Genomic DNA, 223657 nt, shown 5'->3' on the forward strand with positions numbered 1-223657 from the left:
ACGAGTGTTACCTCTCAACCATGCAGACGCGGCCGGAGAAATGGGGTGACGCGTGATGCCTGGCGACTCAGACACTCCCGGTGAGCACGTCGCAGTCACCGAGTGGAGCGACATCGACACCGTCACTCGAAGGCTCACTGAAGCACAGAAGCAGCTCATCAAAACACACCTGAATGAAGGGCTCCCGGAGGAGCACGCGATCGTGTGGCTCCCCGAGTTCATCGAGAAACCAGGAATACTCGCAGTAGACGGTGCGGAGCAGTTGTACGTCGTGAAGGTCGAGGATTACTCGTCGGATGCGTGGCGGGCGACGCAGCCGGAGACGGACGCGACGTATACCAGTGACGCCGAGTACCTGCCGAAGTCGTGGACGATCGTGTTCGAGCGCGGCGACGAGTTCGAACGGGTCGAGTCGGAGCAGACTGGGTTAGCGAGTTTCGCTTAACCCCGCCCTGATTTTCGCTGTGGTTGTGTGGTTGTGGTCGCAAACGACGTTAGAGAGCCTGTACCCCGAGAATACGCGGGCGATATCCTGAGAGCCCAGCCTGCAGACTCTCAATCGTGACGACGGTGAGTCGCGGCGGTACACTTACCCCGGCAGCGTGAGTCGTGGCGAGCAGGACCGCCAAGCACCGAGGGAGAGCAAGCAGGAACCACGGGACACGCACGAGCGCGCCGAGCTCAGAAGAGCAACGCGCTGCCGACGGACCCAGGTGAACAGCCCGGCAGGAACGGCGACGCGGTTTGTCGCCGCACGCCCGCCCGGAATTGCCAGGGTTCAGGTGGAAGCGCAGCCGTCGCCGGCGCGGTGCGGAGAGGCGACGGCGAGAACCGCGAAATCGTGCGGAACGCAGGCAATCCTGCAGCGCCCATGGTTCTGCGACGAACGGACGTGAGAAGCGAATGATGTAGCGCGAAGGATTTGAAGTAGTCGTCGGCGAGCCGACGGCGTGGTTCACAATCCTGCAGCGCCCATGGCTTTGTGACGACCGCCGGTTAGGGACCCGGAGACGGCGGAGTCCAATCGGGAGACTGAGACAAGCGACCGGTCGGAGTTCACCGACGAGGCGAAACCGTTTCACCGCTGTGAGAAGTATTTGGGGACGATGAGCGAGGTTCTACACCGGCTCAAACGACCGCTGCTCTACGTGATGGGGCCGGCGTACGTCGTCGCGGGCGTGTTGCACTTCGTCGTGCCGGAGCTGTACGTCCAGATAGTCCCGCCCGTGTTTCCGGCGGAACTGGCGCTCGTCTACCTGTCTGGCCTCGCAGAGGTCGCCGTCGGAGTCGGGCTACTGATCCCGCGAACGCGACGGTATGCGGCGTGGGCGACGGTCGCGTTGCTCGTCGCGATCTTTCCGGCGAACGTCTACATGGCGACACACGGCGTCGTCATCGAGGGGTTGCCGGGCGGTGGCGACCCCTCCGCTCTCGTTCGCTGGGGACGGCTGCCGCTTCAGGGCGTGCTGGTGCTCTGGGCGCTCTGGTACACCCGACCGCCGGCCGAACAGGTAGCCCGGTGACACTACTGGACGACAGCCCGCATCACTCCTCCAGCGGTCCCATAAACCCGAAGTACGCGACGACGCCGGCGAACATGAAGAGGTAGTACGCCCACCGTGGTCCGTCCGTCACTTCGAAGAACACCGAGACGCCGGTCACCCAGACGATTGCGAACGCGAGGTCGGTGAGCATGCCGAACCCGTGTTCCTCAACGTGGTCGGCGAGTGCATCGAGGCGGCTCATGGGGATGGCCAACGCGGGCGGGAGGTAAAAATATGGGTCCGACGACGCGCCTGCGAGACGTTCCGGGCGGGTCGAATATCGTTTACAACACCTGTTAACAATGACTGGTTTTTATTACGATCTATCGATCTGTTGGGGCTATGGCGTTCGATCCACGACGGCTGGTGCCGACCGTCATCCGGAAGCGGTACGCGGTGAAGTTCGGGATCGCCTTGCTCGTTCTCGGGATGTCAGTGGGTGCGATCGGGTTCGTCGCGACCGGACAGATCGAGTCGGAAGTGCGGGACAGCACGCTCGACGAACACGCGAACATCGCGGCGCAGGAGGCCGAGAAACTCCTGCAGTGGCACGAACGGAACAAACTCGCGACATCGATGGTCGCGCGGTCAGAACAGGTTCAGAGCGGCGACCCGGGCCGGATCGGCAACTACATCGCCACGGTTCAGGCGGACCTCCCGGACGCGGTGTACTCGGTTCATTACGTCGACACGGCCGACGGTGAGGTGATAAACAGCACGGAGGCCCGGTTCGAATCGGCAGCCCTGAGTGACGTCGGGGAACCCTGGGGGTCGGCGGTGGAGGACGCCGATTCCGACGTGCAGTCGACCGACGTGTTCGAACTCGAAAGCCGGGGCGACGCGGCGGTCGCCTACTACACGCAGGCACGCGGCTCGCAGTCCGACCGCGTGATCGTGATCACCATGCGCGTCAACGGCTACGCGTCGAACCTCCAGAACGTGGGGTCGGCGGGCGGGGCGGCGTCGCTCGTCGTCGACAGGAACGGGACGATAGCGTTCGACGCGAACCGTCAGCTCGCGCTTCGAAACTACGGCGACGCGGATCTGGTCGATGCGGCGTTTGCGGCCGGTCCAAACGACCCCGGCGCGCGCGAGATGCCCGCCGGGTCGGCGTCGGTGCTCTCCGACTGGGACCTGCTTTCGGCCGACGAGGAGTACGTCGTCGGCTACGCGCAGGTGCGAGGCACCGACTGGGTCGTACTCACGCACCGGAGCACCGACGAGGCGTACGGATTCGTGACGACCGTCTCGGAGTACGGCACGCTGGCGACACTGGGGGGCGTCCTCCTCATCGGTCTCGTCGGTGCGGTGCTGGGGCGGAACACGGCGACCGCCATCGACCGCCTGACGAGCAAAACCGAGCGCATGGAGGAGGGGAATCTGGACGTCGACTTCGAGACGAAACGTATCGACAACATCGGCCGACTGTACGACGGGTTCGCCGAGATGCAGTCGTCGCTGAAGGCCCAGATAGAGGCGTCCCAGCGCGCCCGCGAGGAGGCCGAGCAGGCCCGGGAGCGCACCCAGCGCCTGAACCGGCACCTCGAATCGAAGGCCGACGAGTACAGCGAGGTAATGCAGGCCGCCGCGGACGGCGACCTCACCCGCCGGATGGACCCGGAGAGCGACGACGAGGCGATGACCGAGATCGCCGAGGAGTTCAACGAGATGATCGCCCGGATCGAGGCGACGGTCGACGAGGTGACTGCCTTCGCCGGCGAGGTCGCGACCGCAAGCGAGGAGGTCACGGCCAGTTCCGAGGAGGTCCGCAACGCCTCGGAGCAGGTAACGGAGTCGATACAGGAGATCTCCGACGGGGCCGAGCGTCAGAACGACCGGCTCCAGTCGGTCTCCGGGGAGATGTCGGATCTGTCGACGACGGTCGAACAGATCGCCGCCTCGTCGAACGAGGTCGCCGACATCGCCGAGCGGACCGCGCTGCGCGGCCGCGAGGGCCGCGAGGCCGCGCGGGAAGCCATCGACGGCATGAACGAGATAGAGGCCGAGTCCGCCCGCGCAGTCGAGGAGATCGAGGCCCTCGAAGCCGAGATGGAGCAGATCGACGAACTCGTCGACCGGATCACGGCGATAGCCAAGGAGACGAACATGCTCGCGCTGAACGCCAACATCGAGGCCTCCCGTGGCACCGGCGGCGAGCAGGAGGACGCCGCGGAGGGCTTCTCGGTGGTCGCCGGCGAGGTCAAGGACCTGGCCGAGGAGACGAAAGACGCCGCCGAGGAGATCGAGGAGCGCCTGAACAGCATCCGCGAGCAGACCGAACGGACCGCCGCGGAGGTGCAAAACACCAGCGACCAAGTGTCCGAGCACGCCGATTCCGTGGAGAACGCGGTCGACGCACTGGAGGAGATCGCCGGGTACGCCCAGGAGACGAACACGGGCGTCCAGGAGATCAGCGCGGCGACCGAACAGCAGGCCGCCTCGACCCAGCAGGTCGTCGCCATGGTCGACGAGGCCACCACTATCTCCGAGGAGACGACGGCGGAGGCCGAGAACGTCGCGGCCGCAGCCGAGGAACAGACGACCGCGCTGACGGAGGTGTCTCAGAGCGCGAGCGACCTGGCCGGCCAGGCGTCCCGCCTCTCCGAGGCGCTCGACCGCTTCGACACCGACGCCGAGGACGCCGACGCGGCGCTTGGCCTTGCCGCCGACGAGCCGCCGACCGACCCGTCCGAGGGCGACGACGGCTCGACGGACCACGCCGAGTTCGACTTCGACGGGGCTGCGGACATCGCGGCAGGGCCGGACCAGGAGGACGACGCATCGAGCGAGACAGGCTCCGACTCCGCCGAAGAAACTCCTTCACCGGACGAGGGGTAAACGGCCCGCGCGACCCGGCAGTCGCGTTACTGCTCGTGGACCGGGAAGGCGACCTCGACCGTCGCCTTGTACTGCGTTATCTCGCCGTTCTCGACGTTGGCGGTCCAGTCCTCGACCTCGATACCGCTGATGTCTTCGACCGTCTGACTGGCCTGCCGGTACGCCTCCTCGGCGGCCGCCTGCCAGGAGTCGTCGGACGTTCCCATCACCTTGATGATCTTGACTGCGGTCATGCGACGGCGCGTACGACGGCCCGTGCCTTTGTTTCTATGTCCGTATTTGAGAATACTACGCCATGTGACCGGTCGCCCGTCGCCGCCGCTTCGTCGCCCGCCGAGCAGTGTCTGCCGGGAGTACACGTCCGAGACGGTACCGGGAACGTATCGGCTGACGGCGACTCTGATGCCCGAACGCTCCGGCAACACTCCGACCAGAAAGCTTAGGTTACCTGGTAGATGACGGGCTATCGTCTCGGAAACCGAGGCGTTACCAGTGAACCGACGAACGTTCCTGAAACGATCCGTCCACGCCGGCACCCTCGGGACGCTGGCGAAGCGGTTCGTGTCGGCCGACGGGACGCTCGACGTGCGGGTGTGGCTCTCCGAACGTGCTGCAACCCACGACGACGCGGGGGCCCGCGCCGCGGAGTACGTCGAACTGGCGTTCGGTGCGGTCCGCGACGACGTGTCGGTGACGCGGGGCGGTACCGTCTCGGTACAGCACGAGCACGGCCACGCCGTGGTGCAGTCCGGCGAGTGGCCCCGGATCCTCCTGGCGGGGCTGGCCGGTTCGGACGGCGTCGACCCCGTCGGCGACGTGAACCTGCTCGTCACGGACGGTCCGATGGACGCCGCGCCGACGGGGATGGGCGGGGCACACGTCGCCGCGGTCGGCGGCGCGCGCCATCTCGCTGCGATGCCGCCGGCCGAGCAGAGCACGTCGGTCGTTCCGTACTCGATGCCCGCGCTCGCCACGCAGGTGCTCCTCCACGAGTGCGGACACGCGCTCGGGCTGACCCACGACGACGGGCGCGTTGACCGCCGCGACGACGGCGTCGTCGCGACGCCGATGCTCAGCAGCTACGCCTGGACGGGGGGCTGTGACGACGATGATACCGACTGTCTCGCGGGCGCGCGACCGACCGACGACGCGGAGCGACGGCTCTCCGTTCTGTTCTCGGACCGCGCCGCCGCGGCCATCGCGGCGTACGACGGGGAGACGCGACTGCCAGCACCGGACTGGCTGTAATCCGCCGTTTCCCGTCTTTCAGGCGGATAAGCCGTCAATTCTAAAGCGTGACCGTGTGCGACTCCCTCCATGGCACTCGTCGACTCGCTCATCGTGTTCGCGGTCAGCCTGCTCATCGGGGCGCTCGGGATCTACGTCGGAGCCCGGACAGTCGCCGACGTGGACGACTACACCTACGCCATCGTGACGGCGCTGATCGGGGCGATCGTGTGGGGCGTCGTCGGTTTCTTCGTCGGCTGGATCCCGCTGCTCGGGCCGGTCCTGACGCTTCTGGCCTACCTCGGCGTCATCAACTGGCGGTACCCCGGGGGCTGGCTCGATTCGGCGCTCATCGCGCTGATCGCCTGGGTCGCCGTGCTGGTCGTGCTGTACGTCCTCGCGCTGCTGGACCTCACCACGTTCGGCGCGGTCGGCATCCCCGGGACCTGATCACTCCACCGACAGCCCCAGCTCCTCGTTGACCAGGTCGACGGCGTTGCGGACCGCACCGACAGAACTCAGGTAGCCAGCGCCGACGCTGGCCTTGAGCGCGACGGCCGCCCGGCCGGTCACGACGGACGGACCGACCTGCGCGACGGCCCCGTCGCCGACGCTCACCAGCCAGCCGGGCGAGTCGAACCGGAACTGCTCCAGCCGCGGCTCGAAGAGGCCGTCGTCGTCGGTGACGAGCGCGCCGATGTTCGCGGCGACGGTCCGGGCCTCGCGGATCGCCGACTGCGCGCTGGCCGGCACCGCCTCGCCGTCCGCGTCGACCACCCGCGCCGCGTCGCCGAGGACGAACGTCGACCCGCCGACCCGGAGCCGGCCGTCCACCTGCGGGCGCTCGCCGCGGAGCGCGTCCGGCCCGCGGATGCCGCCGGTCCAGGCGAACGTGTCGTACGGAATCCGCTCGCCGCCTTCTAGCTCCACCGCGTCGGCGTCCGCGCCCGCCACGCCCGTTCCGGCCCGAACGTCGACGCCGCGGTCGTCGAGCGCCTCCCGGACGGCGCGCTGGAACTCGGCGTCGAACCCGGGCGCGACCGCGTCCAGTTGCTCCAGCAGGACGACTTCGGCCTCGGCGTCCTCCTCCCGCGCCAGCGCGGCCAGTTCCCCCGCTAGCTGGACGCCGGAGAGGCCGGCCCCGCCGACGACCGCCCGCCCGTCCGCATCCAGCGCGCCGAGGAACTCCTCGCGGATCCGCTCAGCGTGGTCGATCCGCTTCAGCGGCGTCGCGTGCTCCTCGACGCCCGGCAGGTCGTAAAACGCTGTCTCCGCGCCGAGCGCGACCGCGCCGGCGTCGTACTCGACGGTGTCGCCGCCGTCGAGCGTCGCGACGTTCGCCTCGGGATCGACCTCCGTCACCCGCGCCCGCCGGATGCTAGCTCTGTCGACCACGTCCGTCAGCGGGACGGTGATGTCGTCGGCCAGCGACGGCCGCCGCACCACGCGGTGCAGTTCGTGCTGGACGAGGTGCTCGCCGGAGTCGTCGACGAGCAGGACGTCCGCCTCCTCGGGGAGCCGTTTCTCCAGTCGACGAACGAGCGACACGCCGGCGTAGCCGCCGCCGAACACTGCGACTTGCATCACGCCGGGGTTAGGACCGGACGGTAATGGGTTCGGGGGTCGGGTGATGGGGCTGGAGCAGGAAATGTCGAGCATACGCCGCCGAAGGCGGCGTTTCGCCGCCAGAGCTTTGCTCTGACGAGCCCTCACTCACTGCGTTCGTGAGGACACCGCGAGCGCCGACGGCGCTCGCGGCCTTTTTGATCGACATGTTTGCCGGGAGCGGTGCGCCTCCGGCGCACCCGACCGGGAAAAAGGTCGTCTTAGAACAACGCCTCGCTCTCGTCCAGCACTTCCGCTGGACCGCCGACCTCCCAGATGGTGGTCTGGACGCCGACCTCCTCCAGCACCTCCTTGACCTGCTCGGCGTACTCGTCGGTCGTGTTGACGTAGACGGACGCGCCGGTGTCCGTCGAGAAGTAGACGGGCACGTCCTCCTCTTCGCGCAGTTGGCGGACGGCGTTGAACACCTGCAGGGTGGCGGGCTGCCAGTACACCCAGCCGGCGGGCCCGGTCATCGTGGTGGCGGCGAGCGACAGCGAGTCGTGTTCGGCGAGTTCGAACGTGCGCTCGAAGTCGCCCTCGCGGAGCGCGTCGCGGGCCTCGACGATCTGGTCGTGGATGTGGGCCAGCCGGGACTCGAACATGTGGCTGTCGGCGGCCTCGCGGTGGGCCTGCTCGGTCTCCTTGTAGGACGGAACGAGGCCGATGACCGTCTTGACCTCGTCGTCGAGCGGCGTCTCGATGCGCTCGGACCGGCAGTCCTCGTCGTTGAGGCCGGCGGAGAGGTGGGAGAAGCCGCCGGTGACCGACCGGGCCGCCGACGAGGAGCCGCGGCGGGCAATGGTCGAGATCTCCGGGCGGGTCAGGTCCAGGTCGGCCGCCTCGGCCAGCGCCATCGCGGCCGCGGCAAAGCCCGAGGACGAGGAGCCCAGCCCGACGTTCGAGGGGAAGGAGTTCTCGCTCTCGATCCGGACGGGGTAGACCGTGTGGGCGGCGTCGGAGCGGTCGCGGACCTCCTCGACGACGCGCTCGACGCGTTCGTAGCCGTGTCCCTCCAGTTCCTCGCCGTCGACGACGAACGTGTCCTCGTCGTAGTCGATGTCGAACTCGACGGTCGTCTTCGTGTGGCTCGGGGCCGTACAGACGCTGATGCTGTCGTGGTACGGGAGCCGCAGGCGTTCGTCGCGCATCCCGTGGTACTTCACGATGCCCTGGATCGGGTGCGCTTTCGCGGTGGCTTTCATACGTCTCCCCGTGTAGCCGGCCCGCTTAAAATCCCCGGATGCGGACACTCGCCCCGGTGCGCCCGACGCCAGCACCGTCCCGCGGCGCGTCGCGGCCACGGGGGCTCGCCTTTCGGATCGCTTAGTAGCGCGGGACCGTGAGACGGTCGCATGGGAACGCCGCTCTCGCCGCGCGACGCGCAGGCCGAGACAGTCATCGACCGTCTGGAGGAGGAGTACCCCGACAGCACCATCTCGCTGACCTTCTCGAACCGGCTCGAACTGCTGATCGCGGTAGTGCTCTCGGCACAGTGCACCGACGAGCGGGTCAACGAGGCGACCGCCGACCTGTTCGAGGCGTTCGACGACGCCGAAGACTACGCCGCCGCCGACGAGGAGGAGATAAACGGCTACATCGACTCGATCACCTACCACAACAGCAAGGCGGGGTACATCAGGGAGTCGGCCGAGATCATCGTCGAGGAGCACGACGGCGAGGTGCCGGACACGATGAGCGAACTGACCGAACTCCCGGGCGTGGGCCGGAAGACGGCCAACGTCGTCCTCCAGCACGGCCACGACATCGTCGAGGGGATCGTCGTCGACACGCACGTCCAGCGGATCAGTCGCCGCCTCGGGATCACCGAGGCGGAACGGCCCGAGGCCATCGAGCAGGACCTGCTCGACGTGGTGCCCGAGCGAAGCTGGCAGCAGTTCACCCACCTGCTCATCGACCACGGCCGGGCGGTCTGTACGGCGCGGAACCCGGACTGTGCAGACTGCGTGCTCGCGGACCTCTGTCCCTCGGAGCAGGGTGACAGCGAGGTCGACCTGGCGAGCGGCGAGCCGTGGGGGTAACCGTCGCGGACGAACGGCCGTCGCCTCGCGGAACCCGACCAAAACCATAACCCGGAGGCCGGTCAACCCCCGTTCGGGGGTACGATCCATGACAGACGACGACCGACCAGCGGAGCGTGACGACGAGAACCCACACGAACGGGACGTGACGCTCGCACGCGAGAAGGACGAGGAAGACGACGACGAGGAAGCGAAGGCGGAAGCCGAGGAGAAACAGGCGGAGGCGCGTCGCCGCGCCGAAGAGGAGGCCAAGGAGCGCGACGTCGACGAGGGGTCGACGGCCCGCGAGGGCGACGCGGCCGAACAGGAGAACCCCGACAACCACCGCGACGAGGAGCCGTTCGAGAGCTGACCCCCGTGGGCGAGTGACGACCCGGGCCGTCAGATGAAGCCGTACTTGACGACGTAGCGCGCGACCCCGAGGAGGTAGGCGACGATCCAGAAGAAGACGTACCCGAACACGCCGATCCGGAGCCGCCGCCGCCAGTCGTCGGCGTTCTCGTGGAGGTCGGAGAGCGAGAGGTCCTGCTCGGGGTCGTCGTAGAGGTCGTGCTGTCGCTTCGCCTGGAGGATGCGGACGATGCCCGTCAGCGCGAACGTCAGCATCGCGTACGCCTGCAGGCCGAAGAAGGCGTGCGCGGCGGCGAACCCGCCGAGCTGGTCGAACAGCCGCGGCACCATCCAGACGACGACCGGGACCGTGTTCAGCGTCAGTCCGACGACGATGAACTTCAGGTGGTAGATCAGGAGGTCCCAGGTGACCGTCTCCGCGTCGATCATGACCCACGCGCCGTAGATGTAAAACGGGAAGCTCAGCGTGACCAGCGCGGCAGCGACGGTCGCGAGGGCGGGGTCCGACGCCATTGCTGGCCGTTGGGACGGCCCGGCGTTAAAGGACGTGATCCGTCCGCGGGTGGTCCGCGGCCGACCGAGCCACGGCGACGGCGGACCGTCGCGTAGCATCGTCGGGCAGCACGACCGGAGTCCGGACGAAAACCGATAAACCCCTGCGGGTCCGACTGTCGGATAATGGCCGACGCTCCATCGACGCCCGAGGAGGACGACGCTGCGCCGTCGACGGGCGGCGACGCCGACCCGCCGGACAGCGGTGACGGCGAGCGACCGGTCGAGGAACTCTCGGAGGCCGAACTCCGCGAGCGCGTCGAGGCGGAGTACGACTTCGACGACTTCGGACCGGAACAGATGGCCGAGATGACGCCCGAGGAGTGGGACGCCGCCTTCGACGACGACACGTGGATCACCGGCAGCGACCTGCTCGACCGGGTCGAGGCGGACCTCGCCACCCAGATCGCCGACCGGCAGGTGTTCGCCGTCCTCGAACGTGTCACTCAGGAGGGCGAGGAGCGACTGTTGGCGTACTCCGACGAGGGGTACGCGATGGTGTCCCCCGACGGCACCGTCGAGGGCTTTGGCACCGTCATGCGCGACGTGAAACCGACGGTCGCGCTCTGTTCGATGGAGAGCTACACCGTCCCCGAACCGCCAGAGGAGGGCGCGATGCTTCCCGACCCGGAGTCCGTCCCCGAGGGGAGCGGCGAACTGGGGAACCTGATGCTGCAGGTCATCGCGGCGATCCAGATCCTTGGCGGGGTCGTCCTGCTCGGCGGATGGGTGTTCGCTGACCTCTCGGGGATCGCGCTGGTCGCCGCGCTCGGCTTCTTCTTCGTCGGGGTCGTGCTGTTCACGACGGTGGCGAACGCACGCCTCTCCGACCGGTTCCGGGCCGAGGAGTACCGCGGTCGCCTGCGGTCGGTCGGTCTGGAGGCCGGCGAGCGGCCGGAGTTCCTGCCGATCGAGGACGGTGACGCCGACAGCCCCCCGACCGAAACGGACGGGGACGACGCCGGGTCCGCCGAGCCGGGCGAGACGCCCGACGGACGCTGACGACGGTGTCCGGAACGTCGTTCCCGGGACGAACGTGTACGGCCGTCGCGTCGTCTTCATCGGAGGCTTTAAGCGAACACAATCCTGATTCCAAACCGTATGAACAGGCGGGACTTTCTGAAGACAGCCAGCGGCGTAACAGGCACCGCCGCTGTCGCGAGTGCGGCGCCGCCGGCCGTCGCACAGGAAGGTGGTCAGGAGAACGAGACGACCACCGCCGGAAACGACACCTCCGGGAACGAATCCGCCGGGAACGAGACGGCCGGTGGCGGCGGAGCCGGTGGGGGTAGCGAGACGGTCCAGCTAACCGGCGACAACGTGTTCGACCCGGCAGAGCTGTACATCGCGCCGGGGACGACGGTGACGTTCGAGTGGACCGGCGGCAACCACAACATCATCGTCGACAGCCAGCCCTCCGACGCCAACTGGGAGGGCCATCAGCCGATCGAGGGGCCGGGCACCACTCACGAGCACACGTTCGAGGTGCTGGGCGACTACAACTACTACTGCTCGCCCCACCAGTCGCTCGGCATGGAGGGCGTCATCCACGTCACCGAGAGCGGCCAGAACCCGGCTGCCGCCGGCGGCGGCGGTGGCGGCGAGGTCGACCCCCACGAACTCGGCGTGCCGTTCCAGGCTCACTACGTCGGGATCGCGACCCTGCTCGCGGTGTTCGTGTCACTGGTCTTCTCGTTCTACGTGCTGAAGTACGGTGAATCACCCCACGCCAGTAGCCCCAACAGGAAATAACAATGTCATCGCAAGGAAGCACCTACGGCGACATTCATCGCTACGAACCGGCTCGCGAGAGCACCGCGGCGGCGATAGCCATCGTGTTGCTGACCGTCGTCGAGGTCGTGTTCGTGGGGCTGTTCACGTACGGGATGGTCAACGGCTGGGGGTACTTCGAGACCGGGAACATGTATCTCGGCTTCACTCTCACCGTCATCTTCGTCGACCTGGCGTTCATCCTCCTGCTGTACCGCAAGGAGTTCCTCCCCGACGTGATGATCGTCAAGAAGCGCCGTCGCAAGTGGGAGGACCTGTACGTCCGCGAGGAGGACGCCGACGGTCGCGAGCTCGCCGGGAACGCCTGGGAGCACGTGAAACGCGCAGTGTACCCCTACTACAAGAAATAATCATGCCAGAGGACGAAGACAAGTACCCGGTCGAATCGGATCGTCGACGCTTCGTGAAAGGCGTCGTCGGCAGCGCGGCGCTCGCCGGCGTCGGGACGACGGGCGCTGCGGCCATCGACTCCACGACGAGCGCGGCCGGCGCGGGCGGCGGCACGACGACGTACATGGCGATCGAGAACACCGACGGGCCCGCCCCGCGCGGCATGCCGCAGATCCCCGTGGAGATAGAGGACGGCCAGCTGAAGGGCGTCTGGCCGGAAGTGAAAGAGCGGGAGCTCCAGTCCGGGGATACCATAAACATCGCCGAGACGCAGAACTTCAAGGACACCGGCCTCACCTACAGCAACCGGTGGTTCCAGTACTGTGGCGTCCAGTCGTACCCGGGACTCGCACCCGACGCCGACCAGGACAACTTCCTCCGGTACTCCGGGCAGCCGCCCGCCTCGTACGACTGGATGACCGAAGCGACCTCCGGCGGGGAAATCGTCCAGGTCTCGGACTTCGACGACTACGAGAGCTACAGCGGCACCGGCATCGGCTCGGGCGGGCTCGGGAAGCCGGCGGTGGCGACCTGGCGCTCCCAGGACGTCGACACCGTCATCCCGGTCCAGATCATCCGCAGCCCGGTGATAGAGGAGATGGCACAGAACGACGAATGGCTGGCAGCGTCCACCGCACAGGGCTTTATGGCGTACCTGAACAAGTGTACGCACTTCTGCTGTGTGCCCGGCTGGAAAAGCCTCGAAAGCTCGGCGCAGTTCGGGGCGGAGGACGAGGTGTACTGCCAGTGCCACCAGTCGATATACGACCCGTTCTCCCTCGTCGAACGGACGTTCACGGCGCTCCCGCGCCCGGAGGATGACTGACCAATGAGCCTCGAAAAGAAGGACGAACACGACCACGGCGCGTGGCTCAAGGAGAAGGACCTCTCGCCGATCGAGCGGGGGTTCCTCGTGACGCTGATCTGGCTGGACCAGCGGTTCCGGATCGTCGACTACCTCGAACTGCTGGAGAACCTGTACTACAAGGCCAACCTCCAGATGCCCAAGAGCCACACCGAGCAGTACAACCTCGACAACAAGTTCTGGTACTGGTACCCGCTGTACTCGCTCGGCTTCTTCTCGACGATAGCGTACGTCGTCGCCGCAGTCAGCGGCGCGTTGCTCGGGTTCTACTACTCCCCGGCGACCGCCGGCGAGACGGCGGCGGCCTACGAGCAGGTCATCTTCATCATGACGGACCTGAACTTCGGATACATGCTCCGGAGCATCCACCGCTGGTCCGCACAGGTGATGACGGCCGCGGTGTTCCTGCACATGCTCCGCGTGTACTTCACCGGGGCGTACAAGGAACCCCGCGAGCTGAACTGGCTCATCGGCATCGTCCTGATCAGCCTGACGATGGTGTTCGGGTACACGGGCTACCTGCTCCCGTGGAACCAGCTGTCGTTCTGGGCCGGCCAGATCGGCGTCGAGATGAGCCTCTCGATACCGCTCATCGGACAGTGGGTCGCACAGCTACTGTTCGGCGGCTTCACGCTCGGGCAGGCCACGCTGCAACGGATGTACATCCTGCACGTGTTCTTCCTGCCCTTCGTCGTGACGACGCTGATCGCGATCCACATCGGCATCGTCTGGATGCAGGGCATCGCGGAACCCCACTAACACAATGACCGACGACAACGAATCCACCGAAACGCGAACGGACGGCAGCGGGCCGGGCATCGTCGCTCCCGACGACGAGGTGCCGACCTGGCAGGAGCGCAAGGAGCGCAAGCAGGGCCTGTCCCGCCTCACCTACGAGTACTTCGAGCGCGCGCGCCGCGAGGACCAGGACCTCCGGCAGGAGTCGAGCTACGTCGAGCGCGACGTGCTCGGCTTCCCGACCTGGCCCCACGAACTCATCCGGAACCTCTCGCTGACGTTCTTCTTCGTGGGGATGATCCTGTTCCTCTCGGCGACGCTCCCGCCCGAGATGATGGCGGTCGCGGACCCGAGCACGACGCCGCCGATCATCCTGCCGGACTGGTATCTGTACTGGTCGTTCGGCCTGCTGAAGCTCGGCCCGCTCAACCCCGAACTGGCGATCCTCGGGGGCGACAAGCTGATGGCCGACCGGACGTACGGCGTCGTCGCCAACCTCGTCGTGGTCGGTGCCATCGCCATCGTGCCGTTCCTCAACAAGGGGAGCGCCCGCCGGCCGGTCGAGCAGCCGTTCTGGGCCGGCATCGGCGTCATGGGCGTCACGTTCGCCATGACGATCAGCGCGCTGTCCATCAAGAACCTCCTCCCGATGGACTCGCACGTGTTGTTCGACATCACGTTCCTGCTCCCGCCGATCGCGGGGCTGATAACGTACGCGGTGCTGCGGTCGATGCGCGAGGGGTACATGTACGACCTGAACCGGCGGTACTACCGGCTGCGGCCGCCGAAGTAACGGTCCCCTTTCTCGATGTCCTCGCCAGAGACGGACGACGACGGTGTCGCGACCGACGAGCAGTCCTCGCGGGAGATCGAGGTCCCGATCCGGCTGTACAAGACGGTGACCGTGTTCTCGACGCTGTTTGCCATCACGGGCGTCATCCTCGGCTTCGTCCTGCTGGACACGGCGACGAACCGCGCGACGGCGGATCTGGACGAGGTCAACGTGGTGGTCGCTATCGCCGGCCTCGCGTCGATCCTCGGCGGGGCCGGGGTGTACGCGTTCGCGACGCGGTTCCAGGCTCCGGGAATGGGAAACGCTAAAAACGACGACGACCAAGATATCGACAATGGCTGACGAATTCGCGAAAGGACTCGGCATCCTCACCGGCGCGGGCCTGGCGTGGATGGTCCTCGCCGGCTGGTTCAACACGCCCTCGTTCGAGGAGCAACAGCTCTCCGGTCCGGACCCGTCGAACCCGGACATGTACACGGCGATCGCGCTGGAACTGAAGGACGCGCTGTTCTGGTTCGCCATCCTCGGTGCGCTGACGTTCTGGGTCGTCATCCCGATCGGCCGCGAACTGTACGCCGCGTACGCGGCGGAGTGACGGCGGCCGGTGCTTCTCGGGGGCGGGGAATTGGAAAAACACTAATGGCCCAATAACACAGGTTCACGTATGGATCCGTCATCGATGTTCGGCCCCATCGACGCTCTCAGCCGGTCGCAGGTGGAGTTCATCCTCCTCGGCCTGGTGATCGTCACCATGGTCACGCGCCTGCTCGCCCATCGCGCCCACGTCTCGCAGGCGCGTGACGGCGGCGCGGAGGCGATGAGCCGGTATCTGCCACACGAGATCGCCTCCGCCGTGCTCATCCTCGGCTCGTTTTACTACACCACCGTCGCGCGCCACGGCGGCATCGTGCTGTCGATGCTCGTCCTCGGGACCTTCCTCACCGACTTCTTCGAGTTCGAATCCCGGAAGGTCGAAGCCCGGAAGGACGGGGAACTGGAACGTCCGAAAGCCGCGGTGATCGGCTCGCTGTTCGTTCTCTCCTACGCCGCGTACCAGACGCTGTTCTACGTCATCGCGCCGGTCTGGAACAGCATCGTGTAGGCCGGGCGGCCTACCAAAACGCCGCGCTCTCCTCGACGACCGTGACCTCGATCCCCCCGTCCCGCGAGACGTGCGTCGCGCCGTCGGTCGGGACGGGACCCTCGTCGCGGCCGTCGACGAGCAGGGACACGTCGCCCTCGTCGCGCTCGACCGACAGCGTCAGCGACTCGTCGGACAGGATCCACCCCTCGGCGTCGGTGACGAAGGGTGCGATCGGCGTCACCGAGACGACGCCGCGCTCCGGCGTCACCACGGGCCCGCCGGCAGCCGCGGCGTACCCGTGACTGCCCGCCGGAGTCGCGACCACGACGCCGTCGGCCCGGAACCCGTCGACGCGTCGGTCACCGCTGCGAACGGCGTACTCGGAGATCCGTGCCGGCTCGCTGGTGACGAGCGTCACGTCGAAGACGGCGGGGACGGGGTCACGGTCGCCGACCCGCACCGAGAGCACGGGGCGTTCGACCGTCTCGCTCTCGCCGGCGACGACGGCGGCGACCGCCCGCCCGACGGCGTCGCGCGGGACCGACCGAACGCCGGGGCCGGCGTCGACCGGGAGGACGAGCGCGTCCGAGTTCGCCCGGACGAGGTCGACGACCGCGGCCCGACCGTCCGCGACGACGAGGTCGGCGTCCGCGACTCGGGCGTCGGTCCCGGCGGTCACCCGGCTGTCCGTCGCCCGCTCGACGGCCGCGGCGAGCGGATCGGGGGCCCCGCTGACGACCGCGACGGTCACGTCACCGACCATTGGGCACCCGCACCATAGGCGAAGCGTGGCGTCCCGCGGGCAAAAGGCTACAGGTTTCGGTCACCCGTCGAACGGCCAGTCGCCCGTAATCTGCATCCCCTCGGCGAGGTTCTGGGCCTCCAGCGCCGCGACGATCTCGTCCTCGGACTTGCGCTCGATGGTGACGGCGTCGTCGGCGAGTTCGACGGCCAGTTCGGTCAGCAGGACGGCCTGTTCGCGGAGGTCGCGGGGGTCTAGCTTGTCTATCGTATCGGCGAACGTGTGTCCCCAGCCGCGCCCCTCGCCGTCGGTCTTGCTCGACACGTGGTAGCCGGGGACGCCGCGGCGGACGAACGGCCAGTGGTCGCTGTGGGGACCCATCTCCGGGATCGTCTCGATCGGGTGGTCGAACCGCTCGGCGACGGTCTCTGCCGCCTCCTCCAGCGCCTCGAACTCGTGGGTGTACGCCGACAACGTCCGCCCGCGCACGACGCCGTCGAGGTTGATCACGGCCCGGACGGCGTCGGTGTCGGCGCGTTCGGCCTCGTACCCTGACCCGACGAGCCCGACCTCCTCCGCGCCGAAGGCGACGAAGTGGACCCGCGTATCCAGTTCGTCCTCGCGGGCGGCGAGGGCGCGGGCGACCTCGACGAGCATCGCGGTGCCCGCGCCGTTGTCCATCGCGCCCTCCGCGATGTCGTGGGCGTCGACGTGGCTCGTCACGAAGACGGCCTCGTCCGTGTCCGGACCGAGGTCCGCGTGGACGTTCCGGCTCGTCGCGTCGCCGGCCGCCGCGTCGACCGAGACGGTCACGTCGTCGCCCTCGAACCGTCGAGCGAGGCGCGCGCCGACCTCCTTCGAGACGCCCACTGCGGGGATCTCGCCGATCGGGTCGTCCTCGGTGCCGACGCTGCCGGTGGGAGGGAGACACCCCTCGACGTGGTTGCGGTAGACGAACGCGGCGGCCCCGTTCTCGACCGCGTGGTAGTACTTCTCCCGGCGGTGGACGTACCGGTCGTAGTAGTCCGGCGCGTCGCTTCGAACCAGCACGACAGCGCCCGACAGGTCCGCGTCCGCGAAATCCTCGGGGAGGCCGTACTCGAGGTCGACCAGTTCCCCGGTCACCTCGCCCGAGGGGCTTCGCGGCAGGGCGATACAGTCCTGCTCCGTCCCGGACGCGCGGACGGCGCTGTCGCCCCGTTCCCACCCCTGGATATCGAACTCGTCGAGCCGGGCGTCCCGCGCGCCGACGCGGTCGAGCGCGTCGCGGGTCGCCTCGGCCGCCCGCCGTTCGCCCTCGCTGCCGGCCATCCGGTTGCCCTCGTCGACGAGCCGTTCGAGGTGGTCCCATCCGACATCGCTGGTGACGGTGTCACCGATCCACTCGCTCATGCACCCCCATCCAGCGGGCCGCCGCCTAAGCGTTTCGTCTCGATCGACGGTTCGTTATTCGGCCGCCGGCTGAGCGCGTTAGAACTGACGTATCGATGGCTATCTTATAAACCACAGCGTGGAAATCGAGCCTTCTGGCAATTATTGCGAGAGTTTATTACCCCTCCTGCCGTGTAACCGATAGAACGTTGGTGATAGATATGCAGGCAGAAGCCGACATGGTGCGCGTGCTGGCCGACGACGACGCCCCCGAGGACACCGGCGTCGAACTGTCCGCCGACCTGGCCCGGGACCTCTACCGGACACAGGTGCTCGCGCGGCAGTTCGACCGGAAAGCCGTCAGCCTCCACCGGCAGGGCCGCATCGGGACGTACGCGCCGATGGAGGGACAGGAGGCCGCGCAGGTCGGCGCGGCGGCGGCGCTTGGCGACCGGGACTACTGCTTCCCGACGTACCGCGACCACGCGATGTATCTCCAGCGCGGCTACGACCTCGCCGAGGTCGTCCGGCACCTGCTCGGCGAGGGCAACTACGTCGACCGCTCCGACGACGACGACGTGCGCACGTTCCCGCCGACGATCCCGATCGCCACGCAGCTACCGCACGCGGTCGGCATCGGGATGGCGTCGACGTACCGCGGCGACGACGCCGTCGCGCTGGCGAGTTTCGGCGACGGGGCGACCAGCGAGGGCGACTTCCACGAGGCGCTGAACATCGCGGGCGTGTTCGAGGCCCCCGTCGTGTTCTTCTGTCAGAACAACGGCTACGCGATCAGCGTCCCCACGGAGCGCCAGACCGCGACGGCCACCATCGCTGAGAAGGCCGACGCCTACGGCATCGAGGGGGTCCGCGTCGACGGCAACGACGTGGTCGCCGTCCACGAGGTCGTGAGCGAGGCGATCGAACGCGCCCGGTCCGGCGGCGGGCCGACGCTCGTCGAGGCGGTCACGTACCGGCGCGGCCCCCACACCACGACGGACGACCCCACGAAGTACCGCGACGAGGACGACGTGCCGGCGCACGCGGAGCGCGACCCGATCGACCGCACCCGCGAGTATCTGGAGGCGACCCACGGCTGGAGCGACGCCGACGAGACGGCGCTCCGGGAGGCCGCCGATGCGGAGGTCGAGAACGCCGTCCAGGCGGCCGAAGACGCCGACGGGCTCTCGCCGGACGCGATGTTCGAGCACGTGTTCGCCGACCAGCCCGCCCGGTACGAGCGCCAGCGGCAGGCGGTCCCGGACGACCCGGCCGTCGACCGCTGACCGCAACCCCGGCACGGCGTCCCGGGAAACTGAAACTTTTTCCCCGTGCCCGCGAGAGGGGGAGAACATGCGGGAGACGCTCGCGGAGTGGCGGCCGGCCGTCGACAGCGCCATCGAGCGCGTCCTACCGCGCGAGATAGACGAGGCGTATCTCACGGAGTTTTTCGGGCCGGCGACGTACCGCTACGACCCCGAGAGCATCCAGCGCGCGCTCGCCGACCCGGTGTGGGACCTGCTCGACCGGGGCGGGAAACGCTGGCGGCCGGTCGTCTTCCTCACGCTCGTCGAGGCGTTCGGCGAGGACCCCGAGGCGTTCCTGCCGTACGCCACTATTCCCGAGATACTCCACACCGGCACCATCATCGTCGACGACGTGGAGGACGGCGCGGCGAAGCGCCGCGGCGGGCCGGCCCTCCACCACGTGTACGGCGAGGACGTGGCGCTGAACGCGGGCAACGCGATGTACTTCCTGCCGCTGAAGATCATCACGCACGACCCCGGCGACCTCCCGGCCGAGCGTCGGCTGGCGGCCTACGAGATGCTGATGTCGGAACTGAACCGCACGCATCTCGGGCAGGGGATGGACATCCACTGGCACAACCAGCGCGAGGCGAACGTGGGCGTCGACGAGTATCTGGAGATGTGCGCGTGCAAGACCGGCTGTCTCGGCCGGATCGTCGCCCGGCTGGCGGCGATCGTCACGGGGCAGTCCGACCGGGTCGAGCGCCGCGTCGCCCGGTACGCCGAGGAGATGTCGGTCGCCTTCCAGATCGGCGACGACATCCTCGACGTGGAGCACTCCTTGGACCGCGCGGGCGCGTTCGGCAAGGAGTTCGGCAACGACGTCAGGGAAGGGAAAAAGACCCTGCTGGTCATCCGCGCGGTCCAGGAGGCCGACCCGGACGAGGCCGAGCGCCTCCAGTCGATCCTCGCCGCCGACGAGAACTCCGACGAGGAGGTCGAAACCGCGCTCTCGATCCTTGAGCGGACCGGAAGCGTCGACTACGCCCGCGAACGCGCGGTGGACCTGGCGGCAAGCGCCCGGAGCCACCTCGACGGACTCGGCCTCGAACCGGGGCCTGCGGCCACCCTCGCCGATTTTACGGAGTTCGTGGTCGAACGCGACCGGTGAACCCGGCCGCCGGACCGATCTCCGGGGGAGTGCCCGTGTCGGCGACCGCCGGCACGGAACCACGACGGTCGGCGTGGTTCGATGGGGAAACCAAAGTATTCAGTACGGGGCATCCCCTAGCCCCGACCATGACGAACGACGACGCGAACGGTTCGGTGTCCCGTCGGGGCTTTCTCAAGGCCGGCGTCGGCGCGACCGCCGTGTCCGCAGGAGCCGCCGCCACGACCGGCACGGCGGGTGCACAGGAGGGTAACGAAACCTCGGGCAACGGGACGACGACCGCCGGCAACGAAACGACGACGACCGGCAACGGCACCACCGGCGGTGGTGGTGGCGGTGGCGGAGGCGGCGGCAGCGAGACGGTCCAGCTGACCGGCGACAACGTGTTCGACCCGGCGGAGCTGTACATCGCGCCGGGGACGACGGTGACGTTCGAGTGGACCGGCGGCAACCACAACATCGTCGTCGACAGCCAGCCCTCCGACGCCAACTGGGAGGGCCACCAGTCGATCGTGGGGCCGGGCAACACCCACGAGCACACGTTCGAGGTGCTGGGCGACTACAACTACTACTGCTCGCCCCACCAGTCGCTCGGCATGGAGGGCGTCATCCACGTCACCGAGGGCGGCGTGAACCCCAACGCCGGCGGGGGCGGACCGACGCTGCCCACCAGCGCGATGACGATGGGCGTCGCCACGCTGGCGGCGATGGGCTCGACGCTGGCGCTCGCCTTCTTCTTCATCAAGTACGGCGGCGACTACGAGATGCCGGAGTAGCCGGAACGGTAGCTTTTCACGCTCCGGTTGTCAACGGGTCGATCGAATGTACATCATCGCCGTGGGGGCGGGAAGTATCGGGAGCCCGCTCATCGACGTCGCCACGACCGACGAGAACGAGGTGGTGGTGATCGAGCGGAACGAGGAGAAGGCGGACCGCGCGGCCCGCGAGTACGACTGCCTCGTCCTCCACGATGACGCCACGGAGATGTCGACGCTTGAGGACGCCGGGATCGACCGGGCGGACGCGCTCATCAGCACCACCGACCAGGACGCCACGAACATCATGGTGTGTCTCCTGGCGAAGGAGCGCGACGTGCCGGCGATCGTCTCGGTGGTCCACAACCCGGAGCATATGAACCTGTTCCGCCGGATCGGCGTCAACACGATGGAGAACCCCCAGAGCCTCATCGCGGAGTACCTCTACCGGGCGGTCAAGCGCCCCTCGATCAAGGACTACATGCGCGTCGGCGACACCGCCGAGGTGTTCGAGATCACGGTCGACGAGGACGCGCCGATCGCGAACAAAACCCTGATCGAGGCGGACGAGGCCGGGCTGCTCCCCCACGGCGTCCTCGTCGTCGCGATCGAGCGCAACGGCGAAGCGGACCCGATCACCCCGCAGGGCGGCACGGAGGTCCACGCCGGCGACCTGCTGACGGTGTACTCGCAGGACGGCGCGACCCCGGACGTGACGGACGCGTTCGGCCACTACGAGGACCACGACTTCGCGTAGATGAGCCGCCATAGTTCGCGGGTTCCGGCGGCGCTGGCGACGATAGCCCGCGACGTCGGGTCGCTGCTGCTGATCGAGGCGCTGCTGATGACGGTGACCGTCGTCGTCGCGCTCACGTTTCGTGAGTTCCACGCGGCGTTTTCGTTCCTGCTCGCCGGCGGCCTCACCGCCGCGGTCGGCGGCGGGGCGCGGCTCCGGTTCAGCGACGCGCCGGACCCCCGGATGAAACACGGGATGGTGATCGCCGCGGCCGGCTGGTTCGCCGTGGCGCTGTTCGGGGCGCTGGGGTTTCTCCTGACCGCGTACCTGACCCCCGAACAGGTCGCCGCGGGCTACGTGCCGGCGGGCGCGGAGTACTCGCAGTCGAGCCTCCGGTACTTCGAATCCCCGCTGCACGCCCTGTTCGAGAGCATGAGCGGGTGGACCGGGAGCGGGCTGACGATGGCGGTCCACGAGCCGTCGCTGCCCTACGCCCTCCAGTGGTGGCGCTCGCTCATCCAGTGGGTCGGCGGCGTCGGCGTCATCGTGCTCACGGTGTCTATCCTCTCGCGTCCCGGTAGCGGGAGCTACGCCCTCTACCGGAGCGAAACCCGCGAGGAGAAGATCCACCCGAGCGTCGTCAGCACGGTTCGGACCGTCTGGAAGATATTCGTCGTCTACTCGGTCCTCTCGGTGCTCGCGCTGTTCGTGGCGATCTACTGGACGCAGGACCTCCCGCTGTTCGACGCGGCATGGCAGGCGCTCAACCACGCGATGACCGGGCTGGCGACCGGCGGGTTCAGCGTGACGGACAACTCGATCGCCACGTACGACTCACCGCTCATCGAGACGGTGCTGCTCCCGGTCATGACGCTCGGGGCCATCGCCTTCCCGATCCACTACGGCGTGCTGAACGGCCGCGACCCGCGCCTGCTCCTCTCGGACCTCCAGACCCGCTGGCTGTTCGTGCTGCTCGGTGCCGGCGTCGTCGTCCTCTCGGCCCAGAACGCACTCGTCGACCCGATTTCCGCGGCGGCGTTCGACGGGTCGTCCGACGCGGTCCGGGACTCGACGTTCCAGTGGATCAGCGCGCTCACCTGCACCGGGTTCCAGTCGGCACCCATCGGCGAGTGGAGTCCCGGCGGCAAGCTCGTCGTGAGCGTCGCGATGGTGATCGGCGGCGCGGCAGGGTCGACAGTCGGCGGTATCAAGATCGTTCGCGCGTACACCGTCGCGCGGGGCATCCGCTGGCAGTTCTCGCGCGTGTTCCTGCCCCAGTCCGCGGTCGTCAACGCCCGCCTCGGCGACCGGGTCCTTGACCGCGGCGAGATGGAACGGGAGTTCAGCGAGGCGGCCATCGTCACGCTCCTCTGGGTCATCCTGCTGGTCGCGAGCAGTCTCGCCCTGGTCAACGCCACCGGTGCCGACTACGCGAGCGCGCTGTTCGAGGTGGCGAGCGCCCAGGGCAACGTCGGCCTCTCGACCGGGATCACCGGTCCGGATATGCCCGCCGTCGCGGAGGGGATGTTCGTCCTCAACATGTGGGTCGGCCGCCTGGAGATCATCCCGGTGCTCGTGTTCGCCCGGTCGGTCCTCTACGGGCTGGAACCCTAGCTCCGCCAGTAGCCGGAGGTCAGCAGGACCAGCACCGGGATGATCTCCAGCCGCCCGATCCACATCAGCCCGACCATCAGGAGCTTCGACGTGGTCGGGAAATCGAGGTAGCTCCCCATGGGGCCGACCATCCCGAGCCCCGGACCGATGTTCCCCAGGGTCGCCGCCGACGCCGTCAGTGCCTCGATCACCGCGAGGTCAAGCCCCACCCGCGCGGCGTCGACGGCGATCAGGAGCGCGCCGATCAAAAACAGGGCGAAGTAGAGCAGCGTGAACGCGTAGATTCCTCGGAGTGCGCGCTCGTCCAGCGCCCGGCCGGCGAGGCGGACCGGCCGGACCGCCTCGGGGTGGACCGTCGTGAACAGCTCACGCCGGATCGACTTGAGGATCACGAGCCAGCGGACGATCTTTATCCCGCCGCCGGTCGACCCGGCGCTCCCGCCGACGAACATGGCGAACACGAGCACGTACTGTGCTGGCCCGCTCCAGACCTCGAAATCCATACTCGCGTAGCCGGTCGTCGTGACGATCGAGACGGCCTGAAACGTAGCGTGCCGGAGCGAGGACTCCAGGTTACCGGCGACCGGGAACGGGTTGTCGGGACCGACGAGGTTCGGGCCGGTAAACAGGATCACCGCCCCCAGCGCCGAGACGACCCCGATCGCTCCGGCGTACGTGCGGAACTCGCTGTCGCCGAGGAGGTTCGACGGCTCGCCCCGGAGGACGTGCCAGAACAGCGCGAAGTTCGTCCCGGCGGCGATCATAAACGGGATGATGACCCACTGGACGACCGCGGAGAACGCCTCGATGCTGCGTGCCTCCGGGGAGAACCCGCCGGTCGGCATCGTTGTCAGCGGATGGGCGACCGCGTTGTAGAACGTCATGTTCGGCGCGTGACCCCCCATGTGGAGTCCGTACAGGAGGACGAATTCCAACACGGTGAAGCCCAGATAGACGAGCCACAGCACCCGCGCCGTCTCGGCGATCCGCGGCGTGAGCTTCTCGATGCCCGGACCGGGGGCTTCGGCGTCCATCAGCTGTGCGCCCCCGACGGAGAGTTCGGGGAGGATCGCGACCGCGAGGACGACGATCCCCATCCCACCGAGCCACTGGGTCTGCTGTCGCCAGATCATCAGCGCCCGGGAGTGCGTGTCGAAGGAGATGTCGCCCATCACGGTCGCCCCGGTGGTCGTGAAGCCGCTCATGCTCTCGAACAGGGCGTTCGCCGGGGCGGCGACGGTCCCCTCCCCCGCGATCAGGTAGGGGACGGCCCCGACGATGGCGACCGCCAACCAGGTAAGGCCGACCATCAGAAAGCCCTCGCGCGCGCCGAGGTCCGGGTCGGGATCGAGCCGTTCCAGCGCGGTCCCGGCCGTCACCGCGAGGAGGATTGTCGCGCCGAACGTGAGCAGCCCCTCACCGTACCACGCCGCGGTCGCGAGCGGGAGCACCAGTGCGACGGCCAGATACTTGACGACGGTCCCCACGAGGCTGAGGCTCGCCCGCCAGTCGACCCGGACGTTCATAGCAGGGACGACACCTCGTCGAGCACCTCGGTGTCGACGAAGACGACGACGTGGTCGCCCGGATGGACGACCGTGTCGCCCCGGGGCGTGATGAACGCGCCGTCGCGCGTGATCGCGCCGACGACGACGCCCTCCGGGAACTCCGTCGCAGCCTCGTGGATCTCGGTGTCGGCGAGCACGCTGTCGCGATCGACCTCGATCTCGAGCACCTCGGCGCGGTCGGCCTCGATCATCGCGACGTTCTCGGTCTGTTCCTCGTAGGTGAACCGGGTGATCTCCTCGGCGGTCACCTCCCGCGGGTTGACCGCCACGTCGATGCCGACGGTCTCGAACAGGTCGACGTACTCGGCGGCGTTGACGACCGCGATGGTCCGCGCACAGCCGATCCGACGGGCCAGAAGCGAGACGAGCAGGTTCTTCTCGTCGCTGTCCAGCGTCGCTACGACGAGGTCGGCCTCGTCGACGTGCTCCCGGTCGAGGAACTCCCGGTCGGTCGCGTCGCTCTCCAGAACGATGGTTTCCGGGAGGTCCTCCGCGAGTTCGCGCGCCCGGTCGGGGTCGTGTTCGATGAGCCGGGGGGCGATCCCGCGCTCCTCGAACAGCCGTGCCGTCTGGTACCCGATCTCGCCGCCGCCGACGATGACCACCTCGTTGGCCTCCGAGAGCGTCGGGTCCGGAGTCAGCGCCGCGGCGAACCCGCGGACGCTCTCGGGACTCCCGATGACGACGACGCGGTCGCCGGCCTCGATCGTCGTGTCGCCGGTCGGGATCGTCACGTCGTCGTCCCGCAGGATGGCGGCGAAGGTGAGCGACTCGAAGCGGTCGGCCTCCCGAACGGACTGGTCGGCGATCGGGCTGTCCGCCGCGATGCCGAACTCCGCCATGCTGACGATTCCGTCGGCGAACGTGCCCACGTCCTGCGCACCCGGGAGTCCGGCGATCCGGACGATGCTCTCGGCGGTCAGGAGGTTGACGCTGACCATGAAGTCGACGCCGAAGACGCCCTCGGAGCGCTCCCAGGTGCGGAGGAGGGAGGTCTTCTTGACGCGTGCGATGGTGAACACGTCCCCGAGCGTCTTGGCCGTCGAGCAGGCGACGATGTTCGTCTCGTCGTTGTCCGTGCTGGCGATCACCATGTCGGCGTCGGCGACGCGAGCCTCCTGTAGGGTCTCCAGCGACGTGCCGTCGCCCTCGATGGCGAGCACGTCCAGTTCGTAGGTCAGCGACTCGACGCGGTCGGGGTCCCGGTCGACGACGACCACGTCGTGTGACGCCGAGAGGCTCGCGGCGATACTCGACCCGACTTCGCCAGCGCCGACGACGATCACTCGCACGGTACGGTCCTCCGGGGCATTTGCCGAATCGTGTCGTGGGGGCACCAAGTGGTTTTCTATCCGTCCGGTGCGGTGTGAATCCGCAGGTCGACCGACCGCCGCTGGCCTTCGAGGTCCGCGACGATCCGCTCGACGATCGCCTCGGCCTCCGTTCGGAGCTTCGGTTTCAGCTTCTCGACCACCCAGTCGAAGGAGACGAACCGCGGCAGTCCGAGCCCGCCCCGGGCGGAGTCGACGTCGACCTGAATCCGGAGGACGACGCGGCTCGCCGTCTCCGCGTCCGGCGGCGCTTCGTCGGCCGCCTCCTCGACCTCCCACGCCCCTGCCGCGTCGACATCTTTCACGAGTTTCCAGTCGATCCGTTCGGGCGGCTCCGCCGCGACGACCCGCGACCGTGCGGTGTAGGTCAGCTTCCACCAGGCGAACTCCAGGTCGTACTCCGTGCCGGGCGATCCGTCGCCGTGGCGGCGCACCTCCCGCAGATGCTCGGAGTAGTTCGCGTACCGGGGGAAGTCGACGAGAAAGTCGTACACCTCCTCGGGCGGGAGGTGGACCAGCGTGCTCAGTTCGACGGTTTCCACGCCCGACGTTACGACGCTCGGACCGTAAGCGTTTGTGTCGTCGATCGACTCCTCCCGGTGCGAGTCCGTATTCTACTTGGCAGCGGGGATCCCACCGCTACGTATGCACCGTGACGTGCTGATCGTCGGCGGCGGCGTGGCCGGGCTGTCGGCCGGCATCTTCACCGCCCGCGCCGGCCTCGACACGCTCGTCGTCTCGGAGGGCGAGTCGATCCTCGAACGCAACGCGCACCTGGAGAACTACCCCGGATTCCCGGCCGGGGTCGACGCCCGCCTGCTGCTGCGGATGACCCGCGAGCAGGCCGAACGCGCCGGCGTCGGGTTCGCGACCGGCCGCGTGACGGACCTCTCCCGCGCCGACGGCGACGGCTTCGTCGTCACGACGGCCGACGGGGACCGGTACACGGCGGACCACGTGGTCGCCGCGTCGTGGTCCGACGCGTCCTATCTCCGCGACATCGACGTGGGCGTCGTCGACCGCGGGAGCAAGGCGTTCGCGGACGTGGAATCTGGCGGCCGAACTGCTGTCGACGGCGTGTACGCCGCCGGCCGCCTCGCGGACGAGCCACATCAGGCGGTCGTCTGTGCCGGCCACGGCGCGAAGGTCGGCCTGGCCGTCGTCCACGACTCCGACGCGAACCACTACCACGACTGGACGACGCCCGAGGGCTACTTCACCGGCCGGGACCGCGACGTGCCGCCGAACTGCGAGGAGATCGACGACGCCGAGCGCCGGGAGCGCGAGCGCGAGAGCCGCGAACTGCTCCGGGAGTATCTCGCCGAACCGCTGGACGACGAGCCGACGATGCACCCGAGCGTCGCAGACGAGAAGTAACCGGGTCGAGCCCTGACGTTTTAACCCCCGGCGCGCCCAACCGGGAGGCGATGCTCTCGGGAGTCAACGTCGCGCTCGGGGTCACCGGCTCCATCGCGGCGGTCAAGACCGTCGAACTCGCCCACGAGCTGCGCCGCCGGGGGGCGAGCGTCCGCGCCGTCATGACCGACAGCGCGCGGGGGATCGTCCACCCGTGGGCCGTCGAGTTCGCCACCGGGAACGACGTGGTCACGGAGATCACCGGCGACGTGGAACACGTCGCGCTCTGCGGCCGGGAGGGGTGGGCCGACGTTCTCCTGATAGCGCCCGCGACGGCCAACACCGTCGGGAAGGTCGCCGCTGCGATCGACGACACGCCGGTCACCACCTGCGCGACGACGGCGCTCGGCGCTGACGTGCCGGTCGTCGTCGCGCCGGCGATGCACGAGCCGATGTACGACCACCCCGGCGTGCTCGAGGCAATCGACCGCGTCGAGTCGTGGGGCGTCGACTTCGTCGACCCCCGGATCGAGGAGGGGAAGGCGAAGATCGCGACCGAGGATTCCATCGCCCTCGCCGTCGCGCGGGCCGCGGGCGACGACGCCCTCGCCGGCGAGCACGTCGTCGTGACGAGCGGCGCGACCGCCGAGGCGATCGACCCGGTGCGCGTGCTGACGAACCGGTCGTCCGGCCGAACCGGTCGCGCCGTCGCCTGCGCCTGCCACGCCCGCGGCGCGGACGTGACGCTCGTCCACGCGGCGGTCGGCCCGCGGGCCGTCTCCGACGACGGCGTCGCGGGCGACCTCGCGTTCGCCGACGTGCGCGAGGTCGAGCGCACCGCCGACCTGCTGGACGCGACGCTCGACGCGGCGGCCGACGCGGACGCGCTCGTCGCCGCGGCCGCAGTCGCGGACTACACGGTCGAGGCGCGCGACGAGAAGATCCGGTCGGGCGGCACGCTCTCCCTCGACTTCGAACCCACGCCGAAGGTGATCGACGAGGTGCGCGCCGCGAATCCGGACCTCCCGATCGTCGGATTCAAAGCCGAGACGGGGGGCGACGATGACGCGATGGTCGCGGCCGCCCGCGAGACGCTCGACCGCGCCGGCCTCGCGTTCGTCGTCGCCAACGACGCGGGCGTGATGGGGGAAAGCGAGACGCGCGCGCTGGTCGTGCGCGCGGACGACGCGTCACCGTTTGAGGGCAGTAAGGCCGGCTTAGGCGAGCGCGTCGCCGAGGAACTGGTGACGGAGCTGGCGTAGCGGGAGCGGTGCGGTGGCGGGGTGGGAGGACGAGCGGTTCACCGGGCGCGACCGGCGGGGAGCGCCCGGCGTTTTTGGCCGAGCTTTTTGCCGGGAGGGTGCCCGCAGCGGGCCGCAGGCCCGCGAGGACACCCGACCGGGAAAAAGGTCGTCGCTAGACGTACCGGGAGTGTGGCACCGGCGAGTTCCCCTCGAACCCGGTGTCGCGGCCGAACACGCGGAGTCGGCCGGTCCCGACGAGGTCGCCGATCCAGCCGTAGGAGAGGTGTTCGTAGTGGCGGCGGTGGGCCGGGAGGGCGTCCTGTTCGAACTGCTCGGCCGTGGAGTTGGGGACCCAGCGGACGACCGCGCCCTCGGGCGTCAGTTCGAGCACTTCGAACCCCTCGAACTCGCGGCCGGCGGGGTCGTCCCAGTACCAGAAGTCGCCTTCGTCGATCCGGAACCCGCGGTCCGCGCGGGCGTCGGGGTGGGGGCGGTCGTAGCGGACGGAGACGGCTGTGGCGAGGCGGAAGTCGTCCGCGAACGTTGCGTCGTGTGGTTCGGCGATCGTTACGGCGACCATGTGTTCGCTAAGGAGCGGTTACTCCCCGACGGCTTTAGGCGATCTTGCGGCCTGGACGCCGAGTACTTACCAGTTGCTCACGGTCGGTCACCGGGCATCGTCCGCCGGTCACACCCGGTAAGAGCGGCTTACCGGGTCGTTCGACGGGGGATGGACGGCGGCGGCGTCGCGCCCGCGGCGCGCGGCAGATATAAAAATAGTTTTCCATCGGGTCGGTAAGGGTACAACGAGTAGCGACCATGCAACCGAGACAGACCAGTCGGGCGGTCGACGCGGGGGACGAATGACCGAGGAGCCGAGCGCTCGGATCCTGGTTCCGGTCGGCGAGTCGATCACGCTCCGGAACACCGTGGCGTACGCGGTTCGCGAGGCGGCCGACCGCGCGGCAGCCGGCGAGGCCGCAACGGTCCACTTCGTCTACCCGGTCACCGGGCGCGTGGTCGACCCGGCCGAGTTCGACGACCCCGAGTCGCTGCTGGACCGCGTCGAGGTGTGGGCGCGGGAGGACCTCGGGGACGACTCGCCGGACGTCGAGATAGAGACGGCGCTCCGGGCGAGCGACGTGTATCTCTTCAGCCCCGTCGATTACGCCCGGACGCTGCTGGAGTACGCGGACGAACGGAACCTCGACCGGATCATCGTCGACCCCGAGTACACGCCCGCGGGGAGCGCGCCGATGGTCCGTCCCCTGGAGTACGAGCTGTCGCGGTCCGAACTGACGATAGAGGAAGCGCCGGTCGACCGGCCGACGCGGCGCACGCGGCTCGTCCGCGGGGGCGGGCTGGCGAAGTTCGCCACCGTGTTCGGCGCGTCCTTTCTCTTCTACAACCTGCTCGGCGGGTTCACCGGGGCGTTCGACTACGTGACGGGGGCGTTCAGCGCTCTCGTCACCGCGGCGCTTCTCTCCGGGATCTCGCTGAAGACGGCCCCCGGACGGAGAGCGCCCGCCCGGATTCTGCGGTTCCTCGTCTACGTGCCCTACCTCCTCTGGGAGATCGCGAAGGCGAACATCGAGATGGCGTACGTCGTCCTCCACCCGAAGCTCCCGATAGACCCCGAGATGGTGGAGTTCGAGGCGGCGGTCTGGGGCGACCTGCCCGTGACGACGCTCGCGAACAGCATCACGCTGACGCCCGGGACGCTGACCGTCGACGTGAGCCGGCGCGAGTTCCACGTCCACGCGCTGACGAAATCGACGCGTGACGGCCTGCTCGACGGCGCGCTCGAACGGGCCGTCCGGTTCGTCTTCTACGGACGCGAGGCGGCGGCCATCGCCAGCCCGGCGGAACGACGCGAGGGGGAGACGGCCGACGAGACGGAGGTGAGCGACGAGTGACCGCCGCGTCCGGGCTGGTCGCGGACGTGCTGGTCGCCGCTGCCGGAGCCTTCGCCACCCTCACCGCCGTCGTCCTCTACCGGGTGGCGAAGGGACCGACGATGCAGGACCGGGTCATCGCCGTCAACGTCATCGGCTCCAACACCGTCGTCATCATCGCGCTGCTGGCGGCGGCGTTCGGGGAGCCGGGCTTCCTCGACGTGGCGCTGATCTACGCCCTGCTCAACTTCCTGATGAGCATCGCCATCTCCAAGTTCACCGTCGAGCGTGGGGGGATCATATGACGCCGACCGAGATCGCCGTCGTCGTCCTCGCGGCCGGCGGCGTGTTCTTCGGCCTGGTCGCGGCCGTCGGCCTGCTCCGACTGCCGGACCTGTACACCCGGACCCACGCCGCCTCGAAGAGCGACACGCTCGGCGCGGTGCTCGCGCTCGGCGCTGCCGCGCTGGCGTTCGACGCCGGCGTCCCCACCGTCAAGATCGCACTGCTGCTCCTCTTTATGTTCATCACGAACCCGACCGCCGCCCACGCGATCACCCGGGCGGCGTACGACCAGGAGATCGAACCGTGGACCGCCGACGAGGAGGGGGAGGGCTGATGGTGTCGGCGCTGGAGGTCGCGACGCTCGTGTTCGTCCTCGGGACGGCCCTGACGGCCGCGCTGCTCCGGGACGTGCTCGGCGCGATCATCGCCTTCGCCGCGTACAGCCTCGGCGTCTCGATCCTGTGGGTGTTCCTGCAGGCCCCCGACGTGGCGCTGACCGAGGCGGCGGTCGGGGCGGGCGTGATGACGATCCTGTTCCTGCTGACCATCGTCCGGACGGTACGGCCCCCGACGGACGACCTGCTCGAATCGGTCGGCTGGCGCGGCGTCGCGGCCGGCGGCGCGCTGTCGACCCTGCTGCTCGTGACCGTCCCGTCGCTGCCGGCCATCGGGAGCGACTCGCCGGTGACGACCGGCGAGGTGACGGCGTACTACCTCGAAAACGCATACGCCGACACGCACGTCGAAAACGCCGTGACGGCGGTGCTGGCGGCCTACCGCGGCTTCGACACGCTCGGCGAGGCTGTGGTCGTGTTCGCCGCCGGCGTCGCCGTGCTCGTCGTCCTGCGACAGGAGGAGTTCGTATGAGCTACGAGGACCAGATCCCCTACGTCGAGAGCACCATCATCATGACCACCGTCCGCGTCGTCGCGCCGTTCGTGCTGACGCTCGGGCTGTTCGTCATGTTCCACGGCGCGGGGTCGGCCGGGGGCGGCTTCCAGGGCGGGGTCGTCGTCGGCTCCGTCATCCTGATGCTCGCCTTTGCCTTCGGCATCGAGGCCGTCCGGGACTGGATCAACCCCGCTGCGGTCCTCGGCGTCATCGGACTCGGCGTCGGCACCTTCGTCGCCATCGGCCTCGGGTCGGTGGCGCTGGGCGGCGCGTTCCTGGAGTACGGGCGCTACGGCTCGCTCACCGTCGTGAAATACAGCATCGAACTCGTCGAACTCGGCATCGGCGCGATCGTCACCGGCGTCGTCGTCGGGCTGTTCTTCCTGATCGCCGGCGGGTACGCCGACGCGGAGGAGGAGGGATCGGCATGACGGAGGTTGGTATGATAGACCTGCTACTCACTCGCTACAACTACGTCGCCGTCGCCCTGTTGCTCGGCATCGGCGTGTACATGATGATCGAGAACGCGAACCTGGTGAAGAAGGTCATCGGGATGAACGTGTTCCAGACCGGCATCTTCCTGTTTTTCATCACCACGGCGTACGTCGACGGCGGCAATCCGCCGCTCGTCAAGGGCGGACAGGTCGGCGAGTACGCCAGCCCGCTTCCTCACGTCCTCATCCTGACGGCCATCGTCGTCGGCGTGAGCCTCACCGCGGTGGCGCTCGCGCTGATCGTCCGGATCTACGCGGAGTACGGCACGCTGAACGAAAACGTGCTCCGGGAGGTGCGCGCCGATGAGTGACGTGCCGGCGCTGCTGGTCGCGGTGCCAATCGTGGCCGGGGTCGTCGCGCTGGTCGTCGGACAGTGGCGTGACCGGGCCGCATGGGCCGTCGCGCTGGTCGCGTCCGCCGCGCAGGTCGTGCTGGCCGGTTCGCTCGCGACGACGGTGTTCCGCGACGGGACGGTGTCGTACGAGGTGGGGAACTTCGCCGCGCCGTACGGCATCGAACTCGTCGTCGACGGGCTGTCGGCGTCGGTGGCGGTGCTGGTCGCCGTCGTCGCGCTGGGCGTCCTCGTCTACTCGCGGGTTTCGGGGCCGCATACGCCCGCCTTCCACGCCGAGTACCTCCTGCTCGTCGCCGGCCTCTCCGGGATGAGCATCACCGGCGACGTGTTCAACCTGTACGTCTTCCTGGAGATCACCGGGCTGGCCGCCTACGCGCTGGTCGCCTCGGGCGACGGCGGCCGTGCGGCCGTCGGCGCGCTGAAGTACCTCATCGTCGGCACCGTCGGCGCGTCGCTGTACCTGCTCGGCGTCGGCTACGCGTTCGTCGCCACCGGCACGCTGAACATGGCCGACATGTCCGCGAAGCTCGCCGAGGTCGGGTACGCCGACCCGCTGGTCCTTGCCGCCTTCGGCCTCATCGTGACGGGGCTGGCGGTCAAGTCGGCTATCTTCCCGCTGCACACCTGGCAGCCGGAGGCGTACGCCGGCGCGCCCGACAGCGTCAGCGCGTTCATCTCCGCGCTGGTGTCGACGGTGTCGGCGTACGCCATCGCGCGGCTGGTCGTCTCGGTGTTCACCGTCGACTTCCTCCGCGCGAACCCGGTCGCACAGGACCTGGTCGTCGCGCTCGCCGGCGTCAGCGTCGTCGCCGGGAGCGCGCTCGCGGTGACCCAGAGCGAGATCAAGCGGATGCTCGCGTACTCCTCGGTGTCGCAGTTCGGCCTCGTCGTCGCCGCGTTCGCGCTGGCGACGGAGTCGGCGTTCGTCGGGGGTACCATTCACCTGCTCGGCCACGCCGTGATGAAGGGCGGCCTGTTCATGGCCGCCGGCGCGGTCGCCGCGGCGACGGGCGCGCGGACCGTCTCGGAGTACCGCGGGCTGGCCAGTCGCCGGCCGGTGCTGGCCGGCTCCTTCGCCGTCCTCGCGCTCGCGATGGTCGGCGTCCCGCCGGCGGTCGGCTTCGTCGGCAAGTGGTACATCGCGCTGGCGGCGGTCGAGGCCGAGGCGTGGTCCATCGCCGTCGTCATCCTCGTCAGCACGCTGCTGACGCTGGCGTACTTCGCCCGGGTGATAGAGCGGATGTACTTCGCAAGCGCCCCGGCGGCGACCGCGGCCGACGAGGCCACCGAGCCGACGCCCGACGCGGCGGTCGTCGACGGCGGCGACGGGCCGCTCTCCGGACGCGGGTCACCACGCTCCGACGGCGGTGCTGACGGGCCCTTCGCCCTCACGCCGGGCGTCGTCGCGCTGGTCGTCGTCGTCACGGTCACGTCGGTCGCGCTCGGCTTCGTCGCGACCGAGTACGCACAGTTGCTAGAACAGACCCTCCCCCCACTCCTCTCACCATGACTGACCCATCGCTCAGACCGCTCGCCGCGGTTCTCGCGGCCGCGCTCCCCATCGTCGCCATCGTCGCGTCGCACCGCCGGCCGAACGTCCGCGAGGGGTGGTCCGTCGCGGCCGCCCTCGCCACCTTCGGGATCGTCGCGAGCATGGTCCCCGGAGTGCTCGACGGGGCCGTCTACGTCACGAACCTCGGGACGTTCGTGTTCGGCGTGGACTTCGCGCTCCGGGCCGACGCGCTCGGCGTGCTGTTCGCCCTGCTGGCGAGCTTCCTGTGGGTCGTCACGACGTTCTACAGCGTCGGCTACATGCGGGGGCTGGACGAGCACTCGCAGACGCGCTACTTCGCCTCGTTCGCGGCCAGCGTGGCGGCGGCGGTCGGCGTCGCCTTCGGCGCGAACCTGCTCGTCCTGTTCGTGTTCTACGAACTGCTGACGGTCGCCACGTACCCGCTGGTCACCCACGACGAGGACGCCGAGGCCCGCGCCGCCGGCCGGAAGTACCTCACCTACACGTTCGGCGGCGGCGTCGCGGTGCTCGCCGGCACCATCCTCGTCTACTGGCTGACCGGCACGGTCGCGTTCTCGCCCGGCGGGATCGAGGGGCTCGCGACCGCAAACGAGCTGTACGCCCGCGCGGCGTTCGCGCTGCTGGCCGGCGGTTTCGGCGTCAAGGCGGCGCTGATGCCGGCCCACTCCTGGCTGCCCGACGCGATGGTCGCGCCGACGCCCGTCTCCGGCCTGCTCCACGCGGTCGCGGTCGTCAAGAGCGGCGTGTTCGGCGTCGCCCGCGTCGTCCTCGACGTGTTCGGCCCGGGGACGGTTGCGGACCTGGGCGTCGGCGTCGCGCTGGCCGCGGTCGCCGCGTTCACGCTGCTCGTGGCGAGCATCATCGCGCTCCGGCAGGACAACCTCAAACGGCGGCTCGCCTACTCGACGGTAAGCCAGCTGTCGTACATCGTGCTCGGCCTCGGCGTCGGCGCGTACGACGCCTCGGGGCTGGCGCTGACCGGCGGGCTGCTCCACATCCCCGCCCACGCGTTCATGAAGCTCACCCTGTTCTTCTGTGCCGGCGCGATCCACGTCGAGACCCACACCGACGACATCAGCGACATGGCCGGGATCGGCCGGCGGATGCCGCTGACGATGGCGGCGTTCGGCGTCGCCAGCCTCGGGATGGCCGGCATCCCGCTGCTCGCGGGCTTCGTCAGCAAGTGGTACCTGTTGCTCGGGAGCGTCGAGGCCGGGTACGCCGTCTTCGCGGTCGCCCTGCTCGTCTCGGGCGTGCTGAACATCGCGTACTTCTGGCCGGTCGTCTACCAGGCGTTCTTCCAGACGGCCGACGACTCCGACGCAAAGCCCGTCATCGAGAACCCCTTCGGCGGCGCGACGCCGGCGGCAACCGGCCACGGCGACGCCGCCCGGACCGACGGCGGGTCGGCCGACGACGGTCCGGTCCGCGAGGACGACGAGACGTACGCGGTCGACCGCAACCCGAGCGACCACGTCGACGACGCGAGCGCGGACGCCGGCGAGATGGACGACGCGCCCGGATCCGCCGACGCGACGGCGGACGACCACCACGGCTACGAGGCACACGACGACAAGGACCCCGACCACCACAACGAGCACCACGGCGGGCCGCCGGCCGGCGGCTGGGAGCGCCGGGGCTTCGGCGATGAGAGCACCTGGTTCATGCTCGGCCCCATCTCGACGGCGGCGCTGGGCGCGATACTGCTCGGGGTCGTCCCGCACGCGGCGGTGTTTCTGGAGATCGTCGACCTGATCGTGACGGGGGTGCTGGGCTGATGGTCGAGTTCGCGTTCACCGCAGTCCCGCCCGCCGTGCCCGTCCTCGCCGTCGCGCTGCTGCTCCCGCTGCTCTCGCGTCGGGTCGGCCACGCGCTCGGCGCGCTGACCGCGGCCGGCGTGATGGGCTGGACGTACCTCGTCCCGGCGGGGGCGTATCTCGGCCCGGAGCTGACGTTCCTCGGCTTCGACGCCGTGCTGTTCAACGTCGACCCGTTCTCGCGGCTGATGGGCGTCGTCTTCGGTCTCATCGGGGCCGCGGCGGTCGTCTACTCGTACTACAGCGACGCCGAGAACGTCCAGACCGCGTACGCGCTCACCTACGTCGGCTCCAGCCTCGGCGCGGTGTTCGCGGGCGACTGGCTCACGCTGATCTTCTTCTGGGAGCTGATGGCCGTCACCAGCACGCTGCTGGTGTGGCACCACGGCGGGAAGGCGGTGCGCGCCGGCTTCCGCTACGCCCTGCTGCACGGCATCGGCGGGAGCCTGCTGATGGCCGCCATCGTCTGGCACTACGCGGAGGTCGGGACGTTCCTCTTTGCCTCGGTGCCGGGCGGCCCGGCGGTGGCCGGTATCACGGCCGGCCTGCCCGCGGCGCTCGCGGCGCTGGGCATCGGCGTCAACGTCGGCTTCATCGGTCTGCACGCGTGGCTGCCGGACACGTACCCGCGGCCCCACGTCGCGGCGAGCGTGTTCCTCTGCGTGTACACCACCAAGACCGGCGTGTACGGGATGTACCGCGCCTTCCCCGAGGGCCACATCTGGATCGCGTACATGGGCGGCGCGATGGCCGTCTTCGGCGCGACATTCGCGCTGTTCCAGAACGACATGCGCCGCCTGCTCTCCTACCACATCCAGTCGCAGGTCGGCTACATGGTCGCCGGCGTCGGCATCGGCGGCGCGCTCGCCCAGTCCGGCGCGTTCGCCCACGTGTTCAACCACATCCTCTACAAGGGGCTGCTGTTCATGACGGCCGGCGTGGTCGTCTACCGCACCGGCCGGGAGAACCTGAAGAAGCTCGGCGGCCTCGCCCGGCAGATGCCGGTCACCGCCGGCGCGTTCACCGTCGCGGCGCTGTCGATCGCCGGCTTCCCGGGGTTCAACGGGTTCGTCAGCAAGGGGATCGTCATCTCCGCGAGCCACTACGACTTCGCGAAGGGTCCCCTCCCGATCGGCGACTTCTACACGCTGGAGTGGCTGCTCCTGCTCGGCGGCGTCGGCACGTTCATGTCGTTCATCAAGTTCGGCTACTACGCCTTCTTCCACGGCGAGTACGACGGCAGCGTGGCCGACGCCAACCGTGGGCAGAGCGTCGCCATGCTCGCCGTGGCCGCACTCTGCGTGTTCTACGGGCTCGTCCCGGGCGCGCTGTTCTCACTGCTTCCCTTCGACGTGACCGACGGCGCGGTCGTCGCCCACGTCTACAAGACCTACACCGTCGGCCACGTCGTCGAGGGGGTCGCGCTCGCCGTCGCCGGGCTGGTCGGGTTCTACGCGGCGAAGAAGCCGCTGTCGAAGCTCGGCCGCGTCCCCGACATCGACGCGCTGTACGGACCGCTGTCGTTCTACGGCACGCGCGGCCTCGTCCGCGGCGTCACGGAGACGTACGCCGCGGTCGACCGGGCCGCCGTCGCCGCGGCGAACGCCGCGATGGCCACCGCGCGGGACCCCCGGCGGCTCACCCGTCGTCTCCCCGGCGGCACCGCGGAACTCGGGTTCGGCGAGGACACCGAGCACGTCCCGATGGACACGACCGTCGGCACCAGCGTCCTCATCCTCACCGTCGTCGTCGCGCTGGCGCTGGTCGTCCTGTTCGCGTAGGCGACCGCGCCGCGTTCGGCGGCGTTTATACCCCTGCGGCCACCACGGACTACCATGTTCGACGACTCCGGGGAGGGTGACGAGGACCCGCTCGGGATGGAGGAAGGCCCGCCGCCCGAGGAGGAACTGGGTCCCGACGTCCCCGCCGTCGAGGGGCCGGACGACCCCTCGGTCGATATTCCATCGGTGGACGCCGACTCGGACGACGTGCCCGGCGACCTGAAAGCCATGTTCTGGACGCTCGTGTTGCTGGCCAACGGTGCCGTGTTGGCGGTCAGCCTCGGCCTCATGTTCATCGGGTTCCGCGGGAACTGGGACCTGGGCGGCCGGCTCGTCATCGCGGGCGGGCTGATCGTGGTCCTCGGCTGGCGGGTCCACCAGCGCTACGAGCGCCGCGACTGATACGATCGGTTGCCTGCCATGGCCGACCGTCACCGGCCTCCGGAAACGGGTTCAACCGGCCGTCCGACGACGCGCCGTCGATTTGTTTCATGCGTTTCACACGTCGGGATTATCTTATATAGGAGGAAGGACTGGTCGGCGGTATGGGAGGTCGCGTGGTCAGGTCGACACCGTGCCCTGACCAGCGGCGTCACGACAGTACATATGGCAAGCGCAACGACCAGTGACGGGACGGAGACGGGAAGCGGAGCGTCCGAAACCGGGGAGCCCCTCTCGAAGACGGAGATATTCGACGTGCTGCGGAACCAGCGGCGGCGGTTCGTCCTGCAGTACCTGAAGCGAAACGAGACGCCCGTCGAACTGGGCGATCTGGCGACACAGGTCGCCGCCTGGGAGTACGACACCACGACCGACGGGGTGACCTCCGCACAGCGCAAGCGGGTGTACACGACCCTCCAGCAGACCCACCTTCCGAAGATGGACCAGGTGGGGATCGTCGCGTACGACGCCGACGAGGGCACCATCGAGCGCACCGACGCCACCGCCGAACTCACGGTGTATCTGGAGATCGTTCCCGGCAACGAGTTCGCGTGGCGGGAGCTGTACCTCTCGCTGGGCGCGGTCAGCTGTGCGCTGGTCGCCGCGCTCTGGGGTGACGTGTACCCCCTGACGGCCGTCTCGGACCTGGCCTGGGCGACGGTCATCTCCGTCGTGGTGACCGTCGCGGCGGTCGCCCACCTCTACCACGAGCGGCACATGCGGCTCGGCGAGCAGGAGGCCCCGCCGGAACTCGACTACGATGCGGACGAGTAGCACCGCCGGCACACATCCAGTATCTTTTTCCGGGCGGTCGAGTACCCCCAATATGGATCAGTTACGGCGGTCGCTGCTGGACGCCCCGATCATCGAGAAGGACGGGTACCACTACTTCGTACACCCCATCAGCGACGGGGTTCCGATGCTCGAACCGGGACTGCTCCGCGAGATCGTCATCAAGCTCATCCGGAAGGCGGACCTGGAGGACGTCGACAAGATCGTCACGCCGGCCGCGATGGGCATTCACATCAGCACCGCCGTCTCGCTGATGACCGACATCCCGCTCGTGGTCATCCGGAAGCGCCAGTACGGCCTCGACGGCGAGGTCGCGCTGTTCCAGGAGACCGGGTACTCCGAGTCCGAGATGTACATCAACGACGTCGACGAGGGCGACCGCGTGCTCGTCCTCGACGACGTGCTCTCGACCGGCGGCACGCTCAAGGCGATCCTCGGGTCGCTGGAGGACATCGGCGCGGACGTCTGTGACACCGTCGCCGTCATCAAGAAGGCCGGCCCGAACGAACTCGACGACACGGCCTACGACGTGAAGACGCTGATCAACGTCGACGTGCAGGACGGCGACGTCGTCATCGTCGACGAGAACGGCGACGGGTAGGCGGCGGCAAGGCCGCGTCCGACGGTAGCTGTTTCCGGGCGTTCAGGTGTCGGCAAGCCCACAGCCGTGCGTGGCACTTACCTGCCTCACGGTGGTAGTACGGGCGATGACATCGGTACTGTTCGTCGTCAGTGAGCAGGGGTACTGGGGAGAGGAGTGCGCGACGCCGTTCCGCGAACTCGCCGACAGAAACGTCGACATCGACGTGGCGACGCCCAGCGGCAACAAGCCGGTCGTCGACGACCGCTCGGTCGACCCCGACGAGGTCGGCGAGGAGACGGTCGACGCGGTGATGGAGGTCCACCGTGACGACCGGATGATCAACCCGAAGCCGATAGCGACCGCGAACGCCGACCTGTACGACGCGGTCGTGTTCCCCGGCGGTCACGGCACCGAGTGGGACGTGAACCAGGACCGCCACGCCCGCGCGCTGCTCCGCGAGACCGTCGCCGGCGACGACGGCGTCGCGCTGGTCGTCTGCCACGCCGTCGGCATCCTCGCCTTCACGCGCGACGAGGACGGCGAGTTCCTCGTCGACGGCCGCGACGTGACCGGCTTCCCGAACGCGTGGGAGGAGGGGATCGTCGACGAGCACGACAACATGCCCGACGGCCGAAAGCTGCCATACTGGGTCGAGGACGAGGTGAAAGCCGCCGGCGCGAACTGGGACGCCGAACTCGACGCCGACGAGAGCGTCACGACCGACGGCGACCTGATCACCGCTCGCGGTCCCGGCTCGTCGGACGCCGCCGCGACCGCGCTGATCGAGCGCCTCGGCGTGACCGCGGACTGACAGCGACCGCCGCGACGAGCGGCCAATCACGCCGACAGGACCGACCTGACGAGTTTCGCCTCGGCCTTCCGGAGATGTTCAGCCGCGGTGCTGGGGGCGCAGTCCAGCGCGTCGGCGACGGCTTCCTGCCCCGCCGTCCGCGGGACCTCGTAGTAGCCGAGCGCCAGCCCGGCCGCGACGGCCTCGTGCTGGCGGTCGCTGAGCCGCGTCTCGGCCAGCATCGGGATCCCGCCGAGGCCGCCGACCGACTCGACGGTTAGTTCGACGGGTGACGGCACCGCCTCCAGCATCGCCTGGACCACGTCGCTCGGGCCGAACATCGACAGCGTGGCGCTGCCGTCGGCGCGGTACACCACCGGCGGCACGACGACGACTTCCGCGTACGTGAGCGGCGCGAACAGCTCGCGCGACGCCTCGGTCAGTTCGTCCCGGATATACGCGTAGAAGCCGCCGTCGCCGGCCGGCTCCAGTTCGTAGGCGACGACCGGATCGACGGCCCCGACGGCGTTGTCGAAAGCGTCCACGTCGCCCTCGACGTAGTGGAGGATCCCGAGCGTATCCCCGGTGAAGTTCCAGTTCATCGCCGTCGCGCGCTCGACGAACGGCGCGTTCGCGAGCAGGCCGTACATCGGGTGGACCTCGGCCTCGCGGCCGTCCGCCGTCATCGTCACCCGGACGTGTTGCATACCGGCGGCACCCCGCCGACTAACTTAAAACCCCCGAGCGATTCCGGCAGCAGCTGTTCGGCGGTGCGTCGCCTACGGCCCTGTATGGTTCGAACGTTGCTCACCGGCGCGACCGGAACGCTCGGCCGGGGGCTGCGCCCGCGACTGCGTGAACTGGGGCATACTGTCCGCGCGGCGAGCCGGTCGCCGCCGGACGACGCCGACGGCGACTGGGTGACACTCGACCTGGCCACGAGCGAGGGAATCGACGCGGCGGTCGCGGACGCCGACGTCGTCGTTCACGCGGCGACCGCGCCGCGGGGCGATTCCGAAGCAGTCGACGTCACGGGGACCGAACGCCTGCTCGACGCCGCCGCCGACGCGGGTGTGTCGAACTTCCTCTACGTCTCCATCGTCGGGATCGACGAGATACCGTACTCGTACTACGAACACAAGCTGGCGGCAGAGCGCGCTGTCGAATCGAGCGACGTGCCCGCGACCGTTCTCCGCGCGACGCAGTTCCACTCGTTCCTCGACGGCGTCCTCGGAGCCGTCTCGCGGCTCCCGGTCTGGCCGCTGCCGACCCGGATGCAGCTCCAGCCGGTCGCCGTCGACGAGGTGGCGGAGGCGGTCGCGGAGCACGCGACGCCCCACGCGGGCGGGCGCGTGCCACCCATCGGCGGTCCCGAGGTGCGAACGCTCGGCGAGCTAGCGCGGGCGTACCGCGATGCGAGAGGGCTCCGGCGACCGGTCGTCCGCCTGCCTCTCCCCGGTGCCGTCGCTTCCGGCTTCCGCGCCGGCGACGCGACGTGTCCGGACCGTGCGGTGGGAACGACCACGTGGGAGGCGTGGCTCGCGGACCGGTACGGTGACGCTCCCGAGAGCGTGGACGCGACCGGGGCGACGCCGTGACTGCGGTGACTGTCGGTTCTACGTAGCTCGGGGTTCGGGGAGAGCTGTCACTCGAACCCAGCGCGAGTCGCAGGAGGTAGATCTGAACAACGCGAAACGCTCGCTTCGCTCGCGTTTCTCTCGTTCAAACTACCACACGCTACGCTGCGACTTCACGAGACGCTCGGCGATAAAACGCCTCGCTAGGAGGTGAAGTCGCGAGAAGTAGCGGGAGGTAGATTTGAACCACGGGAACGTCGCTCGCTACGCTCGCTCGTTCCCAGGTGCAAATCTACTCCGTTCGATGTTTGCCGAACCCAGCAGTCACTCGGCGATGAAACGCCTCGTTCGGAAGTTGGTTCGGCAAAAGTATAGCGGGAGGTAGATTTGAACTACCGGTCTGCGGGTTATGAGCCCGCCGGAATCTCCTGGCTATCCCATCCCGCTACATCTCCGTAACGCGGTTCGCTAGTTAAGGGTTGTGATTCGGTAGCCGTATGGGAGTTTCTACCGCCCAGTGCCGACCTGCCAGGTAAAGAGGCTCTCGGCGATGTAGTTGACGACCATCCCCGCGAGGATGCCCACGAGGTTCGCCGCGAGGAACCACAGGTCGACGCCGAACAGCCCAAGGGTCACGTCGAAGTTTCGGTACACCTGCGAGAACACGGCCGTCGCGACCAGCACGCCGCCGGCGCGGACGAGGTTCGACGTGAGAAAGCGCCGGAGCAGCGGTCCCGCGCCGGGCGCGCCCTCCTCGGCGAACGTCCAGCGCTCGTTTATCAGGAACATCACGATTATCGCCGTCTCCGCGCCGGCCAGTTTGGCGGGCTCCGGGGCGACGCCGAACTGGAGGAGCGTCCCGAGGACGGCGTTGTCACACACCGCGCCGACCGCGCCGACCGAGGCGAACTGGCCGAACCGGACGCCGGAGAGGAGCGCCCGGATACGGGGGCGGATGGCGTCCAGCATGGTCAGTCGTTGTCGACGGGGAGGCGGTCGACGAGTGCGCTGGGGCCGTCGCGGTCCGGCGTCGACGCCGTGACGCCGGACCCGTCACGGAGGCGGCGGGCACGCCGGCGCGACCGGAGGAGCGCCCGGGCGAGTTCCACGGTGGTGCCAAGCGTCGAGACGGTCGAGTCGGGCATGTCCCGCCAGGTGACGGGCACCTCGACGATCCGCAGGTCGAGCGCGGCGGCGACGGCGACCAGCTCCACGTCCCAGGCGAACCCGGGTTCGTACAGGTGGGTGCGGACCGCGCGCCACGCGTCGCGGGTGAGCGCCTTCGCGCCGCACTGGAAGTCGTAGAGGTCGACGCCGAGGACCCGCCGGGCGACCCATGCGAAGGCGTCGCCGAGGCGGCGGCGCGCCATGGTCTGGTGGCTTCGCACGTCGGCATCGGGATGGCGGCGGGAGCCGGCGGCGAGGTCAGCGTCGCCGGCCCGGACAGGCGCGACCACGTCGGCCACCGAGTCGGCGGGCGTGCTCCCGTCGGCGTCGGCGAAGGCGAGCAGGTCGGTGTCGAGCTGTTCGAACCCGCAGGTGATCGCGCCGCCCTTGCCGCGGCGGCCGTCGACCGCGTTGACCGTCGCCGGCAGGTCGGCGAGCGCCGTCCGCGTCTCGGGGGTGGGGTCGTCGAGTTCGATCCGGATCGCGGCCGGGTCGAGGCGCTCGCGGAGGTCCCCGACGTACGTCCGCAGGGCGTTGCGGTCGGGGTGGTACGCCGGCACGACGATGCCGAGGGACGGGGCCATCTACCTACCGAAGGTGGCCCGGGCGAGTAAAATGGTTCGGAACCGTCCGGTCGGGCCGAAAGCATATCGGCCGGCCGGCCGACCTATCGGTATGACGCGCGTAGCGCTCATCGCCCACGACGACGAGAAACCGGAGATGATAGACCTGGTGACCGACTACCGGGAGACCCTCGAATCGTTCGACCTGCTCGCCACCGGAACGACTGGCGGGCGGATCGTCGAGGAGACCGATCTGGAGCTAGAGCGCAAGCAGTCGGGGCCGCTGGGCGGCGACATGACGATCGGCGCGGAGGTCGTCGAGGGACGGGTCGACGGCATCGTGTTCCTCAGGGATCCGCTAACCGCACAGCCCCACGAGCCGGATATCTCCGCGCTGTTGCGGATCTGCGACGTGCACGACACGCCGCTGGCGACGACCCGAACGGCCGCCGAGTACGTACTGGAGGGGCTGGCGAGGGAGTGACGCCGGACCGCGCGTCGGGGACAGTCCGAGCGCGGAGCGACGCGAGGAGAAAGCGTTTACACCAAGGAATTCCTTTCCGGGCGTAGATGGACATCGTCGCCGCCCTCTCGTGGATCCTCGCGTACGTCGCGCTCGGGGCGGTCGCCGCGACGCCGTTCGTCGGCGTCCGCCGCGACCTGTCCGGCGACGGCGCGCTCGCGCTGACGCTCGCGGCGACGATCGCGGCGGGCGGCGCGTACTGGGTCGGCCTGACGCGGTTCGACTGGCCGGCCGTCCTGGCGACGGTTGCCGTCGTCGTGGTCTGTGCTGCGGGCAGGGTCTGGAAGGCGATCCGGGGGTCGCCCGGATTCGGCTGGAAACGATACGTTCTCCGGGCGACCGTCGGTCTCGCCGTGGCGGTGGCGGCCGCCACGCGCCTCGGTACGTGGCCGGACGTTGTCGCTGCCCGGTACATCCTCGGACTACAGGCCGAGTACGTCGCCGTCTGGTGGACGGCGTTCGTCAGCCTCGGCGCGGTCACGCTGCCGATGGCCGGCCTCCTGTTCGACCGCTTCGACGACCACGGTGCCGGCGTCGCGCTCCCACTGGCCCTCGGGACGCTCGGCGTCGTCGGGTTCTGGGTCGGCCACCTCTCGTTCGGCCCGGTCGCACTCGCCGCGGGACTGGCGGTCATCGGCGTCGGAACGGCGGTCGCGCTCCGGCGCGGCGCACGCGTCGACCTGGGAGCCTACGCCGAGGTCGTCGTCGTATTCACGCTCGCGTTCGGCCTGCTCGTGGCGCTCCGGGGCGTGGACCCTTCGATCACGCCGGGGGGCGGCGAGAAGTTCCTCGACTTCGGCCTCCTCAAGTCCCTGCTCCGGGGCACGACGCTCCCGCCGGCGGATATGTGGTTCGCCGGCGAACCGGTGCAGTACTACTACGGGGGCCATATGCTCGCCGCGCTCCTGACGGAACTCACCGGCACGCCGGCGCGCTACGCGTACAACCTCGCGCTCGCCGGCGTGTACGGGACGCTCGCGGCGACCGCGTACGGGTTCGCCCGCGCGGTGGCGGCCGAGCGCGGGCGCTCCGGGCGGACGGCCGGCGCGTTCGCCGCGGTGTTCGTCGCCGTCGCCAGCAACCTCTCGACGCCGCTGCGCCTGCTCGTGTACTACCTGCCCGACTGGGCCGGGAGCCGGCTCGCCGACCTCGCCAGCCTGGCGGTCGACCAGCGCCCGAGCGTCGCCGCCGGTCCCGACGCCTTCTACTACTGGCCGGCGTCGCGGGTCATCGACCGGCGAGTGGTCGACGGTCAGCAGTGGCACTACATCACCGAGTTCCCCTTCTTCGCGTTCCGGAACGGCGACCTCCACGCCCACATGCTGAGCATGCCCTTTCTCCTGCTCGCCGCCGCCGTCCTGTTCCAGTACTGGCTCACCCCCGAGGACGAGCGCCGTCGCAGGCGGGCGATCGTCTTCCTCGTCGTGCCGGCGCTCGCCGGATTTATCGCCGTCGTCAACACGTGGACGTTCCCCACGGTGGCCGGGCTGACCTGGCTCGTCGCGACCTTTGCTCCCGCCTCCCCCGCCACGCTGTTCCCCTCGCGCGTCGAAACGGCGGTCCGGGAGTACGGCTCGCCGTCCCGGTTACACGCCGAGGCGGCGCGGACCGGAGCGGCGCTCGGCGTCGGTGTCGCCGTCGCCGCCCTCGGCGTCCTCTTCGCGCTCCCCTTCTTCGCCGGTACCGCGAGCGGCCGGGGGCTGGGCGTCTTCCCCGCGAACCGGAGCGACGCCGTCGGACTGCTCGTCGTCCACGGGGCGTTTCTCGCCATCTCGGTCGCGCACCTGCTCTCCCGGGACAGCGTGCCCGACGCCGCCCCGAAACTGCTCGCGCTCTCGGTCGTCGCCCTCGCTATCGTCTCCGTGCCCCTCGGGTTCGCCGCCGTGGCGCTGTTCGTGCCGGTACTGGCGCTCGCCTGGCTCCTGCTCCGGACGGGCGACGACGCCGGCTTCGAGACGGTGCTGCTCGTCGGCGTCCTCGGGCTCGTGACCGCCGTGGAGTTCGCCTACGTCGTCGAGCAGGCCGGTCCCGGGCGGATGAACACGGTGTTCAAGGTGTACACGCAGATGTGGGTGCTGTGGGGGGTCGCCGCCGGCGTGATGCTCGCCGACCGCGCGCCCCTCGGGGCGGTGCTCCGCGGCGCGTGGACGCGAACCGGCACCGTCTTCGCGGCCGTCGAACGGCGCTTCGGGGTCGGCCGCCGTGCGGACGGCGGCCGTCGCTCCGACCGCACCGTCAGGGTGGGTACCGGCGGCGCGGTCGCGTCGCTCGTCGCCGTGCTCCTGCTCGCGTCGCTGTCGCTGTACGGCGGGTTCGTGGCGACGAACCAGTTCGAGAACGGGACGGCGAACGCGACGCTCGACGGCACCGCGTACGTGGCGGACCGGCACCCGGTGGAGGCGGAGATGATCGCCTGGCTCGACGCCCGCGAGGGCCAGCCACACATCGTCTCCGCGCCGGGCACGAAGATCTACCGCTGGGTGAACGCGCCGTCGAGCCTCACCGGGCTCCCGACCGTTGCCGGCTGGAACCACGAGGTCGGCTACCGCGGGGTGGAACCGTACCAGCGCCGCGTGGCCGACGTACAGGCGATCTACACGGGGTCGACCGAGGAACGCGCCGACCTACTCCGGCAGTACGACGTACGCTACATCTACATGGGACCGACGGAACGGCAGCGCTACGGGGCCCGGAATCTGGACGCCGAGCCGGGGATATCGGTCGCGAAGGAGAGTCCGTTCATCGCTATCTACCGGGTCAACAGCTCCGAACTCGCCTAGACGGAGAGGTCGCCTTTCGCCTTGATCACGTCCAGCGCCTCGGCCTCGACGCGGTCGACGTCGAGCCAGTGGGGGATGTACTCCCGCTTCTGGAACGCCTCGCGCTCGTCCTCGGTGCCGATGATACACCAGAGCTGGACCTCTTCGGGGCCGTGCCAGTCCCCGTTCCGGTTGATCTGGAAGACGACCTGCTCCTCGCCGTCGTAGTCGATGATGGCGTCCTTCCGGATGTCGGGGTCGCCCGAGACGATGAGTCGCTTCATGCCAGCGGCTTCGGAAGAGACGCAATTAAGCGCTTCGAAGGCCCTCACTCCGCGCGCTTCGCCAGCGCCGCGCCGGCGACGTACAGCGGCGTGCCTGCGGCGGCAACGGCCGGCGTGATCGTCACGAGATACGCGAACATGAGCCCGTGGTTGAACCCGACCAGGTCGACCATTGACGCCACGAAGAGCCCGTAGACGGCCGTCGCGGCGACTACCCCGAACTCCTGGCGGTGCCTCTCGGCTGCGAGCCGGCCGATCGGAAACAACGACCCAACGGCTAGCAGGAGTAGCGGGAACGACAGTTCCCGCGGGTACAGCCCGAGGATCCACCCGTCGGTCAACACCGCTCCCACTGTCGTCCCAACGAGAAGGGCGAGCAGACTCGTCGCTGCGAACACAGCCGGCTGCGGTGTCCGTTCAGCGCGTCGCCACCGGACGACTGCGACCAGCGGAACGGCGTAGAGGCCCGCCAGGGCTATGCCGATCTGCGTCAGGCTCCCGAGAGCCGATGCACCGACGGGAAGCCCCCCGACGAGTACGAGCGAACCGCCGATCGCTGCAACCGGACTTATCCGCTCGTCGAGACCTGCATGCTGAACGATCCGGGTCAGCACGAGTACGGCGAGCCCGAAGCCGAACGCGGGGAGCAGCACGAACCTGCCGAGATTGCCGAGCACGGTCGGGAGCGCCAGGTCGGCGAGCGCTAGCCAGGTAGCGATCCACGCGTCAGCCCCGCCCCCGTCGGCGAGCGCGACGAGCGTCGATCCGGGTAGGTAGTCGCCGCTCCAGACCACCGCACGCCCGTCCACCGTCGCGTCTCCGGGACTGGCGGTCACGGTGGTCCCGTCGGGGCCGCGGAGGACGAACGGGTCGGCGTTCGCGTGGGCCGACGCGCCCCAGTCGGGGCGGTAGAGCGTGTCAACGACCAGAACGCCGTGACGGCGCTCTGCGAAGCCGGGCGTCTCGAACGTCACGACGACTGTCTGGCCCGACCGCTCCGCGGAGACGTTCTCTGGGTCGAGGTCCAGCCGCCAGTGGTCAAACGCCGTCTCGACCGCCCGGTCGAGGCGACTCCCGTTGAGGCGCTCGCTCGTGCCGCCTTCCACCCGGGTCCGCGCGGTCCAGCGGGCGCTCCCGTTCTCCGCCAGCGCGACCTCGACCTCGCTGTCGACCGTGGAAACCGTCACCCCCTCGTCCTCGCCGGCGTACTCGAACGTATGTCCGCAGACGGGACAGAGCGGCGTCGCCGGCGCACTGGCTCCTGCGGGCGTCGCCACTCCTGCGGCGAGCAGCCCGGAAAGCACGACTACGACGAGGAGCGCGGATCGGAAGCGCATCGAAGCAGAGCTCCCTCCGACCTCTTGAATACTTTGTCCAAGAAATTTGAGGTGGGAACTAATCCGGCTGTCATCGGGAGCAACACACTCCATCGGACCCCGGACCGGTACCCCGCCGCCCCGAACCAAACGGGTTTTAAACGCCGGTGCGTAACTGCCCGTAAGGTAGATATCCATGGAGATGCCTCGACGCTTCAACACGTACTGTCCGCACTGTAACGAACACAACGAACACGAGGTCGAGAAGGTCCGCGGCGGCCGCTCGACCGGGATGAAGTGGGACGACCGCAAGCAGAAGGAAGGCTCGAAGGGGATCGGGAACCGCGGTCGGTTCTCCAAGGTGCCCGGCGGCGACAAGCCCACCAAGAAGACGGACCTCAAGTACCGCTGCGGCGACTGCGGTCAGGCTCACCTCCGCGAGGGATGGCGCGCCGGCCGACTCGAACTCACCGACTAAACCAATGGCAGGAAGCTTCCACACCGTCCGCTGTCCGGACTGCGAGAACGAACAGACCGTCTTCGAGAAGGCCTCGACCGAAGTGTCGTGTGCCGTCTGCGGGCACACGCTCGCGCGACCCACCGGCGGGAAGGCCGACTACGAGGGCGAAGTGATCGAGACCGTCGAAGCACGATGAAGTTCAGCGGCTGGCCCGAGAACGGCGAACTCGTCGTCGGCAAGATCGACGAGATAGAGGACTTCGGCGTGTTCGTCGACCTGGAGGAGTACGAGGACAAGCGCGGCCTCATCCACATCAGCGAGGTCGCGAGCGGCTGGATCAAGAACGTCCGCGACCACGTCCGCGAGGGCCAGACCGTCGTCTGCAAAGTGCTCGACGTCGACCGCGACTCCCAGCAGATAGACCTCTCGCTGAAGGACGTCAACGACCACCAGCGCTCCGACAAGATCCAGGAGTGGAAAAACGAGCAGAAGGCCGACAACTGGATGGAGCTGGCCTTCGGCGAGGACATCGACGACGAGACGTACGGCACGGTCGCCAACGAGCTGCTCGCCGTGCACGGTAGCCTCTACGACGGCTTCGAGCAGGCCGCCATCCACGGCGAGGAGGCCCTGGCGGACACGGACCTCGACGACGACGAGGTCGCCGCCATCGTCGAGACGGCCCGCGAGAACGTGTCGGTCCCGTACGTCAACGTGACCGGCTACGTCGACCTGGAGTGCCCCGACGGCGACGGCGTCGACTCGATCAAGGAGGCGCTGCAGGCCGCCGAGGGGAACGGCGAGGTCCCCGAGGAGGTCGACCTCGAAGTGACCTACGTCGGCGCGCCGGAGTACCGGATCCGTGTGCGCGCGCCCAACTACAAGACCGCCGAATCCCAGCTGGAGGAAAGCGCCGCCCGCGCCGCGGACCGCATCGCGGAACTCGGCGGGACCGGCGAGTTCCACCGCGACCGTCGCACCGACGAGGAATGACCGTGTTCGCTCTCACTGGTCACCGGGTATCGCCGGGGGCGGTGCGGGCGACCACTGGTGGTCGGCGGGAGCGACCACGATGAAATCCGACATCCGGGTGTGTTCGGCCTGGGACGACGAACACGACCGCCCGGTGTACACGCTCTCCGACTCCTGTCCCGACTGCGGCGCGGACGCCGTCAACTCCGCGCCAGCCCCGTTCGATCCTGCTGACCCGTACGGCGAGTACCGACGCGCTCTTAAGCGGCGCGCCCGCGAGTAAGCCGTATGGACGAACTCGACATCGAGACCGTCGCCGAGGCCGACCTGTCGGACCCGGTGCTCGTCGAGGGCCTGCCCGGCGTCGGCCACGTCGGCAAGCTCGCGGCCGAGCATCTGGTCGAGGAGTTCGACAGCACGCTGGTTCGGCGGGTGTACTCCGAGCATTTCCCGCCGCAGGTCGACATCGACGACGAGGGCGTCGCGGCGCTGACCTGCGCCGAGTTCCACGCCATCGAAGCCGAGAGCGTCGCGTCCGAGAATGCGGACGACGGTGAGGACGGCGACGCCCGGGATCTGCTCGTGCTCACCGGCGACCACCAGGCGCAGGACAACGTCGGCCACTACCGGCTCGCGTCGGCGTTTCTCGACGTGGCCGAGTCGTTCGGCGTCGACGAGGTGTACTCGCTCGGCGGCGTGCCGACCGGCGAACTCATCGAGGAGTACGACGTGCTCGGCGCGGCCGCGAACGACGGCCTCGTCGAGGACCTGGAGGCGATCGGCGTCGAGTTCCGCGAGGACGAGCCGGCCGGCGGCATCGTCGGCGTCAGCGGCCTCCTGCTGGGTCTGGGCCGACGGCGCGAGTTCGACGCCGCCTGCCTGATGGGCGAGACGAGCGGCTACCTCGTCGACCCCAAGAGCGCGCGGGCGGTGCTGGAGACGCTGGAGGACCTGCTCGGCTTCGAGGTGGATTACGAGTCCCTGGAGGAGCGCGCCGACGAGATGGAGGACGTGATCAACAAGATCCAGGAGATGGAACAGCAGCAGTCGATGGACGTGCCGACGGACGAGGACCTGCGGTATATCGGCTGAAGCAGCCGAGATCGGCTCCTTTTCGCGGCGTCAGAACCCGATCGTCTGCCCGCCGAGTTCGAGGCTGAGCTGCGGGATCCGGTAGATGACCAGGTAGGCGGCGACGAGTTCCACGGCCGTCACGACGACCGTCGCCAGTTCGGAGTGCTTGCTGCTGACGGCGACGCCGATCGGCAGGCCGTACTCCTGTGAGTACGGGTAGAACAGCGCGATGCCGCGCTTGCTCCCCGCAACGTCGAGCACGTAGTGGGTGAGGATGCCGATCCAGACGAACTCCAGGTTGCCGAAGTAGTAGGGGAACGCGACGAACGCCCCGAGCACGAGGAAGTTGTGGAGCGTCTTGCGGTGCTTGCCGAACGCGGTGTCGACGTCCGGGAACAGCGCGCCGAGCACGACCGGCACGCCGACCTCGGCGATGGTGATGAACGTCTGCTCGTCGCCGGCCGGTTCGAGCAGGTAGCCGAGTCCGATGCTCAGGAGTATCGCGTTGAGGACGTGTCCTCGTTTGTTCATATCGGTACTCCGAGGCTCGGACCGGACCGGCACAAGGTTTTCCCTTGGCGGCGGGCCGCCCGGTCGGTCAGGCGTGTTCCCGGCCGCGGCCTACCCGTCGAGTTCCGCGAGCAGGTCGCCGAGCGCGCGGTCGACCGTCGCCTCGCGGACCGCAGCGCGGTCGCCGTCGAACTCGTGGCGCGTGGCGGTGGCGTACGACGACTCGGTCCCCCACTCGCCGGCGTAGGCGACGCCGATGTAGACGGTGCCCACTGGCGTCTCCTCGGTGCCGCCCGACGGGCCGGCGACGCCGGTCGTCGAGACGCCCCACGTCGCGTCCGTGCGGTCCCGGACGCCCCGGGCCAGCTCGCGGGCGACGGCCGCGCTCACCGCGCCTCGCTGGTCCAGCGACTCGCGGGTGACGCCGAGCAGGCGGCGCTTGAGGTCGTTGTCGTACGCGACGACCGTCCCGAGGTAGTAGTCGCTCGCGCCGGGGACGGCCGTAATCCGCCCGCCGACGAGACCGCCGGTGCAGGATTCGGCCGTCGCGACGGTCCCGCCGGCGTCGCGCAGTCGGTCGCCGAGTCGCGTGGCGATGTCGTCGCTCATGGTCGCCCCCACGGCCCGCGGGCAGTTAACTGTCCGGCGCGGGACACGCCGACCAAAACGTACACCTGCCCGGTGCCGGATCGTGGCGTATGGAGTACGAGACGTAGTTGATACCTCCGAGGTAGAAATTCGGCAGTTGTTCCAGTATACTACAGGAGTTGATAGGCTATACTCATCTCCCAATGAGGGAAAAGTATCTCCAAATCGCTCAAACCAATGTTCGTGATGCGGCAAACAAGCACGGAGCAAGTCCGAAGTAGCCGAACTACGAGCAGGTTTCCCGTCCTGCCAAGGGACGACCTTTCAGCCGAACCCCCAGTACCCCTACACGGATTCATTGACTAACCAACCATGGATACAACCAGCGTGGTGTTGGGGAGGTCGATGATGTTTCCATACGCTCGGATCGAGCAGGTGAAATTGCGAGGCTATCGGATTGTAGAAACGGTTCAGATTTCACCATGCCGATGGGGTTCTGAATAACGCTCCGGGACAACACTAACTTTAGGACGGGTTCAGTAGATAGCTACAGCCGACGACGCTACAAGTTATGAGAGATGAACTGCGGAAAGGATTAGCTGCCACGCGGCCGTTCCTATTATCTCATCATGCCCCCGAGGAACGGGATAGATGCCACGAACTGAATTTCTTTAGCCGGCAGATCTATCTTTGCGCACGTTGTTCCGGTATCTATCCGGGGATCCTGTTGGCGTTGATGTATCCATTTCAATTAGCGAGTGTCCCTGTGATTGCCCTGCTACCATTACCTGCACTCATTGACTGGGCAATCACTTCGTTTGGGAAAACGAACGGCAGTAACGTTATTCGAACTGTCACGGGGGTGTTACTGGGATTCGGATACGGAATGGCACTCAGACGACTATTGCTGGAATTGGAAACACGCATTCTGATCATTGGTGTTGTGTATGCGACTGTTGCTATACTCCTGATAGCCATTGAAAGATCATCCGAGCGTGAACCAACTATTTAAGGCTCGTAAGTCAACCGTCCTCTATTGAGATGAAACACTGTATCAATTGTGGGGGAGAAATCAATGACAATGCCGAAGTATGTACAAACTGTGGGGTGAATCAATCAACAGATCTCGAAGGTCGCCATAAGGACCGTGCTGAGGATGAAAAATATTGCGTTGAGTGCGGCGAGCTAATATATAAACAAGCAGAGATCTGTCCGGAGTGCGGCGTAAAGCAACCGTCTACATACGAATCGGATTCTGATAGCGAACAAGTTGCGGCAGGCATCCTAGCGATTCTCCTCGGGGGAATCGGTGTCCACAAGTTCTATCAAGGAAACACGAAAAACGGAATCATTTATTTGTGCTTCTTTTGGACGGGTATCCCTGCTCTTCTCGGGTTAGTAGAGGGGATTCTCATTCTAGTAGCTGAAGAGGACGAATACGAAGAGAAATACGCTGACGGCAGTATACTTGGGAAATGAAGCAGTCTACTCTCAGTAGTAGCAACTGATCAAACCGACGGCATCTGCCTCTGCGCCCCCACTCAATTCAGTTCGGATTTCAACAGATCGAAATGGTCCGTAGTGGCCCACCGTACACACTAATGCGCTTGGCTCCGCCCATTCAGCTTGGTTCAGTTCATATCTGAATTGATACTCGGACCCTTCGATATGGCTCTCCAGTTCCAACCCGACGACCTCGCTCGCGGGTACATCGTTAAGAATCTGTTTGGCGGACGACCTTGCTTGTTGTTCAGTAGGTCGCATATCGTGATGCAGCACCCCGTAAATCATAAAATTCTTGGTCGTATGTGTGGGTACATAAGTCGCCATCTGGGGATAAATGCCACGGTCAGGCGGATGGGAAAGCGGTTTGGCGCTTCTGGGCCTTGGTGGGGTATGAACTGGAGGTCGATTAAATCTCTATGAATCTTGATTACGAGACGCCGCTGTTCTTCAGGGTCATGGAGTACGCGGCCGACGCCGGCGAGAGCGACCGCGAGTGGCCGGCGGTCGGCGACGCCGCCGCTGGCGAGGTGATCGACATGGTGTCGGGCAACCCCGACTGGGGGCCACCGGAGGCGCTTCGGGAGGGTCTGCGGGAGTACGCCGACCTCGGAGCCGACGCCTTCCAGTATCCGCCCAGCGAGGGCCTGCTGGAACTGCGTGAGGAGATCGCCGCGCGGCGAAACGTCGACACCGAGCAGGTCGTCGTCACCAACGGCGCGGGCGAGGCGAACTACCTGGCGATGGCGGCCGCGCTCGAGGTGGCCGACGGCGACGAGGTGATCCTCACGGACCCCGTCTACCCGTACTACCCCGGCAAGACGAACATGCTCGGCGCGGACGCGACGTTCGTCCCGACCGAGGACGACGGCCGACTCGACCCCGCGGCCGTCCGCGAGCGGGCGAGCGAGGAGACCGCGCTGATCGTCGTCAACACGCCGAACAACCCCACCGGCGCGGTGTACGACGAGGCGACGGTGCGCGAACTCGTGGCGGTCGCCGAGGACCACGAGGCGACGCTGCTCTGCGACGAGGTGTACGACCACTTCGACTTCTCCGGCCGCTTCGAGAGCGCGCTGACGATCGACTCGGACCACCGGATCGTCACGAACGCGTTCTCGAAATCGATGGCGATCACCGGGCTCCGCGTCGGCTACGCCGTCTTCCCGCCGGGGATAGTCGACCGGGCCAAGAGCCGGCACATGCTCGTCAACGTCGCCGGCAGCCGCCCCGCGCAGTACGCCGTGCTCAAGGCGCTCCGGGAGACCCCGCCGGAGTACTACGCCCGGAACCGGGAGACGATGGCCGAGCGCGTCGACACCTTTACCGACGCGCTGGACGAGGCCGGTGCCGAGTACACCCGCCCCGACGGCGCGTTCTACGTCATGGCGCGGTTCGACGGCTTCCCCGGCACGCTGGACAACGTGTTCCAGCTGATCGACGAGGCCGGCGTCGCGGGGATGCCCGGCGAGGCGTTCGGCACGGCCCGCGAGGACTGGATCCGATTCGCGCTGGTGACGCCACAGGTCGAGGCCGCGGCGGCGCGACTGGCCGAGTACTTCTGACGGGGCGGATGTGCCCGGGTTCGGGCCAACGTTTATATCGGCGACCTCGGTCGTTGTACGCAATGCCCGAACCCATCGTGACTGGGCTGCTCGCCCTCGCGGTCGCCCTCTCGCTCGGGTCCCTCGGACTGGCGTTCCGGACGCGAAGCCGACTGAGCGGAGCCGCCGACGCCGACCGCGTCGACGAACTCGACGCTCGCCTCGCGGACGCGGAGCGCGACGACGACACCGCGGACGCCGTCGCCGAACTCCGAGCGACGGTCGACGACCTTCAGTCGACTGTGACCGACCTCTCGGAGCGCGTCGACCGGATCGACGACGCGCCCGCGCGACTCGACGCCGTCGAGGAGCGCGTGACGACGGTCGAGGACGCCGACGCGTCGGACCGACTCGACGAGGTCGCCGAAACGACGGCGGCGCTCGAACGCCGCGTGGACGCGCTCGACGACCGGCTCGCGGCGGCCGAGGACGGAGCGGACGACGACGCCGTCGCCGACCTCCGCGACCGCGTGGACACGCTCGGTGACCGGATAACAGCGGTCGACGACCGGATCGACACGGTGGACGAGCGCGTCCCCGAAGACGGCGCGGCGTCCGCGGCACGGGTCGACTCGCTGACCGACCGCGTCGACGCCGCCGAAGCGACCGCGACCGCGGCCAGCGACGACGCGGAAGCCGCCTCGGAGCGGGCCGAGACGGCGGCTGCCCGCGCCGATGCCACGACGGAGCGGCTGGACGACCTGCAAGCAACAGTCGACGACCTGCAGTCCGGCGTCGCCGACCTCCGTGCCGACGCCGACGACCTTCGTGATCGAATCGATGCCGAAACCACTGATCTGGACGCGCGCCTCTCGTCGGTCGAGGACGACGCCGGGAGCGCGGACGACGCCGTCGCCGACCTCCGCGATCGCGTGGACGCGCTCGACGACCGGGTGGACGAGGCCGCGGCGACCGCCCGCGCCGCTGCGGCGTCCGGCTCCGACGGCGGGGGCGATTCGGCCGACGCCGAGCGAGTCGACCGGATGGAGAAGACGATGCTGGAGCTCCGGACGGAGGTGTCGGCGCTGGACGAGCGGCTGGATGACCTGCAAGCCGCGGTCGACGGTGACGCCGGCGGGAGTGACGGGGGCAGTGACGACGGCGACGACGACCTCGACGCGCAGTTCCGCGAGCTGCTGGAGGAGTCCGACGACGACCCGCTGTCCGGGTCGGGCGGCCCGACGGTGACCCGCGAGTCGGACCTCGACGAGTAACCGACGGGTACACAAGCGTCCGCTGGCTACGCGGACGCATGGATTCTATCGACGTGGAGCCGGTCGACGAGGTCGACGAGGAGGCGTCGGTCGACCGGACGGCGCGGTCGCTCGACCCGAGCGCGGAGTACGTCCTCTACGGCGGGAAAGGCGGCGTCGGCAAGACGACGATGGCCGCCGCGACGGGGCTGGCCAGCGCCGAGGGCGGGACGACCACGCTCGTCGTCTCGACCGACCCGGCGCACTCGCTGTCGGACACGTTCGAGACGGACGTGCCGCCCCGCCCGACGCGCATCCGTGACGAGGTGCCGCTGTACGCCGCCGAGATCGACCCGGACGCCGCCATCGAGGACGGCTCCGCGGCCTTCGCCGAGGGCGAGGGACCGATGGGCGGGCTCGGGGAACTGCTCGGCGGCGAGGGCGGCCCGATGGAGTCGCTGCTGGGCGGCGCGATGCCCGGCGCGGACGAGGCCGCCGCGATGCAGACGCTCATGGAGTATCTGGACGACGACCGGTTCGACCGCGTCGTCGTCGACACCGCGCCGACCGGCCACACGCTCCGCCTGCTGGAACTGCCCGACGTGATGGACACGATGGTCGGCCGAATGCTCTCCCTCCGCGAGCGCCTCGGCGGGATGATGGACGGCCTCAAGGGGATGTTCGGCGGCGCGAGCGAGGCGGAGGTCGACGAGGGTATCGACGACCTGCGGCGACTGAGCGACCGGATCGAGCGCCTCCGGGCGACGCTCCGGGACCCCGACCGGACGGACTTCCGGGTCGTCATGGTGCCCGAGGAGATGAGCGTCGTCGAGTCCGAGCGCCTGTTAGACCAGCTCCGGGAGTTCGAGATCCCCGTCGGCACCGTCGTCGTCAACAAGGTGATGGAGGACCTCGCGGACGTGACCGACGACGTGGACGCCTCGCGGTTCGTCTCGCCGAACCTGGACACCTGCGAGTTCTGCCAGCGCCGCTGGGACGTGCAGCAGGACGCGCTGGCGGCTGCACAGGACGTGTTCCGCGGCCACGAGGTCCGGCGCGTGCCGCTCTTTGCCGACGAAGTCCGCGGCGAGGAAATGCTCCGGATCGTGGCGGCCTGCCTGGAGTAGGCCGGCCCGCTACAGTTGCAGTTCGGTCACCAGCAGCGGATACGCCCGGTACCGGATCGTCGCCCTGGCGAACGCTTCCAGTTGCCGCGCCCCCTCCGGAACGCCGTCCCGAGCGGTCAGCAGCTCGCCGCTGTCGGAGAGTGCGAGGAACAGCCGGTCACCTTCGGCGAGGGGCTCGGATAGCTGCCCCTCGCCGCGCCCCCGACGGTCGGACAGCGCGGTCCGGGCATCCGCCGATATCTCGGTCCCGTTGACCATCTCCAGTTCGACCGCCCGGCCGTCGGACGTCAGTCCGCGTTCGAACCGAACGCCCTCCTCGCGCGCCGTGTCGGCCCACTCCGGTTCCGGGACGGTCGTGTCCCCGACGCTCCCGACGGCCAGCACGGCGTCCTGCCGGACGGTGTCACTCCCCCGAGCGACGCTGATGTCGTAACCGACCTCCCGGACGTAGCCCGACTGGGTGACCGTGATCCGCGCCTCGACCTCGCTTACGCTCTCGCCGGGGGCGACCTGCAGCAGCGCGTTCTCGTCGGCGATGCCGGTCGCCTCGTACGTCACGGCGTATCCCGACGGGCCTTCGACGACCTCCAGTGCCTCGCCCCAGGCCGCCCCGTTCAGCAGGCCCCGGAAGCGGCGTAGCTCCGCGAGCTCGCGCGGCTGCGGCGACTCGTTGTCGATCCGGTACCGTTCCTCGAACCCGGCCGCCATCTGCACGTACGCGACCGATTCGTCGTCCGGGGACCAGAGCGACTCCGTCAGGTCCCCGCTCTCGATCGTTCCCGCGATGCCGTCCGAGCCGATCTTCTTCGTCATGGTCTCCGTCGCGGAGAAGCCGGGGAGCTCCCGGGTGATCTCACCCTCGACCGTCAGCGTCCCGGCTCCGGTCAGCGTCGACTCGTGGGTCCCGAACAGCGTCGTGCCGTCGACGCCGTCCCGGCTCGCGCCGGCGGGATACTCGAACTCGTCCAGCGTCGGCCCCGGATCCGCGGTCGTCTCCGTTGCAGTCGCGGTTTCCGTGTCCGTATCCGTGTCCGTGTCCGCGTCGGTCGCCGTCTCCGTACCGTCGGACCCACTGCCCCCGGTACACCCGGCGAGCGCGGCGCTCAGCGCAACACCCGAACTCAGTACGTGCCGACGCGAAACCGTCCGTTCGTTTACCATATCTGGGTAGTACCGATATAATTATCCTATAAAAAATCACCAGTTCGGAGCAAGCGGTGAGTGTGTATCACATCGAAATAAATGAAATAATTCTTAAATTTTAGGTCCGTCGCTCGCCTCCGACGGCGGCCGCTACTCCACGACAAGCGCGCGCAGATCGTTGAGGTTCGTCCCGGTCGCTCCAGTCTGGAGCAGCGCGTCGCGGTCGTCGAGGTAGGTGCAGGCGTCGTTGTCGGCGAGCGCGGCCCGGGCGTCGTCGGGGTCCTCGACCGTTCCTCCGTCGACCACCGCCCCCGCCGCGTCCGTCGCGCCGTCGATGCCGTCCGTGTCGACGGCGGCGACCGCGACCCCGTCCGCTGAACCGCCGACGAGTTCGAGCGCGGCGCTCAGCGCGAACTCCTGGTTGGGGCCGCCCTCGCCGTCGCCGCGGACGGTCACGGTCGTCTCGCCGCCGGAGAGGATCACCGCGGGCGGCGAGACGGGGTCGCCGGTCGAGCGCGCCTCCTCGGCGACCGCGACGTGCGTCTTCGCCGCTTCCCGCGCCTCGCCGCGGACCCGGGCGGAGAGCACCAGCGGCTCGTACCCTCGCTCGCGCGCGGCGTCGCGGGCCGCGTGGAGGGCGGTGCGGGCGTCCGCGACGACGTGAGTCGTCACGCGGTCGAAGGCGGGATCGTCCGGTCCCGGCGTCTCCGGAACGCCGCCGGCAGCGCCGCGTTCGAGGTGCTCGCGGACGCTCGCCGGCGCGTCGATACCGTAGCGGTCGAGCACGCCGAGCGCCCCGTCGAACGTCGACGCGTCCGGCGCGGTCGGGCCGCTGGCGACCACGCTCGGGTCGTCGCCGACCACGTCGCTGAACAGCAGCGAGACGACCGTCGCCGGGGCCGCGCGGCGGGCCAGTCGACCCCCTTTCAGCGCCGAGAGGTGTTTCCGGACGGCGTTGATCTCGCCGATGTCCGCACCGCTGGCCAGCAGCGCGTCGGTGACCGACTGGAGGTCACTCAGAGTCACCTCACCGGCCGGGGCCGGCAGGAGCGCGCTCCCGCCGCCCGTTATCGCGGCGAGCACGAGCGTCCGCTCGCCGGCGTCGTCCGCGGCAGCAAGTACGTCGCGTGCGCCGGCGACCCCGCGCTCGCTCGGGACCGGGTGGTCACCCTCGCGGACGGTCACGCGCTCGGTTGCTGCCGGGTCGTCCGTCACCACGACGCCGCCGTCGATCCGGTCGCCGAGGACCGCCTCCAGCGCCGCCGCGACGTGCCCGGCCGCGTTGCCGCCGCCGAGGACGAGCACCTCGTCGTAGTCGCCGAGGTCGTACGTCCGATCGTCGACCCGGAGCGCATCGCCGTCGACCGAGACGGCGTTCCGGACGACCGTTCGCGGGTGGCCCGCCTCGATCCCGGCCTCGACGCAGGCCAGCGCGGCGTCGCGGGCGGGCGTCGTCGCGAGCGCGTCGCGGCGCTCGATCACGACCGGACGCCCGCAACCTTCGACACCAGCCGGTAGGCGGCGTCGCGCCACTTCGCCGGGAGGATCCCGGCGTAGCCGAGCAGGTTTGCGAACGGGCCGACCGGGTAGCGTGCCTCCGGCTCGGTCGAACTCGCGGCGTTCAGGACTACCTCGGCGACGCGCCGGGGCGGGACGGAGGCCGGGCCGCCCCCGCCGATGGCGGCGGTGTCGTCCAGGATCTTGTACAGCGAGGCGTACGCGTCCGTCCGGTCCAGTTCCTCGACCTCGTCCTCCACGCGGTCGCCGAACTGCGTCTCGACCGGGCCCGGTTCGACGAGCGCAACGTCCACGTCGAACGACTCGACCTCCGCGCGGAGCGCGTCGCTCATCGCCTCCAGCGCGAACTTCGACCCGCAGTAGACGCCGCTCCCGGGGTAGGAGACGCGTCCGGCGAGGCTGGAGACGTTGACGATGGTGCCGTCGCCCCGCTCGCGCATGTGGGGGAGGACCGCCCGCGAGAGCCGATGGGGACCGTACACGTTCACGTCGAACTGCCGGTGTACGTCCTCGACCGGCACGTCCTCGACCGGCCCCATCTGGGCGTAGCCGGCGTTGTTCACGAGGCAGTCGATCCGGCCGGTGTCCGCGACGATCTGCTCGACAACCGCCTCGACCTGCTCGTCGTCGGTCACGTCCAGCGCGGCCGTCTCGCAGCCGGCCTCGGCCAGGTCCGCAACGTCGTCGGGGTCCCGCGAGGTGGCGTACACCTGCCACCCCTCGTCGAGGAACGCCTTCGCGGTCGCCCGCCCGATGCCGGAGGAACAGCCGGTGATGAGGACCGTCTTTGCACAGCCGCTCGACTCGTCTGCCGCGTCGTCGGCCTCCGCCGCGACGGCGTCGTCCGTGGCCGCGTCTGTCATGGTCGAGGTGTCGACCGCGGGACAGTAAAGCTAGCCGGTTCCGGCGCATTCGACGGGGGTCGTCGGTCGTCAGCGCACCTGCGATTTGACCTCGTCGGCGTAGGCGTCGGCGAGCCGCGTCGGTTCGGGGAGCTTGTACTCCCCGCCGAGTCCGAGGGTCAGATCGGCCGCCGTCTCGGCGTCGACGCGGTGGCCGGGGCTGACGTACAGCGGGTTGATCGAGGTCGACCCCGAATCGTACTGCCGGGACTGGACGGCGTAGCCGATCACCGTGCCGTCCGGGGCGTCCACGTCGCCGTCGGCCTCGACGGCGACGCGCGCGCCCTCCGGGAGCCCGTCGACCGAGGACCGCGGCCGGCCACAGAGCAGGCTCTTGGCGACGCCGACGCTGGGCAGGTCGAGACAGACGCCGATGTGCGTCGCCAGCCCGGCCTGCCGGAAGTGGATCCGGCCGCTCCCGTCGAACAGCGCGAGGTCGGGCGTCGCGTCCAGTTCCTCGAAGGCGGCGAGGATCGACCGACCCTCGCGGAACGACAGCAGGCCGGGGATGTAGGGTATCTCCAGCGGCGTGACGGCGTGGGTGCGCTCGATGACCTCGCCGTCCCGCATCGCGACGACGGCGCTCACCGCGCGCTCGTCGAGAAACGCCTGGTCGACGCCGACGACCGTCGGCGGCTCCGCGCCGGGTGTCGCCAGCGGCCCCTCGGTGACGGTCGCGGGATCGAAGGGGAGGCCGTTCTTGAACGCGGCGTCGGCGGCGATGTCGCGCTGGAGCGACTCCATCTCCGCGCGGGAGAGCGCGGCGTCGGGGACGTACTCCGGGCGGACCGGCTCCATCAGAACGGGCCGCGACCGCGGCCGGGACCGCCGGGGCCGCCCGGCCCACCGCCGCCGCCGAAGCGCATCCGGTTGGGCGTGCTGACGCCCTTGTTCTTGACGTGCTGGCCGTAGGTCAGCCCGACCGCGAGCCCGACGAGGTGGGCGGCGTTCGCCACGTTCGCGCCGGCCAGGCTCGGCCCGATGATGCCGAGCACGCTGATCACCGCGTAGAAGCCCGTGATGACCCAGATGGGCACGGGGACGAGGAAGTACAGCAGGACGCGCATGTCGGGGTTGAGCACCGTCAGCACGCCCATGATCGCCAGCCCCGCGCCGCTTGCCCCGACGACGCCGCCGCCGACCCCGACGCCCTGGAACAGCTGGAGCAGGATCTGGGCCAGTCCGGCGGCCATCCCGCTGCCCAGGAACAGCAGCGTGAAGTTCCGCGACCCGACGTAGCGCTCGACGTGCTGGCCGAAGAAGTAGACGACGATGCTGTTGACGGCGATGTGGCCGAAGCCGCCGTGGGCGAACACCGACGTGACCCACGTCCAGACGTACTCGGGGTGCTGGGGCGTCAGTACGAAGATGCTGCGGTAGAGCTCGAACTCCGGGGTCCCGGCGAAGTTGACTGCCGGACCGAGGACCGTCTGTGCGATCAGCTGGAGCGCGAACGTGATCCACATCAGCCCGAGGAAGACGAACGTCATGTTCCCCCGGAAGTAGCCCAGCGGGCCGCCGACGCCGGTGTTCAGACCGATGCGGTCAGTGAGACCGCCCGAACTCCCCTCGTCGCGGACGCTGTCGTCGAAGCCGCTGTCGAACACGCCGTCCGGGTCCCCCCAGTCCTCCAGCCCCGGACAGCCGTGATTCTCCGGCAGACGGTGCTCGGCGCAGTACGTGCCACCGCAGTGCCGGCAGTTGTACGGCATGTTCTCGTCCTTGCCACACTGGTCGCACGTCGCCATTGCCACGTCCTTCGGGTGGCCCCCCAATGGGGCTTTTGGTCGGCGAGGTGGCCGGGACGGCTCCGGTCCCCGGCAGTCACAGGACCGAACGGTCGCGTCGGGACGCTTTTGCCGGTCGCGGTCCGATAGTTTGCCGTGCAAGAGTACGAGCGAAAACAGCTCCTCGCGAAGATCGAGCGCGAGGGGGCGACCGTGGGCGCGGCGATCCCCGACCGCATCACGGTCCAGGGCGAGGAGATCGACCTGCAGGAGTTCGTCTTCGAGATCAAGCGACGGGACACGGTACCGCCGGGGGAGCGAGAGCGCGTCGAACAGGCGAAGAAGAACCTCCGCCGCGAGCGCCTCCAGCGCAAGCAGACCCTCGAAGCCGGCGAGGTGAGCTACGAGGAGGGCGAGGAACTCGTCCGGGCGATAATCGGCATCGAGCGCGCACTGAACGCCCTGGAGAGCCTCTCACCGACCGACATCGAGCGCGAGGAGGAGGTCCAGGAGATGACCGACCGCAAGCGCTGGATGAACTTCCTGCAGAAGGCGCTCGGCAAGAAGGACGCCTCCACCGGGGGACCGGGGCTATGAACGACGAGGTCGCCGACCGGTTCGAGGAGATGGCGGACCTGCTCGCGGCGAAAGGGGTCGACTACAAACCCCGCGCCTACCGCCGCGCCGCCGAGAACATCCGGGAGTTCCCGCGCCCGATCGACGAACGTGCGATACAGGGGCCGGACGCGGTCGAGGTGATCGACGGCGTCGGCGAGGCGCTCGCCGAGAAGGTCGTCGAGTACGTCGAGACCGGCGAGATAGCGGAACTGGAGGCGCTTCGCGACGAACTCCCGGTCGAGATGGACGCGCTGACGCGGGTCGAGGGGGTCGGCCCGAAGACGGTTGGGGACCTGTACGAGGCGCTCGGGATCCGGACCCTCGACGACCTCGAACGGGCCGCTCGCGAGGGGGAAATCCGCGAGGTCAAGGGGTTCGGGGAGAAGACGGAGGCGAACATCCTCGACAACGTCGACTTCGCCCGGCAGGCGACCGAGCGCCAGCGGATCGGGGAGGCCAGACCGCTCGCCGACGAGGTGCTCGACCTGCTCGACGGGGTCGGACCGGTCCAGAGGGCCGAGGTCGCAGGCTCGCTCCGCCGCTGGCGCGAGACGATCGGGGACGTGGACGTGCTGGCCGCGAGCGACGACGCCGGGGCGGTCGTCGACGCCTTCACCGACTGGGAGCGCGCCGACGAGACCATCGAAGCCGGAACGATCAAGGCCAGCGTCCGCGCCGACGGCGTCAGGGTCGACCTCCGCGTTGTCACCCCCGCCGAGTTCGGCAGCGCGCTCCAGTACTTCACGGGGAGCAAGGACCACAACGTCCGCCTGCGGAACTACGCGATCGACCGCGACATGAAGCTGAACGAGTACGGCGCGTTCGACGTGAGCGAGCTAGACGGGAAGGGGGACGACCAGCGCGCCGGCGAGCGCGTCGCCGGCGAAACCGAGACGGGGATGTACGGGGCGCTCGACCTCCCGTGGATCCCGCCGGAACTCCGCGAGGACACCGGGGAGATCGCGGCCGCGGAAGCGGGCGACCTCCCCGATCTCGTCGCGGTCGACGACGTCCGCGGCGACCTCCACACCCACACGATCTGGTCCGACGGGACCACCTCGATCGAGCCGATGGTCGAGGCCGCGGCCGAGCGCGGCTACGACTACCACTGCGTCACCGACCACGCGACCGGCCCGGGGATGGTCGGCGGCGTCGGGCTCACCGACGAGGAACTCCGGGACCAGATCGACGCGGTCCGCGAGGTGGCCGCGGAGGCTCCGATCGACGTGTTCGCCGGCGTCGAGGCGAACGTCGACGCTGAGGGCAGGATCAGCGTCGCGGACGACGTGCTGGCCGACCTCGACATCGTCGTCGCCTCGCCACACAGCGCGCTCGACCAGCCCGAGGACGCGGCGACCGAGCGGCTGGTCGCCGCCGTCGAGCATCCCGAGGTCGACGTGCTGGGCCACCCGAGCGGCCGGAAGATCAACCGCCGGAGCGGCCTCGACTTCGACGCGACGGTCGTCGCCGAGGCGGCGGCCGCCGCGGGCACCGCGCTCGAAGTGAACGCGAACCCGGCTCGTCTCGACCTGCGGGACGACGCCGTCAGGACCGCCGTCGAGGCCGGCGCTCCGGTCGCGGTGAACACGGACGCTCACAGCCCTGCCGAGTTCGACCTGATCCGCTACGGCGTCCACACCGCCCGGCGCGGCTGGGCGGAGGCCGCCGACGTGGTCAACACCCGCGACGCCGACGGCCTCCGTGACTTTCTGGGCTAATGCGGCTCCTCCTCGACGCGATGTGTGGCGGCGTCCGGTCCCACCTCCGGATGTGTGGCTACGACGCCGCGTACGCGCTCGACCGCGGGGTCGAGGACGATGACGCCCTCCTGCGGATCGCCAGCGACGAGGACCGGACGCTGGTCACTCGCGATAGGAGCCTCGCCGGTCGCGCCGACGACGCGATCTCGCTCGGTTCGACCGACACCGACGAACAGCTACGGGCACTCGCCGCCGGACTGGACCTCTCGCTCGACGACGACCCATCGCGCTGTGGCGCGTGCAACGGGGCGCTCGAACCGACCGAGGTCGGGACCCCCGACTACGCGCCGGACCCGTCCGAGGAGTCGGTCTGGCGGTGCCGGGACTGCGGGCAGTGCTTCTGGACGGGCAGTCACTGGGACCGCGTCGCGGAGACGCTGGCGGCGGTCGAGGAATCGAGCGGCTAGTTGTTCGGCTCCCACTGGTCGCAGGCTTCCATGTCGTCCATGCGCTCGCCGTGGTAGCCACAGTAGGGCTGCATCCCGCGACCCGTCCGGACGTACTCGAAGTGCTCGCAGTTGCCGCAGTACGTGTCCGTCAGTTCCGTCGGCGACGGCCCGTCGTCCATCACTTCGCCGTCGTCCTGTCGACCGTCCAGCGGCGACGTGATGTCGCTGGCCGCCGAGCCGCCGTCGCTCGCCGGGCCGGGCGTTCCGCCCGATCCTCCGGTCGCCGGCTCGGCGACGGACCCGGACGCTCCGCCGGACGCCGTGGTCTCCCCGCGGCTGGACCCGGCGGATCTGCCCGTCTGGGTCGACCCCTTGTCGGGACGGTTCGTCTGCGTCTCCACCTCGCCGTCCGGCGTCTCGCCGAAGGTGCCGATGCTGCCGAACCCCTCGCCCAGTTCGGAGCGGTCGACCTCGATAACCTTCGTCTCGCCCTGTTTCGTCACCTCCATCCGGACGGTGCCGCCGGGGTCGTTGCGCCGCTTGAACGTAGCGATCCCGGCGAACAGGCAGCCGATGAGCGTGATCACGCCGAGGAAGTACACCGCGGTCACGACGAACGTCAGGTCGCGCCCGTACCCGGCCCAGTGGTCGGGGTACGCGTACCAGAACAGCGCGACGCCGAGCGCCGTGACGCTCGCGCCGATGGCCGCCGCCGCCCGGATCCGCGTCTCGGCGGGGAGCACGGTGAACACCCCGAGGACGACCGTCGGGAACCCGACGCCGCCGAGCACCCCGGCGACGAGCCGGCTCCCGAACCGGTCGACGCCCGCGGCGGCGAGCACGCCCGTCGTGGCGACCACCATGCCGACGACGGCCAGCGCCGCACCGACGAGGAACAGCCCCGTCCCGAGATACAGGCGGCGAACGCTCTGTACCTCCCCGACGTGCCCCTCGTACACCTCTTCGAGACTCGTCATGTCACCCCTTTGCGGGGCCTCACACAAAACACTACGTCAGACATCGGGCGGTCGGCGGCGAGGACCGCGGCCGCCGGCGGCAGGTCGCTCGCAAGCGAAAGGACTAATCGCGGCGCTTCCGAACGCCCGGGTATGGCTGACGACGACGAGGAAACCGAGGAAGCGCCCGCCGTCGAACTCGGCGAGGGCGAGTCCGTCGAGGGCGCGCCGATTGCCCGCGTCGCCTCGCGGCTGACCTGGCCGAAGGAGCGCAGCGAGATCGAACGCCAGGAGGGCGACGCGGTCATCCGGACGCCGGACGGCCCGACGACGCTCGCCGACGTGCTCCCCGAGACGGACACGACGTACTTCGACCGCCGGCAGGAGTTCGTCGACGAGGTCGAGGCCGTCGTCGGGACCGGCCCCGTCGCAACCGCAGACGAGTGACGTGAACGTCGACGCCGTCCGCCGCTACGCGGTCGACCTCTCCTGGGTGCAGAAGTCGCTGCTTTTCGGGGCGCTCGTCACCGCGGTCTGGATGTACGGCGTCGAACCGGGCCTCGACAACCGCGTGGTGTTCGACACGCTCGTGTTCATCGTCGGGCCGCTCGCGCTCGGCCTCTCCCACGGTCGGCGGATCGGCTGGCGCGTCGACCGGACCGCCCTCCGCAACACCGTTTTGCTCGCCGCCTTCGTCCTCCCCTTCTACCTCGTCGGGTCGTCGCTCCCGACGATCCGGGCGTTCTATCCGATCTGGGAGACCAGTACAGCGCCCGGGGAGTTCGTCCCGCACGCGATAAAGCTGTTCACGCTTGCTGTAGCTGCGGAGACCTACTATCGCGGCCTACTCTGTGTCGGCGTCAGCGAGATCGGGTTCAAGAGCGTGTTCATCAGCCCGGTGGTCTACGCCCTGCATCACTTCCACAAGCCGCCGATCGAGTTCGTCCTCTCGGGCCCGACGGACGTGCTGTTCGGCGCGGTCGACTACAAGAGCAACTCCATCCTCCCCTCCGTGGTCGCCCACGGCGCGGGCCTCGTCCTGCTGGACTGGCTCGTCCTCCACCCGCCGCTGTTGCCGCCGGAGACGGTCGTCCGGTGGCTCCGCTGGATCCCGCTTCCGCTGTGACCCGCGTCCGTTGTTCGCCGGTGAGATTTAGAGGTCGGCGTTACAACGTTCGGCCATGAGCCTGCCCATCGACCCGGCCGAGATCGACCCCGAGGAGTACGGCGAGGAGCAGACGACGCTGGAGATGGACCACGAGGCGGCCGTCGAACACGTCCGCGAGACGTTCACCGACGCCGGTTTCGGCATTCCGGTGGAGTTCTCGCCCTCGGAACTGCTCAACGAGAAGGTCGACGCCGACCGCGACCCCTACTACGTCCTCGGCGCGTGCAACCCCGAGATGGCCGACCGCGCGCTGGACGAGACGCCACGGATCGGCGGCCTGTTCCCCTGCAACGTGATCGTCTGGGAGGAAGAGCCGGGCGTCCAGCAGGTGTACCACGTCAGCATCATGCGGATCGCCCGCCTGCTTGGGATGGCTCCCGACAACGAGGCGTGGGCCGACATCGTCGCCGACACCGGCGAACTCGTCGACGAGGCGTTCGGAAACCTCTAACTCGCGGTTATTTCTCTTCGCCATCGGGGCGGGATAGGTCCTCGTTCGCCGGGCCGTCCAGCACCTCTCCCTCGTAGGTGAACCGGGACCCGTGACACGGGCAGTCCCAGGACTTTTCGCCGTCGTTCCACTCCAGCAGGCAGCCCATGTGCGGACAGACGGCCGACACGCGGTGGTCCTCGCCGTCGGCGTCGCGGTACGTCCCGACCACCCGGCCGCCGTCGCGCGACACCGTCGCGTCCCCGGGCGACAGCGTGACGACCCCCGTCAGCGGTTTTGTCGCCCAGTCCCCGACGAACTCACGGGCCACCTTTGCGTTCTCGGAGATGACCTCCCGCGCCGACGCCGCGGGGTCGAACCGCATCGGGTCGAACACCTCGGCCCAGGGGCTCTCGCCCTCGACGATCAGGTCCGAGAGGAGCATCCCGGCGACCGTCCCGCCGGTCATCCCCCAGCCGCCGAAGCCGGTGGCGATGTAGAGGTGCTCCGTTCCGGGGCCGAGACGCCCGACGAACGGCACGCGGTCCGCGGTGCGGTAGTCCTGGGTCGACCAGCGGTACGCGATCCCGTCGATGTCGAACCGCTTGCGGGCCTCGCTGGCGAGTTCGCGGTAGCGGTCCGCAGTGCTGCCGCCCTGACCGGTCTTGTGGTTCTGCCCGCCGACGAACACGAACTCCCCGTCGTCGCCGGCATGGGTCCGGACCGAGAAGTACGGTTCCTCGTCGCGGTAGTACATCCCCTCCGGCGGGGTCCCGTTCAGGCGGGCCGCCAGCACGTACGACCGCTTCGGGTACTGGCGGGCGAAGTACCCTGCCCTGTCGAACGCGGGGAAGTGCGTGGCGACCACCACGTCGTCCGCGCGGACCGTACCGCGCTCCGTCTCGACGCGGCACGGATCGCCGTCCGACACGTCCGTGACGCGGGTGTGTTCAAACACGTCGCTCCCGTCGCCCGGCAGGTCCTCCACGAGTTCGAGCAGGTACTTCCGCGGGTGAAACTGCGCCTGGTCATCGAAGCGGACCGCGCACTCGACGTCGTACGGCAGCGGCGTCGCCTCGACGAACTCGGCCGGGAGGCCGGCGCGTCTCGCCGCCACCGCCTCCCTGCGAACGTCCCGGCGCTTCCCGTCGTCGGCAACGTACGTGTACGCCGGCCGCCGCTGGAAGTCACAGTCGATGGTCCTGTTCTCGACGCGAGTCGCGATCTCCTCGATCGCCGCCTCGTTCGCCTCGGCGTACAGTCGGGCCGTTTTGGTGTCGAATGCGGTGCGCAGGTGGTCGTAGATCAGCCCGTGCTGGGAGGTGACCTTCGCCGTCGTGTGGCCGGTGACGGCCTCGACGACGCGGTCGGCTTCGAGCAGCGCGACCGACTGCCCGGCCTCCTGTAGCTGCGTCGCCGTCGTGATGCCGGCGATGCCGCCACCGACGACGGCGACATCCGCCCGCAGGTCGCCATCGAGCGGGTCGAACTCGGTCGCCGGCGTCGTGTCGAGCCAGCGGGATCGCGGCGCTCCCGGGAGTGATTCGACCGTCGCGGCGTCCTCGTTCGTGTCCATGGAAGTCCCGGAGACGACTGGCGCGCCTCCCACGGTGGTCGACGCCGACGCGGAAAAGCGTCGACCTCAGAAGTCCGACAGCGTCGCCTGCAACCCCGCCACCATCTCCGATTTGCGGCGGAGCGCGCCGAGCGAGACGGGTAGTTGCTCGGCGACGGCGGACACTGCCGCGTGGAACGTCTCGGCCTCGCCGCGCTCGCCGTCGAACGCGTTGCGGATGCTCTCGCGGATCTGCCAGACGCCCACCGGTGCCCAGTAGTCGTCGGACACCTCGCGGAGCACGAGACATTTCGCCTGGCGGCCGATCGACTCCAGGTGTTCGAGGACGCCGAGCCGCGAGGCGTAGTACGCGCCGGCGGTCTCGTCCACGTAGCCGGTCCGACCCTCGAACCCCTCCGCGGCGCTGGCCATCCACACGTCGCCCTCGGGGTCGGGGTTCCAGATGCTGCCCGGCGCTTTCATCTCGACGAGTTCGAACTCCCACTGCCCCGGCGCGAGGACGACCCAGTAGCGGTTCCCCATGTACTCGTTCTCCCAGACCTGTGGCGTGTCGATGCTCGGCGCGTTGCGGATCCGTCCCCGGAGGTACTGGCCGACGGTGTCGTCGACGGCGGTGATGGACCAGCGCGTCGGGACGAGCCGCCGGTTCTCCCCGCGGCCGAGCGCGCCGGCCGAGAGGATCGTGTTGATCTCGTACACGTCGAACCCGCGGCGGTAGAGGTAGGTCATCGCGCCCTGTGCCTGCCAGTCGTCGTCCTCCAGCGTCTTTTCGACGGCGCGGGGGACGTGGGGGTTCTCGGTGAGATCGACCGACTCGGCGCTGGCGTTCGGCCCGGTCGGCGTGGCCACGCCCTCGCCTACGTCGAAGTCGATCTCCGGGCGGTCGTCCAGCCCGATCTCCACGTCGACCGGGCGGTCCGCGATGGCGACCTCGCGCTGGGTGCCGACGAAGCCGTCCCACACGTCGTTTACGTCGACGCTGGAGCGGCGGCGGGAGTTGAGCAGGTTGGTGCGCCGCTGGAACACGTCGTCGATGCCGTAGCGCTGGCTGTACCAGTCCGCGTCGGTGACGAACTCCTCGGCCTCGGTCTCGTGGCCGACCGGGGAGAGCAGGCCGGTCGAGACGCTCGGGTAGTTCGATCGACCGACGAAGATGGAGGGCGCGGTGCTCCCGAACAGCGCGTCGCCCTGCACCGTCTCCTCGAACCGGGACTCGAACCCCTCCAGATAGTCCGTGATCTCGTAGGACTTCTCCTCGGCGAGCCGACGCCTCCGGGCGTCCTCGTCGGGTTCGAGGTCCTCGATGAACTCGTCGAGCCGCATTCGTCGGCGGTAGGGGAGCCGCGGCTATGAACCTTGCGAGCAGGCGGCGCTGTCGGAGCACGGGGCGGACACGCCGCACAATCGCGAACCGCCCCGCGGTAGCGGTCAGGTCACAGCGGCCCTGGCCGCGCTATCACACCTAAAGGCTCGGACCGGCCAAGCGGGAACGCGAGCTGGAATTCGCGTCGGCAGTCGCTCGGGAACTGAAGAAACCGTGAGGGAAGGGGCGTTAGCTGTGGATGCCCATCGCTTCGATCTGCTCCTGATACCGGTTGCGGATGGTGACTTCGGTCACCTGCGCCACGTCGGCGACCTCGCGCTGGGTCTTCTTCTCGTTACACAGCAGCGACGCGGCGTAGATCGCGGCGGCGGCGTAGCCGGTCGGGGACTTGCCCGACAGCAGTCCCTCCTCGGCGGTCGTCTCGATGATCTCGTTTGCCTTGGTCTGGACTTCCTCGCTGAGTTCGAGTTCGGAACAGAACCGGGGAACGTACTTCTTGGGGTCGACGGGTTTCATCTCCAGGCCGAGTTCCTGGGAGATGTAACGATACGTGCGGCCGATCTCCTTTCGCTCGACGCGGGATACCTCGGAGATCTCCTCCAGGCTTCGGGGGATGCCCTCCTTTCGGCAGGCGGCGTAGAGGGCGCTGGTGGCGACGCCCTCGATGGAGCGTCCACGGATCAGGTCCTCCTTGAGCGCGCGCCGGTAGATGACGCTTGCGACCTCCCGGACCGAGCGCGGCACACCGAGGGCGCTCGCCATCCGGTCGATCTCGCTCAGGGCGAACTGCAGGTTCCGCTCGCCGGCGTCCTTCGTTCGAATGCGCTCCTGCCACTTTCGCAGCCGGTGCATCTGGCTGCGTTTCTTCGAGGAGATAGAGCGTCCGTAGGCGTCCTTGTCCTTCCAGTCGATGGTCGTCGTCAGTCCCTTGTCGTGCATCGTCTGGGTCGTCGGCGCGCCGACGCGGGACTTCTCCTGTCGCTCCTGGTGGTTGAACGCCCGCCACTCCGGACCCGGATCGATCTTCTCCTCCTCGACGACGAGGCCGCAGTCCTCGCAGACGAGTTCTCCCCTGTCGGAGCTCTTGACGAGGTTCTCGGACTCGCATTCGGGGCATTCCCGTACCCCCTCTTGCTCCTCGGACTCCTCCGTCTCAAGCTCGCGCTCCCGCTGGCGGGTGGACCGTGTCATCGCACTTTTATAGTAGTAAGACCAATCAACTTAAACCCTCGGTAAGAATCTTATGGTCGTCGCGAGGTCAGAAACGTGAGCGCGGCGGCGATCGCACGACGACAGGGTGTTCCCGGGGCGATCCGCCGGCCGGACCGCAACGGTTAAATTCGAGATCGCTTCACCTACGCTCAATGCCGGTCATCGAGTGTGACGTGGCGGCCGCGCGGGAAAAACTGCTCGACGCGGGTGCCGACGTCGAGGCGGGAAACACCGATCACGAGCGCTGGCGGGCCTCTCGCGGCGATGCGACGGCGGTCGCGTACGACGAGAAGGTCGTCGTGCAGGGGTCTGAGCCGAGCGACATCGAGGCGGTGCTGCGCGAGGGCGGCGGTCGCGCGCACCTGTACTCGGACGGTGCGAGCCGCGGGAACCCCGGACCGGCCGCGGTGGGGTGGGTCATCGTCACGAGCGACGGTATCGTCGCGGAGGGGAGCGAGCGGATCGGCGAGACGACGAACAACCGCGCGGAGTACGAGGGACTGATCCGCGCGCTGGAGGCGGCCCGGGACTACGGGTACGACGTAGTCGACGTGCGTATCGACGCCGAACTCGTCGTCAAGCAGGTCCGCGGCGAGTGGGACACGAACGACCCCGACCTCCGCGAGCGCCGGGTGACCGTCCGGGAACTGCTTGCCGGCTTCGACGACTGGTCGCTCCAGCACGTTCCGCGGGAGGTAAACGAGCGGGCCGACGAACTGGCCAACGAGGCGCTCGACGATGCCTGACCTCCCCGACGACGTGGCCGAGGCGGCCGAACGGCTGACGCGACTCGCACGCGAGGCGGTCGACGAGAGCGAAGCGGACGCGTACCGCCGCGACCGCGACCGACGACTCGCCGACCACGGGTTCCGCGCCCGGGTCCGCGAGGAGGACGCCCGCGACGTACTCGTGCTTCACCCCGACGAGTGGGTCGAGGACGGCACCATCCGCCCCGACAGGGTCGAGGACACCGACCGCGCCGAGGAGATACCGCTGGACGGCCCCGGTGACCCGGACGACTGGGAATCGGTCGAGGAACACAACGCCGACCTCGTCGCGCGCGTCCGCGAGGACCACGGCGACGTCCACGCCGAGAACGTCCGCGCGTTCGCGGACTTCATGAGCAACCACTACGCGCGGCCGCTCGACTCGGCGACGGGCGACGAGATACGGGAGTTCCTCCACGAGTACTACCCGCGAAACGCCTGGCCGAGTGACGAACAGCGGGCCGTCGTGGAGCGGTCGCTCCGCTACGCGTTCGACGCCGCGGAAAAACGGGTGCCCGGTTTCTAAAGCTGGTCGTCGACGAGGTCGCGGACCGTCTCCGCGCGCTCGTCGTCGGTGACGACCTTCGACAGCGTCCAGCCGAGCTGGTCGAGGACGGCCTCGTGGCCGTCGTCGGTCAGCTCGTACTGGTTGGTTCGCTTGTCGAGTTCGCTCTTCTCGACGAGCCCCATCTCGACGAGTTCGTCGAGGTTGGGGTACAGCCGCCCGTGGTTCACTTCGTCGCCGTAGTACGCCTCCAGCTCGCGTTTGATCGCGAGACCGTACCGTGACTCCTCTGCGAGTATCACGAGGATGTTCTGCTGGAACGCGGTCAGGTCGCGAACGATGCCCGGATCGCCGGAAACTGTTTGTGCCTCTGACATGGTTTGGTTAATGTCACACAGCTATTTAACACTTCTTGACTGGTAACGCGTTTAGATCCGCCGGAGCGGTTGCTGCGGCGGGGTCAGACGCGTTCTTCGTCGCTGGAAGTTCGGGGACGCGTGCCCGGATCGGTCCCACGAACGGTCCGTTCGGAGGGTTGTAGCGAGGTCGAAAGTACTTTTTGGTCGCCCAACGGATTCGCGGTCGCATGACGAACCTCTGGGAAGATCTGGAGACCGGACCGAACCCGCCGGAAGAGATCTACGCCGTCGTGGAGTGTCTCAAGGGCGAGCGCAACAAGTACGAGTACGACAAGGACGTGCCGGGCGTCGTCCTCGACCGCGTTCTCCACAGCAACGTCCACTACCCCTCCGACTACGGGTTCATCCCGCAGTCGTACTACGACGACGAGGACCCCTTCGACGTGCTCGTGCTCGTCGAGGACCAGACGTTCCCCGGCTGTGTCATCGAGGCCCGCCCCGTCGCCCTGATGAAGATGGACGACGACGGCGAGCAGGACGACAAGGTCATCGCCGTCCCCACCGAGGACCCCCGCTACGACCACATCGAGGACATAGAGGACATCCCCCAGCAGCAACTCGACGAGATAGACGAGTTCTTCGCGACGTACAAGAACCTGGAGGAAGGCAAGGAAGTCGAAACGCAGGGCTGGGAGGACAAGGCCGCCGCGAAGGAGGCCATCGAGCACGCGATGGACCTCTACGAAGAGAACTTCTAGACGCGCCGCAGTCCCGCCGTTTACTCCGTCGTATCCAGGCCGAGCAGTTCGTTCACCAGACAGCGACAGGCGAGGCCCGACGCCAGCAGCCCGACGCCGACCAGCGCCGTGGCCGCGCCGACCAGTGGCCGCTGTAACGCGAGCGCGACGACCGCGCCGACGAAGACGAACACCGATCCGAAGCCGATGCGAGCGACCCGATCCGTGCCGCCGACGTTCCGGTCGAGCATGGGACGCGGTTCGGACTCGGCCGACAAAATACGTTCGAGTTATTCGCCGGCGACTGCCGATGTATTATAATCATGGGTAATCTTTTGAGGGTGGGCGCGCAACGAACTGATGCAATGGCCACCACGAGCGACCCCGACCCGACGGTCGGACCGGGCGACGAGTGCCGGACGGACGAGACGGTCGGCATGAACCACACGACCGTCGTCCCCCGGAACTTCGACCGCGAGACGACGGACTGCCCCCGCTGTGGCCGCCCGCTCGCGGACCACCGGTAGCGCCTACGGTTCGGCGCGTGGCGTCGGTCCCTCGTCGCCTCCTTCGGGCGTCGCAACCGCGTGTATCTCGACTTTTGCGCCGCCAGCCTCGCTCTCAGTCATGTCGACCCCCCAGCCGTGGGCGTCGGCGATCCGCTCGACGATCGCGAGTCCGAACCCCGTCCCGTCCGTCGCGGTCGTGTGACCGCTCTCGAACACGCGGTCGCGTTCGTCCTCCGGGATCCCGGGCCCGTCGTCAGCCACGTAGAACCCCGCCTCCCCGGCCAGCGTCCCGACGGTCACCGTCACTGGACCGTCTGTTCCCCCGTGTTCCACGGCGTTCCGGAACAGGTTCTCCAGCAGCCGGGTGAGCCGGTCCCGGTCGGCGCTGACCGTCGCGTCGTCGACGACCCGGAGCGTGCCGTCCCCGCTGTCGACGTGCCCCCACGCGCGTTCGGCGACTCCCCGAAGGCCGACCGCCGTCAGTTCGGTGACCTCGTCGCCTTCGCGGGCGAGTGCCAGCACGTCCTCGACGATGGCTTCCATCCTGTCCAGCGCCTCGTCGACGCTGTCGAGATGCGACAGGTCGCCGGTTTCGCGGGCCAGGTCGACGTGGCCGTCGGCGACGTTCAGGGGGTTCCGGAGGTCGTGGCTCACGATGTCGGCGAACTCGTCGAGCTGGTCGTTTCGCCGCCGCAGTTCCGCCTCGCGTCGCTCGCGCTCGGTCACGTCCCGAACGAGAACCAGCCACCCGACGCGCCGGCCACGGCCGTCCTCGATGGCGCTCGCCTCGACGACGTAGTGCCGGCCGCCGAACTCGAACTCGTCGGTCCGGTCCTCGCCGCGTTCGACGGCGGTCCGGTACAGGTCGAGGAACTCCGGCATCCCGGTCAGCAACTCGCCCGCCTCCCGCCCGACGATGTCGGGGCCGGTGCCGGTCCGTTCGGCGAGCGTCCGGCCGGCCGGGTTCACGTCCACGACACGGTCGTCCAGGTCGACGACGTACACCGCGTCATCGATGGTGTCCAGAACGTGCTCCCGACCGATCGGCGTGAGGTCGATCAGTTCGTACCGCGTTATCGCGACGGTAAACAGGACGTTCGTGACCAGAAACCCGATCGGCGTGCTGTCGAAGCGAACGAGGTCGAGCAGGCTCGGCAGGTTGGCGAAGACGGGGGCCAGCACCGCGCCGGTCAACACCAGGATCTGGCTCCGGTAGAGGTCCTGTGACCGGAACACCATCTCGAACACGAACGCGGCGACGAACAGCGTGATGCCGTAGGAGTAGAACGCGTGGACCCAGAAGGCGGCTCCCCACTCCACGGCGACGCCGGTGGGCATCGACGGTGCGGGCGTGATCGACGCGAAGAACACGTCCCCGGGGTTCACGAACGCGAGCAGGGACACCAGCAGGGGATGGATCGAGAGCAGCGCGACGGTCCTGCGGGTGACGAGATGCTCCCGCCCGGTGTATTCGAGCGCGAACAGGGCTATCGTGGCGACGGTGAGCCCGACGCCGACGTAGAGCAGTCTGTTGAGAAACACGGACACGGCGTAGCTGTCCGACAGCGTCGCGAGGAGGAGCACCCCGGACCACAGTGCGCTGCCCACGATGCTCCCCAGAAGCGGCAACGCGCCGCGATTGTCACGGTGTCGCCACACGACGTAGCCCATAGCGACGGTCGTTATCGTCGCGACGGCGTACGCCGTCCCGACCGACGCCACCCCGACCACCATGGCCGATCATTTGTTCCCATCCCGATAAAAAACCCCGGTGGTACCGTGGGATGGCCGGAGGCGGCCCCGCACCCTCCCGCCGCCGTGTGACGGATGGCGTCCGCCGGCGGGCCTCGCCCCTGAAAAGAAGGTTCTTATGCCCGTGCATTGGTACAACTGGTATGGGCCTCTTCGACAGGATCCGGGGCGACGACGACCCCCGTGTCGCCTTCTTCGGTATCGACGGCGTGCCGTACAGCATGCTCTCCGACCACTTCGACGAGTTCGAGAACCTCGCCGCACTCGCCGACGAGGGGAGCGCCGGCCCCATCGACAGCATCGTGCCGCCGGAGTCCAGCGCCTGTTGGCCGAGCCTCACGACCGGACAGAACCCGGGAGAAACCGGCGTGTACGGCTTTCAGGACCGAGAGGTCGGCTCCTACGACACGTACGTCCCGATGGGTCGGGACGTGCAGGCCGACCGCGTCTGGGACCGCGTGCAGTCGGCGGGCCGCGACGCGACCGTGATGAACGTCCCGGTCACGTTCCCGCCCCAGCGTAACGTCCAGCGGATGGTCTCGGGCTTTCTCTCGCCCGGCATCGACAAGGCCGCTTACCCGGAGGACCTCGCGGAGTACCTCCAGGGTATCGACTACAAGATCGACGCCAACGCCAAGCTCGGGCACAAGGACGACAAATCCGACTTCATCGAGAACGCCCACGCGACGCTCGACGCGCGGTTCGAGGCGTTCAAACACTACATCCAGGAGGACGACTGGGACCTCTTTTTCGGCGTCTTCATGACGACCGACCGGGTGAACCACTTCCTGTACAAGCATTACGAGCGCGACGGCGAGTACAAGGAGGAGTTCCTCGAGTTCTACCGCAAGCTCGACGACTACCTCGGCCAGCTCCGCGAGATGCTCGCCGACGACGTGACGATGCTGGTCGCCAGCGACCACGGCTTCACGAGTCTCGACTACGAGGTCCACTTCAACGAGTGGCTCGAACAGGAGGGGTGGCTGGAGTACGCCGCCGACGACCACGAGGAACTCGGCGACATCGCCGACGACACGAAGGCGTACTCGCTCATCCCCGGTCGCTTCTACATCAACCTCGAAGGCCGCGAGCCGCGCGGGAGCGTCCCCGAGGCGGAGTACGAGGAAGTCCGGGCGGAGCTGAAGGAGAAGCTCGAATCGCTCGAGGGCCCGGACGGCAACCCCGTCGCCGACCGCGTCGTCGAGAAGGAGGAGGCGTTCCGCGGCGACCACGACGACATCGCGCCCGACCTCACCGTGATCCCCAACTACGGCTTCGACCTGAAGGCCGGCTTCAAGGGCCACGACGCGGTGTTCGACACCGGGCCGCGCAACGGGATGCACAGCTTCGACAACGCGACGCTGTTCGTCGACGACCCCGACGCCACCATCAGCGAGGTCGACCTGTTCGACCTCACGCCGACGATCCTGGACCTGATGGACGTCGACTACGACCGCGGCGAGTTCGACGGCGCGAGCATCGTTTGACGCCGCCTAGCGCGGCTCGGCCGCCTGCGCCCGGGCGAACTCCGCGTTGAGGTGGTCGATCGCCGCCCACCGGTCCCCGTCGGGCACGAACACGAACGGGATCGCGTTCTCGAAGGCCCTGTCCCCGTACAGTCCCGTCTCCGCGACCGACCGGGTCGAGTCACGGTGGGCGATCGGGATGTCCATCAGTTCGCCAGGCTCGTACTCGGGCACGTACGACCGCTCGATCCACACCTCGTGTTCCGGCCTGTCGAGCGTCGCGGCGAGGTCGGCTTCGAGCGCGTCGGCGTTGCGGAGCAGCCACTCGGAGAACGCCGCCATGTCGTCGGTGACGTCGACCGACTCGTCGTAGCCGACGCCGTGTTTCCAGCACGACTCCGGGAACCGCCGGGCGCGAAAGCGGTCGTGGAGGTCGGCGAGGACGGAGTCGGGATGCTCGCGGGCGGCCGCCCGGATCCGCTCCATCGCGTAGTAGTCGTCGACGTACCCCTCCAGCACCTTGTCGGCCGTGATGGGGCGCTCGTCCGCAAGCTCGACGAACTCGTCCAGCAGTTCCCGGAGCAGGACGTTCGCGTACACCGCCTTGTGGTGCTGGGTGACCCACATGTACAGCGCCACCCGGCCTTCGAGGTAGTTGCCGACGGTCGACAGCGCCTTGTCCCGAAGCGCCAGCCCGGCGTCCGGCACGGCGGTGTAGGCGTCTATCATGCGCTCGGTGTCGATGCTCAACACCTCCGCGCCGGTCATCCGGCTGTCGCGGATGATGTAGTCCAGTCGGTCCACGTCGATCGGCGAGTGGAGCACCTCGGCCGCGACGCCGAAGTGGCGGTCGCCCTCGCGCTCGTAGCTCAGACTGTAGCCGAGAATGTAGCTACAGACCTCGTACGGATCGACGCCGAGAGCACGGAGGGCGTCGGCGTACTTCGTCAGGACGACGACGCAACTGAGCAGTTCATGCGGGCTGGCGCGGCGAAACGGACCGTCGGGCTCCCCGACTTCGATGCCGGCGTCCTCGAACGCGCCGACCAGGCCGGCGTCGGCGAGCCGCTCGCGGAGTCCGGCGGCGTCGAGGTGGTGCTCGCCGAGATGCGACAGCGGCGGATGGCCGATGTCGTGCAGCAGCGCCGCGCACGTGAGCGTGTCCTCGACGGCGTCGAGGTGATCCTCGGACGCGCCGCGAGCGAACCGGCGCTGCGACCGGAGGCTCCGGAAGACGCGCTTTGCCAGCGCGAACACGCCCAGCGCGTGCTCGAACCGGGTGTGGTTCGCGCCCGGATACACCAGATACGTCGCCGACAGCTGGCGGACGTGGCGCTGCCGCTGGAACGACGGCGTGTCGACGATGCGTTCGACTATCGGTTCGGCGACCTCGACGTACCCGTGTACCGGGTCCTTGAACTGTTTGCTCGACATCGGACACCTCCGGCCGGCACGTCGGACGGGAGAGCGATCGCACGGTCCGCGACCGACCGGCTATTTCCCGTGTCTCAGCCGGCCCGGAGGCTTGAACCTTCCGCTCAGAACAGGTCGTCTATCTCGTCGTTCTTGAACTGCTCGGCGGGGTCGCCGTCGTCGGGCTGTTGCTTCTGTGCCTCGCGGGCGCGCTCCATGAACTCCTCGATGCGCTGGCCGCGCTCGACGCCGCCCAGCAGGACCAGCGCGGCGAGATGGTCGCTCTCGAGCGGGAAGTCGCCGCCGCGGACCTGCATACTGCCGGTCTCCTCCTCGACCCAGGCGCGGGCGCGTTCGACGCCCTTGCGTGGGATGCGGTCCGAGTCGCCGGCGATAACGAGCAGCGCGGACTCGGCCGTCACCGCGTCCGGGAGGCTCGTCCCCGTCAGCAGCGCCTTGCGCGTGACGCTCGTGACGGTGTTGACGTTCTCCGCGCTGTCCTCGTCCGCCTTCGCGTTCGCGTAGCCGAGCGCGGCGATGCCGCCCTCGCGGAGCGTGTTGATGACCTCGCTGGAGTCGACGACGCTCTCGGCGACCCCGTCGACGGCCTCGCCGGAGGCGAGCAGGAGGCCGACGCGCTGTGCGATCGCCTCGTTGATCGCGTCGAACGCCTGCTCGACGCTGTCGCCCGCGCTGTGCCAGGCGTCGTTGTCGACAAGCAGGGTCGCGTCGGCCTCGCGGACGAGCGTCTTCAGCGATCGCCCGGCGTTGGCCTGGTACATCGCCCCCTCGCCGCGCCCGGGGAGGACGCCGAGCGCGTAGATGGGGACGCTGTACACGCGACTCAGTTCCTTTGCGAGCACGGGCGCGCCGCCGCTGCCGGTGCCGCCGCCGAGGCCGGCAACGACGAAGATGGCGTCTGCCTCGGCGGTGATGCGGCCGTCGATGCTGTCCATCACCTCGGTCGCGTCGGCCTGCATCACCTCCGCGCCCAGTTCGTTGTCGCCGCCGACGCCGTGGCCTTTCACGCGGTCCTGTCCGACGAGCACGGTGTCAAGATCCAGCGACTGGAGGTCCGTCTTCGCGGAGTTGACCGCGACCGCGCCGCGAACCGCATCGAAGCCCATGCGTTCGTCGAACTCGACCAGCGCCTGGGTGACCTTCCCCCCGGCCTGGCCGATACCTATCAGGACGACTTTCATGCGCCTGCGTTTGTAGGGTCGATAGTTGAACGTTCCGCCGTGGACCCGGCTGGCGAACCGTCCGGATGCCGGGGTTTATCCGGGATCGGGCGGCCAGGCGGGCCCATGGACGACATCGAGAAGCGACTCGCCGCCGTCGAACGGGCGCTGACGGAGGCCGACGCCGACCTCCCCTCGCTCGCGGACGACGCCGAACTGACGCGCCGCATGGACGAACTCGAACGCGAACTCGACGCGATAGACGAACGGATCGAGGAGCTAGACGCCGCACTGCAGGCGGTTCGGGGGTACGTCGGCAGCGTCCGCTCGGTCAACGAGGACGTGGAGGCCCGCGCGAACGCGGCCGTGGCCGGCGTCGAATCGCTCGAGGACCGCGTCGACACCCTCGAGGCTGGACACGACGGGCAGACCACCGGCGGGTCCGGATGGACCGACGAACCGTCCGCCCCGTCTGCCGGGGCGACCGAGTCCGATAGGGCGCGCCCGGACGGGACCGTACCCGACTCGACAACTACCACGAACGACGCGACTGCGGCCGCAAGCGAGGCGACCGCATCCACCGACAGCGCGACCGACACAGACGACACGGGCGTCGTCGCCCGCCTCCGCGACGCGCTGTGATCGTCCGCGTCGTCATCGCGGTCCTGCTCGCCGGGGCGCTGGTCGCGGTTTCGCTCCCCCTGGTCGACGACGGCCGGGGGCGCGCGACCGACCGACAGGTCCGCGGCGAGATAACCCGGGTCGAGCGCGCCGCGGCGGACCTGCTCGCGACCGAGGAGACGGTGGCGGACCGCTCGCGTGCGCCGCGGCGGACCGTCACGGTGTCGCTCCCGGAGCGAAGCTGGCACCGTGCGGGGGTCGAGCAACTGACCGTCCGACCGCCCCCGGACGGCGCGTCGACGGGACGGATACGGTACGCGGTCGCCGGGCGGCCGGAAGCGGTCGCGACGCTCGACGTGCCGCTCCGGCCGGCGGACGATTCTCTCGAACTCCGGGGGAGCGGCGAGTACCGGCTCCGACTGCGGCTGGTCCGGGTCGACGGCGACCGGACCGTCGTCGTCGACCGTCCGGGGGTTTAGGTAGGAGGCCGCGGCGACCCCGGCGCATGCGAGGTATCTTCGACCGCTTCCGGGCGGACGACGAGCGCCCCTGCGGCTGTCGGCCGTCGTTCGAGGACGACCGGCTGGTCGTCGACGCCGACGGCTGTCCCGGCGACGGGCGGCTCGCGGACGAGCCCGACTGCCGCGAAACCGTCGTGACCGCGCTGACCGACCGGGACGCCGAAACAGTCCTCACGCGAAACCGGGGCGTCGAACGGACGTACGAGGACGAGGCCGCGGCGCTGCTGGTCGCTGCCGGGCGGTTCGCCGAGCGCGTCGCGTTCCGCGACGGGACGCTCGCCGAGCAGGTGCGGCCGGACCCCCTCCGAACTGCCCGCGACGCCGGCGCGCGGGCCAGCCCCGTGAGTGACATCGCGGCTGAAACCGGCCTGCTCGAACTGGCCGAATCCGTCGACGGGTACGAGGACGCGCTCCGCCCGGCGGTCGGCGTCGCGATCGCCGGCTCCCGCGTCCGGTCCCGACCGCCCTCGGACGCGCGGCTCGACGACGTGTCCGACCTCGACACCGGCTCGACCGCCCGGATCTACGCGCGGCCGGCCGACGCCCTCCGAACGTACCACCTCGTGCCCGTCGAGGAGGACCTCTCCCCCGACGCGACGGGGACGCTGGTCGACGCACACGAGGCGCTGGCGACCGGGGCAGTCGAGGGCGGCGACCGCGCGCCGGGGCGCGCGGTCAGGCGCGTCGCGGAAGAGGACGACCCCGTCCGGCGGCTCACTGACGTGCTCCGGAAGCACGCCCGTGGCTTCGGAGTCTTGGAGGACTGTTTCGCGGACCCGCGCGTCTCCGACGTGTACGCGACCGCACCGGTGACGGCGAACCCGCTCCGCGTCGTGGTCGACGGCGAGACGATGCGGACGAACGTCCGGCTCACCGAGGACGGCGTCGCGGCGCTTGCCTCCCGGTTCCGGCGAACGAGCGGTCGCGGGTTCTCCCGGGCCGAGCCGACGCTGGACGCGGCGGCGGAGACGGCGACGGGTGGCCGGATCCGCGTCGCCGGCGTCACCGACCCCGTCAGCGACGGCGTCGCCTTCGCGTTCCGTGCGGGGGGCGAGGACGCGTTCACGCTGCCGGCGCTGGTGGCAAACGGGACGCTCCCGGCGGACGCCGCCGGGTTGCTCTCGCTGGCCGTCGAGCGCGGCGCGTCGGTGCTCGTCGCCGGCGCTCGCGGGGCCGGGAAGACGACGACGCTCGGCGCGCTCCTCTGGGAGTACCCGGCCCAGACCCGGATCGTCGCCATCGAGGACACGCCCGAACTCCCGACGGCCGCGCTCTGCTCTGCCGGACGCGACGTGCAGCCAGTCCGGACGACGCTGGACGACGGACCGGGGATCACGCCGACCGAGGCGCTCCGGACTGCGCTGCGCCTGGGCGAGGGCGGTCTCGTCCTCGGGGAGGTCCGCGGCGAGGAGGCGCAGGTGCTGTACGAGGCGATGCGGGTCGGCGCGAACGGGAGCGCCGTGCTCGGGACGATCCACGGCGACGGCGGCGAGAGCGTCCGGGAGCGCGTCGTCTCGGACCTGAGCGTCCCCGAATCGGCCTTCGCGACGACGGACCTGGTGGTCACGCTCGACGCGTACGAGCGGGATGGCGACCGGGCGCGCCGCGTCAGTGCGATCGAGGAGGTCGTCGACCGGGACGGCGGCGCGGGGTTCGACGCGCTGTACGCGCTCGACGGCGATGACCCGGCCCGGACCGGCCGGATCGACCGCGGCGAGAGTCATCTGGTCGCGGAACTCGCCGACGCGGGCGAGACGTACGCCGACGTTCGCGACCGGCTCGCAACCCGAACCGAGTTGCTCGCTGGACTCGCCGCGGACGAACGGACGCGTCCGGAAGACGTGACGCGAGCGTACGCGGTGGAGAAATGCTGACGGGGCTGTGCCGCGCGCTCGCTCGCCTGTCGCCCGCCGACCCGTCCCCGAGCGAGGAACTCCGGCGCTCGCTCGGCTTTCTCGACGCGGACGTGTCGGCCGAAACCGTCGTCGACGCGGGCTACGGCGCGGCGTTGGTCGTCGCAGCGGTCGGCGTCGTCGCCGCGGCGTTCGTCCCGGAATCCCTGTTTCCGGCGGTCGCGGTCTGCACGCTCGCGTTCGCCCTCGGAACCGCCCACGCGGTCCACCGCGGGCCGGTCGTCGCGGCCGCGGCGCGACGGACGGCGGCGCTCGGCGATGCCCCGGGGATCGTCGGCCGGGCCGTGTTGCGGATGCGGATCACGCCCGCCGCGGAGACTGCGACGGCCTTCGCCGCGCGGACCGGCCGCGGGCCGCTGGCGCGGAGCCTCCGCGACCACGTCCGCGCCGCCGAGGGGACGCCGAGAACGGGACTGGCCGGCTTCGCCGACGAGTGGGACGAGTGGTTCCCCGCGCTGGCGCGGTCGACCCACCTGCTGCTGGCGGCCGCGGCCGCCCCGGCTGGCGAGCGGTCACGGACGCTGGACCGCGCGCTGACGGCTGTCCTCGACGGGACGCGCGACCGGATGGCCGCGTTCGCCAGCGACGTGCGTGCGCCGGCCACCGCGCTGTACGCGTTCGGCGTCCTCCTCCCGCTCTCGCTGGTCGCCGCGGTGCCCGCCGCGAGCGTCGCTGGGCTGCCGGTCACCCTCCCGCTGTTCGCGTTCGTGTACGACTGCCTGCTGCCGGTCGGGCTCCTCGGCGTCAGCGGCTGGCTGCTGCTCCGCCGGCCGGTCGCGTTCCCGCCGCCGGTCGTCTCGCGGTCGCATCCGGACGTTCCCACCCGTCGGTGGCCGCCGCTTGCCGCCGGCGGCGGGGCCGGCGTGCTCACGGCGGTTGCGAGCGTCGCGCTGCTACCCGGCTGGACTGCCCCCGTCGCTGGGGTCGGCGTTGGCGTCGGGGTCACACTCGTCGCGTGGTACCAGCCGATCGTCGCCGTGAGGGAGCACGTCCGGGCCGTCGAGGCCGGACTGGTCGACGCGCTCTACCTCGTCGGGCGACGCGTCGCGGAGGGCGCGGCCGCCGAGTCGGCGGTTGCCCGGGCGAGCGAGGAGGTCGGCGGCGAGATGGGCGACGTGCTCGCCGGCGCGACCCGCCGCCAGCGACAGTTAGGCGTCGGCGTTCGAGAGTCGTTCCTCGGTGAGTACGGCGCGCTGGCTGACGTGCCGAGCCCCCGCGTCCGGAGCGCCGCCGCGTTGCTCGCGCTGGCCGCGAGCGAAGGGAAGCCCGCAGGGAGCGCGGTCGTCGCCACCGCGGACCACGTCGAGGAGCTGCGGACGGTCGAGCGGGAGGCACGGCACGACCTCTCGCGTGTCACCGGGACGCTCGGCCACACTGCCGCCCTCTTCGGCCCGCTCGTCGCGGGCGTCACCGTGGCGCTCGCCGGGGGAATCGGCGGCACGGAGTTCGGCGAGCCGGCGCTCCCGCCGGCAGGCCTCGGGGTCGCCGTCGGCGCGTACGTGCTCCTGCTCGCCGCGATCCTCTCGGCGCTCGGGGCGGGACTCGAAGCCGGGCTCGACCGGCCGCTGGTCGGCTACCGCGTCGGACTGGCGCTCTGTGCCGCGACGCCGACGTTCCTCGGCGCGTTCGCCGTCGCCCGGCTGCTGGTCTGAAGGTTTAAGTCCGGAAACGCGGCGAACCCTGGCCATGTTCGACGCGCCAGTAGACGCGTGGTATCTCACCGTCGGCGTCGCGCTGGCCGGCATGGCGTTCGCCGGCGTCGCCGCCGACCTCCCGACGCGTGCGCCGCCCGACGCGACCGCCGCCGCGGAGACGGTCGACGCCGTCGCGGCGAGCGAGTTCGCGGCGACAGCCGAGCAGCCCGTCTCGGCCGACGCGGTCAGGCTCGGCCCCCACCGGATCGCCCTCCGGAACGCCGGCGGCACCGGCCGCGCGACGTTCACGTACGGTCCCGTGACGCCGGTCGCCGACGGAACGCTCCTGTGGGAGGTCGCGCAGGGGGCCGACCCCGAACACGTATTCGAGTCGCCGGCCGACTTCGCTGCGGCGGCGACCGACGCGCGGGACCGCGACCCCGACTGGCACAGTGCGGACGACCGGATCGTCGTCAGAACGGTCTCCTGGGGTGAGAAGCGTGTCACGCTGGTCGACGCGTAGGGGACAGACCGAACCCATCGCCGCGCTCGCGGCGGTGCTCGCGGTCGGTGCTGGTCTCGCGCTGTACGCCGGGCTGGTCGACACGACGCTGGCTGGCGGCAGCGCTCGGGACGCGACGCCGGCGCTCCGCCGGGTCTGGCGCGCCGTCGCGGAGACCGGCGTCGTCTCGCCCGCCGACCTCGCGGCCGGTCTCGACACGGCACCCGACGGGCACGAGGTCCGGATCACCCTCTCCGCGGCCGGGGAGACGTGGACTGCAGGTCCCGCCGCCCCGGCCGACGCGGCGTCGGCGTCCCGGACGGCGAGCGTCCGGGTCGACCCGGGGACGGTATGTGTCGGCCGCCTGCGCGTGGAGGTGTGGGCGTGACCGACCGCGCCGTCAGCACCGTGGTCGACGCCGCGCTGTGCCTGCTGCTCGTCACCGGCGCGGTCGCCACGCTCGCCTACGTGCCGTCCGACCCGGACCCGACCCGCGCGACCGCGGCCGACGAGACGGCCGACGCGCTCGGCGCGAGCACGGCAAGAGTCAACTACACGCTCGCCGTCGACGGGAACGAACTTGACCGGTCCGCGCAGGGCACGCTCGCCGAACTGCTCGCGGACGCCGCCGTCGCGAACGCCACCGTCAGAGGACGACCGATTTCGCCCGCCAGCGACCGGTACGTCGACCGCGCCACGGCCGTCGTTGCGGACGCCGTCGACCGGCCGAACGCGTCGGTCGCGGTGCGTGCGGTCTGGATACCGTACCCCGGATCGCCGGTCCGCGGCGAGGTGACGGCCGGCGACCCGCCGCCACGAGGAGCCGACGTGCACGTCGCCACGCTGACGGTCCCGAGCGGCGGCCCGACCGTGACGACGCCTGCTGGTGACCGGGCCGGCTACCGGGCCGTCGCCCGGCGGACCGCCCGCAGCGTCGTCCGAACGCTGTTTCCACCCGCGGAGACGGCGCTGACGCTCGCCGACCCCGCGACGCGACCGCTCGCGGTCACCCGGTACGACCGGTTCGCTGCGGCGGTGGGGACGGAGGCCGATCCCGGACCGAGTGGGTCGGACGTGGGGCGGGCGAACGGCCGGCTCGCGGACGCGCTGACCGAGTCCGCGGCCGACGAGTTCGCCGGGTCGTTCGAGTCGCCACACGCAGCCGCGGCCGCCGCGTCGCCGGGGGAAGTTCGGATCGTCGTGGAGGTGTGGGAGCGATGAGGCTGGCCGACGACCGCCGGGCACGCGTTCCCTTCGCCCTCGTCGGCGTTCTCCTGCTCGTGGGCAGCGCCACGCTGGGGGTGAGCCTGATCGACGACCGGAACGGGACGCCGGAGGTCGACGCGGCGGCCGCAGTCGACCGCGCCGACGCCGCGGTCCAGACGACCGTCCGGGGCGCGGTCGCCGACGCGAGCAGGCGAGCCGCGGCCGCACCCGTCATCGAACCGGCGAACACCACCTACGGCCGGGCGATCAACGACTCGTCGCCGTTCCGCGACGCGCTCCGGGTCCGGATCTATCTCGCGGTGCAGTCCCGGCTCGGTGCCGTCGACGAACGCGTCCGGACCGCCCGGGCGACCGCCTCGTTGCCGCCCGTGACGAACGCGTCCGACCTCCGGGCGGCCAAGCGTCGCGTCGCCGTCGAGCGCACCGGCGAGGGCCAACTCGCGGTCGCGGTGCGAAACGTCTCGTTCGTCGCGGAGCGCGACGACCGAACGGTGCTGCGGGACGAGCGCACGGTCAACGTCACCGTCCCGACGCCGGTGCTGCTGCTCCACGACCGCGTCCGGACGTACGAGGGGCGACTGAACCGCGGGGGGCTCGACGGCACCGGCTTCGGCCGGCGCGTCACGGCGCGGCTGTACGCGATGACCTGGGCGCGCGGCTACGCGCAGTACGGCGGCGCGCCGATCGCAAACGTCGTCGGGAACCGCCACGTCGAACTGGCGGCCAACGGCGCAGCGCTGGAGACCCAGCGCGCCGTCTTCGGCCGCGCTGACCCGGGCGGCCGCCTTGCGCTCGCCAAGGGGACGGCCCGCGTCGGGATCACCGACGTACTGGCCGGCAGGGGACTCGGCGGCGAGGCGTGGGTCAACTACGTCCTCGGGGAGGGGGATCCGCCCCGCGGCGCGATCGCCGGCCTCGGGAACGCGAGCGCCGGGGTGTCGCCCGGAAAGACGACCACCGTGGCGGTGAACCACACCGCCGACGCGGCGGCGTACGACCTGCTGACCGGAGCCGACGGGGCGAGCCTCGACGAGGTCATCGACGAGACGTACGAGACCGAGGTCCGGCTGATCTCCGACGTTCGGACCGTGCCCCCCGAGGTTCGCCCGCGCACGGAGCCGGACGGCGGCAACTGGACGCTGAACGACACCACGCGAGAGACGCACGTCTCGGTCGGCGACGGTCGCGCGCCGCTCCCGGCGGTTCCCGGCGGCTTCCACGAACTGCGATCGTACAGGCGCGTCGTCGAGGAGCGGACGGTCGCCCACCGCGAGTGGGTCAGGGGCAACGAGACCAGAACGACGGTCGACCGGTGGACGACCCGACACCGGGTCGGTCTCCGGATCGTCGGCACCCACGCCGCCGGCGAGCGCGTCCCGAACCACGCGGTCGACGGCGTTCACTCCGAGGGCGGCGCGCTCGACGGGCGGAACCTCCGGGGCATCGAACGCCGCGCGGCGAAGCGACTCGTCGTACACCGCGGCGGCGCGAACGACCTGGCGCGCGCAGCGGCGACCGGCGACGACCCGGACGCGACCGCGACGATCGAGGGGCAGCAACCGGACCGGGTGGAGCGCTGGGTCTACGCCGACGTGGCAGCACTCCGCGACCGCGTCCGAACGATCTCGGTCACGGTACAGCGGGCCGAACTCGCGACCGGGAGCAACCCGCCGGCCGAACTCGCGGCGAAGCTCCGGTCCCGGCGGGCGGACCTCGTCGACGCCCCGGCGCAGTACGACGGCGTCGCGGACCGTGCCCGCGTCGCCGCTCGCGCCGCCTACGTCGACCGGACGATCCGCCTGCTGGAGCGACAGGCCGCCGCGGTCGACGAGACGCAGGCGGCGCTGAACGACGCACTGGGCGACCTCGATGCGGTCGCTGGTGACCGGCTTCAGGAGCTGATCGAAGTCGGGCAGGCGGTCGACCAGCCGGGGCGACACGTCGTCGACACCGACGCCGGCCCGACGACCCTCCGTGTCGACGGTGCGCCCGCGTACCTCACTACGGCGTCGGTCGACCACGAGCGAGTCCCGGCGGTGGCCGAGGGAGAGACGTACCACCCGCTGGTCGCGCGAAACAGGAACATCGTCACCGTACCGTACGGCGATGCCGCCGAGCAGATCGTCGGCAAGTTCGCCGACGACACGACCCGCGTCGACCTGCAGACTGCGGCGAAGACGCTCCGGGCGGCCAACAGCGCGCTCGCCGCGGTCGACGACGAGGGGCTGGCCGACGGTCGCGACAATCTCCGGGGTGCCGTGCGGTCGGGGGTCCGCGAAGCGACCGACGAGACGGCGGCCGAACTGGCCGACGCGACGGAGCTGACCCCGGGAGAGAGTCGTGCCGTCGTCACGGCCGGTCTCGCGAGGTGGGACTCGCCCGCGGCCCGCGCGCTGGCGCTGGCGAACGGCTCGGCCGCCGCGCCGATCGCCGACGCCGCGATGCGGCGAGCCGACACGCCGGGCGCGGCGGCCTGGCGGGACAGAGTTCGGACGCGACTGCGCGTCGCGACGACCGAAGCGATGGCGGACAGTTCGATCCGCCTCCCGGAGGGTCCGGTCCGGACCGTCGCTGACGAACTCCGTGCGGTCGCGCGAACCCGGCTGGAAGGCAGGGTCGAGGACGGGCTCCGGAACGCCGGGGACCGCGTCTCGAAGCGGCTTGCTGGAACGCGGACCGCCGTCCCCGCCGGCGTGCCGGTGACGCCGGTACCGGGGTACTGGTACGCGACGGCAAACGCCTGGGAGATCGACATCGGCGGGCAGTACGCCCGCTTTACCGTCCGGGCCGGCCGTGAGTCGCCGGCGACGCCGGGCGGGTCCATCGCGTACTCGCGGGACGGCTCGCCCGTCTCGCTCGACGTTGACGACGACGGCGAACGCGAGCGGCTCGGCCGGTCGACACGCGTGTCGTTCGAGGCGTCGACGACGGTGCTCATCGTCGTCCCGCCGGGCAAGAGCGGGGTCGGCGACGTGGACGGGCAGCGGACGGAGGAGTCCCCAGGCTGGCCGGACGCCGGCCCCGGGGATCTGAAGCCACTTGTACGGTGATCCCGTACGGGAAGCCATGTTTCACGAACATCGGACGGACGTCGACGGGCTGTCGCCCGGCGACCTGCGGGCGGAGTACGACGCTGACCTCGCGGCCGCCGCCGAGCACGCGGGCGTAGAGACCGCCGCCGAGGCGGCTGACGTCGACCCGTCGACTGTCGAGGCGCTGATAGCCGGCGACTCGCCGGACCTCACGCTGGAGGCCGCCGCGGCCATTCAGACGCTCGACCCGGACGCGCCCAGCGCGGACACGCTCGTCGAGATGGCCTGCGAGCACCTCCTGCTCGGGATGACGACGGGCGTGATGGACGTCGACGCGGTCGCCCGGGAACTGGCGATCGATCTGGACCCCAAGGAGGTCCAGCAGAAGATAGAGCGGCGCGCGCCGATGACGTTCGACGAGTTCGTCCACGTCCAACACGCCATCGCCGGGCGGCAGCCGTGAGACCTACGTGTCGGCGGCCGAAGGTGGCGACATGAACGTCGCTATCCTCGGCTGTGGCTACGTCGGGCTGGAGCTGGGCCGACAGCTACGCGACGCCGGCCACGATGTCGTCGGCGTCCGGCGGTCGGACGACGGGATCGCCGCCGTCGACGACGCCGGCCTGACCGCGGTGCAGGCGGACGTGACCGACCGCGAATCGCTGGCGGCCGTCGCGGACGCGGACGCGCTGGTGTTCGCCGCAAGTTCGGGCGGGCGCGGTGCGGACGCCGCCCGGCGCGTGTACGTCGACGGGCTTCGGACGGTTATCGCCGCGTTCGGCGAGCGCGCCTCGCCGCCGGACCGGCTGGTGTACACGTCCAGCACGGGCGTGTACGGCGACCACGGCGGCGACTGGGTCGACGAGACGACGCCGCTGGAGCCGACGACCGAGAAGACGCGGGTACTCGCCGAGGCGGAGCGCGTCGCGCGGGAGGAGGCGGCCGGGTACGGCATCGACGGCACCGTCGCACGGTTCGCGGGGCTGTACGGGCCCGACAGGTACCGGCTCCGGCGGTACGTCGAGGGGCCGGTGACGGAAGGGTACCTGAACATGGTCCATCGGGACGACGCCGCCGGGGCGGTGCGGTACCTGCTGGAGACGGACCGGGCCCGCGACGACGCGGTGCTCGTCGTCGACGACGAGCCGGTTTCGAAGTGGGCGTTCGCCGACTGGCTGGCCGAGCAGTGCGGCGTGGAGCCACCCGAGAAACGGACGAAAGCGGAGCGCCTCGCCGACGGCGACCTCTCCGCGGCCGCGAAGCGACGGATCCAGACGAGCAAGCGCTGTTCGAACGACCGGCTCCGGGAGATGGGCTACGCGTTCGCGTATCCGACGTACCGCGAGGGGTACCGCGACGCGGTCGCTGCGTACCGGGCCGAACCGTAGGGGGAACCTTCTTACCGGTTGATAAAGACTGGAGGCATATGTTGTCGCTTGGAGGACCCGCCACCCCGCTCCAGGTCGACGCTCTCCGGGAGCTGTTGCCGGCGCTCTCCTCCCTCGAACTGGCGCTCGTCGGGGTCGGCGTCCTCGTGTTACTGCTTGGAATCGCTGCGGCAGTCGCGTGGTTCCGTCGTGACCCGGGCGAGCGGTTCAACCGGATCCTGTCGAAGCGCGACGAGGTCACCGTGCTGATGCATCCGAACCCGGACCCCGACGCGATGTCGTCGGCGATGGCCGTGGCGGCGATGGCCGAGGCCGTCGACACCGAGCCGACGATCCAGTACCCCGGCGAGATCCGCCATCAGGAGAACCGGGCGTTTCAGACGGTACTTGGGCTGGACCTGGAACGGGTCGGGCGGGCCGCCGACCTGACGTCCGACGAGGTGATCCTCGTCGACCACAACGCCCCGCGGGGGTTCGACGGCGCGTCCTCCGTCGAGCCGTTCGCGGTCGTCGACCATCATCCCGGCAACGGGACGGGTGACGACTTCACCGACGTGCGAACCGACTACGGGGCGTGTGCGACCATCCTCGCGGAGTACTTCGAGTCGCTCGATGCGGAGCCGAACCCGGACGATGACGACGGGAGTGACCTTGAGCTAACCGACGAACTCGCGACCGGGCTCCTGTACGGGATCCAGTCCGACACGAACCGGCTGACGAAGGGCTGTTCGGGCGCGGAGTTCGAGGCCAGCGCGTTCCTCTACCCGGCCGTCGACCAGTCGGCGCTCGACCGCATCGCCAACCCGCAGGTGAGCGCTGACGTGCTGGAGACGAAGGCGCGGGCGATCTACGACCGGGAGGTGCGGGGGTCGTTCGCGGTGTGTGACGTAGGGGAGGTCGACGTGGTCGACGCCATCCCGCAGGCGGCCGACGAGCTGACGAGCCTCGAAGGCGTCACCGCGGTCGTCGTCTACGGCGAGCACGAGGGGACGCTCCACCTCTCGGGGCGCTCGCGCGACGACCGCGTCCACATGGGCGAGGCGCTCCGGGCGGTCGTCGACGACATCCCGATGGCCGACGCGGGCGGCCACGCCCGGATGGGCGGCGGGCAGGTGTCCGTCGACCACATGCACGGGATCGGTCCGTCGGACGGCCTCTCGCGCGACGAGTTCACCGGGCGGCTGTTCGCCGCGCTCGACGGCGACGTGTAGGGCTTTTCCCCGCGCCGGCCGTACGCGCTCGCATGGCAACCGGGCAGGGAACATGGGACTACCGGGACCGCTTTGGCGACTCGTTCGGGCGCACGTTCTTCCGCCGGTACGGCGACGGCGTCGTCTCCAGCGTCGGCGTCGGTACGTACCTCGGCGACCCCACCGATGCGGTGGACGAGGGGTACCGCGAATCGGTCCGGACGGCGCTGGAGAGCGGCGTCAACGTCGTCGACACGGCGATCAACTACCGGTGTCAGCGCAGCGAGCGCGCGGTCGGCGACGCGGTCGCGGACGCCGACGTCGACCGCGACGCCGTCCTCGTCGCCACGAAAGGCGGATTCGTCCCGTTCGACGGCGAGCGTCCCGACGACCCCGGCCGGTACGTCCGCGAGGAGTACGTCGAGACGGGACTCGTCGACCGCGAGGACTTGGTCCGGGGAAGTCACTGCATCGCGCCCGACTTCCTCGACGACCAGCTCGACCGCTCGCTGTCGAACCTCGGGCTGGAGACAGTCGACCTCTACTACGTCCACAACCCGGAGACGCAGCTCGCCGAGCGCTCCCGGGAGGCGGTGTACGACCGGCTGGAGGCGGCGTTCCGGCGGCTCGAGGAACGTATCGCCGACGGGGACCTGAACGCCTACGGCGTGGCGACGTGGGACGCGTTCCGCGTGCCGCCCGACCACGAGCAGTACCTCTCGCTCCCGGAAGTCGCCTCGCGCGCACGGAGCGCCGCCGACGCCGCCGGCAACGACACGACCGGGTTCGGTTCCGTCCAGTTGCCGTTCAACGTCGCCATGGCCGACGCGTTCACCGTCGAGGCCCACGAGTCGCCGGACGGGCCGACGAGCGCGCTCGCGTTCGCCCGCGAGGCGGGGATCGACGTGTTCACCAGCGCCAGCATCGCGCAGGGACAGCTCGCCGAATCGATCCCCGACGACGTGGCCGAGCGGCTGGCCGGCGACACGACGGCGCAGCGAGCGATAAACTTCGCGCGGAGCGCGCCGGGGGTCACCTGCGCGCTGGTCGGCGCGAGTTCGCCCGACCACGTCGCGGAGAACGTCGCCGCCGGCACGTTCGACCCGATGGGGGCCGACGCGTTCGACGCCGTCTTCGAGTGACCCGACGAGCTACGCTGCGTCCCTGATCTCGAACCGGGCGCCGCCATCCTCGCTCTCGGTGACCGACGCGGTCCAGCCGTGTGCCGCCGCGATCTCGTCGACGATCATCAGGCCAAAGCCCGTCGAGTCGTCGGTCGAGAACCCGCCGTCGAACACCCGGTCCCGCCGGTCGGGCGGGATCCCGGGTCCGTCGTCGGCGACGTAGAAGCCGTCTACACGGTCCTCGGGTCCGTAGAGCGCGCCGACCCGGACCGTCACCCCGGGGCCGACGTGTTCGACGGCGTTGCGGAACAGGTTCTCCAGCAGCCGCCTGAGGCGTTCCTCGTCGCAGTGTAGCGTCGCGTCGTCGCTGTCGAGCGCGAGCGTGCCGTCCTCGCTCCCGGCCGTGGCCCACGCCGCTTCCGCGAGTGAGAACAGGGACACGTCGGCCGCGTCCGCCGGGTCGACCTCCTGTCCGCCGCGGGCGACCGCGAGCACGTCCTCGATCAGGCCCTCCATCCGGTCGTGCATCTCGGCGACGGTTTCGAGATGGTCGTCGTCGTCGTACTCCTCGCGGGCGAGTTCGAGGTGGCCCGACGCCGCCTGCAGCGGGTTCCGGAGGTCGTGGGACACCACGTCGGCGAAGCTGTCCAGCCGCTCGTTCTGCCGCTGGAGTTCGCGCTGGGCCTGCTCCTGGGTGAGTTCGTAGCTCACCCACTGGGTGAGCAGTTCGACGAACGTCCGCTCGCTCTCGGTGAAGTTCCGGTCGCGCGGCGACGAGTCGGCGAAACAGAGCGTCCCGTACAGCTCGTTCCTGACGAGCACCTTGCTTCCGATGTAGCTCCCGAGTTCGAACGTCTCGTACGCTTTCGTCCCCTCCCAGCCCGCGGCGGGCGCGTCGTGGACGCTCAGCAGCTCGTCGCGCTCTATCGTCTTCTTGCAGTACGCCTTCGAGAGGGGACAGGACTCGCCGGGGGCGATGAGCGGGTGGTCGCCGGACGACGCCTCGATCTCCTGAACGCCGTCCTCGATCCGGGTCAGGAAGCCGAGTTCGACCCCGAGCCGGTCCCGACCCAGGTCGAAGACGCGTTCGAGCTTGTCCTCGAACGACGGGTCCGGCGCGGAGATGACGTTGTACAGCTCCCGGAACGACTCCTCGCGCTCCCGGATCCGCTCCTCCAGCTGTTTCCGCCTGCTGATGTCCCGGCCGACCGTCAGGAGCGCGGTCACCTCGCCGTCCTCCGTGACCGGCTGGAGGACGCCGTCGACGGTGACGCACTCGCCGCGTTCGTTCCGGTGGACGGCCTCGTAGCGGACCGGTCGCCCGTCCGCGGCGGCGTCGAGCCAGTCCCGGAGGTCCGCCCGCAGCTCAGCGGAGTGGGACCACCAGGGCGTCTCCGGCAGCGGTTTCCCCCTGACCTCGCCGGGCGGCACGTCGACGAACGACAGCGCGTTCTCGTTGGCTCGCTGGAGGGTCCCATCGGGATCACAGAGCATGACGAAGGAGGCCGGCGCGTCGAACAGCGCCTCGAACCGGCTGGTGACCGCGCTCGCGTTCGCGTCGGGGTCGTCGCCGAGGGCGGTGTCAACCGTCACGGCACAGGTCCGCCGGTCGCCGTCCGCGGTCACGACGGCCTCAAGTTCACAGTCGATGGTCCCGTCGCGGGTCCGCAACCGCGCCGGCCTGGTCGCGCTCCCGCCGCCGTCGACCGCCGCGTCGACCACGGTTCCGTCGGCGTCGCCCTGCACCCAGTCGGAGAGCAGCGTCCCGAGCACGTCCTCACGCGACCCCGCGAACAGATCGACGGCCCGGTCCGAGCAGTCCGCGATCCGGCCCGTCCCGACGTCGATGATCAGTACCGTCGCGGGCATGCTCCGGACGGTTTCGCGGAGCACCCCTGCGGGAACGGCGGCGGTGTCGTCGCTCACGTTGTCTTCTCTTTTCACTCTCCGTATATAAATTCGTGGTCCGCGGCTGGAGGCCGTAACGCGCCACTGTCGGCCATCGCCCGAACGAACGTCTTTTCCACAGCTATTACCAATCAAAAACAATCAAATTCAACAGAACTTACACACAGATACCCGTGTGTTCGATCACGAATGCAGCCCACTACCGACTCGCCGCTGACGCGGAACGGGCGGTCGATCGTGCTCGCTCACGACCACGGCCTGGAGCACGGCCCCAGCGCCTTCGCGGACGTTCCCGAACGACTGGACCCCGAGACGGTGTTCGACATGGCGACCCACGACGCCGTCACCGGGTTCGCGGTCGGAAAGGGACTCGCGGAGACGTACTACCCGTCGTACGATGACGACGTGAACCTGCTGGCGAAGTTGAACGGGACGAGCGCGCTCTGGGAGGGCGAACCCTACTCGCCGCAGAACTGGAGCGTGGAGTACGCCGAGGAACTCGGCGCGGACGCCATCGGCTACACCGTCTACCCCGGCACGAACCGCGAGCCGGAGATGTTCGAGGAGTTCCGCGACGTACAGGAAGCCGCCCGCGACCGGGACCTGCCCGTGGCGATGTGGTCGTACCCCCGCGGGCAGGCGATCAAGGCGCATCGCACGCCCGACACCATCGCCTACGCGACCCGGATCGGACTCGAACTCGGTGCCGACTTCGCGAAGGTGAAGTACCCGCGCAGCAAGGCGGCGATGGCCCACGCCGTCGACGCCGCCGGCGAGGTGAACGTCCTCCTGAGTGGCGGGTCGAAAACCTCCGACCGCGAGTTCCTCTCGATGGTCGAGGGCGCGATAGACGCCGGCGTCTCGGGCCTCGCAGTCGGCCGGAACGTCTGGCAGCGGGAGAACCCGACCGCGATCCTCGACGCCCTCGAAGCGGTCGTGTTCGAGGGCGCGACCGTCGACGCCGCGCTCGACGGGTAACTACCCGTGCGACACATGCTGGCCCGGCGACCGACGACCCTCCACCCAGAAACGATCATAGACGAACGCAAACAACTATCACCGTGGAAAAGCGATCACGGCACAACGAGGACCATGTTACCGGCAGCACGAAAGCGGAAGATCGTCGAACTCGTCTCGGAGCACGACGGCCGCTCGGTCGAGGAACTGGCCGAGGCGATGGACTGCTCGAAGGCGACGATCCGCCGCGACCTCAACGACCTGGCCGAGCGACAGCTCATCGAGCGGTCCCACGGCGGTGCGGTCCCCGCGACGACGGTCGGCGAGGAGCAGTCCTACGGGCAGAAGGAGGTGCAGAACCTCGACGCGAAGATGTCGATCGCCGAGCGCGCGGTCGAGGAGATTCAGGAGAACCAGGTGGTCTTCTTCGACGCCGGGTCGACGACGATGCAGGTGGCCAAGCACGCCCCCACGGACGGCTCCTTTCTCTCCGTCACGAACTCGCCGTTGCTGGCGCTGGAACTGAGCAAGGGTGACAACGAGGTCAACCTCACCGGCGGGACGTTACGCCGGCAGACTCGGGCGCTGGTCGGGCCGAGCGCCGAGAGCTTCATGGAGCGAATGAACTTCGACCTGCTCTTTCTCGGCACGAACGCCATCGACCCGGTTCAGGGGCTGCTGACGCCCAACGAGGACGAGGCCCGGATCAAGGAGCTGATGATCGAGAAGTCCCGCCGGGTCGTGCTCGTCGCCGACGGGTCGAAGCTCCAGAATCGGAGCTTCGTCCGCTTTGCCGGGTTCGAGGACCTCGACGTGTTCGTCACGGACGCGTCGCTGACCGACGCCCAGCGTGAGCCGTTCGAGAGCGCGGGCGTCGAACTCATCGAAGGACTGGACGCATGATCCTCACGGTCACCCTGAATCCCGCCGTCGACCACACCATCCAGATCGACGAACTGCCCGCGCCGGGCAGCGTCGCCCGGACGAGCGACGCCCAGTTCGACCCCGGCGGCAAGGGGATCAACGTCTCGAAGTACCTCGTCGAACTCGGCGCGGAGACGCTCGCGACGGGACCGATCGGCGACTTCCTCGGCGAGTACATCGACGACAGCCTCGACGACGAGGGGATCCCCTGTGACTTCGTGCAGATCGACGGGTGCTCCCGGCTGAACACGACGCTGCTGACCGACGGCGAGGAGTACAAGATCAACCACGACGGGCCGACGGTGTCCGGCGACGCCGTCGACCGGATCGTCGACACCATCGGGACGTACGACCCCTCGACGGTCGTCGTCGCGGGCAGCCGGCCGCCGGGACTCGGGCCGGACGCTGTCGACCGGATCGCACGCGCCGGTCCGTGGCGGACGGCTGTCGACGTGGGCGGCGACACGCTCGCCGACCTGACCGCCGAGTACGCTCTCTGCAAGCCGAACCGCGAGGAACTGGCCGCCGCGACCGGCCACCCCGTCGACTCGCTCGACGACTGCATCGAGGCGGCGAGGGCGCTCCGTGACTGCGGGTTCGACCGCGTCGTCGCCTCGCTCGGGGCCGACGGCGCGCTGGTCGCGGGCGAGTCGGGCGTGCTTCACGCCGACGCGCTGGCCGTCGACGTGGTCGACACCGTGGGCGCCGGCGACGCCCTGCTCTCCGGCTTCGTCGACGCGCTCGAACGCGGCCGGTCCGACCGTGAAGCGCTCCAGGCCGGCGTCGCCGTCGCTTCCCGCGTCGTCGCGGTACCGGGGACCGACGTTCCGACCTTCGCGGACGTGCGGACCGACGCCGAGTCCGTGTCGGTCTCCGTGGTGTAACTCCGTTTCTTCCCCGTAGCCCGGTCGGTTCGTGTTCGTGGCGTTTTCCGTGCCAATATAGCAATCAGAAACAAACACAAACGAAAATACTTTTGAACATTTGATTGTATAATGATGTGGAATCCCACTATGGCATCCAGCGACAAGGCGGAAAGCGTCCTTCGGGCGCACGTAACCTCCGTCAAGGAGGACCTGATGACGGGCGTATCGTTCATGATCCCGTTCGTGACGATCGGGGGGATCTTCATGGCGATCGGGTTCGGGCTGTCCGAGTTCGGCATGTTCCCCGGTAGTACGGAGACGGTGTTCTCGGAGACCGGGTCGCTCCCGTGGTACTTCGCACAGATCGGCAACCTGGGGCTGACGGTGATGATCCCCATCCTCGGGGGGTACATCGCGTACGCGATAGCCGACAAGCCGGGGCTCGCTCCGGGGTTCATGCTGTCGTACATCCTGCAACAGGGCATGCTGATAGACGCCGCCGGCGCTGCGGTGAATCTCAACGCCGACGGCGCGACCGCCGGCTTCCTCGGCGCGATCGTCGCCGGCCTGCTGGCGGGTTACGTCGCACGCTTCCTGAAGAACCTCGACGTCCCGGCGTTCATCGAGCCGATGATGCCGGTCCTGATAATCCCGGTGCTGACGACTCTGGTGCTCGCGCCGGTGATGCTGTTCGTGCTCGGCGTCCCCATCGCGCTCGCCAACGAGTCGCTGACCGGCTTCCTCGAATCGATGCGCGGCGGGCAGGCGCTGATCGTCGGTGCCATCCTCGGCGGCATGATGGCGTTCGACATGGGCGGTCCGGTGAACAAGGTCGCCTACGTGTTCGCCACGGGCCTGATCGGCGAGGGCGTCACCGGTCCGATGGCGGCGGTGATGATCGGCGGCATGATCCCGCCGATCGGGCTGGCGATCTCGAACTTCATCTCGCCCCACAAGTACGCGGCGGAGATGTACGAGAACGCCAAGAGCGGCCTCGTGCTCGGGTTCTCCTTCATCACCGAGGGGGCGATCCCGTACGCGGCGGCCGACCCCATCCGGGTCATCCCCAGCATCGTGGCCGGGAGCGCGGTCGGCGGCGCGGCCGCGATGACGCTCGACGTGACGATGCCGGCCCCGCACGGCGGCATCTTCGTCATTCCGCTGTCGAACTCGCCGTTCATGTTCCTGGCCTGCATCCTGCTTGGCTCGCTCGTCACGGCGGCCGTGGCGCTCCTGCTCAAGCCGGACTTCGAGGACCGCGTCGAGGCCGGCGACGCCGGCGCAACACCTCAGGCCGATGACTAACAACCGTTAAGTCCCCGGACAATCATTTTCAAACAATGACGGTCACAATCGATCAGAGCGACGTGGACGAGCTGATCCCGACCGACCACGTCTCGCTCTCGGAGCCGCCGGCCGGGAAGGAGGCCACCATCGAGTACCTGCTCGACCTGCTCGTCGATGCGGGCCGCGTCGACGACCGCGACGCCGCGCTCACGGCGCTGCTCGCCCGCGAGGAGGAGACCACCACGGGCGTCGGCAAGGGGATCGGCATCCCCCACGCCAAGACCGACGCCGTCTCGCGCCCCTCGGTCGCGTTCGTCCGCTCCGAGGACGGCGTCGACTTCGGGTCGATGGACGGGGAGCCGGCGACGCTGCTGTTCATGATCCTCGTGCCCGAGTCCGGCGCGGAGGACCACCTCTCGATCCTCAGTTCGCTCTCGCGGGCGCTGATGCACGACGAGGTCCGCGAGGACCTCCACGCCGCCGAGGACGCCGAGGCGGTGCGCGACACGCTGAAGGAGGCCGTCGCATGAGCACGGAGCGGACGGTCACGGTCGTCCCCGAGGACGGGCTGCACGCCCGGCCCGCCGCGGCGTTCGTCGAGGCGGCGAACGAGCACGACGCCGACGTGGAAGTCGGCACGCCCGACGGCGACCTCGTCGCCGCCGGCAGCATGATCGCAGTCACCAGCCTCGGCGTGGCCGAGGGCGACGACGTGCGCCTCGTCGCGGACGGCGACGATGCCGACGCCGCCCTCGACGCGCTGGCGGCCATCCTTACCACGCCGGAGGACGAACTAGACGCATGAGCACCGAGCGACAGGTCCTCTCCGGAACGGGCGCGACGCCGCGTGCCGGCGTCGGGACCGTCGTCTGGTACGACCCGGAGACGGAACTGCCCGACCTGCCGGCCGACGGCGTCGACGAGGCGGCCGAGCGCGAGCGGTTCGAGGCCGCCCGCGAGACTGCGGAGGCCGAACTCGAACGCGAGCGCGAGCGCACCGCCGAGCGCGTCGGCGAGGCGGAGGCGGCCGTCTTCGACGCGCACGTCCAGTTCGTCAACGACCCGACCATCGCCGACGCCGTCGAGGCGGCTATCGACGACGGCCTCCCCGCCCCGAACGCCGTCCACGAGGCGTTCGCCGACCACATCGAGCAGTTCGAGGGAATGGACGGCCGCATGGCCGAGCGCGCGGACGACCTGCGGGACGTGCGCGACCGACTCGTCCGGATCCTCACGGACGGCGACCGCGTCGACCTCGCGGCGCTCCCGGAGGGGGCCGTCGTGCTCGCCGAGCGGTTGACGCCGAGCGACACGGCACAGTTGAATCCCGAGCGCGTCGCCGGGTTCGCGACGGCGACGGGCGGCCGCACGTCCCACGCGGCCATCTTCGCGCGCTCGCTGGCGCTGCCGGCCGTCGTCGGCGTCGGCGACGCGCTGCTGGACGTGCCCGACGACGCCGACGTGCTGGTCGACGGGGACGCGGGCGAACTCGTCGTCAACCCGACCGACGAGGAGCGCGAGGCGGCGCGCACCGAGGAGACCGCCGAGGTGCGTCCCGACCCCATCTCGACCGCCGACGGGAAAGCGATCGAGGTCGCCGCGAACGTCGGCCAGCACGCGGAGGTCGAACCAGCGGTCGAGCGCGGCGCGGACGGGATCGGGCTCTACCGCACCGAGTTCCTCTTCCTCGACCGCGAGTCGCCGCCGGACGAGGACGAGCAGTTCGAGACGATCGTCGAGGCGCTGGACGCGTTTCCCGAGGGCCGGGTCGTCGTCCGCACGCTCGACGTGGGCGGCGACAAGGGGGTGCCGTATCTGGACCTGCCCGAGGAGGAGAACCCGTTCCTCGGCGAGCGCGGCATCCGCCGCTCGCTCGGGCCGGACGCGGACCTGTTCGAGACGCAACTCCGCGCGCTCCTCCGGGCCGCCGCCGCGGGCGACGGTGACCTGGCCGTGATGTTCCCCCTGGTCGCGACCGTCGAGGAGCTGGCGGCCGCGCTGGAGCGCGTCGACGAGGTAGCCGCCGACCTGGAGGCCGAGGGCGTCGACTACGCCCGACCGGAACTGGGCGTGATGATCGAGACGCCGAGCGCGGCCTTCGTCGCCGACGAGTTCGCCGAGCGGGTCGACTTCCTCTCGATCGGGACGAACGACCTCGCGCAGTACGTGATGGCGGCCGCCCGGGAGAACGACCGCGTGGCCGACCTGCACGACCCCCTCCATCCGGGCGTCCTGCGCGCCATCCACCACACCGTGCAGGCCGGCCACGAGGGCGACGCCTGGGTCGGTATGTGCGGCGAGATGGCCGGCGACCCCGAGGTGACGGAACTGCTCGTCGGGCTCGGGCTGGACGAACTGAGCATGAGCGCCGTCACCATCCCCGACGTGAAGGCGAACGTGGAGACGACAGACACCGACGCGGCCGCGGACCTGGCGGCTGACGCCCGTGCGGCCGACACGAGAACTAAGGTACTCGACCGTATTCATCGATCATGAACATCGTAGCAGTCACGTCCTGTCCGACAGGTATCGCACACAGCCAGATGGCCGCGGAGAACCTGGAGCAGACCGCCGAGGAACTGGGCCACGACATCCGCGTCGAGATACAGGGCGCGATGGGGGCCGAAGACGAACTGACCGCCCAGGAGATCGCAGATGCCGGCGCCGTTATCATCGCGGCCGACACCTCGGTCAGCCGCGACCGCTTCGAGGAGAAACCGGTCGTCAAGGGGACGGTCAAAGACGCCGTCAACGACGCCCGGTCGCTGATCGAGCAGGCCGTCGACGCCGCCGACGCCGGCGAGACGGGCGCTGTCGAGGCCGAGACCGGAACGGCCGACGCGGGGGCCGACGCCGGCGACGAGCAGGTCCGCCGCGGCGGCGACCGCTCGAAGAGCCTCGTCGCCCGGCTGAAGCGGCTGTTCTCCTGATCCCGCCGAATGCTGGCGGGCGACCGCCGGCCCCTCTCCCACCATGACACCCACCGACTGGCTCCTCGATGCCGTCGCTGCAACGACCGACGCCGTCAGGGACGGACTCCACCGACACCGCACGAAGATCGATACCGAGAACCCGACCGGCGACACGCAGGTCGCCGCCGACGACTGGGTGGACGAGCGCTATCGCGAGGCGTTCGCCGACCGCCCCGAGGTCGGCGCGTACGCAAGCGAGGAGCGCCAGAACGTGCTCGACGTGGGGTCCGGGTACGGCGTCACGGTCGACCCGCTCGACGGCTCGACGAACCTGCTGTCGAACTCCGTCACCGGCACCGTCGTCGGCGTGTACGACGCGCCGCTCCCGGCCGGCGGACGTGACCTCGTGGCCGCCGCGCTCGTGCTCTACGGCTCGTACACCACCGTTACGGTGGCCGACGCGGACGCCGTCACCCGGCACGTCGTCGCCGACGGCGAGGTGGTCGATTCGGATCCGGTCTCGATCCCCGACGACTCGGGCATCTACGGCTGGTCGGGCGGCCGCGCGGAGGTCGACCCGTCCCTGCGTGACGCGCTGGACGAGGTCGGCGAGACCCACAAGGTCAGGTACAGCGGCGCGATGGTCGCCGACGTGGGGCAGTTGCTCGCCCACGGCGGCGTCCTCGCCTACCCGTCGCTCGGGTCGCAGCCGGACGGCGTGCTCCGCCTGCAGTACGAGTCCAACCCCGTGGCGTACATCGTCAAGCGGGCCGGCGGCGCGTCGTCGGCCGGGTCGGGGTCGGTCCTCGACGTGGAGCCGACGGGCCTGCACCAGCGCGTGCCGACCTTCCTTGGCACGCCCGAACTGGTCGAACGGATGGCGGCGGTGACGGGAGAGTGAGCGCCGACCCGGTCCGGGACGGAGAGCCGAGGTTTCACGAAACTGGTCGTCACCGGCGACGCCACCACGGAGAAACGGACCGCCCGACGCGGCTCACAGCTCCTTCCACTCGCCCCCGCAGTCGGGACACTCCCGCACCGTCCACACCTCGGCCGGGTCGTTCCGGCTCTTGAGCGTCTGCTCGCAGTCGGCGCAGGTGAGCCGTTCGTACGTGTCCTTGAACAGCTCGCCGTCGCGTAGCGCCTTTCGGACGGATCTCATGGGTGGACGTATGTGACTGCGTGTCAAAAAACCACCCCTGACTTTCGATTCGAAAGGCTTGAACCGGGGTTGTGCGTACTGGTTCACGTGTCAGGAAGCGACGGGACCGGTCGGACGTTCGCTGGGCGCGGTCGGCTGTTCGGCTCGCTGTGTGCGATGGTGTTTCTCGTCAACCTCGCCCGCGTCGTGTTCGCGCCGCTCGTCGAGCCGCTGCGAGCGGCGTTCGGGCTCTCCGGCGCGACGGTCGGCCTGGTGGCGACGATGGCGTGGGCCGGGAGCGCGCTGCCGCGCCTCCCGACGGGCTACCTGCTGACGCGGGTGCCCCGCCACGCCGTGGTGCTCGGGTCGGGCTGCCTGCTGACGGCCGCGGCGGCGCTGACGGCCGTCGCGAACTCGTTCGTCGTGCTCGCGGGCGGGGCGTTCCTCATGGGCGTCACCAGCGGCGCGTACTTCGTCGCCGCGAACCCGCTCGTCAGCGAACTGTTCCCCGACCGCGTCGGCCGCGCCATCGGCGTCCACGGGATGGCGAGCCAGCTCGCCGCGGTCGTCGCGCCGCTCGGGGTCAGCGGCGTCCTGCTGGTGTCGGACTGGCGGACGGTGCTGTGGATCGTCAGCGGCGTCGCCGCCGTGACGACGCTCGGCTTCTTCCTCGTCGCGCGCCGGGCCGAGATGCCGGACGCCGGGGCGAAGGACCGCGCGATCAAGGCCGCGTTCCTCCGCCAATGGCCGATCATCGTCACCGGCGTCGCGATCATCGGCGCGACGGGCTTCGTCTGGAACGGCGTGTTCAACTTCTACGTGACGTACCTCGTGGAGACGAAGTCGTTCGGCGAGCCCGCGGCGCGGAACATGCTGACCCTCGTGTTCGCGGCCGGCGTCCCGGCGTTCGTCGTGACCGGCCGGATCGCGGACCGCGTTCCGCACGTGCCGCTCATGCTGACTATCCTCGGCGGGTTCATCGCGTGTCTGCTGGCGCTGACCGCCGTCGAGACGCTCTGGCCCGTCGTCGCGGTGACGGTCGTGCTGGGCTACGTCGTCCACAGCCTCTTTCCGGCGCTGGACACGTACCTCCTCGACTCGCTCCCCGACGAGAACCGCGCCAGCGCCTACTCGCTGTACAGCGCGAGCATGATGGTCGTTCAGGCGAGCGGGAGCGTTGCCATCGGCACGATCACCGACGCCGGCGTCGGGTTCGACGCGCTGTACCGCGGCTTCGCCGTCGGGCTGGTCGCTATCCTGGTCGTCCTCGTCTCGCTGTACGCGTTCGACAGGCTGCCGAGCGAGGCGGTCACGGCCTGATCGTGGTTGCTCCCGCCACGTACCGATGTCTGCCGGTACCGGTGCTGGCGAGCACCGGGACGCAGTGAGAGCAACTCCCAGACGACGCGACCGCGAGTCGCCGCCGTTTTCATCGTGTAGACCAAGCCGTGTCTGATGGAGTACGTTCAGGAGCGGATCACGACGCTCCACGCGTTCGACGACCCGACGCCGGCGGCCCCGACCGACCGGAGCGCGGTCGTCGTCCCGATGACCGACCGGGAGCACGCCGGACTGGCCGCCGAGCACGTCCTGACGACGCTCGCCGAGGTCGACCCCGCCCGGGTCGTCGTCCCTCTCCGTGCGCCCGCCGACCGCGTCCCGGCGTTCGTGGAGTGGCTCGACACCTTCGACGCGCCGACCGAACTGCTGTGGTGCAACGCGCCCGGCGTCGAGGCGGTGCTCGACGACGCCGGCCTCGACGACGGCTTCGGCAAGGGCCGGGACGTGTGGCTGGCGCTCGGCGTCGCGAGCGAAACCGCCGACTACGTCGCGGTCCACGACGCCGACGCGACGACGTACTCTGCGAGCCACGTCCCGCGCCTGCTCGCGCCGCTCGCCGACGGCCACGCGTTCTCGAAGGGGTACTACGCCCGCGTGGAGAACGGCCGGCTGTACGGCCGGCTGTTCCGGCTGTTCTACGCGCCGCTGGTGCGCGCGCTCGCCGACGCCCACGACGTGCCGGTGCTCGACTACCTCGCCGCGTTCCGCTACGCGCTCGCCGGCGAGTTCGCCATGACCGCCGACCTCGCGCGGGACCTCCGCGCCCAGCGCGCCTGGGGGCTGGAGGTCGGCACGCTCGGCGACGCGTTCGAACACGCCGGCTTCGCCGGCACCGCACAGGTCGACCTGGGTCGCCACGAGCACGACCACCGTTCTGTTTCGGGTCCGACGGGGCTTGCCGACATGGCCCGACAGGTCGGCGCGGCGCTGTTCCGGGTCGTCGAGGCGGGCGGCGTCTCCCCCGACTACGGGACGCTGCCCGAACGCTACCGCGACGCCGCCGGGGCGCTCGTCCGCCAGTACGCCGCCGACGCGTCGTTCAACGGCCTCGACTACGACCCGGCGGCCGAGCGCGAGCAGGTGGCGGCGTACGCCGACGCGGTCGAGGAACCGGGCGCGGACGACCGCCTGCCCGCGTGGTCCGAGACGGCGATCGCGCCCGAGACGGTCGCCGGCGCCTCCGCCGAGGCGATCGAGCGCGTGACCGGCGGGGGCCGCTGACCGGCGCTCCCGGAAGCCTCATTCGGGGGGCCGCGCATGGGGACGGTATGGATACCGACGACGAGGCCGCCGCGCCGACCCACGACGAACTCGCGGGGGTCGTCGACCTGTTCGGCGCGCTGACCCGCGAGGAACTCCGGACGGCGCTGTCCGAACTGGCCTACCGCCGCGGCGACGAGTTCGACGCAGACGACGCCGACGACGCGATCGATTCGGGCGTCGAGGCGTACGCGCTCGTCGAGCACGACGGCCTGCTGGTCGCCGGTCCGACGGCGTTCCCGACGCTCCCGCCGAACGCCGAGGACCTCCCCCACATCATGGACGTCGACGAGCGGAGCGTCGACCGCGCGGCGCTCGGCGAGGCGGTCCGCGAGCGCGTGGCGGCGGACGCCGACGCGGCGCTGGCCGGCGACGACGAGGAGCGGATCGCGGCCCTGCTCGACGTCTGCTACGACGTGGAGGCGTGGGCCCCGGTGTCGCTCGACGGGACGCGGGCACGTCTGGACCGGCGACTCTAAGGGGAGTCGGGCCCGAACCCCTATCAGGAGATGCAACTGGACCTGGCCCGCGTCGCCGAGCACGCCCCGCGGCGGGTGACCGGCGAGAAGTACGACGCCGCCGTGCTCATCCCGGTCGTCGAGCGGGACGGCGAGGCACACCTCCTCTTCACGAAGCGGGCCGAACACCTGGGCGAGCATCCCGGGCAGATGAGCTTCCCGGGGGGCGGGCGCGAACCCGAGGACGACGGGCTGCGGGCGACCGCGCTCCGCGAGGCCGACGAGGAGATCGGTCTCCGGGCCGACGAGACCGAGGTCATGGGGCAGATAGACGACATCCGGACGATCACCGAGTACTCGGTGACGCCCTTCGTCGCCCGCGTCCCCGACCGCGAGTACGTCCCGAACGACGACGAGGTTGCCGAGATCGCGGTGCTGCCGGTCGCGGCCATGCTCGACGGGGACAACTACGACCACGAGCGCCGCGACCACCCCCACTACGGCGAGGTCGTGATCCACTACTTCCGGGTGGACGGCTACACCGTCTGGGGGGCGACCGGCCGCATCGTCGTCGACTTCTTCGAGCTGACGACCGACTGGCGCGCGCCCGAGCGGATCGACCCCGATTCGCGGGCCGACTGAGCGCCGGTGGATGTGTCCAGAAGCGGCGCGACGCGGCTCCGCGGAGCTTCGCCCCGAACGATACCCTTTTGCGCGTCGCTCTCCCAGTACGGTCCACATGGTCGCACAGACGATGGATCGCGTTCCGCGCGGACGATAGTTCTCCCTGCATGAGAGGTGACCGCCGATGCTGACCAGCGCCGAGACCGCCCTTGCCGGCCTCGACGCAGTCGCGCTGAAACCGTCGGAGTGTCGCGTCGAGCGAGCGGCGGAGCTGCCGGTCGACACCGTCGCCGTCGACTACGAGGGCCGGGACCACCTCCCGGACGCCGAGACGCTCGCGGCGCTGGCCGCGGACCGCGAGGTGCTCGTCACCACGCCGGTCCGGGCCGACGGGTTCGACCCGCTCGGCGACGACTCGCTCTCCGACGGCCTCCCCGACGGCGTCCGGCGCGTCCTCGTCGCGGGCCACCCCGCCTACCTGAGCGAGGCGGAGGCGGCCCGCGCCGTCGCGCCGCGCCTCGGCGAGGCCGTCGAGCGCTTCCCGGACGCCTGGGTCGGCACCGAGGGCGTCGAGCGCATCGCGCTGGCGGCGGGCGGCACCCAGTACGAACTGCTCTCCCGAACGACCGAACGTGACCTGCGCGCCCTGCGCGACGCCGGGCTCGCCGAGGAGGTGGCGGTGTACGCGCCGACCGTGCTCACCGACGACGAGGACGCCGTCCTCGACGCGGTCGGCGACTACGCCGCGCGCCGCAAGCCGGTGGCGCGGGCGCTCCCCGACGGCGCACCGACCGACAGCGCCGCCACGGGCCGCGCCCGCGAGGTGCTGTCGAAGGCCGTCCGGGACTACGCGCTGGTCGGCTCCCGCGAGACAGTCCGCGAGCGCGTCGCCGACCTGAAGGACGCCGGCGCGACGACCGTCGTCGGCTACCCCGCCCGCGGCGTCGACGCGTTCGCCGGCGGCGCGTAGCCCGGCACTCGCCGTCCGACCCGACTGGCTTGCAGCGGTGCGTCCGTCCCGGGGACTGGTACAACGCGGACGGTCCCGGAGAACTGGCCGACCCGTGGTGGACCCGGTGACGGATCGTCTCCCGAGGGGTTCACAAACCCAATAAAACGCTTTCCGTGGCACGAAGACTTCATTATGAATAGACAATCTTAACAGGCGATAGAACAACTATCCGATGATGCAACGATCTACCCAGGACTGGTGGCCGAACCAGTTGAACTTGGACATTCTCGACCAGAACGCGGGAACCGTCGGCCCCATGGACGAGGGCTACGACTACGCCGAGGAGTTCGAGGAGCTCGACCTCGACGCGGTGAAAGAGGACATCGAGGCGGTCATGACGACCACACAGGACTGGTGGCCGGCCGACTACGGCCACTACGGGCCGCTGTTCATCCGGATGGCGTGGCACAGCGCCGGGACGTACCGAACAGCCGACGGTCGCGGCGGCGCGGCCGGCGGCCGACAGCGCTTCGCGCCCCTGAACAGCTGGCCGGACAACGCGAACCTCGACAAGGCGCGCCGCCTGCTCGAACCAGTCAAGCAGAAGTACGGCCGGAAGCTCTCGTGGTCGGACCTGATCGTGCTCGCCGGGAACGTCGCCATCGAGTCGATGGGGTTCCGGACGTTCGGCTTCGCGGGCGGCCGCGAGGACGACTACCGCCCCGACGACTCCGTCGACTGGGGGCCGGAGGACGAGATGGACACCCAGGAGCGCTTCGACGAGGCCGGCGAGATCCAGGAGGGACTCGGCGCGTCCGTCATGGGGCTCATCTACGTCAACCCCGAGGGGCCGGACGGGAACCCCGACCCCGAGCTGTCGGCGGAGAACATCCGGCAGACGTTCAGCCGGATGGCGATGAACGACAAGGAGACCGCGGCGCTCATCGCCGGCGGCCACACCTTCGGGAAGGTCCACGGCGCGGACGACCCCGACGAGAACCTCGGTCCCGAGCCGGAGGCCGCCCCCATCGAACAGCAGGGCCTCGGCTGGGAGAACGAACACGGCACCGGCAAGGGCGGCGACACGATCACCAGCGGCATCGAGGGCCCCTGGACGCAGTCACCGACCGAGTGGGACACGGGCTACCTCGACAACCTCCTCGACTACGAGTGGGCCGCACAGAAGGGCCCCGGCGGTGCGTGGCAGTGGGTCCCGGTCGACGAGGACCTGCAGGACTCCGCGCCCGACGCCCACGACGACGAGGAGTCGGTGACGCCGATGATGCTCACGACGGACATCGCGCTGAAGCGCGACCCCGACTACCGCGAGATCATCGAGGAGTTCCAGGAGAACCCGATGGAGTTCGGGATGAACTTCGCGAAGGCGTGGTACAAGCTCACGCACCGTGACATGGGCCCGCCGGAGCGGTTCCTCGGCCCCGAGGTGCCCGACGAGGAGATGATCTGGCAGGACCCCCTGCCGGACGCCGACTACGACACGATCGACGAGGCCGACGCCGAGGAGCTCAAGGCGGAACTGCGTGACTCGGACCTGACCGTCCAGCAGCTCGTCAAGACCGCGTGGGCGTCGGCGTCGACGTACCGCGACAGCGACAAGCGCGGCGGCGCGAACGGCGCGCGCCTCCGCCTCGAACCCCAGAAGAGCTGGGCCGTCAACGAACCCGAGGAGCTGACCCACGCCCTCCAGACCCTCGAAGGGATCCAGGAGGAGTTCAACGCCTCGCAGGGAGACGACACGCGCGTCTCGCTCGCCGACCTCATCGTCCTCGGCGGTGCCGCGGGCGTCGAGCAGGCCGCGGCCGACGCGGGCTACGACGTCGAGGTCCCGTTCGAGCCGGGCCGCGTCGACGCCGCCGCGGAGCAGACCGACGAGGAGTCCTTCGAGGCGCTGAAGCCGAAGGTCGACGGGTTCCGGAACTACATCGGCGACGACCTCACCCGGCAGCCCGAGGAACTGCTCGTGGACAGGGCCGACCTCCTGAACCTGACGGCCAGCGAGATGACCGTGCTGGCCGGCGGCCTGCGCGCGCTGGGCGCGACCCACGGCGACGCCGAGCCCGCCTTCGTCGAGGAGCCGGGGACGCTCACCAACGAGTTCTTCGTGAACCTGACCGACATGGGCTACGAGTGGGAGGAGTCCGCGGACGGCGAGTACGCGTACGAGGTGCGCGACCGCGATACCGGCGAGGTCGCGTGGGACGCCACCCGCCTCGACCTCGTGTTCGGGTCGAACGCACGGCTCCGCGCCATCGCGGACGTGTACGCGGCCGCCGACGGCGAGGAGCAGTTCGTGCAGGACTTCGCCGACGCGTGGCACAAGGTCATGACGCTCGACCGCTTCGATCTGGAGTAAACTGAGCGCAGCGACCCGGTTTTTTCTGCCGCGATTTCCGCGCGACGACGGCGCTACGTCCAAGTACCTGCCGGCCGCACCGTCACGCATGACACACGTTGCAGTCGTGGGCGGCGGCGCGGTCGGCGCGACGGCCGCGTACGACCTGGCCGAGCGGGGCGCGGACGTGACGCTGTTCGAGCGCGGCGAGATAGCGAGCGGCAGCACCGGCCGCGCCGCGGGCATCGTGTACGACGCCTTCGCCGAGGACGTGGACGCCCGCGTGGCCGACCGCGCGGTCGAGCGGTTCCGCGAGTTCTCCGGCGAGGGCGACTTCGCGTTCCGCGAGACGCCGTACGTCTGGCTCGCCCGCGAGGGCGACGAGAAGCGTGCGAGCGCTATCCGCGAGCAGGTGCCCCGGATGCGGGACCACGGCCGGGACGTCTCCCTGCTGGACGCCGACGAACTGGCGGCGGAGTGGTCCGCGCTCCGGACCGACGACGTGGCGGTCGCCGCGGTCGCGCGGGACGCGGGGCGGGTGTATCCCGAGACGTACCCCCCGCTGCTCGCGTCGAAGGCCGAGGCCGCCGGTGCGAGCGTCGAGCCGAACGCCGTCGCGAGCGTGACGACCGATCCGGTGGGCGTCGCGGTCGACGGCGAGGACCGCGCGTTCGACGCGGTGCTCGTCGCCGCCGGCGCGCACACGAAGCGGCTGCTCGCCGAGGCCGGCGTTTCGGTCGCGCTGAAGCCGTACCGCGTGCAGGCGCTGACGACCGCCGACGGCCCGGACGTGCCGCTGACCTACGACGCGACGGGCGGGTTCTACCTCCGGCCGTACGGCGACGGCCTGCTCGCCGGCGACGGGACGGAGGAGTTCGAGAGCGACCCGGACGACTGGGCGCGCGACGCCGACGACGCGTTCGTCGAAGCGACCCGCGAGGGGATCGCCGCCCGGACGGGCGACGACGTGGACGTGACGGAGGCGTGGGCCGGCCTCTGCTGTGCGACGCCGGACCGCGACCCCCTGCTGGGCGAGGTCCGGGACGGCCTGTTCGTCGCCTGCGGGTTCCAGGGCCACGGGTTCATGCGCGCCCCGGCGCTGGCCGAGGCGGTCGCGGAGCAGGTGCTCGGCGGCGAGGGGGTCCCGGCGTTCGACCCGACGCGCTTCACCGGCGACGAGGAGTTCGAAATCGTCGAGGGGATGACCGTCGAGGAGTAAGGCGGCCGCCTCAGGCGAGGATCAGGCGTCGTCCGGGTCGACGGTCGTCTCGACCGCCGCGGAGCCGTCGTCGGACTCGGCTTTCGGGAGGTGGACGTGGAGTTCGCCCGTGTCGGTCAGCGTCGCCGTCGCGCTCTCGGCGTCGACGTTCACGCCGTCAGGAAGCTTCGCCCGGCCGTCGAGCGAGAGTCCGCGCCCGGGGAACAGCATCTCGAACCCCTCGTGGTAGTCGCGGAACCGGTCGACGCGGACCAGCACCGCGCCATCGGCGAAGCGCACCTGCACGTCGCTCCCCGTCGCCCCCGGCGCGTCGAACACGACGAGGACGGCGTCGTCGCTCTCCAGTACGTCCGCGGCGAGTGACCGCGATTCCTGCAGGCGACTGGTCGCCCGGCCGACCTGCTTGACCACGGTGTCGGTCACCGACTTGCCGATCTCTCGTAGGGTCATTGACCGATCCTACGTCGTCCAGCCGCCTAAATCCTGCGCGCTACAGTTCGATGAGTTCGAGCCCCTCGGTCTCCGCACAGTACGGGCAGACGAGGTCGTCCAAGCCGAGGTCCTCGGGCACGTCGTACGTGTAGTGGTTCTCGAACATGTCCAGCTCGCAGTCGTCGTTGGTACACTTGATCTCCTCGGTCTTCGGCATACCCGTCCGTTCGCGTGCGACGGAAAAGGGGCTTACGGAGGGCGAAACCCGGCCGAACCCGGCTGTCGTCAGCCCTCACCGAAGGGCAGTTCCATGAGCTCGAACAGCCGGCCGTCGAACGCCAGGGCGTCGGTCGGCGCGCGCCCCTCGGCCCACGCCAGGTTGTCTTGCTCACCCGAACCGATGTCGGTGAGGCCGTCGACGGCCTCGGCGAGCGCCCGGACCGCGTCGCCGTCGCGGTCGGTCCGGAGTTCGGTCCGCGTCACCCGCGTCTCCGCGCCGCCGATATCGTAGCCCACACCCCAGCCGGTCCACTCGCCGGCGTCGGCGTTGCGGGTCAGCGCGAACGTGGCCGCCTCGTCGAAGCCCGTGCGGGCGACCAGCGACTCCGAGCCGGCGACGGAGTCGACGAGCGTCTCGTCGGTCCGCAACAGCGATCGGAAGTCGTCGGCGTCGACGGCGCTCGCGGAGACCACTGTCCCCGCCCGGGAGGCACCGTGCCTGTCGTCGCCGTAGTGGCGGACGGAGAAGTCACCGACCGACTCCTCGCCGGTCGGGTCCCGGTCCGTGTTCGTGTAGACGTCGGCGTTCGCGGCGGCCGTCTCCGCGTCGAAGCGCCCGCCGCAGGCGAACAGCGACGGGCCCTCGAACAGCGGCGAGGCGGCGAGGACGGACCACTCCGTTTCATCGGGCGGCAGCGTCGCGTCGAACCGAAGACCGGGCACCTCCGGGGAGAGTTCGCCGGCGAGGTGGTCGCTCGCGGCAGTCAGCCGGGCGGGCGACTGGAACGTCGCCGTCATCGAGGTCTGGTCCTCGTAGTCCGTCGGGTCGTAGAGCCATCGCCGGGCCGGGGAGGGGTCGGCTCCGTCGTCGGTCGTCAATCCTGAGGAGTCGCCGCCGAGGACGCTGCTACAGCCCGCGAGGGCGGCGACCGCCCCGGCACCGGCGAGTCGGAGGGTGTCGCGTCGCGTTGAGGGCATCGGTCGTGGGAACCGTCGCGAGCGAGTAAAATCCGCCGACTGCACTGCCCGCCGCATCGCACCCGTTTTACCCGTCGAGCGTGTACGCCGGCGTATGACCGACCCCGCGAACCTGGACGTGACGCTCGTCGACGGCTACGTCGACGAGCCGGCCCACTTCGGGGTCCCGCCGTACGTCTCGACGTACCCGCGGTACACGGCGGGCGCGCTCGTCGACGCCGGCGTGCCGCCCGAGCGGATTACGTACCACACCATCGACGAACTGCGCGACGACCGCAACCGCTGGCGCGACGTGGCCGACGCCGACCTGTTCGTCTACATCGGCGGGATGACCGTCCCCGGCAAGTACGTCGGCGGCACCCCCGCCGAACCGGACGAGGTGCGCGAACTCGCCTGGACCGCCGACGGCGTCTCGATGATGGGCGGCCCCGTCCGCTTCGGCGTCGGCGAGGCGAACGAGGGCGCGAGCGAGACGGCCCGGGACGACCTGGACTTCGACTTCCTGGCGATGGCCGACGTGGAGGCGGCGGCCCACGACATCGTCGACAACGGGCTGGAGGGGTTCGAGGACCGATACCGCGGCGTCCCCGAGGAGACGCGCTGGGCGCGGAAAGGGGCCTTCGTCGTCGAACAGCATCCCAACCACCCGGACTACCTCATCGCCGAACTGGAGACCTCGCGGGGCTGTCCGTACCGCTGTTCGTTCTGCACGGAGCCGATGTACGGCGACCCGGACTTCCGGCCGCCCGAGTCCGTCGTGGACGAGGTGGACGCCCTCTCGGACCGCGGCGTCGAGCACTTCCGGCTCGGCCGGCAGGCCGACATCCTCGCCTACGGCGGCGACGGCGAGAAGCCCAACCCCGACGCCCTCCGTGACCTGTACGGCGGCATCCGCGAGGTCGCTCCCGACCTGGAGACGCTCCACCTCGACAACATGAACCCCATCACCGTCGTCGAGTGGCCGGACCTGGCCCGCGAGGGGATCCGCGTCATCGCCGAGCACAACACGCCCGGCGACACCGCCGCGTTCGGCCTGGAGTCGGCCGACCCCGTCGTTCAGGAGGAGAACAACCTGAACGTCACCGCCGAGGAGTGCTTCGAGGCCGTCCGGATCGTCAACGAGGAGGCCGGCTGGCGGCCGGGCGAAGGGGACGACGGCGAACGACCCCGCGGCCCCTCCACCGGCGACGACGCACCGAACCGCCTCCCGAAGCTCCTGCCCGGCATCAACCTGCTCCACGGGCTGAAGGGCGAACGCGAGGAGACGTTCGAGCACAACAAGCGGTTCCTCCGGCGCGTGTACGACGAGGGGCTGATGCTCCGCCGGGTGAACATCCGGCAGGTGATGGCCTTCGAGGGCACCGACATGGCCGAGACCGGTGCGGATCTGGCGAAGGATCACAAGCAGCTGTTCCAGCAGTACAAGGAGGAGGTCCGGGAGACGGTCGACAACCCGATGCTCCAGCGCGTCGCGCCGCCGGGCACCGTCCTGCCGGACGTGCATCTGGAGTACCACCAGGACGGCAAGACGTTCGGCCGCCAGCTCGGCACCTACCCCCTGCTCGTCGGCATCCCCGGCGAGCGCGAACTCGGCCGGACGATCGACGTGGCCGTCGTCGACCACGGCTACCGCTCGGTGACGGGCGTTCCCCACCCGCTGGACGTGAACAGCGCAACGATGGACGAACTCCGCGCGCTGCCGGGCGTCGGTCGCTCCAGCGCGGGCGACATCGTCGTCGACCGCCCGTACGACTCGCCCGCGGAGGTCGATATCGATGCGGACCTCGGCGCGTTCGCGACGGCCCGGCCGCCGGGAAGCGCGGACTGACCGCGTCCGGCCCCGTCCCGCAGTCGCCTGCAAGACCTATGATCCCCGAGCCGTTCGGTTCCTCCATGCGCGAGGCCGACGCAACCACTCGCGAGCGGATCGCCGACCGACTCCGCGGGGAGACGCTCTCCGCGAGCGCGCTCGCGGCCGAGTTCGACGTGACGACCGACACCGCACTGACCCACGTCGAGCACGTCGCGAAGTCGCTCGACGGCACCGGCGAGCAGCTTCTGGTCGCGCCCCCCGAGTGTCGGGACTGCGGGTTCTCGGACTTCGACGACCCCGCCAACCGCCCGTCTCGCTGCCCCGAGTGCAAGAGCGAGGCCGTCGCGGAGCCGTCGTTCCGGATCGAGTGACTTCCTCCCGTCCGTCCAGTTCCGAGGACGAAGGGCCCTGGGACGACATTGGAGTGTTCTAGGCGTTTTAGGGTTCACGTTAACCCTTCCCACACCATATGGCTGAATATGCGACCGACTAACGTGACCAGCAACGAGACGGTGTACGAATGTTTCGAATGCGGGGCGCGGACCGGTGCCGCCGACGCCGGACGATGTAGCGAGTGCGGCGGGGAACTGCTGAACCTCGGCGTCTCGCGGGACCTCTGACGGCGGCGGTGAGACCGCCCTCCGTCCGCCGAAGCCGCTAGTTACCGGAGAAGTCGATTCGACTCCCGGTAGAGAGATCCACGTCGCTCGCCGGGCCGATCCCGTCGAACTCGAAGCGGTCGTCGGTGAGGTACACTCCGCCGTCGGCGACGGTCACGTCGACGGGGTCCAGATTGGCCCCCTCGCAGGGGCCGTGTGTGCACTCGCCGTCGCCCGGCCGGAACGTCGCACCGTGTTTCGCACAGAGCAGTTCGCCGTCCCGAACCGACGCGCCGGATCCCCTGTCGAGGCGGACGTCGGTCCAGTGCGGGCAGTAGTTGCGCCAGGCGGCAACCGAGCCGTCGCCGCCCAGTCGCGTCAGGATCACCTCGTCCTCGTCGAACCCGTCCCGGACGGAACAGAGCAGGGTCCCGTCGTCGGGCACCGCGTCCACGTCCGCGATCCGGTCGGCCTCGTCCATACGCCTCCCAGCCGCGCCGAGGGTTTGAATCGTGCGAAAGCGACCGGCGCGCACGCCAACGGTTGGCCGCGCTACTCGTAGTGGCGGCGCTCGACGAGCCTGTCGAACAGCTTCGACAGCAGCTGCGTCACCGGGCCGCCGCCGACCTCGATGCCGTCGACGGTGGCCACCGGCCGGACCTCCCACGTCGTGTTCGTCAGGAACGCCTCGTCGGCCTCCCGCACGTCCTCCGGGTCGTAGCGCCCGGCGTGGCTCGGGACGTCCGTCTCGCGCTCGGCCAGGTCCAGCACGACAGCCCGGGTGATCCCCGGCAGGATGGGAAGCTCCTCGCTCGGCGTGTGGAGGCCGCGGTTGTCGACGAAAAAGAGGTTGCTCGTCGCCCCCTCCGCGACCGAGCCGTCTGGACCGCGCAGGAGCGCCTCGTCGCCGTCCGTCAGTTCGCGCCGCGCGAGGATCCCGTTCAGGTAGTTGTGCGTCTTGGCGTCGGACGGGAGCGCTGCGTCGTCCGGCTTTCTGGTCTTGACCGTCTGGAGGTCGGCCGGGCCGTCCGGGACCGGCGTCCCGTCGACGCCGCCACGCGGGAGTTCTGCGGCGGTCACGACGACCGTCGGGTCGACCTCGGGGTCCGGCGTCAGCTTCCCCGGCTGGACGCCGCGAGTGATCGCGAGGCGGACGGACGCATCGGCGAGGCCGTTCGCGTCGAGCACCTCCTGAACGCGAACCCGCAGGTCGGCGTCCGAGACGCCGTGGTCGATGCCGAGCGTCTCGCAGGTCCGGTGGAGCCGGTCGAGATGCGCGCCCCACTCGAACACCTCGCCGCCGTACACCCGGATCGTCTCGAACGCCGCGTCGCCGTACCGGAACCCGCGGTCGCGGACGCTCACCGTCGCCTCTTCGGCCGGGACGAGTTCGCCGTTTACGTGATACTGCATACGAAGTTCTGGATCAGTCGCTTGCCGGCGTCGAGCGAACGGGCGTCGTCGCCGCCGCGCTCGCCCGTGCCGGTGAGGATGCTTTCGGGGTGGAACTGGACGCCGACGTGCGGCTTCGACTCGTGACGGACGCCCATCAGGACGCCGCGCTCGTCGTCGGTCCGGGCCGTCTCGACCAGGGGGGCCGGCAGGTCAGCTCGCTCAACCGCGAGGGAGTGGTAGCGCCCGGCTTCGAGCGGGTCCGCAAGGTCAGCGAACACGCCCCGGCCGTCGTGGGTGACCTGTGAGGGCTTGCCGTGAACCACGTCCGGCGCGTGGCCGACCTGCGCGCCGTGGGCGGCACACAGCGCCTGATGGCCGAGACAGACGCCGAGCGCCGGGTAGTCGGTCTCCGCGAACAGCGGCACCGAGACGCCGGCCTCTGCCGGCGTTCCGGGGCCGGGCGAGACGACGACGCCGTCGGGGTCCAGCTCGCGGACCCCGGCGACGTCTATCTCGTCGTTTCGCCGGACGACGACGCCGTCATTGGTTGCGTCGTCGTCCACACCGTCTCGGTTTCCGGCCACCGCCTCGCCGACGTACTGCACGAGGTTGTACGCGAAGGAGTCGTAGTTGTCGACGACGAGGATCACGGCGGACCACCGTCCGTGGTCGCGCTCGACGGCTGGGAATCGCGTCCGTCGCCGCCCTCTACTGCGAGCGTGGCGCGGTCGCCCAGCGCCTCGTCGACGGCGGTCACGAGCGCCCGCGCCTTGTCGAGCGTCTCGTCGTACTCGCTGTCGGGGTCGGAGTCGTCGACGACGCCCGCCCCGACGCGCAGGCCGTACTCGTCGCCGTGTCGGACCAGCGTCCGGATGACGATGTTCAGTGTCGCGCGCCCGTCGAAGCCGAAGATCCCGACGCTGCCGGTGTACGGGCCGCGTCTGGTCGCCTCCACCTCGTCGATGATCGCCATCGTCCGTGGCTTGGGCGCGCCGGTGATCGTGCCGCCGGGGAACGTCGCCGCGACGGCGTCGGCGAGCGTCGCGTCGTCCCGCAGCGTCCCGGCGACCGACGAGACCAGATGCATCACCTCGGCGTAGCGGTCGACGCGGCGGTACTCCTCGACCGCGACGCTGCCGTACGCACAGACCTTGCCGAGGTCGTTGCGCTCCAGGTCGACCAGCATCGCGTGCTCTGCGCGCTCCTTCTCGTCGCTCGTCAGGTCGGCTTCGAGCCGTTCGTCCGCCGCCGCTGTGTCGCCGCGCGGCCGCGTCCCGGCGATCGGCTCCGTCCGGACGCGGTCGCCCTCGCGCTCCAGCAGGAGTTCGGGGCTGGCGCTCACCAGGTCGACGCCTGGGAACTCCAGCAGCGCCGAATAGGGCGCGGGGTTCACCTCGCGGAGCGCGTCGAACGCCGCGACCGGATGGACCGCGGCGGGGGCGGTCAACCGCTGTGAGACGTTGGTCTGGAACGTCTCGCCGTCGCGGATCCGCTGTTTGACCGTCCGTACGCGCTCGGCGAACGTCTCGCGGCCGCAGTCGCTCTCGAACGTCACCTCGTCCGCGTCCGCCGGCGGGGGTTCGACGCCGCGGTCGCCGTCGACGGCCTCGCGGGCGAGCGCCATCGCGCGATCCCGACCGCGGTCGAACGTGTCGTCCGGGTCGCCGTCGACCCGGGGACAGGCGGTCACGCGGAGAACGACCCCGTCCGACCCATCACCGTCGCGCGGCTCCTCCCATGTAGCCAGCCGGTCGTACGCCGCGACCTGCAGGCGCGGCAGGCCGCGGTCGTCGGCCGTCGCGTCGGGCAGGTCCTCCAGTTCGCGGGCGATATCGTAGGAGAGCCAGCCGACGACGCCGCAGGGGTACGGCACGTCGCAGTCCCCACGGACGAGGCGCTCGCCGTCGAGCAGGTCCGCGAGCGCCCCGAGCGACCGTGACCCTGCCGCACGGGACGCGGAGTCGTCGTCGGCATCCGAGACGTCGATCGACACTCGCTCGACCGGGTCGACCGCGAAGTGGCCCCAGCCCGACTGGCCGCCGGTCGTCGCGAGGTACGCGTCCCCGCCGTCGCCGCGGCGCGCGCGTCGGTACGCGGTGAACGGGTCCGAAACCCGGATTTGGACCTCGACCGGAACGCGGGCGTTCGACGGAGCCGCGGCTGCCGTCCGTCGATACGACGCCCTGTCGGTCACGAGCACCGGGTCAGTCACGGTCGCAGTTGGGGCGACGGGCACTAACTCGGTTGCGGTTTACCGGACCTTCGCCCGCTCGACCCACTCGCTGACCCGCTTCTCCGAGAGGTCGGTCTCCGCGGCCACCGACTCGGGGTCGGCCTCGGCGAGTTCGGTGATCGTCTCGATGCCGGCGTCGGCGAGCCGCTCGGCGTAGGCCGGGCCGATGCCCTTGATCTCGTCGACCGGGTCCCCGGCCGGTTCCTCCTCGCCGTCCTCGGCGTCGGCCTCGTCGGTCGGTTCGTCGTCGGTGTCTTCGGTCGAGTCGTCCTCGGCGTCGGCAGCCGATCCGTCGTCGGCATCCTCGGTCGGGTCCGTCGACTCGGCGTCGTCGGCCGAGCCGTCCGCGTCAGCGTCGGTGTCCGCCTCGTCGGCTTCGGTCTCCGAGTCATCCTCGTCGTCGGATTCGGTCGTCGTGTCGGTGCCTTTCACCGCCGCCTCCGTCTCGGCGTCCGGCGACTCCGCCGGTTCGCGCTCGACCGTCACGCCGATGTCGCGCTCCCGGTCGGACTCGTCGTTGTCGTCGAACCCGAGCAACGATTTCAGCTTTTTCAGTACCATTGCCTGACAGTAGATAGTCGGACTACTTAAACTCGTCCGCCCCGGTCAGAGCCGCGCCCGGAGCGCCGCGTCCATGGTCTCGACCGGGGCATCCCGGCCGGTCCAGCGCTCGAACGCCGCCGCACCCTGGTACAGCAGCATCCGCGCGCCGTCGACGGTCGTCGCGCCTGCGGCGTCGGCGTCCCGGAGCAGGCGCGTCTCCAGCGGCGTGTAGACGGCGTCGAGCACCGTCAGGCCGCCGTGGAGCGCGTCCGCGGGCACCGGCGTCGCGTCCTCCTCCATCCCGACGCTGGTCGCGTTGACGAGCACGTCGGCGTCGGCCAGTAGTTCGGGGAGCGCGTCGAGACCGTGCCCCGACGCGTCCGGCACGGCGTCGGCGAGGTCGTGGGCCGTCGATTCGGTTCGGTTGGCGACCCTGACGGTCGCTCCGGCGTCCGAGAGGCCGAAGGTGACCGCCCGACCCGCGCCGCCCGCGCCGACGACTACCGCGGTCGCGCCGGCTACGTCGGTCCCGGCGTCCGCGAGCGCCCGGCGCGCGCCCTCGGCGTCGGTGTTGTGCCCGGTGGGGCGGCCGCCGCCGAAGTCGACCGTGTTCACCGCGCCGATCCGGGCCGCGAGGTCGTCCGGGTCGACGGCGTCCAGCACCGCCTGCTTGAACGGGATCGTGACGTTCAGCCCCGCGACGCCGAGCGCGTCGGCTCCCCGGACGGCGGCCGCAGCCTCGTCCTTGGCCGGTTCGAACGTGACGTACCGGGCGTCGATGTCGAGCGCGTCGTACGCCGCTTCGTGCATCGGCGGCGACAGCGAGTGGCCGACGGGGTTGCCGACCAGTCCGAACACCTGCATGGCTCGTACGCCGGTTCGTGTGACAATAACTGGTCCGCTTGCCGGACAACGCAAGAACTACCTGTACCGTGGGTCAGGCTTGGATCGATGACCAGTCGGATCCGCCATCCGCTCACTGCGGTCGCCGTGACGACCCTCCTGACGCTGCCGTGGGTCGGTATCTACGCGACCGACAGCGTCGATGCGCTTGGAAACGTCGGAACCGTGGCCATAAGCGGTCTCTCCGTCCTCGCGGCGTCGTTCCTGCTCGCCTGGGGTGCCGAGACGGCCGAGAAGGACGTGCCACGCGCCTTCGCCATCGCCGTCCTCGCCGTCCTCGCGGTTGCCCCCGAGTACGCGGTCGACGCGCTGTACGCGTGGCAGGCCGGACAGGGGCGTGCCGGCGCGGGCGACCTCGCGGTCGCCAACATGACCGGCGCGAACCGCATCCTCATCGGTCTCGGGTGGTCGGGAATCGCGCTGTTTTCGATCTACCGTGCCAAGACCAGCGGCGACGTGGCCGTCGAACACAACGACGGGTTCCTGAACGACGCCGTCCTGCTCGACCGGAGCATCGCCACCGAGGTCTTCTTCCTCGCGCTGGCGACGCTGTGGGCGTTCTTCGTCCCGCTGAACGGCGGCATCGACGCGCTCGACATGCTGATACTCGTCGGCATCTACGTCGTCTACATCGGTATCGTCATCCGCGGCGACCCCGACGAGGAGGAGGCCCACGTCGGCGTCCCGGCGTACCTCCAGAAGACGCCGGCGTTCGTCCGGATCCCCTCGGTCCTCGCGCTGTTTGGCTACTCCGGCTTTCTCATCCTGACGGCCGTCGAGCCGTTCGCGATCGGACTCGAACACATCGGCGTCGACTACGGCATCCCCGAGTTCTTCATGATCCAGTGGGTCGCACCACTGGCCAGCGAGAGCCCCGAACTCATCGTGACGGCGTACCTCGTGAACAAGGCCCGGACGACGGCGGCGTTCAACGCGCTCATCTCCTCGAAGCTGAACCAGTGGACGCTGCTGATCGGGACGCTCGGCATCGTGTTCAGCATCTCGCAGGGGGCCTACGGCGTGCTGGAGTTCAACCAGAAGCAGGCGGCCGAGATCTGGATCACGGCCGCCCAGAGCTTCTTCGCGCTGGCCATCCTGATCAACTTCCGCATCTCGATGCGGGAGGCGGTCGCGCTGCTGGTGCTGTTCGTCTCGCAGGTGCTCATCGAGTACCTGCACATCCAGGGGGTCGTCGAGTTCATCAGCACGTACGACCTGCTCATCGCGTACACGGCCCTCTACATGGTCGTCGGGAGCGCGATGTTCCTCGCCCGCATGGACGACGTGCGCACCGTCGGCCGGATCGCCCGGGCGAACGCGACGGGGAACCAGCCGGCGGTCGACTCCGACTGAGCGCTTCGACACGCTTTTTTCCGCGCTCCGCCGACCAACGCCCAGTGATAGCGATCCTCGTCAGCCGCGCCGACTCGGCCTCGGAACACCTCGGCGAGCGCCTGCTCGAACTCGCCGGCTGGGACCGACGGACCGACGACACCCGCCCCGACGCCGCCGGCGGCGGCGAGTACTACCGGACCGACGGCTTCGAACTGCGGACGTTCGACGACCTCCACCTGTACGTCGACGACGCGGCGGCGGCGTTCGACGACCCGGACCTGCTCGTGTTCGCGTCGCGCCACGCCGGCGAAACCGGCCCGCTCCTGACCGCCCACTTCACGGGCAACTTCGGCCCGGCGGAGTACGGCGGCGAGTCCGGTGATCTCGCGGCGGCCTGTCCGAACGCCCACGCGGCCGTCGTCGATGCGTTCGCCGACCACGCGCCCGAGGGCTACGAGGTCGGGATGGAGTGTACCCACCACGGTCCCAGCGCGGTCGGCGTCCCGTCGATGTTCGTCGAACTCGGCAGCGGCGAGGACGAGTGGGACGACCCCGAGGGAGCACGCGCCGTCGCGCGCTCCATCCTCGACCTGCGCGGCGTCGCCCCGGACCGCGATCGAACGCTGGTCGGCTTCGGTGGTGGCCACTACGCGCCGCGGTTCACCCGTATCGTCCGCGAGACCGACTGGGCCGTCGGCCACGTCGCCGCCGACTGGTGTCTGGACGCGATGGGCGACCCGGAGTCGAACCGGGACGTGATCCGCCGCGCGTTCGAGGAAAGCGGCGCGTCGTACGCGGTCGTCGACGGCGACTACCCCGCGCTGGAACGGACGGTCGCGGATCTGGGCTACCGCGTCGTGAGCGAGACGTGGGTCCGGGAGGTCGGGGACCGCCCGCTCGACGCCGTCGAGGCGCTGGAGGACGCGCTGACGACGGTCGACGACGGCCTGCGGTTCGGCGACCGGTCGGCCGACGACGGCTTCGACCCCGTCTCCCTCCCGGCGGACCTGGTCGACGAGGCGCAGGGGATCGACGCCGAGGCCGCGCGGGCGGCGGTCGCCGGCGAAACCGTCGCCTTCGAGACGAGCGAGAACGGCAACCGGCTCGGGGCCAGTGCAGCCGTCCCCGCCGACGGGAGCCGCGACGCGGTCGTCGACGCGCTGGTCGCGGTGCTGGCCGAGGGGTACGACGAGGTGGGCCGCGCGGACGGCGCGGTCGTCGCCCGGGAGACGGCGTTCGACCCGTCGCTTGCCCGCGATCTGGGCGTGCCAGAAGGGCCGAAGTTCGGCAGGCTCTCGGCGGGCGAGCCGGTCACCGTCGACGGCGAGACGGTCGAACCGGCGGACGTTCGGGCCGAGCGAACGCGCCGGTTCGATCTCTAGGCCGCGCCTACCGCGTCCGACGCGCGTCCGCCGCCGGGGGGAAAGGTAATTAACCTGCATCAAATAGTGGGGGCCAAGAATGGATTCGATCGTAGACGAGGCAATCGACGAGGCCGAGGAGGAGGAGGGGGCGGACCCGCGAGACCCGGCGGCCCACGACGTGAACCAGACGGGGAAGATGACCGACGACGAGCTGAAGGACGTACTGGAGGACCTCCAGACGAACATCACGGTCATCGGCTGCGGCGGCGCGGGCGGCAACACCGTCGACCGGATGGCCGAGGAGGGGATCCACGGCGCGAAGCTCGTCGCGGCCAACACCGACGTCCAGCACCTCGTCGGCATCGAGGCCGACACGAAGATCCTGATGGGCGAGCAGAAGACGGAGGGCCGCGGGGCCGGCTCGCTCCCGCAGGTCGGCGAGGAGGCCGCCCTCGAATCCCAGGACGAGATCATGGACTCCATCGAGGGGTCGGACATGGTGTTCGTCACCGCCGGTCTCGGCGGCGGCACCGGCACCGGGAGCGCCCCCGTCGTCGCCAAGGCCGCCCGCGAGTCGGGCGCGCTCACTATCTCCATCGTCACGACGCCTTTTACCGCGGAGGGCGAGGTCCGCCGCACCAACGCGGAGGCCGGCCTTGAGCGCCTGCGCGACGTGAGCGACACCGTCATCGTCGTGCCGAACGACCGCCTGCTCGACTCCGTCGGCAAACTGCCCGTCCGGCAGGCGTTCAAGGTGGCCGACGAGGTGCTGATGCGCTCGGTCAAGGGCATCACCGAACTCATCACCAAGCCCGGCCTCGTCAACCTCGACTTCGCCGACGTGCGCACCGTGATGGAGCGCGGCGGCGTGGCGATGATCGGCCTCGGCGAGTCCGACTCCGACGCGAAGGCCCAGGACTCCGTGAAGACGGCGCTGCGCTCGCCGCTGCTCGACGTGGACATCTCCGGCGCGAACTCCGCGCTGGTCAACGTCACCGGCGGCAACGACATGTCCATCGAGGAGGCCGAGGGCGTCGTCGAGGAGATCTACGACCGGATCGACCCCGACGCACGCATCATCTGGGGCACCTCCATCGACGAGACGCTGGAGGGGTCGATGCGCACGATGATCGTCGTCACGGGCGTCGAGTCGCCGCAGATCTACGGCCGCAACGAGGCCGCACAGGAGGAGGCCTCCCAGCGCGCCGAGGACATCGACTACGTCGAATAGGGTCGTCGGCCCCGGTTCGTCCCCGCGCCCGGAGCAATAGATAGAAAAAGGCCCGCGCGTTACTGGCGGGCATGAAAGTCCCATACGACCTCACCTCGTACGTACGGGTGCTGAAGATGGCCAGCACCCCCTCCTGGGAGGAGTTCTCCCAGATCGCCAAGATCGCCGGTGCCGGCATCCTGCTGGTGGGCCTGCTCGGCTTCGTGATATTCGTGCTGATGTCGTTCGTTCCGGGGGCCTGACGATGCCGATCTACGCAGTCAAGACGACGGCGAGCCAGGAGCGCACCGTCGCGGACATGATCATGAACCGCGAGGAGGACGACATCCACGCCGCGCTCGCGCCCGACTCCCTGACGAGCTACGTGATGGTGGAGGCCGAGAACGACGGGATCATCTCCCGCGTGCTGGAGGAGATCCCCCACGCTCGCAGCATGGTCCCGGGCGAGAGCGGCATCTCGGAGGTCGAACACTTCCTCTCGCCCAAGCCGGACGTCGAGGGGATCGCCGAGGGCGACATCATCGAACTCATCGCCGGCCCCTTCAAGGGCGAGAAGGCGCAGGTCCAGCGCATCGACGAGGGCAAGGACCAGGTCACCGTCGAACTGTACGAGGCGACGGTGCCCATCCCCGTCACCGTGCGCGGCGACCAGATCCGCGTGCTGGATAGCGAGGAGCGCTGAGCGTAGCGAAAGCGCTCCTCGGAAAAGTCAAGCGGGGAGCGCAGCGACCCGCGAGACAGCGAAGAACGGTAGTTCTTCGGACCACGTGAACGGGCGCTTCGCGCCCGTGAACGGATAGCGAGGAGCGCTGAGCGCAGCGAAGCGTTCCTCGGAAAAGCCGAGCGGGGAGCGTATCGACCCGCGAGACAGCGAAGAACGGTAGTTCTCCGGACCGTATGAAGGAGTGTTGTCCGTCTTCGACGCCTACGCCGTCCCTTCCTCGTTCAGCCGGTCGACGACCTGCTGGAGGTCGGCCTCGGCCTCGATGGCCTCTTTCACCTGCTCGCGCTGGCGGACCGCCTCGGAGCCAGCGCCGTACGCGCGGACGTACTCCGCGCGGGTGTGCTCGTCGAACGCGTGGCGGATGGCGAGGTAGCCGTCCGGCACGACGACGCCGCACACCTTGCACTCGCGGCGCTCGTGGTCGTTCGTCTGGTGGACGATGGCGCTCTCCGCGTCGGCGAACTGCTCCCCGCACCCGTCGATGCCGCATTCCCAGGCCATTGCCGGGAGGATGTACGTCCCGCCGTATAGACCTTTCCGACCGGCGACGGGTCGAACCAGAACCCATAATGGGGGGCCTCTGAAACGTGGACTACGTGACGGAGAGCGACGTGGTCCGGGTCGACATGCACGTGAAGGTACTCGACGAGCGCGTCGTCCGGCGGGCCAAGGAGCGCGGACTGGACGCGCTGGTGTACGCGCCGCATTTCACCCGGCTTCCGGCCATCGAGGCGACGGCCGAGCGATACTCCGACGAGGAGCTCGCCGTCATCCCCGCGCGCGAGGTGTTCACCGGCGACTGGCGGAACCGGCAGCACGTCCTCGCGCTCGGTCTCGACGAGCCCGTCCCGGACTTCATCACGCTGGAGGGGGCGATGGCGGAGTTCCGGCGGCAGGACGCCGCGGTGCTCGTCCCCCATCCCGGGTTTCTGAACGTCAGCCTCGGCGAGTCCTCGATACGGCAGTACCGCGACACGATCGACGCGGTCGAGACGTACAACCCGAAGCTGACCCGCCGCGGAAACCGGCGGGCGCGCACCGTCGCGGTCCGGCAGAACCTGTCGCCGTTCGCCTCGTCGTACGCACATCTCCCGACGACGGTGGGGGAGGCGTGGACTGCCCTCAACGGCGACGCGGTCGGCGACGACGTGACGGCGGCGTCGATAGTGGCGGCGCTCAAGGCCGGCGCGGACCGACGTATCGACCACCGAAGCGGTCTCACCCACCGACGCAGTCGGATCGCGGAACAGGCACACCTCGTCTGGGAGAACACCTGGGGGAAGATAGACCGCGTGTTCCTCTCCGGGACCGAGCCGACCCACCCCCGACACATCGCCTACGACGGCGCGTTCGACGACATCGCGGCGTACTAACGGCAGGTTCTTTTGAGTTCGACCCCTAGCCGGCGGCGTGGTATCGGACTGGCTGTGGTCGCTCCCCGAGTGGCTGGTCGTCGGCCTGGCGCTCGGAGCGGCGTTTACCCTCGTCGCGATCGGCGTGTTCTTTGCGGGCGTGCGGCTGTTCCCGGCCTCCAACGAGTACGCGACCGACCGGAGCAGCGGCGACACCGGCGAGGCGAAGCGCCGCGCCGAGATCCGCGAGTACCTCCAGCTGATCGACGAACCGTACGCCGAAAACCAGGTCGTCGAGGGGCAGCGCGTCGCGTTCTACCTGCCACAGCGCGGGGTCGCGGTCACGTTCGACGCGCAGGCGTACTTCCGACTCGACGGCTCGTCGACGCGCGCGGTGCTGATCGAACACGAGATGCCCGGACTCCACCTCGGTGACCGCCTCCCGTTCGAGACGCCGGAACTGGAGCCGACGGTCGAATCGGCGGACCCGGTCGCCGCCGCGTTCGACACGCTCGACCTCCCGAGAGACGCGACGCCGGACGACGTGAAGGCCGCCTACCGGGACCGCGTCAAGGACGTGCACCCGGACCACGGCGGCGACGAGGAGGCGTTCCAGCGGGTCCGCGAGGCGTACGCGCTGGCCCGCGAGCACTCGACCTGACAGCCGGTCGGTCGCCGCACCCAGCTACGCCGCGTCGGTCACTTCGTACGGCGCGTCGGCGTCCCGGAGCGCGTCGGTCACCCGGCCGACGTTGTCGGCGGTCGCGACGACGACGGCGTCCAACCCGCGGCCGGCCGCGTCGGCGGCCACCTCGCCCGCGGCGAACGTCGTGTCCGCGTCGACGCCCGCGCGGTCGAGCGCGACGACCGCTTCCACCCCCGACGCGGTGACGACGCCGGCGTCGGCACAGATCCCGGCCAGCGCGTCGGCGTCGACCGCGCGGCTACCCCCCGACCGGACCGGCGGCACCTGGAGCACCGTCACCGACCCGGGGTCGAGGTCGATCACGCCCTCGAAGCCGGTGACGCCCACGTCGCCGCCCGCGTCGGCGTCGGTCGTCGCCACGCCGGTTGCCGGTCCCTCGTCGCCGGGCGTCGCGTGGAGCAGGCCGTCGACGAGCGACAGCGTCACGGCGTCGCCCTCGGCGATCCGGTCCGTTGCGACGGCGGCGTCCTCCTGGACGCTCCCGAGGATGTCCTCGGTGACGTGGTCGGCGAAGCGGCGCACGTCGGTCGCCTCCCGGAGGAGCCAGTCGACGCCCTCCTTGGTCACGCGGTAGCGCGACCGCCCCTCCTTCTCGACGAGCGCGTCGTCGACCAGTTCGCGGATGTACTCGCTGACCGCCTGGCTGGTGACGCCGACGGCGTCGGCGATCTCGCCCTGACTCACGGCGGGCTGACGGTCCGCGATCTCGACGAGGATGCGAAACCGCGTCGCGGCCCGCTTGTTCTCGAGGACGTCGGCCATGGTGTGTGGGTCGGCCGCGCGGCTAAAAAACCCCCACGACGGGCGGACGGTGTCGGCTCCCGGAACCGGTCCCGTTCCCGCGGTCGTGTGCGTTCGCCGGGATCCCGTCAAGTCTTTATTCCGACGCGACCACACCACAGAACGTGATCGTCCTCGCAGTCCCCGACGCGCTGGCCCCCGTCACCGCCGTCTCGGACCCGCTCGCCTGGGTCGTCGTGGTCGCGTTCGTGCTCGCGTCGGCCCTGACCTGGGCCGAGCGCCGGACGGCCGCCCGCTACCTCGCCAGCGGGACGTGGGGCCTCTTCGGCGTGTTCTGGCTCACGGTGTTCCCGACGTTCTGGTTCGAGATGCGCAGTCTCATCGAGGGGACGCTGTCGCTCGTGGCCGTCCCCGCCTGCATCTACACGGGCTACCTGCTGTACGACGGCCGCGAGTCACTGTTGACGCTCTCCCACGCCGTCGGCGTGATGGGGCTCATCTACCTGCCCGCCGAGACGATCCCCCTCGTGCGCCGGTTCCTCGTGGAGACGGTCGCCAGCCAGTCCTACGCCGTCATCACCGCGCTGGGCTACTCGCCCGAACTGGTGCCGGTCGACAAGGACGTGGCCGTTCAGGGGTACATGAGCATGTTCGTGTTCACGGACGCGACTGGCCACGAGTACACGACCCACATCGTCACCGCCTGCACCGGCATCGGGAGCATGGCCATCTTCGCCGGCCTCGTCGCCGCGGTCCGCGCGCCGCTGCGCCGGAAGGCGAAGGCGCTCGGTCTCGCGGTCGCGGTCATCTGGGTGTTGAACATCGCGCGCAACGTGTTCATCGCCATCGCCTTCGGCAACCAGTGGTTCCAGCAGGACCCGCTCGTGTACGTCGCCACCGAGTTCGCCGGCTATCAGGACCCGAACCTCACCTCGTTTTTCATCGCTGACCGGGTGATCAGCCAGAGCCTCTCGGTGGTCGCGCTGGTCGGCATCACGTGGCTCGTCGTCCGCGAACTCCCGGAACTGCTCGACGTGATCGAGGAGGCGCTGTTCGTGGTGACGGGCACGGAGTACGACCTTGCCGACGCGCTCGGCCAGCCGGTCCGGGCCGACGGCGGCGAGAAATGAAGTTCCGGGACCGCGCCTGCTACCTTCCGGACCCCGATTCGCTGGTCCTCACCGACCTCCACGTCGGCCGGGCCGCCGCCTCGAACGTCGAGTTCCCGCTCGGGGAGCGCGGGGAGCTGACCGACCGCATCGCCGCGCTCGTCAACGACGTCGCGCCCGCGGAGGTGGTCGTCGGCGGCGACCTGCTCCAGGCGTTCGACCACGTGCCCCACGGCGTCGCGGAGACGGTGGACCGGCTCCGGGCCACGGTCGACGCTGCCGGCGCGGACCTGGTCGTCACGCCCGGCAACCACGACAGCCAGCTCTCGGCGGTGTACGACGGCCCCACGGCCGACGAGTACCGCCTCGCGGACGGCGAGACGGTCGTCTGTCACGGCCACGAAGCGCCCGACGCGGATGCGGCGCGCTACGTCGTCGGGCACGACCACCCCGCCGTCGAGATCGAGGGGCGGAAGCGGCCCTGCTACCTCGTCGGCGAGGGCGTCTACCGCGGCGCGGACGTGGTGATGCTCCCGGCGTTCACCCGCCTCGCCGCCGGCGTCACGGTAAACGGGATGCACGCGGCGGACTTCGCCTCGCCGCTGGTCACCGACCCTGACGCGTTCCGCCCGGTGGTGTGGGACGGCGACGCCGGCGAGGCGCTGGAATTTCCGCCGCTCGGCGACCTGCGGTCCTTCCTATAGGTCGTCGAGGACGGCCTCGGCGGCACGGCGGCCGCTCTCCATCGCGCCGTTTATCGACGACCACGCGGTGTAGTCGCCGGCGAGGTACGTCGCGCCTGCCGGCGCGCGGACGCCGGGGAGCGACTCCCGGAACCCCGGCGGCTGGGCGAACTGCGCGAACGGGACGCGCTCGGTGCGGACGCGTTCGAGGTCGACGAAGCTGTGTTCGGGGTACCACGACGCCAGCGCCTCGTGGGTCAGGTCGGCCAGTTCCACGTCGCTCTCCTCGCGCTCGCCGAGGAACGTCGCCGCGAGCAGGGTCGTGTCGTCGGGCGCGTACTCCGGCGCGACGGCGGTCATGTCGACGACGTGGTTCGGGTCCGCTCCCTCGGCGTTCAGGATGAGTCGCTTGCCCGCGTCCAGTCGCTTCGCCGCCGGATAGGCGTAGTACTGCGTGACGCAGGCCCGCGCCTCGGTCGGCACCGCGTTGACGCCGGTCAGGTCCCGGGCCGACGGCGGGTCGGCGGCGACGACGGCCGCGTCGGCCGTCACCGTCTCGCCGCCGACGGTGACGGTCACGTCGCCCTCGCCGTTCGCGGTCCCCGCGGCGTCGACGCCGTCGACGGTCGCACCCGTCTCGATCCGCGCGCCGGCGTCGCGGGCGGCGGCCGCGAGCTGTTCGGGGATCGCCGCCATCCCGTCGGCGGGGACGGCGATCGCGCCCGACGAGAGCGCGCGGAACGTGTACTCGAACACGCGGCTGGACGTTTCGAGCGACCGGTCGAGCGTTATCCCGCCGTAGAACGGCGCGGCGAAGTTCTCGACGAACGCCGCGGAGAAGCCGTAGTCGCGGAGGTACTCGCGGATGGTCGTGTCGTCGCCCGCGAAGATGTCGCTGCTGGGTGTGTTCCCCAGTTCGCGCCGCAGTTTCAGCGTCAGCAGCTTGTCCCGCGTCGTCACCTCGCGGTTGAACAGCGAGTCGGTGAACGCGCCGAGGTCGCGGAACGGGTCCGAGAGGATCGACCGCTCGCCGGGCCGGGCGATGCAGGCCCCGGGCGTGAACCGCCGCAGCGAGAGCGCGTCGAAGTCGAGTTCGCGCTTCGCGGCCGGATAGGCAGTGAAGAGCACCTGGAACCCGCGGTCGAAGACGAACCCGTCCTCGCGGGTCGTGCGGACCCGGCCGCCGACCGAGTCCTCGCGCTCGAACAGCTGCACGTCGACCCCGGCGTCGGCGAGGCGTCGTGCGGCGACGAGTCCCGACAGGCCGCCGCCGACCACGGCGACGGTCGCGTCGTCTGACATGCCCGAACGGTGGGGCGCACGCCACAAAACGACTGCGAGACGCGCCGCCTCCGCCCGCGGCGTCGGCCGGTGGGTGGGACTGGGATCCAGTCACATGGTGACGTCGGGGGAACGACCCAAAATGGTTTGGAGCGGGGGTTAACCGGGTTCGGACGCTCGGTACGGGTGTCGATGAACATCGCACGCGCAACGTCATGGGAGGGGTCGGCGGCGAACGCGGAGCGCGAGGACGGCACTCCCGGGTCCACGCTCCGGAACGCCGTGTCGGAGCCGGAGCGGCGGTATCTGCTGCAGTACCTGCTGCTGAACAGGTACATGGTGACGCGGGCCGACGCCGCCGAAGAGGTCGCCGCACGCACGCAGGACACGGGCCGCGAGGCGGTGAGCGACGACGACCGAACGCGGGCCGAGATCCGGCTCGAACACGACCACCTGCCTCGGCTCGAAGCCGCCGGGATCCTGGAGTACGACAGGGCGAGCACGATGGTCGCGCTCCGACCCGACGCAGAGTCGGCTGTCAGGGCGGCGCTGTAGGACCGGCCGCCGTGCACCCGCGGAGAGACAGGCATTTGGTCGGCCCGGCCGGACTCCCGGCCATGGACACGACGGAGGCGTTCGTCGGACTGGACTGCGTGGACTGTGGCGAACGACACGATGCGGCGACGGCGACACACCGCTGTCCGGACTGCGGCGGCATCCTCGACCCGGCGTACGACTACGACGCGGTCGACATCGACCGGGCGACGCTCGCGGAGCGCCCGTTCGAGACGATGTGGCGCTACCACGAACTCCTCCCCTTCCCGCGCGATGCGGCCGTCTCGATGGACGAGGGGGCGACCCAGCTCGTCGACTGCCCGACGCTCGCGGACGAACTCGGCGTCGGGCGCGTGCTGATCAAGGACGAGGGGCGGAACCCGACAGGCACGTTCAAGGACCGCGGGCAGACCGTCGCGGTGACCGCGGCGGTCCAGCACGGTGCCGACGAGGTGGCGCTCGCCTCCGCGGGCAACGCCGGGCAGGCCGCGTCGGCGTACGCCGCGCGGGCCGGGCTGGACTCGAACGTCTTCCTCCCCTCGCGGGCCGGCTTCACGAACAAGGCGATGGTGAACGTCCACGGCGGCGAGATGACCGTCGTCGGCGGGCGCATCGGCGACGCCGGGGCGGCCTACGAGGACGCGCTGGCGGAGCACGACGACTGGTACCCACTGCAGACGTTCGTCACGCCATACCGTCACGAGGGGAAGAAGACGATGCTGTACGAGATCGTCGAGCAGGAGGACTGGGAGGTTCCCGACGCCGTGGTTTACCCGACCGGGGGTGGCGTCGGCCTCGTGGGTATGCACAAGGCCGCGACGGAACTGCGGGACCTCGGGCTGACCGACGACCTCCCCGCGATGTACGCCGCGCAGGCCTCGGGCTGTGCGCCGATCGTCGAGGCGTTCGAGGCGGGCCGGGAGCGCCACGAACCGGTCGAGACGCCGGACACTATCTGCGGCGGGATCGAGATCCCCGACCCCGGAGCCAGCCCCCTGATCCTCGAGGCGCTCCGCGAGAGCGACGGCGGCGCTGTGGCGACCGACGACGACGAGATCCTCGCGAGCGCGATCACCGTCGCACAGGAGGAGGGGATCGAGATGGGCGCGACCTGCGCCGCCGCGGCCAGCGGCGCGATGGAACTGGCAGAGCAAGGCGAGTTCGGTCCGAACGCCACCGTCGTCCTCCTGAACACCGGCGCGGGCAACAAGGACGACGACATCCTCCGGAGCCACCTGATGGGCCAGGGCGTGTAGGGGGCTGAACGACCGTCGACTCGCCGCCGCAGTTACCGTCGAGGTTTGGACGCTCGTTCGATCTCGTCTTAGACGGGACAGATATAAGCGTTAGACTAGTCTAAACCCGGGCGAGATGTTGAGCGACGTGATGGAGGACTATCTGAAATCGATCTACTACCTCGAACGTCACGAGGGTGCGCCGGTCGGCACCTCCCGGATCGCGGAGTATCTGGACGTGACCGCGCCGACCGTCACGAGTATGCTCGACAGCCTGGAGGAACGTGGGCTCATCGAGCGCGAGAAGTACAAGGGCGTGGAGCTGACGGCCGAGGGCGAGACGGTCGCCGTCGAGGTGGTGCGCCACCACCGCCTGCTGGAGGCGTACCTCACCGAACATCTGGACTACAGCTGGAGCGAGGTCCACGACGAGGCCGACGCGCTCGAACACCACATCAGCGAGGAGTTCGAGCGCCGCGTCGCGGAGGCGCTCGGCGACCCCGACGTGGACCCACACGGCGACCCGATCCCGAGTGCCGACCTGACGCCGCCGGAGGAGGACGACACGACGCCGCTGGCCGAGCAGGAGGTCGGCGCGACCGTCGAAGTCGCACGCGTCTCCGACCGCGACGAGTCCGAACTCCAGTATCTGGAGGACGCCGGCATCACGCCGGGCGTCCGGCTGACGGTGGTCGACGTCGCCCCGTTCGGCATGGTGACCGTCGAAACCGAGGCCGCCGACGAGCAGAGCCTGCCGGAGTCCGTCGCACGCTCGATCCGCGTGCGGGCGGCCAGCGACGAGTCCGTCGGCGAGGTGAGCCGTGCATGACCGGCTGGTGGGAGCTTGCGGTGATCGCCTTCGTCGCACAGCTGACGGTGCTGCCCGGCGAGAAGGTCCAGTTCATCATCGCCGGGCTGTCGACGCGGTACAACCCGCTCGTCGTCGTCGGGGCCGCCGGGACGGCGTTCGCCGGGTGGACGGCCGTCGAGATACTCTTCGGCCGCGCCGTCAGGACGGTCCTCCCGGGCGTCTACCTCGACGTCATCGCCGCCTCGCTGTTCCTCCTGTTCGCGTACCTGCTGTACCGTTCGGCCCCGGACCCCGGCGAGGGGTTCCCGGAGGCCCAGACCGACGGCGGCGTGGCCGGGTTCTCCGGTGACACACCGACCGTCCTGGGCCGCGAGGTGCCCCAGGCGTTCGGCGGGTTCCTCCCCATCTTCTCGATGATGGCCGTCGGCGAGTTCGGCGACAAGACCCAGATCATCACGATCACCCTCGCGATCGAGTACGGCGCGAGTTCGGCCATCTGGGTCGGCGAGATGCTCGCGATCATCCCCGTCAGCCTCGCGAACGCGTACCTGTTCCACCGGTTCTCGCACAAGTTCAACCTCCGGAAGGCACACTACGCCGCGGCGGGCCTGTTCGCCTTCTTCGGGCTGGACGGCTTCCTCGCGGTGACGACGGACTTCTCCATCTGGGAGACGGTGGTCGAGACCGTCTCGACGGCGCTGGTCGGCCTCGTCTGACCCTGCCGCAACCCGGCGGTTTTAGTTGCTCGGGGGCGACCCCTCCGTTCGTGACGAACCTCGTCGTGACGGCGCTGGCCGGGATCGTCTTCGGCCTCGCGCTCGCAGCCCCGCCCGGTCCGATGAACGCGATCATCGCCGAGGAGAGCGTGCTCCGCGGCTGGGGAGCCGGGTTCAAGGCGGGGCTGGGCGCGATGACCGCCGACGCCGTCTTCTTCGTGCTCGCGCTGTTCGGCGCGGTCACGGTCGTCGACCGTCTCCCGACGCTCCGGGCCGCGATGGTCGGGGTCGGCGGCGTGTTGATGCTGTACTTCGCCTACGGAGCCTTCACCGACGCGACCGACGGCTTCGTCGGCGACGCCGAGCTAGACGACGACCGCGGCTTCCGGAAGGCGTTCGTCCTCGCCCTGACGAACCCCTATCAGGTCGTCTTCTGGCTGACGCTCGGCGTCGGCATGCTCGAACCGGGCACGCTCGACGTGTTCGAACCGATGCCGTACCTCGGCCCGGCGCTCGCCGGCACGTTCGTCGTGGCGACGGGCACGCCGACGCTGCTGGTCGGCTTCTTCGCCGGCATCCTCGTCTGGATCGTCGGCTTCCCGGCGACGCTGGTGCGTGTCGGCCGGCGGATCGACGCGTTCGCGCCCGCCGTGGCGTACGCAAGCGCCGGGGTGCTGGCCGCGTTCGGCGTCGTCTTCCTCTCCGACGCCGTCGAGACGCTGCTCTAGCCGTCGAACTCGTCTATCTCCGCGACCTCCTCGGTGAGCCACTCGCGGAACCACTTCACCCGCTTCAGCCGGCGATGCGCGATGCTCTCGGCGGTGTCGGACTGCACGCGGTCGGTCGCGTCGCGGCCCCGTTCGAGGACGCGCTCGACCATCTCGGCGGCGTCCATGTGGGTGCGGGCCTCGTACCCCATCCGGAGCAGCATCAGCGCCGTCCCGTTCGCGCCGACTTTGTCCAGCAGGTCGGCCTCGATGAGACACTGCGTCTCCAGCGGCAGGTCGGTCAGGTCGCCCTGATACGAGTGTTCGGCCACGGAGCTACACACCGCGTCGACGAAGGAGTCGGGGTAGTCGCCCCGGGTCTGCAGGTACTCGCGGGCGACGCGAGCGCCCTCCTCGGCGTGGACGTCCTGCTCGGCGTCGAGTTTGGCGATGTCGTGAAACAGCGCTGCGACCCGGGTCACGTCGACGTCCGCGCCCTCGCGCTCGGCGATCTCCTCGGCGAGGTCGACGACGTTCAGGATGTGGTTGTGGCGGTAGTCCGCGGAGTGCCACGGGTACCACCGCATCCGGCCGCCCTCGTCCTCGTTCTCGACGCTGGCCGCGAGATACTCGAAGACAAAGGCCGCCATCTCCTCGAACTCCTCGTCGGTGACGCGGGACTCCTTTATCTCAACCCCCACACCACCACCCCACAGGCGTAGATCCGATGTTCATTGCTAGGTCAACAAACGTTTGTTCGACTCTTTAGCGTTACGACACCGCGAATTAAGTTCCCACACGCTCACCTGTGACCGTGACCGAAGCGATCTATCTGGACCGGTCGGACGCACGGGAGTTCGAAGCGACGGTCGAACGCGTCGCCGACGACCGGGTCGTCCTCGACCGCACGCTGTTCTACCCGGAGGGCGGCGGGCAGCCCAACGACACCGGGACGCTCGCCACCGGCGGCGACGGCTGGCGTGTCACGGACGTGCAGAAGACGGACACGATCTACCACACGCTCGACGGCGACCCACCCGACCCTGGGACGACGGTGACCGGCGAACTCGACTGGGAGCGCCGCGAGGTACACATGCGCTACCACACGGCCCAGCATCTCCTGTCGGCGCTCCTGCTCGACGAGTACGACGCCGAGACGACGGGGAACCAGCTGTACGCCGACCGGGCCCGCATCGACTGCGGCTACGACCGCTTCTCCGAGACGGATCTGGCCGATATCACCGCCCGGATGAACGAACTGATCGAACGGTCGATCCCCGTGGAGTGGTACGAACTCGACCGCGAGACCGCCGAGGAGACGCTCGACCCGGACCGGACGCGGATCCACCTGCTGCCCGACAGCATCACCGAAGTTCGGATCGTCGAGGTCGGCGACTACGACCGCACGGCCTGTGCCGGCACGCACGTCTCGAACACCGACGCGATCGGCGAGTTCACCGCGACCGGCCGGGAGACCAAGGGGCCGGAGGAAGAACGCCTTTCCTTCGAACTGTCACCATGAACGTGCGACAGGTGGTTCCGCGGGACGCGATCCCGAGCGTCGACGACCCCGAGTTCGCCGACGAGTACGAGGGCGACCCGGACGACCGCGTGATCGCTCTGCCCGACGCCAGCCCGGCGCGGGCGTATCCGGTTCGCTACCTCCACTACCACGAGGTGGTCAACGACGCAGTCCCCCTCGGGTCGGACGACTCGACGGGCGGGCCGGAGCCCGAGCGCCCCGTAGCGGTCACTTGGTGTCCGCTCTGTGGCAGCGCGGTCGTCTACGACCGGCGGGTCGACGACCACACGCTGGAGTTCGGTGTCTCGGGCAAACTGGCCGACGACGACCTCGTGCTGTACGACCGCGAGACCGACACCGAGTGGAAGCAGTCCAGCGGCGAAGCGATCGAGGGCCCGCTGACCGGCGAGACCCTGTCGGCGCTGCCGGCGGCGCTGACGACCTGGGACGAGTTCCGGGCGTCCCACCCCGACGGGGTCGTGCTCGCGCCGCCCGGCGGGAAGAGCGAGGCCAGCGGCGCGGGCGACGAGCCGGAACCGATCGACTACGACGACGCGCCGTACGAGGCGTACTTCGAGACCGAGGGGTTCGGGCTGGCGGCTCACCGCGGCGAGGGCGAGTCCCGCGAGTGGTCCCACCCGGACCTGGCCCCGAAGGACGTGGTGGTCGGGATCGAGCGCGGCGGCGACGCGGTCGGCGTGCCGCTGGAGCGCGTCGAGGCGGCTGGTGGCGTCGTTCACGTCACGGTCGGCGGGGACGACTTCGTCGTGTTCGCGACGCCGGACGGCGTCCACGCGTTCGAAACCGACCACCGGTTCGAGCCGGTCGACGACGGCGTGTTCCGGGCCGACGGCGCGCGCTGGGACGGCGCGACCGGCCGGAGCGACGACGGGCGGACGCTCGACCGCGCTCCCGTCCGTCGGCTGTTCGCCTTCGCCTGGTACGACGACCACGGCGACGCGTTCCACGACCCGGCGTAGGTGGCCTGTCGTCCGCTGTAGCCGGCGCGTTCCCGGCCGGTAGCCGGCGTATTACTACCCCGGTCCCGACCCTCGACGGGAGTGTGCCGCGGCTGGGCACGAGCGCGAGCCCACCGGCTTCGGCCGGCCCCGGCGACGGGTTGTAGGTTCGACTCCTACCCGCGGCGTTGCGCCGACGCGGACGGATCCCGAATTCCGACGGTCGTTTCCTGCTGCGATCCGACACCACAAGGGTTTCGTATCGTCTCTCCCCACTCGGGATATGGACTTCGACCCCGACTCGCTGCCGCCGCGCCGCTGGCTCCTCCGCGGCGGGCTCGCAGTGCTGATCTGCGTCCTCCTCGCCCCCGCGGCGTACGCCGCGATCAACCCTCAGACCGTGGGCCTGGGGCCGGGGACGGTCGAGGAACCGGCCGACAACGTGACGTACGTGACGAGTCAGGGCTTCCACTTCGACGGCTACGGCAACCCGAAGAAGCCGGCCCGGCTCGCGGCCGCCGACGCGAACGCCCAGCCGCGCTGGTCGTTCGACGGCGACGCCGTCGGCGCGCACTGGTTCTACGACGTGGACCCGATGGACAACGGCGACCTCTTCGTCACGGCGACGAACCCCGAGGGCACCATCGCCATGGAGTTCGACCCGGAGACACAGGAGGCCGTCCGAACCGTGGAGTTCGACCTGACGGACACGCACAACATCGACCGGATCGACGAACACCGGATGCTGATCGCCAACATGCGGGCGTACGAGGACGGCGTCAGCAACGACCGGATCTACATCCGGAACGTCACCGCCGGCGAGACCGAGTGGGAGTGGGTCTTCCACGAGCACTACCCCAACGGCACGGCCGGCGGCTTCAACGAGGACTGGACCCACGTCAACGACGCCGAGTTCGTCGGCGACGGCGAGCGCTACGTGCTCGCCTCGCCCCGGAACTTCGACCAGGCGATCGTGATCGACCGCCGGACCGACGACATCGTCATGCAACTCGGCGAGAACAGCGACCACGAGACGCTGTACGCCCAGCACAACCCGGACTACATGGAGCGCGACGACGGGACGCCGGTGATGGTCGTCGCCGACAGCGAGAACGACCGCGTCGTCGAGTACGAACGGAACTGCGGGGACGCGGACCCCCGGCTCGGTGCCGGCACGCCGCCCTCCGAGTGCGAGTGGGAGCTGGTCTGGTCGGTCGACGGCTTCAACTGGCCCCGCGACGCCGACCGCCTCCCCAACGGCAACACGCTCGTCGCTGACACGCTCAACCATCGCGTCGTCGAGATCACCCCCGACGGCGAGGTCGTCTGGGAGTTCCACGCGCCGTGGGCACCGTACGACGCGGAGCGCGGCGAGAAAGGTTCGAACGGCCCGACGATGGCCGACATGAACGCCGGCGGCAACGCCACCGTCCACGGCGGCGACGACTCCGGCCCGGCCAGCCGCTACACCGTCGCCGACGCCATCGCGGACGGCGGCAACGCGGTCGGGCTCGGGAACGCGGAGGAACTGGCGTCGCGCTGGGCGCACTTCGAACCCTGGATCCGGCCGGTGTGGATGGGGTCGTGGGCGATGGTGTCGGCGCTGTTTGCGGCTCTCATCGCACTCGTCTGGGGCGGCGCGGAACTCGTCGTCAACCGGCAGCGCGTCGCCGCGCGCGTCCGGAGCGGCGTCGACGGCGTCGGCAACCGGATCCGGGGCGACTGAGACGGTCCGCGATTCGGTCGTGGGCACCCCGGACTGGACGGCGAGCCTCGAAAATTCCAGTAGTTCTCGCGACCGGAGCGCCCGAGCTGTGCCGCCCGGGACTTGCCTCCGACTGTCACGCTAGTTCCGCAGTCGGTACGCCAGTGCCGCCCCGCCGACGATGACAACCAGCGCGCCTGCGACGCCGGCGACGAACGCGAGCGAGCCGCCGCTGCCCCCGTTCCCGCCGTCGCCGTCGCCGCCGATGAGGCCGCCGCCACCGTCGCCGTCGTCACCGTCGCCGCCGTTTCCGTTCCCGTCGTCCGGCAGTTCCGACGGCGCGAAGTCGTACATCGCCGCGGCGCAGGTTTCGATCTCCTCGGTCGTGAAGTTGGCCGAGTTGTGAACCTCGTAGCTCCCGTTTATCCCCTGCTCGCGCATCGTGGGGCCTTCCGAACCGGGACCGCCGCGCTCGGCGTCGTACGTCTCGTAGGGCGTGTACACCTCCCAGACGATCCGGCCCTCGGGCGTGATCTCGACGGTCCGGTGGCCCATCCGGTCGCTGACCAGCGTGTTGCCGTTGGGGAGGCGGTCGGCGTCACGGGGTTCGTTCAGCCCCGTAACCGCCCACACCTGCTCCCACTCGTTCGCCTCGGCGTCGTAGGCGTACTCGACGACGCGATCGTTCTCGCTGTCGCCGACCAGGATCGTGCGCTCCCCGTCGGGACCGCGGAGGTGGTCGGGGTTGTGCTGCTCGTACAGGATGTCGTAGTTGTCGTCCTCGCCGAGCGTGAGGTCCTCCTCGACGTCGCCCGTCGTCCGGTTGACGAAGACGACCTTGTCGAAGTTCCGCGGCGAGATCATGAAGAGGTGGTCGCCGACCGGGTCCACGTCGTTGACGTGCGTCCAGTCGCCCTCGGGACCGCCGCCGCTCTCGGGGAACTGCTCGGGGTGATTCTCGAACCGCCACTCCCAGACTACCTCGTCGCTCGTGACGTTGTACACGAGCAGGCGCTCGTGGCCCTCGCCCTTGTCCGCAATGACGATCTCGTGTTCGTTGAGGCGGTCGGCGTCGTGGGCGTCGTCGATCTGCGGCGTGGACTCGTCGTCCGGGTCGCCGTCGAAGTCACGGACCCACTCGTACTCGTTTCGTTCGGGGTCCAGCTTCCCGATCTTGGTGTTTCCGCCCTCGGTGGTGACGAACAGCAGGTCACCGTCCGGCGTCCGGTCCACGTCGTACGCGAACCAGCGGTCCCGGAGCGAGGCGTTGTGCGCCCAGTCGAACGAGCCGTCCGGCTCGTAGGACATCAGCATCGCGGGCCACTTCTCGTACCCGTCATCTGTCAGCCGCGTCCCCTGGATGCTGACGACCGTGTTCTCGTCGGGCTGTTGCTCCATCGTCCCGACACACGGGTTCGTCCCGTTTTCCTCCGACTGTACGTCCCCGGCGACGACGCCCGGCACTGCCAACGCCGGGAGCGTCAACGCCACGACGACCACGAGCAAGGACCGACGCATACGTCACTCCCTGTGGGTGGCCGCGTAATGAATCTTGTCAGGCCGGTTCGGTTTGCCTGATGCGAGACCGATCCGCTTTGGCCGACCGTCACGCCGCCCTGCCGCTACGCGTCCCCACCGTCGGCGGGTTCGTGGACTGCCCGATAGCCGTCGGCTGTCGGCTCCACGTCGTCGATCGAGTACAGCCGGATCGCTCGCTCCTGTTTCGTCGTGACCGGGAAGTCGTAGTGCTCGGCCTCGTAGCCGAACTCCTTGCCTGCGTCGCGCCGCTCGCGCACGAACTCGCGGTGGTCGTCCAGTCGCCGTCGGGTCACGTCTCTGGAGAGTCGTGACACGTCCTCGATTCGGTCGTCGAACACCTCGGCGAACGCAGCCTCGCGCTCGTACCCGACCGAGTTGCGCCCGGCCACGAGCGCCGCCAGCGACGTGGTGCCCGTTCCCCAGAACGGGTCCAGCACCGTGTCGCCGTAGACGCTGTACATGTTGACGAGGCGGTACGGCACCTCGAACGGGAAGGCAGCCGACCGCTCCCGCAGGTCGCCGCCGTCGAGCGACTGGAACTCGCCGTTGATGTCGGTCCACACGTCCGAGAACCACCGGTTGCGCTCCTCCCAGAAGTAGGCGGCCTCGTACCGTCGCTCCGCCCCCGGTTCGAACCCCCGCGACTCCGTGCCGTTCCGGAACACCAGAACGTACTCGTGTTCCAGCGTCACGTACGCGTTCGGCGGCACCATCCCCGACCCCATGAACTTCGCCCCCGAGTTGGCCGGCTTGCGCCACAGCACCTCCGGCAGCGGCTCGAAGCCGAGCGCCTCGAAGGCGTCGACGACGCGCGAGTGGTTCTGGTACACCCGGAAGCTCCCGTCGACCGTCCGCGTCGCGTCGCCGACGTTGACGCAGGCGATACCGCCGTCGACGAGGACGCGTTCGACCTCCGCCCACACCCGGTCCAACTGCTTGTGCATCAGGTCGAACGCTTCCCGGCCGTCCTCGGCAGCCAGCGCGTCGCCGACCGCAGGGTCGAGGTCCGCGAACGCCTCGTCCCACATCTCGATCATCGGGTACGGCGGCGACGTGACGACGAGTTCGACGGAGTCGTCGGCGAGTTCGTCGAGTTCCCGCGAGTCGCCGACCACGACGCGGTGCTGCGTCTCCATTACCCTCCCTTCCCCCACGCTTCGTTATAGTGACTTTGCATGTCGCCTGTCGTCGGGGATCAGATCCGTCACGTGGCGGGCAGAAATGACAACTTATTTATATTAGTCCCGGGCGGATTCGAACTGCGAGGACTCGAATCCACTCGTCCTCTGGGTGTCGAATCCGCTGAACTATTCGCTCGTCACGTTCGTTCCTCGCAGAATAGTCCCGGGCGGATTCGAACCGCCGTCGTGGGCTCCAAAGGCCCATATGATTGGCCACTACACCACGGGACTTCACTCGCGTTGCTCGTTTCGTCCCGTGAGGCTCGCGATCCCGTCGGGATCGCTCACCACCACGGGGACTTCGCTCGCGCTGCTTCCTCCCCTAAACGCGGTCGCACGTAATCGCCCGGCGGGCTTATGACTTATCGTTCAGCGTTGGGCGAACCGGGCCGCGGTCAGTCCGCGCCTTCGACGACCGGCTCCAGATACGCGCACTTGTCCTCCTCGGCGTCGAAGCAGTCCGGGCACTCGTCGCGGCGGTCGATGATGGTGTCCAGCCGTTCCGCGACCGTGTCGTCGATGACGCTCTCCAGGGCGCGGGCTTCGTCGCGGTACTCCTGGACTTCGAGCACGTTGGCGAGGAACCGTTCGATGATGCAGTACGTCTGGAGGGCGTCCTCGGCGCGGATGATCCCCTCGTCGGTGAGGGTGACGCCCTTGTACTTCTCGTGGTCGGCGAGACCCCGGTCCTCCAGTTTGCCGATCATCTCGTTGACGCTCGCGGGGCTCACTTCGAGCATGTCCGCGAGTGTCCCGGTCGCCGCCGGGCCGTCCTCGAGGCGCTGTGCGAGGTAGATCGCCTTGAGGTACTGGTCGCCGGTGTTCATGCGATACCCCCCGTCGAGTGCGTGTGCCAGGTCATGATCGGCGCTCCATGATCGCGGTGACTTCCTCGACGCCCTCCTCCTCCTCCGCGCGGATCGTCCGCAGCGTGTCGAGCAGGCGGTCGCGGTCGATCGCGTAGTCGGCGTCGCTCGCTTCGACTGCCTCGATGAGGTCGTCGTAGAACTTGTACGCCGTCTCCTCGTTACACAGCGCGTCGTACAGCACGCCGTCGAAGTCGTCCGGGCTCGTCTGGGCGTACTGGGCCTCGACAAGCTGCTCTATCTCCTCGTACGCGACCGTGTCGGCGTCGAGTTCCGCGACGAGTGCCTCCAGACGCTCGCGGTGGTCCTCCGACTCCTCGGCGGCGTGTTCCAGCAGTTCAGCTATCTCGTCGTCGAGTGCCTCCCGCTCCGCCGCGGAGAGGGAGTCGAGGTGGCGGTAGGCGCGCGCCTCGACGACCTCCTCCAGCACGACCCCGATCTGCAGGAGCCGCGCGAGCTGGTGGTCGCTTGAGACGCGTTGACCCAGGCTCATACCAACGGTTCCGGGCCGGGGTCACTTAACGGTCCCTACTCCGGCGGACAGCGAAAAGGTGTGTGCGTTACTCTCGGAGCCGCGCCGCGACGAGTTCCTGCAGGTCGTCGCGGAGTTCGTCGACGGCGACCTCTTCGAGCACCGGCACGAAGAAGCCCTCGACGAGCATGTTCTCTGCAGTCTGGGGGTCGGTACCCCGGGTCTCCATGTAGAACAGGTCCTCCTCGTCGACCTGTCCCACCGTGGCGCTGTGGGACGCCTCGGTGTCGTGGTTGTTGATGATCAGCTTCGGGGAGGCGTCGGCCTCGCTCTCGTCGGAGAGCATCAGCGTGTTCTCCCGCTGGTAGGAGTTGGTGTCCCACGCCCCGCTGCCGACGTCCTGAACGCCCTCGTACACCGAGCGCGCCTCGTCGTCGAGCACGCCGCGCGTGACGAGGTCGGCCGTGGTGTGCTCGGCCTCGTGCCAGACGCGTGCGTTCACGTCGAAGTGCTGGTCCTCGTGGCCGAAGAACGCGCCGACGATCTGGCTCTCCGAGGAGTCGCCCTGGAGGTACGTCTCGACGGAACTCTTCGTCAGGCGCGAGCCGATGTTGCCCTCGATCCAGTTGATCGTGGCGTACGTGTCGGCGTGGCCGCGCTTCAGCGTGTAGTTGTACGTCTCCTCGCTCAGGTTCTGGAGCGAGCCGTACTGGACGTGGCTGTTCTCGGCGGCGGCGACCTCGACGATGCCGCTGTAGTAGCGCTCGCCCGACACGTCGTCGCCGGTGGACTGCCGTTCGAGGATCGTGACCGAGGACGACTCCTCGGTGACGACCAGCGTGTAGTTGAACAGCGACTGGCTGTTCATTTCGGTGCGGACTGTCACGTCCTCGGCGTCGACGCCCTCGGGGACGTAGACGACCGTCCCGGTGCTAAACAGCGCCGTCGACAGCGCCGTGAGGTAGTCCTCCTCCGGATCGACGACGGAGCCGAACTGCTCGCGCACGAGGTCCTCGTGCTCGTCGACCGCCTCCGCGAAGGGCAGGACCTCGACCTCGTCGGGGCCGACCTGGTCCTTGTCCTCGGCGGCGTTCAGCGGGTCGACGAAGCCCTCGAAGTCGAGGTCGTGGAGGTTCGTCCACTCGCGGCCGGGCGTCCGGATGACCGAGGGCATGTCGAGGCCGTCGAGGGCCTCCAGCGCCGACAGCCGTGTTTCGAGGAGCCACTCGGGCTCGTCGAGCGAGTCCGAGAGCTCCCGTACCGTCCCCTCGTCGATGGTTGCGTGTACCTGCGTGCTCATGTTATCCGAGGCTCCCCTCCATCTCCAGCTCGATGAGGCGGTTCAGTTCGACCGCGTACTCGATAGGCAGTTCCTCCGTGATCGGCTCGATGAAGCCGGAGACGATCATCTGCTTCGCGTCGTCGTCGTCGAGGCCGCGGCTCTGGAGGTAGAACACGTCCTCGTCGCCGATCTTCCCGACGGTCGCCTCGTGGGCGACGTCGACCTTCGACTCCTGGATCTCCATGTACGGCATGGTGTCGGAGGTCGACTCGTTGTCGAACATCAGCGCGTCGCACTCGACGGCGGTGGAGGAGCCCTCCGCGCCGTCGGCGATCTGGACGAGGCCGCGGTAGTTCGTGCGGCCGCCGTCCTTGGCGATGGACTTGGACTCGATGGTCGACTTCGTGTTCGGCGCGTTGTGGTACACCTTCGCGCCGGTGTCGATGTCCTGCCCTTCGCCCGCGAAGGCGATGGTGATGTGGTTGTCCGTCGCGCCGCGACCCTTGAGGATGGTCGAGGGGTACAGCATCGTGGCCTTCGAGCCCATGCTGCCGGACACCCACTCCATCGTGCCGCCCTTCTCCGCGATGGCGCGCTTGGTGTTCAGGTTGAACGTGTTCTTCGACCAGTTCTGGACGGTTGAGTACTGGACGTGGGCGTCCTCGCCGACGAACACCTCGACGCCGCCGGCGTGGAGGTTGTGCGTGCCGTACTTCGGGGCCGAACAGCCCTCGATGTAGTGGACCTCGGAGCCCTCCTCGGCGATGATGAGGGTGTGCTCGAACTGGCCCATCCCCTCGCTGTTCATGCGGAAGTACGCCTGGACGGGCATCTCGACGGTGACGCCCTCGGGGACGTACACGAACGAGCCGCCCGACCAGACCGCGCCGTGGAGCGCGGCGAACTTGTTGTCGCTCGGGGGGACGCACTTCGTCATGAAGTGCTCCTTGACGAGCTCCTCGTGTTCCTGGACGGCCTCGTCCATGTTGCAGAACACGACGCCCTTCTCCTCCCACTGCTCCTGCATGTTCTGGTAGACGACCTCGGACTCGTACTGCGCGCCGACGCCCGAGAGCGCCTTCCGCTCGGCCTCCGGAATGCCGAGCTTCTCGAACGTGTCCTGAATGTCTTCGGGGAGGTCGTCCCAGCTGTCCGCGCCCTCGCGCTTGTCGACGTCGGGGCGGATGTACGGGACGATCTCCTCGACGTCCAGCTCCGACAGGTCCGGCTGGCCGGGCCAGTCGGTCGGCATCGGCATCTGCTGGTACTGCTTGAGCGCGCGGAGGCGGCGCTCCAGCATCCACTCCGGTTCGTCCTTGTCGTCGCTTATCATTCGGACGACCTCCTCGGTCAGTCCTTTGTCGGATGTCACCGCAGCGCTCTCCTCTTTCTTGAACTCGAAGCGCTTCTCGGTGTCCGTCTCTTTCAGGTGGTCTTGATCTGAACTCATTGTTGTTGTCCGTTGGTTACCGTTCTGGCCTTATAGCGTTGGTTCTAGTTAGGATCGGTTACGCGGTCTCGTAGACCTGCTCGCGGACCCAGTCGTACCCTTCGTCCTCGAGCTTCTCGGCCAGCTCCGCGCCGCCGCTTTCCGCGACCTCGCCGTCGAGCATGACGTGGACGTGGTCCGGTTCGACGTAGTCGAGGATGCGCTGGTAGTGCGTGATCTGGAGGATGCCGGTGCCCTGCTCGTCGCGGAGGGCGTTGATCCCCTTGGAGACGTCCTGCAGGCGGTCGATGTCGAGCCCGGAGTCGATCTCGTCGAGCACGGCGACCGATGGCTCGAGGATGGCTGCCTGGAGCACCTCGTTCTGCTTCTTCTCGCCGCCGGAGAAGCCGGCGTTGAGGTAGCGCTGGGCGAACTTCTCGTCCATGTCCAACTGCTCCATCTTCTCGGAGAGGATCTGCTGGAACTCGGCGACGCCGACCTCGCCTTCGTCGGCGGGGCCCTCCATCGGGGAGGACTCGTAGCCGGCTTCCTCCTCTTCTTCCTCCTCGTCCTCGTCCTCGAACAGCTCCTCGCGCTCCTCGATCTTGGCGTTCAGCGCCGTGCGGAGGAAGTTCGTCATCGTGACGCCCTCGATCTCGGCGGGGTACTGGAAGCCGAGGAAGACGCCGAGCGCGGCGCGCTCGTTCGGTTCGAGGTCGAGCAGGTCCCAGGTACGCATATCCTCCGGGATCTCGAAGTCCTCGCCGAACTCGTCCTCGTCGAGGTGCAGCAGCACCTCGCCCTCGGTGACCTCGTAGGCGGGGTGACCGGCGATTACCTTCGCCGTCGTGGATTTCCCGCTCCCGTTCGGTCCCATCAGGGCGTGGATCTCGCCGGACTCGACCGTCAGGTCGACCCCCTTGAGAATCCGCTCGTCGACACCCTCTTCGGCGACTTCCGCGTGGAGATTGCTGAGTTCTAGTTGTGCCATGCTGAGTACTCCTCTGGTGTCCCTAACAAGGCCCGTACCACGCATAATGCTTTCGCATTTCGCCGTAATCGATTTCGCTGTCGCGTAAATAGTTTTTTCAGAACGTGAAAACCACGGCGTGACAGCGGACGCGGATCCGGCCGATACTCACGACTTCGACGGCTCAAACGGCCGCCACAGCGGGGAGGCCCTCCTGTTACATGAAACTGCTCAGCCCGGTCTGCTCCTGCCCGGACTTGACCTCGTCCCACGAGATGTCCAGCGCTTCGAGGATGCGCGCGATCGGTCCTTTGAGCGTCTTGTCGAGCATCTTGTCCCAGTCAACCTCGAACTCCTCAGGGACCTGGTCGGCGAACTCGAAGCAGACGACGTCGGGGTCGCGTTTGAACTCGCCGTACAGCGGGTCCGTCTGCGGGTCGAACCCCTCTTCGTCCTCCATCCGGCGGAAGAAGGAGGGATGAACCTTCTTCAGGTAGAGCCGCTTTGGCTTGCTCCCCCGCGCGAAGTTCGTCCCGAGGAAGGCGTTGGCGTATTTCGCGCCGCGCACCTGGGCCGTGTCGGTGTCGTAGTTGTCCAGTCGCTTCCCGATGCCGCCGGGGATCCCCACGTCGTCCAGATCGACGTTGCCGTTCTGGAAGTCGTCGATCACGTCGTGGACGTACTCCTTGATCGCCTCCCTGTCCTCGCCGTGGACGATCCGGTCGATGACCTCCTTCTGGACGCGCTTCGTGATCGGCGCGATGTCCGAGCGCTGGTACTCGAAGCCGGTGATGTCCACGTCGTCGACCTCCTTGCCCTCCTTCCAGACGATGTGGCCCGCGTAGCGCTTCTTCTTGCCCGCCTGGAAGAACCGCCGGTACAGCTTCTCGAACTCGATTTCGAACCGATGGAACTCCGCGTTGAGCTCTTCGAGCGCGAACTCGTCGTACGACTCGTTTATCGTCGTTTCCAGCTCGAACCCCTTCTGGATCGTTGCGGCGATCGTCTCTAGCTCCTCGTCGCTCATCTCCGAGTGCTTCTCGCGCATCTCGTCGGTGACCTCGACGTCCCCGTCGACGTCTTCCGGGGAGACGTTCCCGATCTCCAACATGACACTATCGGTGTCACCGTATACGACCTCGTACCCCTCGTTTTCGACGACTTCGTCGGTGTACTCGATCACTTCCCGGCCGGTCGCAGTCACGGCTGCACCCATCTCCTTATCGTAGAGACGGAATCGGTCCCAGCCCAGCACGCCGTAGAGCGACTGCCCGACGAACTGGAACGTCCCGTTTCGCCCCGCGAGAAGCGTGTGATTGTCCTCGACGGTGACACAGTAGACGCCGTCCTCGGCGGTTCTCCGGGACCCGCTTCTGTGCATCCGGAGCGTGTTTTTGGCGTCTTCAGCCGCGTAAATCCGCCATGTTCCGCTGTTACGCCCGTAGTTCGCGGTTATGCCGAGATGTGCACAGAGTCGCAGTACGTCGTCCCGTAACCGCTCGCTGGCGGTCGTGTACCGCCAGGAGTTCGTCTGACGGTCGCCGTCGCCGTCGACGAGCGTGTCGAGGAATCGCCGCTTCTGCTGCTTGTTCAAGTCGAAGACGAACTCCGGGATCCGCTTCTCGAAGCTGTCGGGTCCACAGAGGTCCCGGAACAGGTCTCCCAGCAGCTTCGACGTGAACTGATAGCTCCGGTCGTCGACGTAGTAGTCGAAGCCCATCCTGTCGAGCAGTCGCCCGATCGTCGCGTGGGTCGACTCCCCGCCGTCCGCGATGGCCTGCTGGGCGATCTTGACGGTCGTCGCCGACCCCCGTGTTTTCCCGTCGAACTGTTTGGTCTCGGAGGTGTAGACGTTCCCCTCGGTAACGAACCAGGCGAGCAAGTCGAGGAAGTCGTCCCCGTCGAACGTTCGCGGGATCCACTTTCGGCCGGGTTCGGCGTGGATGAACGTTTGCTCCGCAACTTCCTCGATGTACTCGCGGTGTTCCTCGAATTCGTCGGGGCCGAAGACGTACCCCTCCTCGCCGATGTCGTTTTTCAGCACCTTGTCCGGGTAGTAACCGATCTCCGACGCGAACGTGTGACCGTGGACCGACGGGCGGACCCACACCTGGTAGTCGTCGACGAACTCCGTCAGGTCGACTGTCTCCAGCGGTTCGCCGTCGGGTCCGTCCCAGTCGTGGGGCAGTTCGTAGTTCGTCGCGTCGTCGAGCTCGCCCGCCTCGACGAACCGGTACTCGTCCTCCGTGATGCCGTTCGTCTCGTTTTTCCTGACGAGCATCCGGTGGTTCGGCGTCACCGAGAAATCGATCTTGCTCGTCTCGATGTCGACGAGATCGCCCCGGTACTCCGGGTATTCCTGTGTCTCAACGACCGGCTTGACCTCCATCTCCTCCGTCTCCGGGTCCAGCGAGTACACCTCATCACCAACGTCGAGGTCCCGGATGTTCCGGACGCCCGCGGGCGTCAGCACGTCGGTGTCCGGCGTGAAGCAGTTCATGATGACCTTTACGGCCGCCTGCTGCCGGTCGAACCGCTCGTACGCCTGGCTGTCGGGGTCGTGTTCGTTCCGGCGGGCCTTCTTCTGCTCGCGCTCGCCGAGCAGTTCGTCGACCATCTCCCGGATGATGCCGTCCGGCTCCTTCCGGAAGTGGGTCCCGTTGGGCGCGACGTACGTGTCGCCGTCGTACGTCTCGGGGTCGACCTTCGTCTCGGGGCTGGCGTTGGTCGTCACCATGCACATCGGGTACAGCGACTTCAGGTCCAGCACCGTGACGTTCTCCCGGACGCCCGTGATGGGGTCGAACACAGCGCCGCCCTCGTAGTCCTCGCTCTCCTGCTGGCCCTTCGAGGGGAGCGCGAAGTCGCCGTGGACCTTGTGCAGGACGTACAGGTCGACGGCGTCGCCGGGCGTCGTCGCGTCCTCCAGCTTGCAGCCGACGAAGGAGCGCACCTCGTCCCAGAAGTCGACGATGTTCTGCTTGCGGTCGAGTTCGACGCAGAGTTCCACGTCCCTGACGTTGTACTCCAGCAGGCGCTCGGGGTCGTCCTCCCAGAGGTCGCCGATGTCGCCGGGGTAGCGCTCCTTGCCGACGCCGAGTTCCGTCTCGCCGACTGCGTCGAGGCGGTACGACTCCAGTTCGGTGAACTGCGTCCGCTTGTACGCGTACAGGAGGTCGAACACGACGCGACCCTTCACGTCCGGGCCGCCCCAGTCGCTGCGCCACACCTCGTCGACCCGCGAGAGGCGCTCGATCGAGAGGTCGTAGTCGTGGTCGTAGCTCTGGAGGACCTCGAGCCGGTCGAGGAAGTACGGCGCGTCGAAGTCCTCGAAGTTCCACCCCGTCAGCACGTCGGGGTCCGTCCGCTCGATGTACTCCACGAACGCGTCGAGCATGGCCTCCTCCTCGGCGAACGTCCGCACCTCGATGTCGGCCCCCTCGCTGATCGGCTCGTAGCCCGACAGCGCCGCCGGGGCGTCGACGCCGCCGACCGGGGCGTCGTACAGCCACGCGATGTACTGCTCGTCGTAGGAGTCGTAGCTCGTCAGGCAGACGATCGGTTCCTCGCCGTCCTCCGGGAAGCCGGAGCGGTCGTCGACCTCGATGTCGAACACGTTCACCCGGGGCGTCGCGTCGCCATCGACGGGTTCGACCTCGTCGTGGGGGACGAGCAGGCTCCCGTCGTCGGCCCGGCGCTCGGGCACGCGGATCCCGCTGCCGATGTCCTTGTCGATGAGAAACCGGTTCGGGAAGAGGATGTCCGCCTCGTAGTGCTCGAACTGATCGCGGATGTTCCCCACGTCACGCGGGGTCCGGCCGAACACCTTCGTCAGCGCCTCGCCGCGGATGCTCTCGTGGCCGTTCTCGGTCCCCGTGATCCGGTCGTCGTCCAGTTTCTCGTCGTCCAGGTTCGCGGTGGGCGCGTAGAAGTACGGCCGGAAGCCGAGCACGCGTACGTGCTCCAGATCCGCGTCGGCCGTACGGCCGAACACGTGGATGATCGGCCGCTCGTCCTCGCCGCTGCCGGCGATGGTGTAGTCGACCTGCATCACGGTGAGGTCGACCGTCCCGTCGGCTTCCGGTACCGCCTCCTCCAGGGGGTTGACGACCTCGGCGGACCCCCCGCCGTTTCCGGCGACGGCGGCGGCCTCCTCGGCCGGGCGCTCGTCGCCGCCGTCCCCGAAGTCGCCGAGCCCTGCCTGGCCCGAATCAGTCATGTACGCCGGTTCGCACCCGCCGATAAAAACGTCTGGGTATCCGCACAGAAAACGTGACACTGCGACGGCAACAAGACATTTAGTGTGTGAAGATATACCATGGGCCGGAGGAAAACGATGTCCGACCACGCGAGCGCTCATGGCGAGCACAGTCGGGACCGCCCCGAACCGGACGGTATCGACTCGGTCGAGGCCTACGAGACCGAGGAGGGCGTCGTATTCTACGACGCGGAGAACCCGCTCGCGTGGCTCGAGACATCGAAGACGCTCTCGCTCCGCGAGCAGGTCTGAACGGCTCCCGCAACGCCTAACCGCGGGAACCGCCAACGGGTTTTCATGCGAACCGTCCGCGACGAGTCCGGCGACCGCTATCTGCTGGTCAAGCAGTCGACGGAGAGCAGTCGCGTCCGCGACCCCGCCACCGGCGAGGAGCGGTACGTCGACAACGACGCCATCACGCCCGTCGACGGCGCGTCGCCGCTCGAAACGGCCGCCGCCGGAGTGCCGCCCGCCGTCCGGCGCGTGCTCGCGGCGACCCACGACGACCGGTCGCTCGGGCTGCTCGCGGAAGTCGTGGACCGGGGTCCCGTTGCCGTCCGCGACCTCCTGTCCGCCTACGACCTCTGTGAAAGCGACCTCCACGGCCTGCTCGCGGAGTTCCGCGCCGCCGGATTGATCGAAGAATCGGGCGTCGGCGGCGAACGCGGGTACGCCGCCACCGAAACAGCGACCGACGCCCTATCCCACCTCCGTCGCGATTAGTCCGTCGGGAGCGCCCGCCGTTCCCGCGCCACGGACGACCGGTTGCTCGTCGCGTCCTTCTCGACGCGCACCACGTCGTCGGCCGCCCCGACCAGTTCGTCGTCGTGGCTGACCACGATGATCTGCTCGACGCCCAGGTCACGCATCGACTCGACGAGGTCGACGAGCCGCGAGACGTGGCCCGAGTCGAGGAACACCGTCGGCTCGTCGAGGATGAGCGGCGGCATCGGTGCGGTCCCCTCGATCCCCTCCGAGAGCAGGCGGTAGATCGCACAGCGCAGGCTCAGGTTGAACAGCGCGCGCTCGCCGCCCGAGAGCTGTTCGGGTTCGAGCGCCTCGCCGTCCTTCTGGTACACCGTCAGTTCGTACCCGCCGTCCAGTTCGATCCGGGCGTAGGAGTCGTTCTGGTAGACGAGTTCGAACGTCTCGTTCAGCATGCGTTCCAAGGTCTCGACGTTGCGCTGGCGGAGTTCGGCGCGGAGGTCGCCGTACATCTCCTGGAGTCGCTCGGCCTCGTCGTAGAGCCCGGCGAGCCGTTCCCGCCGCGCTTCCAGTTCCCCACGCGTCTCCCGCAGGTCGTCGAGTTCGTCGAGCTCGTTTTTCACGCCGCCGATCCGGTCGATCAGGTCGTCGCGGCGCTCGCGCAGCTCCGCGAGCTCCGACTCCACGTCTTCGAGGTAGTTCTCCGCACGTTCCTTCTCAGCCTTGGCCTCCTCGATGCGTTCCTCGTCGACGGTGTCCTCCAGCTCCGCCTTTCGGTCGCGCTTCTCCGCGAGTCGTTCCCGACGCTCGTCGTTGAGTTCCGCCTTGCTCTCGCGTTTCTCCCGGAGATCTTCGATGGTCTCCGTCGCGTCGGCGACCGTCTCGACGGCGTCCAGCAGCGACTCCAGTCGATCCTCCCGGTCGCGTAGGTCGCCGCGTTGCCGGTTGATCTCGGCGATCTCGGTCCGTTTCTCGTCTGCCGTCGCCTCCTTCTCGTCCGCCGTCTCGCGCTTCTCGGCGGCCTCGGTTTCGAGCTCGTCGGCCCGCTCGCGGAGTTCGTCGCGGCGGTCGCGCTTCTCCGCGGCTCGGTCCGCCTTGTCCGAGAGGAGCGTCTGTAGGTTCTCGCGGTCGCGTTCGAGCTGTTCGACGGCCGTCTCGGCGTCGGCCAGTTCCTCGGCGCGTTCGATGTCCGACCTGAGGTCCTCGATCTCCGCCTCCAGCTCGTCGCGTTCGTCCTCCAGAGTCTCGACCGCCTCGCGCAGGTCGTCGATCGACTCGACGTGGGGTGAGTCTTCGACCGGCTGGCCGCACTCCGGGCATTTCCCCTCGTCGAGCAGGCGTTCGGCCTCGGCGAGCTGGTCGCGTTTGGCCTCCAGCGTCGTCGCCACGTCCTGCCGCTGGTCGCGCAGGTCGTCGCGCTCGGCCTCGAGTTCGGCGAGGTGGTCCTCGGCGTCGCCGAACGCGACCGACGCGTCGTCGAAGGCGGTACGCTTCGTCTCGATCTCCGCCGCTAGCTCGTCGGCCTTCTCGCGCCGTTCGGCGACCGTCGCCTCGATCTCCTCTATCTCGTCGGCCAGTTCCTCGGCCTGCTCGCGCTTCTCGGCGGCCTCGCTTTCCAGTTCGTCGGCCCGCTCGCGGAGGTTTTCGGCCTCGTTCTCGTTGCTCTGGATCTCGACCTGTATCTCGCCGATCCGCTCGTGGAGTTCGTCGTCCTCGTCGTCGAGTTCGTCCAGTCGTGCCTCGATAGTCTCCGGGTCGGCGTCGTCGAGGTCGGTCCCGGTGAGGTGCTCGTCCCGTTCGGCTTCGGCCGTCTCGCGGCGCTCGCGCTGGTCGGCGATGCGATCGTTGAGCGCCTCGCGCTCGCGCTCGGTCTCGGAAATCGTCTCGCGCAGGTCCGCGATGTCGGCCGCCACGTCGTCGAGTTCCTCGCGCTTTGCCTCGTGCTCGGCGAGCAGGTCCTCCGCCTCGGAAAGCGACTCCTCGGCGCGCTCCTGCTGTTCCTCGAAGCGCTCTATCTCGGCGGTGACCTCGTTGCGCTCGGTCTCGAGTTCGTTGAGTCTGCCCGGCAGGTCCTTCGCCTCCTTTGATTCGATGCGCTCCTCCAGCCCGGAGAGTTCGCCGCGGAGTTCGCCCAGCACGTCGTCGACGCCCAGCCGCGCCTCGCTGGCTCGCTCGCGATACTCCTCTAGCTTGCCGAGCTGGAGCAGGTCGTCGATCATGTCCTGCCGGTCGCTCGGCGACGCGTGGATGAGCTTGTTCACCTCGCCCTGCCGGACGTACGCGCAGTTGACGAAGGCCTCGTGGTCCATCCGGAGCAGCGAGGCGACCCGTTCCCGCACGTCGGTCGCGCCCTCGACGGTGCCGTCCGGCGTTTCGAGCACGCAGTTCGCCGTCTTGGCGCGGTCGCCGGAGACCCTGACCCGGCGCTCGATCGAGAACTGCCCGCCGTCGTGGGTGAAGTCGAGTTCGACCTCGCACTCCTCCTCGCCGTTCGTGATCACGTCCTCCAGGTTTCGGTCGTCGAGCGCCTTCGAGCCGTACAGCGCGAAGAAGCAGGCCTCCAGCAGCGACGACTTCCCGCTGCCGTTGACGCCGTGGATCACCGTCACGCCGGGGTCGAGTCGGATCTCGGCGTCCCCGTAACACTTGAAGTTCCGGAGGCTGACGCGCTCGAACTTCACAGGTACTCCTCCATGGACGCCTGCCCGTCGTCGTCGGCACTCGCCGCCGGGTCGCCGTCGGTAGCGTCGCCCACCGTCGGGTCGCCCTCGCCGTCGGCGACCGCTTCGTCGGCGTCCTCGGCAGTTCCTGTGGCGTCGTCGCCGGGGTCCTCGCCCGATTCCGTTCCGTCCGCCGCTGGGTCCGTATCGTCGGACTCGGCCTCGTCGTCCGCAGCCTCCACCGTCCGGTCGAACGCCTCGGGGTCGTCGTCGATCAGTTCCCGGACGCGGCGCGACGCCTCCTCGCGGACGTTCGAGTCCGCGACCTTGCTCGCCCGCACCGTCTCGTCGATGTCGTGGGCGGCCTCGCTGATGCCGAGTTCGCGGACGCGCTCGCGCACCGCGTCGTCGGGGTCGGCGAAGGAGACGGACGTCTCGGTCTCCTCGGTCTCGCGGTCCCGGCGGTCGTTGACCCGGGCGACGAGCGCGCCCTGGTCGGCGGCGAACTCCTCGACTGCGGCCGGGGTGATCGGCTCGCCGTCCCCGTCTATCGTGACGAGTGCGACGGCGTCCTCCAGGTCGTGCTGGCGCACCTGCTCGCGGACGCGCTCGACGCCCTCGCCGTCGGCGAGGTCGACGTCGACGAAGGCGAAGTCCCGCGTCGCGTCGAGCCCGCGCCGGGTGATCGACACGTCGCCGTCGGCGGACGCGTCGTCGCCGAAGCGGACGATGTTGTAGCCGCGGTCCTCGCGCTCGCTGGCGCTGGCGCGCTCGGTCGACCCGCAGTAGGTGACCCACGCCCCGGCAACCTCCGCGCGGTCGGGGTGGTGGTTGTCGCCGAGCAACATCGCATCGAAGTCGACGGACGCCTCGGTCAGCACGCGCTCGGTGTCCCAGTCGGCGTAGCCGAACGGCTCGAACAGGCCGTGGGCGACCAGCGCGGCGTGGTCGGCGTCGTGCGGTTCGAAGTCGTAGTCGAGGTCGTCGCGTCGGGACTCGGGCACGTAGTCCAGCCCGTAGAACGCCGTGTCGCCGACGACGTGGGGCGCGTCGTCGAGTCGCGTCGCCAGCCCGAGGTCCTCGAACAGGTCGAGCCACTGGCCGTCGCGCTTGCCCTCGTGGTTGCCGACGACGGCGAGGAAGGGGATTCCGGCGTCCCGGAGCGAGCGCAGCGCGGCGACGACCCCCTGGAGGTCCCGGAGGTCGGGGCGGCGGTCGTGGAAGAGGTCCCCCGCGTGGACGACTGCGTGGACGTCGTCCTCGCGGGCGTCGGCGAGCACCTGCTCGAACGCGCGGAGGAAGTCCCGGCGGCGCTCGGGCGAGTGGTACTGCTGGTACCCGATGTGGGTGTCGCCCGTGTGGATCACCCGTGTCATGTGTCACGCCCTTGGCGATCGGCTCTTATATCGGTTCCGCGAGCGCGGTCGCGGGCGTCGGATCCCGTCCCCGTGTCGCCACCGTCCGCTGCTCGTCGGAACCGGTCGAACTCGGCGAGCGCACGAGCACCGCGGCGGCGCGTGGCGGCGTCGGGCGTGTCCCGGACTGCCGCCCGGAGCCGTCCGAGACCACCCGACTCGACGAACGCCGCAGCGCGCGCCACGTCCTCGGTCGCGGCTGTCGCGCGCCGGACCACCTCGCGGTCACCGGGACGCTCTCCGCGGGCCAGTGCCGCTAGCGTCCGCTTCGCCGTTGGTACGTCGACCACGCCGTGGGCTGGCCGCGGCTTCGAATATAAACACTCGGACCGTGCCCGACTCAACGCACGGTCGCGCTCACCGCGTACGTGTCGCCGCGGTACCGGATCGGCGGCGCGTCGTCCTGGACGCCGAACGGCGGATGCGTCGCCGTCTTGGCCTCGATCCGGACCTCCCGAACGTACGGTTCGACGTGGGCCAGCGCGTCCGAGAGGGGCCACCGGCGGACGACCTGCTCGGGGATCAGCGGCCAGGCGTCCGCGAAGGCCCCCTCGACCCGGCGGAGGACGTACGTCGCTTCCCGGGCGTCCTCGCTGTCCTCGTTGTACCCTTCCGCCTGCACCGTCACCACGTCGCCGTCCCGGGAAACGCCCTCGACGGCGGCCGAGGGGGCGGGCCTGATCTCGTCGCCGTCGAGTTCGATCCGCGCGGCGAAGACGGTCTTGTGCTCGTAATCGGTGTCCTCGAACCAGCCGTCGATAGCGAAGGCGTAGATCCCGCCGCCGAGCCCGCTCACCGACACGTCCTCGGTGCCGCCCGAATGGGCTCGTATCGGGTCCGGATGCTCGCCGTCGGCCGAGAGGTTCCACTGGTGACGCTCGCCCGGCGGCAGCGTCATCAGCGGCTGGGGCACGTACCGCGGCGCGACGCGGTACCACCGGGCCCCGACCTGCTTGGCCAGCAGCCACGAGTGGAAGTTGGTGTTGAACGTCGTCTCCGTCTCGTTCGCCAGCGCGAACGAGAACTCGGCGGGGAGGCCCCCCTCCGTCGCGGAGGGTTCGAGGGACATCCGGGCGTCGCCGGCGTTGCTGTGCCAGACGACGCGGTCCACGTCGTCGGCTCCGCCGGGTGGGAACGCGCCGGGGTCCGTTTCCGACTCCGTCTTCGTGTCGTCTGTCGGAGGGCTCTCCGTCTGGTCAGTGGCCGGATCGTCACCGGACCTGCCCGCGGCACCACAGCCGGCGGTCGCGGTGACGGCGACTGCGGGGAGGGCACGCAGGAAGCGGCGTCGTCGCATGGACGTGCGTTGAATGTTTCGGGGCATATACTTCGTGGAGAGTACGGCGGGCGTTTGAGTCACGGCAGCACCGTCAGCGTCCGTCCGCTGTCACCCAAGGTCCAGCGGGTCGCACTTCAGGAACTCCCGCAGGACCGCCGTCGCGTAGGACCCCTTCGGAAGGGTAAAGTCGAAGCGGAGCGGGTCGCGGTCGACGGACAGGTCCGTGTGGACCAGCACCGCTCGGCGCGTCCCGGTCGACCCGAACTCCCCGGGCAGCTCGAAATCGCCGGGCGAGAGGTCGAGGTCGTCGAGGACGCCCCGCTCGATCTCGCCCGGCTCGCCGTCGCCGGGTTCGGTGTCGGTGCCGACCAGCGGCGCGGTGACGAAGGCACGGCCGCGTTCGCAGTGGCGGGTCACGGTGTCGACCCGGTCCTCGGTGACGCGCTGGAGGCGGTCGGTGTCGGGCAGCGTGACCCCTTCGGGTGCGTCCGTATCGGCGAAACAGACCACGTCGCCGGCGACCGGGCGGTCGAACGGGAGGCCCCGCTCCAGCCGCTCGCTCAGGATCCGGTTGAACGCGTACGACTGCGCGGCGTGGACGAACAGGCGCTGGAGGTTCGACGGAAGCTCCTCCAGCGCCGCCCGGAAGTCCGCCGGCTCCGTCCCCCCGTTCTCGACCAGCGCGTGGAGCATCGAGCGCTCGTAGCCGAGGCGGCGCGGGAACCGCTCCAGAGCCTCGGGCCAGTCGCGGGTCTCCTCGACGAACTCCCGGGCGTCCTGCGTTCCGTCGGGTTCGCTCTCGCGTGGGTTCCCGAGATAGGCCATCACCGCGCCCGCCCAGTCCTCGCGGACGATCCGCAGGCCGACCTCGTGGGTGACCGGGCGCTTGCTCCCGAACCGCTGCTGGCCGAAGAAGTTCGGCACCGCGGCCGTCCCGCCGCCGAACTCGCGGAGGTCGTCGGCGACCGCGTCCGCGTTGTCCGGGGCGTCCGGCTCCGTGACGGTTATCTCGAACTCGTTGCCCGCCAGGTCGCCGAACTCGATGGCGCGGCCGGCGCGACCGACGACCGACACGTCAGCGTCACGGACCTCCGGGAGGCCCTCAGGGGCGACGCCCCGGACGCTGAACAGCTGGGTCGTCACGGCGTACTTGTCCTTCGTCCCGGCCCAGGCGACGCGCTCGCGGCTGATCCCCAGCGCGTCCGAGAGGCGCTTCGCGAAGTCGTTCGTGTCCCACCCCGAGAGTGTGACGCGGAGCACCAGATGGTTGTACGCACCGGTGTCGGCGTCGACCGGATCCGCGTCGAACCGCTCCAGTTCGCGCACCCGAAAGTCGCCGTCGGCCGCCCGGAGTCGGCCACCGGTGCCGTCGGCGTCGCTGACGTAGTACTCCATCCCGACCTCGCGCTCGCGGGGGTGTGCCGGGCGCATCAGAACAGCGAGAGGTCGCCGGTCACCTTGTCGACGACGCGCTCGTCGCCGGGACCGACGGCCAGCGTCGTGACGGTGCCCGGGTCCAGCTGCGTGTGCCCGGCGTCGCGGACGACGGCGTGGGGTAGCCCCTCGCGCTCCGCCACGTCGGCGAGCTCGAATATCTGCGACTCGCCGTCGGCTTTCAGCACGACCTTCTTTTGGCCGCCGCCTTTCCACTCCGTGCGCGTCCGCCTGTCGGCGTCCTCGTAGGCCGACAGCGACGCGTGGGCGACCTGCGCGGCGAGTTTCCCCTGGCCCATGCCGATGTCCGTGCGTGCGACGATGGCCTGCTTCATGGTCGGAGATGTGCGGGGAGCGCCTTTAGCGCTGGCTATCGGGACCGCCGGAACGCTTAATCATCAGCGATGGTACAGTACGCGGTAGATCCGCATGGTGACCGTTCAGACCGCGGGAGAAGCGCCACGGCAAGTGGGCGTTCACCGCTGCCGTCGCCCCCCTCTCGGAGGTGACGGCGGATGATCCGCCGACTCATCGCGCTCCCGTACGACGCGTACCTCTGGGTTCCCCGGAAGCTGTATCAGGACTTCGGGAACTGGGGGCTGGTGCTGTCGCTGCTTCCGATGATGCTTATAAACACCATTCTGGTCGCGGCCGTCGTCTTCGGCGGCGATCCCAACCGGGCAACGGCCGGGAATCTGCCGCTGCTGTGGTTCGCGCTCACGGTGGTCACCGCCGTCCTCGCCCGCCGCCGCGAGGAGAACGCCGACCGGCCGGCGTGGACCGAACTCGACGAACCGCTGGAGATCAGCTACGCGATCCGGGACGGGAGCGGGGACGCGTCAGCCCTCGGTAGCGATATGTTGCGGCTGGTCGACGACACGGACCTCGGCGACACGCCTGACGAGGGGCTCAAACGGATCAAGCGGTCCCTGGAACTGGGCGTCGTCGACCCCGGCGATCAGGAACTGGCCCTCGACGCCGTCGACTACACGCCCGAGGAGGTCGCGTCGCTCTGCTTCGACCTGGTCGACCAGGGGTACCCGCCGTGGCGCGCGATAGAGCGCTTCGCCTTCGCGGACCCCGAGGCGTACGAGCCGTACTGGGACCGGCTGTTCGGCGACCCCGGCGAGATGGATTTCCACCGTCTGATGGCGCTCTCCCACATTGCACGGAACAACCGCGACTACGTCCCCGAACTCGTCGAGGTACTCGAATCGGCGGCCGAGACCGACGACGCGAAACACCGCAAGCGCGTCGCGGTCGCGCTCGCGGAACTGTCGACCGTTCACTCCGCGCCCGACGAGACGCTCCGCAAGCTCGGCAAGGAACGGAACCCCAACGTGCGGAAAGCCGCTGCCGCCGCGAAGAGCTTCTACGACGAGAACCCCCACGGCCGGTTCGACCTAGTAGACGAGAGCCGCGCCGCGGGGCCGGGCAACACCGAGCAAGCGGGCGTCGTCGCGCCGAGCACGCGGACGGCCCCCGAGGACGACGACTCCGGCGGGCTGATCGGACACTCGATCTACGAGTGCGAGGACTGTGGGTCACAGCTACTGGACGACCTCGACATCGTCGCCGGGAGTTCGTACACCTGCAGCTTCTGCGGGCACGAACTCGACGACCAGGACGGCGCGCGGCAGATCTACCTCCACGGCTGAGGCGGTGGCTCGCTGGGCCCGACGCGCCGACCCCGGACCGGGGGCTTTAGGCCCCTCCGTTCGCTCCTACTGCGTATGATCCTCTCGGACGCGGACATCCTGCGGCGGCTCGACGAGGGCGACCTCGTCGTCGAGCCAATAGACGACCTCGACCTGCAGATACAGCCGGCGAGCGTCGACCTCCGACTCGGCCGCGAGTTCCTGGAGTTCCAGCGCACGAACATCCCCTGCATCCACCCCGACGCCGAGGCCGAGGTCGACGAGTACGTCGACGAGACGGTCGTCGACGAGGGCGACGAGTTCGTCCTCCACCCCGGCGATTTCGTGCTCGGGACGACGAAGGAGCGCGTGGAGATCCCGCCGGACCTGCTCGCGCACGTCCAGGGGCGCTCGTCGCTCGGCCGGCTCGCCGTCGTCGTCCACGCGACCGCGGGCGTCGTCGACCCGGGGTACCGCGGCCAGATCACGCTCGAACTGTCGAACCTCGGCACCGCGCCCGTCGCGCTGACGCCGGACATGCGGATCTCGCAGCTCATCTTTACCGAGATGAAGTCGCCCGCGGAGCGCCCGTACGGGAGCGACCGCGGCTCGAAGTACCAGGACCAGGACGGCCCGCAGGCCTCCCGCATCGGCGGCGACAGCGAGTTCGGAGGGGAGCAATGAGGTTCGTCGAGGAGATCGTCGTCGAGGAGTTCCTCCCGACGTTCCGGTCGATGCTGGCCGAGGACCTCCGGGAGCGCGGGCTGACCCAGAGCGAGGTGGCCGAGGCGCTCGGGATCAGCCAGTCGGCCGTCTCGAAGTACGCCCACGGCGATGTGGCGCGCCGCGAGGAGTTTCTCGGGGACGAGCGCGTGCAGGAGCTCGTCGAGCGCGTCGGCGAGGGGCTGACCGAGGGCGGGATGTCGCCGGTGCAGGCGCTCGTCGAGGCGGAGGTGCTGATCCGGCGGCTGGAGGACGGCGACGTGCTCGCCCGGCTCCACGAGGACGCGATGCCCGAACTCGCCGAGTACGACGGCTCGTTCCGGGTCCACGACCCCGAGAGCGAACTGCGGACGACCGAGCGGGTGCTCTCGTCGGTCCGGCGCGGCCTCCGGCGGCTGGAGAACACGTCCGGCTTCGCCACGCTGATCCCGGCGGTCGGGTCGAACCTCGTCGTCTGCACGCCCGACGCCGAGGGGCTGGACGACGTGGCCGGCGTCCCGGGCCGGATCTTCGACGTGAAAGGACGGGCGACCGTGCCGAGCGAGCCCGAGTTCGGCGTCAGCGAGCACGTCGCGACGGTCCTCCTCTCGGCACGGCGGGCCGGCAGCGACGCGCGGGCGGCGCTGAACGTCCGGTACTCGCCGGCGATCGTCGAACGGCTGACGGACGCCGGCCTGACGACCGCGGAGTTCGACGGCGACCGGCCGACCGAGGAGGCCGTGCCCGCGGCGCTGGCGACTGATCCGGACGCGGACGTGCTGTACCAGACCGGCGGCTACGGCGTCGAGCCGATCGTCTACCTCCTCGGGCCGGACGCCGAGACGGTCGCCGAGCGCGTCGGGGAGCTGGTGTAGATGGGCCGGGCGACGACGGCACAGGCGTTCTACGGACGCTGGGCGGCGCTGTACGACGCCATCGCGCGATACACGCCCGGCGTCGCCCGCCTCCGGGCACGAGCAGCCGACGCGCTCGAACTCTCGCCCGGCGACACCGTCGTCGAGATGGGCTGTGGCACCGGCGCGAACCTGCCGTACCTCCGTGACCGGGTCGGTCCCGGAGGGACCGTCGTCGGCGTCGACTTCACCGGGCCGGTCCTCGGCCGTGCCCGCCGGCTGGCCGAGCGGCGGGGGTGGGACAACGTCCACGTCGTGCGCGGCGACGCGGCGCGGCCGCCCGTGGTCGAGCGCGTCGACGGCGTGCTGGCGTCGTTCGTGGTCGGAATGCTCGACGACCCGGCCGCGACGGTCGATCGCTGGTGTGACCTCGTCGGCGCAGGCGGCAACGTCGTCCTGCTCGACGCGGCGCTCTCCGACCGGGCGGTCGCCGCCCCGGTGAACGCGGCGTTCCGGGCCGTGACGGTCCTCTCGACGCCGCCGACGCTCAAACTCCGCTACGTCGACTCGCCCCACGAACGCCTGCGTCAGCGAGTGGCCGAGGCGCGCGAGGCCCTCCGCGGTCGGGCGAGCGCGGTCGCCCACGAGGACCACTGGCTCGGCATCGTCCGCCTCACGGGCGGTCGGATCGACGGCGGCCGATAACCACACGCAGCGGTACTATTTTGGTCGTTCTCGCCTAGTTCGTACTATGGCGACCCGCCGCCGTCTCGCCGCCCTGGCGCTCGTGCTCTCCCTCGTGCTCGCAGGCTGTGCAGGCGACTCCGGCGCGTTCCGGACGACTGAGCCGGAGACCGGGACGACGACCGTCGGGACGGCGACCGAACCTCCGACACGGACCACCACTACCGCCGAGGTCACCGGGGAGTACTCGGTGCCGGTGACCGGGAACGCACTCCCGGTCGATGCGGACCGGACGTTCGCCCGGGTACAGTCGCTCGTGGGGAGCGATGTCGAGCCACAGACGGTCAGGGTCAGGGAGGGGTCGACGCGGACGGGCGAGGCGGAGTACTACTCGCAGCGGCCGTTCTTCAGGGTCATGGGCCTCTCCGAGGCGAACTACTCGACCGTCGGCGCGAGCGGCGTGACCTACTCCGACGGCGAGGTGCAGATAACGACCCGCGACGCGCCGCCGGCGGAGGTGGAGCGCGTCCTCGCACACGAGTTCGCCCACACCGTCCAGATGCGCACCTCGATGACCGCCGACCTCGATTCGGGGGTGTTCGGAAACCCCACCACCGACTACGCGATGACCCGGCGGGCGCTCGTGGAGGGCGGCGCGGTGTACGTCACGGACGTGTACGCCGAGCGGTTCCAGAACCGGACCGTCTACCAGTCCAACGTCGTCGAGCGGCAGTACGAGCGCGGCCCGGGCGGCAACCGCTACCTCTGGGCACCGTACCACTTCGGCTACCGCTACGTCGCCGACACCATCGACTCGCCCGCCGAACTGGCGACGGTGTACGACAACCACCCGGAGACGACCGAACAGCTGCTTCACGGCTACGCGCCCGACGAGGAGCCCGTCGCTGACCTCGTGTTGCGGGACACGGTCGAGGACTGGTATCGGACCGACACCGACACGAAAGGCGAACTCGTCACCCGGATCGTTCTGCGCGGCGAACTCACGAAGGAGCGCGCGGCCGCGGCCGCCGCGGGCTGGGGGAACGACCGCGCGGCCGTCTACGAGCAGGCCAGCGGCGACGCGGCGGGGGTCGCCTGGGCGCTCCGGATGGACGACAGGGGCGAGGCGACCGAGGCGGTCGACGCGTTCGAAGCGTTCGCTGACCGGCAGACCGAGTCGTCGTTCCGGGTCGAACGGGTGACTGCCCGGACGCTCGTGGTGATCGGCGGCGACGGCGCGTTCGTCGACAACGCCCGCGTGAGCGCCCAGGGTGCCAGGGTGACCGTCGGGATCGACGACCCGCGAGCGTCCCTGACACCGCCCGGTCCCACCGGTGCGGTCGACGCGCCGCCCGCGACCGTCGCCTGATCGGCTCCCGCCAGCGTTTTGGTCGCCGCGTCGTGACGTACGACCGACATGCGAGCCGGCCCCGTCCTCGTCGCCGCCCTTCTGGTGCTCGCTGGCTGTTCCACGCCCTTTACCGGCGGCGACGCCACGACGCCACGACCCGAGGCGACGACCGACGAACGGTCCTCCGACGAGGCCGCGACGGTGGACTCGTCGACAACGGCGTCGCCGACGACACAGCCGTCCACGGACGGCACCGTCTACGACGTGTCCGTCCGGAACGGGACACTCCCGGTCGACGAGGACCGGGCGTACACCCGGGTTCAGGGACTACTCGGGACGGACGTGGAGCCACGCCCCGTGGAGGTCCGAAACCTGACCGAGTACCAGGGGTACGCGCCCGCGACGTTCCCGTTCTTCGACCTGCTCGGCGTCGGTAACGCCTCGTTCGACGACGGTCGACCGGGCGGACTGACCACCCAGAGCGGCGCGGTGTACATCCATCCCGGGAACGGGTCTGCCGGGGCGGTCGAGCAGGTGCTCGTCCACGAGTTCGTCCACACGACGCAGTTCGGCGCGAACATGATCCCCTGGCTCGACGCCATCGACGGGCCGCGGCTGACCTACGACCTGCTCCAGACCCGCCTCGCGCTGCTGGAGGGCGGTGCGGTGTACGCCTCGGACGCCTACACCGAGCGGTATCTGAACGTCACGCCCGAGTCCGAGCGCATCGCCGCCGAGTACGAGGACGCCGGGACGGCGAAACGGCTGTTCCTCGCCCGCTACCACTTCGGGAGCGACTACGTCGCGGACCGGATCGACGACCCGGCGAACCTGGCGGGCGTCTACGAGAACTACCCGCGGACCACCGAACAGGTGATCCACGGGTACGCGCCCGACGAGGAGCCGGAACGCGACCTCGCGCTCTCGGTCCGCGGCGGGAACTGGACCGTCGGCGGGAACGACACGCTCGGCGAACTGACGACCCGGGTCCTGCTCTGCGGTGAACTCGAACGCGCGACCGCCGTGGCCGCTGCCGCGGGGTGGGGCACCGACGAGGTCGTAACCCTCCGGCGTGGCGGCGAGCAGGCCTACGTCTGGGCGCTCCGGATGGACAACGCGACCGAGACCGACGAACTCGCCCGTGCGCTGGAGGCGTTCGCGGCCGAGCGCGAGGCGGCCGCCGACGCGTCGTTCGCGGTCCAGCGGCCGACCGACGAGACGGTCCTGCTGACGGTCGGCCCGGACTCGCTTGACGTGCGGGCCGAGGGCAGCGCGGGGAACGTGACCGTCACCGTCGGGTAGGTGGCCGGGCGGGCCGACCGGCCGCAAGCGGCCGGCTGGCTCACCCGTACCGGTCGGCGTGCGCCTCGCAGAACGCCGGCTCGCGTAGCTGCGCGCGAACGACGCCGGGCTGGCGGTGCGGGTTCGAGAGCCGGCAGTCGGGGTCGTCGCAGAACCCCTCGCCGGTCGCCGCGAGGTGGACGGCGCTCAGGACGTACCCCTTCAGCGCCTCGGTGGTTCTGGGGTCGTCCTCGACGAGGAACTCACCGTCGACGCGGTTCTCCAGCACCTCCCGCGGTGGTGCGTCGCCGGACAGCAAAGCGTGACGCTGCTGCTCGCGGTAGTACGACTCGGGCTTGGCCGGGGCCTCGTACAGCCCCGGCACGGACACCAGCGCCGGCTGTCCGAGGGCGCTCACGCGCTTGTGCCAGCGGCCGTCGTGGTCGCCCCAGGTGCCGAACGCCCGGTCCAGCAGCGCGACGTGGAGGTGGTCCAGACCGCGCTCATCGGACGGAAGTGCGGCGTTGAGCGCACGCTGGACTGCGACGCCGTCGTACAGCACGCCCCCCTCGCGCGCCGGGTCGTCCAGCGCCCGTTCCTCGTAGCGGACGACCCCGAGCATCGTGTTGCCGGTGTCGCGTTCGTTCGGGTCGAGCACCCGCGCTGCCGCGAACCGCTCCGCGAGGTCCTCGGTGCGGTGCTCGTCGAGGAACCGACCGCGGACCGCGACGGTTGCGTCGACGCGGTCCCGGAGCCAGTCGGCGATCGCGCTGGCGTCGACCGGCGGCGCGCCGTCGTAGTCGGGCGGCTCGTAGAGCGTGACGGTGTCGGGCATATCATCCAGTCATACCACCAGATAAAAACGGATTGTGGTCGCCGCCTCCGGGCGGCTACGCGGGCCGACGACAGCCGGCGGCAGTCACCGCCAGACGCGGACGCCGTCGCCGACGTGTTCGTACAGGGCGCCGTCGGCGACCCCGAAGGCGCGGCGCCCCCCGTCCGCGGCGGAGCCCGATCCGAACCGTCCGGCGACCTCACCCGACGCCTTCTCGACAGCGACCCACTGTCTGCGTTCGGGGTCGGCGTCCGGGAGCCGCTTTGCGTAGACGTAGTCGTCGTCGACCACGAGGTACGAGTACACCTGTGCGCCATTGCCGAGGTCGGCGGTCCACACGACGGACCCGTCGGCCCGGTCGAGCGCGACCATGCTTGCACCCGTGTAGGCTTCCCGCTCGAAGCGCTCGTAGTCCGCTTCGCTCGCCTGTCTGCCCAGTGCCTGCGCTGCCGTGGGGTACAACAGCCCGTAGTAGACCCGACTCCCGTCGACCGCGACTGAGGTGGTCCCGCCCGCCATCATCCAGTGGTCCGTCCGGTCCTTGTAGGTGTGTGACCAGCCTTCGCTGCCGTCGGCGGCGTCCAGGGCCCGAATCGAGAACGGCGGCAGTTCCTCCGCCACGGCACCGACGGTGATCGTGATCCCCTCGGCGAGGTACACCGTCCCGTCGACGACGCTCGGGGCCCGGTGCAGTCCGTTCCGGATCCCGGTCGGCTCCGACCACCGAACGCTCCCGTCCGCACGGTCGAACGCGGTCACCTGTCGGCTCGCCTCCTCGTCGGCGAACCCCCGGTTGGCCACGACGACGGCGTCCGCCCCGACGCTCGGAACCGTCTGGTCGTACCGGAACTCGTCGGACGCCCATTCGCGGGAGCCGTCCGCCGTCGAGAGCGCCAACAGCCGCGCCGCGCCGAGCAGGTAGAGGGTGCCGTCGTCGACGACCGGTTCGAGCGCGGACGCCGCGCCCGGAAACGCGTTCCGCCACTGCCGGCTCCCGTCGTCCCGTGCGTGGGCCTGTACGACGAGGTCCTGCGACGACTCGCCGCGACGGATCCACGTCACGTACAGCCCGTCGGGCCCGAGACACGTCTTCGGGGAGTTCGGGAAGAAGTTGAGGTTGTCCTCTCCCTCCCGGAGTTCGACCGGGACCCGCCATTCCTCGGATCCGGCCTCTCGGGAGAGCCTGAACGCGTAGCCGCCGAACGTCCGCGGTTCCATCTCGTACGGCGTGGCGACCCTGCCGACGCCGTAGATGGCATCCTCGCCGACCGTCGGTGCGCCGTAACCGAGGTTGATGCCGTTTCGGAACTCGGCGGTGAACGCCGCGTCGGCGTCGCCGCCGGGACCACCGGAACTGCTCACGCCCGCGTTCCCGGGACCGCCCCGGCGCATCCGCCAGTTATCCGCAGCGTCCGCTTCCGGCGTCTCCGTGTTGAACCCCCCGCCGTCGGAGGACGAGCCGGAGTCGGTACACCCGGCCGCCGAAACCACGCCGGCCGCAGCGGCGGCTGTGAGGAACTCCCGTCTCGCGTACCGGACCATATCCGGGGTTCAGACATCGGGTAAATAAATTCTCGGGCCAGGGAGGGCTGAACTGCCGGTCGACGCCGGTCAGTCGTCGGCGACGGCGCGGCTCGTCACGTCGACCGGGTCGGCGTCCACGTCGAGTTCGTCGAGCGCGACCTGCGCGGCGCGCTTGCCGGAGACGAGCATCGCGCCGAACGTCGGTCCCATCCGCGGCAGGCCGTACGTCGTCGCCGTCGCCATCCCGGTGGCGATCAGGCCGTCGTGAACGAGCCCGGTGTGTTCGACGACGGCGTCCTCGCTCTCGCCGACCCACATCGAGTCGTGGCCGGGCGAGTCGTGGCCCGGCGCGCCGTATGAGTCGTCGCCGGTCTGGTCCATGCCGGTGGCGTTCTCGGCGGCGTCCTCGATGCCCGGCGCGTCGAGCACGCCGCGCTCGTCGAGTTTCTTGACCGCCATCGCGTCGTGCCCCGTCGCGTCGATGACCAGATCGGCCTCGACCGCGATGGGGTCGACGCAGGTGATCTCGCGGGGTAGCGCGTGGACCGGCGTCCAGTTCATCACGATGCCGCCGACGCGGTGGTCCTCGCGGATGACGATATCGGTGAACTCCGTCATGTTCTGCATCTTCGCGCCCGCGTCGCAGGCCGCCTTGATGAGGCCGGAACACGCCTCCGGGCCGTTGGCGACGTACAGCCCCTCGCTGTCCTGCGACCGCTTGTAGTCCACGTCGAGTTCCGCCAGAACTCGCTCGGCCGGCTCGCGCACCGTCACCTTGTTCATCAGGAAGCCGCCGAGCCAGAAGCCCCCGCCGAGGTAGTTGTTCTTCTCGACGACCATCGTCTGGACGCCGCGCTCGGAGAGCTCCTTCGCGGCCATCAGCCCTGAGGGACCGCCGCCAACGACGATCACGTCCGAGTCCGAGAAGTCCATGAACTCCTCGGTCCACTCCTGTCCGATCGCGCGGGTGACCTCCGCCTCGCCCACGTCGCTGAACTGGTCGAACTGGTCTGTGTCGCTCATACCACTAGGTGATACCACGGAGTAGTTGAAAGGGCTTGCGCTCCAGCGGCGGGATCCGACAGGCGTCGCTCGGCGCGACGGAGAACGGACGGAAAGGGCGACGACGAACGACGCGACAGAAACGCGAAAAACAGCGCAACAGGACCGTCGGCGGGGACGGCGCGGAGCCGACTACTCGACCCAGAGCGTCTTGCGATTGACGAACTCCCGGATCCCCGCCCCCGACAGCTCGCGGCCGTAGCCCGAGATGCCGACGCCGCCGAAGGGCACGCGCGGGTCGGATTTCACCAGCTGATTCACGTACGTGCAGCCCGCGTCGATCTCGCGGGCGACCCGGCGGCCGCGGTCGCGGTCCTCGGTCCAGACGCTGGCACCGAGTCCGAACGGGGTCTCGTTGGCTTTCTCGACCGCGGCCTCCTCGTCGGCCACCTCGAAGACGGCGGCCACGGGACCGAACAGTTCCTCGCTGTCGGCCGGGCAGCCCTCGGGGACGTCGGCGAGGACGGTCGGTTCGTAGTACGCCCCGTCGCGGTCCATCGGTCCTCCGCCGGTCAGCACGGTCGCGCCGGCGTCGATGGAGGCCTCGACCTGTTCGTGGAGGTCGGCCATCAGGTCCGCGCTGGCCTGAGGACCGACGTCGGTCGCCTCGTCGGTCGGGTCGCCGACGGTGAGCGCCTCGACCTCGTCGACGAGCCGGTCCACGAACTCGTCGTAGACGGCCGTGTGCACGACGAACCGCTTGGCGGCGATGCAGGACTGGCCGCCGTTGAGGTTGCGCGCCCACGCGCCGGTTTCGGCCGCGTCGTCGAGGTCGGCGTCGTCGAGCACGACGAAGGGGTCGCTCCCGCCGAGTTCGAGCACGGTCTTCTTGATGTGTTCCCCGGCCGTCGACGCGACCGCGCTCCCCGCCGGCCCGCTGCCGGTCAGCGTCGCCGCACGCACGCGGTCGTCGGCGAGCACGTCGTCGACGGCGTCGGACCCGACGAGCAGCGTCTGGAAGACTCCTTCGGGGTAGCCCGCCTCGCGGAGCACGTCCTCGATCGCCCTGGCACAGCCGGGGACGTTCGAGGCGTGTTTCAGCAGGCCGACGTTGCCCGCCGTCAGGTACGGCGCGGCAAAGCGGAACACCTGCCAGAACGGGAAGTTCCACGGCATCACGGCCAGGACGGCACCCAGCGGCTGGTAGACGGTCTCGACGTTCGACCCCGCCGGGCTGGGGTGCCCCTCGGGCTGGAGGTAGGCGCTGGCGTGCTCGGCGTAGTGGTCACAGACCCACGCGCACTTCTCGACCTCCGAGATGGCCTGCGACACCGGCTTTCCCATCTCCTCGGTCATCAGCTCCGCGTACTCGCGCTTGTTCTCGCGGAGCACGTCGGCGGCCGACGCGATCAACTCCTCGCGCTCGCGGAGCGGTCGGTCGCTCCACTCCTCGAACGCGGCGTCGGCGCTGCTCAGTGCCTCCTCGACGTCCGCGGCCGTGTCGGACTCGTACGTAGCGATGCGCTCGCCCGTGGCGGGATTGATAGCATCCATGGTTATCGTGTATGGGGTTCTCATATTTCAAGTATGCGGCTCCCGGAGCGCGATACCGAGACGACTCCACTGGACACGTCGGAGTTCTCGACCGGCACCGCGAAAAAAGCTCCCCCGATAGTCGTTACTCGCGGCGACCGACGGCAAGCCCCGCGAGGGTCAGCGCCAGCGCGACGACAGCGACCGCCGGCCCGAAGCCGGGCTGACTGGTCGAGGACTCGTCGGTGGTCGTTCCGTCGTCCGAGCCGCCGGAGTCGTCGCTGTCCGAACCGTCCGACGTGTCGCCGTCGTCGGACCCGTCCGAACCACCGTCGTCGCTGTCCGAACCGTCGTCGTTCTCCGAGCCGTCACTCCCGTCACCGTCGTCGGACCCGCCGTCCGCGGCGGTCGTGTTGATCTCGACGTTCAGGACGGAGGCGTCGAAGTACGAGCGGTTGTACTCGGCGTCCTCGTAGGACGCGTACACCTCGACGTTGCCGCCGTACTCCGACAGCGAGCGCAGGTCGCCGTCGGCGAAGGTGAGCTCCATCGTCCCGTCGGCGACGCTCACGTCCGTCGGTTCGACCGTCGCGTTGGCGGCGGTCGTCGCGCGAACGGTGCTCGCGTTGACCGACTCGACCGCGTCGGGCAGGTCGTAGCTGACCGTCACCTCGCCCTCGCCGTCGAGCGTCGCTTCGGCGGTGCCGAGTTCGCGGTCGACGCGGCGGATGCGGTCGTTCCCCTCGGGCGCGACGGTGCCCTGCGCCTGCACGTACTCCGCGGTCGCCGTGCCGTAGAGGGTCTGGGTCTCCTCGACGACCGTCGCGTTCTCCAGTACGGACCCCTCCCAGCCGGCCATGTAGGAGTTGACGGTCACGGTGTACGTCTCGTCCTCGTCCAGCGGCTCCCCGTTGATCCGCGCGTCCCGGATCTGCGGGCTGGCGTTCTCGTGGCCGACCCACTCGTAGGTGACGCCGCTGACCTGGAGCTGGGCCTCAGCGCCGTACTGCTGGCCCGTCTCGCTCTCCAGCGTGACGACCTGGCTGGCGAGCAACTGCTTTATCTCCGCGCCGGTCAGTTCGACCTCGACCAGCGTGTTGCCGAATGGCAGGACGCTGTACACGTCGCCGGCGGTGAGGTTACCCGGCCCGTACACCGAGTTCGAGCGGATGCCGCCGGCGTTCGTGATGGCGACCTCCGACCCCGTCTTCCAGCGGAACGCGTCGGTGATCAGGTTGCCGTAGTTCGTCTCGTCGTGGTAGTTCGAGGAGAACCGCGCGTCGAGCGCGACGTCGGTCTCCCCGAGAACTGTCGACAGCTGGTCGGAGCGGGCCGCCTCGATGACTGCGGCCGTTTCCTCGTCGTAGCTCACGTTCCCGGTCACGTCGAGCAGGCGGCCGTTCCACCCGACCACCTCGCCGTCGCTGACGGTGAAGTTGATCTCCCCGACGTGTGCCGCGCGGGCCTCGGCCTCGACGATCACCGAGCCGCCGACTTCCCGGGGCGGGTACTCGACCTCGTCGTCGCCGACGACGATGGCGTCGACCTCGTCGGTCCCGTTTGCTATCTCCTTTGCCTCGGGGATTCCGACGTGGGCCGCCACGACGACCACGTCAACGTTCTCCTCGTCGCGCAGCGTCGTCGCGTACTCGCTGGACGCCTCGACGTGGTCGCGCAGTTCGTACCCCTGCTCGTCGAAGTCGACCGCGGTCTTGCCCCGGATCGCGCCGTCGGCGATCCCGACAACGCCGACGCGAACGCCGCCGCGCTCGACGACGGTGTACGGCTCCGTGCCGGGGATCGGTTCGCCGGTGTCCTCCTGGACGATGTTGGCCATCAGCCACGGGAACTCCGAGGCGTTGGCGAACTCCGAGACGGTCCCGAAGCCGAAGTCGAGGTCGTGGTTGCCGATCACCTCGGCGTCCGGGTCGAGGACGTTCAGCACGTCGACCGGCGTCCGCCACTGGCTGATCGGGGACAGCGAGTGCGGGCTGACCTGGTCGCCGCCGCCGACCAGCACGGTCGGGTTGTCGATCGCCGCGCGGCGCTGCTCGATCAGCGACACCATCCGCGGCGTCGTCCCGTTCTGGACCACCGCGGTCTGGATGTCGTTGTACGTCAGCAGCGTCACCGTGGTGTTGTTGGCAGCGACACCTGTACTCCCGACGGAGATGCCGGTGGTGTCTCCAGTCGCCGTTTGGTCCGGCGCGACCGGTACCGTCGCCGCCGCCGCGGGCGCGGCCCCCGCGACGACGAGAAGCGTTACTACCGCGAGCACTGACAGTTGGCGCATGCGAGCGTGAGGTGAAAGGGTCACCTGATAAACGCTACTATTATGCGACCGTTCTTCCGATAACACTATTGACCAGTATATAGCAACCAACCGGAGAAACCACCGGAGAACGGTCCTGCGTTCCCCGGTTTCCCGGGCCCGTCGAAACGGCAAAGAATTAGTTGCGTAGCCGACAATCTGCCGGCCGATGACGGACGCCTCCGCCCTCCCCGCGGACGAACGCACCGGGATGTCCCTCGTCGTCGTCGTCGGGACGATGCTCACGACCGTCGGGCTCGTCCTCTCGGACGGGCTCGGCACGGTCGCGAGCTACGGGTTCCTGCTCGGCGGCGTCGTCTTCGCCTCGGCGGGCCTGCTCAAGACGTGGAACACGTCGGGGGACGCGTAACGGTCACTTCAGGTCGCCCGACCGGATCCGCTCCTCGGCCGCCTGCAGCGCCTCGTCGGCGTCGAACTCCGCGACTACCGCCCGCAGTTCCGCCTCGTCGGCGTCGGCCAGTTCGCGCGCGTGGGCCGCGATGTTGGGCACCGCCCGCAGCACGTTGTCGACGACCGGGACGGCAGCGACCTGCGGCGACCGCGACAGCGGGTTGAGGTCGATCACGACCTCGGTCTTGCCCATCTCGCCCAGCGCCTCGGCGCGGTCGCCGTCCTCCAGCGGCACGAGCACCACGTCGGCGGCGGCGATGCCGTCGGCGTCGACCTTCGCGCGCTCGTGGTCCAGCCCCGGGATCCGTGCGTCGGCGGTCAGCCCCTTGACGTCCTCGGCCCCGTGGTCGCACAGGTGGTCGGCGATCGCCGCGACGCGCTGTTCGGTGCGGTTGAACAGGTTCACTTCGAGGTCGGCGTCGACAGCCTCGGCGAGGTCGACCATCCCCTCGGGCACCAGCGCCGCGACGTTGCCGTTCACCGACAGCACGGGGTGGTCGGCCAGCAGGAGGTGGGCCGCGGCGGCGCGCTCGGCCGCGTCGGCGCTCGGGATCGTCTCCTCGCCGAGCAGGTAGTCGAAGGCGCTCCCGCGCCCCTCGGCGTGCATCCCCTGGAGGTGGGTGATGCCCTGCTCGACGCCGCGCTCGATGCGGTGGCGGCTGATCAGGTCCTCGTACCGCGGGTGGTCGGTCGGGATCTCGCCTTCACCCTCCACCTCCGCGGGAACGGTGTCGTCGCTCACGCGCGAACGTGTGCGACGATCGGAGAAAAGCCCCGCGATCCGCCCGCTACTGCGCGACCGTGACGTGGCCGTCGGGGGCCTGGTCCTTCAGCGTCTGCATTGCCTCGCGGGCCTCCTCGCGGGTCGGATACGTCTCGATGCTGCTGGCCAGCGCGTCGCCGTCGGCGTCGACGAGCCGCCAGATCCAGCCGTCGTCCTTGAAGTGTAGTTCGAAGGCCGGGTCGTCGATCTCCAGCACGCTCGCGCCGGCGACGAGGTCGCGGACCTCCTCGATCCGGTCGACCGCGGCGGCGCGGTCGTCGTACGGCGTCGAGCCGACGGCGACAGCGCGCTCCTGGTCGTCCAGCAGCCGCCAGCGCCAGCCGTCGTCGTCGCGGAACGGCTCGAAGCCGGCGTCGTCGAAGTTGACGGACTTGGCATCGGGCGCGAGTTCCTGCAGTCGCTCGACGGCGTCGATGACCGCCGCCCGGGTCTCGTAGCGCCGTCCGCTCCGGGCGTACGTCTCGCGATCGCCGTCGATGAGCACCCAGCCGTAGCCGTCGTCCGCCCGCGTGACCCTGACGGCGGCGGTCTCGATCTCGAAGATCGGCGCGGCCTCCGCGCCGCGGCGGACGGTCTCCACGTCCGCGACGGCGTCCTCGCGGCGCTCGTACCGTTTCGTCCCCGTCGCGACCTCGTCGCGCGAGGCGTCGACGACGTGCCACGTCCACGTCTCGCCGTCCTCGTCGAGTTCGACGGCGTAGTCGTCGACCTCGTGGACCGGTGCCGACGCCGCCGCCTCGCGCACGTCCTCGACGTGGTCGGCGGCGTCGTCGCGGGTGCCCCGTGACTCGGCCGCGTCCGCGACGATCCGGTTGTCGACGGTGACGTACCGCCACAGCCAGTCGTCGCCGTCGGCGTACAGCTGGAAGACGGGGTCGGCCATCTCCCGGACGGCGGCGTCGGGCGACAGCTCCGTGAGGAGGTCCATCGCCTCGCGGGCGGCCTGCCGGCTGGGGTGCGTCGACGCCCCCTCGGCGATCAGGTAGCCGCCCTCGTCGACGAGCCGCCAGCGCCACCCGCCGTCGTCGGTGCGGATCAGCTCGAACGCCGCGGTCTCTATCTCCAGGATCTCGGCGTCGGGGGCGGTGTCCTTGAGCGTCTGCATCGCGTCGCCCGCGCCGGCCTTGGAGTCGTACGCCTGCCCGCTGTCGGCCAGCACCGCGCCGCCCTCGTCGATGAGCCGCCAGCGCCACTGGTCGTCGTCCGTCTGGTACTGCTGGAACGCGGCGGTCTCGAACTCGATGAGGTCGGCCTCGGAGGCCTGTTCGCGGACCGTCTCGATCACCTCCCGGGCCTCCTCGGGCGTCTCGTAGCCGCCCTCGCGGTCGGCGACGACCGTGCGGTCCTCGGTGACGAAGCGCCAGTGCCAGCCGTCGTCGCCGGGGTACACCTCGTAGTCCGCGCCGTCTATCGTCACCACGTCGGCGTCGGCCGCCGTGGCCGCCATCGTCTCGGCCCGGGCGGACAGCGCCCCGGCGTCGTCGGCGCGCTCGTGGTTGCGGGCGACGACCGCGTCGTCCGCGTCGAGCAGCCGCCACGCCCAGGCGTTGCCGTCGGCGTACACCTCGTAGCCGGCGCGGCCGCGCTCGACCAGCGTCGCGTCGGCGACGCCGTCGAGCAGGCTATCGACCGACGACTCCGCCAGACGACGGGCGTCGAACGCGCCTGCGCTCTCGGCGACCGCCTCGTCCGCGTCGTCGACGATCTGCCAGCGCCAGTCGTCGCCGTCGGCGTACAGTTCCGCGCCGACACCCTCCAGCGCGAGGACCCTCGCGTCTGGGAGCAGGGACTGCATCTCGTCGACCGCCGACTCGGCGGCGTCGCGGTCGGCGTGCGGTCCCACGTCCGTCGCCAGGTCGTTGCGGTCCTCGTCGACCAGTCGCCAGTGCCAGTCCTCGCCCTCGCGCCGGTAGTCGACCGCCGCGCCGTCGATCTCGATGAGCGGCGCGTCCGGCGCGCTGTCCTTGGTGAAGCTGACGGACTGCTCGACGCCGTCGCGAGCGCCGTACGTCGTGCCGCTCTCGGCGACGACGCCGCCGTCCTCGCTCATCAGCACCCAGCGCCACTCGTCGTCGTTCTCGTACAGCCGGAACGCGGCGGTCGTGATCTCCAGCAGCCCCGCCCGTCCGACGAGTTCGCGCACTTCCTGGACCGACTCGCGGGCCGCCGTCCGACTGCTCGCGCGGCGCGTACTGTCGGCGACCGCGTCCTGCTGGATCGCGCGCCATGTCCAGTCCTTCTCGGGCGTGCGAAACACGCTGAACAGCGTGCCGCCGGTCGCCTCGCCGACCATCACGGGGGGCTGGTCCGCGAGGTTCAGCAGTTCGTCCTCGACGAACATCCCCTGCTTGCCGGTGACGACCGGTACCAGCACCGCCACGCCAGCCATGATGGCGATCCCGACGGTGTAGACGGCGACGATCTCGCTGGTGTAGTCCATCCCGCTCCGCCAGTGTTGCGGGTAGGCCCACACGAACCCGAGCACCCCGAGGATCGAGATGGCCGCGCCGCCGAGGGTCACCTCGACGCCGCGCCAGCGCACGGGCAACAGCAACACGATCCCGAGCATCGCCAGGGGCAGCCCGAACGCCGCCAGCGAGATCGAGAGCCGCCAGTAGAAGATGTTGACGCCCCCCGCACCCTGGTTCGGCAGGCCGGACAGGAACAGCCCGATCCCGGCGAAACTGACCAGATAGCCCGCGATGAACAGCCAGTAGCCGTACACGTCTTTTTCCGAATCCGGTTCCCCCACGTACCGCTCGTACAGCCGGAACAGTCGTCCCGGGCGAACGTCAGCCTGTGCCACGATGACTCACGGCTGATGCCACTCAGCTAGGTGTATTAATTCCCGTTGATAATTCAAATAACAGGTTTTCAAAAGTAAAACGGAACCCGGCAGCGGTTCACTGCAGGGTCGCGCCGGCCGGATGCGTCCCGCAGACCTCGGGCTCGAACCCGGCGTCGGAGAGCCCGGTCCCCAGCGAGAACACCGTCTCCCCGAGCATCGCCATCGACGCCTCGCCGCCGGCGTCGCTCACGTCCTCGATGGCGTCCCGGACGGTCTTCGTCAGCAGGCCGGCCTCGCGGGCGAACCGCCGTGAGGCGTAGATGAAACTCGTCAGCGTCGGCTCGCGGACGACCCGCGAGAGCGCCCGCTCGCCCGCCGCGCCGAGCGCCTCGGTGTTCCCCCCGATCACCTCCTCGGTCGGGAGTTCGCCGAACGTGACGTACTCCACCCGCGCCTGCCGCGGGATGCCGTCCAGCAGGTTCTCCGCCGGCGCGCCGGGTTCGAGCCGGATCGGCACGCCGCCGCGGGCCTGCGCCACCACGTCGCCCAGTCCCGTCCCCGACTGGACCTCCGCGCCGTGAGCGACCGTGATCAGCTCGTTCTCCGAGAGCTGGCGCGAGAACGCCCGGTTCGCCGCCAGCGCCGTGCCGAGCGCCATCGCGCCGGAGACGCCGAAGCCCGACCCGAGCGGCACCTCCGACTCGGCCGACACCTGCGCCGTCACCTCTAGCGCGTCCAGCACGCGCTCGACGGGCTCCATCTCGATGCTCGCGTCGTCCAGGTACACTTCCGTCCGGTCGGCGGGACGGACCTGCACCGTCACGCCGTCCGACAGCGTCAGCCCCGCGCCCTGCGACCCGGCCTTCGTCGGGTCCTCGTGCTCGTGGGGCGTGAAAAAGCCCGTAATGTGGCCCGGCACGAAGGCGGTCGCCGCGTCGTCGCTCATTACCCCCACCTGCGGGCGACCGTCGTTAACCGTTTTCCATTCGGTGCGGTCGGATCCGGGACGGTTTCCGCTGTCTTCGTCAGGGACTCAGACGTTGAGGATCGCGCGGGAACGCCGGAAGACGTTCCTGCTCACTTCGTTCGCGGGCTGCGACTTCCGAGCCCCCACCCGACTCTACGGAGAGAGTCGCTGCCGGTCGCGCGGGAACAGCACCGCTTCCCTGATGTTGTCGAGGCCGAGCATCGTCATGATGAGGCGCTCGCCGCCGAGCCCCCAGCCGGCGTGGGGCGGCATGCCGTACTTGAACATCTTGGTGTAGTACTCGAAGGCGTCGGGGTCGAGGCCCTGCTGCTCGAAGCCCTCGACGAGGTGGTCGAAGCGGTGCTCACGCTGGCCGCCCGAGACGAGCTCCATCGACGGGTGCATCAGGTCGAAGCCGGTCGACAGCTCGGGGTCGTCGTCGTGGTCCTTGATGTAGAACGGCTTGATCTCGCTCGGCCAGTCCGTGATGAAGTAGTGCTCGCCGACCTCGTTCCCGAGCGCGTGCTCGCCCTCGGTCGGCAGGTCGTCGCCCCAGACGAGCTGCTCGTCGAGTTCGCCGGTGGCGTTGATGCGCTCGATGGCCTCCTCGTAGGTGAGCCGCGGGAAGTCGCCCGAGGGAGCCTCGAAGTCGTCGTAGCCGAGCGTTTCGAGTTCTTCCTGACAGTTCTCGGCGACGCCCTCGTAGGCGGCGCGGACGACCGCCTCGCAGGCGTCCATCGCGTCCTCGTGGTCGTAGAACGCGCTCTCGAAGTCGATCGAGGTCGCCTCGTTCAGGTGCCGGGGCGTGTTGTGCTCCTCGGCGCGGAAGATCGGGCCGATCTCGAAGACGCGTTCGAGGCCCGAACCGACCATCAGCTGCTTGAACAGCTGGGGCGACTGGTTCATGAACGCCTCCTCGCCGAAGTAGGTGATCGGGAACAGCTCGGTGCCGCCCTCGGTCCCCGTGGCGACGATCTTCGGCGTGTTGATCTCCGTACAGCGCAGGTCGCGGAACTGCTCGCGGACCGAGCGCAGCACCTCCGCGCGGATCTCGAAGATCGCCTTCGACTCCTCCATCCGGAGGTCCAGCGTGCGGTTGTCAAGCCGCGTCGAGAGGTCGGCGTCGACCTTGCCCGACGGGTCCAGCGGCAGTTCGGGGTCGGCCTGGGCGACGACCTCGACCGACTCGGGGACGACCTCGACGCCGGTCGGGGCGCGCTCCTCCGCCTCGACCGCGCCGGTGACGCTGACGACGCTCTCGCGGTTGACGTTCACGCCGGTCTCGACGAGGTCGTCGTCCATCTCCTCCTTCTCGAATTTCACCTGAATCTTGCCGGTGGTGTCCCGGACGATGAGGAAGGCGATGCCGCCCAGATCGCGGATCTCGTGGGCCCAGCCGGCGACCGTGACGTGGTCGCCCGGTTCGGCCTCCGCGGTGTAGGTTCTGTTCTCCATACCTCCCCGTTCTGGGGGGCGAGTCTTAAAAACCGTCTTTTCGCCCGCTCGGGGGAGTCCTACCCGGCGAGGTTCACTCCGATGGTTCAACGACCGGGCCGACGAACGTCCAGTGGTAGTGTGTCCCTCCGTCCGCGTGTGCCTCCTCGGTCACGTGGTAGAGGTACGGGCCGTGCGGGCAGTCGGAACAGCCCTCCGCACAGGGTTGGCGCTTCGTCACGGCGAGATAGCCGTCTCGATCCTCCATGCTGACTATCTCCTCGCCGGGCTGTGGCTCGATGCGGGGCGTCGTGTCGCCCCGCTGCTGAAGCAGTTCCTGCCCGTAGGCGACCGCCTCTCGCAGTTCGTGATCGGTCAGGTCCCGGAGCGTGGCGGTGGCGTCGTCCGGCAGATCCGCCGGCGGCGTCGGGTCGGGAGCCGTCATGTGTCGGGCTACGCAGCCCCGAGACTTGTACCTCGGGTCCGTGGGAAAGAACTACTGTCCCCCGCCCGGTCACCCGGGGTATGAGCGAGGACCCGATGGACGATCTCGACAGGCGGATCGTCCACGCCCTGCAGTCGGACGCGCGGAAGACGTCGGCCAGCGACATCGCGGACGAGGCGGGCGTCTCGGCCAGCACGGTCCGGAACCGCATCCGCAACCTGGAGGAACAGGGGATCCTCTCCGGCTACACGCCGGAGGTCAACTACGAGGAGGCGGGCTATCAGCTGCTGACGCTCATCGTCTGTACCGCGCCGATCCCCGACCGAGAGGAACTCGCCCGCGAGGCGCTGGAGGTGCCCGGTGTCGTCGCAGTCCGGGAGATCATGACCGGGACCGAGAACGTCCACGTCGAGGCGATCGGCACGGACGGCGACGACCTGAGCCGGATCGGACAGGACCTCAACGCGCTCGGCCTGGAGATCGTCGACGAGGACCTGATCCGCAACGAGTACGAGCACCCGTTCCACGAGTTCGACGTGGACGCGTAGCCCACCGCCGTCGCGGTCCCGTATCCGTCGACTTCCTCGCCGAGCCCTTGCCAGTCTGATCAGCTGTTCCGATCCGGCCTATAGGACGATTAGGCAATATATAGACTATTCATTATCGAAACCGGATTCGAACCGGGCTGTTTATGCGGTTCCGGGAACAAACGAAGATATGGATCCGAGTCACAACGCACGCGGTTCACGTCAGTATCTCTCCGCACTCTCCGAGCCGGCTGGTCGAACGCTCGCGACCCCCGACAGGGACCATGGCTGAGGCCGTCAGCCGGACCGAAGACCGTGACGCGATGACCTGCGTCGTGGGGGACGACGCCGTCGCGGTCGGGCTCGTCGACCGCCTCGCCGAGCGCGGGTCGGCCGTCCTCGTCAGCCCCGACACGGACGTCGTCGCGGAGGCGGAACGCCGCGGCATCGACGCCCGGGTGACTGACGTGACGGACCCGTGGGCCCTCGAGGCCGCCGGGGCGGGCGACGCGGACACGCTCGTGGCGGCGTTCACCCGAGACGAGCGGAACATCCTCCTCGCACAGATCGCCCGCACGCGGTTCGAGACTCCGAGGATCGTCGTCCGGCTCGCCGACCCGGAGCTGCGGGACGCGTTCGACGACATCGGCGTCGAAACCGTCTGCGTGACCTCGGTGCTGGCCGAGGAGCTCGCCGGACGGGTGGTCTAACGTGGGGAAGGAACTCGAACGCGACCTCGGCCTGTTCGCGGTGATCGCGATCAGCATCGGCGCGATGGTCGGGAGCGGTATCTTCATCCTGCCGGGGCTGGCGCTCAAGACGGCCGGCCCGGCCGTCATCCTCGCGTACCTGCTCGCCGGGGTGCTCGTCCTGCCGGCCGCGCTGAGCAAGGCGGAGATGGCGACGGCGATGCCGGAGGCCGGCGGCACGTACATCTACATCGAGCGCGGGATGGGACCGCTGCTCGGCACGGTCGCCGGCGTCGGCACCTGGTTCTCGCTGTCGTTCAAGGGGGCGCTGGCGCTGGTCGGCGGCGTGCCGTACCTGCTGTACCTGTTCGACCTGCCGGTGAAGCCGGTCGCGCTGGCGCTCGCCGCCCTGCTCGTGGGCGTCAACCTCGTCGGCGCGAAGCAGACCGGACGGCTCCAGGTCGGCATCGTCGTGGTCATGCTCGCCGCGATGGTGTGGTTCGTCGTCGGGGGGCTTCCCTCCACGACCGGCGGCTACTACAGCGGTTTCTTCGCGAAGGGAAGCAACGGGCTGCTCGCCGCGACCGGACTCGTGTTCGTCTCCTACGCGGGCGTGACGAAGATCGCGAGCGTCGCCGAGGAGGTCGAGGACCCGGACCGGAACATCCCGCTCGGCATCCTCGTCTCGCTCACGTTCACCACGCTGCTGTACGTCCTGATCGTCGTCGTGATGGTGGGCGTGACGCCGCCGGACCTCCTGAGCGACTCGAACGTGCCGATGATCCACGCGGCCGAGGCGACGCTCGCGTTCCCGGGCGTCGTCGCCATCATCGCCGCGGCGATGCTCGCGCTCGTCAGCACCGCGAACGCCGGGATCCTCTCGTCGTCGCGCTACCCCTTCGCGATGGCTCGCGACCAGCTCGCGCCGGCCAGTCTGACCGAGATCCACGAGGAGTGGGGGACCCCGGTGCGGGCGATCACGCTCACGGGCGGCGTGATGCTTCTGCTCATCGCGTTCGTCCCGATCCTCCAGATCGCCAAGCTCGCGAGCGCGTTCCAGATCGTCGTGTTCGCCCTGGTCAACGGGGCCGTGATCGCGTTCCGCGAGGGCAACGTCGGCGAGTACGACCCGAGCTTCGAGTCGCCGTTCTATCCGTGGACCCAGATCGCCGGGATGATCGGCGGGGTCGTGCTCATCGGCTACATGGGGATGGTCCCGCTCATCGGGGCGGCCGTGATCACGGTCGGGTCCGTGCTCTGGTATCTCTACTTCGCCCGCGGGAAAGTCGAGCGGGAGGGTGCGGCGACCGACGTGGTTCGCCGCTCGGTCGGCAAGGGGGCCGTCGAACGAACTCGGTCGACCTTCGAGGACGTCGACGGCTACGAGGTGCTCGTCGCCGTCACCGAGGACACGGGCGAGCGTCGCGAGCGCGCGCTGCTCCGGATCGCCGCCGACATCGCCCGGGAGAACGACGGCAGCGTCACGGTCGTCCAGTTCGACTCGATCCCGGACCAGGCCCCCCTCGAACAGGCCTCCGAGGTGCAGTCCCCCGCCGACGTGGAGTTCGAGGAGCGGACCGAGGACCTCTCCGCGGAGTTCGACGTGCCCGTGTACTACGGGGAGGTCGTCAGCCACGACACGAAGCGGGCGGTGGTCAACTTCGCGGAGCACGAGGACGCCGACTTCCTCGTCATGGAGCGCACCGGCGAGCCGCTGTACGCCTCGGTCTTCGGGACCGGCATCGAGTGGGTCGCCCGCAACGCGCCCTGTGAACTCCTGCTCATCGAGGACCGCGACCTCCGGGCGCTGGACCGGATCACCGTGGTCACGAACCGGGGGCCGTTCGACCCGCAGAAGATCGCCGTCGCGAACGCGCTCGCCAGCGAGGCGGACGCGTCGATCGAACTCCTCTACTCCGTCGAGCCGAGCGCGACCGATGCCCGGCGAGAGACGCTCGACGACTACCTCTCGGAGCTAGAGGCGCTCTGCTCGGTGCCGGTCGACCGCGCGGTGATCGAGACCGACGACCCCGAGGGCGACTTCGTCGAGGCCGCCGGGTCGTCCGACGTGCTCATCATCGGGAGCGACGGCGGGCGCATCCGCGGGAGCGTGTTCGGCCGACCGGCCGACTGGATCGTCGACGCCGTCGACTGCACCGCGATCCAGGTCAAGCCGTCCGGGTCCGGCGGGCCGGGACTCCTGCGGCGGACGGTCGAGCGGTTCGCCTTCTAGGCGTCCCGCGCGCCCTCGACCGTCTTCCTGACCGCGTCGACGCCCTCGTCGTGGACCAGATCGCCGACGACGACGGCGTCGGCGTGCTGTCCCATCGTGTACGCGGAGTCGTAGTCGTGGATGCCGCCGCCGTAGAACAGCGTCGCCTCGTCGAGCGCGCCGGCGGCGGCCTCGACTTTCCGGGGGTCGCCCAGCGTGCCCGAGTACTCCACGTAGACGATCTCCTGACCGTACATCTGTTCGGCGATCTCGGCGTAGGCGGCCACGTCTTCAGCCGTCTGCTCGCAGTCGGCCTGCGTCAGCTGTGCGGCGCTGGCCTCCGGGTTGAGGATGATGTACGCCTCCGTCGTCGTCCGCGCCCAGTCAACGTCGTCGGCTTTCACCCACTCCTTGTGCGCGCCGGTGATCCACGCAACGTCGCCCGCGTTCAGGACGACCGGGACGAGAAACCCGTCGACGGCGTCGTCGTGGACGACGACGCCCGGGTTGCTCGGCTCCTGATACAGCGGCACGTCGTACTTCCCGCAGGCGTCGATGACCCGTTTCATCTTCTCGCTGGTCACGTCCAGCGTGCCGCCGATCTCCAGAGCGTCCGTGCCGGTCTCGCAGACGTCCTCGAACGTCTCGCCCGGCGCGAGCTCCTTGTCCGGGTCGATCTTCACGATGTGGTCCCAGTCGTCCCACGGGGCAGTCATACCAGTTCGATCAGAAAGGGCGGTCAAGAACCCTTCGAAAGGGGTGGTCGTGCGGGACACGCCCCCAAGAGCTTCGGTCGCGCGCGGCGAGGGTGGCGTATGGACCGACAGGACATCGCGTCGGGCACGGAGTGGGAGGACGCCGTCGGCTACTCGCGGGCGGTTCGAACCGGCGACGAGGTCCACGTCTCGGGCACGACCGCGACCGAGGACGGGACTATCATCGGCGTCGGCGACCCCTACGAACAGACCACGCAGGCGCTCTCGAACGTTGCCGACGCGCTGGACGACGCCGGTGCGAGCATGGCGGACGTGGTCCGGACGCGCCTCTACGTCGTCGACATCGACCAGTGGGCGGCGGTCGGCCGCGCGCACCGCGAGGCGTTCGGCGACGCCCGCCCCGCGACCAGCATGGTGCAGGTCGACCGGCTGATAGCCCCCGAGATGCTCGTCGAAGTAGAGGCCGTGGCGAAGGTCGGCTAAGTGCCCGGGACCGCCGGCGGCGGACGCCGCGGCGTGGCCGGACGGTCGTTACTCGTCGTTCCGGTTCAGTTCCGCGTGCGCGATGTGGTCGCCGTCGTACAGCACGACCACGTACCGGGCGTCCTCGGGCGCGTCGACGGTCGTCGAGTCGCCGGGCGCGACGGTCTCCCCCTGCTCGCCCCACGCCACCGGGTCGCCGGAACCGCCGTGGAACCGGACGGTAAGCTTCCCGGCGGCCACGGGTTCGCCGCCGGCGTGCGTGAGCGTCAGCTTGCCGTCGTCGGTCTCCTCGACGGACAGTTCGAACTCGGGGGCGACGGTGTTCTCCGCCACCGTCACCGGGTCGTCGCCGCCCGTCCACTCGACGGTCACCGTGTCGCCCGGCTCGGCGGCAAGTTCGAGGCGGTCCTCCTCGGCGAGTTCGTCGTACCGGTCGGCCCACTGGGTCGCTGCGGGCTCGCCGTCGACCAGGACGCGGAAGTCGTTCACGTCGGCCGCCACGACCGGGTCGTGGCCCTGGCCGTAGTACACGAGGTGGGTCGTTCCGTCCTCGCGCACGACGCTGAATCGGCCCGGCGGCGACGCCGAGAAGTGGTAGAAGCTCGACGACATGCTCCAGTTGTCGCCCTCGACCTCGACGACGAGGTGGGCCCGGTCGCCCATGCTGAAGTCGTCGACGACGATCTCGTCGCCCGCGCTCAGGCGGTCGTGTCGCTCCGAGACCGCGATCTCCCGCCGGTCGCTGCTCTCACCGCCCGGTTCGGCGGACCGGTGGTGGACCGAGAGCGGTTCGGCGTCGGCGGGCTGGTCGCCGCGGTAGGTGAGCGTGAGCCGCTCGGCCGATCGGTCGAACGACGCCTCGAACAGTTCGGGGGAGGCGGCCACCTCGTTCCCGAGGTAGTCGAACACCTCGTCCTCCTCGGGGTCGTCCCACCGGACGCGGACGTGCGTGAAGGGGTCGACCGACAGCGTCAGCACGTCCTCCTCGGTGACCGTGTCGTACTGGTCGGCCCACTGCGTCGCCGCCGGTTCGCCGTCGACGAGCACCGTGAGGGTGTCCGCCGGCACGGACTCGCCGGTGTGCGTCAGCGCCGCTTCGCCGGCTTCGGCGTCGTACTCGACCCTGAACCGGGCGTCGGGCGACGCCTCGCGGTTCGGCTGCGGAGGGCGCTCGTACACGACCGACGCGATCCCGCGGCGGCCATCCCGCTCGACGCTGCGCTCGGACAGGGTCTCGTCGCCCCACGTCTCGTCGACCAGGGCTTCGAGCGCCGCCGTGTCGACGGCCGACTCGTCCTCGAACAGGAACACGTAGGAGATCCGGCGGGTCCGCTCCGCTACCCGGGACGAGGCGAAGGCGGCCGACTCGATCGTTTCCGTGTCGAACTCGTCCGGGAGGCTGTTCGCGCTCTCGGGCGGGAACGCGGGGAGGTAGTTGATCCACACCCGGTCGGCGATCGGCGACAGCACCGCCGCGACGTTGTCGCCGTCCGACAGCCCCGCGTCGTCCGACTCCATGGCCGTCTCGGCGGCGTCGAGGCCCGCGGCCCAGGCCGCGTAGCCCCCCTGCTCGGACGGGGTGCGCGCGGCGACGAGGCGGCCGTCCGCGACGGTCGACGCGACCTCGTCGGACGCGTCGACCGCGCCCGCGTCGAACGACCCGGTGATGCAGATGACTGCGTTCCCGTCGCTGTACGTGGCCGTCGCCGTGCGCTCGACGGCGGACCGGTCGAGGCCAAACTGTCCAGCGACGTTGGCGGGGTAGCCGATACGCTCCTCGTCGGTGGACTGGTTGGTGATCGTCACCCTCGTGGGCGAGTCGCCGTCCACCGTCGCGGGGAGGGGTTCGAGCGCCCGCAGGAGACCCTCCGGGAGGCTGGGGTCGGTCTCCTCGGTCGTGGTCGTCGTCTCCGTCTCGGTATCGGTGTCGGTGTCCGTGTCGTCCGCTGCCCGGTCGTCGGGTGCGGTCGACATACAGCCCGAAACCGCTGCGATGCCGCTGGCCGCGAGAAGCTTCCGTCTGCTGATGGGGACCATTCCCTCGTTGTTTCTACGTCTCGGGTGAAAAAACTAATCGTACGCGGTAATGCGGCGTCCGTCGAGAGCGTGCGGCCGGACCACCCCCGTCCGGCGGCGTCCGTTTCTCCGGCTATTGTGAGAACGAGTGGTTCCGATCGACGACGGCGTCGACGCCGTCCGCGACCGATATCGACGCGTCGTACAGCACGTTCCCCGACACGACGCCGGTACTGCACTCCTTGACTTCCAGCCGTCCGTCGCCGGTTCCGGTACACTCGAACAGGTTGTCGCGGACGAGCAGTCGCTCGGCGCTCGCCAGCAGCCCGATCTCCCGGGGGATCCCCTCGAACGTGTTGTGTTCGACGACGAACGTCCCGATGTGGCGACCCGTCTCGGTGAACGACGTCAGCGCGTTCCGTCCGCCGCCCTCGAAGTGGTTGTTCCGGACGTGCACGCTCCCGATCGACCCGTCGGTGTCGACCAGCAGGTGTGCCGAGGTTTCCTCGGCGTCGATTTCGGGGAGCACGAACGTGTTGTCGGTTATCGAGACGGACCGGACCGTCGAATCCACGAGTTCGACCTGGCCCGACGCGATGTCCGGGAGGTAGTTGTCGACGAAGACGTTCCCGGTGATGGTGATGTGGCCCTCGTTCGGCCGGCTTCCCGAGTCGTCGATCTTCACCCCGTGGCCGTTGTTCTCGAAGTGGTTGTTCGCGACGACGGCGTTCGTCGCCGACAGGTCGAACACGTCGCCGGTCCGCTGTGCGTTGTCGATGAACGTCGAGTTGACGATCCGGTGGTTCGCGGCGGAGGGGTGGTAGGCGTGCCGGTCGCTGTCCCGGATGACGCAGTTGTCGATGGTGACGTAGTCCGCGTCGTCGTCCTCGCCGATCCCGTATCCGCCGTCGCCGTCGACGCTCTTGCCGCCGAAGATGACGCAGTTGCGGTACGTCACGTGGGAGCTTTCGCCCCAGATGTCCGCCGTCCGCGTCGGCGTCGTCCGGTTCGCCTTGTTCGCGTCGAGGACCAGCCCGTTCACCTCGACGTGCTGGAGCGGCGACCCCGCGCCGTCCACGAGGAAATCGACCTGCGCGCCGCCGTCGTCGTCGGTCGGATGGTCCTGAAACGTGAACCGGGCGAAGTCCGAGTAGACGGTCGTGTGGCTCGATTCGACGGTCAGCCGACGGTCCGGCGTGTACTCCGCCCGACGGACGAATATCCGGCCGCCGTCGACCGCATCGAGCGTCTCCTGCAGGACGCGCCAGTCCTCCTCGCCGGCCGTACCACTGAACTCGACGGCGAGCGTGTCGCCGTTGTAGCTCCGTATCTCGCCGTCCGCTTTGGTCACGACGTAGCGCGCCGGGAGGACCCCACCGCCGTCCGCCACCGCCGGCTCTTCGGCCGTCGTCTCGGTCGCCGTGTCGGGTTCGGTCGGCGTCTCGTCACTCTCGTCCGTGTCGGTCGAGTCGTTCGACTGGTCCGCACAGCCCGCGATGGCGCCAACCCCGATCGTTGCGCCCGCCCCCAGCACGCGTCGTCGGGTCGGGGTTCGTGTCATATCCACAGCTATTCACCGGCGATAATGAAGGTACTGGCAGGTGAGGATGGGGACAGTGACTGGGGCGGACGGTCCGACGAACCGTTCGACCGTCGGCGGGTAGCGCTGCTCGAAACAGCGCACCGGGGTTTTTGTCCCGGCTCCGACAAGCGCCCCTAAACGATGGTTCAGGGAATGGTCGAAAAGCTCGCGATCTCCGGGTTCAGCGCCGTCTTCGTTGTCGTCGGTCTCTACGTGCTGAACAGGGGTCGAGTAGCGCGTGCACGGAGCCAGCGGATCGCCGAGACCGAGACGACGCCGGTTCGGGAACTCCAGCCGGGGACGGCCGAGGTGAAAGGCGTCGCACAGCCGGCCGAGGACGGGAACACACTGGAGTCGCCGATCACGAACCAGGAGGCGGTCGCCACCTACGTCGAGACCGAGGAGTGGGAGAGCAGCGGCGAGGGTGGCGGCAACTGGCGGACGAAACACGAGCGGTCGAGCGCCGTCCCGATGCTCGTCGACGACGGGACCGGGGAGGTGCTGGTCGAACTGCCCGCGGACGGCGACCTGGACGTCGAGGAGCAGCAGTGGAAGGTCGGCAGCGGCGACGAACCGCCCGAGCAGATCAAACGGTATCTCGAAACCGAGGCCGAAGTCGACGAGGCATCGCGGAAGGAGTTCGGGCCGCTGAGCTTCGGCGAACGCCGGCGCTACTCCGAGGGAGTGATCGAACCGGGCGAGGAGGTGTACGTGCTAGGGACCGCGCGTGAGGAGCAGGGCGACTGGGGTGAGCGCAACTTCGCGATCGATGCGCCGACCGAATCCGGCGACTTCATCCTCTCGGACAAGTCCGAGGCGGAACTGATCAAGGAGGGCAAGCGGGGTGGCCTCGTCTATCTCCTGTTCGGCGGGGTTCTCACGGCCGTCGGACTCTTCGTGATGGCCATTCCGTGGGTGGGTGCCTGAGCGTGGGCAGGCGGAATCGCTGCGGTCGCCGCCGACATCGCGGTCGGCCCCGGAAATCTCACCACTCCGCGTAGGTGAGATACTCGCCGCCGTCGTACGCCACGAGCCACGTTCCGTGAAAATCGGCCTCGTGCAGCCCCTCGTGGTCCCGGATGCGGTCGACCACCGACCGGAACGCATCGCTGTCCTCGAAATGGCCGCCGTCGATCGCTTCCTCGACGACGGACCGCTCGGCGTCGGACAGGCCCGTGAGTTCGAACCGGTACCGGTCCCGCATCTGGTCGGCGAACGTCTCCAGGTCGGGTGCGACCTGCGTCACCTCGTAGCGATACTCGGCCTCGTTCGCTTCCCGGGAGTCGACGCCGATCCGGTATCGCTCCCCGTCGTGAACGACGATGTCGTACTGCTGGTCCGGGACGAACACCGACTCGTTCCCCACCTCCTCGGCGGTTCCATACGTGACGCCGACGTCGTACTCCCCGCCGCTCGACGGGGGATCCTCCGAAAACACGATGTCGAGGCGCTCCCGGTCCACGGCCGGGAGGTCATCGTACCGGACCTCGCCGCGGTCCGGCGTGGTGTCGTCCGGGTCGACGTCGACGAGCACCTCGTACACCGTCACCTCCCCGCTCCGGAGTCGGGTCTCCGTAACGGTGTAGACGGCGTCGTCGATCCGGACGGTGTCCGTGCGGTCGAACAGTTCGTACCGCCCGCTCCGTGTCGCCGAGCCGTTCTCGATGGCGGCCGTGACGACGGTGTGCTCCTCGGACCCCGGATCCGGGGAGGTCGACACCTCGTCGGCGATGTCGGCCGACGACGCCTCGTCCATGTCGAGCACGACTTCGGGGTGGGCACAGCCGGCGACGGTGAGGGAGCAGAGGGCGGCTCCGGCCGCGAGGAACTGGCGGCGTCGCATGGTCGGTTCGCCGGCGCGTCGGCATGAATGCTTTCTGTCTCGCGCGGGTCGGAGGCTCACTCGACGACGATAGCCCCCTTCATCCCGATCCCCTCGTGCGGAGCACAGACGTACAGGACGGTCCCGGCGTCGTCGAAGGTCTGCTCGAACGTGTGTCCCTCCTCGCTCGTCTGTTCGCTCTCGAACTCGGCACCGTGTCTGGCGACGACGTTGTGGGTGCTGCCCTGCCCGGTCCAGGTCCACGTGACCGTCGTGCCCTGGTCGACGCGGACCGCGGCGGGGCCGAACCCGTAGTAGGCACCGTTCGCCTCGACGCCGACGCTGACATCGACGGCGTCGGTCCCCGTCCGGTCCACGACGCCGTCGAAGTTGTCCGTCCCCGAGAGGAACTCCTCGACCGTCGGTCGGTCGTCGCCGCCCGCCTCGGTCGTCGGCGTCGCCGTCGTATCCGGTGACTCCGTCGTCGTCTCGGACGCCGCCGTGTCGTCGTCGCCCGACCCGTTGCCGAGACAGCCGGCGACGCTCCCGGCGAGCACGGCGCTTGCGGTCCGAACGACGGTGCGGCGACTGCGGAGTTTGCGCATCGTGGTAGCTCCGTGTCGGAGCACTCTAATATAAGTTGGGGGAGTTAGATGATAGTATGAGATCCGCCGGCTCCGCCGCGTTGAACGATGAAGCGGCGAGCGACGGAGCCACACGGTCCCGGAGTCACGACGACAGGACCCTGCGAGGACGGTCGATCCGCCGGACGGCTGGCTCGGCCGGGCGACGGGCGGCCGCACGGTCGCGACACCCTCGGTCCCGAACGGGGCGTCAGCACCGAACTCCGTTCGGAGTCGGATTTACATCTCTCCCAAATTTATAAGTCGGAGGTTATTCCATAATGTGGTAAGTCATGACAAACCAGAAGCTGCGGGAGCGGATCAGGGAGACGAGCAGGCGACGGTTCATCGCGGCGATGGGCGCGGCCGCAGGGACATCGCTCGCGGGCTGCAACTCGCCGGCGGGCGACGGGACGGACACGGCGACGGACACGAACACGACGGCGCCCCCGACGACGGACTCGACCACGACGAGCCAGCCCGAGCAGCAGGAGGACCCGCCGGAGCCGGGCGAACGGATCACGTCCGCCCGGCGCATCGGGCCGCGCGACGTCAGCGACTTCGGGTTCAAGGAGCTGTGGACCTACCGGAAGCGGCAGGCGGTCGAGGCGCTCGTCGCCGACCCCGAGGTCAACGACCTCGCCAGCGACTGGGTCGCCTCGTTCGAGGCGTACGACCCGCTGACGAACCGGCTCGACGCCATCAGCGTTCAGGGGACGACGGGGATGACCGTCGACGGCGGGCGCGAGTCGGGGACCTTCGAGGTGACGGCGACGGACCGGCAGGTGGCCTACGGGCTCGTCGACCGCCGGACGGACGAACTGATCGGCCTCCACATCACCGAACCGACCGACGTGACGTGGCAGCGGGGGGACTGGAACGAGACCCAGCGCGCCCGCCACGAGTTCGTCCTGAACAAGGACGAGGTGTGGCAGCATCTGGAGGGGAACGAGTGGTATCCGATGGTCAAGGCGGCCGAGATCATCACCGCGTACGAGGACTACCCGCACGGGGAGGTGTCGAACGTCATCTACTACGTGATGGACGGCGACCAGCTGAACGTCGTCAGCGGCTTCATCCACGTCGCCGGGGAGGAGCTCGAACTCCTCGACCTCAACGTCGTCGAGGACTTCGTCGAGCATCCGATCATGGAGATGGCCCGGGACACCGACCCGCCGGGGGAGTCCGTGCTCGGCGAGGTACCGATCCCGCCGATGCAACAGCGCCCGCAGATCACGGCCCCCAACGGCTACCACCGCATCGAGGAGCCGTCCGAGACCATCGAGCAGGACGGCTGGACGGTCGAGTGGTCGGGCCCCCGGACCGTCGGGGCCGAGGTGAGCGCCAGCTTCAACGGAACGCCGGTGTTCTCCCTCACCGCGCCCTTTAGCACGTCGACGGGGTACGACCTGCCCGAGCGGAACGGCCGCAACACCCGGGAGTTCATGTTCCCGACCGACGAGCCGGTGTTCAGCGGCGAACTGCTGTTCTGGGACATCCACAGCCTCAACCTCGGCGGCCCGGGGATCCTCGGGAAGACGGAGTACCCGTCCGAGGCGGGCCGGCCCGGCGGGTTCAACCTCCGCACCCACTACCACACCGGCGCGGTCCAGAACGCCCGGGACTTCCACTCCGGGCACCGCTTCGCGCCGTACAACTACTACATCAACTACCAGTTCTACGAGGACGGCGTGTTCATGCCGGTCTGGATGCGTCAGGGGCCGGGGTACGTGACCGAGTTCTACTCCTACCGCGAGCGGGAGCACGACGGGCCCGCCCAGTACTACCTCGAGAACTGGGTGACGATGCCGACGCCCGGGACGACCGACGGCGTCGAGACGCGGGTGTTCGACGGCGACGAGTGGCAGACGCCCGAGTCCGAGTTCTACCTGCAGGGCGACGAGGAGACCGTCCTCCGGTTCACCAACCCCGACGGCCCCGAAACGATCGACGTGCCGCTCGACGACATGAAGGAGGCCGTCGTCGTCCGGCCGAAGGAGGGTGAGATCGGCGAGGCGCTGCGCGTCCTCGACCCGGAGGCGGAACTAGCGTTTTACCATCCTGCGCAGTACGTCGACGGCGGGTCCATCCAGGGCGAGAACGTCGTGTTCTGGCTGCTGATGGAGGGCCGGACCGACGAAGTCCCCCACTCCGCCGGCATGACGACGTACACCCAGATGGCGGAGTTCAACCTCAGCGGGTACTGACCCCGCGCCGGTCACCCGTCCAGGTCCATCGTGATCGTCTTGGTCTGGGTGTACTCGTGGAGCGTCTCCATCGCTCCCTCCCGACCGGTGCCCGACTGCTTGTAGCCGCCGAACGGCTGCCCCGGCGGGAGCCGGTTGAACGTGTTCACCCAGACGTTCCCGGCCTCCACGTCCCGGGCGATGCGGTTGGCGAAGGACAGGTCGTCTGTCACGACGCCCGCCGCGAGCCCGTAGTCCACGTCGTTGGCGCGTTCCACCATCGCGTCGTAGTCGTCCCACTCGACGACGACCTCGACGGGGCCGAATATCTCCTGCGTGACGACCGGGTTGTCCGGGTCCACGTCCGTGAGGACCGTCGGCTCAACGAAACAGCCCGACCCGAGCAGGCCCCCTTCGGGCGTGTTGCCGCCCCGGAGCACCGTCGCGTCCGACTCCCGTGCGAGTGCGATGTAGTGGAGTGTCTTCTCGACCTCGGCGCGGCTGACCTGCGGACCGAGGTCGGTCGACTCGTCGAGCGGGTCGCCCATCGTGAGGTCGTCGACCGCGTCGAGGAACGCGGGCACGAACGTCTCCGCGACCGACTCGTGGACGAACAGCCGCGTGCCGGCGCTGCAACACTCTCCGCCGTTGAAGAACATCGCGTCGACGGCGACCTCGGCGGCGCTCCCGGGGTCGGCGTCCGGCGCGATGACCAGCGGGCTCTTCCCGCCCAGTTCCAGCGTCAGGTCGGTGATCGAGTCCGCGGCCGCCCGCATGACGCCCTGACCGACCTCCGTCGAGCCGGTGAAGGCGACCTTCGGCACGTCCGGATGCGAGACGAGCGGCGCGCCCGTCTCCGGGCCGAACCCGAGGACGACGTTGACGACGCCGTCCGGGAGCAGGTCCTCGACCTCGTGGAGGTAGGTGACGACCGACGCCGGGGTCTGTTCGGCCGGCTTCAGCACGACGGCGTTGCCGGTCGCCAGCGCCGGCGCGAGCTTCCAGACCGCCAGCAACAGCGGGAAGTTCCACGGGACGACCTGCCCGACGACGCCGTACGGCTCCCGGATCGTCCGGACGTGTAGCTCGCCGTGGGGCACCGTCTTCCCCTCCAGGTTCCGGGCGGCCGCGGCGAAGTACCGCAGGTGCTCGACGGCGAGGTCGATGTCCTGGCGTGCCTCCGTGATGGGTTTCCCGTTGTCGAGCACCTCGATGCGGGCGAACATCTCGGCCCGCGCTTCGAGGCGGTCGGCCATCGCTCCGAGAAGCGCCTGTCTGTCGCCCGGCGTCGCCTCCCCCCACTCGCCCTCGAAGGCGGTCCACGCGGCGTCGACGGCGCGGTCGATATCGGCTTTCGTCCCCTCGTGTACGTCGACGAGTTCCTCGCCGGTCGTCGGGTTTATCGAGGGGAACGTGTCGTCGCCGTCCCCGCCGGTCCACTCCCCGCCGATCAGGTGTTCGAGCGGGCCGTCGGGCAGCAGTTCGGCCGCGAGGTCAGCGTGTCGCGTTTTCGTCCGCTCGCGTTCCGGGATCGGCTGTGATGTCATCCTGGGTGGTCGGTCACGGGTGGGGTCTCAGTTCGTGCCCCGTGCCGTCACTGGTTGACGGAGATCCAGTCGCCGTCCTGGACTTCCTTTGCTTCCTGTTCGCCTTCGTCGACGTACTGCTCGCCGCCCATGTCCGACAGCAGGTCGTCGAACACGGCCGCCGCCGTCTCGAACTTGTGGACCGTTGGAAACGCCGTCTTGTCTATCTGTGCGACGAAGTTCCCGTACTCCTTGACGAACTCGTGTCGCCACTCCTCGCTCTCCTCGGCCGACGCGAACTGCGCGACGAACTGCCACTCGTGGTAGTCGTCGGCGCTACAGAACAGCACGACGTGAGGGTCGTCGAGCAGCCGTTTGTAGCAGCCCTCCCAGTTCTCCTCGAAGTTCGAGTAGTGGAAGGCCACCTGGAACAGGTAGTACTCGAAGATGTTCCGGTTCGGGACCGCCTGCATCGAGAAGACGCCCTCGGCTCGCATCTCGTTCAGGATCTCGTTGACGCGGTTGTGGGAGAGCGAGATGTCGAACTCGGACTCCAGGATGTCCCGGAGCTCGCTGACAGGCTTCTCCGGGTACTTGACGCGCGCCTTCAGAATGGCGACGTCCCGGGGTGAGAGATCGAAGTCGAAGTCGTTTCCGCTGAACATCGTAATACGTTGCTTTCATCGTATGCTCGGTACTGATATAAAAGTTCCCAACGGGGCCGGATACCGCCGTCACGACGGCTCTCCGGCGCGTTGTCGGCCGGGGCGCGGCGATCGTGGCCGCCGATCCCACCGCCGCCTGCCGACTTTCGGGTGAGTGTTTCCCCTCGCCACGGCGCTCAGATGATAGTATAGCTCTCAATAGCCGTTGAGCAAAGAAATATAATATTTGTTCAATTAACTATATGGCTTGTCACGTTCCAAGGTACCGCTGCACACACCATGGGCACGACCAGTGACACGCCAGCGGAGACGGCGGACGCGATCGCGGAGCGACACCGCGAGGCCGCCGCGGACGTGGTACCGGACACGCTCGGACACTACATCGACGGGGCGTTCGTCCCCGGCGACGCCGACGAGCGCATCGAAACGCGGGACCCGACGACGGGCGAGGTGCTCGCGGCGGTCCCCGCCGGCAACGCGGCCGACATCGACCGCGCCGTCGCGGCGGCACGGGACGCGTTCGACGACGGGTGGGGGACCGCCTCGCCCGGGGAGCGACAGCGCGTCCTCTCGGAGATGGCCGCCGTCGTCGAAGACCATCAGGAGGAGCTCGCCACCCTCGAAGTGCTGGACACCGGGAAGACGATCACCGAGGCGATGGGCGACATGGGGCTGGTCGTCGACCACCTGACGTACTACGCCGCGGCCGCGCGGTCGGTCGAGGGCGACACCAGACAGACCAACGACCTGTTCGAGCGGGAGAAACAGGTGTTCACGGTCAAGGAGCCCTACGGCGTCGTCGGCGCGATCGTGCCGTGGAACTTCCCGCTGCTCATCGCGGTCTGGAAGCTCGGCCCCGCGCTGGCCGCGGGGAACACGGTCGTCCTCAAGCCGTCGGAGGAGACGCCGCTGTCCATCCTCCGGCTGATGGCCCTCGTCGACGACGTGGTCCCCGACGGCGTCGTCAACGTCGTCACGGGCTACGGCGAGGACGCGGGCGCGCCCCTCACGAAACACGAGGACGTGCCGAAGATCTCGTTTACCGGGTCCACCGAGGTCGGCCGGGAGATCATCCACAACTCCGCCGCCGACATCACGAAGACCACGCTGGAACTCGGCGGGAAGAGCCCGATCATCGTCTACCCGGACGCCGACATCGGGGAAGCGGTCGAGGCGGCGATGATGGCCATCTTCTTCAACAAGGGCGAGTGCTGTGCCGCCGGGTCCCGGCTGTTCGTCCACGAGGAGATCGAGGACCAGTTCCTCGACGCGTTCACCGAGGCCGCGGCCGGGATGACGGTCGGCGACCCGCTACTGGAGGGGACCGACATGGGCCCGAAGGTGTCGGGCGAACAGGTCGAGCGCACGCACGGCTACGTCGAGTCGGCCCGGGAGAGCGGCGCGACGGTCCGAACCGGCGGCGGGACGCCGGACGACGAGGCCCTGTCCGACGGCGCGTTCTACGAACCGACGATCATCGACGACATCGACCACGACCACCCCGCGGTGCAGGAGGAGATATTCGGGCCGGTCATCGAAACGTTCGCCTGGAGCGACGAAGCGACCGTGGTCGAGCGCGCCAACGACGTGGACTACGGGCTCGCCGCCGGCGTCATCGCCAGCGACATCACCCGGGCGCTGCGGACCGCGCGCCGCCTCGAAGCCGGCGTCGTCTGGGTGAACCACTACAACGACGTCTCCGCCGGCCAGCCGTTCGGCGGCTACAAGCAGTCCGGGAACGGCCGCGAGAACGCGGCCGAGGCCATCGACGAGTTCACGCAGACCAAGGCGATCAACGTGAACCTCGGGTAGCGACCGCGCCGCCGCTCAGGCCTGTGCCTGCCAGTCGCGGATCCGGTCGGCGCTGACGCCGTCCACGTCGGCGGCCACCTCGTCGGGGTCGGCGTCGGCCAGGTCGGCGATGCTCTCGACGCCGGCCTCGGCGAGTTTTTCGGCCGTTTTCGTCCCCACGCCGTCGAGCGCTTCGAGGTCCGAGCCGGAGTCGCTCTCGCGGGCCTGGTACTCCCGGTAGTTGCAGACGGGACAGCCGAGTTCCCACGGCTCGTCGCCGTTGTGGACGAGCAGTTCGGGCAGGTCGTGCTCCTCGCAGCGCCCGTCGGTGACCTCTATCTCGCCGCGGCGGGGCAGCGGCAGCGAATAGTCGCAGTCGGGGTAGCGCGTGCAGCCGACCAGCCGCGAGCCGTTGCGGAGCTGTTTGATCGTCAGCTCCCCGCCGTGCTCGTCGTGACAGGATGGACAGTCGCCGATGACCGGCCCTTCGCCGGCCTCGTCGGCCTTGCACTGCGGGCAGCCGTGGACGAACGTGCTCCGCCCGGCGAGCATCTTCACGTGGTGGAGGTCGTGGTCCTCGCAGACCTCGTCGAGGATGAGCGGCTTCCCCGTGTTCGGCAGGGGCAGCGTGTACTCGCAGTCCGGGTAGCCGTCGCAGCCGACGAACGCCGACCCCCGCGAACTCCGGCGGACGAGCAGGTCGTCGCCACAGTCGGGGCAGGGGCCGAGCCGCTTGTCGGCCTTCAGCGACTTCCGGAGGTGGTCGCCGACCTCCTCGCGGGAGTCGGTCAGCGACTCGAATACCGTCTCCAGCATCTCGCGGCTCTCCTCGGTCACGTCGTCGAGCGTCGCCTCGCCCTCCGCGATAGCGGTCATGTCCCGCTCCAGTTGCTTGGTCATCCCCTCGCTGACGACGCGGTCGGCGTACTCCTCGGCCGCCTCGACGACCGCCATCGCCAGTTGCGTCGGCCGGGGCGGGTCGTTCTCGACGTACCCGCGGTCGTACAGCTTCTCGACGGTGTTGTGGCGGGTCGACTTCGTCCCGATTCCCATCTCCTCCATGGTTTCGATGAGCCGGGACTGGCCGTAGCGCCGCGGCGGCTGGGTCTCCTTCTCCTCCAGGCGCACGTCTGTCACCGACAGCTCCTCGCCCTCGCTCACGTCGGGGACGTAGTTTTCGCTGGTCGAGAAGTACGGGTACACGTCGTGATACCCCGCCTCGACGAGGCGCTTGCCGTTTGCCTTCAGGGAGCAGTCGTCGACGCTCCCGACGACCTTGAGGTGCTCCCACTCCGCCGCCTCGGCGACGGTGGCGAAGAAGCGCCGGACGACGAGTTCGTACACTTCCCACTCGTCGTCGGAGAGTTCGCCCGCGCCGGGGAACTCGCCGGTCGGGTGGATCGGCGGGTGGTCGGTCGTCTCCTCGTCGCCCTCGGTCGGGTCGATCCCGTCGAGTTCGAGCAGGGCTTCGGCGTCCCCGCCGAACTCGCGGTGGCCGACGAACTCGTCGAGGAGGGTCTCCGGGTCGAGGTCCTCGGGGTACACCGTGTTGTCGGTCCGGGGGTAGGTGATGTAGCCCGCGGTGTAGAGGTCCTCCGCGATGCTCATCGCGCGCTGGGCGGAGTAACCGAGGCTCCCGGCCGCGCGGATGAACTGCGTGGTGTTGAACGGCGCTGGCGGCGCGTCGGTGCGGGTGCGGCGGTTGACCCGGTCGACCGTGACTGCACTCGCGTCCGCGAGGGTGGCGTACGCTTCCTCGGCAGCGTCCGCGTCCCAGACGCGTTCGGCCTCGTTGTCGTCCTCGTCGCGGTAGAAGTACTGGGCCTCGAAGGCGTCGTCCGTGCCGGCCTTCAGCAGGTCGGCGTAGATCTCCCGGTACTCCTCCGGGTCGAAGTCGCGGATCTCGCGCTCGCGGTCGACGATGAGCTTCAGCGTCGGGGACTGGACCCGGCCGACGCTGATGAAGTCGTCGCCCAGCTGGCCGGCCGACAGCGAGAGAAAGCGGGTGAGCGCCGCGCCCCACACGAGGTCGATGATCTGGCGGGCCTCACCGGCGGCCGCCAGGTCGAAGTCCAGCTCCTCCGGCTCGGCAAACGCGTCGCGCACCTCGTTGTCGGTGATCGAGGAGAAGCGAACGCGCTGGATCGGGACCTCGTCGTTGACCTCGCGGACGAGTTCGTACGCCTCCTTGCCGATGAGCTCACCCTCGCGGTCGTAGTCGGTGGCGATTGTGACGGCGTCGGCGTCCCGGGCCAGCAGGCGCAGCGTGCGAACGATGTTCTCCTGGGTCGGCCGCTTCTCGACCTCGGCGTCGACGAGCTCCACCGGCTCCACGTCGCGCCAGTCGCTGTACTCGTCGGGGAAGTCGACGCCGACGACGTGGCCGGAGAGACCGATACAGCGCTTCCCGCCCCAGCCGTACACGTTGACGCCGTTTCGCCGCTCGGCGTCGGCGCTCCCGCCGCTCAGGATGTCGGCGATCCGGCGCGCCGCGTTGTCCTTCTCGGTGATTATCAGTTCCACCGCGTCCCACCTCGGCGGCCGTCCGTAGCGGTCATCGGCGTGTGATAGGCCGACCCCAGCCCTAAACCTTTCGGGGCGAAAACGCACGACAGCGCGGGTGTACGGGCGTGTGCGCGGGCGGTGGAGTCCGTCGTAGGCGGCGGCTCAGTCGCCCTCGAACAGCGCGCCGAACAGCTCCGACTGGGCCAGCCGCAGGTGGTTGTGGAGGGTCGGCGACGCGATGTCGAGGGAGCCGGCCACCTCCTCGGCGGTCCGGTCGCGGGGCCACTCGAAGTAGCCCGAGCGATAGGCCGTCTCCAGAACGGCCCGCTGGCGCTCGGTCAGCAGGCCGAGCAGGTCGGTGGCGTCCCGACTCGGGTCCCGGTCGTCGCCGTCCGTCCCGCGATGCTCGCGCTGTGCCAGCAGCTCCATCCCGTCGAACTCCGCCGTCACTGCCTGTACGAGCGACCGCACGTCCGCCGTCGTCGGCAGTTCCACCGTGATCCGCGCGGTCCCGTTGGCCGCCGTCATCGACGCGACGCTCGCCCCGTACGACGCCAGCGTCGCGGCGACGGTGTCGTCCGTCGTGGCGAACTCGAAACAGCACCGGTCCCCGTGGTCCCGTACGAGCGTCGCGTCCTCGACGACGCTCGCCTCGGCCGCGGCGGCGCGGACGGCGTCCGGCGACCCGTCGTGGACGGTCACGTACACGAGGTCGGACCCGTCCGTGCGCGGCGTCATCCCGTCGAACACGATCCCCACGTCGGTTCCCGCGGTGACCCCGGTGAAGAAGTAGTCGTCGTCCGTCAGCCGGAACTCCAGTTCGGTCCGCTCGTCGGCCACCAGCGCCTCCTTTCGGTCGACGGCCGTCATCGCGTGCCCGATCATCCGCCCGAGTTCCTCCAGCACTGCGGTCTCGCGCTCGTCGAACGCCTCCGCCGCGTCCTCGTACAGCGCCACGACGCCGAACACGGTCTCGTCGTACTGGATCGGGACGACCGCCGCCGACCGGAGTCCGCAGGAAAGCGCGGCGTCCCGCCACGGTTCGAACCGTTCGTCGGCGGTGATGTCGTCGACCACCGTAACGGTGCGGTCGCGGACCGCCTGCCCGGCCGGCCCCCGGTCGGAGAGGCTCTCCGATACCGTCGAGGTGACCGCATCGAGATAGCCGTCGGCCGCGCCGGCCTGCACCCGCGGCACGACCGTGTTCCGCGCGAGGTTCTCCCGCCCGATCCAGGCGAAGGTGTATGGTCCGGACTCCGCAAGCCCGTCGCAGACCGCCCGCTCTATCTCCGTGCGCGACGCGGCGTCGACGAGAACGCGCGCCACCTCCCGGATGACCCGATTGATGCGGTCGAGTTCCGCCAGTTCGTCGCGCTGGCGCTCCAGCGTCGCCTCGCGCTCGCGCTGCTCCGTCACGTCCCGGACGATGGCGATGAACAGCCGTTCGTCGCCGCGGCGGGCCGCGTGGACGGAGACGGAGAGCGGGACCGTCCGGCCGTCGCGGTGGTGCCCGGAGACCGACGCGTCGACCCAGCCGCCGGTCGCACCGCCCGCGACGCACCGGGCGAACGAGTCGAGGAACGCCTCGCGGCGCTCGGGGCGGACCAGATCCGCGACGTCCGACCCCACGACCTCCGAGGGCTCGTAGCCGAAGACGCCCTCGACGGCCGCGTTCGCGAACCGCACCTCGGCGCGGTCGTCCACGACGAGGATCGGGTCCCGGCCCTGCCGGACCGTGCGGTCCAACAGCAGGTCCGCCAGCGGGGACTCGCCGGATTCCCCGCGGGCGAGTACGCCCGACACGCGGGCCGCCAGTGCGTCCGGCCCGTCCGCGACCCGGGCGTAGTCGGTCGGCGGGTCCGTCCCGATGTCGGGAACCGGTTCCGAGTCGACCAGCACGACCCCGGCGAGGTCCGGCCGGGTTTGCCGCGCCGCGTCGAGGAGTTCGACGCCGCTTCCGTCCGGTAGCGTGGCGTCGACGAGGAGGCAGTCGACCGTCCCGTCCGCCCCGTCGAGCACCGCGCTCCGGGAGTCGTCGTCCGGGTTCGCGAGAACGGCATCGGACTGCTCGGCGGCCGCCGCGACGATGTCCGTTCGGCCTCCGACGTAGAGGATGTGCGGCCGAGTCGACCGACTGTGAGGAGTTGCCAGGGACGACACGGGCACCCACGACTACGGGGAGGCACAAAAGCCCTGTGACGCAGGTGGTGGCGCGTGTCGCGCGGTCAGCCGTCGAGTTCCTCGCGGAGCAGTTCGTTGACCGTGCCGGGGTCGGCGCTGCCGCCGGTCTCCTGCATCACCTGCCCGACGAGGAAGTTGATCGCGCCGTCGTCGCCGCTGTGGTAGTCCTCGACTGCGTCGGGGTTGTCGTCGATCGCCGCGACGACAGCCTGCTGTACTTCGTCCTCGCCGGTTTTGCCGAGGCCCTCGTCCTCGACGACCGTATCGGGAGCCTCGCCCTCGTCCAGCATCCGACGGAGCACCGTCTCGCGGGCGTTCTTCGCGGTGATCTCGTCCTCGGCGACGAGTTCGACGAGGCGGTGGACCTCGTCGAGTCGGTCGTCGACGTCGGTGATCGCCATGTCCCGGTAGTTGAGTTCGCCGAGCAGGTTGTCCGCGACCCACGTCGCCGCGAGGTCGGGGTCGAACTCGCCCGCCAGGTCCTCGTAGAAGTCAGCGACCTGCTTCGTGGAGGTGAGCTTCGACGCCGCCTCCGCGCTCAGGTCGTACTCCTCGCGGAACCGCTCGCGGCGGGCGTCGGGCAGTTCGGGGATGGAGATGCGCTCCTTCCAGTCGGACACCCGGAGCGGCGGGAGGTCCTCCTCGCGGAAGTACCGGTAGTCCTTCTCCTCCTCCTTCGAGCGCATCGAGACGGTGACGCCGCGTGACTCGTCCCAGTGGCGCGTCTCCTGTGCGACCTCGCGGCCGCGCTTGACGGCGTTTTTCTGCCGGGTCTCCTCGTAGGCCAGCGCCTTCTCCGCGCCCTTGTGGCTGGTGATGTTCTTGACCTCGGTGCGGTTGGCGTCGTCGAGGGCGGCTTCCGGGATCGTCCCGTCGTCGTCGATTTCGTCGGCGGCAACGAGGCTCAGGTTGGCGTCGATGCGGAGGCTCCCATCGCGCGTGCTGTCGAACACGCCGAGGTACTCCAGCACCTCCTCCAGTTTGGCGAGGAACGACCGCACCTCGCCCGCGCTGCGGAAGTCCGGCTCGGTGACGATCTCCAGCAGCGGCGTCCCCGCGCGGTTGTAGTCGACCCGCGTGTGGTCGGCGGTGTCGATGCTGCCGCCGACGTGCTGGAGGCTCCCCGGGTCCTCCTCCAGATGGGCGCGCCGGATGCCGACCGTCCGGCGCTCGTCGCCGACGCTGAAGGTGAGTTCCCCGTCCTGACAGATCGGGTCGTCGTACTGCGTGATCTGGAAGTTCTTCGGCAGGTCGGGGTAGTAGTAGTTCTTCCGGTGGAACGCCGTCTCCTCGGGGATGTCGGCGTCGATGGCCTTCCCCACTTTCACGGCGGCCTCGACGGCCGCCTCGTTCAGCACCGGGAGCGCCCCCGGCAAGCCGAGACAGACGGGGCAGGTCCGCGAGTTCGGTTCGGCGTCCGCCGCGTCCGTCGAACAGCCACAGAAGATCTTCGTTGCCGTCTCCAGCTGGACGTGGACCTCCAGACCGATGACGGTCGCGAGGTCCGCCTGCTGGGCTGCCTGTGCGGTCATTACCGGTCGATTCGGCGCGGCCCGGTTAAAGGCTAACGGGACCGGACAGTGGCGGGATCGGAGCGCGGATCCGGCTGCCGTCCAAACCGGCAACCGTTTTGAGGCTGTCCCGAGCGCCCAACAGGTATGCACGAGATCACGAACAGCGGGTGGGTCGAGGTCGTTACCGGGTGTATGTTCTCCGGGAAGACCGAGGAGCTCCTCCGCAGGCTCCGCCGCGCCGAGATCGCCGGTCAGGAGGTCGCCGCGTTCAAGCCGGCGGTCGACGACCGGTACGGCGAGGCAACGGTCGGGAGTCACAACGGTCGGCAGTGGGACGCGACCATCGTCGAACCGGAAGACGAGGTCTGGGAGATCCCGGACCGGCTCAACGGCGAGGCGGTCGTCGCCATCGACGAGGCCAACTTCTTCACCGCGGAGCTGGTCGACGTCTGCGAGCACCTGGCGGACGACGACCGCCGCGTCATCGTCTCGGGCACCGACCAGACGTTCCGGGCCGAGCCGTTCGAGCCGCTGCCGCGCCTCATCACCCTCGCGGAGTACGTCGACAAGTACCAGGCGATCTGCACGCAGTGCGGCGAGCCGGCGACCCGAAACCAGCGACTCATCAACGGCGAGCCGGCACACGTCGACGACCCGACGATCATGGTCGGGGCCGACGAGTCCTACGAGGCGCGCTGTCGGAGCTGTCACACCCTCCGCACCGACTGAAACGGGCCGCTCGCGGCGTCGAGACACCTATCAGAAAGTATTTACATGTCTGACGCACGTTTATGGGTCAGGAAACGCGCCTGTACACGTATGACCGGCAACAGGGTCGAGGAACTCGAAGCGACGGTCGCCGAACTGGAGTCCACCGTCGACGGGCTCACCGAGGAACTGGTCGAGGCGAAGGAACGCATCCGCGTGCTGGAGTCGGAACTCGACGCCGAGACGCCGAGCCGAGCCGCCGAATCCCGCAACGCACCGGCGGAGGAGGCCGCCCCGGACGAAGTCGAGGAGGCGGCGTCCGAAGCGGCTAAGGCCGACGCCCCCGACGAGGGGGACGAGGACGCGGACGACTCCGACGAACTCGACGACATCATCGTCGCGTAGGGGGAGTCGCCCGCCCCACGAGCAACCCATGCATATCAAAGAGCTCGTCCTTGAGAACTTCAAGAGTTTCGGGCGGAAAACCCGAATCCCGTTTTACGAGGACTTCACGACCGTCAGCGGCCCGAACGGCTCCGGCAAGAGCAACATCATCGACGCGGTCCTGTTCGCGCTCGGCCTTGCGCGAGCGCGGGGCATCCGCGCCCAGAAGCTCACGGACCTGATCTACAACCCCGGCTACGAGGACGGCGAGTCGGCCGGGAGCGGTCCCCGCGAGGCCAGCGTCACCGTCATCCTCGACAACGAGGACCGCACCGTCGAGCGCGCGCAGGTCGTCAACGCCGCCGGCAGCGAGGACATCGGCGACGTGGACGAGATCACGATCAAGCGCCGCGTCAAGGAGACCGAGGACAACTACTACTCCTACTACTACCTCAACGGGCGCTCGGTCAACCTCTCGGACATCCAGAACCTGCTCGCCAGCGCCGGCGTGACGCCGGAGGGATACAACGTCGTCATGCAGGGCGACGTGACCGGCATCATCAACATGACGCCGGGCGAGCGCCGCGAGATCATCGACGAGATCGCCGGCGTCGCCGAGTTCGACGCGAAGAAGGCGGACGCCTTCGAGGAACTGGAGGTCGTCGAGGAGCGGATCGGCGAGACCGAGCTGCGCATCGAGGAGAAGGAGCAGCGCCTCGAACAGCTCGCCGACGAGCGCGAGGCGGCCCTGGAGTACCAGTCGCTCCGCGACGAGAAGGAGGAGTACGAGGGGTATCTCAAGGCGGCCGAACTGGAGGACAAGCGCGACGAGTTGGAGGAAACTCGCGAGGAGGTCGAGGCCCGCGAGGCCGAACTCGAGGAGCTACGCCGCGCGCTGGACGAGAAGCAGGGCGCGGTCGTCCGCCTGCAGGAGGACCTGGAGGACTTAAACGCCGAGATCGAGCGCAAGGGCGAGGACGAGCAGCTCCGGATCAAAGGCGAGATGGAGGAGATCAAAGGCGAGATCTCCCGCCTCGAAGACCGGATCGAGACGGCCGAGGAGGCCGTTGAGGACGCCGAGAACGAGCGGCGCGAGGCGTTCGTCGAGGTCGACCGGAAGCAGGAGCAGGTCGAGGACCTTGAGTCCGACATCCGCGAGACGAAACTGGAGAAATCGTCGGTCAAGGCCGACATCCAGGAGCGCGAGTCCGAGATCGAAACGCTCCAGGCCGAGATCGACGCCATTGACACCGAGTACGACGAAGTGAAGGCCGAACTGCAGGACCGGAAGGAGGCGCTTGAGGAACTCAAGACCGAGAAGAACGACCGCCAGCGCGAGCAGGACCGGCTGCTCGACGAGGCTCGCCGGCGCTCGAACGCGATCAGCGAGACCGAAGACGAGATCGACGCGGCGCGCGACCGGCTCCCCGAGCTACAGGCCGAACTGGAGGATCTGGAGGACGAACTCGCCAAGGCCCGCAAGAACGAGGAGAGCATCGCCGACGTCGTCGACGACCTCAAGCAGGAGAAACGCGAGCTCCAGGACGACATCGACGACGTGGAGGACCGCCTCCAGGCCAAGCAGCAGGAGTACGCCGAACTGGAGGCCAAGGCCGACGAGAGCGGCGACGCCTCCTACGGCCGGGCGGTGTCGACGATACTCAACGCCGACCGGGACGGCGTCCACGGCACCGTCGGTCAGCTGGGCGGCGTCGACGAGCGCTACGCGACGGCGTGCGAGACGGCGGCCGGCGGACGGCTGGCAAACGTGGTCGTCGACGACGACGGTGTCGGCCAGGACTGCATCGAGTACCTCAAGAGCCGGAATGCAGGGCGTGCAACCTTCCTCCCAATCACGGAAATGCACTCCCGTTCGCTCCCGTCGGCCCCGGACGACCCCGGCGTCGTCGGTTTCGCGTACAACCTGGTCGACTTCGCCGACGAGTACGCGGGGATCTTCTCCTACGTGCTCGGCGACACGCTCGTCGTCGAGGACATCGAGACGGCTCGCGAGTACATGGGCGACTACCGCCTCGTGACCCTCTCGGGCGAACTCGTCGAGAAGAGCGGCGCGATGACCGGCGGATCCAAGAGCGGTTCGCGCTACTCCTTCACGAAGACCGGGAAGGGACAGCTGGAGCGCGTCGCCGAGGCGATCACCGACCTGCAGGACGAGCGCGACTCGCTCCGCGACGACCTCTGGGATGTAGAGGAGCGCCTCGACGACGCCCGCGACCGGCAGACCGACGCCGCCGACCAGGTGCGGTCGATCGAGTCGGAGATCGAGTCGACCGAGGACGAGTACGAGCGCGTCGAGGACGAGATCGCGGACCTGGAGGACGAACTCGTCGACCTGCGCGAGGAGCGCGAGGCGGTCGACGACCGGATGGCCGAGATCGAGGGTGAGATCGAGGAGCTGGAGGGCGAGATCGCCGAGGCCGAGGACGAGATCGCCGACCTCGAATCCGAACTCGCCGACTCCCGGATCCCCGAACTCACCGCGGAGATCGAGGACCTGGAGGCCGAAATCGACGAACTGGAGGAGAAGCTCGGGGACTTAGACGCCGACCTCAACGAGTACCAGCTCGAGAAGCAGTACGCCGAGGAGTCGATCGAGGAGCTCCACGAGACGATCGAGGAAGCGCAGAACCGCAAGGCCGAGAAGGAGGCCGCGATCGAGGAGTACGAGGGCGAGATCGAGGAGAAGGAGGCCGAACTCGACGAGAAGCGCGACGCCGTCGCGGAGCTCGAAGCGGAACTCGCGGAGCTGAAGGAGGACCGCGAGGAGCTGAAAGCCGACCTCCGCGAGGCCCGCGAGGCCCGCGACGAGCAGAAGGAGAAGGTCGACGGCGTCGAGACGACGCTGTCGGACCTCCGGGAGCGCGCGGAGCAGCTGGAGTGGGAGATCGAGGAGCTAGAGGCGGAAGTCGACGAGTACGACCCCGAGGCGGTGCCCGACCACGACGAGGTCGAGGCGAACATCGCCCGGCTCGAAACCGAGATGGAGAAGCTGGAGCCGGTCAACATGCTCGCCATCGAGGAGTACGACGACGTGGAGGAGGACCTCGACGAACTGAAGGATGGCCGGGCGACGCTGGTCGAGGAGCGGGACGGCATCCGCGAGCGCATCGACTCCTACGAGGCCCAGAAGAAGGCGACGTTCATGGACGCGTTCGAGGACATCAACGAGCAGTTCGAGGACATCTTCGCCCGGCTCTCCTCCGGGACGGGGACGCTCCACCTGGAGAACGAGGACGACCCGTTCGACGGCGGGCTGACGATGAAGGCCCAGCCGGCCGACAAGCCGATCCAGCGGCTCGACGCGATGTCCGGCGGCGAGAAGTCGCTGACCGCGCTCGCGTTCATCTTCGCCATCCAGCGCCACAACCCCGCGCCGTTCTACGCGCTGGACGAGGTCGACGCGTTCCTCGACGCCGCCAACGCCGAACGCGTCGGCGAGATGGTCGACGAACTCGCGGGCGAGGCGCAGTTCATCGTCGTGTCGCACCGCTCGGCGATGCTGGACCGCTCCGAGCGCGCCATCGGCGTGACGATGCAGAACGACAACATCAGCGCCGTGACGGGCATCGACCTGAGCGAGGGGGTGCCAGCGGATGACTGACGACGCCGGCCTCGAACTGGAGCGGGACGACGAGGCCGGGACGGAGTCCGACGGCGAGGTCCCGCTGGACATCGCCGGCCACGAAGACCGTGAGCCGCCCGGGTCGAACGATGCTGACGGTGACGCCGTCCCTGACGACGGGAACGCTACGGCGCCCGACGAGAACGGCGACGACCCGGGAGCGGTCGACGACCTCGTCCCGGACGGGGCGGCCGACGATGACGAGGACGAGGTCGAGCCGGTCGAACTGCTCGTCCAGCTCGCCAAGGACGGGGAGATCGACCCATGGGACATCGACATCGTCGCGGTGACGGACAAGTTCCTCGACCGGCTCGACGAGGTCGATCTGCGAACGTCCGGGCGCGCGCTGTTCTACGCGAGCGTCCTCCTGCGGATGAAAGGCGACGACTTGCTCGCCGAGGACGAGCCGGAGGACGAGGAGCCGGAGCCGTGGGAGGAACCGCTCGACGGCGGCGAGACTCCGCCGCCGGACCACGACCCTGTCGAGGGGTTAGAGCGCGAGATGGAGCGCCGGCTGGACCGCAAACACGCCCGCGGGACGCCCGAGACGCTCGACGAACTCGTCCGGGAACTCCGCGAGGCCGAGCGCGAGTCCTGGTGGAAGGAGTCCCGGGAGTACGACACCAGCGACTCGCCGGCGGGCTTCCAGCGCGGCACGCAGACGCTCGACTACCGCTCGGGCGACGACATGCGCGTCGACGATGAGCCGACCCAGGACGACGTCACGAGCAACACCCACGAGGAGGACATCGAGACGGTGATAGAGGACGTTCGCGCGACCCTGACCGAGCAGTACGAGGCGGGCCGCGACGAAGTGCTGTACGCCGAGATCCAGTCGGCGGGCGGCTCCCGTGTGAAGACGTTCCTGGCGCTGCTGTTCCTCTCGAACCGCGGGCAGGTCCACCTGCAGCAGGACGAACTGTTCGGCGACCTCTGGGTACAGGAGCCAAGTAGCGGCGCGGCGTCGGACGGGGCGCTCGCGGACTGATCAGGCCCTCCGCCTGTGGACCCTGCGCTACGCGGGTCGGTACGCGCCGGACTCCTTCCTGACGAGCCCGCGACTGGAAAGCGTGTCGAGGATGCTGAACAGCGTGATCTTCTCCAGTCCCAGTTCGTCGCGGAGCCGTTCGATGCTCGCCTCGCCGCGCGTCGTGAGATACAGGTACACCAGCTTTGCGCGGGGCGAATCGAGGTCGCCCGGCAGCGGTTCGTCGTGTTCGCGGACGCGTGTAGCCATCGTACCACGTTCAATCTTTTCGACGATATTAAAACTACGCTACGACGATCGTCGAACAATCTGCGGTAGCGGTGCAGTCGGCACGAACCAACCGGCGGGCTGGCGTCGTCTCTCCCGGGTTCGCGGCTGTCGACGGCGGAGCGCGTTCGATGGCCGTCGATTCCGGTAACCGATCATGAGGGTTCCGTTGTTCGACTCGTTCCCCGACCGGCTGCAGCAACGGCTCGGCGACGGAGCGCCTCCCAGAAGCATATCGTGGAGTGGAAGGGGCGGGATTTGAACCACGCGAAGCCTTTGAAATCCGCGACGACGGGCAGGATCCGCCGACGCGGCGCGCTCTACCACTGAGCCACCCTTCCTCGACGGCGCTACGACGCGGGCGAACAAAGAGGTGACGCCTGGGTCGTGCCCGACGCCGCCGACCGTCCGGCCGTCAGTAGCTCCGGACTTTCGGCTCGTACGTCTTGTTCTCGCCTTCGAGGATGACGGGCTTGTAGAACAGTTCGGGGTCCCCGTCGTTCCAGCGCAGCAGGGTGTGCTTGAGCCACTCGTCGTCGCGGCGCTCCTGGTACTCCTGTCGCCAGTGCGCCCCGCGGAACTCGTCGCGGGCCAGCGCGCCGAGCGTGATGGCCTCGGCGAGGTCGATGAGGTTCCGCGTCTCGATGGTGTGGATGAGGTCCGTGTTGAACGTCCGCGAGGGGTCGTCGACGTACACGTCCTGGTAGCGCTCGCGGGCCTCGCGGATGTCCCGCAGGGCCTGCTTCAGGCCGTCCTCGTTGCGGAACACGTTGACGTTCTGTGTCATCGAGTCCTGCAGGTCCTCGCGGATGGCGGCGTGCTGAAGCCCCTCGTCCTTTTCGAGCAGGCGCTCGACGCGCTCCTGCTCCGTCTCGACGGCCTCCTCGACGACGGCCGTCGGGTCGGCGAGCGCGCCGCCGCTCCCGTCGGCGGCCACGTCGTCGCTCGTCGTCGGCACCGCGCCGGGTTCGACTGGCGTGTCGACCTCGCCGGGTTCGGCGTCCTCGCTGTAGCCCGTCGTGATCTCCGCTTCCTTCATGTCCTTGCCGGCGGCGTGGTGGCCGGCGCGCTTGCCGAACACGATGAGTTCGGGCAGGGCGTTGCCGCCCAGGCGGTTCGAGCCGTGGACGGAGACGCAGGCGCACTCGCCGGCGGCGTACAGCCCCTCGATGCAGGTCTCGCCGTTCTCGTCGGTCTCGATGCCGCCCATCTCGTAGTGCTGGCCGGGCTTGACCGGCATCGGCTCGACGAGGCCGTCGACGCCCTCGAAGTCCTCGGCGAGGTGGAGGATGTTCTCCAGTCGGTCGAGGATGCGCTCCTCGCCGAGGTGGCGCATGTCGAGGTGGACGTACTCGTCGTCGATCCCGCGGCCCTCGTTGACCTCGGTGAGTTCGGCCCGCGAGACCACGTCGCGGGAGGCGAGTTCGCCCTCGTTGTTTGCGTAGCCGTGTTCGAACATGAACCGCTCGCCCTCGGCGTTGTAGAGGATGCCCCCCTCGCCGCGGACGCCCTCGCTGATGAGGACGCCGGTCGACGGGAGCGTCGTCGGGTGGAACTGGACGAACTCCATGTCCTCCAGCGGGACGCCGGCGCGGTAGGCCATCGCGTAGCCGTCGCCGGTGTTGGCCACGGCGTTCGTGGTGTGCTCGAACACCTGGCCGGGGCCGCCGGTTGCGAGGATGACTCCCCTGTTCGCCTTGAAGCCCTCGACCTCGCCGGTCTTCACGTCGTAGGCGACGACGCCGTGGCACTGCCGGTCGGAGGGGTCCTCGTGGTCGGTGACGGCGAGTTCGGAGACGAACCACTCGTCGTACACCTGAATGCCGTGTTTGACCGCCTGCTGGTACATCGTGTGCAGCAGATGGTGGCCGGTTTCCGCGCCGGCGTAGGTCGTCCGCGGGAATGAGAGACCGCCGAACGGGCGCTGGGAGACGCGGCCGTCGTCCTCGCGGGAGAACGGCATTCCCCAGTGTTCGAGGTTGATGACCTCCTCGGGCGCGTCCTTGGCCAGCGTCTCGATGGCCGGCGCGTCGCCGAGGTAGTCCGACCCCTTCATCGTGTCGTAGGCGTGCATCTCCCAGGAGTCCCCCTCCCGGAGCGCGGCGTTGATGCCGCCCTCGGCCGCCCCGGTGTGGCTTCGCACCGGGTGGAGTTTCGAGACGATCGCCGTGTCCGCTCCTTCCTCGCTCGCTGCGATCGCGGCCCGGAGGCCCGCACCGCCGCCGCCGACCACGATCACGTCGTGTTCGTGCATAGTGTGTGGTTAGTGTCGGAGTTAGTTGTCTGTGACGCTCACCAGAACTTGAGGTTGCTCTTGACGGCCTCGCGCTTGAGTTCCTGGATGTGCTCGGTCAGCGGGATGTCCTTCGGACACACCTCGGTACAGGAGAACTGCGTCTGACAGCGCCAGACGCCGTGTTCCTGTTCGAGGATGCGCATGCGGTGTTCCTCCAGGTCCTCCTCCTCGCGCTCGTCCATGTAGAACCGGTAGGCCTTGTTGATCGCCGCGGGGCCGAGGTACTCGTTGTCCCCGGCGGCGATGTTGCAGGAGGACATGCACGCGCCACACCAGATGCAGCGCGTCGACATCTTGATCTTCTCGCGGTTCTCCCGGCTCTGCCGCTGCTCCTCCAGTTCGCCCTCGGGCAGGTCCTCGCTCTGGAAGTACGGCTCGACGGACTCCATCTGGTCGTAGAAATGCTGCATGTCGACGACCAGGTCCTTCACCACGTCCTGGTGCGGGAGCGGTTCGACGCGGACCGGCTCCTGCAGCTCGCCCAGCTGGGTCTTGCAGCAGAGCCGCTGGGAGCCGTTGACGAACATCGCGTCGCTGCCGCAGATCGCCTGTCGGCAGGAGTGCCGGAAGGTGAGCGACGAGTCGTAGTGGTCCCGCGCGAACATCAGCGCGTCCAGCACCGTCATCCCCTTCTCGAACGGGACGTGGAAGTCGTCGAACCGCGGCTCCTGCTTCCCCTCGACTTCGGGGTCGTAGCGGAACACCTTCAGGTGGACCGTCGACTCGGCGGCCGCCAGTTCCTCGCGGGCGGCGCGCTCGCGGTCGGCCGCCTCGCGGCGGGCCTCCTTCTCGGCCAGCCGGCGCTCCTGGTGTGGCTTGCTCTCGGTCTCGGTCTCGGCGTCCGTCTCGGTCTCCGGAACTTGCGTGCTCATGTTAGAATCCCGCCATCGTGATGGCGACTCTGATGCCCTGTGCGATCAGGGCGAGGCTGGCGACGACCAGCACCGACTTCACGACCGTCTTCTGCGTGCCGTCCAGCCCCTGGTTGATCAGCGCGTTGTACACCCCGTTGACGCCGTGGAAGGTGCCGGTGACGAGGAACGCGACCATCGTCGCGAAGTAGCCGACGTTCTGCATCCGCGCCTGCGTCCCGGCGAACTCGATCTCGTAGGCGTGGTGGACGAAGTGGAGCAGGAAGAAGTGGAAGGCGAGCACCACCACGAGAAACGCCGCCGTCACGCGCTGGAGCAGCCATCGCGTGCTTGCGGGGTCGAACGACGAGTAGCGTTCGGCCATCAGACGCCCACCTCCGACAGGAAGGTCGGGACGCTGGCGACGACGATGAGGCCGGTCAGGACCATCGACGCGTAGAAGCTCTTGTCCTGTGCCTCCAGGCCGACGCCCAGGTCGACCATCAGGAGGCGGATCCCGTTCAGGATGTGGAACACCGCCACCGCCAGCAGCCCGATCTCCAGAATGCGAACGACGAAGAGGCTCTCGAGCCCCTGTAGCGTGGTGTTGTACGCCTCCGCCCCCTGCATCGAGGAACTGAGAACTGCAATGTGGGTGAACAGATACCCCACGAGCACCCAGCCGGTAAACTTGTGGAAGATCCAGGCCCACATCCCGGCCGAGAACTCCCGCCACCGACCGAAGTCCTCGACGGCTCCGCGGTTGTAAGACTGACTCATGCTCTACTCTGAGGCTTGGACCCTGGTGGTATAGAAGTTACTACCTTCCGCCGGTCGTGCCGGTTCCGGAACGGCCCCACACCGCACACGTTCGGCGCGGTTCGGTCCGGGTCGGCGTCATCCGCCGCGGCTCCGCTGTTCGCGCTCCAGCGCACGCTGGGTCTCCGCGCCGAGTTTCGCGAGGTGACAGATCGGATTCCCCGGAAAGACGAGCGGGTTCTGGAGGATGCCGACGAGCAGGCCGGTAAACGGCGCGACGACCTCGTTGGTCGTGGTGCCGAAGGGGTTCGTGATGGTGCAGATCGTCTCGCCCTCGCGGACCAGCGAGCCGCGCATGCGGTGCATCTCCACCATGCCGCCGGTGTCGGCGCGGAGCCACGTCTTCTCGTCGGAGCCGCTGACGACCGTCCGCCAGCCGGGCCAGCGGACCGCGGCGTCGGGGCGCATGCCGTACTCCGCCATGACGCTCTCGACGCCGGAGAGCGCGCGGTCGATGAACCCGCGCTGGAACTCGTTCGCCTTCCCCATCTCGATGGTGATCGTCGGCGTCCCCGCCTCGCTGGTCTCCCGGCGAAGCGTCCCCGACGGCCCCTCGCTGGAGATGATGACGTTCGACCCGAACGCGTGCGCGAGGCGGTTGACCGCGTCGTCGTCCATGTCGGCGCGGACGTGGAGCATGTTCGTCCGGCCCCGCGTCGAGGTGTGGAAGTCGATGCCGATGTCGCAGGGCTCGAGGAAGTTCTCGAAGATGCGGTAGGCGATCCGTTTCGAACTCGTGCTCGTCTCCGACCCGGGGAACGAGCGGTTCAGGTCCCGGTCGTAGATCGGGAGGTAGCGCTGCTGGGCCAGAAAGCCCGGCACGTTCAGCACGGGGAGACAGACGAGCGTCCCACGGAGGTCGGAGTGGTCCCACTCGTTTGCGACCTCCCGGACCACCTCGACGCCGTTGAGTTCGTCGCCGTGGACCGCCGCGCTGAGAAACATCGTCGGCCCCGGGCGCTCGCCGTTGACGATGGTGACGGGGATCCGGACGGCGTCGCCCAGATACGTCTCGCTGACGCCGTACCGAATGTTGGCGGACTCCCCCGGAGCCACGCTCCCCCCGTTGTACGTGAACGGCTCGGCTTCGCTGTCGCTCATGTCACTCCAGTCGAAGCCCCCACGTAAAAGCCTGCCACGTCGGGATGCTGACTATATGGAACCGTTTTAGGGTCTGGCAGTCGAGGAACCGGTATGTCCGGATCCGGAGGGAGCGTCGGCGTCGGCGTTCTCAGTTTGCACAACAGCAAGGAGACGAAAGCGATACTCAACGCCGTACAGGACCTCGGTCACCGCCCGGAGTGGCTCCGGAAGGAAAACACCGCCGTTGAGATCGAAGACGGCCATGCGACGGTCGAACCGGAGGTCGACGTCATCGCCAACCGACTCCTGCTGTCGAACACGGACCAGCCCTCCGAGGACCTCGGGCTGGCGACCACGTTCCAGCACCTCCGGCCGATGCTCAACGAACCCCGGGCCGTGCTGACGGCGATGCACAAGTTCGCCGCCGCGACGAAACTCGTCGAGGCCGGCGTGCAGGTGCCCGACGCCCTGCTCGCGCTCAGCAACGCGCGACTGAACCGCGACCGGTTCAAGTTCGGCGACGAGGCCGTCTACAAGACCGCAATCGGCACCCACGGCGGCGGCACCTGGAAGATCGGGCCGGAGGAGGACGTGAACCCCCGCGTCGGTAACCGGCAGGCGTTCCTCCAGAGCCTGATCGAGCGCGACGGCGAGCGCCACCGCGACCTCCGCGTGTACGTCGTCGGCGACGAGGTGATCGGCGCGATGAACCGCTACGCCCCGGACAACGACTGGCGAACCAACGTCGCGCTCGGCGGCGACGTGGAGGACGCCTCGGAGGGGCTCCCCGACGAAGTCGTCGACATCGCGCTGCAAAGCGCCGACGTGATCGGGCTGGACTACGCCGGCGTCGACCTCGTGGAGGGCGAGGGCGGCTGGTACGTCCTCGAAGTGAACCCGACGGCGGGGTTCAAGGGGATGTTCGAGGCCACCGGGATCAGCCCCGCGCCCCACATCGCGAAGCTCGCGATCGAGACGGCCGGCGGCACGGTCGACGACGAGCGCGTCGTCGAACTTTCGCGCACGCTCGACGACTCCGTGCCGGACTGCAAGCCGTCGGTCCCGCGGACGAACCCCGACGAACCCCTCGTCATCGGCTACACGGAGGAGGTCGTCGTCTCCGGCACCAGCGGGTCGGCCTCCGTCGTCGCCAAGTCCGACACCGGCGCGACCCGGACCAGCATCGACACGCGAATCGCCGCGGAGATCGGTGCCGGGCCGATCAAGAGCCTCACCAAAGTTCGCTCGGGCAGTTCCAAGAGCAGCCGGACCCGCCCCGTCGTCGACATCGTCGTCGGCATCGGCGGTACGCGCCATACAGTCACGGCGAGCATCGAGGACCGCAGCCACATGTCCTACGACATGCTGCTCGGGCGGGACATCCTCAAGGACTATCAGGTCGACGTCCGCCGGCGCGTCGACGCCGAGGAGTAGCTCTCAGTCCTCGGCGACGACCTCCGCGACGCCGTCCGCGATGTCCTCGGTCGCACGCCACAGATACAGCGACGCGTAGGAGCGGTAGGGCCGCCAGCGCTCAGCTGCCTCAACCATCTCCGCGCGGCTCATCTCCTCGTCGTAGAGCGTCTTCATCCCCTTCCGGATCCCCAGGTCGCCGACCGGGAACACGTCCTCGCGGCCCAGCGCGAACATCAGTTGCATGTTGGCGGTCCAGTCGCCCACGCCCTTGATGCTCGTCAACTCCTCGACGACGGCGTCGTCGTCAAGATCTGCGAAATACTCGCGGTCGTACCCCTCCTCGATGAACGCCTCCGCGACGTTCCGAACGTAGGTGGCCTTCTGCCGGGAGAGGCCGGCGTCCCGGAGGACTTCCTCGTCGGCTTCCAGCATCTCCTCGGGCGTCGGCTCGACGGCGTCGAACAGCCGTTCCCGCGTCGCCGCGGCCGACGCCATCGACACCTGCTGGCGCAGGATCGAGACGACGATCCGCCGGTAGAGGTCCTCGGCCGGGTCCAACTGGAGCGCCCCGACCTCGTCGACCAGCGGCCCCAGTACGTCGTCCTCGGCCAAATACTCGTGTGCCTCGTTCACGCCGCGGAGTTACGAGTCGGCGCGCATATGTGTTCCGCCGGGCGAAGCGTTAGGAGGCCCCGGTCCGAGACTCCGGCCATGTCGCCGACAGTCGACGACCTCCGCAACGAGATCCGGGAGTCAGTGGGACGGTACGAGCGAATCGAATCGACCGGCTTCACGAAGGAGGCGCTGGCCGCGATCTGTGAGGCGCTTGACTGCGACCTCGCCACCGAGCCGACGCCGCCCAAGTCCGAGATGCGAGCGGCGACCCGCCGGGCAGTCGGCGCGGACCCCGATAATGGCGGTGCATTCCGCAAGGCCGACCTGAAAGCGATCGCCGCGGCGATTCGGGAGATGTGACCTCGCTCTGGCGTCGTAGTCGCGGCCAGGGTCCCTGAGCCGATTCACGTGACCACTCAGCTCACGTCGTTCGATACTGAATTGGTCGTGGGGTGGGTCTTCGAACTTAACGCCGAAGACGCCCTACTCGTGGTTTTGGCTATACACTGAGGACTCACCGTGTACGCCTGATCTCTCCCGTCGGTCTTTCCACATCGCAGTGGACGTTATGATACCCGACGCCGAACGAGGTACACGAGGAGAAAGCCGGCTGCGACGGCGATTGCAGGGAGCTCGTACGGTCGGTCGTGGAACGTCAGAATCGCTGCTGCCACGACGAGCGCTCCGGAGAGCACCGCATATCCGAGATCGTGATCACCCATCCTCTGTCCGTCAACCGGCTCCGTGCGGACGACCAATTCGCCACGTTCGAGTCGATATAACGCACGATCCAATCGGGAGGGGACACGTGCCAAAGCGGGAAGCGACCGGCGCACATCCCCCCACGTTTCCTCAATGATCGCGTCGAGTTCGCTCTCGATGAGTCCCTGCTCGACGAGGAACGAGCGCACGACTGCGAGGAAGTCGAACTCGGGGTCAAGCTGTCGACAGACGCCCTCACCGACGGTTCCGACCCGGATGAGTAGCATCACGTCCGGCGGAATACGAAACGGGAAATCACGGAGCACCGTTGTCAACTCCGTGATGATCATCCGCTAGGTGACCTCCGATCGGCCTTCGAGATTATCGATGACGAGTTCAAGAACCCGGCCGACCTCGGCACGATTGACGTGTGGTTCGAGGACGTCGAGCGCGATGAGTGCATCGACCAAGTCGTCCACGTCGCGACGGACGAGCGCTCGATAGAGCGCAATGATATCCTCCTGAACGCTGGCTGAAATGCGTTCACTCATACCAAAGTCGAAAAGTAGTAGACAGCCGTCATCTGTGACAGCGAGGTTACCTGGATGGGGGTCAGCGTGGAAGACCCCGTCGACGAGGCCCATCTCCAGATACACCTTGATGATCCGTGTCGCCATCTCGTGTGGCGTCACGTCGACGTCATCGAACGCGCCGTCGTCGGTTATTTTCCGGCCGGTCTGATACTCCATCGCGAGCACGCGCTCCGAGGACAGATGTTCATAGACCTCAGGGACGACGACTCGGCCGTCGTCAGCGAAGTTCTCCCTGATGTCAGCCATGATCGCCCCTTCTCGGTCGAAATCCAACTCATCCAGGATGATGTCCTCGAAGTCGTCCGCGGCATTCTCGATCGAATACTGCTGGCGTTCGCTGGCGAAGAGGCTAACCAGTGGAATCAGTCCCTGAATGACCCGAAGATCACGCTCGATCACGGGTTTCAGTCCAGGACGTCGAACCTTCAGTGCGATTCGCTCGTCGCGATAGTCGGCAGTATACACGTACGCGAGTGATCCACCGGCGATCGGTTCGAGTGTCGACTGGTCGAGTTCGTCGCCAAGCTCGTCGGCAAGGACCTGCTTCGGGTCTCCCCCCGCATCTTCGGGAACTTCATTCTGAAGCGTTCCAAAAACGTCGGCGTAGATCGGGGGGACGATGTCCGGGCGCGTCGAGAGTACCTGACCGACTTTGATGAATGCCGGTCCAAGTTCGAGCATCGCGTCCCGGATCCGTTCGGCTCGCTGCCGGTGTGTCTTGTCGGCAACTTGTCTGCGTGATCCGAACAGAATGAACCGCCGCCTGTCACGGAGAAACGCCAGGGTGAACGGCAGAAACCGGAAGACGACGACTAGGTACCGGCGGAGCAATCGCATCATTCTATCGGAGGCAGAAATGGTCGGCTGGAATCAACTGACAGCACAGTCCTGCTCTTCGGACGAGTGGCATTTATAATTGAAGGGGTGGCTGTATCGCCTCGTCTCAACGAACAACTCATCGCGGAGAGCGAAACGGCGATCGGGGCAGTCCAAGCCGTGGTTGGCGAGCGGGGCTCGGTGACGACTGGAGTCGTCAAGGGCGAGCTATCCCGGACGGTCCTCGAACACGCAGACGACCACTACTTTGATATGACCGCGATGTGGCGCACGGTCGAACGCGACCGAATCGCTATATTGCGGGAACCGTGACTGCGCGCGTCGTTTGTCCCGCTGAGGTCCCTGCCCGTACGGTCCGTCCAACTGACCAGAGCCGGGTCGTGGGAGAGTACGATGAGGACCTCATTCATTCAGATTGTTCCGGTGAACCGCTGGACAGCGTCGTCCACAGCGCGTCACCGGCCAGCGAGGGCACCCGACGAAAAAAAGTTCGTTTAGTACCCCTTACCGAGCAGCTCCCGCGCGATGATGTTCTTCTGGATCTCGGTGGTGCCCTCGTAGATCTGGGTGATCTTCGCGTCGCGGTAGAGGCGCTCCACGTCGAAGTCGTTGACGTAGCCCGAACCGCCGTGGACCTGCACGGCCTCGTCGGCCACGTCGACGGCCACGTCGGAGGCGTACTCCTTGGCCATCGAGGCGAGCGCGGTCAGCTGTTCGTCCTCGTTCTCGACGCTCCAGGCGGACTTGTACGTGAGCATCCGCGCGGCCTCGGTCTTGGTGTGCATCTCGGCGAGCTTGTGCTGGATCGCCTGGAACTCCGAGATGGACTGGCCGAACTGCTCGCGCTCCTGGGCGTACTCCAGCGCGCGCTCGCAGGCACCCTTGGCGATGCCGACGCCCTGCGCGGCGACCATCGTGCGCGTCTCGTCGAAGAACTGCATCAGCTGGAGGAAGCCCGCACCGCGGGTGCCGACGAGGTTCTCCTCGGGCACGCGCACGTCGTCGAAGATGAGTTCGGCGGTGTCGCTGGCGCGGATGCCGAGCTTGCCGGTGATCTTGTCGGCCTCGAACCCGTCGCGGTCCGATTCGACGACGATCTGGGAGAAGCCGGAGTAGCGGTCGGCGGCGTCGGGGTCGGTCTTGCAGAGCACGACGTAGTAGTCGCCGACGCTGCCGTTGGTGATCCACATCTTGTTGCCGTTGATCACCCACTCGTCGCCGTCCTTCTCGGCGCGCGTGGAAACGGAGGACACGTCGCTGCCCACGTCGGGTTCGCTGATCGCCGCGCCCATGATGGCGTCGCCGCGGGCGACGGGTTCGAGGAAGCGCTCCTTCTGCTCCTCCGTGCCGTACTCCATGATGGCGTCGCCGCCGAACGACGCGCTGGTGATGGAAAGCCCGATACCGGGGTCGACCGCGAACAGCTCCTCGACGATGATCGCCGTTTCGAGCGGCGAGTAGCCCGCGCCGCCGTACTCGATGGGGATGTTCGCGCCGGTCAGGCCCATCTCGGCCGCCTTCTCGACGACTTCGTGAGGGAACTTCTCCTCTTGGTCGTACTCCTTCGCGACCGGTTCGACCTCGTTCTCCGCGAAGCGGCGCACCTCGTCGCGGATCGCCTGTTGTTCGTCGGACAGTGAGAAGTCCATGCGATCCAATTCCATACTCAATAATAAAGACCTTTGTAACCCGAAGTAAACTTGAATCGAGTTTGTAACGGCGACGAGGGAAACGTTGAAACCACTCGCAGGTGAGAGATAGCGTATGGAGATCGACGATATCAACCGCATCGCAGTTCTCGGCGCGGGGAACATGGGCCACGGCATCGCGGAAGTGGCTGCCCTCGCGGGGTACGAGGTGAACCTGCGGGACATCAAAGAGGAGTTCGTCCAGAACGGGTACGAGCAGATCGAGTGGAGCGTCAACAAGCTAGAGGAGAAAGAGCAGATCGGCGAGGGCGAGGCCGACGCCGCGCTCGACCGCATCACGCCGCTGGTCGACGTCGAGGAGGCCGTCGGTGACGTCGATTTCGTCATCGAGGCGGTTCCCGAGAAGATGGAGATCAAGCGCGACGTGTACGAGGAGGTCGAGGAACACGCCCCCGACCACGCCGTGTTCGCAACGAACACGTCGAGCCTCTCGATCACGGATCTGGCCGAGGTCACCGACCGGGAGGAGCGGTTCTGCGGGATGCACTTCTTCAACCCGCCGGTGCGGATGCAGCTGGTCGAGGTCATCTCCGGCGCGAACACCGCCGACGAGACGCTCGACCTCACCGAGGACCTCGCGGAGGACTTCGGCAAGACGCCGGTCCGCGTCCGCAAGGACAGCCCCGGCTTCGTCGTCAACCGGATCCTCGTCCCGCTGATGAACGAGGCGTGCTGGCTCGTCGACGAGGGCGAGGCGACCATCGAGGAGATAGACAGCACGACGAAGTACGAGATCGGCCTGCCGATGGGGAGCTTCGAACTGGGCGACCAGGTCGGCAACGACGTGAGCTACCACGTGCTGGAGTACATGCACGAGGTGCTGGGCGACGCCTACGAGCCCGCGCCGCTGCTGGCCGAGAAGGTCGAGAACGACGAACTCGGCAAGAAAACCGGAAAGGGGTTCTACGACTACGAGGACGGCGACGGCGCGGAGGTGCCGACCGACGCCGGCCGCGAGGACGTGGAGCACCGCCTGCTCGCCGTGATGGCGAACGAGGTGGCCCACCTCGTCGGCGACGACGTGGCCGACCCCGCCGCGATCGACGAGGCCGTGATGCTCGGCGCTGGCTTCCCCGAGGGGCCAGCGAAGATGGCCGACGACGCCGGGCTCGCCGACCTCCTCGACGAACTGGAGACGGCCCACGAGGAGACCGGCGCGGCGCGCTACGAGCCCGCCGACTACCTCCGCGAGGCCGCCGACGAGGGCGGGTTCCACGGCGGCGACGACGAGGGGGGCGACGCGTACGACTTCGAGACGCTGGACGTGGAGGTCACCGACGACATGGTCGGGCACATCACGCTCGACCGCCCCCACCGGATGAACACGATCAGCGACGACCTGATTGCCGACCTCGACGACGCCATCGACGAGCTGGCGGCCGACGACGACGCCCGCGCGATCCTCCTGACCGGCGCTGGCGAGAAGGCGTTCTCCGCAGGTGCGGACGTTCAGAGCATGGCCGGCTCCGGCGCGGACCCGGTGAAGGTGACCGAGCTCTCCCGCGCGGGCCAGCAGACGTTCGGCCGGCTGGAGTCCTGTGACATGCCCGTGATCGCCGGCATCGACGGCTACTGTCTCGGCGGCGGCATGGAACTGGCGACCTGTGCGGACATGCGCGTCGCCAGCGAGCGCTCCGAGCTCGGCCAGCCCGAGCACAACCTCGGCCTGATCCCCGGCTGGGGCGGCACCCAGCGCCTCCCGGAGATCGTCGGCGAGGGCCGCGCCAAGGAGATCATCTTCACCGCGGACCGCTTCGACCCCGAGACGATGGCCGACTACGGCTTCATCAACGAGGTCGTCCCGAACGACGAACTCGAAGACGCCGCCTACGAACTCGCCGCTGACATGGCCGCAGGACCGCCGATCGCCCAGCGCTACACGAAGCGCGCGATGCTCGCGGGCCGCGACGATACCACGGCCGGGCTGGAGGTCGAGAACCAGGCGTTCGGCCAGCTCGCCTCCACGGACGACCTGATGGAGGGCCTCACCGCCTTCATGGGCGACGAGGAGCCGGAGTTCGAGGGCAAGTAGCGACGCCGCGAACCGCACCGCTTTCTCCACCTTTTTCCCCGCCGCTTGCGGACTTCCGGCAGTGACCGACACACGCTACTGGGGCGTCGCGCCGGCCGCCGCGGCCGCGCTGTGGGGCGGGATGTACGTCGTCAGCAAGTGGGGCTTCGCCCGCGTCCCGCCCGTGACGCTCGCCTTTCTCCGGGTCGCGCTGGCAGCGGTCGCGCTGCTTGTCGTGGTGCGCGCGACGAAGCCGGCGCGGTCGTTCTCCCGGCGGGACTGGCTCGATTTCGCCCACCTCGGCCTCTGGGTGGCGGTGACGCTGGTCACCCAGTTCGTCGGGACGGACCTGACGAACGCGAGTCAGGGGTCGCTGCTGACCGTGCTGACGCCGGTGTTTACCCTCGGGCTGGGCGTCGCGTTCCACGGCGAGCGCCTCACCGGACGGAAGGTCGGCGGGATGGCGCTGGCCGCGGCGGGCACCGTGGTCGTCCTCGCCGGGCAGTACGACCTGACGGCGCTCGCGGAGGGGAGCCTCGCCGGCGTCTCACTGCTCCTGCTCGCCAGCCTCGGCTGGGCGGCCTACACCGTCGCGGGCAAGCGCCTCGTGCGGACCTACTCGGCGCTGGAGGCGGCGACGTACTCGACGGCGCTCTCCGTCCCGCTGATCGCGGTGCTGGTGCCCGTCGAGGCGGCGACGACCGGCGCGTCGCTCGCCGCAGTCCCGCTCACACCCGCCGTCGTCGCCGCGGTGCTCTACCTCGGACTGTTCAGCACCGCGGCCGCGTGGTACCTCTGGTACAGCGGGCTGGCGCACGCCGACGCCGGATCGGTCGCAGTCTTCTTCTTCGCACAGCCGGTCGTCGGAGCCGCGCTCGGCGCGCTCCTGCTCGGCGAGTCGCTGGGGGCGGGCTACGTCATCGGCGGCGCGGTGATGGCTGGTGGCATCTACATCGTGTCGACGGCGCGGGCGTGACGGCCGGCGAAACCGTTCGCTTCACCAATGTTTTTCCCGAGGCCGTCGCATTCATCCCGGCATGGCGACGTCACGATCCACGATACGCGGCACGGTTCGCGGGATGGGGACGCGGGCGAACCCGGCGTTCGCCGTCGGTGCGGTCGCGGTACCCCTGGCGGTGCTTGCGTACGCGGTCCTCGCGCCCGCACCGGTACAGATACACACCTACGCTCACGTCATGGCGGGCGTGCTCTG

The 223657-nt window shown here is 69.1% G+C and carries 224 protein-coding genes, 3 tRNA genes and 1 pseudogene (2 of these 228 running past the window's edge); 135 read left to right on the plus strand and 93 right to left on the minus strand.

Translation table 11 applies throughout. The annotated features are described in order from the left end of the window. From D8896_RS10835 to D8896_RS10845, 3 genes are all read left to right on the plus strand, one after another. A protein-coding gene (locus tag D8896_RS10835) for a hypothetical protein (RefSeq protein ID WP_121822122.1) crosses the window boundary here: on the plus strand, positions 1-56 show its final stretch. The gene continues 253 nt to the left of window position 1, outside the view; only the last 56 of its 309 coding nucleotides appear in the window; the start codon falls outside the window, past its left edge; the stop codon is at positions 54-56. Then, positions 56-445: a hypothetical protein gene (locus tag D8896_RS10840; protein WP_121822123.1), complete on the plus strand. Its 390-nt coding sequence runs from the start codon at positions 56-58 to the stop codon at positions 443-445. The genes D8896_RS10835 and D8896_RS10840 overlap by 1 nt, the downstream gene beginning before the upstream one ends. Before the next feature lie 661 nt (positions 446-1106). After that, positions 1107-1523: a DoxX family protein gene (locus tag D8896_RS10845; protein ID WP_162991538.1), complete on the plus strand. Its 417-nt coding sequence runs from the start codon at positions 1107-1109 to the stop codon at positions 1521-1523. 22 nt (positions 1524-1545) lie between these two features. Here the strand turns inward: D8896_RS10845 and D8896_RS10850 are convergent, their stop codons facing one another. Then, the gene (locus tag D8896_RS10850) at positions 1546-1746 is read right to left on the minus strand and encodes a hypothetical protein (RefSeq protein WP_121822124.1); all 201 of its coding nucleotides are present in this window, start codon (positions 1744-1746) and stop codon (positions 1546-1548) included. 140 nt (positions 1747-1886) lie between these two features. On the opposite strand from D8896_RS10850, the gene D8896_RS10855 reads away from it, so the two are divergent. After that, positions 1887-4382 (plus strand): methyl-accepting chemotaxis protein, encoded by a 2496-nt coding sequence (locus tag D8896_RS10855; RefSeq protein ID WP_121822125.1) that lies wholly within the window; start codon positions 1887-1889, stop codon positions 4380-4382. Positions 4383-4408: 26 nt separating this feature from the next. Here the strand turns inward: D8896_RS10855 and D8896_RS10860 are convergent, their stop codons facing one another. After that, the gene (locus D8896_RS10860; protein WP_121822126.1) at positions 4409-4615 is read right to left on the minus strand and encodes a dodecin family protein; all 207 of its coding nucleotides are present in this window, start codon (positions 4613-4615) and stop codon (positions 4409-4411) included. Between the two features lie 259 nt (positions 4616-4874). Between D8896_RS10860 and D8896_RS10865 the strand changes: the two genes are divergently transcribed. Both D8896_RS10865 and D8896_RS10870 read left to right on the plus strand, forming a co-directional pair. Next, positions 4875-5630 (plus strand): zinc metalloprotease, encoded by a 756-nt coding sequence (locus D8896_RS10865; protein ID WP_121822127.1) that lies wholly within the window; start codon positions 4875-4877, stop codon positions 5628-5630. 69 nt (positions 5631-5699) lie between these two features. Next, complete coding sequence (locus tag D8896_RS10870) at positions 5700-6059, plus strand: hypothetical protein (protein ID WP_121822128.1); 360 nt, start codon at positions 5700-5702, stop codon at positions 6057-6059. On the opposite strand, the gene D8896_RS10875 is transcribed toward D8896_RS10870, so the two are convergent. After that, positions 6060-7193, minus strand: coding sequence for an NAD(P)/FAD-dependent oxidoreductase (locus tag D8896_RS10875; RefSeq protein WP_121822129.1), 1134 nt, complete (start codon positions 7191-7193; stop codon positions 6060-6062). Positions 7194-7435: 242 nt separating this feature from the next. Beyond that, positions 7436-8419, minus strand: coding sequence for a phosphomevalonate decarboxylase MvaD (mvaD, locus tag D8896_RS10880; protein WP_121822130.1), 984 nt, complete (start codon positions 8417-8419; stop codon positions 7436-7438). 150 nt (positions 8420-8569) lie between these two features. On the opposite strand from mvaD, the gene nth reads away from it, so the two are divergent. Continuing rightward, on the plus strand, positions 8570-9256 hold the full coding sequence (gene nth, locus D8896_RS10885) for an endonuclease III (RefSeq protein ID WP_121822131.1): 687 nt from the start codon (positions 8570-8572) through the stop codon (positions 9254-9256). A gap of 88 nt (positions 9257-9344) precedes the next feature. After that, positions 9345-9608 carry a hypothetical protein gene (locus D8896_RS10890; protein WP_121822132.1) on the plus strand — a complete coding sequence of 88 codons (264 nt, stop codon included), beginning with the start codon at positions 9345-9347 and terminating at the stop codon, positions 9606-9608. Between the two features lie 29 nt (positions 9609-9637). Here D8896_RS10890 and D8896_RS10895 read toward each other — a convergent pair whose 3' ends face one another. After that, positions 9638-10120, minus strand: coding sequence for a DUF7321 family protein (locus D8896_RS10895; RefSeq protein WP_121822133.1), 483 nt, complete (start codon positions 10118-10120; stop codon positions 9638-9640). 165 nt (positions 10121-10285) lie between these two features. On the opposite strand from D8896_RS10895, the gene D8896_RS10900 reads away from it, so the two are divergent. The 9 genes from D8896_RS10900 (at position 10286) to D8896_RS10940 (ending at position 15838) form a co-directional block, all read left to right on the plus strand. After that, positions 10286-11161: a DUF7319 domain-containing protein gene (locus tag D8896_RS10900; RefSeq protein ID WP_205596811.1), complete on the plus strand. Its 876-nt coding sequence runs from the start codon at positions 10286-10288 to the stop codon at positions 11159-11161. 99 nt (positions 11162-11260) lie between these two features. Beyond that, on the plus strand, positions 11261-11911 hold the full coding sequence (locus D8896_RS10905) for a plastocyanin/azurin family copper-binding protein (RefSeq protein WP_121822134.1): 651 nt from the start codon (positions 11261-11263) through the stop codon (positions 11909-11911). A 2-nt stretch (positions 11912-11913) separates the two neighbouring features. Further along, a complete protein-coding gene (locus D8896_RS10910; protein ID WP_121822135.1) occupies positions 11914-12300 on the plus strand; it encodes a DUF7318 family protein in 387 nt (128 codons plus the stop codon). A 2-nt stretch (positions 12301-12302) separates the two neighbouring features. Continuing rightward, positions 12303-13166 (plus strand): ubiquinol-cytochrome c reductase iron-sulfur subunit, encoded by an 864-nt coding sequence (locus D8896_RS10915; RefSeq protein ID WP_121822136.1) that lies wholly within the window; start codon positions 12303-12305, stop codon positions 13164-13166. Between the two features lie 3 nt (positions 13167-13169). Beyond that, positions 13170-13964: a cytochrome b gene (locus D8896_RS10920; RefSeq protein ID WP_121822137.1), complete on the plus strand. Its 795-nt coding sequence runs from the start codon at positions 13170-13172 to the stop codon at positions 13962-13964. Between the two features lie 4 nt (positions 13965-13968). Further along, positions 13969-14736: a cytochrome b family protein gene (locus tag D8896_RS10925; protein WP_121822138.1), complete on the plus strand. Its 768-nt coding sequence runs from the start codon at positions 13969-13971 to the stop codon at positions 14734-14736. Positions 14737-14751: 15 nt separating this feature from the next. Next, a complete protein-coding gene (locus D8896_RS10930) occupies positions 14752-15078 on the plus strand; it encodes a DUF7315 family membrane protein (protein WP_121822139.1) in 327 nt (108 codons plus the stop codon). After that, a complete protein-coding gene (locus D8896_RS10935) occupies positions 15071-15331 on the plus strand; it encodes a DUF7314 family protein (protein WP_121822140.1) in 261 nt (86 codons plus the stop codon). The genes D8896_RS10930 and D8896_RS10935 overlap by 8 nt, the downstream gene beginning before the upstream one ends. Before the next feature lie 69 nt (positions 15332-15400). Continuing rightward, positions 15401-15838, plus strand: coding sequence for a DUF7313 family protein (locus tag D8896_RS10940; RefSeq protein WP_121822141.1), 438 nt, complete (start codon positions 15401-15403; stop codon positions 15836-15838). A 10-nt stretch (positions 15839-15848) separates the two neighbouring features. Here D8896_RS10940 and D8896_RS10945 read toward each other — a convergent pair whose 3' ends face one another. Further along, a complete protein-coding gene (locus D8896_RS10945) occupies positions 15849-16583 on the minus strand; it encodes an NAD(+)/NADH kinase (RefSeq protein ID WP_121822142.1) in 735 nt (244 codons plus the stop codon). A 60-nt stretch (positions 16584-16643) separates the two neighbouring features. Continuing rightward, complete coding sequence (locus tag D8896_RS10950) at positions 16644-17954, minus strand: M28 family peptidase (RefSeq protein WP_121822143.1); 1311 nt, start codon at positions 17952-17954, stop codon at positions 16644-16646. A 200-nt stretch (positions 17955-18154) separates the two neighbouring features. Here D8896_RS10950 and pdhA point away from each other — a divergent pair, with 200 nt between their 5' ends. The 5 genes from pdhA to D8896_RS10975 all read left to right on the plus strand — a co-directional run bounded on the left by pdhA (position 18155) and on the right by D8896_RS10975 (position 23456). After that, positions 18155-19219, plus strand: coding sequence for a pyruvate dehydrogenase (acetyl-transferring) E1 component subunit alpha (pdhA, locus tag D8896_RS10955; protein WP_240452017.1), 1065 nt, complete (start codon positions 18155-18157; stop codon positions 19217-19219). Between the two features lie 67 nt (positions 19220-19286). Beyond that, positions 19287-20351, plus strand: a complete 1065-nt coding sequence (locus D8896_RS10960; protein ID WP_121822145.1) for a polyprenyl synthetase family protein — start codon at positions 19287-19289, stop codon at positions 20349-20351. Between the two features lie 128 nt (positions 20352-20479). Further along, entirely contained in the window at positions 20480-21127 is a 648-nt protein-coding gene (locus tag D8896_RS10965; protein ID WP_121822146.1) for a plastocyanin/azurin family copper-binding protein, read from the plus strand. A 46-nt stretch (positions 21128-21173) separates the two neighbouring features. Then, a complete protein-coding gene (locus tag D8896_RS10970; protein WP_121822147.1) occupies positions 21174-21863 on the plus strand; it encodes a potassium channel family protein in 690 nt (229 codons plus the stop codon). Continuing rightward, positions 21864-23456, plus strand: coding sequence for a TrkH family potassium uptake protein (locus D8896_RS10975; RefSeq protein WP_121822148.1), 1593 nt, complete (start codon positions 21864-21866; stop codon positions 23454-23456). It abuts the gene before it with no gap. Here D8896_RS10975 and D8896_RS10980 read toward each other — a convergent pair. From D8896_RS10980 to D8896_RS10990, 3 genes are read right to left on the minus strand one after another with little or no spacing between them, the layout of a single operon-like run. Next, entirely contained in the window at positions 23453-24982 is a 1530-nt protein-coding gene (locus D8896_RS10980; protein ID WP_121822149.1) for a TrkH family potassium uptake protein, read from the minus strand. The two genes, D8896_RS10975 and D8896_RS10980, sit on opposite strands and share 4 nt — an antisense overlap. After that, on the minus strand, positions 24979-26316 hold the full coding sequence (gene trkA / locus D8896_RS10985) for a Trk system potassium transporter TrkA (protein ID WP_121822150.1): 1338 nt from the start codon (positions 26314-26316) through the stop codon (positions 24979-24981). The genes D8896_RS10980 and trkA overlap by 4 nt, the downstream gene beginning before the upstream one ends. Before the next feature lie 56 nt (positions 26317-26372). Further along, complete coding sequence (locus tag D8896_RS10990) at positions 26373-26897, minus strand: type II toxin-antitoxin system RatA family toxin (RefSeq protein WP_121822151.1); 525 nt, start codon at positions 26895-26897, stop codon at positions 26373-26375. A 103-nt stretch (positions 26898-27000) separates the two neighbouring features. Between D8896_RS10990 and D8896_RS10995 the strand changes: the two genes are divergently transcribed. Both D8896_RS10995 and coaBC read left to right on the plus strand, forming a co-directional pair. Then, complete coding sequence (locus D8896_RS10995) at positions 27001-27732, plus strand: NAD(P)/FAD-dependent oxidoreductase (protein WP_121822152.1); 732 nt, start codon at positions 27001-27003, stop codon at positions 27730-27732. 50 nt (positions 27733-27782) lie between these two features. Continuing rightward, positions 27783-28973, plus strand: a complete 1191-nt coding sequence (gene coaBC / locus D8896_RS11000) for a bifunctional phosphopantothenoylcysteine decarboxylase/phosphopantothenate--cysteine ligase CoaBC (RefSeq protein WP_121822153.1) — start codon at positions 27783-27785, stop codon at positions 28971-28973. A gap of 154 nt (positions 28974-29127) precedes the next feature. Here coaBC and D8896_RS11005 read toward each other — a convergent pair whose 3' ends face one another. Next, entirely contained in the window at positions 29128-29535 is a 408-nt protein-coding gene (locus D8896_RS11005) for a hypothetical protein (protein WP_121822154.1), read from the minus strand. 283 nt (positions 29536-29818) lie between these two features. Between D8896_RS11005 and D8896_RS11010 the strand changes: the two genes are divergently transcribed. From D8896_RS11010 to D8896_RS11070, 13 genes are all read left to right on the plus strand, one after another. After that, complete coding sequence (locus D8896_RS11010; RefSeq protein WP_121822155.1) at positions 29819-30871, plus strand: monovalent cation/H+ antiporter subunit E; 1053 nt, start codon at positions 29819-29821, stop codon at positions 30869-30871. Next, positions 30868-31155, plus strand: a complete 288-nt coding sequence (locus D8896_RS11015) for a cation:proton antiporter (RefSeq protein WP_121822156.1) — start codon at positions 30868-30870, stop codon at positions 31153-31155. The genes D8896_RS11010 and D8896_RS11015 overlap by 4 nt, the downstream gene beginning before the upstream one ends. Then, positions 31152-31469: a monovalent cation/H(+) antiporter subunit G gene (gene mnhG / locus D8896_RS11020; protein ID WP_121822157.1), complete on the plus strand. Its 318-nt coding sequence runs from the start codon at positions 31152-31154 to the stop codon at positions 31467-31469. The genes D8896_RS11015 and mnhG overlap by 4 nt, the downstream gene beginning before the upstream one ends. After that, entirely contained in the window at positions 31469-32002 is a 534-nt protein-coding gene (locus D8896_RS11025; RefSeq protein WP_121822158.1) for a DUF4040 domain-containing protein, read from the plus strand. Before mnhG ends, D8896_RS11025 begins: the two co-directional genes overlap by 1 nt. Next, positions 31999-32457 (plus strand): MnhB domain-containing protein, encoded by a 459-nt coding sequence (locus D8896_RS11030; protein WP_121822159.1) that lies wholly within the window; start codon positions 31999-32001, stop codon positions 32455-32457. The genes D8896_RS11025 and D8896_RS11030 overlap by 4 nt, the downstream gene beginning before the upstream one ends. An 11-nt stretch (positions 32458-32468) precedes the next feature. Next, positions 32469-32831 (plus strand): cation:proton antiporter subunit C, encoded by a 363-nt coding sequence (locus tag D8896_RS11035; protein ID WP_121822371.1) that lies wholly within the window; start codon positions 32469-32471, stop codon positions 32829-32831. Next, positions 32824-34386 carry a monovalent cation/H+ antiporter subunit D family protein gene (locus D8896_RS11040; protein ID WP_121822160.1) on the plus strand — a complete coding sequence of 521 codons (1563 nt, stop codon included), beginning with the start codon at positions 32824-32826 and terminating at the stop codon, positions 34384-34386. Before D8896_RS11035 ends, D8896_RS11040 begins: the two co-directional genes overlap by 8 nt. Then, the gene (locus D8896_RS11045) at positions 34383-36188 is read left to right on the plus strand and encodes a cation:proton antiporter (RefSeq protein ID WP_121822161.1); all 1806 of its coding nucleotides are present in this window, start codon (positions 34383-34385) and stop codon (positions 36186-36188) included. Before D8896_RS11040 ends, D8896_RS11045 begins: the two co-directional genes overlap by 4 nt. Then, positions 36188-38008 carry a Na(+)/H(+) antiporter subunit D gene (locus tag D8896_RS11050; protein ID WP_121822162.1) on the plus strand — a complete coding sequence of 607 codons (1821 nt, stop codon included), beginning with the start codon at positions 36188-36190 and terminating at the stop codon, positions 38006-38008. Before D8896_RS11045 ends, D8896_RS11050 begins: the two co-directional genes overlap by 1 nt. A 54-nt stretch (positions 38009-38062) precedes the next feature. Then, entirely contained in the window at positions 38063-38410 is a 348-nt protein-coding gene (locus D8896_RS11055; protein WP_121822163.1) for a DUF7322 domain-containing protein, read from the plus strand. Positions 38411-38614: 204 nt separating this feature from the next. Further along, a complete protein-coding gene (locus D8896_RS11060; RefSeq protein ID WP_205596812.1) occupies positions 38615-39223 on the plus strand; it encodes a DUF7344 domain-containing protein in 609 nt (202 codons plus the stop codon). Positions 39224-39275: 52 nt separating this feature from the next. Continuing rightward, positions 39276-39842, plus strand: a complete 567-nt coding sequence (gene hpt, locus D8896_RS11065) for a hypoxanthine/guanine phosphoribosyltransferase (protein ID WP_121822164.1) — start codon at positions 39276-39278, stop codon at positions 39840-39842. Between the two features lie 106 nt (positions 39843-39948). After that, entirely contained in the window at positions 39949-40635 is a 687-nt protein-coding gene (locus tag D8896_RS11070; RefSeq protein ID WP_121822165.1) for a type 1 glutamine amidotransferase domain-containing protein, read from the plus strand. Positions 40636-40661: 26 nt separating this feature from the next. Here D8896_RS11070 and D8896_RS11075 read toward each other — a convergent pair whose 3' ends face one another. After that, positions 40662-41321: a helix-turn-helix domain-containing protein gene (locus D8896_RS11075; RefSeq protein ID WP_121822166.1), complete on the minus strand. Its 660-nt coding sequence runs from the start codon at positions 41319-41321 to the stop codon at positions 40662-40664. Between the two features lie 84 nt (positions 41322-41405). On the opposite strand from D8896_RS11075, the gene D8896_RS11080 reads away from it, so the two are divergent. Next, on the plus strand, positions 41406-42212 hold the full coding sequence (locus D8896_RS11080; RefSeq protein WP_121822167.1) for an SDR family oxidoreductase: 807 nt from the start codon (positions 41406-41408) through the stop codon (positions 42210-42212). Positions 42213-42563: 351 nt separating this feature from the next. On the opposite strand, the gene D8896_RS11085 is transcribed toward D8896_RS11080, so the two are convergent. From D8896_RS11085 to D8896_RS11095, 3 genes are all read right to left on the minus strand, one after another. Next, positions 42564-42638: transfer RNA gene (locus tag D8896_RS11085), tRNA-Met, on the minus strand. 60 nt (positions 42639-42698) lie between these two features. Further along, positions 42699-43160 carry a GtrA family protein gene (locus D8896_RS11090; protein ID WP_121822168.1) on the minus strand — a complete coding sequence of 154 codons (462 nt, stop codon included), beginning with the start codon at positions 43158-43160 and terminating at the stop codon, positions 42699-42701. A gap of 2 nt (positions 43161-43162) precedes the next feature. After that, positions 43163-43942 carry a glycosyltransferase gene (locus tag D8896_RS11095; RefSeq protein WP_121822169.1) on the minus strand — a complete coding sequence of 260 codons (780 nt, stop codon included), beginning with the start codon at positions 43940-43942 and terminating at the stop codon, positions 43163-43165. Between the two features lie 91 nt (positions 43943-44033). Between D8896_RS11095 and D8896_RS11100 the strand changes: the two genes are divergently transcribed. Both D8896_RS11100 and D8896_RS11105 read left to right on the plus strand, forming a co-directional pair. Next, positions 44034-44405 (plus strand): methylglyoxal synthase, encoded by a 372-nt coding sequence (locus tag D8896_RS11100; protein ID WP_121822170.1) that lies wholly within the window; start codon positions 44034-44036, stop codon positions 44403-44405. Between the two features lie 86 nt (positions 44406-44491). Next, positions 44492-47224, plus strand: a complete 2733-nt coding sequence (locus D8896_RS11105) for a DUF2298 domain-containing protein (RefSeq protein WP_205596813.1) — start codon at positions 44492-44494, stop codon at positions 47222-47224. On the opposite strand, the gene D8896_RS11110 is transcribed toward D8896_RS11105, so the two are convergent. After that, positions 47221-47487 carry an HAH_0734 family protein gene (locus D8896_RS11110; RefSeq protein ID WP_121822171.1) on the minus strand — a complete coding sequence of 89 codons (267 nt, stop codon included), beginning with the start codon at positions 47485-47487 and terminating at the stop codon, positions 47221-47223. The two genes, D8896_RS11105 and D8896_RS11110, sit on opposite strands and share 4 nt — an antisense overlap. Before the next feature lie 44 nt (positions 47488-47531). Next, positions 47532-48824: a hypothetical protein gene (locus D8896_RS11115; protein ID WP_121822172.1), complete on the minus strand. Its 1293-nt coding sequence runs from the start codon at positions 48822-48824 to the stop codon at positions 47532-47534. 175 nt (positions 48825-48999) lie between these two features. On the opposite strand from D8896_RS11115, the gene D8896_RS11120 reads away from it, so the two are divergent. The 5 genes from D8896_RS11120 to D8896_RS11140 all read left to right on the plus strand — a co-directional run bounded on the left by D8896_RS11120 (position 49000) and on the right by D8896_RS11140 (position 51327). Beyond that, positions 49000-49281 (plus strand): 50S ribosomal protein L44e, encoded by a 282-nt coding sequence (locus D8896_RS11120; RefSeq protein WP_121822173.1) that lies wholly within the window; start codon positions 49000-49002, stop codon positions 49279-49281. Positions 49282-49285: 4 nt separating this feature from the next. After that, the gene (locus D8896_RS11125; RefSeq protein ID WP_121822174.1) at positions 49286-49459 is read left to right on the plus strand and encodes a 30S ribosomal protein S27e; all 174 of its coding nucleotides are present in this window, start codon (positions 49286-49288) and stop codon (positions 49457-49459) included. Further along, entirely contained in the window at positions 49456-50256 is an 801-nt protein-coding gene (locus D8896_RS11130; protein WP_121822175.1) for a translation initiation factor IF-2 subunit alpha, read from the plus strand. The genes D8896_RS11125 and D8896_RS11130 overlap by 4 nt, the downstream gene beginning before the upstream one ends. Positions 50257-50335: 79 nt before the next feature. After that, complete coding sequence (locus tag D8896_RS11135) at positions 50336-50518, plus strand: RNA-protein complex protein Nop10 (protein WP_121822176.1); 183 nt, start codon at positions 50336-50338, stop codon at positions 50516-50518. Positions 50519-50523: 5 nt separating this feature from the next. After that, the gene (locus D8896_RS11140; RefSeq protein ID WP_121822177.1) at positions 50524-51327 is read left to right on the plus strand and encodes a proteasome assembly chaperone family protein; all 804 of its coding nucleotides are present in this window, start codon (positions 50524-50526) and stop codon (positions 51325-51327) included. A gap of 30 nt (positions 51328-51357) precedes the next feature. On the opposite strand, the gene D8896_RS11145 is transcribed toward D8896_RS11140, so the two are convergent. Continuing rightward, positions 51358-51840, minus strand: coding sequence for a metal-dependent hydrolase (locus tag D8896_RS11145; protein ID WP_121822178.1), 483 nt, complete (start codon positions 51838-51840; stop codon positions 51358-51360). 90 nt (positions 51841-51930) lie between these two features. Beyond that, on the minus strand, positions 51931-52428 hold the full coding sequence (locus D8896_RS11150; RefSeq protein ID WP_121822179.1) for a CinA family protein: 498 nt from the start codon (positions 52426-52428) through the stop codon (positions 51931-51933). Positions 52429-52978: 550 nt separating this feature from the next. Here D8896_RS11150 and D8896_RS20135 point away from each other — a divergent pair. The 5 genes from D8896_RS20135 (at position 52979) to D8896_RS11175 (ending at position 57834) form a co-directional block, all read left to right on the plus strand. Further along, positions 52979-53419, plus strand: coding sequence for a DUF2085 domain-containing protein (locus D8896_RS20135; protein WP_121822180.1), 441 nt, complete (start codon positions 52979-52981; stop codon positions 53417-53419). A 29-nt stretch (positions 53420-53448) separates the two neighbouring features. Continuing rightward, entirely contained in the window at positions 53449-53886 is a 438-nt protein-coding gene (locus D8896_RS11160) for a TM2 domain-containing protein (protein WP_121822181.1), read from the plus strand. A gap of 443 nt (positions 53887-54329) precedes the next feature. Continuing rightward, a complete protein-coding gene (locus D8896_RS11165; RefSeq protein ID WP_121822182.1) occupies positions 54330-55475 on the plus strand; it encodes a pyridoxal phosphate-dependent aminotransferase in 1146 nt (381 codons plus the stop codon). 62 nt (positions 55476-55537) lie between these two features. After that, positions 55538-56728, plus strand: a complete 1191-nt coding sequence (locus tag D8896_RS11170; RefSeq protein WP_162991539.1) for a hypothetical protein — start codon at positions 55538-55540, stop codon at positions 56726-56728. A gap of 38 nt (positions 56729-56766) precedes the next feature. Next, entirely contained in the window at positions 56767-57834 is a 1068-nt protein-coding gene (locus D8896_RS11175; RefSeq protein ID WP_121822184.1) for an ArsA family ATPase, read from the plus strand. 9 nt (positions 57835-57843) lie between these two features. Here the strand turns inward: D8896_RS11175 and D8896_RS11180 are convergent, their stop codons facing one another. From D8896_RS11180 to D8896_RS11200, 5 genes are all read right to left on the minus strand, one after another. After that, positions 57844-58995, minus strand: coding sequence for a hypothetical protein (locus D8896_RS11180; protein WP_121822185.1), 1152 nt, complete (start codon positions 58993-58995; stop codon positions 57844-57846). Positions 58996-59127: 132 nt separating this feature from the next. Continuing rightward, complete coding sequence (locus D8896_RS11185) at positions 59128-60459, minus strand: glycerate kinase type-2 family protein (protein WP_121822186.1); 1332 nt, start codon at positions 60457-60459, stop codon at positions 59128-59130. After that, entirely contained in the window at positions 60456-61358 is a 903-nt protein-coding gene (locus D8896_RS11190; protein WP_121822187.1) for an SDR family oxidoreductase, read from the minus strand. Before D8896_RS11190 ends, D8896_RS11185 begins: the two co-directional genes overlap by 4 nt. 69 nt (positions 61359-61427) lie before the next feature. Then, on the minus strand, positions 61428-62195 hold the full coding sequence (locus D8896_RS11195; protein ID WP_121822188.1) for an endonuclease V: 768 nt from the start codon (positions 62193-62195) through the stop codon (positions 61428-61430). After that, positions 62195-63145, minus strand: coding sequence for a rhomboid family intramembrane serine protease (locus D8896_RS11200; protein WP_121822189.1), 951 nt, complete (start codon positions 63143-63145; stop codon positions 62195-62197). The genes D8896_RS11195 and D8896_RS11200 overlap by 1 nt, the downstream gene beginning before the upstream one ends. Positions 63146-63280: 135 nt before the next feature. Between D8896_RS11200 and D8896_RS11205 the strand changes: the two genes are divergently transcribed. Genes D8896_RS11205 through D8896_RS11215 form a run of 3 tightly spaced genes read left to right on the plus strand, consistent with a single transcriptional unit; the run spans position 63281 to position 65909 of the window. Continuing rightward, on the plus strand, positions 63281-63721 hold the full coding sequence (locus D8896_RS11205; protein WP_121822190.1) for a DUF5788 family protein: 441 nt from the start codon (positions 63281-63283) through the stop codon (positions 63719-63721). Next, a complete protein-coding gene (gene polX, locus D8896_RS11210) occupies positions 63718-65460 on the plus strand; it encodes a DNA polymerase/3'-5' exonuclease PolX (protein ID WP_121822191.1) in 1743 nt (580 codons plus the stop codon). The genes D8896_RS11205 and polX overlap by 4 nt, the downstream gene beginning before the upstream one ends. Next, on the plus strand, positions 65460-65909 hold the full coding sequence (locus D8896_RS11215) for a Mut7-C RNAse domain-containing protein (protein WP_121822192.1): 450 nt from the start codon (positions 65460-65462) through the stop codon (positions 65907-65909). Before polX ends, D8896_RS11215 begins: the two co-directional genes overlap by 1 nt. Here the strand turns inward: D8896_RS11215 and D8896_RS11220 are convergent. After that, on the minus strand, positions 65906-66868 hold the full coding sequence (locus tag D8896_RS11220; protein ID WP_121822193.1) for a DUF7139 domain-containing protein: 963 nt from the start codon (positions 66866-66868) through the stop codon (positions 65906-65908). The two genes, D8896_RS11215 and D8896_RS11220, sit on opposite strands and share 4 nt — an antisense overlap. Before the next feature lie 132 nt (positions 66869-67000). Between D8896_RS11220 and D8896_RS11225 the strand changes: the two genes are divergently transcribed. The 3 genes from D8896_RS11225 to D8896_RS11235 all read left to right on the plus strand — a co-directional run bounded on the left by D8896_RS11225 (position 67001) and on the right by D8896_RS11235 (position 68466). After that, positions 67001-67294 carry a DUF5789 family protein gene (locus D8896_RS11225; protein WP_121822194.1) on the plus strand — a complete coding sequence of 98 codons (294 nt, stop codon included), beginning with the start codon at positions 67001-67003 and terminating at the stop codon, positions 67292-67294. 91 nt (positions 67295-67385) lie between these two features. Beyond that, a complete protein-coding gene (locus D8896_RS11230) occupies positions 67386-67973 on the plus strand; it encodes a CPBP family intramembrane glutamic endopeptidase (RefSeq protein WP_121822373.1) in 588 nt (195 codons plus the stop codon). A 55-nt stretch (positions 67974-68028) separates the two neighbouring features. Then, entirely contained in the window at positions 68029-68466 is a 438-nt protein-coding gene (locus D8896_RS11235; RefSeq protein WP_121822195.1) for a DUF302 domain-containing protein, read from the plus strand. A gap of 7 nt (positions 68467-68473) precedes the next feature. Here D8896_RS11235 and D8896_RS11240 read toward each other — a convergent pair whose 3' ends face one another. The 3 genes from D8896_RS11240 to D8896_RS11250 form a co-directional block, all read right to left on the minus strand. Continuing rightward, positions 68474-70021 carry an FAD-dependent oxidoreductase gene (locus D8896_RS11240; RefSeq protein WP_121822196.1) on the minus strand — a complete coding sequence of 516 codons (1548 nt, stop codon included), beginning with the start codon at positions 70019-70021 and terminating at the stop codon, positions 68474-68476. 66 nt (positions 70022-70087) lie between these two features. Then, positions 70088-71344 (minus strand): DNA repair protein NreA, encoded by a 1257-nt coding sequence (gene nreA, locus D8896_RS11245; RefSeq protein ID WP_121822197.1) that lies wholly within the window; start codon positions 71342-71344, stop codon positions 70088-70090. A gap of 229 nt (positions 71345-71573) precedes the next feature. After that, positions 71574-72536, minus strand: a complete 963-nt coding sequence (locus D8896_RS11250) for a transcription initiation factor IIB (RefSeq protein ID WP_121817701.1) — start codon at positions 72534-72536, stop codon at positions 71574-71576. 173 nt (positions 72537-72709) lie between these two features. On the opposite strand from D8896_RS11250, the gene rnhA reads away from it, so the two are divergent. Then, positions 72710-73303, plus strand: coding sequence for a ribonuclease HI (gene rnhA, locus D8896_RS11255; protein WP_121822198.1), 594 nt, complete (start codon positions 72710-72712; stop codon positions 73301-73303). After that, on the plus strand, positions 73296-73850 hold the full coding sequence (locus D8896_RS11260; RefSeq protein ID WP_121822199.1) for a DUF7108 family protein: 555 nt from the start codon (positions 73296-73298) through the stop codon (positions 73848-73850). The genes rnhA and D8896_RS11260 overlap by 8 nt, the downstream gene beginning before the upstream one ends. On the opposite strand, the gene D8896_RS11265 is transcribed toward D8896_RS11260, so the two are convergent. Next, complete coding sequence (locus D8896_RS11265) at positions 73847-74206, minus strand: PadR family transcriptional regulator (protein WP_121822200.1); 360 nt, start codon at positions 74204-74206, stop codon at positions 73847-73849. The two genes, D8896_RS11260 and D8896_RS11265, sit on opposite strands and share 4 nt — an antisense overlap. Before the next feature lie 209 nt (positions 74207-74415). On the opposite strand from D8896_RS11265, the gene D8896_RS11270 reads away from it, so the two are divergent. Then, complete coding sequence (locus tag D8896_RS11270) at positions 74416-74946, plus strand: inorganic diphosphatase (protein ID WP_121822201.1); 531 nt, start codon at positions 74416-74418, stop codon at positions 74944-74946. Positions 74947-74966: 20 nt separating this feature from the next. Here D8896_RS11270 and D8896_RS11275 read toward each other — a convergent pair whose 3' ends face one another. Beyond that, a complete protein-coding gene (locus D8896_RS11275) occupies positions 74967-75176 on the minus strand; it encodes a YgaP family membrane protein (RefSeq protein WP_121822202.1) in 210 nt (69 codons plus the stop codon). A 114-nt stretch (positions 75177-75290) separates the two neighbouring features. Here D8896_RS11275 and D8896_RS19405 point away from each other — a divergent pair, with 114 nt between their 5' ends. Then, complete coding sequence (locus D8896_RS19405) at positions 75291-75452, plus strand: hypothetical protein (protein WP_162991530.1); 162 nt, start codon at positions 75291-75293, stop codon at positions 75450-75452. Positions 75453-75455: 3 nt separating this feature from the next. On the opposite strand, the gene D8896_RS11280 is transcribed toward D8896_RS19405, so the two are convergent. Next, positions 75456-77168: a sensor histidine kinase gene (locus D8896_RS11280; RefSeq protein WP_121822203.1), complete on the minus strand. Its 1713-nt coding sequence runs from the start codon at positions 77166-77168 to the stop codon at positions 75456-75458. Positions 77169-77329: 161 nt separating this feature from the next. On the opposite strand from D8896_RS11280, the gene D8896_RS11285 reads away from it, so the two are divergent. Then, positions 77330-78673 carry an alkaline phosphatase family protein gene (locus D8896_RS11285; RefSeq protein ID WP_121822204.1) on the plus strand — a complete coding sequence of 448 codons (1344 nt, stop codon included), beginning with the start codon at positions 77330-77332 and terminating at the stop codon, positions 78671-78673. Positions 78674-78679: 6 nt separating this feature from the next. On the opposite strand, the gene D8896_RS11290 is transcribed toward D8896_RS11285, so the two are convergent. Both D8896_RS11290 and D8896_RS11295 read right to left on the minus strand, forming a co-directional pair. Next, positions 78680-80086, minus strand: a complete 1407-nt coding sequence (locus D8896_RS11290) for an HD domain-containing protein (protein ID WP_121822205.1) — start codon at positions 80084-80086, stop codon at positions 78680-78682. Positions 80087-80190: 104 nt separating this feature from the next. Further along, a complete protein-coding gene (locus D8896_RS11295; protein ID WP_121822206.1) occupies positions 80191-81267 on the minus strand; it encodes a tubulin/FtsZ family protein in 1077 nt (358 codons plus the stop codon). 105 nt (positions 81268-81372) lie between these two features. On the opposite strand from D8896_RS11295, the gene D8896_RS11300 reads away from it, so the two are divergent. From D8896_RS11300 to D8896_RS11355, 12 genes are read left to right on the plus strand one after another with little or no spacing between them, the layout of a single operon-like run. Further along, positions 81373-81888 carry a DUF7310 family coiled-coil domain-containing protein gene (locus tag D8896_RS11300; RefSeq protein WP_121822207.1) on the plus strand — a complete coding sequence of 172 codons (516 nt, stop codon included), beginning with the start codon at positions 81373-81375 and terminating at the stop codon, positions 81886-81888. Next, on the plus strand, positions 81885-82346 hold the full coding sequence (locus tag D8896_RS11305) for a DUF7311 family protein (RefSeq protein ID WP_121822208.1): 462 nt from the start codon (positions 81885-81887) through the stop codon (positions 82344-82346). The genes D8896_RS11300 and D8896_RS11305 overlap by 4 nt, the downstream gene beginning before the upstream one ends. A 26-nt stretch (positions 82347-82372) precedes the next feature. Next, positions 82373-84262, plus strand: a complete 1890-nt coding sequence (locus D8896_RS11310) for a type II/IV secretion system ATPase subunit (RefSeq protein WP_121822209.1) — start codon at positions 82373-82375, stop codon at positions 84260-84262. Beyond that, complete coding sequence (locus D8896_RS11315) at positions 84256-85953, plus strand: type II secretion system protein (protein WP_121822210.1); 1698 nt, start codon at positions 84256-84258, stop codon at positions 85951-85953. The genes D8896_RS11310 and D8896_RS11315 overlap by 7 nt, the downstream gene beginning before the upstream one ends. A 34-nt stretch (positions 85954-85987) precedes the next feature. Then, positions 85988-86458: a DUF7283 family protein gene (locus D8896_RS11320; RefSeq protein ID WP_121822211.1), complete on the plus strand. Its 471-nt coding sequence runs from the start codon at positions 85988-85990 to the stop codon at positions 86456-86458. After that, on the plus strand, positions 86436-86825 hold the full coding sequence (locus D8896_RS11325; RefSeq protein ID WP_121822212.1) for a DUF7285 family protein: 390 nt from the start codon (positions 86436-86438) through the stop codon (positions 86823-86825). The genes D8896_RS11320 and D8896_RS11325 overlap by 23 nt, the downstream gene beginning before the upstream one ends. Beyond that, positions 86822-87658: a DUF7284 family protein gene (locus D8896_RS11330; protein WP_162991540.1), complete on the plus strand. Its 837-nt coding sequence runs from the start codon at positions 86822-86824 to the stop codon at positions 87656-87658. Before D8896_RS11325 ends, D8896_RS11330 begins: the two co-directional genes overlap by 4 nt. Further along, on the plus strand, positions 87655-90714 hold the full coding sequence (locus tag D8896_RS11335) for a DUF7286 family protein (RefSeq protein ID WP_121822214.1): 3060 nt from the start codon (positions 87655-87657) through the stop codon (positions 90712-90714). Before D8896_RS11330 ends, D8896_RS11335 begins: the two co-directional genes overlap by 4 nt. A gap of 16 nt (positions 90715-90730) precedes the next feature. Beyond that, positions 90731-91159 carry a DUF5791 family protein gene (locus D8896_RS11340; RefSeq protein ID WP_121822215.1) on the plus strand — a complete coding sequence of 143 codons (429 nt, stop codon included), beginning with the start codon at positions 90731-90733 and terminating at the stop codon, positions 91157-91159. Positions 91160-91190: 31 nt separating this feature from the next. Beyond that, positions 91191-92084, plus strand: a complete 894-nt coding sequence (locus D8896_RS11345) for an SDR family oxidoreductase (RefSeq protein ID WP_121822216.1) — start codon at positions 91191-91193, stop codon at positions 92082-92084. 38 nt (positions 92085-92122) lie between these two features. Then, positions 92123-93295, plus strand: coding sequence for a DHH family phosphoesterase (locus D8896_RS11350; RefSeq protein ID WP_121822217.1), 1173 nt, complete (start codon positions 92123-92125; stop codon positions 93293-93295). 32 nt (positions 93296-93327) lie between these two features. Beyond that, entirely contained in the window at positions 93328-94416 is a 1089-nt protein-coding gene (locus D8896_RS11355; protein WP_121822218.1) for an aldo/keto reductase, read from the plus strand. A 9-nt stretch (positions 94417-94425) separates the two neighbouring features. Here the strand turns inward: D8896_RS11355 and D8896_RS11360 are convergent, their stop codons facing one another. Next, the gene (locus D8896_RS11360) at positions 94426-96324 is read right to left on the minus strand and encodes an ATP-binding protein (protein ID WP_121822219.1); all 1899 of its coding nucleotides are present in this window, start codon (positions 96322-96324) and stop codon (positions 94426-94428) included. Between the two features lie 171 nt (positions 96325-96495). Here D8896_RS11360 and D8896_RS11365 point away from each other — a divergent pair, with 171 nt between their 5' ends. From D8896_RS11365 to D8896_RS11405, 9 genes are all read left to right on the plus strand, one after another. Then, positions 96496-97284 (plus strand): class I fructose-bisphosphate aldolase, encoded by a 789-nt coding sequence (locus D8896_RS11365; RefSeq protein ID WP_121822220.1) that lies wholly within the window; start codon positions 96496-96498, stop codon positions 97282-97284. Between the two features lie 114 nt (positions 97285-97398). Then, positions 97399-98166 carry an HTH-type transcriptional regulator GlpR gene (gene glpR / locus D8896_RS11370; RefSeq protein WP_121822221.1) on the plus strand — a complete coding sequence of 256 codons (768 nt, stop codon included), beginning with the start codon at positions 97399-97401 and terminating at the stop codon, positions 98164-98166. Further along, positions 98163-99071 carry a 1-phosphofructokinase gene (gene pfkB / locus D8896_RS11375; RefSeq protein WP_121822222.1) on the plus strand — a complete coding sequence of 303 codons (909 nt, stop codon included), beginning with the start codon at positions 98163-98165 and terminating at the stop codon, positions 99069-99071. Before glpR ends, pfkB begins: the two co-directional genes overlap by 4 nt. Before the next feature lie 129 nt (positions 99072-99200). After that, on the plus strand, positions 99201-100358 hold the full coding sequence (locus D8896_RS11380) for a PTS fructose transporter subunit IIC (RefSeq protein WP_121822223.1): 1158 nt from the start codon (positions 99201-99203) through the stop codon (positions 100356-100358). Between the two features lie 35 nt (positions 100359-100393). Continuing rightward, entirely contained in the window at positions 100394-100870 is a 477-nt protein-coding gene (locus D8896_RS11385) for a PTS sugar transporter subunit IIA (protein ID WP_121822224.1), read from the plus strand. Further along, positions 100867-101145 carry an HPr family phosphocarrier protein gene (locus D8896_RS11390; protein ID WP_121822225.1) on the plus strand — a complete coding sequence of 93 codons (279 nt, stop codon included), beginning with the start codon at positions 100867-100869 and terminating at the stop codon, positions 101143-101145. The genes D8896_RS11385 and D8896_RS11390 overlap by 4 nt, the downstream gene beginning before the upstream one ends. Beyond that, positions 101142-102836, plus strand: coding sequence for a phosphoenolpyruvate--protein phosphotransferase (gene ptsP, locus D8896_RS11395; protein WP_121822226.1), 1695 nt, complete (start codon positions 101142-101144; stop codon positions 102834-102836). Before D8896_RS11390 ends, ptsP begins: the two co-directional genes overlap by 4 nt. Next, positions 102833-103270 (plus strand): PTS fructose transporter subunit IIB, encoded by a 438-nt coding sequence (locus D8896_RS11400; protein WP_121822227.1) that lies wholly within the window; start codon positions 102833-102835, stop codon positions 103268-103270. Before ptsP ends, D8896_RS11400 begins: the two co-directional genes overlap by 4 nt. Before the next feature lie 43 nt (positions 103271-103313). Continuing rightward, entirely contained in the window at positions 103314-104153 is an 840-nt protein-coding gene (locus D8896_RS11405; RefSeq protein ID WP_121822228.1) for a class 1 fructose-bisphosphatase, read from the plus strand. Positions 104154-104246: 93 nt separating this feature from the next. Here the strand turns inward: D8896_RS11405 and D8896_RS19410 are convergent, their stop codons facing one another. Further along, positions 104247-104414, minus strand: a complete 168-nt coding sequence (locus tag D8896_RS19410) for an HVO_0758 family zinc finger protein (RefSeq protein WP_162991541.1) — start codon at positions 104412-104414, stop codon at positions 104247-104249. Positions 104415-104570: 156 nt separating this feature from the next. On the opposite strand from D8896_RS19410, the gene D8896_RS11410 reads away from it, so the two are divergent. From D8896_RS11410 to D8896_RS11440, 7 genes are all read left to right on the plus strand, one after another. Beyond that, entirely contained in the window at positions 104571-105713 is a 1143-nt protein-coding gene (locus D8896_RS11410) for an MFS transporter (protein ID WP_121822374.1), read from the plus strand. 135 nt (positions 105714-105848) lie between these two features. Beyond that, entirely contained in the window at positions 105849-106955 is a 1107-nt protein-coding gene (locus D8896_RS11415) for a glycosyltransferase family protein (RefSeq protein ID WP_121822229.1), read from the plus strand. Positions 106956-107002: 47 nt separating this feature from the next. Beyond that, entirely contained in the window at positions 107003-107473 is a 471-nt protein-coding gene (locus D8896_RS11420) for a DUF7109 family protein (protein ID WP_121822230.1), read from the plus strand. A gap of 30 nt (positions 107474-107503) precedes the next feature. Continuing rightward, the gene (locus tag D8896_RS11425; protein ID WP_121822231.1) at positions 107504-108094 is read left to right on the plus strand and encodes an NUDIX hydrolase; all 591 of its coding nucleotides are present in this window, start codon (positions 107504-107506) and stop codon (positions 108092-108094) included. Between the two features lie 166 nt (positions 108095-108260). Beyond that, positions 108261-109046: a DUF7388 family protein gene (locus D8896_RS11430; RefSeq protein WP_121822232.1), complete on the plus strand. Its 786-nt coding sequence runs from the start codon at positions 108261-108263 to the stop codon at positions 109044-109046. A 217-nt stretch (positions 109047-109263) separates the two neighbouring features. After that, positions 109264-111402, plus strand: coding sequence for a catalase/peroxidase HPI (gene katG / locus D8896_RS11435; RefSeq protein ID WP_121822233.1), 2139 nt, complete (start codon positions 109264-109266; stop codon positions 111400-111402). An 88-nt stretch (positions 111403-111490) separates the two neighbouring features. After that, positions 111491-112600: an NAD(P)/FAD-dependent oxidoreductase gene (locus D8896_RS11440; RefSeq protein WP_121822234.1), complete on the plus strand. Its 1110-nt coding sequence runs from the start codon at positions 111491-111493 to the stop codon at positions 112598-112600. A gap of 21 nt (positions 112601-112621) precedes the next feature. On the opposite strand, the gene D8896_RS11445 is transcribed toward D8896_RS11440, so the two are convergent. From D8896_RS11445 to D8896_RS11450, 3 genes are all read right to left on the minus strand, one after another. After that, positions 112622-113050, minus strand: coding sequence for an Hsp20/alpha crystallin family protein (locus tag D8896_RS11445; protein WP_121822235.1), 429 nt, complete (start codon positions 113048-113050; stop codon positions 112622-112624). 40 nt (positions 113051-113090) lie between these two features. Further along, on the minus strand, positions 113091-113249 hold the full coding sequence (locus tag D8896_RS19415) for a DUF7559 family protein (RefSeq protein WP_162991542.1): 159 nt from the start codon (positions 113247-113249) through the stop codon (positions 113091-113093). 68 nt (positions 113250-113317) lie between these two features. Further along, positions 113318-114229: a hypothetical protein gene (locus D8896_RS11450; RefSeq protein ID WP_121822236.1), complete on the minus strand. Its 912-nt coding sequence runs from the start codon at positions 114227-114229 to the stop codon at positions 113318-113320. A 94-nt stretch (positions 114230-114323) separates the two neighbouring features. Here D8896_RS11450 and D8896_RS11455 point away from each other — a divergent pair, with 94 nt between their 5' ends. The 3 genes from D8896_RS11455 to D8896_RS11465 all read left to right on the plus strand — a co-directional run bounded on the left by D8896_RS11455 (position 114324) and on the right by D8896_RS11465 (position 116662). Then, on the plus strand, positions 114324-116057 hold the full coding sequence (locus D8896_RS11455) for a radical SAM protein (protein WP_121822237.1): 1734 nt from the start codon (positions 114324-114326) through the stop codon (positions 116055-116057). A 65-nt stretch (positions 116058-116122) separates the two neighbouring features. Beyond that, positions 116123-116413 (plus strand): transcriptional regulator, encoded by a 291-nt coding sequence (locus D8896_RS11460; protein WP_121822238.1) that lies wholly within the window; start codon positions 116123-116125, stop codon positions 116411-116413. 108 nt (positions 116414-116521) lie between these two features. After that, on the plus strand, positions 116522-116662 hold the full coding sequence (locus D8896_RS11465; protein ID WP_121822239.1) for a rubrerythrin-like domain-containing protein: 141 nt from the start codon (positions 116522-116524) through the stop codon (positions 116660-116662). A gap of 37 nt (positions 116663-116699) precedes the next feature. Here the strand turns inward: D8896_RS11465 and D8896_RS11470 are convergent, their stop codons facing one another. The 6 genes from D8896_RS11470 to D8896_RS11495 form a co-directional block, all read right to left on the minus strand. Continuing rightward, positions 116700-117122 carry a Rieske (2Fe-2S) protein gene (locus D8896_RS11470; RefSeq protein WP_121822240.1) on the minus strand — a complete coding sequence of 141 codons (423 nt, stop codon included), beginning with the start codon at positions 117120-117122 and terminating at the stop codon, positions 116700-116702. A gap of 71 nt (positions 117123-117193) precedes the next feature. Then, a complete protein-coding gene (locus D8896_RS11475; protein WP_121822241.1) occupies positions 117194-118054 on the minus strand; it encodes an aminotransferase class IV in 861 nt (286 codons plus the stop codon). Then, a complete protein-coding gene (locus D8896_RS11480; RefSeq protein ID WP_121822242.1) occupies positions 118039-118686 on the minus strand; it encodes an anthranilate synthase component II in 648 nt (215 codons plus the stop codon). The genes D8896_RS11475 and D8896_RS11480 overlap by 16 nt, the downstream gene beginning before the upstream one ends. Next, the gene (gene pabB, locus D8896_RS11485; RefSeq protein WP_121822243.1) at positions 118683-120248 is read right to left on the minus strand and encodes an aminodeoxychorismate synthase, component I; all 1566 of its coding nucleotides are present in this window, start codon (positions 120246-120248) and stop codon (positions 118683-118685) included. Before pabB ends, D8896_RS11480 begins: the two co-directional genes overlap by 4 nt. Before the next feature lie 39 nt (positions 120249-120287). Next, positions 120288-120830: a helix-hairpin-helix domain-containing protein gene (locus D8896_RS11490; RefSeq protein WP_121822244.1), complete on the minus strand. Its 543-nt coding sequence runs from the start codon at positions 120828-120830 to the stop codon at positions 120288-120290. Between the two features lie 45 nt (positions 120831-120875). Then, positions 120876-121676, minus strand: a complete 801-nt coding sequence (locus D8896_RS11495; protein WP_121822245.1) for a shikimate dehydrogenase — start codon at positions 121674-121676, stop codon at positions 120876-120878. Between the two features lie 87 nt (positions 121677-121763). Between D8896_RS11495 and D8896_RS11500 the strand changes: the two genes are divergently transcribed. The 5 genes from D8896_RS11500 (at position 121764) to D8896_RS11520 (ending at position 126327) form a co-directional block, all read left to right on the plus strand. Beyond that, positions 121764-123068: a sodium:calcium antiporter gene (locus D8896_RS11500; protein WP_121822246.1), complete on the plus strand. Its 1305-nt coding sequence runs from the start codon at positions 121764-121766 to the stop codon at positions 123066-123068. A 44-nt stretch (positions 123069-123112) separates the two neighbouring features. After that, positions 123113-124432, plus strand: coding sequence for a D-aminoacyl-tRNA deacylase (locus tag D8896_RS11505; RefSeq protein ID WP_121822247.1), 1320 nt, complete (start codon positions 123113-123115; stop codon positions 124430-124432). 79 nt (positions 124433-124511) lie between these two features. Further along, positions 124512-125645, plus strand: a complete 1134-nt coding sequence (gene ftsZ, locus D8896_RS11510) for a cell division protein FtsZ (protein WP_121822248.1) — start codon at positions 124512-124514, stop codon at positions 125643-125645. Positions 125646-125716: 71 nt separating this feature from the next. Then, complete coding sequence (locus D8896_RS11515; RefSeq protein ID WP_121822249.1) at positions 125717-125887, plus strand: protein translocase SEC61 complex subunit gamma; 171 nt, start codon at positions 125717-125719, stop codon at positions 125885-125887. Between the two features lie 2 nt (positions 125888-125889). Next, entirely contained in the window at positions 125890-126327 is a 438-nt protein-coding gene (locus tag D8896_RS11520; RefSeq protein WP_121822250.1) for a transcription elongation factor Spt5, read from the plus strand. A gap of 243 nt (positions 126328-126570) precedes the next feature. Here the strand turns inward: D8896_RS11520 and D8896_RS11525 are convergent, their stop codons facing one another. Then, on the minus strand, positions 126571-126870 hold the full coding sequence (locus D8896_RS11525) for a DUF7565 family protein (protein ID WP_121822251.1): 300 nt from the start codon (positions 126868-126870) through the stop codon (positions 126571-126573). A gap of 95 nt (positions 126871-126965) precedes the next feature. Between D8896_RS11525 and D8896_RS11530 the strand changes: the two genes are divergently transcribed. After that, on the plus strand, positions 126966-127742 hold the full coding sequence (locus D8896_RS11530) for a PHP-associated domain-containing protein (protein WP_240452027.1): 777 nt from the start codon (positions 126966-126968) through the stop codon (positions 127740-127742). 37 nt (positions 127743-127779) lie between these two features. Continuing rightward, positions 127780-128382, plus strand: coding sequence for a J domain-containing protein (locus D8896_RS11535; RefSeq protein WP_121822252.1), 603 nt, complete (start codon positions 127780-127782; stop codon positions 128380-128382). Positions 128383-128406: 24 nt separating this feature from the next. Here D8896_RS11535 and D8896_RS11540 read toward each other — a convergent pair whose 3' ends face one another. Further along, entirely contained in the window at positions 128407-129189 is a 783-nt protein-coding gene (locus D8896_RS11540; RefSeq protein WP_121822253.1) for a DUF7839 domain-containing protein, read from the minus strand. Positions 129190-129332: 143 nt separating this feature from the next. Here D8896_RS11540 and artA point away from each other — a divergent pair, with 143 nt between their 5' ends. Both artA and D8896_RS11550 read left to right on the plus strand, forming a co-directional pair. Continuing rightward, a complete protein-coding gene (gene artA / locus D8896_RS11545) occupies positions 129333-130298 on the plus strand; it encodes an archaeosortase A (RefSeq protein WP_121822254.1) in 966 nt (321 codons plus the stop codon). Beyond that, on the plus strand, positions 130295-130981 hold the full coding sequence (locus D8896_RS11550) for a metallophosphoesterase (RefSeq protein WP_121822255.1): 687 nt from the start codon (positions 130295-130297) through the stop codon (positions 130979-130981). Before artA ends, D8896_RS11550 begins: the two co-directional genes overlap by 4 nt. On the opposite strand, the gene D8896_RS11555 is transcribed toward D8896_RS11550, so the two are convergent. Beyond that, positions 130976-132262 carry an NAD(P)/FAD-dependent oxidoreductase gene (locus tag D8896_RS11555; protein ID WP_121822256.1) on the minus strand — a complete coding sequence of 429 codons (1287 nt, stop codon included), beginning with the start codon at positions 132260-132262 and terminating at the stop codon, positions 130976-130978. The genes D8896_RS11550 and D8896_RS11555 overlap by 6 nt on opposite strands. 171 nt (positions 132263-132433) lie before the next feature. Here D8896_RS11555 and D8896_RS11560 point away from each other — a divergent pair, with 171 nt between their 5' ends. The 5 genes from D8896_RS11560 to D8896_RS11580 all read left to right on the plus strand — a co-directional run bounded on the left by D8896_RS11560 (position 132434) and on the right by D8896_RS11580 (position 136286). Beyond that, positions 132434-132796 carry a DUF7344 domain-containing protein gene (locus D8896_RS11560; protein ID WP_162991543.1) on the plus strand — a complete coding sequence of 121 codons (363 nt, stop codon included), beginning with the start codon at positions 132434-132436 and terminating at the stop codon, positions 132794-132796. 62 nt (positions 132797-132858) lie between these two features. Next, on the plus strand, positions 132859-134052 hold the full coding sequence (locus D8896_RS11565; RefSeq protein ID WP_121822258.1) for a threonine synthase: 1194 nt from the start codon (positions 132859-132861) through the stop codon (positions 134050-134052). 115 nt (positions 134053-134167) lie between these two features. Beyond that, positions 134168-134860 carry a metal-dependent transcriptional regulator gene (locus D8896_RS11570; protein ID WP_121822259.1) on the plus strand — a complete coding sequence of 231 codons (693 nt, stop codon included), beginning with the start codon at positions 134168-134170 and terminating at the stop codon, positions 134858-134860. Next, on the plus strand, positions 134857-135558 hold the full coding sequence (locus D8896_RS11575) for a TMEM165/GDT1 family protein (protein WP_121822260.1): 702 nt from the start codon (positions 134857-134859) through the stop codon (positions 135556-135558). Before D8896_RS11570 ends, D8896_RS11575 begins: the two co-directional genes overlap by 4 nt. Before the next feature lie 50 nt (positions 135559-135608). Beyond that, positions 135609-136286: a LysE family translocator gene (locus tag D8896_RS11580; RefSeq protein ID WP_121822261.1), complete on the plus strand. Its 678-nt coding sequence runs from the start codon at positions 135609-135611 to the stop codon at positions 136284-136286. Here the strand turns inward: D8896_RS11580 and D8896_RS11585 are convergent. After that, positions 136283-136966, minus strand: a complete 684-nt coding sequence (locus tag D8896_RS11585; RefSeq protein ID WP_121822262.1) for an HD domain-containing protein — start codon at positions 136964-136966, stop codon at positions 136283-136285. The genes D8896_RS11580 and D8896_RS11585 overlap by 4 nt on opposite strands. 113 nt (positions 136967-137079) lie before the next feature. Here D8896_RS11585 and D8896_RS11590 point away from each other — a divergent pair, with 113 nt between their 5' ends. The 3 genes from D8896_RS11590 to D8896_RS11600 all read left to right on the plus strand — a co-directional run bounded on the left by D8896_RS11590 (position 137080) and on the right by D8896_RS11600 (position 140472). After that, positions 137080-137787 carry an alanyl-tRNA editing protein gene (locus D8896_RS11590; RefSeq protein WP_121822376.1) on the plus strand — a complete coding sequence of 236 codons (708 nt, stop codon included), beginning with the start codon at positions 137080-137082 and terminating at the stop codon, positions 137785-137787. After that, positions 137784-138767, plus strand: coding sequence for a DUF3179 domain-containing protein (locus tag D8896_RS11595; RefSeq protein ID WP_121822263.1), 984 nt, complete (start codon positions 137784-137786; stop codon positions 138765-138767). Before D8896_RS11590 ends, D8896_RS11595 begins: the two co-directional genes overlap by 4 nt. Before the next feature lie 262 nt (positions 138768-139029). Beyond that, complete coding sequence (locus D8896_RS11600; protein ID WP_121822264.1) at positions 139030-140472, plus strand: aryl-sulfate sulfotransferase; 1443 nt, start codon at positions 139030-139032, stop codon at positions 140470-140472. Positions 140473-140592: 120 nt separating this feature from the next. Here the strand turns inward: D8896_RS11600 and D8896_RS11605 are convergent, their stop codons facing one another. The 9 genes from D8896_RS11605 to D8896_RS11645 all read right to left on the minus strand — a co-directional run bounded on the left by D8896_RS11605 (position 140593) and on the right by D8896_RS11645 (position 152409). Continuing rightward, positions 140593-141969, minus strand: a complete 1377-nt coding sequence (locus tag D8896_RS11605) for a hypothetical protein (protein ID WP_121822265.1) — start codon at positions 141967-141969, stop codon at positions 140593-140595. A gap of 104 nt (positions 141970-142073) precedes the next feature. Next, on the minus strand, positions 142074-143126 hold the full coding sequence (locus D8896_RS11610; RefSeq protein ID WP_121822266.1) for a DNA-methyltransferase: 1053 nt from the start codon (positions 143124-143126) through the stop codon (positions 142074-142076). Between the two features lie 203 nt (positions 143127-143329). Next, a tRNA-Gln gene (locus tag D8896_RS11615) sits at positions 143330-143402 on the minus strand. A gap of 164 nt (positions 143403-143566) precedes the next feature. Beyond that, positions 143567-143998, minus strand: coding sequence for a metal-dependent transcriptional regulator (locus tag D8896_RS11620; protein WP_121822267.1), 432 nt, complete (start codon positions 143996-143998; stop codon positions 143567-143569). Between the two features lie 31 nt (positions 143999-144029). Then, positions 144030-144530: a ferritin-like domain-containing protein gene (locus D8896_RS11625; protein WP_121822268.1), complete on the minus strand. Its 501-nt coding sequence runs from the start codon at positions 144528-144530 to the stop codon at positions 144030-144032. Positions 144531-144597: 67 nt separating this feature from the next. After that, positions 144598-145809, minus strand: coding sequence for a Fe-S cluster assembly protein SufD (gene sufD, locus D8896_RS11630; protein WP_121822269.1), 1212 nt, complete (start codon positions 145807-145809; stop codon positions 144598-144600). A 1-nt stretch (position 145810) separates the two neighbouring features. After that, positions 145811-147241 carry a Fe-S cluster assembly protein SufB gene (gene sufB, locus D8896_RS11635; RefSeq protein WP_121822270.1) on the minus strand — a complete coding sequence of 477 codons (1431 nt, stop codon included), beginning with the start codon at positions 147239-147241 and terminating at the stop codon, positions 145811-145813. Between the two features lie 58 nt (positions 147242-147299). Next, positions 147300-148211 (minus strand): ABC transporter ATP-binding protein, encoded by a 912-nt coding sequence (locus D8896_RS11640; RefSeq protein WP_121822271.1) that lies wholly within the window; start codon positions 148209-148211, stop codon positions 147300-147302. A gap of 196 nt (positions 148212-148407) precedes the next feature. Next, positions 148408-152409: a DNA polymerase domain-containing protein gene (locus D8896_RS11645; protein ID WP_121822272.1), complete on the minus strand. Its 4002-nt coding sequence runs from the start codon at positions 152407-152409 to the stop codon at positions 148408-148410. 117 nt (positions 152410-152526) lie between these two features. On the opposite strand from D8896_RS11645, the gene D8896_RS19420 reads away from it, so the two are divergent. Together D8896_RS19420 and D8896_RS11650 are read left to right on the plus strand one after the other, a co-directional pair. Continuing rightward, positions 152527-152700, plus strand: coding sequence for a DUF7331 family protein (locus D8896_RS19420; RefSeq protein WP_162991544.1), 174 nt, complete (start codon positions 152527-152529; stop codon positions 152698-152700). A 45-nt stretch (positions 152701-152745) separates the two neighbouring features. Continuing rightward, complete coding sequence (locus tag D8896_RS11650) at positions 152746-153171, plus strand: DUF7346 family protein (RefSeq protein ID WP_121822273.1); 426 nt, start codon at positions 152746-152748, stop codon at positions 153169-153171. Here the strand turns inward: D8896_RS11650 and rad50 are convergent. From rad50 to pth2, 6 genes are all read right to left on the minus strand, one after another. After that, a complete protein-coding gene (gene rad50, locus D8896_RS11655) occupies positions 153168-155834 on the minus strand; it encodes a DNA double-strand break repair ATPase Rad50 (RefSeq protein WP_121822274.1) in 2667 nt (888 codons plus the stop codon). The two genes, D8896_RS11650 and rad50, sit on opposite strands and share 4 nt — an antisense overlap. Beyond that, entirely contained in the window at positions 155831-157189 is a 1359-nt protein-coding gene (mre11, locus tag D8896_RS11660) for a DNA double-strand break repair protein Mre11 (RefSeq protein ID WP_121822275.1), read from the minus strand. Before mre11 ends, rad50 begins: the two co-directional genes overlap by 4 nt. After that, positions 157186-157518 carry a hypothetical protein gene (locus tag D8896_RS19425; protein WP_162991545.1) on the minus strand — a complete coding sequence of 111 codons (333 nt, stop codon included), beginning with the start codon at positions 157516-157518 and terminating at the stop codon, positions 157186-157188. The genes mre11 and D8896_RS19425 overlap by 4 nt, the downstream gene beginning before the upstream one ends. Before the next feature lie 50 nt (positions 157519-157568). Then, the gene (locus tag D8896_RS11670) at positions 157569-158525 is read right to left on the minus strand and encodes a hypothetical protein (RefSeq protein WP_121822277.1); all 957 of its coding nucleotides are present in this window, start codon (positions 158523-158525) and stop codon (positions 157569-157571) included. Positions 158526-158615: 90 nt separating this feature from the next. Next, the gene (gene truD / locus D8896_RS11675; RefSeq protein WP_121822278.1) at positions 158616-159938 is read right to left on the minus strand and encodes a tRNA pseudouridine(13) synthase TruD; all 1323 of its coding nucleotides are present in this window, start codon (positions 159936-159938) and stop codon (positions 158616-158618) included. Then, positions 159938-160276, minus strand: coding sequence for a peptidyl-tRNA hydrolase Pth2 (gene pth2, locus D8896_RS11680; RefSeq protein WP_121822279.1), 339 nt, complete (start codon positions 160274-160276; stop codon positions 159938-159940). The genes truD and pth2 overlap by 1 nt, the downstream gene beginning before the upstream one ends. A gap of 180 nt (positions 160277-160456) precedes the next feature. Here pth2 and D8896_RS11685 point away from each other — a divergent pair, with 180 nt between their 5' ends. From D8896_RS11685 to D8896_RS11710, 6 genes are all read left to right on the plus strand, one after another. Continuing rightward, positions 160457-161599 carry a hypothetical protein gene (locus D8896_RS11685; protein ID WP_121822280.1) on the plus strand — a complete coding sequence of 381 codons (1143 nt, stop codon included), beginning with the start codon at positions 160457-160459 and terminating at the stop codon, positions 161597-161599. A 75-nt stretch (positions 161600-161674) separates the two neighbouring features. Further along, positions 161675-162262: a dCTP deaminase gene (gene dcd, locus D8896_RS11690; RefSeq protein ID WP_121822281.1), complete on the plus strand. Its 588-nt coding sequence runs from the start codon at positions 161675-161677 to the stop codon at positions 162260-162262. Continuing rightward, positions 162259-163155, plus strand: a complete 897-nt coding sequence (locus tag D8896_RS11695) for a thiamine-phosphate synthase family protein (RefSeq protein WP_121822282.1) — start codon at positions 162259-162261, stop codon at positions 163153-163155. Before dcd ends, D8896_RS11695 begins: the two co-directional genes overlap by 4 nt. Further along, entirely contained in the window at positions 163156-163839 is a 684-nt protein-coding gene (locus D8896_RS11700; protein WP_121822283.1) for a class I SAM-dependent methyltransferase, read from the plus strand. It abuts the gene before it with no gap. A gap of 46 nt (positions 163840-163885) precedes the next feature. Further along, positions 163886-165187 (plus strand): hypothetical protein, encoded by a 1302-nt coding sequence (locus D8896_RS11705; protein ID WP_121822284.1) that lies wholly within the window; start codon positions 163886-163888, stop codon positions 165185-165187. Between the two features lie 48 nt (positions 165188-165235). Continuing rightward, complete coding sequence (locus tag D8896_RS11710; RefSeq protein ID WP_121822285.1) at positions 165236-166471, plus strand: hypothetical protein; 1236 nt, start codon at positions 165236-165238, stop codon at positions 166469-166471. 40 nt (positions 166472-166511) lie between these two features. On the opposite strand, the gene D8896_RS11715 is transcribed toward D8896_RS11710, so the two are convergent. From D8896_RS11715 to D8896_RS11735, 5 genes are all read right to left on the minus strand, one after another. Continuing rightward, a complete protein-coding gene (locus tag D8896_RS11715) occupies positions 166512-167285 on the minus strand; it encodes a DUF7001 family protein (protein WP_205596814.1) in 774 nt (257 codons plus the stop codon). 84 nt (positions 167286-167369) lie between these two features. Beyond that, positions 167370-168827 carry an outer membrane protein assembly factor BamB family protein gene (locus D8896_RS11720; RefSeq protein ID WP_121822286.1) on the minus strand — a complete coding sequence of 486 codons (1458 nt, stop codon included), beginning with the start codon at positions 168825-168827 and terminating at the stop codon, positions 167370-167372. Positions 168828-168896: 69 nt separating this feature from the next. Next, positions 168897-169832, minus strand: a complete 936-nt coding sequence (locus D8896_RS11725; protein ID WP_121822287.1) for a sulfide-dependent adenosine diphosphate thiazole synthase — start codon at positions 169830-169832, stop codon at positions 168897-168899. A gap of 171 nt (positions 169833-170003) precedes the next feature. After that, positions 170004-171365: an NAD-dependent succinate-semialdehyde dehydrogenase gene (locus D8896_RS11730; protein WP_121822288.1), complete on the minus strand. Its 1362-nt coding sequence runs from the start codon at positions 171363-171365 to the stop codon at positions 170004-170006. Between the two features lie 124 nt (positions 171366-171489). Beyond that, positions 171490-173637: a bifunctional metallophosphatase/5'-nucleotidase gene (locus D8896_RS11735; RefSeq protein WP_121822289.1), complete on the minus strand. Its 2148-nt coding sequence runs from the start codon at positions 173635-173637 to the stop codon at positions 171490-171492. Positions 173638-173824: 187 nt separating this feature from the next. On the opposite strand from D8896_RS11735, the gene D8896_RS11740 reads away from it, so the two are divergent. Then, positions 173825-174025: a hypothetical protein gene (locus tag D8896_RS11740; protein WP_121822290.1), complete on the plus strand. Its 201-nt coding sequence runs from the start codon at positions 173825-173827 to the stop codon at positions 174023-174025. A 3-nt stretch (positions 174026-174028) separates the two neighbouring features. Here the strand turns inward: D8896_RS11740 and D8896_RS11745 are convergent, their stop codons facing one another. The 5 genes from D8896_RS11745 to D8896_RS11765 form a co-directional block, all read right to left on the minus strand. Further along, the gene (locus D8896_RS11745) at positions 174029-174808 is read right to left on the minus strand and encodes a 4-phosphopantoate--beta-alanine ligase (protein WP_121822291.1); all 780 of its coding nucleotides are present in this window, start codon (positions 174806-174808) and stop codon (positions 174029-174031) included. 46 nt (positions 174809-174854) lie between these two features. Further along, positions 174855-177656 carry a DUF1508 domain-containing protein gene (locus tag D8896_RS11750; protein ID WP_121822292.1) on the minus strand — a complete coding sequence of 934 codons (2802 nt, stop codon included), beginning with the start codon at positions 177654-177656 and terminating at the stop codon, positions 174855-174857. Positions 177657-177753: 97 nt separating this feature from the next. Continuing rightward, positions 177754-178584 (minus strand): pantoate kinase, encoded by an 831-nt coding sequence (locus D8896_RS11755; RefSeq protein ID WP_121822293.1) that lies wholly within the window; start codon positions 178582-178584, stop codon positions 177754-177756. A gap of 174 nt (positions 178585-178758) precedes the next feature. Next, positions 178759-180060: an aspartate--tRNA(Asn) ligase gene (gene aspS, locus D8896_RS11760; RefSeq protein ID WP_121822294.1), complete on the minus strand. Its 1302-nt coding sequence runs from the start codon at positions 180058-180060 to the stop codon at positions 178759-178761. Positions 180061-180133: 73 nt separating this feature from the next. After that, complete coding sequence (locus D8896_RS11765) at positions 180134-180484, minus strand: hypothetical protein (RefSeq protein WP_121822295.1); 351 nt, start codon at positions 180482-180484, stop codon at positions 180134-180136. Positions 180485-180564: 80 nt separating this feature from the next. Here D8896_RS11765 and D8896_RS11770 point away from each other — a divergent pair, with 80 nt between their 5' ends. The 3 genes from D8896_RS11770 (at position 180565) to D8896_RS11780 (ending at position 183933) form a co-directional block, all read left to right on the plus strand. Next, on the plus strand, positions 180565-181032 hold the full coding sequence (locus D8896_RS11770) for an Lrp/AsnC family transcriptional regulator (RefSeq protein ID WP_121822296.1): 468 nt from the start codon (positions 180565-180567) through the stop codon (positions 181030-181032). A gap of 263 nt (positions 181033-181295) precedes the next feature. Further along, positions 181296-181721: an NAD(P)-binding protein gene (locus D8896_RS11775; RefSeq protein ID WP_162991546.1), complete on the plus strand. Its 426-nt coding sequence runs from the start codon at positions 181296-181298 to the stop codon at positions 181719-181721. A 1-nt stretch (position 181722) separates the two neighbouring features. After that, positions 181723-183933, plus strand: coding sequence for an amino acid permease (locus D8896_RS11780; RefSeq protein WP_121822298.1), 2211 nt, complete (start codon positions 181723-181725; stop codon positions 183931-183933). On the opposite strand, the gene D8896_RS11785 is transcribed toward D8896_RS11780, so the two are convergent. Further along, positions 183930-184628, minus strand: coding sequence for a phosphoglycerol geranylgeranyltransferase (locus tag D8896_RS11785; RefSeq protein WP_121822299.1), 699 nt, complete (start codon positions 184626-184628; stop codon positions 183930-183932). The genes D8896_RS11780 and D8896_RS11785 overlap by 4 nt on opposite strands. A gap of 99 nt (positions 184629-184727) precedes the next feature. Between D8896_RS11785 and D8896_RS11790 the strand changes: the two genes are divergently transcribed. Then, positions 184728-185111 carry a RidA family protein gene (locus tag D8896_RS11790; RefSeq protein WP_121822300.1) on the plus strand — a complete coding sequence of 128 codons (384 nt, stop codon included), beginning with the start codon at positions 184728-184730 and terminating at the stop codon, positions 185109-185111. A 48-nt stretch (positions 185112-185159) separates the two neighbouring features. Here D8896_RS11790 and D8896_RS11795 read toward each other — a convergent pair whose 3' ends face one another. Both D8896_RS11795 and D8896_RS11800 read right to left on the minus strand, forming a co-directional pair. Further along, complete coding sequence (locus D8896_RS11795) at positions 185160-187148, minus strand: hypothetical protein (protein ID WP_121822301.1); 1989 nt, start codon at positions 187146-187148, stop codon at positions 185160-185162. 112 nt (positions 187149-187260) lie between these two features. Then, on the minus strand, positions 187261-188688 hold the full coding sequence (locus D8896_RS11800; protein WP_121822302.1) for a right-handed parallel beta-helix repeat-containing protein: 1428 nt from the start codon (positions 188686-188688) through the stop codon (positions 187261-187263). Positions 188689-188850: 162 nt separating this feature from the next. On the opposite strand from D8896_RS11800, the gene D8896_RS11805 reads away from it, so the two are divergent. Beyond that, positions 188851-189636 (plus strand): GIDE domain-containing protein, encoded by a 786-nt coding sequence (locus D8896_RS11805; RefSeq protein WP_121822303.1) that lies wholly within the window; start codon positions 188851-188853, stop codon positions 189634-189636. A 58-nt stretch (positions 189637-189694) separates the two neighbouring features. On the opposite strand, the gene D8896_RS11810 is transcribed toward D8896_RS11805, so the two are convergent. Further along, positions 189695-190552 carry a hypothetical protein gene (locus tag D8896_RS11810; protein WP_121822304.1) on the minus strand — a complete coding sequence of 286 codons (858 nt, stop codon included), beginning with the start codon at positions 190550-190552 and terminating at the stop codon, positions 189695-189697. Positions 190553-190608: 56 nt separating this feature from the next. Then, complete coding sequence (locus tag D8896_RS11815) at positions 190609-191136, minus strand: halocyanin domain-containing protein (RefSeq protein ID WP_121822305.1); 528 nt, start codon at positions 191134-191136, stop codon at positions 190609-190611. Between the two features lie 311 nt (positions 191137-191447). On the opposite strand from D8896_RS11815, the gene D8896_RS11820 reads away from it, so the two are divergent. Then, complete coding sequence (locus D8896_RS11820; protein WP_121822306.1) at positions 191448-193361, plus strand: hypothetical protein; 1914 nt, start codon at positions 191448-191450, stop codon at positions 193359-193361. An 11-nt stretch (positions 193362-193372) separates the two neighbouring features. Here the strand turns inward: D8896_RS11820 and D8896_RS11825 are convergent, their stop codons facing one another. Together D8896_RS11825 and D8896_RS11830 are read right to left on the minus strand one after the other, a co-directional pair. Continuing rightward, positions 193373-194887, minus strand: a complete 1515-nt coding sequence (locus tag D8896_RS11825) for an aldehyde dehydrogenase family protein (protein ID WP_121822307.1) — start codon at positions 194885-194887, stop codon at positions 193373-193375. A gap of 47 nt (positions 194888-194934) precedes the next feature. Next, on the minus strand, positions 194935-195531 hold the full coding sequence (locus D8896_RS11830; RefSeq protein ID WP_121822308.1) for a helix-turn-helix domain-containing protein: 597 nt from the start codon (positions 195529-195531) through the stop codon (positions 194935-194937). A 279-nt stretch (positions 195532-195810) separates the two neighbouring features. Between D8896_RS11830 and D8896_RS11835 the strand changes: the two genes are divergently transcribed. Beyond that, positions 195811-197343: an aldehyde dehydrogenase family protein gene (locus D8896_RS11835; protein WP_121822309.1), complete on the plus strand. Its 1533-nt coding sequence runs from the start codon at positions 195811-195813 to the stop codon at positions 197341-197343. 15 nt (positions 197344-197358) lie between these two features. Here D8896_RS11835 and D8896_RS11840 read toward each other — a convergent pair whose 3' ends face one another. From D8896_RS11840 to gatB, 3 genes are all read right to left on the minus strand, one after another. Beyond that, positions 197359-199845: a DNA topoisomerase I gene (locus D8896_RS11840; protein ID WP_121822310.1), complete on the minus strand. Its 2487-nt coding sequence runs from the start codon at positions 199843-199845 to the stop codon at positions 197359-197361. Positions 199846-199989: 144 nt separating this feature from the next. Then, a complete protein-coding gene (locus D8896_RS11845) occupies positions 199990-201987 on the minus strand; it encodes a bacterio-opsin activator domain-containing protein (RefSeq protein ID WP_121822311.1) in 1998 nt (665 codons plus the stop codon). Positions 201988-202052: 65 nt separating this feature from the next. Then, positions 202053-203540, minus strand: a complete 1488-nt coding sequence (gatB, locus tag D8896_RS11850; protein WP_121822312.1) for an Asp-tRNA(Asn)/Glu-tRNA(Gln) amidotransferase subunit GatB — start codon at positions 203538-203540, stop codon at positions 202053-202055. Between the two features lie 126 nt (positions 203541-203666). On the opposite strand from gatB, the gene D8896_RS11855 reads away from it, so the two are divergent. The 4 genes from D8896_RS11855 (at position 203667) to D8896_RS11870 (ending at position 209245) form a co-directional block, all read left to right on the plus strand. Further along, a complete protein-coding gene (locus D8896_RS11855; protein ID WP_121822313.1) occupies positions 203667-204251 on the plus strand; it encodes a thymidine kinase in 585 nt (194 codons plus the stop codon). 90 nt (positions 204252-204341) lie between these two features. Then, positions 204342-204635 (plus strand): DUF7518 family protein, encoded by a 294-nt coding sequence (locus tag D8896_RS11860; protein ID WP_121822314.1) that lies wholly within the window; start codon positions 204342-204344, stop codon positions 204633-204635. A gap of 28 nt (positions 204636-204663) precedes the next feature. Further along, entirely contained in the window at positions 204664-208236 is a 3573-nt protein-coding gene (smc, locus tag D8896_RS11865; protein WP_121822315.1) for a chromosome segregation protein SMC, read from the plus strand. Beyond that, complete coding sequence (locus D8896_RS11870) at positions 208229-209245, plus strand: segregation and condensation protein A (RefSeq protein WP_121822316.1); 1017 nt, start codon at positions 208229-208231, stop codon at positions 209243-209245. The genes smc and D8896_RS11870 overlap by 8 nt, the downstream gene beginning before the upstream one ends. 27 nt (positions 209246-209272) lie before the next feature. On the opposite strand, the gene D8896_RS11875 is transcribed toward D8896_RS11870, so the two are convergent. From D8896_RS11875 to D8896_RS11905, 7 genes are all read right to left on the minus strand, one after another. Then, entirely contained in the window at positions 209273-209494 is a 222-nt protein-coding gene (locus tag D8896_RS11875) for a TrmB family transcriptional regulator (RefSeq protein WP_121822317.1), read from the minus strand. Between the two features lie 261 nt (positions 209495-209755). Further along, positions 209756-209853 (minus strand) — tRNA-OTHER (locus D8896_RS11880). Between the two features lie 74 nt (positions 209854-209927). After that, entirely contained in the window at positions 209928-211766 is a 1839-nt protein-coding gene (locus D8896_RS11885) for an FAD-binding protein (protein WP_121822318.1), read from the minus strand. Positions 211767-211804: 38 nt separating this feature from the next. Continuing rightward, positions 211805-212680: a succinate dehydrogenase/fumarate reductase iron-sulfur subunit gene (locus D8896_RS11890; RefSeq protein WP_121822319.1), complete on the minus strand. Its 876-nt coding sequence runs from the start codon at positions 212678-212680 to the stop codon at positions 211805-211807. Position 212681: 1 nt separating this feature from the next. Further along, positions 212682-213044: a succinate dehydrogenase hydrophobic membrane anchor subunit gene (locus D8896_RS11895; protein ID WP_121822320.1), complete on the minus strand. Its 363-nt coding sequence runs from the start codon at positions 213042-213044 to the stop codon at positions 212682-212684. After that, on the minus strand, positions 213044-213439 hold the full coding sequence (gene sdhC / locus D8896_RS11900) for a succinate dehydrogenase, cytochrome b556 subunit (protein ID WP_121822321.1): 396 nt from the start codon (positions 213437-213439) through the stop codon (positions 213044-213046). Before sdhC ends, D8896_RS11895 begins: the two co-directional genes overlap by 1 nt. Before the next feature lie 117 nt (positions 213440-213556). Next, positions 213557-214579, minus strand: coding sequence for a succinylglutamate desuccinylase/aspartoacylase family protein (locus D8896_RS11905; RefSeq protein WP_121822322.1), 1023 nt, complete (start codon positions 214577-214579; stop codon positions 213557-213559). A 93-nt stretch (positions 214580-214672) separates the two neighbouring features. On the opposite strand from D8896_RS11905, the gene D8896_RS11910 reads away from it, so the two are divergent. After that, complete coding sequence (locus D8896_RS11910; RefSeq protein WP_121822323.1) at positions 214673-215995, plus strand: RimK family alpha-L-glutamate ligase; 1323 nt, start codon at positions 214673-214675, stop codon at positions 215993-215995. Positions 215996-215998: 3 nt separating this feature from the next. On the opposite strand, the gene D8896_RS11915 is transcribed toward D8896_RS11910, so the two are convergent. Further along, complete coding sequence (locus D8896_RS11915; protein WP_121822324.1) at positions 215999-216610, minus strand: DNA-3-methyladenine glycosylase family protein; 612 nt, start codon at positions 216608-216610, stop codon at positions 215999-216001. Between the two features lie 78 nt (positions 216611-216688). Here D8896_RS11915 and D8896_RS11920 point away from each other — a divergent pair, with 78 nt between their 5' ends. Continuing rightward, positions 216689-216952, plus strand: coding sequence for a hypothetical protein (locus tag D8896_RS11920; protein ID WP_121822325.1), 264 nt, complete (start codon positions 216689-216691; stop codon positions 216950-216952). A gap of 206 nt (positions 216953-217158) precedes the next feature. Here D8896_RS11920 and D8896_RS11925 read toward each other — a convergent pair. Beyond that, positions 217159-218727: pseudogene (locus D8896_RS11925) on the minus strand (ABC1 kinase family protein). Between the two features lie 63 nt (positions 218728-218790). On the opposite strand from D8896_RS11925, the gene D8896_RS11930 reads away from it, so the two are divergent. Further along, positions 218791-219036: a hypothetical protein gene (locus tag D8896_RS11930; protein ID WP_162991547.1), complete on the plus strand. Its 246-nt coding sequence runs from the start codon at positions 218791-218793 to the stop codon at positions 219034-219036. Between the two features lie 182 nt (positions 219037-219218). On the opposite strand, the gene D8896_RS11935 is transcribed toward D8896_RS11930, so the two are convergent. After that, entirely contained in the window at positions 219219-220373 is a 1155-nt protein-coding gene (locus D8896_RS11935; protein ID WP_121822327.1) for an acyl-CoA dehydrogenase family protein, read from the minus strand. A gap of 115 nt (positions 220374-220488) precedes the next feature. Here D8896_RS11935 and D8896_RS11940 point away from each other — a divergent pair, with 115 nt between their 5' ends. The 3 genes from D8896_RS11940 to D8896_RS11950 form a co-directional block, all read left to right on the plus strand. Further along, on the plus strand, positions 220489-222465 hold the full coding sequence (locus D8896_RS11940; protein ID WP_121822328.1) for a 3-hydroxyacyl-CoA dehydrogenase/enoyl-CoA hydratase family protein: 1977 nt from the start codon (positions 220489-220491) through the stop codon (positions 222463-222465). A 61-nt stretch (positions 222466-222526) separates the two neighbouring features. Continuing rightward, complete coding sequence (locus D8896_RS11945) at positions 222527-223420, plus strand: DMT family transporter (protein ID WP_240452022.1); 894 nt, start codon at positions 222527-222529, stop codon at positions 223418-223420. Positions 223421-223523: 103 nt separating this feature from the next. Further along, positions 223524-223657, plus strand: partial view of a hypothetical protein gene (locus D8896_RS11950; protein WP_121822379.1) — the 5' portion only. 586 nt of this gene lie beyond the right edge of the window; 134 of the gene's 720 nt are visible here — the first part of the coding sequence; it begins with the start codon at positions 223524-223526; its stop codon lies beyond the right edge, outside the window.

Origin of the sequence: Halostella salina (assembly GCF_003675855.1) — an archaeon.
GTDB lineage: Archaea > Halobacteriota > Halobacteria > Halobacteriales > Natronoarchaeaceae > Halostella > Halostella salina.

Coding starts and splice junctions, on each gene's coding strand:
- D8896_RS11390 (WP_121822225.1), top strand. CDS start 100,867: ATGAGCACGGAGCGGACGGTCACGGTCGTCCCCGAGGACGGGCTGCAC.
- D8896_RS10950 (WP_121822143.1), bottom strand. CDS start 17,954: ATGAGCGAGTGGATCGGTGACACCGTCACCAGCGATGTCGGATGGGAC.
- D8896_RS11365 (WP_121822220.1), top strand. CDS start 96,496: ATGCAGCCCACTACCGACTCGCCGCTGACGCGGAACGGGCGGTCGATC.
- D8896_RS10850 (WP_121822124.1), bottom strand. CDS start 1,746: ATGAGCCGCCTCGATGCACTCGCCGACCACGTTGAGGAACACGGGTTC.
- nreA (WP_121822197.1), bottom strand. CDS start 71,344: ATGCGGCTCGACGAGTTCATCGAGGACCTCGAACCCGACGAGGACGCC.
- D8896_RS11725 (WP_121822287.1), bottom strand. CDS start 169,832: ATGAGCGACACAGACCAGTTCGACCAGTTCAGCGACGTGGGCGAGGCG.
- D8896_RS11710 (WP_121822285.1), top strand. CDS start 165,236: ATGCGAGCCGGCCCCGTCCTCGTCGCCGCCCTTCTGGTGCTCGCTGGC.
- D8896_RS11830 (WP_121822308.1), bottom strand. CDS start 195,531: ATGTTCAGCGGAAACGACTTCGACTTCGATCTCTCACCCCGGGACGTC.
- D8896_RS11090 (WP_121822168.1), bottom strand. CDS start 43,160: ATGCTGGACGCCATCCGCCCCCGTATCCGGGCGCTCCTCTCCGGCGTC.
- D8896_RS11470 (WP_121822240.1), bottom strand. CDS start 117,122: ATGGACGAGGCCGACCGGATCGCGGACGTGGACGCGGTGCCCGACGAC.
- dcd (WP_121822281.1), top strand. CDS start 161,675: ATGATCCTCTCGGACGCGGACATCCTGCGGCGGCTCGACGAGGGCGAC.
- glpR (WP_121822221.1), top strand. CDS start 97,399: ATGTTACCGGCAGCACGAAAGCGGAAGATCGTCGAACTCGTCTCGGAG.
- D8896_RS19420 (WP_162991544.1), top strand. CDS start 152,527: ATGTCCGACCACGCGAGCGCTCATGGCGAGCACAGTCGGGACCGCCCC.
- D8896_RS11455 (WP_121822237.1), top strand. CDS start 114,324: ATGACCGACCCCGCGAACCTGGACGTGACGCTCGTCGACGGCTACGTC.
- D8896_RS10905 (WP_121822134.1), top strand. CDS start 11,261: ATGAACAGGCGGGACTTTCTGAAGACAGCCAGCGGCGTAACAGGCACC.
- D8896_RS11740 (WP_121822290.1), top strand. CDS start 173,825: ATGACGGACGCCTCCGCCCTCCCCGCGGACGAACGCACCGGGATGTCC.
- D8896_RS11445 (WP_121822235.1), bottom strand. CDS start 113,050: ATGACCCTACGAGAGATCGGCAAGTCGGTGACCGACACCGTGGTCAAG.
- D8896_RS11440 (WP_121822234.1), top strand. CDS start 111,491: ATGACACACGTTGCAGTCGTGGGCGGCGGCGCGGTCGGCGCGACGGCC.
- D8896_RS10960 (WP_121822145.1), top strand. CDS start 19,287: ATGCGGGAGACGCTCGCGGAGTGGCGGCCGGCCGTCGACAGCGCCATC.
- D8896_RS11335 (WP_121822214.1), top strand. CDS start 87,655: ATGAGGCTGGCCGACGACCGCCGGGCACGCGTTCCCTTCGCCCTCGTC.
- D8896_RS11600 (WP_121822264.1), top strand. CDS start 139,030: ATGGACTTCGACCCCGACTCGCTGCCGCCGCGCCGCTGGCTCCTCCGC.
- D8896_RS11670 (WP_121822277.1), bottom strand. CDS start 158,525: ATGCGACGACGCCGCTTCCTGCGTGCCCTCCCCGCAGTCGCCGTCACC.
- D8896_RS11235 (WP_121822195.1), top strand. CDS start 68,029: ATGAGCCTGCCCATCGACCCGGCCGAGATCGACCCCGAGGAGTACGGC.
- D8896_RS11500 (WP_121822246.1), top strand. CDS start 121,764: ATGACCAGTCGGATCCGCCATCCGCTCACTGCGGTCGCCGTGACGACC.
- D8896_RS10975 (WP_121822148.1), top strand. CDS start 21,864: ATGAGCCGCCATAGTTCGCGGGTTCCGGCGGCGCTGGCGACGATAGCC.
- D8896_RS11520 (WP_121822250.1), top strand. CDS start 125,890: ATGCCGATCTACGCAGTCAAGACGACGGCGAGCCAGGAGCGCACCGTC.
- D8896_RS10840 (WP_121822123.1), top strand. CDS start 56: ATGCCTGGCGACTCAGACACTCCCGGTGAGCACGTCGCAGTCACCGAG.
- D8896_RS10930 (WP_121822139.1), top strand. CDS start 14,752: ATGTCCTCGCCAGAGACGGACGACGACGGTGTCGCGACCGACGAGCAG.
- D8896_RS11430 (WP_121822232.1), top strand. CDS start 108,261: ATGCTGACCAGCGCCGAGACCGCCCTTGCCGGCCTCGACGCAGTCGCG.
- D8896_RS11835 (WP_121822309.1), top strand. CDS start 195,811: ATGGGCACGACCAGTGACACGCCAGCGGAGACGGCGGACGCGATCGCG.
- D8896_RS11010 (WP_121822155.1), top strand. CDS start 29,819: ATGACCGAGGAGCCGAGCGCTCGGATCCTGGTTCCGGTCGGCGAGTCG.
- D8896_RS11280 (WP_121822203.1), bottom strand. CDS start 77,168: ATGGTGGTCGGGGTGGCGTCGGTCGGGACGGCGTACGCCGTCGCGACG.
- D8896_RS11275 (WP_121822202.1), bottom strand. CDS start 75,176: ATGCTCGACCGGAACGTCGGCGGCACGGATCGGGTCGCTCGCATCGGC.
- katG (WP_121822233.1), top strand. CDS start 109,264: ATGCAACGATCTACCCAGGACTGGTGGCCGAACCAGTTGAACTTGGAC.
- gatB (WP_121822312.1), bottom strand. CDS start 203,540: ATGACCGCACAGGCAGCCCAGCAGGCGGACCTCGCGACCGTCATCGGT.
- D8896_RS11565 (WP_121822258.1), top strand. CDS start 132,859: ATGGACACGACGGAGGCGTTCGTCGGACTGGACTGCGTGGACTGTGGC.
- D8896_RS11290 (WP_121822205.1), bottom strand. CDS start 80,086: ATGTCGAGCAAACAGTTCAAGGACCCGGTACACGGGTACGTCGAGGTC.
- D8896_RS11025 (WP_121822158.1), top strand. CDS start 31,469: ATGGTGTCGGCGCTGGAGGTCGCGACGCTCGTGTTCGTCCTCGGGACG.
- D8896_RS11800 (WP_121822302.1), bottom strand. CDS start 188,688: ATGACACGAACCCCGACCCGACGACGCGTGCTGGGGGCGGGCGCAACG.
- D8896_RS11405 (WP_121822228.1), top strand. CDS start 103,314: ATGACACCCACCGACTGGCTCCTCGATGCCGTCGCTGCAACGACCGAC.
- D8896_RS11140 (WP_121822177.1), top strand. CDS start 50,524: ATGGACGAACTCGACATCGAGACCGTCGCCGAGGCCGACCTGTCGGAC.
- sdhC (WP_121822321.1), bottom strand. CDS start 213,439: ATGAGTCAGTCTTACAACCGCGGAGCCGTCGAGGACTTCGGTCGGTGG.
- D8896_RS11195 (WP_121822188.1), bottom strand. CDS start 62,195: ATGGAGCCGGTCCGCCCGGAGTACGTCCCCGACGCCGCGCTCTCCCGC.
- D8896_RS10890 (WP_121822132.1), top strand. CDS start 9,345: ATGACAGACGACGACCGACCAGCGGAGCGTGACGACGAGAACCCACAC.
- D8896_RS11340 (WP_121822215.1), top strand. CDS start 90,731: ATGTTTCACGAACATCGGACGGACGTCGACGGGCTGTCGCCCGGCGAC.
- D8896_RS11770 (WP_121822296.1), top strand. CDS start 180,565: ATGAGCGAGGACCCGATGGACGATCTCGACAGGCGGATCGTCCACGCC.
- D8896_RS11250 (WP_121817701.1), bottom strand. CDS start 72,536: ATGACACGGTCCACCCGCCAGCGGGAGCGCGAGCTTGAGACGGAGGAG.
- D8896_RS11495 (WP_121822245.1), bottom strand. CDS start 121,676: ATGCAGGTGTTCGGACTGGTCGGCAACCCCGTCGGCCACTCGCTGTCG.
- D8896_RS11515 (WP_121822249.1), top strand. CDS start 125,717: ATGAAAGTCCCATACGACCTCACCTCGTACGTACGGGTGCTGAAGATG.
- D8896_RS11100 (WP_121822170.1), top strand. CDS start 44,034: ATGACGCGCGTAGCGCTCATCGCCCACGACGACGAGAAACCGGAGATG.
- ftsZ (WP_121822248.1), top strand. CDS start 124,512: ATGGATTCGATCGTAGACGAGGCAATCGACGAGGCCGAGGAGGAGGAG.
- D8896_RS11215 (WP_121822192.1), top strand. CDS start 65,460: ATGCGGCTCCTCCTCGACGCGATGTGTGGCGGCGTCCGGTCCCACCTC.
- D8896_RS11130 (WP_121822175.1), top strand. CDS start 49,456: ATGAAGTTCAGCGGCTGGCCCGAGAACGGCGAACTCGTCGTCGGCAAG.
- D8896_RS11260 (WP_121822199.1), top strand. CDS start 73,296: ATGCCTGACCTCCCCGACGACGTGGCCGAGGCGGCCGAACGGCTGACG.
- D8896_RS11885 (WP_121822318.1), bottom strand. CDS start 211,766: ATGCACGAACACGACGTGATCGTGGTCGGCGGCGGCGGTGCGGGCCTC.
- D8896_RS11125 (WP_121822174.1), top strand. CDS start 49,286: ATGGCAGGAAGCTTCCACACCGTCCGCTGTCCGGACTGCGAGAACGAA.
- D8896_RS11465 (WP_121822239.1), top strand. CDS start 116,522: ATGCGACCGACTAACGTGACCAGCAACGAGACGGTGTACGAATGTTTC.
- D8896_RS11860 (WP_121822314.1), top strand. CDS start 204,342: ATGACCGGCAACAGGGTCGAGGAACTCGAAGCGACGGTCGCCGAACTG.
- D8896_RS11240 (WP_121822196.1), bottom strand. CDS start 70,021: ATGGACACGAACGAGGACGCCGCGACGGTCGAATCACTCCCGGGAGCG.
- pdhA (WP_240452017.1), top strand. CDS start 18,155: ATGCAGGCAGAAGCCGACATGGTGCGCGTGCTGGCCGACGACGACGCC.
- D8896_RS10915 (WP_121822136.1), top strand. CDS start 12,303: ATGCCAGAGGACGAAGACAAGTACCCGGTCGAATCGGATCGTCGACGC.
- D8896_RS11720 (WP_121822286.1), bottom strand. CDS start 168,827: ATGGTCCGGTACGCGAGACGGGAGTTCCTCACAGCCGCCGCTGCGGCC.
- D8896_RS11265 (WP_121822200.1), bottom strand. CDS start 74,206: ATGTCAGAGGCACAAACAGTTTCCGGCGATCCGGGCATCGTTCGCGAC.
- D8896_RS19405 (WP_162991530.1), top strand. CDS start 75,291: ATGGCCACCACGAGCGACCCCGACCCGACGGTCGGACCGGGCGACGAG.
- D8896_RS11005 (WP_121822154.1), bottom strand. CDS start 29,535: ATGGTCGCCGTAACGATCGCCGAACCACACGACGCAACGTTCGCGGAC.
- D8896_RS11060 (WP_205596812.1), top strand. CDS start 38,615: ATGGCAAGCGCAACGACCAGTGACGGGACGGAGACGGGAAGCGGAGCG.
- D8896_RS11790 (WP_121822300.1), top strand. CDS start 184,728: ATGGACCGACAGGACATCGCGTCGGGCACGGAGTGGGAGGACGCCGTC.
- D8896_RS11135 (WP_121822176.1), top strand. CDS start 50,336: ATGAAATCCGACATCCGGGTGTGTTCGGCCTGGGACGACGAACACGAC.
- D8896_RS10940 (WP_121822141.1), top strand. CDS start 15,401: ATGGATCCGTCATCGATGTTCGGCCCCATCGACGCTCTCAGCCGGTCG.
- D8896_RS11450 (WP_121822236.1), bottom strand. CDS start 114,229: ATGCCCTCAACGCGACGCGACACCCTCCGACTCGCCGGTGCCGGGGCG.
- D8896_RS10910 (WP_121822135.1), top strand. CDS start 11,914: ATGTCATCGCAAGGAAGCACCTACGGCGACATTCATCGCTACGAACCG.
- D8896_RS11080 (WP_121822167.1), top strand. CDS start 41,406: ATGGTTCGAACGTTGCTCACCGGCGCGACCGGAACGCTCGGCCGGGGG.
- pfkB (WP_121822222.1), top strand. CDS start 98,163: ATGATCCTCACGGTCACCCTGAATCCCGCCGTCGACCACACCATCCAG.
- D8896_RS11775 (WP_162991546.1), top strand. CDS start 181,296: ATGGCTGAGGCCGTCAGCCGGACCGAAGACCGTGACGCGATGACCTGC.
- D8896_RS11810 (WP_121822304.1), bottom strand. CDS start 190,552: ATGCGACGCCGCCAGTTCCTCGCGGCCGGAGCCGCCCTCTGCTCCCTC.
- D8896_RS11620 (WP_121822267.1), bottom strand. CDS start 143,998: ATGAACACCGGCGACCAGTACCTCAAGGCGATCTACCTCGCACAGCGC.
- D8896_RS11870 (WP_121822316.1), top strand. CDS start 208,229: ATGACTGACGACGCCGGCCTCGAACTGGAGCGGGACGACGAGGCCGGG.
- smc (WP_121822315.1), top strand. CDS start 204,664: ATGCATATCAAAGAGCTCGTCCTTGAGAACTTCAAGAGTTTCGGGCGG.
- D8896_RS11345 (WP_121822216.1), top strand. CDS start 91,191: ATGAACGTCGCTATCCTCGGCTGTGGCTACGTCGGGCTGGAGCTGGGC.
- D8896_RS11855 (WP_121822313.1), top strand. CDS start 203,667: ATGCACGAGATCACGAACAGCGGGTGGGTCGAGGTCGTTACCGGGTGT.
- D8896_RS11285 (WP_121822204.1), top strand. CDS start 77,330: ATGGGCCTCTTCGACAGGATCCGGGGCGACGACGACCCCCGTGTCGCC.
- D8896_RS20135 (WP_121822180.1), top strand. CDS start 52,979: ATGAGAGATGAACTGCGGAAAGGATTAGCTGCCACGCGGCCGTTCCTA.
- D8896_RS10895 (WP_121822133.1), bottom strand. CDS start 10,120: ATGGCGTCGGACCCCGCCCTCGCGACCGTCGCTGCCGCGCTGGTCACG.
- pth2 (WP_121822279.1), bottom strand. CDS start 160,276: ATGAAGCAGGCCATCGTCGCACGCACGGACATCGGCATGGGCCAGGGG.
- mnhG (WP_121822157.1), top strand. CDS start 31,152: ATGACGCCGACCGAGATCGCCGTCGTCGTCCTCGCGGCCGGCGGCGTG.
- D8896_RS10995 (WP_121822152.1), top strand. CDS start 27,001: ATGCACCGTGACGTGCTGATCGTCGGCGGCGGCGTGGCCGGGCTGTCG.
- D8896_RS11825 (WP_121822307.1), bottom strand. CDS start 194,887: ATGACATCACAGCCGATCCCGGAACGCGAGCGGACGAAAACGCGACAC.
- D8896_RS10870 (WP_121822128.1), top strand. CDS start 5,700: ATGGCACTCGTCGACTCGCTCATCGTGTTCGCGGTCAGCCTGCTCATC.
- D8896_RS11415 (WP_121822229.1), top strand. CDS start 105,849: ATGGAGTACGTTCAGGAGCGGATCACGACGCTCCACGCGTTCGACGAC.
- aspS (WP_121822294.1), bottom strand. CDS start 180,060: ATGGAGAACAGAACCTACACCGCGGAGGCCGAACCGGGCGACCACGTC.
- D8896_RS11490 (WP_121822244.1), bottom strand. CDS start 120,830: ATGGTACTGAAAAAGCTGAAATCGTTGCTCGGGTTCGACGACAACGAC.
- D8896_RS11055 (WP_121822163.1), top strand. CDS start 38,063: ATGTTCGACGACTCCGGGGAGGGTGACGAGGACCCGCTCGGGATGGAG.
- D8896_RS11815 (WP_121822305.1), bottom strand. CDS start 191,136: ATGCGCAAACTCCGCAGTCGCCGCACCGTCGTTCGGACCGCAAGCGCC.
- D8896_RS11320 (WP_121822211.1), top strand. CDS start 85,988: ATGTTCGACGCGCCAGTAGACGCGTGGTATCTCACCGTCGGCGTCGCG.
- D8896_RS11315 (WP_121822210.1), top strand. CDS start 84,256: ATGCTGACGGGGCTGTGCCGCGCGCTCGCTCGCCTGTCGCCCGCCGAC.
- D8896_RS11765 (WP_121822295.1), bottom strand. CDS start 180,484: ATGACGGCTCCCGACCCGACGCCGCCGGCGGATCTGCCGGACGACGCC.
- ptsP (WP_121822226.1), top strand. CDS start 101,142: ATGAGCACCGAGCGACAGGTCCTCTCCGGAACGGGCGCGACGCCGCGT.
- D8896_RS11105 (WP_205596813.1), top strand. CDS start 44,492: ATGGACATCGTCGCCGCCCTCTCGTGGATCCTCGCGTACGTCGCGCTC.
- D8896_RS11475 (WP_121822241.1), bottom strand. CDS start 118,054: ATGCAGTATCACGTAAACGGCGAACTCGTCCCGGCCGAAGAGGCGACG.
- D8896_RS10970 (WP_121822147.1), top strand. CDS start 21,174: ATGTACATCATCGCCGTGGGGGCGGGAAGTATCGGGAGCCCGCTCATC.
- D8896_RS11230 (WP_121822373.1), top strand. CDS start 67,386: ATGTACGGCGTCGAACCGGGCCTCGACAACCGCGTGGTGTTCGACACG.
- D8896_RS11115 (WP_121822172.1), bottom strand. CDS start 48,824: ATGCGCTTCCGATCCGCGCTCCTCGTCGTAGTCGTGCTTTCCGGGCTG.
- D8896_RS10900 (WP_205596811.1), top strand. CDS start 10,286: ATGGCCGACGCTCCATCGACGCCCGAGGAGGACGACGCTGCGCCGTCG.
- D8896_RS11730 (WP_121822288.1), bottom strand. CDS start 171,365: ATGGATGCTATCAATCCCGCCACGGGCGAGCGCATCGCTACGTACGAG.
- D8896_RS11045 (WP_121822161.1), top strand. CDS start 34,383: ATGACTGACCCATCGCTCAGACCGCTCGCCGCGGTTCTCGCGGCCGCG.
- D8896_RS11030 (WP_121822159.1), top strand. CDS start 31,999: ATGAGCTACGAGGACCAGATCCCCTACGTCGAGAGCACCATCATCATG.
- D8896_RS11890 (WP_121822319.1), bottom strand. CDS start 212,680: ATGAGCACGCAAGTTCCGGAGACCGAGACGGACGCCGAGACCGAGACC.
- D8896_RS11225 (WP_121822194.1), top strand. CDS start 67,001: ATGGCTGACGACGACGAGGAAACCGAGGAAGCGCCCGCCGTCGAACTC.
- D8896_RS11595 (WP_121822263.1), top strand. CDS start 137,784: ATGAACGTGCGACAGGTGGTTCCGCGGGACGCGATCCCGAGCGTCGAC.
- D8896_RS11625 (WP_121822268.1), bottom strand. CDS start 144,530: ATGAGCCTGGGTCAACGCGTCTCAAGCGACCACCAGCTCGCGCGGCTC.
- D8896_RS10980 (WP_121822149.1), bottom strand. CDS start 24,982: ATGAACGTCCGGGTCGACTGGCGGGCGAGCCTCAGCCTCGTGGGGACC.
- D8896_RS11570 (WP_121822259.1), top strand. CDS start 134,168: ATGTTGAGCGACGTGATGGAGGACTATCTGAAATCGATCTACTACCTC.
- D8896_RS19410 (WP_162991541.1), bottom strand. CDS start 104,414: ATGAGATCCGTCCGAAAGGCGCTACGCGACGGCGAGCTGTTCAAGGAC.
- D8896_RS11270 (WP_121822201.1), top strand. CDS start 74,416: ATGACGAACCTCTGGGAAGATCTGGAGACCGGACCGAACCCGCCGGAA.
- D8896_RS11220 (WP_121822193.1), bottom strand. CDS start 66,868: ATGACGAGTCTCGAAGAGGTGTACGAGGGGCACGTCGGGGAGGTACAG.
- mvaD (WP_121822130.1), bottom strand. CDS start 8,419: ATGAAAGCCACCGCGAAAGCGCACCCGATCCAGGGCATCGTGAAGTAC.
- nth (WP_121822131.1), top strand. CDS start 8,570: ATGGGAACGCCGCTCTCGCCGCGCGACGCGCAGGCCGAGACAGTCATC.
- D8896_RS11700 (WP_121822283.1), top strand. CDS start 163,156: ATGGGCCGGGCGACGACGGCACAGGCGTTCTACGGACGCTGGGCGGCG.
- D8896_RS11170 (WP_162991539.1), top strand. CDS start 55,538: ATGCCCGAACCCATCGTGACTGGGCTGCTCGCCCTCGCGGTCGCCCTC.
- D8896_RS11050 (WP_121822162.1), top strand. CDS start 36,188: ATGGTCGAGTTCGCGTTCACCGCAGTCCCGCCCGCCGTGCCCGTCCTC.
- D8896_RS11785 (WP_121822299.1), bottom strand. CDS start 184,628: ATGACTGCCCCGTGGGACGACTGGGACCACATCGTGAAGATCGACCCG.
- D8896_RS11560 (WP_162991543.1), top strand. CDS start 132,434: ATGAACATCGCACGCGCAACGTCATGGGAGGGGTCGGCGGCGAACGCG.
- hpt (WP_121822164.1), top strand. CDS start 39,276: ATGGATCAGTTACGGCGGTCGCTGCTGGACGCCCCGATCATCGAGAAG.
- D8896_RS19415 (WP_162991542.1), bottom strand. CDS start 113,249: ATGCCGAAGACCGAGGAGATCAAGTGTACCAACGACGACTGCGAGCTG.
- D8896_RS11525 (WP_121822251.1), bottom strand. CDS start 126,870: ATGGCCTGGGAATGCGGCATCGACGGGTGCGGGGAGCAGTTCGCCGAC.
- D8896_RS11380 (WP_121822223.1), top strand. CDS start 99,201: ATGGCATCCAGCGACAAGGCGGAAAGCGTCCTTCGGGCGCACGTAACC.
- D8896_RS11650 (WP_121822273.1), top strand. CDS start 152,746: ATGCGAACCGTCCGCGACGAGTCCGGCGACCGCTATCTGCTGGTCAAG.
- D8896_RS11160 (WP_121822181.1), top strand. CDS start 53,449: ATGAAACACTGTATCAATTGTGGGGGAGAAATCAATGACAATGCCGAA.
- D8896_RS11940 (WP_121822328.1), top strand. CDS start 220,489: ATGGAGATCGACGATATCAACCGCATCGCAGTTCTCGGCGCGGGGAAC.
- D8896_RS11555 (WP_121822256.1), bottom strand. CDS start 132,262: ATGTCAGACGACGCGACCGTCGCCGTGGTCGGCGGCGGCCTGTCGGGA.
- D8896_RS10920 (WP_121822137.1), top strand. CDS start 13,170: ATGAGCCTCGAAAAGAAGGACGAACACGACCACGGCGCGTGGCTCAAG.
- D8896_RS11610 (WP_121822266.1), bottom strand. CDS start 143,126: ATGGAGACGCAGCACCGCGTCGTGGTCGGCGACTCGCGGGAACTCGAC.
- D8896_RS11120 (WP_121822173.1), top strand. CDS start 49,000: ATGGAGATGCCTCGACGCTTCAACACGTACTGTCCGCACTGTAACGAA.
- D8896_RS11425 (WP_121822231.1), top strand. CDS start 107,504: ATGCAACTGGACCTGGCCCGCGTCGCCGAGCACGCCCCGCGGCGGGTG.
- D8896_RS11150 (WP_121822179.1), bottom strand. CDS start 52,428: ATGAGCGACGACATCGCCACGCGACTCGGCGACCGACTGCGCGACGCC.
- D8896_RS11755 (WP_121822293.1), bottom strand. CDS start 178,584: ATGAGCGACGACGCGGCGACCGCCTTCGTGCCGGGCCACATTACGGGC.
- D8896_RS11905 (WP_121822322.1), bottom strand. CDS start 214,579: ATGAGCGACAGCGAAGCCGAGCCGTTCACGTACAACGGGGGGAGCGTG.
- rnhA (WP_121822198.1), top strand. CDS start 72,710: ATGCCGGTCATCGAGTGTGACGTGGCGGCCGCGCGGGAAAAACTGCTC.
- D8896_RS11795 (WP_121822301.1), bottom strand. CDS start 187,148: ATGGTCCCCATCAGCAGACGGAAGCTTCTCGCGGCCAGCGGCATCGCA.
- D8896_RS11550 (WP_121822255.1), top strand. CDS start 130,295: ATGAAGTTCCGGGACCGCGCCTGCTACCTTCCGGACCCCGATTCGCTG.
- D8896_RS10965 (WP_121822146.1), top strand. CDS start 20,480: ATGACGAACGACGACGCGAACGGTTCGGTGTCCCGTCGGGGCTTTCTC.
- D8896_RS11695 (WP_121822282.1), top strand. CDS start 162,259: ATGAGGTTCGTCGAGGAGATCGTCGTCGAGGAGTTCCTCCCGACGTTC.
- truD (WP_121822278.1), bottom strand. CDS start 159,938: ATGCGCCCGGCACACCCCCGCGAGCGCGAGGTCGGGATGGAGTACTAC.
- D8896_RS11180 (WP_121822185.1), bottom strand. CDS start 58,995: ATGGTAAACGAACGGACGGTTTCGCGTCGGCACGTACTGAGTTCGGGT.
- D8896_RS11640 (WP_121822271.1), bottom strand. CDS start 148,211: ATGGCACAACTAGAACTCAGCAATCTCCACGCGGAAGTCGCCGAAGAG.
- sufB (WP_121822270.1), bottom strand. CDS start 147,241: ATGAGTTCAGATCAAGACCACCTGAAAGAGACGGACACCGAGAAGCGC.
- coaBC (WP_121822153.1), top strand. CDS start 27,783: ATGCTCTCGGGAGTCAACGTCGCGCTCGGGGTCACCGGCTCCATCGCG.
- D8896_RS11200 (WP_121822189.1), bottom strand. CDS start 63,145: ATGGCGACGTGCGACCAGTGTGGCAAGGACGAGAACATGCCGTACAAC.
- D8896_RS11820 (WP_121822306.1), top strand. CDS start 191,448: ATGACAAACCAGAAGCTGCGGGAGCGGATCAGGGAGACGAGCAGGCGA.
- mre11 (WP_121822275.1), bottom strand. CDS start 157,189: ATGACACGGGTGATCCACACGGGCGACACCCACATCGGGTACCAGCAG.
- D8896_RS11895 (WP_121822320.1), bottom strand. CDS start 213,044: ATGGCCGAACGCTACTCGTCGTTCGACCCCGCAAGCACGCGATGGCTG.
- D8896_RS11350 (WP_121822217.1), top strand. CDS start 92,123: ATGTTGTCGCTTGGAGGACCCGCCACCCCGCTCCAGGTCGACGCTCTC.
- D8896_RS11420 (WP_121822230.1), top strand. CDS start 107,003: ATGGATACCGACGACGAGGCCGCCGCGCCGACCCACGACGAACTCGCG.
- D8896_RS10935 (WP_121822140.1), top strand. CDS start 15,071: ATGGCTGACGAATTCGCGAAAGGACTCGGCATCCTCACCGGCGCGGGC.
- D8896_RS11295 (WP_121822206.1), bottom strand. CDS start 81,267: ATGAAAGTCGTCCTGATAGGTATCGGCCAGGCCGGGGGGAAGGTCACC.
- D8896_RS11540 (WP_121822253.1), bottom strand. CDS start 129,189: ATGGCCGACGTCCTCGAGAACAAGCGGGCCGCGACGCGGTTTCGCATC.
- D8896_RS11715 (WP_205596814.1), bottom strand. CDS start 167,285: ATGCCCGACACCGTCACGCTCTACGAGCCGCCCGACTACGACGGCGCG.
- D8896_RS11400 (WP_121822227.1), top strand. CDS start 102,833: ATGAACATCGTAGCAGTCACGTCCTGTCCGACAGGTATCGCACACAGC.
- D8896_RS11095 (WP_121822169.1), bottom strand. CDS start 43,942: ATGGCCCCGTCCCTCGGCATCGTCGTGCCGGCGTACCACCCCGACCGC.
- D8896_RS11385 (WP_121822224.1), top strand. CDS start 100,394: ATGACGGTCACAATCGATCAGAGCGACGTGGACGAGCTGATCCCGACC.
- D8896_RS11805 (WP_121822303.1), top strand. CDS start 188,851: ATGGTTCAGGGAATGGTCGAAAAGCTCGCGATCTCCGGGTTCAGCGCC.
- D8896_RS11075 (WP_121822166.1), bottom strand. CDS start 41,321: ATGCAACACGTCCGGGTGACGATGACGGCGGACGGCCGCGAGGCCGAG.
- D8896_RS11300 (WP_121822207.1), top strand. CDS start 81,373: ATGGACGACATCGAGAAGCGACTCGCCGCCGTCGAACGGGCGCTGACG.
- D8896_RS11310 (WP_121822209.1), top strand. CDS start 82,373: ATGCGAGGTATCTTCGACCGCTTCCGGGCGGACGACGAGCGCCCCTGC.
- D8896_RS11070 (WP_121822165.1), top strand. CDS start 39,949: ATGACATCGGTACTGTTCGTCGTCAGTGAGCAGGGGTACTGGGGAGAG.
- D8896_RS10845 (WP_162991538.1), top strand. CDS start 1,107: ATGAGCGAGGTTCTACACCGGCTCAAACGACCGCTGCTCTACGTGATG.
- D8896_RS11410 (WP_121822374.1), top strand. CDS start 104,571: ATGGTGTTTCTCGTCAACCTCGCCCGCGTCGTGTTCGCGCCGCTCGTC.
- D8896_RS11040 (WP_121822160.1), top strand. CDS start 32,824: ATGAGTGACGTGCCGGCGCTGCTGGTCGCGGTGCCAATCGTGGCCGGG.
- D8896_RS11920 (WP_121822325.1), top strand. CDS start 216,689: ATGTCGCCGACAGTCGACGACCTCCGCAACGAGATCCGGGAGTCAGTG.
- D8896_RS11145 (WP_121822178.1), bottom strand. CDS start 51,840: ATGAACAAACGAGGACACGTCCTCAACGCGATACTCCTGAGCATCGGA.
- D8896_RS11875 (WP_121822317.1), bottom strand. CDS start 209,494: ATGGCTACACGCGTCCGCGAACACGACGAACCGCTGCCGGGCGACCTC.
- D8896_RS10860 (WP_121822126.1), bottom strand. CDS start 4,615: ATGACCGCAGTCAAGATCATCAAGGTGATGGGAACGTCCGACGACTCC.
- polX (WP_121822191.1), top strand. CDS start 63,718: ATGAACGACGAGGTCGCCGACCGGTTCGAGGAGATGGCGGACCTGCTC.
- D8896_RS10925 (WP_121822138.1), top strand. CDS start 13,969: ATGACCGACGACAACGAATCCACCGAAACGCGAACGGACGGCAGCGGG.
- D8896_RS11705 (WP_121822284.1), top strand. CDS start 163,886: ATGGCGACCCGCCGCCGTCTCGCCGCCCTGGCGCTCGTGCTCTCCCTC.
- D8896_RS11460 (WP_121822238.1), top strand. CDS start 116,123: ATGCGCGAGGCCGACGCAACCACTCGCGAGCGGATCGCCGACCGACTC.
- D8896_RS11175 (WP_121822184.1), top strand. CDS start 56,767: ATGGATTCTATCGACGTGGAGCCGGTCGACGAGGTCGACGAGGAGGCG.
- D8896_RS11645 (WP_121822272.1), bottom strand. CDS start 152,409: ATGACTGATTCGGGCCAGGCAGGGCTCGGCGACTTCGGGGACGGCGGC.
- D8896_RS11910 (WP_121822323.1), top strand. CDS start 214,673: ATGTCCGGATCCGGAGGGAGCGTCGGCGTCGGCGTTCTCAGTTTGCAC.
- D8896_RS11165 (WP_121822182.1), top strand. CDS start 54,330: ATGAATCTTGATTACGAGACGCCGCTGTTCTTCAGGGTCATGGAGTAC.
- D8896_RS10855 (WP_121822125.1), top strand. CDS start 1,887: ATGGCGTTCGATCCACGACGGCTGGTGCCGACCGTCATCCGGAAGCGG.
- D8896_RS11685 (WP_121822280.1), top strand. CDS start 160,457: ATGATCCGCCGACTCATCGCGCTCCCGTACGACGCGTACCTCTGGGTT.
- D8896_RS11575 (WP_121822260.1), top strand. CDS start 134,857: ATGACCGGCTGGTGGGAGCTTGCGGTGATCGCCTTCGTCGCACAGCTG.
- D8896_RS10875 (WP_121822129.1), bottom strand. CDS start 7,193: ATGCAAGTCGCAGTGTTCGGCGGCGGCTACGCCGGCGTGTCGCTCGTT.
- sufD (WP_121822269.1), bottom strand. CDS start 145,809: ATGAGCACGCAGGTACACGCAACCATCGACGAGGGGACGGTACGGGAG.
- D8896_RS11190 (WP_121822187.1), bottom strand. CDS start 61,358: ATGACAGACGCGGCCACGGACGACGCCGTCGCGGCGGAGGCCGACGAC.
- D8896_RS11110 (WP_121822171.1), bottom strand. CDS start 47,487: ATGAAGCGACTCATCGTCTCGGGCGACCCCGACATCCGGAAGGACGCC.
- D8896_RS11605 (WP_121822265.1), bottom strand. CDS start 141,969: ATGCGTCGGTCCTTGCTCGTGGTCGTCGTGGCGTTGACGCTCCCGGCG.
- D8896_RS10945 (WP_121822142.1), bottom strand. CDS start 16,583: ATGGTCGGTGACGTGACCGTCGCGGTCGTCAGCGGGGCCCCCGATCCG.
- D8896_RS11935 (WP_121822327.1), bottom strand. CDS start 220,373: ATGGACTTCTCACTGTCCGACGAACAACAGGCGATCCGCGACGAGGTG.
- D8896_RS11355 (WP_121822218.1), top strand. CDS start 93,328: ATGGCAACCGGGCAGGGAACATGGGACTACCGGGACCGCTTTGGCGAC.
- D8896_RS11735 (WP_121822289.1), bottom strand. CDS start 173,637: ATGCGCCAACTGTCAGTGCTCGCGGTAGTAACGCTTCTCGTCGTCGCG.
- D8896_RS11035 (WP_121822371.1), top strand. CDS start 32,469: ATGATAGACCTGCTACTCACTCGCTACAACTACGTCGCCGTCGCCCTG.